204 protein-coding genes, 1 other RNA gene, 4 pseudogenes and 1 riboswitch (1 of these 210 running past the window's edge) are annotated in these 230686 nt (G+C 40.6%); of the genes and pseudogenes, 98 read left to right on the forward strand and 111 right to left on the reverse strand.

Annotated elements, in window-relative coordinates; all coding sequences use genetic code 11:
* Positions 1-343: 343 nt before the first annotated feature.
* Positions 344-862 carry a GspH/FimT family pseudopilin gene (locus F975_RS11900; RefSeq protein ID WP_004753614.1) on the forward strand — a complete coding sequence of 173 codons (519 nt, stop codon included), beginning with the start codon at positions 344-346 and terminating at the stop codon, positions 860-862.
* Between the two features lie 109 nt (positions 863-971).
* On the opposite strand, the gene F975_RS11905 is transcribed toward F975_RS11900, so the two are convergent.
* From F975_RS11905 to F975_RS11925, 5 genes are all read right to left on the reverse strand, one after another.
* A complete protein-coding gene (locus tag F975_RS11905; RefSeq protein WP_004753616.1) occupies positions 972-1457 on the reverse strand; it encodes a DUF934 domain-containing protein in 486 nt (161 codons plus the stop codon).
* Positions 1450-3093 carry a nitrite/sulfite reductase gene (locus F975_RS11910; protein WP_004753618.1) on the reverse strand — a complete coding sequence of 548 codons (1644 nt, stop codon included), beginning with the start codon at positions 3091-3093 and terminating at the stop codon, positions 1450-1452. Before F975_RS11910 ends, F975_RS11905 begins: the two co-directional genes overlap by 8 nt.
* A gap of 174 nt (positions 3094-3267) precedes the next feature.
* Positions 3268-4656, reverse strand: a complete 1389-nt coding sequence (locus F975_RS11915) for an NAD-dependent succinate-semialdehyde dehydrogenase (protein WP_004753619.1) — start codon at positions 4654-4656, stop codon at positions 3268-3270.
* A 257-nt stretch (positions 4657-4913) separates the two neighbouring features.
* Entirely contained in the window at positions 4914-7322 is a 2409-nt protein-coding gene (locus F975_RS11920; RefSeq protein ID WP_004753622.1) for a glucose/quinate/shikimate family membrane-bound PQQ-dependent dehydrogenase, read from the reverse strand.
* Positions 7323-7508: 186 nt separating this feature from the next.
* Positions 7509-8756 carry a carbohydrate porin gene (locus F975_RS11925; protein ID WP_004753624.1) on the reverse strand — a complete coding sequence of 416 codons (1248 nt, stop codon included), beginning with the start codon at positions 8754-8756 and terminating at the stop codon, positions 7509-7511.
* A gap of 483 nt (positions 8757-9239) precedes the next feature.
* Between F975_RS11925 and F975_RS11930 the strand changes: the two genes are divergently transcribed.
* On the forward strand, positions 9240-10256 hold the full coding sequence (locus F975_RS11930) for an AraC family transcriptional regulator (protein ID WP_416201885.1): 1017 nt from the start codon (positions 9240-9242) through the stop codon (positions 10254-10256).
* A 141-nt stretch (positions 10257-10397) separates the two neighbouring features.
* Positions 10398-11258, forward strand: coding sequence for a patatin-like phospholipase family protein (locus F975_RS11935; protein ID WP_004753629.1), 861 nt, complete (start codon positions 10398-10400; stop codon positions 11256-11258).
* Here the strand turns inward: F975_RS11935 and F975_RS11940 are convergent.
* Positions 11255-12469 carry a class I SAM-dependent methyltransferase gene (locus F975_RS11940; RefSeq protein ID WP_004753630.1) on the reverse strand — a complete coding sequence of 405 codons (1215 nt, stop codon included), beginning with the start codon at positions 12467-12469 and terminating at the stop codon, positions 11255-11257. The two genes, F975_RS11935 and F975_RS11940, sit on opposite strands and share 4 nt — an antisense overlap.
* Before the next feature lie 106 nt (positions 12470-12575).
* Here F975_RS11940 and trhA point away from each other — a divergent pair, with 106 nt between their 5' ends.
* Both trhA and F975_RS11950 read left to right on the forward strand, forming a co-directional pair.
* On the forward strand, positions 12576-13214 hold the full coding sequence (gene trhA / locus F975_RS11945; protein WP_004753632.1) for a PAQR family membrane homeostasis protein TrhA: 639 nt from the start codon (positions 12576-12578) through the stop codon (positions 13212-13214).
* Positions 13215-13343: 129 nt separating this feature from the next.
* A complete protein-coding gene (locus tag F975_RS11950; RefSeq protein WP_004753635.1) occupies positions 13344-14660 on the forward strand; it encodes an MFS transporter in 1317 nt (438 codons plus the stop codon).
* Between the two features lie 59 nt (positions 14661-14719).
* Here F975_RS11950 and F975_RS11955 read toward each other — a convergent pair whose 3' ends face one another.
* The 5 genes from F975_RS11955 to ppx are packed head-to-tail and all read right to left on the reverse strand — an operon-like array spanning position 14720 to position 19834.
* The gene (locus F975_RS11955; protein WP_004753637.1) at positions 14720-15286 is read right to left on the reverse strand and encodes a YggT family protein; all 567 of its coding nucleotides are present in this window, start codon (positions 15284-15286) and stop codon (positions 14720-14722) included.
* 24 nt (positions 15287-15310) lie between these two features.
* Complete coding sequence (proC, locus tag F975_RS11960; RefSeq protein ID WP_171063151.1) at positions 15311-16147, reverse strand: pyrroline-5-carboxylate reductase; 837 nt, start codon at positions 16145-16147, stop codon at positions 15311-15313.
* 17 nt (positions 16148-16164) lie between these two features.
* Entirely contained in the window at positions 16165-17517 is a 1353-nt protein-coding gene (tilS, locus tag F975_RS11965; protein ID WP_081399814.1) for a tRNA lysidine(34) synthetase TilS, read from the reverse strand.
* A complete protein-coding gene (locus F975_RS11970; protein ID WP_004753643.1) occupies positions 17454-18278 on the reverse strand; it encodes an acetyl-CoA carboxylase carboxyltransferase subunit alpha in 825 nt (274 codons plus the stop codon). Before F975_RS11970 ends, tilS begins: the two co-directional genes overlap by 64 nt.
* A 35-nt stretch (positions 18279-18313) precedes the next feature.
* Positions 18314-19834 (reverse strand): exopolyphosphatase, encoded by a 1521-nt coding sequence (gene ppx, locus F975_RS11975; protein WP_004753645.1) that lies wholly within the window; start codon positions 19832-19834, stop codon positions 18314-18316.
* Positions 19835-20110: 276 nt separating this feature from the next.
* Between ppx and trxA the strand changes: the two genes are divergently transcribed.
* The 3 genes from trxA (at position 20111) to F975_RS11990 (ending at position 22646) form a co-directional block, all read left to right on the forward strand.
* Positions 20111-20434, forward strand: a complete 324-nt coding sequence (trxA, locus tag F975_RS11980) for a thioredoxin (RefSeq protein WP_004753647.1) — start codon at positions 20111-20113, stop codon at positions 20432-20434.
* Between the two features lie 300 nt (positions 20435-20734).
* Positions 20735-21997: a transcription termination factor Rho gene (rho, locus tag F975_RS11985; RefSeq protein ID WP_004753649.1), complete on the forward strand. Its 1263-nt coding sequence runs from the start codon at positions 20735-20737 to the stop codon at positions 21995-21997.
* A 406-nt stretch (positions 21998-22403) separates the two neighbouring features.
* Positions 22404-22646 (forward strand): hypothetical protein, encoded by a 243-nt coding sequence (locus F975_RS11990; protein ID WP_034426348.1) that lies wholly within the window; start codon positions 22404-22406, stop codon positions 22644-22646.
* 31 nt (positions 22647-22677) lie between these two features.
* On the opposite strand, the gene F975_RS11995 is transcribed toward F975_RS11990, so the two are convergent.
* Positions 22678-23073 carry a MerR family transcriptional regulator gene (locus F975_RS11995; RefSeq protein WP_004753652.1) on the reverse strand — a complete coding sequence of 132 codons (396 nt, stop codon included), beginning with the start codon at positions 23071-23073 and terminating at the stop codon, positions 22678-22680.
* A 73-nt stretch (positions 23074-23146) separates the two neighbouring features.
* On the opposite strand from F975_RS11995, the gene F975_RS12000 reads away from it, so the two are divergent.
* Entirely contained in the window at positions 23147-24202 is a 1056-nt protein-coding gene (locus F975_RS12000; protein WP_004753654.1) for an SDR family oxidoreductase, read from the forward strand.
* Positions 24203-24247: 45 nt separating this feature from the next.
* Here F975_RS12000 and F975_RS12005 read toward each other — a convergent pair whose 3' ends face one another.
* From F975_RS12005 to pheS, 3 genes are all read right to left on the reverse strand, one after another.
* Entirely contained in the window at positions 24248-24547 is a 300-nt protein-coding gene (locus tag F975_RS12005) for an integration host factor subunit alpha (RefSeq protein ID WP_004753656.1), read from the reverse strand.
* Positions 24544-26925: a phenylalanine--tRNA ligase subunit beta gene (gene pheT, locus F975_RS12010; protein WP_004753657.1), complete on the reverse strand. Its 2382-nt coding sequence runs from the start codon at positions 26923-26925 to the stop codon at positions 24544-24546. The genes F975_RS12005 and pheT overlap by 4 nt, the downstream gene beginning before the upstream one ends.
* Before the next feature lie 139 nt (positions 26926-27064).
* On the reverse strand, positions 27065-28045 hold the full coding sequence (gene pheS, locus F975_RS12015) for a phenylalanine--tRNA ligase subunit alpha (protein WP_004753659.1): 981 nt from the start codon (positions 28043-28045) through the stop codon (positions 27065-27067).
* A 156-nt stretch (positions 28046-28201) separates the two neighbouring features.
* Here pheS and F975_RS12020 point away from each other — a divergent pair, with 156 nt between their 5' ends.
* Both F975_RS12020 and F975_RS12025 read left to right on the forward strand, forming a co-directional pair.
* Positions 28202-29254, forward strand: coding sequence for a hypothetical protein (locus F975_RS12020; RefSeq protein WP_004753661.1), 1053 nt, complete (start codon positions 28202-28204; stop codon positions 29252-29254).
* Positions 29255-29386: 132 nt separating this feature from the next.
* Positions 29387-29863 (forward strand): hypothetical protein, encoded by a 477-nt coding sequence (locus F975_RS12025; protein WP_004753663.1) that lies wholly within the window; start codon positions 29387-29389, stop codon positions 29861-29863.
* 41 nt (positions 29864-29904) lie between these two features.
* Here F975_RS12025 and ybiA read toward each other — a convergent pair whose 3' ends face one another.
* The 3 genes from ybiA to rpmI all read right to left on the reverse strand — a co-directional run bounded on the left by ybiA (position 29905) and on the right by rpmI (position 31134).
* Positions 29905-30456: a riboflavin biosynthesis intermediates N-glycosidase gene (gene ybiA, locus F975_RS12030; RefSeq protein WP_004753665.1), complete on the reverse strand. Its 552-nt coding sequence runs from the start codon at positions 30454-30456 to the stop codon at positions 29905-29907.
* A gap of 111 nt (positions 30457-30567) precedes the next feature.
* Positions 30568-30927 (reverse strand): 50S ribosomal protein L20, encoded by a 360-nt coding sequence (gene rplT / locus F975_RS12035; RefSeq protein WP_004753667.1) that lies wholly within the window; start codon positions 30925-30927, stop codon positions 30568-30570.
* Between the two features lie 12 nt (positions 30928-30939).
* Positions 30940-31134 (reverse strand): 50S ribosomal protein L35, encoded by a 195-nt coding sequence (rpmI, locus tag F975_RS12040; RefSeq protein WP_001096359.1) that lies wholly within the window; start codon positions 31132-31134, stop codon positions 30940-30942.
* Positions 31135-31614: 480 nt separating this feature from the next.
* Here rpmI and F975_RS12045 point away from each other — a divergent pair, with 480 nt between their 5' ends.
* The gene (locus F975_RS12045) at positions 31615-32868 is read left to right on the forward strand and encodes an MFS transporter (protein ID WP_004753668.1); all 1254 of its coding nucleotides are present in this window, start codon (positions 31615-31617) and stop codon (positions 32866-32868) included.
* Positions 32869-32902: 34 nt separating this feature from the next.
* Here F975_RS12045 and F975_RS12050 read toward each other — a convergent pair.
* The 4 genes and pseudogenes from F975_RS12050 to thrS form a co-directional block, all read right to left on the reverse strand.
* Positions 32903-33331 (reverse strand): annotated as a pseudogene (locus F975_RS12050) (YqaA family protein).
* A gap of 26 nt (positions 33332-33357) precedes the next feature.
* On the reverse strand, positions 33358-33975 hold the full coding sequence (locus tag F975_RS12055) for a glutathione S-transferase family protein (RefSeq protein ID WP_004753675.1): 618 nt from the start codon (positions 33973-33975) through the stop codon (positions 33358-33360).
* Positions 33976-34283: 308 nt separating this feature from the next.
* Positions 34284-34835: a translation initiation factor IF-3 gene (gene infC / locus F975_RS12060; protein WP_081399815.1), complete on the reverse strand. Its 552-nt coding sequence runs from the start codon at positions 34833-34835 to the stop codon at positions 34284-34286.
* Positions 34836-34840: 5 nt separating this feature from the next.
* On the reverse strand, positions 34841-36763 hold the full coding sequence (thrS, locus tag F975_RS12065) for a threonine--tRNA ligase (protein WP_004753681.1): 1923 nt from the start codon (positions 36761-36763) through the stop codon (positions 34841-34843).
* Positions 36764-37075: 312 nt separating this feature from the next.
* Here thrS and F975_RS12070 point away from each other — a divergent pair, with 312 nt between their 5' ends.
* Complete coding sequence (locus F975_RS12070) at positions 37076-38719, forward strand: acyl-CoA synthetase (protein ID WP_004753682.1); 1644 nt, start codon at positions 37076-37078, stop codon at positions 38717-38719.
* Between the two features lie 41 nt (positions 38720-38760).
* Here the strand turns inward: F975_RS12070 and yjgA are convergent, their stop codons facing one another.
* From yjgA to cysM, 13 genes are all read right to left on the reverse strand, one after another.
* Entirely contained in the window at positions 38761-39315 is a 555-nt protein-coding gene (gene yjgA, locus F975_RS12075) for a ribosome biogenesis factor YjgA (protein ID WP_004753683.1), read from the reverse strand.
* A gap of 2 nt (positions 39316-39317) precedes the next feature.
* Entirely contained in the window at positions 39318-39587 is a 270-nt protein-coding gene (locus F975_RS12080; RefSeq protein WP_004753685.1) for an HPr family phosphocarrier protein, read from the reverse strand.
* Positions 39584-40435, reverse strand: a complete 852-nt coding sequence (rapZ, locus tag F975_RS12085) for an RNase adapter RapZ (protein WP_004753687.1) — start codon at positions 40433-40435, stop codon at positions 39584-39586. Before rapZ ends, F975_RS12080 begins: the two co-directional genes overlap by 4 nt.
* A gap of 32 nt (positions 40436-40467) precedes the next feature.
* Positions 40468-41313, reverse strand: a complete 846-nt coding sequence (panC, locus tag F975_RS12090) for a pantoate--beta-alanine ligase (protein WP_004753688.1) — start codon at positions 41311-41313, stop codon at positions 40468-40470.
* A 2-nt stretch (positions 41314-41315) separates the two neighbouring features.
* Positions 41316-42125 carry a 3-methyl-2-oxobutanoate hydroxymethyltransferase gene (gene panB, locus F975_RS12095; protein WP_004753690.1) on the reverse strand — a complete coding sequence of 270 codons (810 nt, stop codon included), beginning with the start codon at positions 42123-42125 and terminating at the stop codon, positions 41316-41318.
* On the reverse strand, positions 42122-42652 hold the full coding sequence (gene folK / locus F975_RS12100; protein ID WP_004753692.1) for a 2-amino-4-hydroxy-6-hydroxymethyldihydropteridine diphosphokinase: 531 nt from the start codon (positions 42650-42652) through the stop codon (positions 42122-42124). Before folK ends, panB begins: the two co-directional genes overlap by 4 nt.
* Positions 42649-44100 carry a polynucleotide adenylyltransferase PcnB gene (gene pcnB, locus F975_RS12105; RefSeq protein ID WP_004753695.1) on the reverse strand — a complete coding sequence of 484 codons (1452 nt, stop codon included), beginning with the start codon at positions 44098-44100 and terminating at the stop codon, positions 42649-42651. Before pcnB ends, folK begins: the two co-directional genes overlap by 4 nt.
* A gap of 136 nt (positions 44101-44236) precedes the next feature.
* Complete coding sequence (locus tag F975_RS12110; RefSeq protein WP_004753697.1) at positions 44237-44590, reverse strand: ComEA family DNA-binding protein; 354 nt, start codon at positions 44588-44590, stop codon at positions 44237-44239.
* 8 nt (positions 44591-44598) lie between these two features.
* Positions 44599-45363: a nucleoside triphosphate pyrophosphohydrolase gene (gene mazG / locus F975_RS12115; RefSeq protein WP_034426350.1), complete on the reverse strand. Its 765-nt coding sequence runs from the start codon at positions 45361-45363 to the stop codon at positions 44599-44601.
* An 81-nt stretch (positions 45364-45444) separates the two neighbouring features.
* Positions 45445-47745 (reverse strand): RelA/SpoT family protein, encoded by a 2301-nt coding sequence (locus tag F975_RS12120; RefSeq protein ID WP_004753701.1) that lies wholly within the window; start codon positions 47743-47745, stop codon positions 45445-45447.
* A 20-nt stretch (positions 47746-47765) separates the two neighbouring features.
* Positions 47766-49163, reverse strand: coding sequence for a 23S rRNA (uracil(1939)-C(5))-methyltransferase RlmD (gene rlmD / locus F975_RS12125; RefSeq protein WP_004753702.1), 1398 nt, complete (start codon positions 49161-49163; stop codon positions 47766-47768).
* Between the two features lie 10 nt (positions 49164-49173).
* Positions 49174-49992 (reverse strand): 3'-5' exonuclease, encoded by an 819-nt coding sequence (locus F975_RS12130; RefSeq protein WP_004753704.1) that lies wholly within the window; start codon positions 49990-49992, stop codon positions 49174-49176.
* 9 nt (positions 49993-50001) lie between these two features.
* Positions 50002-50931: a cysteine synthase CysM gene (cysM, locus tag F975_RS12135; protein ID WP_004753705.1), complete on the reverse strand. Its 930-nt coding sequence runs from the start codon at positions 50929-50931 to the stop codon at positions 50002-50004.
* 150 nt (positions 50932-51081) lie between these two features.
* On the opposite strand from cysM, the gene F975_RS12140 reads away from it, so the two are divergent.
* The 5 genes from F975_RS12140 to rsfS all read left to right on the forward strand — a co-directional run bounded on the left by F975_RS12140 (position 51082) and on the right by rsfS (position 56924).
* On the forward strand, positions 51082-53880 hold the full coding sequence (locus F975_RS12140; protein WP_004753707.1) for a GacS-like sensor histidine kinase: 2799 nt from the start codon (positions 51082-51084) through the stop codon (positions 53878-53880).
* A gap of 72 nt (positions 53881-53952) precedes the next feature.
* Positions 53953-54747 carry a crotonase/enoyl-CoA hydratase family protein gene (locus tag F975_RS12145; protein ID WP_004753709.1) on the forward strand — a complete coding sequence of 265 codons (795 nt, stop codon included), beginning with the start codon at positions 53953-53955 and terminating at the stop codon, positions 54745-54747.
* Between the two features lie 16 nt (positions 54748-54763).
* A complete protein-coding gene (locus tag F975_RS12150) occupies positions 54764-55645 on the forward strand; it encodes an NAD(P)-dependent oxidoreductase (protein WP_004753711.1) in 882 nt (293 codons plus the stop codon).
* A 3-nt stretch (positions 55646-55648) separates the two neighbouring features.
* A complete protein-coding gene (locus F975_RS12155) occupies positions 55649-56437 on the forward strand; it encodes a hydroxypyruvate isomerase family protein (protein ID WP_004753712.1) in 789 nt (262 codons plus the stop codon).
* A gap of 82 nt (positions 56438-56519) precedes the next feature.
* Positions 56520-56924 carry a ribosome silencing factor gene (rsfS, locus tag F975_RS12160; protein ID WP_004753714.1) on the forward strand — a complete coding sequence of 135 codons (405 nt, stop codon included), beginning with the start codon at positions 56520-56522 and terminating at the stop codon, positions 56922-56924.
* A gap of 44 nt (positions 56925-56968) precedes the next feature.
* On the opposite strand, the gene F975_RS12165 is transcribed toward rsfS, so the two are convergent.
* The 8 genes from F975_RS12165 to F975_RS12200 form a co-directional block, all read right to left on the reverse strand.
* The gene (locus F975_RS12165; RefSeq protein WP_004753716.1) at positions 56969-59065 is read right to left on the reverse strand and encodes a TonB-dependent siderophore receptor; all 2097 of its coding nucleotides are present in this window, start codon (positions 59063-59065) and stop codon (positions 56969-56971) included.
* A 215-nt stretch (positions 59066-59280) separates the two neighbouring features.
* Positions 59281-60582 carry an MFS transporter gene (locus F975_RS12170; RefSeq protein ID WP_004753719.1) on the reverse strand — a complete coding sequence of 434 codons (1302 nt, stop codon included), beginning with the start codon at positions 60580-60582 and terminating at the stop codon, positions 59281-59283.
* An 89-nt stretch (positions 60583-60671) separates the two neighbouring features.
* Positions 60672-61808, reverse strand: coding sequence for a tricarballylate utilization 4Fe-4S protein TcuB (gene tcuB, locus F975_RS12175; RefSeq protein ID WP_004753722.1), 1137 nt, complete (start codon positions 61806-61808; stop codon positions 60672-60674).
* A complete protein-coding gene (gene tcuA, locus F975_RS12180) occupies positions 61808-63220 on the reverse strand; it encodes an FAD-dependent tricarballylate dehydrogenase TcuA (protein WP_004753724.1) in 1413 nt (470 codons plus the stop codon). Before tcuA ends, tcuB begins: the two co-directional genes overlap by 1 nt.
* 328 nt (positions 63221-63548) lie before the next feature.
* Entirely contained in the window at positions 63549-64475 is a 927-nt protein-coding gene (locus tag F975_RS12185) for a LysR family transcriptional regulator (RefSeq protein WP_004753727.1), read from the reverse strand.
* 323 nt (positions 64476-64798) lie between these two features.
* A complete protein-coding gene (locus F975_RS12190) occupies positions 64799-66256 on the reverse strand; it encodes an NAD(P)(+) transhydrogenase (Re/Si-specific) subunit beta (protein WP_004753729.1) in 1458 nt (485 codons plus the stop codon).
* Positions 66257-66583 (reverse strand): proton-translocating transhydrogenase family protein, encoded by a 327-nt coding sequence (locus F975_RS12195; protein ID WP_004753732.1) that lies wholly within the window; start codon positions 66581-66583, stop codon positions 66257-66259.
* Between the two features lie 11 nt (positions 66584-66594).
* A complete protein-coding gene (locus tag F975_RS12200; protein ID WP_004753734.1) occupies positions 66595-67722 on the reverse strand; it encodes a Re/Si-specific NAD(P)(+) transhydrogenase subunit alpha in 1128 nt (375 codons plus the stop codon).
* Between the two features lie 231 nt (positions 67723-67953).
* On the opposite strand from F975_RS12200, the gene F975_RS12205 reads away from it, so the two are divergent.
* A complete protein-coding gene (locus tag F975_RS12205; RefSeq protein ID WP_004753735.1) occupies positions 67954-68880 on the forward strand; it encodes a DMT family transporter in 927 nt (308 codons plus the stop codon).
* Here the strand turns inward: F975_RS12205 and soxR are convergent.
* Positions 68849-69343 (reverse strand): redox-sensitive transcriptional activator SoxR, encoded by a 495-nt coding sequence (gene soxR, locus F975_RS12210; RefSeq protein ID WP_004753737.1) that lies wholly within the window; start codon positions 69341-69343, stop codon positions 68849-68851. The genes F975_RS12205 and soxR overlap by 32 nt on opposite strands.
* 69 nt (positions 69344-69412) lie before the next feature.
* On the opposite strand from soxR, the gene F975_RS12215 reads away from it, so the two are divergent.
* Positions 69413-69841: a RidA family protein gene (locus tag F975_RS12215; RefSeq protein ID WP_004753739.1), complete on the forward strand. Its 429-nt coding sequence runs from the start codon at positions 69413-69415 to the stop codon at positions 69839-69841.
* A gap of 16 nt (positions 69842-69857) precedes the next feature.
* The gene (locus tag F975_RS12220; protein WP_004753741.1) at positions 69858-71060 is read left to right on the forward strand and encodes an MFS transporter; all 1203 of its coding nucleotides are present in this window, start codon (positions 69858-69860) and stop codon (positions 71058-71060) included.
* Here F975_RS12220 and F975_RS12225 read toward each other — a convergent pair.
* The 4 genes from F975_RS12225 to gcvH form a co-directional block, all read right to left on the reverse strand.
* Positions 71048-71698, reverse strand: coding sequence for a HEPN domain-containing protein (locus F975_RS12225; protein WP_004753743.1), 651 nt, complete (start codon positions 71696-71698; stop codon positions 71048-71050). The two genes, F975_RS12220 and F975_RS12225, sit on opposite strands and share 13 nt — an antisense overlap.
* A gap of 197 nt (positions 71699-71895) precedes the next feature.
* Positions 71896-73014: a glycine cleavage system aminomethyltransferase GcvT gene (gcvT, locus tag F975_RS12230; RefSeq protein WP_004753745.1), complete on the reverse strand. Its 1119-nt coding sequence runs from the start codon at positions 73012-73014 to the stop codon at positions 71896-71898.
* Positions 73002-75869 (reverse strand): aminomethyl-transferring glycine dehydrogenase, encoded by a 2868-nt coding sequence (gcvP, locus tag F975_RS12235; protein ID WP_004753747.1) that lies wholly within the window; start codon positions 75867-75869, stop codon positions 73002-73004. Before gcvP ends, gcvT begins: the two co-directional genes overlap by 13 nt.
* A gap of 9 nt (positions 75870-75878) precedes the next feature.
* Positions 75879-76253, reverse strand: a complete 375-nt coding sequence (gene gcvH, locus F975_RS12240; RefSeq protein ID WP_004753749.1) for a glycine cleavage system protein GcvH — start codon at positions 76251-76253, stop codon at positions 75879-75881.
* 374 nt (positions 76254-76627) lie between these two features.
* A riboswitch (glycine riboswitch) is annotated at positions 76628-76716 on the reverse strand.
* A gap of 441 nt (positions 76717-77157) precedes the next feature.
* Here gcvH and F975_RS12245 point away from each other — a divergent pair.
* The gene (locus F975_RS12245; protein WP_004753751.1) at positions 77158-78714 is read left to right on the forward strand and encodes a mechanosensitive ion channel; all 1557 of its coding nucleotides are present in this window, start codon (positions 77158-77160) and stop codon (positions 78712-78714) included.
* Between the two features lie 859 nt (positions 78715-79573).
* Here F975_RS12245 and F975_RS16195 read toward each other — a convergent pair.
* The 8 genes and pseudogenes from F975_RS16195 to F975_RS12275 all read right to left on the reverse strand — a co-directional run.
* Positions 79574-80087, reverse strand: a pseudogene (locus F975_RS16195) (transposase family protein); the annotation flags it as partial.
* Positions 80088-80273: 186 nt separating this feature from the next.
* Positions 80274-81131 carry a hypothetical protein gene (locus tag F975_RS12250; protein ID WP_004753753.1) on the reverse strand — a complete coding sequence of 286 codons (858 nt, stop codon included), beginning with the start codon at positions 81129-81131 and terminating at the stop codon, positions 80274-80276.
* 369 nt (positions 81132-81500) lie between these two features.
* Positions 81501-81722, reverse strand: a pseudogene (locus F975_RS16040) (hypothetical protein); the annotation flags it as partial.
* Positions 81723-82051: 329 nt separating this feature from the next.
* The gene (locus tag F975_RS12255; RefSeq protein ID WP_004753755.1) at positions 82052-83461 is read right to left on the reverse strand and encodes an ATP-binding protein; all 1410 of its coding nucleotides are present in this window, start codon (positions 83459-83461) and stop codon (positions 82052-82054) included.
* A gap of 256 nt (positions 83462-83717) precedes the next feature.
* Positions 83718-84617: a recombination directionality factor gene (locus F975_RS12260; RefSeq protein ID WP_004753757.1), complete on the reverse strand. Its 900-nt coding sequence runs from the start codon at positions 84615-84617 to the stop codon at positions 83718-83720.
* A 215-nt stretch (positions 84618-84832) separates the two neighbouring features.
* On the reverse strand, positions 84833-85885 hold the full coding sequence (locus tag F975_RS12265) for a YqaJ viral recombinase family nuclease (protein WP_004753759.1): 1053 nt from the start codon (positions 85883-85885) through the stop codon (positions 84833-84835).
* Positions 85886-86004: 119 nt separating this feature from the next.
* On the reverse strand, positions 86005-87057 hold the full coding sequence (locus F975_RS12270) for a DUF932 domain-containing protein (RefSeq protein ID WP_004753761.1): 1053 nt from the start codon (positions 87055-87057) through the stop codon (positions 86005-86007).
* Between the two features lie 20 nt (positions 87058-87077).
* Positions 87078-87365, reverse strand: a complete 288-nt coding sequence (locus F975_RS12275) for a hypothetical protein (protein ID WP_004753763.1) — start codon at positions 87363-87365, stop codon at positions 87078-87080.
* Positions 87366-88089: 724 nt separating this feature from the next.
* On the opposite strand from F975_RS12275, the gene F975_RS12280 reads away from it, so the two are divergent.
* The 3 genes from F975_RS12280 to F975_RS12290 are packed head-to-tail and all read left to right on the forward strand — an operon-like array spanning position 88090 to position 90277.
* On the forward strand, positions 88090-88725 hold the full coding sequence (locus F975_RS12280; protein WP_004753764.1) for a DUF805 domain-containing protein: 636 nt from the start codon (positions 88090-88092) through the stop codon (positions 88723-88725).
* Positions 88726-88751: 26 nt separating this feature from the next.
* Positions 88752-89489 carry a hypothetical protein gene (locus tag F975_RS12285; protein WP_004753766.1) on the forward strand — a complete coding sequence of 246 codons (738 nt, stop codon included), beginning with the start codon at positions 88752-88754 and terminating at the stop codon, positions 89487-89489.
* Positions 89490-89515: 26 nt separating this feature from the next.
* The gene (locus F975_RS12290) at positions 89516-90277 is read left to right on the forward strand and encodes a hypothetical protein (protein WP_004753768.1); all 762 of its coding nucleotides are present in this window, start codon (positions 89516-89518) and stop codon (positions 90275-90277) included.
* A 73-nt stretch (positions 90278-90350) separates the two neighbouring features.
* Here the strand turns inward: F975_RS12290 and F975_RS12295 are convergent, their stop codons facing one another.
* On the reverse strand, positions 90351-91253 hold the full coding sequence (locus tag F975_RS12295) for a YagK/YfjJ domain-containing protein (protein WP_004753770.1): 903 nt from the start codon (positions 91251-91253) through the stop codon (positions 90351-90353).
* Between the two features lie 525 nt (positions 91254-91778).
* Between F975_RS12295 and F975_RS12300 the strand changes: the two genes are divergently transcribed.
* On the forward strand, positions 91779-92657 hold the full coding sequence (locus F975_RS12300) for a hypothetical protein (RefSeq protein WP_004753775.1): 879 nt from the start codon (positions 91779-91781) through the stop codon (positions 92655-92657).
* Positions 92658-92711: 54 nt separating this feature from the next.
* Here the strand turns inward: F975_RS12300 and F975_RS12305 are convergent, their stop codons facing one another.
* The gene (locus F975_RS12305; protein WP_155757297.1) at positions 92712-93908 is read right to left on the reverse strand and encodes a hypothetical protein; all 1197 of its coding nucleotides are present in this window, start codon (positions 93906-93908) and stop codon (positions 92712-92714) included.
* 156 nt (positions 93909-94064) lie between these two features.
* On the opposite strand from F975_RS12305, the gene F975_RS12310 reads away from it, so the two are divergent.
* On the forward strand, positions 94065-94346 hold the full coding sequence (locus tag F975_RS12310) for a pyocin activator PrtN family protein (protein WP_004753778.1): 282 nt from the start codon (positions 94065-94067) through the stop codon (positions 94344-94346).
* Here F975_RS12310 and F975_RS12315 read toward each other — a convergent pair.
* Entirely contained in the window at positions 94319-95464 is a 1146-nt protein-coding gene (locus tag F975_RS12315; RefSeq protein WP_004753780.1) for a site-specific integrase, read from the reverse strand. The genes F975_RS12310 and F975_RS12315 overlap by 28 nt on opposite strands.
* Before the next feature lie 132 nt (positions 95465-95596).
* On the opposite strand from F975_RS12315, the gene dusA reads away from it, so the two are divergent.
* Positions 95597-96613, forward strand: a complete 1017-nt coding sequence (gene dusA, locus F975_RS12320; protein ID WP_004753782.1) for a tRNA dihydrouridine(20/20a) synthase DusA — start codon at positions 95597-95599, stop codon at positions 96611-96613.
* Between the two features lie 151 nt (positions 96614-96764).
* On the opposite strand, the gene F975_RS12325 is transcribed toward dusA, so the two are convergent.
* The 11 genes from F975_RS12325 to F975_RS12375 all read right to left on the reverse strand — a co-directional run bounded on the left by F975_RS12325 (position 96765) and on the right by F975_RS12375 (position 111961).
* Positions 96765-97535, reverse strand: a complete 771-nt coding sequence (locus tag F975_RS12325; protein ID WP_004753784.1) for a tRNA threonylcarbamoyladenosine dehydratase — start codon at positions 97533-97535, stop codon at positions 96765-96767.
* 199 nt (positions 97536-97734) lie between these two features.
* Complete coding sequence (acnA, locus tag F975_RS12330; RefSeq protein ID WP_004753786.1) at positions 97735-100500, reverse strand: aconitate hydratase AcnA; 2766 nt, start codon at positions 100498-100500, stop codon at positions 97735-97737.
* Positions 100501-100589: 89 nt separating this feature from the next.
* The gene (locus tag F975_RS12335) at positions 100590-101417 is read right to left on the reverse strand and encodes a TatD family hydrolase (RefSeq protein ID WP_171063186.1); all 828 of its coding nucleotides are present in this window, start codon (positions 101415-101417) and stop codon (positions 100590-100592) included.
* Between the two features lie 2 nt (positions 101418-101419).
* On the reverse strand, positions 101420-102349 hold the full coding sequence (locus F975_RS12340) for an RsiV family protein (protein ID WP_004753791.1): 930 nt from the start codon (positions 102347-102349) through the stop codon (positions 101420-101422).
* 69 nt (positions 102350-102418) lie between these two features.
* Positions 102419-103231: a hypothetical protein gene (locus tag F975_RS12345; RefSeq protein WP_004753793.1), complete on the reverse strand. Its 813-nt coding sequence runs from the start codon at positions 103229-103231 to the stop codon at positions 102419-102421.
* 69 nt (positions 103232-103300) lie between these two features.
* Positions 103301-104890 (reverse strand): peptide chain release factor 3, encoded by a 1590-nt coding sequence (locus F975_RS12350; RefSeq protein ID WP_004753795.1) that lies wholly within the window; start codon positions 104888-104890, stop codon positions 103301-103303.
* Positions 104891-105413: 523 nt separating this feature from the next.
* On the reverse strand, positions 105414-107264 hold the full coding sequence (locus tag F975_RS12355) for a potassium transporter Kup (protein ID WP_004753796.1): 1851 nt from the start codon (positions 107262-107264) through the stop codon (positions 105414-105416).
* Positions 107265-107456: 192 nt separating this feature from the next.
* The gene (locus F975_RS12360; RefSeq protein ID WP_004753798.1) at positions 107457-108356 is read right to left on the reverse strand and encodes a hypothetical protein; all 900 of its coding nucleotides are present in this window, start codon (positions 108354-108356) and stop codon (positions 107457-107459) included.
* Entirely contained in the window at positions 108353-109429 is a 1077-nt protein-coding gene (locus tag F975_RS12365) for a GNAT family N-acetyltransferase (RefSeq protein WP_004753801.1), read from the reverse strand. The genes F975_RS12360 and F975_RS12365 overlap by 4 nt, the downstream gene beginning before the upstream one ends.
* 251 nt (positions 109430-109680) lie before the next feature.
* Positions 109681-111060, reverse strand: coding sequence for an aspartate aminotransferase family protein (locus F975_RS12370; protein WP_004753803.1), 1380 nt, complete (start codon positions 111058-111060; stop codon positions 109681-109683).
* A 142-nt stretch (positions 111061-111202) separates the two neighbouring features.
* Complete coding sequence (locus F975_RS12375) at positions 111203-111961, reverse strand: MipA/OmpV family protein (protein WP_004753805.1); 759 nt, start codon at positions 111959-111961, stop codon at positions 111203-111205.
* Positions 111962-112279: 318 nt separating this feature from the next.
* Here F975_RS12375 and F975_RS12380 point away from each other — a divergent pair, with 318 nt between their 5' ends.
* From F975_RS12380 to F975_RS12400, 5 genes are read left to right on the forward strand one after another with little or no spacing between them, the layout of a single operon-like run.
* On the forward strand, positions 112280-112993 hold the full coding sequence (locus F975_RS12380) for an MtnX-like HAD-IB family phosphatase (protein ID WP_004753806.1): 714 nt from the start codon (positions 112280-112282) through the stop codon (positions 112991-112993).
* Positions 112990-113871 carry an alpha/beta hydrolase gene (locus tag F975_RS12385; RefSeq protein WP_004753809.1) on the forward strand — a complete coding sequence of 294 codons (882 nt, stop codon included), beginning with the start codon at positions 112990-112992 and terminating at the stop codon, positions 113869-113871. The genes F975_RS12380 and F975_RS12385 overlap by 4 nt, the downstream gene beginning before the upstream one ends.
* On the forward strand, positions 113868-114227 hold the full coding sequence (locus tag F975_RS12390) for an EamA family transporter (RefSeq protein ID WP_004753810.1): 360 nt from the start codon (positions 113868-113870) through the stop codon (positions 114225-114227). The genes F975_RS12385 and F975_RS12390 overlap by 4 nt, the downstream gene beginning before the upstream one ends.
* Positions 114224-114628: a DMT family transporter gene (locus F975_RS12395; protein WP_004753811.1), complete on the forward strand. Its 405-nt coding sequence runs from the start codon at positions 114224-114226 to the stop codon at positions 114626-114628. The genes F975_RS12390 and F975_RS12395 overlap by 4 nt, the downstream gene beginning before the upstream one ends.
* Positions 114629-114631: 3 nt before the next feature.
* Positions 114632-115840 carry a DegT/DnrJ/EryC1/StrS family aminotransferase gene (locus F975_RS12400; RefSeq protein WP_004753813.1) on the forward strand — a complete coding sequence of 403 codons (1209 nt, stop codon included), beginning with the start codon at positions 114632-114634 and terminating at the stop codon, positions 115838-115840.
* Between the two features lie 216 nt (positions 115841-116056).
* On the opposite strand, the gene F975_RS12405 is transcribed toward F975_RS12400, so the two are convergent.
* Positions 116057-118120 (reverse strand): bifunctional diguanylate cyclase/phosphodiesterase, encoded by a 2064-nt coding sequence (locus F975_RS12405; RefSeq protein ID WP_004753815.1) that lies wholly within the window; start codon positions 118118-118120, stop codon positions 116057-116059.
* A 632-nt stretch (positions 118121-118752) separates the two neighbouring features.
* A complete protein-coding gene (locus F975_RS12410; protein ID WP_004753817.1) occupies positions 118753-120945 on the reverse strand; it encodes a carboxy terminal-processing peptidase in 2193 nt (730 codons plus the stop codon).
* A 194-nt stretch (positions 120946-121139) separates the two neighbouring features.
* Between F975_RS12410 and nagZ the strand changes: the two genes are divergently transcribed.
* The 7 genes from nagZ to F975_RS12445 all read left to right on the forward strand — a co-directional run bounded on the left by nagZ (position 121140) and on the right by F975_RS12445 (position 130461).
* Entirely contained in the window at positions 121140-122168 is a 1029-nt protein-coding gene (gene nagZ, locus F975_RS12415) for a beta-N-acetylhexosaminidase (RefSeq protein WP_004753819.1), read from the forward strand.
* Positions 122169-122258: 90 nt separating this feature from the next.
* Entirely contained in the window at positions 122259-123524 is a 1266-nt protein-coding gene (locus F975_RS12420) for a glutamate-5-semialdehyde dehydrogenase (RefSeq protein WP_004753821.1), read from the forward strand.
* A 310-nt stretch (positions 123525-123834) separates the two neighbouring features.
* The gene (locus F975_RS12425; protein ID WP_034426352.1) at positions 123835-125037 is read left to right on the forward strand and encodes an acetate/propionate family kinase; all 1203 of its coding nucleotides are present in this window, start codon (positions 123835-123837) and stop codon (positions 125035-125037) included.
* A 27-nt stretch (positions 125038-125064) separates the two neighbouring features.
* Entirely contained in the window at positions 125065-127227 is a 2163-nt protein-coding gene (gene pta, locus F975_RS12430; protein ID WP_004753825.1) for a phosphate acetyltransferase, read from the forward strand.
* Positions 127228-127686: 459 nt separating this feature from the next.
* The gene (locus F975_RS12435; RefSeq protein ID WP_004753828.1) at positions 127687-129213 is read left to right on the forward strand and encodes a fumarate hydratase; all 1527 of its coding nucleotides are present in this window, start codon (positions 127687-127689) and stop codon (positions 129211-129213) included.
* A gap of 127 nt (positions 129214-129340) precedes the next feature.
* Positions 129341-129757, forward strand: coding sequence for a DUF2059 domain-containing protein (locus F975_RS12440; RefSeq protein ID WP_004753830.1), 417 nt, complete (start codon positions 129341-129343; stop codon positions 129755-129757).
* Positions 129758-129906: 149 nt separating this feature from the next.
* Complete coding sequence (locus F975_RS12445) at positions 129907-130461, forward strand: DUF2059 domain-containing protein (RefSeq protein ID WP_004753832.1); 555 nt, start codon at positions 129907-129909, stop codon at positions 130459-130461.
* 48 nt (positions 130462-130509) lie between these two features.
* On the opposite strand, the gene clpX is transcribed toward F975_RS12445, so the two are convergent.
* From clpX to tig, 3 genes are all read right to left on the reverse strand, one after another.
* Positions 130510-131817: an ATP-dependent protease ATP-binding subunit ClpX gene (gene clpX / locus F975_RS12450; protein WP_004753835.1), complete on the reverse strand. Its 1308-nt coding sequence runs from the start codon at positions 131815-131817 to the stop codon at positions 130510-130512.
* Between the two features lie 27 nt (positions 131818-131844).
* On the reverse strand, positions 131845-132450 hold the full coding sequence (gene clpP, locus F975_RS12455; protein WP_004753838.1) for an ATP-dependent Clp endopeptidase proteolytic subunit ClpP: 606 nt from the start codon (positions 132448-132450) through the stop codon (positions 131845-131847).
* A gap of 194 nt (positions 132451-132644) precedes the next feature.
* Entirely contained in the window at positions 132645-133979 is a 1335-nt protein-coding gene (gene tig, locus F975_RS12460; protein WP_004753840.1) for a trigger factor, read from the reverse strand.
* A 319-nt stretch (positions 133980-134298) separates the two neighbouring features.
* Between tig and F975_RS12465 the strand changes: the two genes are divergently transcribed.
* The 9 genes from F975_RS12465 (at position 134299) to rdgB (ending at position 143722) form a co-directional block, all read left to right on the forward strand.
* Positions 134299-134493, forward strand: coding sequence for a hypothetical protein (locus tag F975_RS12465; protein WP_004753842.1), 195 nt, complete (start codon positions 134299-134301; stop codon positions 134491-134493).
* A 448-nt stretch (positions 134494-134941) separates the two neighbouring features.
* The gene (locus tag F975_RS12470) at positions 134942-137164 is read left to right on the forward strand and encodes a TonB-dependent receptor (RefSeq protein ID WP_004753844.1); all 2223 of its coding nucleotides are present in this window, start codon (positions 134942-134944) and stop codon (positions 137162-137164) included.
* Positions 137165-137244: 80 nt separating this feature from the next.
* Positions 137245-137928, forward strand: a complete 684-nt coding sequence (locus tag F975_RS12475; RefSeq protein WP_004753845.1) for a Fe2+-dependent dioxygenase — start codon at positions 137245-137247, stop codon at positions 137926-137928.
* A 373-nt stretch (positions 137929-138301) separates the two neighbouring features.
* Positions 138302-139999 (forward strand): 2-isopropylmalate synthase, encoded by a 1698-nt coding sequence (gene leuA, locus F975_RS12480; RefSeq protein WP_004753847.1) that lies wholly within the window; start codon positions 138302-138304, stop codon positions 139997-139999.
* 85 nt (positions 140000-140084) lie between these two features.
* Positions 140085-141248, forward strand: coding sequence for a homoserine O-succinyltransferase MetX (gene metX, locus F975_RS12485; protein WP_004753848.1), 1164 nt, complete (start codon positions 140085-140087; stop codon positions 141246-141248).
* Entirely contained in the window at positions 141248-141841 is a 594-nt protein-coding gene (metW, locus tag F975_RS12490; protein ID WP_004753850.1) for a methionine biosynthesis protein MetW, read from the forward strand. The genes metX and metW overlap by 1 nt, the downstream gene beginning before the upstream one ends.
* Entirely contained in the window at positions 141838-142425 is a 588-nt protein-coding gene (locus F975_RS12495; protein ID WP_004753852.1) for a tetratricopeptide repeat protein, read from the forward strand. Before metW ends, F975_RS12495 begins: the two co-directional genes overlap by 4 nt.
* A 97-nt stretch (positions 142426-142522) precedes the next feature.
* The gene (locus tag F975_RS12500; protein WP_004753854.1) at positions 142523-142987 is read left to right on the forward strand and encodes a hypothetical protein; all 465 of its coding nucleotides are present in this window, start codon (positions 142523-142525) and stop codon (positions 142985-142987) included.
* Between the two features lie 105 nt (positions 142988-143092).
* Positions 143093-143722, forward strand: coding sequence for an RdgB/HAM1 family non-canonical purine NTP pyrophosphatase (gene rdgB / locus F975_RS12505; protein WP_004753856.1), 630 nt, complete (start codon positions 143093-143095; stop codon positions 143720-143722).
* Positions 143723-143755: 33 nt separating this feature from the next.
* Here rdgB and F975_RS12510 read toward each other — a convergent pair whose 3' ends face one another.
* The 3 genes from F975_RS12510 to F975_RS12520 form a co-directional block, all read right to left on the reverse strand.
* The gene (locus tag F975_RS12510; RefSeq protein ID WP_004753858.1) at positions 143756-144637 is read right to left on the reverse strand and encodes an AEC family transporter; all 882 of its coding nucleotides are present in this window, start codon (positions 144635-144637) and stop codon (positions 143756-143758) included.
* A 158-nt stretch (positions 144638-144795) separates the two neighbouring features.
* On the reverse strand, positions 144796-145638 hold the full coding sequence (locus tag F975_RS12515) for a DMT family transporter (RefSeq protein WP_004753860.1): 843 nt from the start codon (positions 145636-145638) through the stop codon (positions 144796-144798).
* 275 nt (positions 145639-145913) lie between these two features.
* On the reverse strand, positions 145914-146696 hold the full coding sequence (locus F975_RS12520) for an NRDE family protein (protein ID WP_004753864.1): 783 nt from the start codon (positions 146694-146696) through the stop codon (positions 145914-145916).
* Positions 146697-146792: 96 nt separating this feature from the next.
* Here F975_RS12520 and lgt point away from each other — a divergent pair, with 96 nt between their 5' ends.
* The 5 genes from lgt (at position 146793) to F975_RS12545 (ending at position 149947) form a co-directional block, all read left to right on the forward strand.
* Positions 146793-147605: a prolipoprotein diacylglyceryl transferase gene (lgt, locus tag F975_RS12525; protein WP_004753865.1), complete on the forward strand. Its 813-nt coding sequence runs from the start codon at positions 146793-146795 to the stop codon at positions 147603-147605.
* Between the two features lie 88 nt (positions 147606-147693).
* On the forward strand, positions 147694-148071 hold the full coding sequence (locus tag F975_RS12530; RefSeq protein WP_004753867.1) for a hypothetical protein: 378 nt from the start codon (positions 147694-147696) through the stop codon (positions 148069-148071).
* A 2-nt stretch (positions 148072-148073) separates the two neighbouring features.
* Entirely contained in the window at positions 148074-148421 is a 348-nt protein-coding gene (locus F975_RS12535; RefSeq protein WP_004753869.1) for a hypothetical protein, read from the forward strand.
* A 174-nt stretch (positions 148422-148595) separates the two neighbouring features.
* Positions 148596-149438 carry a thymidylate synthase gene (thyA, locus tag F975_RS12540; RefSeq protein WP_004753871.1) on the forward strand — a complete coding sequence of 281 codons (843 nt, stop codon included), beginning with the start codon at positions 148596-148598 and terminating at the stop codon, positions 149436-149438.
* Complete coding sequence (locus F975_RS12545; RefSeq protein WP_004753875.1) at positions 149435-149947, forward strand: dihydrofolate reductase; 513 nt, start codon at positions 149435-149437, stop codon at positions 149945-149947. Before thyA ends, F975_RS12545 begins: the two co-directional genes overlap by 4 nt.
* Before the next feature lie 62 nt (positions 149948-150009).
* Here F975_RS12545 and F975_RS15750 read toward each other — a convergent pair whose 3' ends face one another.
* The 3 genes from F975_RS15750 to F975_RS12555 are packed head-to-tail and all read right to left on the reverse strand — an operon-like array spanning position 150010 to position 150617.
* The gene (locus F975_RS15750; RefSeq protein ID WP_004753877.1) at positions 150010-150162 is read right to left on the reverse strand and encodes a hypothetical protein; all 153 of its coding nucleotides are present in this window, start codon (positions 150160-150162) and stop codon (positions 150010-150012) included.
* Positions 150159-150359, reverse strand: a complete 201-nt coding sequence (locus tag F975_RS12550) for a hypothetical protein (RefSeq protein WP_004753879.1) — start codon at positions 150357-150359, stop codon at positions 150159-150161. The genes F975_RS15750 and F975_RS12550 overlap by 4 nt, the downstream gene beginning before the upstream one ends.
* Before the next feature lie 12 nt (positions 150360-150371).
* Positions 150372-150617, reverse strand: a complete 246-nt coding sequence (locus F975_RS12555; protein ID WP_004753881.1) for a hypothetical protein — start codon at positions 150615-150617, stop codon at positions 150372-150374.
* A 336-nt stretch (positions 150618-150953) separates the two neighbouring features.
* Here F975_RS12555 and F975_RS12560 point away from each other — a divergent pair, with 336 nt between their 5' ends.
* Both F975_RS12560 and msrA read left to right on the forward strand, forming a co-directional pair.
* Positions 150954-151409, forward strand: coding sequence for an META domain-containing protein (locus F975_RS12560; RefSeq protein WP_004753883.1), 456 nt, complete (start codon positions 150954-150956; stop codon positions 151407-151409).
* A 28-nt stretch (positions 151410-151437) separates the two neighbouring features.
* Entirely contained in the window at positions 151438-151959 is a 522-nt protein-coding gene (gene msrA, locus F975_RS12565; protein ID WP_004753885.1) for a peptide-methionine (S)-S-oxide reductase MsrA, read from the forward strand.
* Between the two features lie 39 nt (positions 151960-151998).
* Here msrA and F975_RS12570 read toward each other — a convergent pair whose 3' ends face one another.
* The 3 genes from F975_RS12570 to F975_RS12580 are packed head-to-tail and all read right to left on the reverse strand — an operon-like array spanning position 151999 to position 153862.
* Complete coding sequence (locus F975_RS12570) at positions 151999-152403, reverse strand: ExbD/TolR family protein (RefSeq protein ID WP_004753887.1); 405 nt, start codon at positions 152401-152403, stop codon at positions 151999-152001.
* The gene (locus F975_RS12575) at positions 152403-153026 is read right to left on the reverse strand and encodes a MotA/TolQ/ExbB proton channel family protein (RefSeq protein WP_004753889.1); all 624 of its coding nucleotides are present in this window, start codon (positions 153024-153026) and stop codon (positions 152403-152405) included. The genes F975_RS12570 and F975_RS12575 overlap by 1 nt, the downstream gene beginning before the upstream one ends.
* Positions 153027-153061: 35 nt before the next feature.
* The gene (locus F975_RS12580) at positions 153062-153862 is read right to left on the reverse strand and encodes a TonB family protein (protein WP_004753890.1); all 801 of its coding nucleotides are present in this window, start codon (positions 153860-153862) and stop codon (positions 153062-153064) included.
* A gap of 314 nt (positions 153863-154176) precedes the next feature.
* On the opposite strand from F975_RS12580, the gene ssrA reads away from it, so the two are divergent.
* The 15 genes and pseudogenes from ssrA (at position 154177) to F975_RS15915 (ending at position 164154) form a co-directional block, all read left to right on the forward strand.
* Positions 154177-154535: a transfer-messenger RNA gene (gene ssrA, locus F975_RS15565) on the forward strand.
* A gap of 179 nt (positions 154536-154714) precedes the next feature.
* On the forward strand, positions 154715-155941 hold the full coding sequence (locus tag F975_RS12585; RefSeq protein ID WP_004753891.1) for a tyrosine-type recombinase/integrase: 1227 nt from the start codon (positions 154715-154717) through the stop codon (positions 155939-155941).
* 160 nt (positions 155942-156101) lie between these two features.
* Positions 156102-156836, forward strand: coding sequence for a hypothetical protein (locus F975_RS12590; RefSeq protein WP_004753893.1), 735 nt, complete (start codon positions 156102-156104; stop codon positions 156834-156836).
* A 163-nt stretch (positions 156837-156999) separates the two neighbouring features.
* Complete coding sequence (locus tag F975_RS12595; RefSeq protein ID WP_004753895.1) at positions 157000-157209, forward strand: helix-turn-helix transcriptional regulator; 210 nt, start codon at positions 157000-157002, stop codon at positions 157207-157209.
* Positions 157210-157212: 3 nt separating this feature from the next.
* Positions 157213-157431, forward strand: a complete 219-nt coding sequence (locus tag F975_RS12600) for a helix-turn-helix domain-containing protein (RefSeq protein ID WP_004753897.1) — start codon at positions 157213-157215, stop codon at positions 157429-157431.
* Positions 157428-157937, forward strand: coding sequence for a BRO-N domain-containing protein (locus F975_RS12605; protein WP_004753898.1), 510 nt, complete (start codon positions 157428-157430; stop codon positions 157935-157937). The genes F975_RS12600 and F975_RS12605 overlap by 4 nt, the downstream gene beginning before the upstream one ends.
* On the forward strand, positions 157930-158298 hold the full coding sequence (locus tag F975_RS12610; RefSeq protein ID WP_004753901.1) for a BrnT family toxin: 369 nt from the start codon (positions 157930-157932) through the stop codon (positions 158296-158298). The genes F975_RS12605 and F975_RS12610 overlap by 8 nt, the downstream gene beginning before the upstream one ends.
* A 12-nt stretch (positions 158299-158310) precedes the next feature.
* The gene (locus F975_RS12615) at positions 158311-158688 is read left to right on the forward strand and encodes a hypothetical protein (protein ID WP_004753903.1); all 378 of its coding nucleotides are present in this window, start codon (positions 158311-158313) and stop codon (positions 158686-158688) included.
* Positions 158681-158989 (forward strand): hypothetical protein, encoded by a 309-nt coding sequence (locus tag F975_RS12620; RefSeq protein WP_004753905.1) that lies wholly within the window; start codon positions 158681-158683, stop codon positions 158987-158989. Before F975_RS12615 ends, F975_RS12620 begins: the two co-directional genes overlap by 8 nt.
* Entirely contained in the window at positions 158986-161055 is a 2070-nt protein-coding gene (locus F975_RS12625; RefSeq protein ID WP_004753907.1) for a DUF3987 domain-containing protein, read from the forward strand. Before F975_RS12620 ends, F975_RS12625 begins: the two co-directional genes overlap by 4 nt.
* Before the next feature lie 244 nt (positions 161056-161299).
* Positions 161300-161399, forward strand: a pseudogene (locus tag F975_RS15755) (single-stranded DNA-binding protein); the annotation flags it as partial.
* Positions 161400-161438: 39 nt separating this feature from the next.
* Positions 161439-161864, forward strand: a complete 426-nt coding sequence (locus F975_RS12630; RefSeq protein WP_004753909.1) for a hypothetical protein — start codon at positions 161439-161441, stop codon at positions 161862-161864.
* Between the two features lie 54 nt (positions 161865-161918).
* Complete coding sequence (locus F975_RS12635) at positions 161919-162356, forward strand: hypothetical protein (RefSeq protein ID WP_004753911.1); 438 nt, start codon at positions 161919-161921, stop codon at positions 162354-162356.
* A 198-nt stretch (positions 162357-162554) separates the two neighbouring features.
* Positions 162555-162971: a hypothetical protein gene (locus tag F975_RS12640; RefSeq protein ID WP_004753913.1), complete on the forward strand. Its 417-nt coding sequence runs from the start codon at positions 162555-162557 to the stop codon at positions 162969-162971.
* A gap of 1033 nt (positions 162972-164004) precedes the next feature.
* Entirely contained in the window at positions 164005-164154 is a 150-nt protein-coding gene (locus tag F975_RS15915; RefSeq protein WP_155757298.1) for a hypothetical protein, read from the forward strand.
* 516 nt (positions 164155-164670) lie between these two features.
* Here F975_RS15915 and F975_RS12650 read toward each other — a convergent pair.
* Entirely contained in the window at positions 164671-165282 is a 612-nt protein-coding gene (locus F975_RS12650) for a DUF805 domain-containing protein (RefSeq protein ID WP_004753915.1), read from the reverse strand.
* Between the two features lie 477 nt (positions 165283-165759).
* Between F975_RS12650 and F975_RS12655 the strand changes: the two genes are divergently transcribed.
* A complete protein-coding gene (locus F975_RS12655) occupies positions 165760-165978 on the forward strand; it encodes a hypothetical protein (protein ID WP_004753917.1) in 219 nt (72 codons plus the stop codon).
* A gap of 667 nt (positions 165979-166645) precedes the next feature.
* Here the strand turns inward: F975_RS12655 and F975_RS12660 are convergent.
* Positions 166646-167515 carry a D-hexose-6-phosphate mutarotase gene (locus F975_RS12660; RefSeq protein WP_004753920.1) on the reverse strand — a complete coding sequence of 290 codons (870 nt, stop codon included), beginning with the start codon at positions 167513-167515 and terminating at the stop codon, positions 166646-166648.
* Between the two features lie 137 nt (positions 167516-167652).
* Here F975_RS12660 and glpK point away from each other — a divergent pair, with 137 nt between their 5' ends.
* Complete coding sequence (gene glpK, locus F975_RS12665) at positions 167653-169140, forward strand: glycerol kinase GlpK (RefSeq protein WP_034426036.1); 1488 nt, start codon at positions 167653-167655, stop codon at positions 169138-169140.
* A 33-nt stretch (positions 169141-169173) separates the two neighbouring features.
* On the opposite strand, the gene F975_RS12670 is transcribed toward glpK, so the two are convergent.
* The 3 genes from F975_RS12670 to F975_RS12680 form a co-directional block, all read right to left on the reverse strand.
* The gene (locus F975_RS12670) at positions 169174-170700 is read right to left on the reverse strand and encodes a DHA2 family efflux MFS transporter permease subunit (protein WP_004753924.1); all 1527 of its coding nucleotides are present in this window, start codon (positions 170698-170700) and stop codon (positions 169174-169176) included.
* Between the two features lie 6 nt (positions 170701-170706).
* Positions 170707-171858 (reverse strand): HlyD family efflux transporter periplasmic adaptor subunit, encoded by a 1152-nt coding sequence (locus F975_RS12675; RefSeq protein ID WP_004753925.1) that lies wholly within the window; start codon positions 171856-171858, stop codon positions 170707-170709.
* 300 nt (positions 171859-172158) lie between these two features.
* Positions 172159-172656 carry a thioesterase family protein gene (locus F975_RS12680; protein ID WP_004753927.1) on the reverse strand — a complete coding sequence of 166 codons (498 nt, stop codon included), beginning with the start codon at positions 172654-172656 and terminating at the stop codon, positions 172159-172161.
* 97 nt (positions 172657-172753) lie between these two features.
* Here F975_RS12680 and hemB point away from each other — a divergent pair, with 97 nt between their 5' ends.
* Together hemB and thiO are read left to right on the forward strand one after the other, a co-directional pair.
* The gene (hemB, locus tag F975_RS12685; RefSeq protein WP_004753930.1) at positions 172754-173767 is read left to right on the forward strand and encodes a porphobilinogen synthase; all 1014 of its coding nucleotides are present in this window, start codon (positions 172754-172756) and stop codon (positions 173765-173767) included.
* A 29-nt stretch (positions 173768-173796) separates the two neighbouring features.
* Positions 173797-174912, forward strand: coding sequence for a glycine oxidase ThiO (thiO, locus tag F975_RS12690; protein WP_004753932.1), 1116 nt, complete (start codon positions 173797-173799; stop codon positions 174910-174912).
* On the opposite strand, the gene F975_RS12695 is transcribed toward thiO, so the two are convergent.
* On the reverse strand, positions 174913-175815 hold the full coding sequence (locus F975_RS12695; protein ID WP_004753934.1) for a TIGR01777 family oxidoreductase: 903 nt from the start codon (positions 175813-175815) through the stop codon (positions 174913-174915).
* A 554-nt stretch (positions 175816-176369) separates the two neighbouring features.
* On the opposite strand from F975_RS12695, the gene F975_RS12700 reads away from it, so the two are divergent.
* Complete coding sequence (locus tag F975_RS12700; protein ID WP_004753936.1) at positions 176370-177620, forward strand: exonuclease SbcCD subunit D; 1251 nt, start codon at positions 176370-176372, stop codon at positions 177618-177620.
* Between the two features lie 9 nt (positions 177621-177629).
* The gene (locus F975_RS12705) at positions 177630-181226 is read left to right on the forward strand and encodes an AAA family ATPase (protein ID WP_004753938.1); all 3597 of its coding nucleotides are present in this window, start codon (positions 177630-177632) and stop codon (positions 181224-181226) included.
* A gap of 298 nt (positions 181227-181524) precedes the next feature.
* Here the strand turns inward: F975_RS12705 and F975_RS12710 are convergent, their stop codons facing one another.
* Positions 181525-182211, reverse strand: a complete 687-nt coding sequence (locus F975_RS12710) for a YggS family pyridoxal phosphate-dependent enzyme (RefSeq protein WP_004753943.1) — start codon at positions 182209-182211, stop codon at positions 181525-181527.
* A gap of 109 nt (positions 182212-182320) precedes the next feature.
* Here F975_RS12710 and F975_RS12715 point away from each other — a divergent pair, with 109 nt between their 5' ends.
* Positions 182321-183358, forward strand: coding sequence for a type IV pilus twitching motility protein PilT (locus tag F975_RS12715; RefSeq protein WP_004753946.1), 1038 nt, complete (start codon positions 182321-182323; stop codon positions 183356-183358).
* Between the two features lie 24 nt (positions 183359-183382).
* Complete coding sequence (locus F975_RS12720; RefSeq protein WP_034426356.1) at positions 183383-184504, forward strand: PilT/PilU family type 4a pilus ATPase; 1122 nt, start codon at positions 183383-183385, stop codon at positions 184502-184504.
* A gap of 64 nt (positions 184505-184568) precedes the next feature.
* Here the strand turns inward: F975_RS12720 and fur are convergent, their stop codons facing one another.
* Positions 184569-185006 (reverse strand): ferric iron uptake transcriptional regulator, encoded by a 438-nt coding sequence (gene fur / locus F975_RS12725; RefSeq protein ID WP_004753949.1) that lies wholly within the window; start codon positions 185004-185006, stop codon positions 184569-184571.
* A gap of 111 nt (positions 185007-185117) precedes the next feature.
* Here fur and F975_RS12730 point away from each other — a divergent pair, with 111 nt between their 5' ends.
* Positions 185118-185504: an outer membrane protein assembly factor BamE gene (locus F975_RS12730; protein WP_004753951.1), complete on the forward strand. Its 387-nt coding sequence runs from the start codon at positions 185118-185120 to the stop codon at positions 185502-185504.
* A 67-nt stretch (positions 185505-185571) separates the two neighbouring features.
* Here the strand turns inward: F975_RS12730 and F975_RS12735 are convergent, their stop codons facing one another.
* The 11 genes from F975_RS12735 to bfmR all read right to left on the reverse strand — a co-directional run bounded on the left by F975_RS12735 (position 185572) and on the right by bfmR (position 196973).
* On the reverse strand, positions 185572-185883 hold the full coding sequence (locus F975_RS12735; protein ID WP_004753954.1) for an RnfH family protein: 312 nt from the start codon (positions 185881-185883) through the stop codon (positions 185572-185574).
* Positions 185883-186965, reverse strand: a complete 1083-nt coding sequence (locus F975_RS12740) for a membrane protein (RefSeq protein ID WP_034426040.1) — start codon at positions 186963-186965, stop codon at positions 185883-185885. The genes F975_RS12735 and F975_RS12740 overlap by 1 nt, the downstream gene beginning before the upstream one ends.
* A gap of 150 nt (positions 186966-187115) precedes the next feature.
* Positions 187116-187571: a bacteriohemerythrin gene (locus F975_RS12745; RefSeq protein ID WP_034426043.1), complete on the reverse strand. Its 456-nt coding sequence runs from the start codon at positions 187569-187571 to the stop codon at positions 187116-187118.
* A 225-nt stretch (positions 187572-187796) separates the two neighbouring features.
* Complete coding sequence (locus tag F975_RS12750) at positions 187797-188645, reverse strand: class II glutamine amidotransferase (RefSeq protein ID WP_004753960.1); 849 nt, start codon at positions 188643-188645, stop codon at positions 187797-187799.
* Between the two features lie 171 nt (positions 188646-188816).
* Entirely contained in the window at positions 188817-189206 is a 390-nt protein-coding gene (locus F975_RS12755) for a hypothetical protein (RefSeq protein ID WP_004753963.1), read from the reverse strand.
* 92 nt (positions 189207-189298) lie between these two features.
* Positions 189299-190213: an acetylglutamate kinase gene (gene argB, locus F975_RS12760; RefSeq protein ID WP_004753965.1), complete on the reverse strand. Its 915-nt coding sequence runs from the start codon at positions 190211-190213 to the stop codon at positions 189299-189301.
* Positions 190214-190223: 10 nt separating this feature from the next.
* The gene (locus F975_RS12765; RefSeq protein ID WP_004753968.1) at positions 190224-191651 is read right to left on the reverse strand and encodes a phosphomannomutase/phosphoglucomutase; all 1428 of its coding nucleotides are present in this window, start codon (positions 191649-191651) and stop codon (positions 190224-190226) included.
* A gap of 165 nt (positions 191652-191816) precedes the next feature.
* Positions 191817-192269, reverse strand: a complete 453-nt coding sequence (dut, locus tag F975_RS12770) for a dUTP diphosphatase (protein WP_004753970.1) — start codon at positions 192267-192269, stop codon at positions 191817-191819.
* A gap of 24 nt (positions 192270-192293) precedes the next feature.
* Positions 192294-194342 (reverse strand): UvrD-helicase domain-containing protein, encoded by a 2049-nt coding sequence (locus tag F975_RS12775; RefSeq protein WP_004753972.1) that lies wholly within the window; start codon positions 194340-194342, stop codon positions 192294-192296.
* A gap of 190 nt (positions 194343-194532) precedes the next feature.
* Positions 194533-196158, reverse strand: coding sequence for a sensor histidine kinase BfmS (gene bfmS / locus F975_RS12785; RefSeq protein ID WP_004753974.1), 1626 nt, complete (start codon positions 196156-196158; stop codon positions 194533-194535).
* Between the two features lie 98 nt (positions 196159-196256).
* Entirely contained in the window at positions 196257-196973 is a 717-nt protein-coding gene (gene bfmR / locus F975_RS12790; protein ID WP_034426050.1) for a response regulator transcription factor BfmR, read from the reverse strand.
* A 567-nt stretch (positions 196974-197540) separates the two neighbouring features.
* Here bfmR and F975_RS12795 point away from each other — a divergent pair.
* Both F975_RS12795 and F975_RS12800 read left to right on the forward strand, forming a co-directional pair.
* Positions 197541-200369: a ribonucleoside-diphosphate reductase subunit alpha gene (locus F975_RS12795; RefSeq protein ID WP_004753978.1), complete on the forward strand. Its 2829-nt coding sequence runs from the start codon at positions 197541-197543 to the stop codon at positions 200367-200369.
* Positions 200370-200697: 328 nt separating this feature from the next.
* The gene (locus F975_RS12800) at positions 200698-201981 is read left to right on the forward strand and encodes a ribonucleotide-diphosphate reductase subunit beta (RefSeq protein WP_004753982.1); all 1284 of its coding nucleotides are present in this window, start codon (positions 200698-200700) and stop codon (positions 201979-201981) included.
* A 256-nt stretch (positions 201982-202237) separates the two neighbouring features.
* On the opposite strand, the gene F975_RS12805 is transcribed toward F975_RS12800, so the two are convergent.
* Both F975_RS12805 and F975_RS12810 read right to left on the reverse strand, forming a co-directional pair.
* Positions 202238-206014 (reverse strand): hypothetical protein, encoded by a 3777-nt coding sequence (locus tag F975_RS12805; RefSeq protein ID WP_228127422.1) that lies wholly within the window; start codon positions 206012-206014, stop codon positions 202238-202240.
* Between the two features lie 123 nt (positions 206015-206137).
* Positions 206138-206365: a helix-turn-helix domain-containing protein gene (locus F975_RS12810; protein WP_004753985.1), complete on the reverse strand. Its 228-nt coding sequence runs from the start codon at positions 206363-206365 to the stop codon at positions 206138-206140.
* Positions 206366-206481: 116 nt separating this feature from the next.
* Between F975_RS12810 and F975_RS12815 the strand changes: the two genes are divergently transcribed.
* Positions 206482-206724, forward strand: coding sequence for a transposase (locus tag F975_RS12815; RefSeq protein WP_004753988.1), 243 nt, complete (start codon positions 206482-206484; stop codon positions 206722-206724).
* 90 nt (positions 206725-206814) lie between these two features.
* Here the strand turns inward: F975_RS12815 and F975_RS12820 are convergent, their stop codons facing one another.
* A complete protein-coding gene (locus F975_RS12820) occupies positions 206815-207657 on the reverse strand; it encodes a hypothetical protein (protein ID WP_004753990.1) in 843 nt (280 codons plus the stop codon).
* Positions 207658-207821: 164 nt separating this feature from the next.
* Here F975_RS12820 and F975_RS12825 point away from each other — a divergent pair, with 164 nt between their 5' ends.
* From F975_RS12825 to F975_RS12860, 8 genes are all read left to right on the forward strand, one after another.
* Positions 207822-208088, forward strand: coding sequence for a hypothetical protein (locus F975_RS12825; protein WP_004753992.1), 267 nt, complete (start codon positions 207822-207824; stop codon positions 208086-208088).
* Between the two features lie 240 nt (positions 208089-208328).
* Positions 208329-209033 (forward strand): hypothetical protein, encoded by a 705-nt coding sequence (locus F975_RS12830; RefSeq protein WP_004753994.1) that lies wholly within the window; start codon positions 208329-208331, stop codon positions 209031-209033.
* A 1-nt stretch (position 209034) separates the two neighbouring features.
* Complete coding sequence (locus F975_RS12835) at positions 209035-210915, forward strand: Mu transposase C-terminal domain-containing protein (RefSeq protein ID WP_004753996.1); 1881 nt, start codon at positions 209035-209037, stop codon at positions 210913-210915.
* Positions 210902-211843 carry a TniB family NTP-binding protein gene (locus F975_RS12840; RefSeq protein WP_004753998.1) on the forward strand — a complete coding sequence of 314 codons (942 nt, stop codon included), beginning with the start codon at positions 210902-210904 and terminating at the stop codon, positions 211841-211843. The genes F975_RS12835 and F975_RS12840 overlap by 14 nt, the downstream gene beginning before the upstream one ends.
* A gap of 11 nt (positions 211844-211854) precedes the next feature.
* Complete coding sequence (locus tag F975_RS12845) at positions 211855-213807, forward strand: TniQ family protein (RefSeq protein ID WP_034426051.1); 1953 nt, start codon at positions 211855-211857, stop codon at positions 213805-213807.
* A gap of 51 nt (positions 213808-213858) precedes the next feature.
* The gene (locus F975_RS12850; RefSeq protein WP_004754003.1) at positions 213859-214605 is read left to right on the forward strand and encodes a restriction endonuclease; all 747 of its coding nucleotides are present in this window, start codon (positions 213859-213861) and stop codon (positions 214603-214605) included.
* Between the two features lie 24 nt (positions 214606-214629).
* Positions 214630-216576 (forward strand): tetratricopeptide repeat protein, encoded by a 1947-nt coding sequence (locus F975_RS12855; protein WP_004754004.1) that lies wholly within the window; start codon positions 214630-214632, stop codon positions 216574-216576.
* 424 nt (positions 216577-217000) lie between these two features.
* Entirely contained in the window at positions 217001-217435 is a 435-nt protein-coding gene (locus tag F975_RS12860; RefSeq protein ID WP_004754007.1) for a winged helix-turn-helix transcriptional regulator, read from the forward strand.
* Positions 217436-217504: 69 nt separating this feature from the next.
* On the opposite strand, the gene F975_RS12865 is transcribed toward F975_RS12860, so the two are convergent.
* Genes F975_RS12865 through F975_RS12880 form a run of 4 tightly spaced genes read right to left on the reverse strand, consistent with a single transcriptional unit; the run spans position 217505 to position 220969 of the window.
* The gene (locus tag F975_RS12865) at positions 217505-218755 is read right to left on the reverse strand and encodes an NADH:flavin oxidoreductase/NADH oxidase family protein (protein ID WP_004754009.1); all 1251 of its coding nucleotides are present in this window, start codon (positions 218753-218755) and stop codon (positions 217505-217507) included.
* Positions 218756-218764: 9 nt separating this feature from the next.
* Positions 218765-219151, reverse strand: coding sequence for a hypothetical protein (locus F975_RS12870; protein WP_004754011.1), 387 nt, complete (start codon positions 219149-219151; stop codon positions 218765-218767).
* 54 nt (positions 219152-219205) lie between these two features.
* Positions 219206-220069: an alpha/beta fold hydrolase gene (locus F975_RS12875; protein WP_004754014.1), complete on the reverse strand. Its 864-nt coding sequence runs from the start codon at positions 220067-220069 to the stop codon at positions 219206-219208.
* Between the two features lie 24 nt (positions 220070-220093).
* Positions 220094-220969 carry an alpha/beta fold hydrolase gene (locus F975_RS12880; RefSeq protein ID WP_228127441.1) on the reverse strand — a complete coding sequence of 292 codons (876 nt, stop codon included), beginning with the start codon at positions 220967-220969 and terminating at the stop codon, positions 220094-220096.
* Positions 220970-221321: 352 nt separating this feature from the next.
* Between F975_RS12880 and F975_RS12885 the strand changes: the two genes are divergently transcribed.
* The 7 genes from F975_RS12885 to F975_RS12915 all read left to right on the forward strand — a co-directional run bounded on the left by F975_RS12885 (position 221322) and on the right by F975_RS12915 (position 229553).
* The gene (locus F975_RS12885; protein WP_004754018.1) at positions 221322-222020 is read left to right on the forward strand and encodes an SDR family NAD(P)-dependent oxidoreductase; all 699 of its coding nucleotides are present in this window, start codon (positions 221322-221324) and stop codon (positions 222018-222020) included.
* 49 nt (positions 222021-222069) lie between these two features.
* Positions 222070-223068, forward strand: coding sequence for an NADP-dependent oxidoreductase (locus F975_RS12890; RefSeq protein WP_004754021.1), 999 nt, complete (start codon positions 222070-222072; stop codon positions 223066-223068).
* A gap of 14 nt (positions 223069-223082) precedes the next feature.
* Positions 223083-224090 carry an aldo/keto reductase gene (locus tag F975_RS12895; RefSeq protein ID WP_004754022.1) on the forward strand — a complete coding sequence of 336 codons (1008 nt, stop codon included), beginning with the start codon at positions 223083-223085 and terminating at the stop codon, positions 224088-224090.
* A gap of 246 nt (positions 224091-224336) precedes the next feature.
* Positions 224337-225419, forward strand: coding sequence for an alkene reductase (locus F975_RS12900; protein WP_004754024.1), 1083 nt, complete (start codon positions 224337-224339; stop codon positions 225417-225419).
* Positions 225420-226172: 753 nt separating this feature from the next.
* Entirely contained in the window at positions 226173-227102 is a 930-nt protein-coding gene (locus F975_RS12905) for a LysR family transcriptional regulator (RefSeq protein WP_004754027.1), read from the forward strand.
* 261 nt (positions 227103-227363) lie between these two features.
* Positions 227364-228674, forward strand: coding sequence for an MFS transporter (locus tag F975_RS12910; protein WP_004754029.1), 1311 nt, complete (start codon positions 227364-227366; stop codon positions 228672-228674).
* 84 nt (positions 228675-228758) lie between these two features.
* Positions 228759-229553, forward strand: coding sequence for a substrate-binding domain-containing protein (locus F975_RS12915; protein WP_004754031.1), 795 nt, complete (start codon positions 228759-228761; stop codon positions 229551-229553).
* Positions 229554-229801: 248 nt separating this feature from the next.
* Here F975_RS12915 and F975_RS12920 read toward each other — a convergent pair whose 3' ends face one another.
* Positions 229802-230686: the 3' portion of a LysR family transcriptional regulator gene (locus F975_RS12920; protein ID WP_004754033.1), read on the reverse strand. It continues 27 nt past the right edge of the window; the window shows 885 of its 912 coding nt (coding positions 28-912); the start codon falls outside the window, past its right edge — the gene reads right to left on this strand; it ends in the stop codon at positions 229802-229804.

Genomic DNA, 230686 nt, shown 5'->3' on the forward strand with positions numbered 1-230686 from the left:
GCTGCAAGCAAGGTAGCAACTGCAATACGACTTAATTTCATGGATATCCTCCAGATAAAACAATTGTTTTAAGCTTAGCTCAAAATTTTTATTTTCTTATCAAGATGTTATATCTTGATTATTATTTAAGCTAATCTTACACTTTCATCAACTGACTGTCAGCTAACAACTCTATTCGCAAATTATTGACAAATTTCCTTACAATTTCCGTTGTAATTCAGTAAACTTGAATGCAAGATTAATACATATATTTTTACATATTATACTAAATAAAGTCGAATGTATAAAAAACATCTCATTTTTCATATTTTTACTACTAAAAAATAAACATGGAAATAAGTCAATGAATCTTACAAAGGGTGGATTTAGCCTATTTGAGCTTACGATTGCAATTGTTATTTTAGCGATTCTATCTATGATGGTCATACCTTTTTACCATAATACCAAAGCAAAACAAGAAGCCCAACTCATTCCTGTTAAATTACGCATGCACTTACAACAAGCCAAACAACATGCGGTTTTATATCATAATAATGTTGTGGTATGCGCCAGCGAAGATTTTGAAAGTTGTAGTCAGAATGCTTGGACAACAGGATTCATTTCTTTTCTCGATTTAAATCAAAATCGCAGCAGAGAAACGCATGAAAAATTGCTAAATACTTACCCGATGCAGCTTCGCTATGGCAATCTACGTTGGCAAGGCAGTTTAGGTTCACCTAGTCTGGTCTTTCAAGGTGATACTGGCTTGCCTCGAGGCTCAATTGGTAGCTTTCTTTATTGCAGTCAATATAATTCACCACACAGCAAAGTTATTTTAAGTATGACAGGAATTGTACGTGATGAAACACCTTTGAGTTGCTAGATTGGATTCCAAGCGAGTTGTTTTCTTATGATTAACACTCCACTTTGTCTCATCTGAAAATTTAGACATAAAAAAAGCTGGAACGAATCCAGCTTTTTTACTTCAGCAGTTAAGCACCAGTTTGATAACCTGCTTGTGGAACTGCTGTTGAGATTTGGTACGGGTTGGTAAAGTCTTGCAAACCTGCCGCAGCTTCTTGAATATCTTTGCCTTCTTTGACCACAAAGCTGTCAAAGCCAGAGCGTTTTAAATAGTTTAAAACGTCTTTGAAGATATCGCCTACAGCACGTAATTCACCCTGATAACCTTGACGGCGTAACAATGCAGCAAATGAATAACCGCGACCATCATTAAAACCAGCAAACTCAATAAAAATGCTATCAAGCTGCTCTAATGGGTAGTGATGTGTTTCAGGCGAGTCATTGACTGTAATATACAAAGCTTTTTTACCTTGTACTTGACTCAATTGTTCAAGCTGAGCTGTAGTCAAAACCACATCACCTTGTGGCACTGTGCCATCTTCAGCAACCGCCTGATAAGTATTGTCTTGAATCGTGCCATCTTTAAATAGCACAGGTAAGGCTAAATTAAGCATATGCACGCTCCTTAAACGGTTGAATCCCCACACGGCGGTAAGTTTCGATAAACTCTTCGCCATCTTGACGTAAGTCGAGGTAAGTATTCAGAATTTCCTCAACAACATCTGGCACAACATCTGCGGCAAAAGAAGGCCCCAAGATATCGCCAATTGATGCGTCATGGTCTGAGTTACCACCCAAAGTAATTTGGTAGAACTCTGCGCCTTTTTTATCAACACCTAAAATACCAATATTACCGACATGGTGATGACCACAGGCATTCATACAACCTGAGATATTTAAGTCTAAACGACCCAAGTTATATACAGTATCTAAGTCTTCGAAACGACGAGTAATCGCTTCAGAAATTGGAATTGATTTCGCATTTGCCAATGAACAGAAATCACCGCCTGGGCAGCAGATAATATCGGTAATAAAACCAATATGTGCGCGTGCCATGTTGGCATTTTCCAGTGCTTGCCATAATGCAAATACATCTTTTTGCGGTACATCAGCTAGAGAAATATTTTGCTCATGTGTGGTACGCAACTCACCAAAGGTGTATTTGTCTGCAAGATCTGCAATAAAATGCATTTCTTCCGTAGTCATATCCCCAGGTGCAATACCTGCACGTTTTAAGCTAATCGTCACAATGCGATAGCCTTTAACTTTATGTGCGTTGGTGTTGACATTAAACCATTGCTTGAATTTTGGATATTGCGCAAACAATTCAGAGAAATCTTCGTCAGGCAAATCCTGATAGGCAAATGGAGTAAATACCGCATCCATTTTCGCCAAGAATTCTGGTTGAATTTTCAGTGGCTCACGCGTATGTGCAAATTCAGCTTCAACTTTTTCAGCAAACACTTCAGGCGTCATGGCTTTCACCAAGATTTTGATACGCGCTTTGTATTTGTTGTCACGGCGACCATGCAGATTATAAACACGTAACACGGCATCCAAATAAGCAATCAAATCTTCACGTGGCAAAAATTCACGAATCACACTACCAATCACTGGTGTACGACCTAAACCACCGCCGACTTTGATTTTATAGCCGATTTCACCTGCTTCGTTTTTCACGATATATACACCAATATCGTGGAATGACGTTGCAGCACGGTCTTTTTCTTCAAGTGCAGATACTGCAATTTTGAACTTACGTGGCAAGAATGCAAATTCAGGGTGGAATGTACTCCACTGACGAATCAATTCACAGGTTGGACGCGGGTCAGCGATTTCCCCTGCCACAACACCCGCATATTGGTCAGTTGTTGTGTTACGAATACAGTTTCCTGAAGTTTGAATGGCATGCATTTGCACCGTTGCCAATTCAGTTAAAATATCTGGCACATCTTCAAGCGCTGGCCAGTTCAACTGAATATTTTGGCGTGTCGATACGTGAGCATAACCACGGTCATATTCTTTAGAAATATCTGCAATTTTACGCAATTGCTTTGAATTCATTAAGCCATATGGCACGGCAATACGTAACATTGGCGCATAACGCTGTACATATAAACCATTTTGTAGACGTAATGGGCGGTATTCGTCTTCGGTCAATTTTCCCGCGAGATAACGTTCTGTTTGATCACGGAATTGTGCAACTCGTTCATTCACCAGTTGCTGATCGAAATCAGTATATAAATACATGGCGTTCAGCTAGTAAGTTCAATTTAACTGCCATAGCATAAAGGGCTTTAATTCATCAACAAAATGCTTTTTTTACATATTTAATAACGGTTTTACTGATAAAGAGCTTTCTGCAATAAAAAAGCTGACCTCAATCGAGATCAGCTTTTTTTAAAACCTGTATTTCAGTGCTATTTAGAATGGTGCATCAATATCTGCTACACCAACAAGTTTATGATTCACAAACTCTTTAATGCCTAAACCGATCAGTTCACGACCATAACCTGAGTGTGCAACCCCACCAAATGGCAAATCCGCTTTCACCATGGTCGGATGGTTAATGAACACCATGCCTGTATAGATTTGTTTTGCAACTTCAACACCACGTGCATGGTCTTGGGTAAATACCGAACCACCCAAACCAAATGGCGTATCGTTGGCAATGAGAATCGCATCAGCTTCATCTTTGGCACGGTAGAGCTGTGTTACTGGGCCAAAGAACTCCCAATGGCGTGCTTCGTTATTTTCATGCAAGTTGGTCATGAGAAGTGGCTGGAAGAAAGCACCCTGCTCTGGTACTGGTGCACCAATTACTTCAACCTCAGCACCCGCTTCAATGGCTTTTTCGACTTGTTTTTTCAAATCATCTGCTGCTTTTTGTGAAGACAATGGCGCAAGCGTGGTTTCAGGATCCATTGGATCGCCTGCTTTGAGTTTTGCCACACCTTCTTTATACAATGCCAAGAATTGGTCATAAATTGCATCAACCACAATCAGACGTTTAGACGAAACACAGACCTGACCTGCATTCCAGTGACGCCCCATCACTGCCCAGTCCACAGTTTTTTGTAAATCAGCATCTTCAAGTACAACAAAAGCATCTGCACCACCCAACTCTAAAGTTGATTTTTTCAGTGCCTTACCTGCTTCCGCAGCCACAATTGCGCCTGCTGCTTCAGAACCTGTCAATGCGACACCACAGACACGGCGATCATTCAGAATCACAGCAGTATGTTCATGTGCAAGATATAAGTTTTTAAATGCACCTTGTGGCAGACCCGCTTCAAGCATCAATTCTTCAAACACATTGGCACTTTGCGGAACATTTGACGCATGTTTTAACAGGATGGTGTTACCTGCCGATAGTTGTGGCGCAATGATACGTGCGATTTGATAGAACGGAAAATTCCAAGGCTCCACCGCAAGCAATACACCTTGTGGTTCATGGTACAGTGTCGCTTCAACACCTTGCGCATCAGTTGGGAGTTTTTCTGGCGCCAATAGTTTTTCAGCATGCTTGGCATAATATTCTAAGATTTCAGCCGACAAGATGGTTTCAAGCTTTGCTTCAGTAAATAGCTTACCCATTTCCAAAGTTAAGTATTGTGCATATTTATCGGTTTCATTGCGCAAAATACTGGCTGCTTTATTTAAGATTGCAGCGCGTTGTTCAAAACTGGTTTCTTTCCAACTTAAAAAAGTGTTGTAGGCTTGATCAATCGCTTCAAGCACTTCTTCCTTGCTTGCAGTTGGAAAAGTTTTTAAAGTTTCACCCGTATATGGATTGACTGTAGCATAAGCCATTTATTACATCCTTCTGTTATGACCCAGCACTAATACGACTAAGGAGTAAAATTAGTGCTCTTGATCTGATCACCAAGATCAAATTTAAATAAGACTCTGATAAATATAAAAATATACTTATTTAAAGTTCATCTATTTTTTAACAAATTTAACTCACACACTTCGCCTACTTTTCCCCTACTTTTATTAAGAAATACATTCATGCATAAAAAATGCCCACCGAAGTGAGCATTTTTTACAGTTATTTATAGCTAAGATTATTTGGCATCTGGCAATGCATAGGCCACCAGATAGTCGCCCATCTTGGTACCAAATGAACCATGACCACCTGCCATAATCACAAGGTACTGTTTACCGTTGATTTCATAAGTCATTGGCGTTGCCTGTCCACCTGCTGGCAAACGCGCTTCCCAAAGTTTATCTCCGTTACTGACATTGTAAGCACGGATATAGTTGTCTTGAGTTGCTGCCACGAACATGACATTACCTGCAGTTGAAATCGAACCACCCAAACCAGGCACACCAATTTTGAGTGCTGGCAATTGGAATAATTTCGGCAAGCTGTCACGAATCGTACCGATACGTTTTTTCCAAACAACTTGATGGGTATTTAAATCCACGCCTGCAACATAACCCCATGAAGGCTGTTTACATGGCAAGCCCACTGGTGACAAGAATGGTTTAATTTCCACACCATACGGTACACCGTACATTGGCTGAATACCCTGCTCAGTCCCTGCACCTTTGGCAGTTTCTTTACGGTTTGGGTTTTCAGGAATCAGACGGCTAATAAATGGCAATCCGATCGGATTCATGACTGCAACCTGACGGTCTTGGTTAACCGACATGCCGCCCCATTCAAACACACCCAAGTTACCTGGGAATACCAACGTGCCGTTGACTGACGGTGGCGTATAAATACCATTGTAATTCAATTTCTTGAACTCAATACGACACATCAACTGGTCAAACATGGTTGCGCCCCACATGTCTTTATCAGTCAATTTGCCTTGTGGTGCCAAATCCAGATCAGAGAATGGTTGGGTTGCAGAATAACGTTCACCTGCAGTTTGCGGGCCACGCTCAACCGTTTGCGGTACGGCACGTTCATGAATTGGCACAATGGCTTGACCTGTACGGCGATCCAAGACAAATACATTACCTGTTTTGGTCAATACATAAATCGCAGGAACAGTTTGACCATCTTTGGTTTTGACATCGGCAAGTGATGGCTGAGACGGTACATCCATATCCCACAAATCATGATGTGTGGTTTGGAAATGCCAGATCAGTTTACCTGTGGTTGCATTCACCGCCAGCATCGAGTTGGCATAACGCTCTTTCAACTCATTACGGTCACCACCCCAAATATCAGGCGTACCTACACCTGTTGGAATATAGACAATATCCAGTTTGGCATCATATGCCAGTGGTGCCCACGCATTTGGTGAGTTGTTGACAAAGTTTGTGTTCTGACCCGGTAAAGTATTTGGATCTTGCGCACCAGTATCAAACGCCCACAACAGTTTACCTGTGTTGACATCGTAACCACGAATTACACCCGAAGGTTCTTTGTTAGAGTAGTTGTCCGTTACAGAACCCGCAATAATTACGGTTGTACCTGTCACGACTGGTGGCGAAGTTGGGTTGTAACCGCCTGCATAAGCATACGGCATATTGGCTTGCAGATTGACTTCACCATTTTGACCAAAGTCAGTACAGCGTTGACCGTTATCCGCATTGATCGCAATCAAACGACCATCGTTGACTGGCAAGAAAACTTTACGTGGGCATTGCGCTGAACTTGAAGTTTTATGTTGCAAGCTTGCTGCAAAACCTTGGGTATTGTTGGCATCAAAATATGATACGCCACGACAAGTTAAATGCTGGAAGCTTGGATTCGTTTGCAATTTCGGATCGAAGCGCCATTTTTGCTTGCCTGTTGCAGGATCAAGTGCGATCAGGAACTGGTGCGTGGTACACATGTACATATTGTCGCCAATCTTGATTGGCGTCACCTGATTGGTGGTTTCACCCGAGTCATTGCCCGTTTTCAAGTCACCAGTACGGTATGTCCATGCCACTTTTAAATCTTTGACGGTTTTATCATTGATTTGAGTCAGTGGAGAATAACGCACGCCACCTTGAGTACGACCATATGCTGGCCAGTCACTTTCAGCAACACCTGAGACTGCCTGTGCTTTTGCAGGCTGTTGGTTGGTAATCGTGCCGTTGATTTCTTGTGGATCATTAAAGATCGAATACACCATTACTAAAATGGCAATAACGAGAGTTGAACCCAAGGCAATACGGCTTGGTTTAACAGGTTGTTGAATACCACGCGTTGCCGCAGGCAACAACAGTAAAATCCCGATTACACCCAAGATGTCATAACGAGGAACTAATGCCCAGAAGTCCGAACCGACTTCCCAAAGCCCCCAAATAATGGTGGCAAGCATAAGCGCTGCATAAACCAATAAGGAAACCGCAGAATTACGTAAGAGTAAAATTGCTGAAATGAGTAATAAAATTCCCGCAATCACATAATAAAAAGAAGCGCCTAAGAATGCGGCATAAGCACCGCCAGCCAGTAGAATCAAACCAATCAGCGCAATCGCAATTGCCATCAAAGTTTGAAACCCTGAGCGTTGTGAGGGTTGAGTCATAAACACACCTCGATATTTTGGTTAAATCAGTACCAAAGCAAAAGCCCTAGGCTTTTACTTGATATGAAATAATGATTTTCATTTAACAAGAACACACTGCATTGTGAGAGAAAAGCCCAGTTTTGTTTATATTTTGCACAAAACTAGGCACATGCAGTGCAATAAGGATTTGAACGTTCTGTCAGATTAGAAGGCTGTGACGAATTTGATACCACCGACCCAAGCGTTGTTACCGTCTTTCAAAGCACCCACATGACGAACATACTGGATGTTTGGTCGCACAGTTAGCCAGTTGGTTGCATGAATACCATAGTACAATTCGGCATCATATTCACTGCTGTAACCTTGTGCACTTTTATGAATACGTCCAACGCCCACTGCAATTTCATCTTGCGGACGAGCATCGAATAAGCCGTTATAACTGATCGCCAAGTTTTGCATGTTGGTCACAGCATTGGTTGCATCATCAAAGAAAGTGAAATTTGCCCAAGCAGTCAAACCACGGTTCACATCGCCCTGATGTGTGGTTAATTGCTGCTTCACAGACACCCAACCACCTTGTTTATGTGCTGAAGTGTTGGCAATGTCTTGTGCTTGTGAATTCAATTTGCTGGCATCTGCTGTGCTATAGAAATAGCCCAAACGGTATTCACCTGGTAACTGTGCAGCAGTCAATTTTGGCTGCCAAACCAATTCCACAGGAATTAATGCGCCTTTTGAACCATCTGTACTGAGGTTAAAGCCCTTACCCCGTTCAAGGTTTTCAGGGTTTACTTCAAATGCGCCCACTTGTGCAAACAGGTTGGGTTGTAACTGGTATTTCACACGGATAGCCCATTGGCTAACTGGCCAGTTATACCACTGGTCACCTGCCCAGTTGCCCATTTGCGAGCCACAGAGTGCAAGGTTCTGAAAATCACAGTTAAAACTGTTAAATTCTTCAGCTTCACCAAAACGTCCGACTTTGACATCTAGCTTTTGATCAAGGAATTTTCGTTTGATCCAGAAATCGGTTAAACGCCAAGTTTGTCCACGTCCCCAAACTTCCTGAACCGAGCTTAGCTGCCCATTCAAAGCATCCGAGGTATTACTCAAATTACGCCCATGACGTTCAGTCACAGTCACTTGAGCTTCTGTATCTTGCCAACCCAAGACTTTGTTCAAATCCAAATGAGCGCCTAAGCTCACCTGACCTGAATATTCAGTGCCATGGCTTGATGTATTTTTTGAATCAAGCACATTAGCCAACTCTCCTGTATAACCAAAAGAGAAGTCGTATCCTTGTTCCTTTAAGGCTGCCCGTTGCCCATTCCAATCACCCAACATATATGGGCTTTCGGTACTGAATGCATCAGCAGCATGTGACTGAGCAGCAAGGGAAACCATGACAGAACACATGGATACTTGAGAGATAAAAGCAAATCTACGCAACATTGAAAACTCTATGTTGTTGATCGAAACGCGTAGGATACTATTATTTTTGTAATAAATGTTGAGTGTTTTGCTATCTCAGTCAGGCAACCAGAATAGCAAAACTATATTTTATTTTTAAATACTTAAAAAAATTAATTATTTTTAAAGAGTAATAAAAATCAACTGCTTATTTTTTGATTATGATTTTTTAAATTTTTTAAAAAAATGGTTGCGTTAAAATTAAGCACAAATTTAGTGCAAATCCATTTGTTTAAAAAATACCAATTCTTATACTCAAGTTTTTAATATTTTATACAAGACATTTATTTCAAACTGAATCACCAAGTGTGCAACTTTTGATAAAAACAATGTCATATTCCGCCATGTCAGCACCAGTTTGCAGCAATTAAAATAAATTTCCCTTTACAGACAATGCAAATTGCCTTAATAATTTTTTATCTTCATTTAGGTCAATTATTTGTGAATATCAAAGCGATTGAAGGAATCAATGTCAGCCGCGACACGATTAGTATCCATTTCGTGAATGCAGCTTTGACTGGTGTGAAAAGACTGGGCATGGATGTCGAAACCCTCCTTTCACATGTCGGCATCGAAGCTGAATTACTCAAACAACCTAAAGCTCGTGTTTCACCCGAACAGTACACACGTTTTATTCAAATGTTATGGATGGTGACCCAAGACGAACATGCTGGTTTTTCCACAGAACCGCGCCGTTTAGGCACTTTTGCCATGATGTGTCAGTTGATCATTCATGCAAAAACTTTAGGTCAAGCTTTAGAACTATCAGAACAGTTTTACCGTTTATTTCGTGATGACTGGTTTATTGCGATTGAACGAGATAAACACGAAGCGCGCCTAGTCCCGCTAATTCCAAGAGAGCTCGACCCAGACCACTTTATGACGGAAAGCATGCTGATGATTTGGCATGGCTTGGCATCATGGTTAATTGATCGTCGCATTTCCTTGGAACGGGTCAATTTCGAATATCCGCGTCCAGAGCAAGCTGATGAATACGATGCGTTATTCTTTGCACCACTTATGCAGTTTGATACACCGCGTACCGAAATCACTTTTGCCGCCGATTATCTCGATTTACCGATTCGCCAAAATGAAGAAACGCTGGAAGAATTCTTAAAAGTTGCCCCTGCACAGCTTTTAGTAAAGTTTAAAAATATTAACTCGTTGACTTCGCGTATTCGTGATGTGCTGAAAAGTCATATTGGCGAAGAAATGCCAACATTAAATGACGTGGCTTCAATGCTTTACCTTTCACCACAAACCTTACGTCGTCGCCTAGCCTCTGAAGGTAAAAGCTATCAGGGTGTTAAAGATGCTTTACGACGCGATGCCGCGATTCATTTACTGTTGCAACCCAATCTCACTCTGGAAGATGTTGCACAGCAGGTCGGTTTTAGTGAAACCAGTACCTTCCACCGTGCTTTCAAAAAGTGGACTGGCGTTACCCCAGGTCTATATCGCCAATTACACGGTTCATTATAAATATAAGCAATTGAATAATCTCAGGTTAAATGCCTGAGATTATTTTTACCTTCAAGAATGACTCTGCATATCACACGACATAAAACCATAAAAATCCAATCTATTGCATAATACGATTTTGACCAAACAGATCAAAACGATATGAATCATGCTATTCAATCTAGCGCCTTGGTAGTGGAAGGTGGCGGGATGCGAGCAGCTTTCAGTACAGGTGTAGTTGATGCCTTTCTGACAGAACAATTCAATCCTTTTCGCTTATATGTCGGCGTTTCATCAGGCTCGACAACTCTAGCAAGTTATCTCGCTCAGCAAAAAGGACGTAACTTAGAGATCTTTTTGGATCAGACTTTACGCCCAGAATTCATTCAGCTCAAACGCTTTTTCAAAGGTGGTGACCTGATGGATGTTAAATGGATGTGGGATGTACTGGAACAAGAAAATCCTTTAGATCTTGCGACATTATTCAAAAATCATCCCGAATTTTACATTGTATTGACACATGCCCATACAGGTCAGGCGCATTATCAGCGCGCCCAACCCGAGACATTACTCGATAGTTTAAGGGCTTCGAGTTCTATTCCATTTATTACACGACAACCTGTTTGGGTACAGCAACAGCCATTTTTTGATGGTGGTGTTGCCGATGCTCTACCTGTGCAGTGGGCAGCACAACACCCTCAAATGGATGCCTTGATGGTAATTCGCACCCGACCTCGACACTATGCCAAACAAGGTCGAAAAACAGATGCTTTACTTTCTCGTTTCGTGCAGCATCATGGTTTTGCCCAAAGCCTGAAACAACGGGGCGAACACTACAATCAGTCCGTCGAATTTTTACGCAAACCGCAAGCGCTCAAAATTCTGGAGATTAACCCGCCCGAACACAAATACATGGCAAATCGCCTATGCCAAGACCCGAAGCGTTTACGTTATAGCTATCAGGTCGGTGTTGAAGCGGGTTATCGCGCCATACAGGACTGGCAACAGCTGCTGCGAGCTTAGCAGCGACAGCCTGCCCGACCCTGATCGACCAATTCATTTTCCAGTAATCGCTGCAAGCTATGCTGCCCAATGCCATACATCTGCTTCAAAGCCTCGATCTGCGCCATGATTTTAGGATCAGGTACGCTCACCGATTTACGGCGTACCGCCAAAATCATTTTATTTTTACTGGTATGTTCTAAAGACACAAACTCAAAGACTTTGGTTTCATAACCATAGGCTTCAAGCAGCAACGCCCGAATGGTATCGGTCAGCATTTCTGCCTGCTGTGCCTGATGAATACCATAGTGCAACATCGGTTTCAGCACTTCAGGGCTTTTCAGTTGTGGGCGCAACTCTTTATGACAACATGGCGCGCACATAATCACCGAAGCATTCAGACGAATGCCACAGTGAATGGCAAAATCAGTGGCAATATCACAGGCATGCAATGCAATCATCACATCGAGATGCTCAGGCTGGTAACTGCGCACATCGCCCTGAAAAAATTCGAGTTGGCTAAATTGGTTTTTATCTGCAACTTTTTGACAAAATTCGACCAAATTATCGCGCAGTTCCACGCCTGTAATTTTGGGTTGTAAACCTTGCTGCTGCAAATAGTCATACATAGCAAAAGTCAGATAACCTTTCCCCGAACCAAAATCCACCACATGCAATGCCCGATCTTCTGGGGTAATCTGCTCAATCGCATTGGAAAAAATTTCAATAAATTTATTAATTTGCTTCCACTTTCTTGCCATACTTGGCACAAGTTGGGCTTTATGATCAGTAATTCCCAAATCCTGCAAATATGCCTGTTCCTGTAAAATATAACGCTGTTTTTCACGATTATGCGCTTGCTGGGAGATCGAGGTGTTTTGCTTTTGGCTACGTGTCAAAATCACTTTTTTCTTGGTACGTTTGAGCTGTAACTCTTCACCATCAACAAACAGATTGGCTTGTTTACAGTTGCCAAGCAATTCTGAGATGCAATTATAAGCCTCAGTAAAATCATAATTTTTAGTGACATCTTGGGTTTTATATTGATAAACCGCACAGAGTTTAGGCTGCTGTTGAATTTCGATGACACGAAAATTGATCTTTTCAAGCTCTGCAATTTCACCTTGGTACTGACTCAATACTAAACGCTGAAAATGATGATCGGTTAAAGCCGCCTGCAACTCGGCAAGCCATTGTTGTTCCTGTTCAGAACGCTGAGTCAGTGTGGACATAATCACAACCTAAAGAAATTTACAAATCCATTCTAATTGTTCTTACCTTAAATGCAAAACTGAATTAATATACAAGTGTATTTTTAATCAGGTTATCATTAAAATAATGTCAAATGTCACCAATTACGACCCCTCAGAAGAGCGTCTCAATGTCTTAACTCATGGGGTTGGTGTAGTGATTGCTATCCTCGCCAGTACTTTATTGCTGTATAAAAGCGCTTTTCTCAGTATGGATAAATGGTTCAGTTTATGGGTTTATGCATTCAGCCTGATTTTAATGTTGGCATGTTCAACGCTTTACCACTGGGCAAAAACTGAAACCAAACGTCACTGGTACAAAAAACTGGATCACACCGCGATTTATTATCTAATTGCAGGGACATACACGCCTTTTTTATATTTAAGTATTCCCACTACCAAAGCACACTATTTACTGATTGCCTTATGGGCAATTGCTGCCATTGGCACGGTATTTAAGCTTTGTATGGCACATCGTTTTAATAAGGTTTCACTGATTGCATACTTGCTGATGGGCTGGTTTGCTGTATTGATGATGGATGATATGCAGCGTTATTTACCCCATGGCTGCTTAATGCTCCTGATTACTGGCGGGTTAGCATATACGGTGGGTGCATTGTTTTATGCCCTAAAAAAGGTAAGATATACCCACGCTATTTGGCATATTTTTGTACTGATTGGCGCAGGATCACATTTCCTGGCGGTCTATCTATACGCTTTTTCTTAACACCCATCTTTTAGTTGTAGTAACCCTGCTTAAAAGTGTGGTGTCTTTCGTATTTTTTTAAAAAATTAGATATTTTTTTAAAAAGATTACGCTGTTAACCATGTCTGTTTTTTAAGTAAAGGTTGAATTATGGCGTCATCGACATCTACAACAGCAGAAGCACAGGCTGTACCCGTAAACTCGAAAACTCGCGTATTGTTAGCCAGTTTAGTGGGTACAACCATTGAGTTCTTTGATTTTTATATTTATGCAACTGCCGCGGTGATTATTTTTCCGCATCTTTTCTTCCCGAGTGGCGATGAAAGCGTTGCTCGCATTCAGTCTTTAGCCACTTTTGCGATTGCATTTATTGCTCGCCCGATTGGTGCAGCATTATTTGGGCATTTGGGTGATCGTATTGGGCGTAAAGCCACACTGGTTGCTGCCTTACTGACGATGGGCATCTCCACCATCAGCATCGGGTTATTACCCACTTATGCACAAATTGGCTTAGTTGCCCCCCTATTACTGGCTATGTGTCGTTTAGGGCAAGGCTTAGGACTAGGCGGTGAATGGAGCGGCGCAGTTTTACTTGCCACTGAAAATGCCCCTGAAGGTAAACGCGCCTGGTATGGCATGTTTCCTCAACTGGGTGCACCTGTCGGATTTATTTTAGCAACTGGCGCATTTTTACTACTCAGTGCCTGCATGTCGAATGCGGAGTTCATGCAATGGGGTTGGCGGATTCCTTTTGTTTCTAGTGCTGTTCTTGTTTTTATGGGTTTATATATTCGACTCAAACTACAGGAAACCCCTGCCTTCCAGAAGGTTTTAGACAAGCAAAAAGAAGTCAATATTCCTGTAAAAGATGTGTTTACCAAACATTTCAAGTCGCTCTGCTTAGGTACGGTTGCTGCAATTTGTACCTTTGTCGTGTTTTACCTGACTACAGTTTTTGCATTGCAATGGGGAACTACCGAACTGGGTTATACTCGTAATCAGTTCCTTGAAATTCAGTTGGTTGCAACCTTGTGTTTTGCAGGAACAATTCCTCTATCTGCGGTACTTGCTGAAAAATTTGGACGTAGAACCACGTCTATTTTGGTTTGTGCAATTGCTGCGGTTTTTGGAATTTTCTTTGCGCCACTTCTTGCATCGGGCAGCCTGTTTGCTGTGTTTATATTTTTATGTATCGGCTTAAGCATTATGGGTCTGACCTACGGCCCAATTGGAACAGTATTATCTGAACAATTTCCAATTTCAGTGCGCTATACAGGCTCAGCCCTCACCTTTAATTTGGCGGGTATTTTGGGTGCTTCTTTTGCTCCGCTCATCGCCACCGAACTGGCAAAAAATTATGGCTTAGCCACTGTAGGTTATTACTTATCTGCGGCAGCAATCCTCTCTCTACTGGCATTTTTATTTATTCGTGAAACTAAAGATGTGAATGTTAACGATCAAGTCTGAGGTATCACACACAATAAAAAACCAGCAATCATGCTGGTTTTTTATTTTAGATGCTGTTGTTACAGTCCTATGAGCAATACTCGGGCCACTTCATTCATAAGTGCTTCAGCGATATATAATGCTAAAAATGCCAGAATCGGGGATAAATCAATCATCCCCATATTCGGTAAAATGCGGCGAAACGGCGCAAGCAAAGGTTCTGCAAGTTCTTGAACAACTTCAATATACGGAGAGTTTGACTGAGTAAATAATACCACCCACCCCAATATAATCGTAGCAAAAATCAGATAACGACAAAACGTAATTAAGTCCTGAATCATCGTCACAAAAGTTAAAATAACCAGATGAACTGCGCCATGCGGCATAACACCTGACAAATATGCCACGCCCACGATTTTTAACAAATAAATCATCACCAACAAAACCAAAGCAGCGAGATTGACCCGTCCTTTTGCCAATGTCGGAAAAATCGAGCTAAAAATATCTACAATTTTAGTGGCTTTAATGGTAGATAAAACTACAGGGTTATATGGATTTACCATCGCTAATTGCATTAAGAATCTTAAGAACACCAGCAAAATTGCGACATTCATCAAAATACCAAATAGCGTCGAAGTCATTCCCATCGGCTACTTTTCCTACCTTTCAATTTATTTGATACTGTCACTTAATTCTTGAGCCAATTCCTGACTACGTTTTTGAGCAGCAGCCAATGCTGTCTGTATACTTTGTGAAACCTGTGCACGATCAAACACTTCAAGAGCAGCTTGGGTTGTACCATTTGGTGATGTCACATTTTTACGCAGCTCAGCAGGCGTCTTATCACTGCTGATAGCCATTTGTGCAGCACCCAAAGCAGTTTGCAAAGTCAATGCAGCAGCGACTTTTTCATCTAGCCCCATATTCTTGCCAGCGCGAATCATACTTTCCATCAAATAGAAAAAGTATGCAGGCCCTGAGCCAGATACTGCTGTTACAGCATCGATTTGTGCTTCAGTATTTACCCAAAGCCCTAGTCCTGTTGCTGCTAAGATTTTACCCGTTAAATTACGATCTTCTTGACTCACCGAAGCATCCGCATACATACCATGCGCACCTGTTTGTACCAGTGCTGGAGTATTTGGCATGACCCGCACAATACGCTGCGTTCCAGTCAAAGCTGCAATGATCTCAATCGTCACGCCTGCAACAATAGAAATAATTAACTTACCTTCAAACAAGCCGTGTAATGGTTTTAAAACATCTGCTAAAACCTGTGGTTTCACTGCAAGCACGACCACATCTGCATTTTCAATTGCTTTAGCATTATCAGAAAATACCGCAATATTTTTTTCTTGCAGGATTAAACGAATTTGCTCAACGGGATCTGCAACTTGGATCTGATTTTCAGGAAGACCACGTGAAATTAACCCGCCAATTAAGGCTTGAGCCATATTTCCGCCACCGATAAAACTGATATTGCAATTTAAAGCGCTGTTCATGCTCATACTCGACAATGTTTTTATTACTCATGGATAAGTTTTGGCTGCCATCCACCATGCTGACAGTAACAAGACTGTGCAAGCCAAAATCCCTGAGGGGTAAAGACTCCTAGAATAACATCATCTTTTGCCAAAATTTGCACCCGATGACGTAACCAAGGAAAAATTTGTGCATCCTGCAAGGCTTTTTTCAGTGGCCATGCACCTACTCGACCATACAAATGAACCTTTTCTCCCCCCACACGTGGATACAGCATAAGCGGTGTATCTAACAATTCAGGAGATAGGCCATATTCCGACTCACGACAAGTATATTCACCTGAAATCAATGTAACAGGCTGTTGTTTTGTCCATCGAACTTGTTGTTGCACTGGAATCACATCTGTTTGCTTACATAAATACTGCTGCGTGGTTAAGCGGTATATCTGCTTTTGAAAACGCACATAATAATAAGGCTTAATAAACAGGCAAGCTTGCGCATCGGCTCTCGACTGAATTACTTCTTGCTGCAAACGCAGTACAGCATCCAAACTCGGGCGATAAGTCAGTTCTCCTTTCATCCATGCAGACAGTAATTGTCGTTGCCGTGCAGGTGTCAATTGTTGCAGGGTATTCAAGTTTAAACGTGTGTGATCACCACATTGCTGCCAGTCTTGTTGTACAACCTCTTGTAAAATATCCTCTGCATCCTGCATTAATTGTGCATTACGAGCCAAAGCCGACTGCATTTGCGGGAAGCGCTGTTGCAATATTTGCCATAGCTCAGTACGACACCATGCCCGATCATAATGTGGATCAGCGTTGGTAGGATCATCAATATAAGGAAGCTGTAACTGGCTGACCCACTGTGCAATCTGTTCACGGGAAATATCCAGTAAAGGTCGCCAGATGGTGAAATCATCACGCACATCTATAGCACGCATCGCTGCCAGACCGCCCACGCCTGCTCCTGACAATAACCGCAAAAGCACTGTTTCTGCCTGATCTTGCTGATGATGTGCCAGAACCAATACTTCATTCGTCTGCTTATGTTGTAAAAAGGCAGCATAACGCGCATGACGTGCTTGCTGCTCAAGGTTACCAGAAGCAACTTCGACAGCCTGAACAACACAAGGAATATTAAACTGGTGACAAAAATCTTCAACCATTACACCCCAAGTTTGACTCGGTGCTTGTAATTGATGATCAATATAAATGGCGCGAACACGCTGAGGAAAGAGTGAGTGCATCAAATATAGCAACAGCATGGAATCCATGCCGCCGCTACATCCAATTAGAAAGCTCTGCTGAGAGAAATACTGGTCAGCATCTCTTAAGATGCTAAACCTAAGTTGCTGCTTCCAAATTTCATTAAACGTTGATAACGTGCTTCGCATCGTGCTTCAGCATCCATCGGTTGTAATTCTGCCAAGGTCTGAGTGAGCACTTCACGTAAGTTTTCCATGACTTGGTCAGGATTTAAATGCGCGCCCTCGCCTTCATCAACAATGTGTTCCACAATGCCAATTTTTTGTAATTTGTCAGCAGTCAATGCCAACGCTTCACTGGCTTGTTCAGCTTTCTCAGCAGTTTTCCACAAAATAGATGCACAACCTTCAGGTGAAATCACTGAATAAATACTATGTGACAACATGATCACACGGTCAGCAACCCCAATTCCTAAAGCACCACCTGAACCGCCTTCACCAAGTACAGTCGCAATCACTGGCACTTTTAAGCGAGAAAGCTGGGCAAGGCTCGTTGCAATCGCTTCTGCTTGACCACGTTCTTCTGCCCCCACACCAGGATAAGCACCCATGGTGTCAATAAAGGTAAATACAGGCAAGTTAAAACGCTCAGCAAGATCAAGTAAACGCTGTGATTTACGATAACCTTCTGGGTTACACATACCAAAGTTGTGTTTTAAACGCTCGCGAGTGGTACGACCACGATGCTGACCAACCACCATGACTGGCTGGCCATTAAAACGCGCTAAACCACCAATCATTGCACCATCATCACCGAAAACTCGGTCACCATGCAATGTATCAAACTCATCAAATAGTTCACTTGCATAGTCTAAAAACTGTGGGCGGTCAGGATGACGTGCGATTTGTACAGTTTTCCATGCTTTAGATTGAGCAGATTTATTTTTCATAGGTCGAATATTATCCTTAAATTAACCGAATCGAGTTAATCAATAAATTTTTCCGACTGAATGATCAAATCAATGTCCCAATGCTTAAATTGCTCTTGCTCATCGTGCAAATCTGCAACCAGTAATGGCCATTGTTTCGCATCGCCAGAAACAGTTAATTGCCATTGTTGCGCATCCAAGACCTCTAATTCAATGGCAGGAAGCATCTGATCACTACGACTATGATTGAGTAAAACAGCCAGTCTAAGCAGCAAGCAAAGATAAACTAAAGACTGTCCCCCAACCTTTAAAACATCCATTTTGCTTTCACTACGCAATTTACGGCGGTGATGTCCAACCAAATGTGATAGATGATTTTGATCAATTTGCGAGAAACCAGGAATATCAGAATGCTGCAACAAATATGCACCATGACGATGATATCCACCATGACTAATCGCTAAACCGATTTCATGCAAATAAGCTGCACGACGAATTAAGTCACTGTCTTCATTAGTTAATTTTAGTTTACTCGCAACTGAGTCAAATAAAAATTGAGCAGTTTTTACGACACGTTCCGCTTGTTTTGGATCAGCACTATAACGACCAATCAGTGCCTGTACACTACGATCTCGGATATCTTCATGCTTAAAACGACCCAGAAGGTCATACATCACACCTTCACGTAATGCACCATCTGAATACATCAAATGGTCAATATCCAAAACTTCAAACGCTGCATATAAAATAGCAACCCCAGCTGGCAAAACTGCTCGGCGATCTTCTTTTAAGCCAGAAAATTCCATTTCTGAAACATGCTTATATTTAAGCAATTTATCTTTGAGTTTTTCTAAGCCTTCACGAGTCACACTTTCTTGTTCATCACTCCAGCCCATGTTGACCATAATCTGGCGGCACGCTTTAATTGTTCCACTTGAACCAACAACCGTATCCCAACCCTCTGCTTTAAAATAGTTGGCAATCGCAGAAAGTTCCTTACAGGCGGCAACAAACGCTTTATTAAAATTTTTATAATTAATTTCACCATCTTCAAAATATTTTTTGGTGAAAGCCACACAACCCATTTGCAAAGATTCAGTACATAAAGGTTCGAATCGTTCGCCAATAATAAACTCGGTTGATCCCCCACCAATATCAATCACCAATCGACGACCACCATTAGCCATGGTATGTGAGACACCCAAATAAATCAGACGTGCTTCTTCACGCCCAGCAATAATTTCAATTGGTTTTGGCAAAATTTCAGCTGCTTGCTGAATAAATTCATGTCCATTTTTAGCTTGGCGTAACGCATTGGTCGCCACAATACGCAACCGATTCGGTTGTACTGAACTTAAACGTCCGACAAAACGTGCCAAACACGCTAAACCACGCTGTTGGGCCGCTTCGGTTAAATTTTTATTTTCATCTAATCCAGCAGCAAGCTGTACCTTTTCCGACATTGAAACAACTTTCTTAACTTCTCCGTGATCTACACGGGCAATTGCCAAGTGAAAGCTGTTTGACCCCATATCAATTGCAGCGAGCAATTCTTCATCAATCAGAAAATCAGACATTGTGCATAACAAATCAACTTAATTGCTGCTTAGAGTAATTCACTCACCGCAAATTGAAAAGCAGTTTACGGGCTGAACAGCCAGTTTTTCACTAGATTTTCATGATTATTGCTACTGTCGATTAAATCAATCGTGATGATCCATTAGACAAAAAACCAGTGGCATCCGAGAATGCAACTATTCATCAGACTATGATGTTGAAAATAGCTGTGTAATACTTATATATCTATATAAATAAAGACTGTTATTGACAACTGATCATATTGGAGCATTTGTATGTCTAACCTAGTTAATACCACAGACGCAGATTTCAAAGCTGACGTTCTGGATTCTGAAACACCTGTACTTGTAGATTTTTGGGCTGGCTGGTGTGGTCCTTGTAAAGCGATTGCTCCTGTTTTAGAAGACTTATCTCGCGAATACGAAGGTAAAGTGAAAGTTGTTAAAGTTGACGTCACCAACTGTGAAGCAACTGCTGTGAACTACAACATTCGCAATATTCCTGCATTATTGTTGTTCAAAAATGGTGAAGTTGTTGCTCAACAAGTCGGTGCTGTGCCTCGTTCACGTCTTGTTGCGTTTATCGACGAAAATATCTAAATCTAAAAAATCCGACAAAATACGCCATTTTTTGCGTATTTTGTTTGGTGTAAATTGACAATTCCCCAGATGTCACTTATATTCTTATTGCTCAAGGAAGGCAAAGCCTTAAGCAAGTCCTTTCTTGCAACACAACAAAAGATCGCCGCTCGGCACTGCAATTGTTTATTTTGATTTTCGAACAATGAACTAACCAGATTCTGCGTTTATTGTGCAACTTTCATTGCATGCGGCTGACTCTTGCATTTACTTCCAAATCGTTACTCTAGATGTTCTTACATCGACACACACTGACCACCTATGAATTTAACTGAACTCAAGAAAAAACCGATTGGCGAACTCATTAAAATTGCTGAGTTTATGGGCCTTGAGGGGATGGCGCGTAACCGTAAACAGGATATTATTTTCGCGATTTTAAAACGTCATGCCATGAACGGTGAAGAAATCTTTGGCGATGGTGTTTTAGAAATTTTGTCTGATGGTTTCGGTTTCCTACGTACAGCAGCGGGTTCTTACCTCGCTGGACCTGATGATATCTATGTTAGCCCGTCTCAAATTCGACGTTTTAACCTGCGCACAGGTGACACAATTGCAGGAACCATTCGCCCTCCAAAAGAAGGCGAGCGCTATTTTGCATTATTAAAAGTTAACCAAATTAACTACGATACACCTGAAAACTCACGTAACAAGATCTTATTTGAAAACTTAACCCCGCTTTTCCCGACAGAACAACTGATCATGGAACTCGGGAATGGTTCAACAGAAGATTTAACCGCTCGTGTTGTTGATTTAATCGCACCGATTGGTAAAGGGCAACGTTCAATTATTGTTGCACCGCCAAAAGCGGGTAAAACCATGTTGTTGCAAAACATTGCTCAATCAATTGTACGCAATAACCCAGAAGTTTTCTTGATTGTTCTACTCATTGACGAACGCCCAGAAGAAGTCACCGAAATGGAACGTACAGTTCGCGGTGAAGTTGTTGCATCAACCTTTGACGAATCACCAGCGCGCCATGTACAAGTTGCCGAAATGGTCATCGAAAAAGCCAAACGCTTAGTTGAACATAAAAAAGATGTCGTCATCCTACTCGATTCGATTACTCGTTTAGCACGTGCCTACAACACAGTTATTCCATCTTCAGGTAAAGTTTTAACTGGTGGTGTAGATGCCCATGCACTTGAACGTCCAAAACGTTTCTTTGGTGCAGCACGTAATATTGAAGAAGGTGGATCATTGACCATCATCTCAACTGCATTGATTGAAACAGGCAGTAAAATGGATGATGTGATTTATGAGGAATTCAAAGGTACGGGTAACCAAGAGATTACGCTTGACCGTCGTATTGCTGAAAAACGTGTCTTCCCTGCCATGAACCTGAAAAAATCAGGTACTCGTCGCGAAGAACGCCTCATGAGTGAAGACAACCTACGCAAAGTATGGATTCTACGCAAACTACTTCATCCAATGGATGAGTTGACAGCAATGGAATTTTTACTCGATCGTATGAAAGAAACCAAAACCAATGACGATTTCTTTGAACAAATGAAACGTAAACAATAATTCATCCGCTATTTTCAAGCCACTAACGCTTTTAGTGGCTTGAAGTTGACAACAATTACATATCTTCACAATCTCTTTACTTATTTGTTAAAATTTATTTTTACTCATTTTTTCATTTATTTCACCTCAAAGAAAAGTCTGTGCTTTTTTCAATAGTTACTCCATCATTTATCCAAATGTAATTTTCTTTTTTATTGTTATTTTCTGTTAAAACACCCCCTAAAAAACCCGTTTTTTTTGCGTTTTTTTTCATTCAGCAGTAGTAATTCAATATGTGCAGTGATAGCATATTGTCATGCCAGCAAACTTGCTCCATGCGTTGTTACCTATCGAACGTATAGGGATAATTAAAGCACAAACAAGTTTGCTTAGGTTTTTTTTGTCTCTAATTTATGAGAGTGATGCCATGTTATTCAAGAAAATTGCTATCGCAGCTGCTGTTGTTACAACTTTAGCTTTCGTTGGTTGTGCTAAGAAAACTCAAGAAGCTGCTCCAGCTTCTGCTCCAGCTTCTGCTGCTGCTGCATCTGAAGCTACTACTGCTGCTGCATCTGAAGCTACTACTGCTGCTGCATCTGAAGCTACTGCTGCTGCTGCATCTGATGCTGCTCCAGCTTCTGCTCCAGCTTCTGCTCCAGCTTCTCACTAATTCATCCGAATCTAGTGAAAAAAGAGAGAGTCTAATGACTCTCTTTTTTTATGCCTAAATTTTGGATACAGTTAAGCTGAATAGGACAAAGCTGCTGTTGTAACATCCCTTCTAGTAATTCTTTTAACGTATGCAATTGCTGTAATTTTTCTTCAACTTCTACAAGTTTTCCTTTTAAGGACTCTTGTAACTGTTCAGCAGAAAGTTGTTCTTGTATTGCCAGTATTTTGATTAAGTCTGCAATTTCACTCAATTGAAACCCCAACGACTTTGCTAACTGAATCAGTTCTAAACGAAAAACCATCTGTTCAGAATAATGGCGATAGCCATTCTCAGCTCTCTGAGCCTCAATTAATCCCAGTTTCTCATAAAAACGTAGCGCATCTCGACTTAAGCCTACTCGTTTTCCTAATGCATGAATAAGCATGATTATTCTTCTTGACTATAGAGTGGACTCCACAGTTTAGACTAAATCGCAATATAACCCTACAGGAAAAATTATGGCGATTTTAATCACAGGTGCGACAGGCTTTTTAGGACGATTTGTACTATTAGAATTATTACAGCAAAAACAAGACGTGATTGCCCTACTCCGCAATCCTGAACAGCAGATGCCTAGCTTATGCAAATGGCTACAAGAGAAAGGCTGTGATACTGCTTATTTACAATGTATTCAAGGAGATTTAGCACAAAGTGATTTGGCTATATCCACTTCAGATTGGCAGCATTTAACTCAAGTAGATACATTGATCCACACAGGTGTTTTATTTGCATGGAATTTAACTGCGGCGCAAGCTCAAATGACCAATGTTAATGGCAGTTTAACCCTCATCCAACTCTTAAAAGAACGGACACAACTACAGAGAGTCATACTGATTTCAGGCTATATGCTGACGTTACAAACATACTTGCAGCAATATGGCATTGATCCAGCACAACCACTGCAAAGTAACTGGCAGTTGCTTTACAACCAACTGGGTAGCTATGAAGCTTCAAAAATTGAAGCGCATTTTCGTAGCCTAGCACTTGCTCAAGCGCTTAAACTGGACTGGACAGTGATTCATCCAGCGACACTAATAGGTGCTCAAGGCACTGGCGAAGTGGCAGAGCATCAGGTATTTACCCAAATTATTAAACAGATTAATCAAGGTAAAATGCTTGCTCTTCCTGGCTCAGCTCAACACACCTTACCGTGGGTAAGTGTAGATCATGTAGTTCAGGGCATTACTCAGTGTTTAAAGGATACATCGAGTTATCAACAGGAAATTCTGCTGGTACATCCGCAAAGTTTATCTTTTCATCACGTTGTCAGATTGATTGCAAAGCAGCTCAAAATCCAGCCTCCTCGCTTTTGTGTTCCACTTCCAATACTAGCAACACTACTCAGATGGCAACCACTTGCCCAGCACCTCAATCTCTCTCGGGAAATGCTCGAGTTTCTACGTACTGAACCACTAACACCAAATCAATCATATACAGTGCATCATGCATCTCAATCGTCTTTAGAAGAACAGCTGATGCAAAGTGTTGCTTGGGTTAAGCAGCATTATTTATAAAAAATAAGGGGTGAATCAATCACCCCTTCTCTTTCCAAGACTCGATTAGTCTTGTTCGATTTCATTACCCACGCGCTGTCTAAACTTCTGACCAGCACGGAAGGTGACTACGCGGCGCGCAGAAATTGGAATTTCTTCGCCCGTTTTCGGGTTGCGACCAGGGCGCTGACGTTTGTCACGTAGCTCAAAGTTCCCAAACCCCGAAAGTTTAACCTGTTCGCCAGCGATTAATGCTTGGCTAATTTCATCAAAGAATAGCTCAACCATTTGTTTGGCTTCACGACGGTTTAAATTCGTAAGCTCACTTAAATGATCTGCCATTTCTGCTTTTGTTAATGCTGTCATGACGCCCTCAATGTTGCTTGATAAGTGTTTTGCAACACTTCAATGATGTGATCCATACCTGACTTAATTTCAGCATCTTCTAGTGTTCTCGAAGCATGTTGCCACAACAAAGCAAATGCCAACGATCGCTTACCAGCCTCAACCCCTTGTCCAGTATATACATCGAACAACCACGTTGAATCGAGAAGCTCTCCACCAGTTTGTTGAATTAACTGCTGAATCTCTTTTACCTCAATCTTATCATCAATTAAAAGCGCAATATCACGTCTAACCGACGGAAAACGTGATAATTCTGTAAAATTAGATACATAAGATTGCAAAACAGCCGTTTGATCGAGTTCAGCCACCCAAGTTGTACCCAAATCCAATTCATTTTCCAATGATGGATGCAAACGACCCAAGTAACCAATTGACTGACCATCAACCACAATTTCAGCCGACTGTCCAGGATGTAGCCATTCACGAGTCGAACGTTGGTACTCAACATTCACACGTCCAGCCGCAAGAATTTGCTCAACTTCACCTTTCAGGTCAAAGAAATCCATTGGCTGAGTTTTCACATGCCACTGCTCTGGTGCAGACGAACCTACCGCAATTAACGCCAGCGTCGGGATTTGTTTAAGCTCATCAATATTGGTTGCATTTTGATAATCAAAGCGCAGACCTAACTCGAAGAAACGTACACGGTTTTGCTGACGGTTCAGGTTGTACTGCACACAAGGAATCAAACTCGATAGCAAAGTGCTACGCATGACTGCCAAATCACTCGAAATTGGATTTGCCAATGCCAATGGCTGTACATTTGGATTGAGTTGTTTTTCCAATTTCAAATCAGCAAAACTAAAACTGATCGCTTCTTGGTAACCCAAAGTTGCGATGGTTTGACGTAATTGAGCCAATTCAAAACGGTCTTGATATGTCGCCAATTGCACATCAATTTTTGGCAAGCTGATTTGAATGTTGTCATAGCCGTGAATACGTGCCACTTCTTCAATCAAGTCTTGGTAGATTGCCATATCATAACGGTGTGATGGCGGTACAACTGACCACTCACCTTGTGCTTTGACCGTTACTGCGCAGCCTAAACGGGTTAAAGCATCGGTAATAAAGTCGCTTGCCACGGTATAACCCAGCAATTGATCCACTTGTGCTTGATTCAGTTCAATCGCTTCACGTTTTGGCAATAGGTCTGTCTGTTCAGCTACAGTTACAGGACCAAATTCACCACCTGCAAGCTGTTGAATCAACTGTGAGGCACGGTTCATTGCCAAAATTGGCAATTCAAAGTCTACGCCACGTTCAAAACGCTGAGATGAATCAGTGTGCAAACCGAAACGGCGCGCACGTCCTGCAATTGCAAGCGGGTTAAAGAATGCACTTTCAAGGAAAATATCTTGAGTGTCATCGGTCACGCTCGATGCCAGACCACCCATGATGCCTGCGATTGCCAAGGTTTTTGCATCATCTGCAATTACCATGACATCTTCATTCAGCTCCACTTCTTGCTCATTGAGCAATTGCAGTTTTTCTTGTGCTGTTGCTTGACGAACCTGTATCGTACCTTCAAGTTTTGCCAAGTCAAATGCATGCATTGGCTGACCAAGTTCAAGCAAGACGTAGTTGGTAATATCCACCAAAATGCTATGCGTGCGCACACCTGAACGGGTCAAGGCTTGCTCCATCCATTCTGGTGTCGCTGCTTTCACGTTGACATTTTTAATGACACGCCCCAAATAACGTGGTGCACCTTGTGTAGTCACAACAACTGCTTTTTCATCTGCAATGGTAACTGCAACAGGTTGAATCTCAGGCTGAGTCACTGGCAATTGGTTAATTACCCCAATTTCACGGGCAATCCCACGGATACTAAAGCAGTCACCACGATTTGGTGTAATTGAAATATCAATGACGTTGTCATCAAGTTTCAAGTATTCACGAATGTTAACACCAATTGGCGCATCTTCAGGCAGTTCAAGCAAACCATCGATTTTATCTTCAAGGTCAATCTCTGAAGCGCCACACAACATACCGTGTGATTCAATACCACGAAGCTTGCCTTTTTTGATTTTGAAATCGCCTGGCAAAACTGCACCAACGGTTGCAACAGGTGCTTTCATGCCTACACACACGTTTGGCGCACCGCACACGATTTGTAATGGCTCACCTGAACCGATATTCACTGTAGTTACACGTAAGCGGTCTGCATCTGGATGTTGTTCTACTGTCAGTACCTCACCCACCACAACGCCTGTAAATGCTTTGGCTACAGGCGAAAGCTCATCGACTTCCAAGCCGAGCATGGTCAGTTGTTCAGATAATGTATTGCTATCGATTGCTGGGTTGACCCATGTGCGCAGCCAGTTTTCGCTAATTTTCATTTCGTAAAAAACCTATATATCTAAAATCTTTAATCCCCTCTCTAGTCCAACTTCCACATTGCCGGAAAATTTCATTCTTTAATGCGGAGTGCTTCCTCTTTTCAAAGAAGAGCTTAGGAGAGGATTTTAAAAAATCTGTTTAAGCAAATTGGCGCAAGAAACGCACATCATTTTGGTAGAACATACGCAAGTCATTGATACCATAACGCAACATTGCAAAACGCTCTACACCTAGACCAAAGGCAAAACCTTTATATTTTTCAGGGTCAATGCCTGCTGAGCGTAAAACATTTGGATGCACCATGCCACAACCCAAAACTTCTAACCAGCGACCACGCTCATCCATAATGTCCACTTCTGCACTTGGTTCAGTAAATGGGAAATAAGATGGGCGGAAACGTACTTTCAAATCTTTCTCAAAGAATTCATTCAACAAGTTCACCAACAAGCCTTTCAATTCAGCAAAGCTGGTGTTTTCTGCCACATACAGCCCTTCAATTTGATGGAACATCGGTGAATGTGTTTGGTCAGAGTCACAACGGTAAACACGACCTGGGCAGACAATACGAATCGGTGGTTGTGTGGTTTCCATGGTACGAATTTGCACGCCAGACGTATGGGTACGTAGCAAATGCGATGCATCGAAATAGAAGGTGTCGTGCATGGCACGCGCAGGGTGATGTCCCGGAATGTTGAGCGCTTCAAAGTTATGATAATCGTCTTCAACTTCAGGGCCTGTTGCAACGGTAAAACCTGCCTTGGTAAAGAACTGGCAAATACGCTCTTGTACTTGCGTCACAGGGTGAATACTACCCATGCTCTGACCACGACCCGGTAAGGTAATGTCGATGGTTTCGCTCGCCAATTTGGCAGCTAAAGCTTGTTGTTGTAATGCAGTTTGGCGCTCAGTCAAAGCATTATTGATTGCTTCACGAACAGCATGAATTTTTGCACCTTCAACTTTACGTTGTTCAGGATCCATTTTTCCTAAGGCTTTTGACTGCTCTGCAAGCTGACTCTTCTTACCTGTAAACTGCACCCGTACTTGGTCAAGTGTAGCAAGATCTTGAGCTGCAGCAATTGCATCCAGCGCTTCAGTGGTCAGGGCTTCCAGTGACATAATTTCTCTCAAAGCATCAATGTTAAAAAATAAATTAAACTTGTCATTCTAACAGCTTTTCAGCATATTGATGAGCTTTGTACACGATGAAAATTCTAATACCATCCTGATTTGTAAAAAGTATAAAATATTGCAACGGTAATACTGAGAAACACTATGGCACTCGACCCGATTTGGAAACAACAACTGACTTTAGTGACTTATGGCAATGAATATTTGTCTCATGGTCTCAGTGTGCAACAGTGGCGAGAGCTTCCTATTTTTGATGAACATGCTTTTGCGTTTCGTGACCTCATGTCACAGCATTTGCTTGCCCAGCATTTTCAAATTTGGTTAGAAAACCTAAAAAAACAGGGAGCAACTCGTCTCAGCCTACATGCTTCAAGCATGCTTAATGATGAAAAAAACCCAAACCCAAATATTGAGTTACTCCCCTATTCACATTTTATTGTCAGTCATCATGAAAAGAAAAAAATGGCATGGGTATTTGGTAATGAACTGGCAGAATGGTTCAATGCCGAACAGGAATTTCTCATTCCATCTTCCCAGCAAAGCCCGATTCGCCAAGAAACATTCTGGAATTTTGAATTAAATAGCAAACTCTACAAAAAAATTCAGGCAGACCTTCAAGCCCCTGATTGGGAAAGGATTCAGCAATATCTTACCCAAGAACTCTTCAATACCACTTATGCCCAGACTGTTCAGCAACAACGCTTTATTGAACAGCACTACACAGGCTTTAATCTGACCCAACCACAAAAGATTGCGATAGACCTAGAAGAAAAATCAGCACTCCTTCCTGCACAATATCAGGCGAGTTTAAGTAATGAATTACTGATCAAACTTGAAGCTTTAGAACTTGATCTAGCTGAGCAAGCGACAGTTCATAAGGAAGAAAATCAGGCCTTTACATCGGTCGATGAACAGCGCGCCTTTAAGCATTTTTCAGTAAAACTTGATGATTTATTCAGCAAATTTATTGTTAAAACTGCCAATCACTACCAAACAGCACAGCGTAAAGTCATAGAACCTGAAACACCATTTGACGCGCCAGCACCACAAGCTCAAACAGCATCCCATTCTGGTTTACATCTGCATAAAGCAACAACCAGCGAACAGCATAAGCATCAGATTTCAAATAAAAATGTGATTGCTTTAGTGATTATCACAGTGTTGATTTGTGCTTTGGCATATTATTTTGGTTTTTAATGAGATGACAGATTGGTATATCTTAAAGATGTGCCAATCTTTTGATTGACTTAACCTTCTTTTAATCTACAACAATTATAAAAAACCCATATCGATGATATTCATCTTATTGGGTACTAAAAGGATAAAACTATGCAGATAAACTTTTCTCGTTTAAGCCGTTTTGGTCTAGTTGCTGTATTAAGTTTACCTCTTACCAGTTGGGCACAACCCACTTCCTCAGCTACAGATAACGCCCATGAAGTCAATCAACGCCTCGATTTTTTATATGGTCAGCATCAGCCTTATCTGAAGTTTTTAAAAGATTTTCAAACTGCAACCTATGAACATCATAAAAACCAAGTGGTTGCAATGATCAACTATCCCATCAAAATCAATTTAAATGGCAAGAAAACCACGTTTAAATCACGTCAAGACTTACTCAAACGTTACGATGAAATCTTTGATCCAATGCTGGTCAAAATTATTCAGGAACAAAAATATGAAAACTTGTTTGCAAACACACATGGCGTGATGATTGGGGAAAGTGGAGAGATCTGGTTCTCGGGTTTTTGTATCGATAAAGACTGCAAAAAAGTTGAAGTTAAAGTCATTACCATCAACAAATAAAGCACGATGGCACAGCTGATTTCACTACGCCATCCTCATTTTTACTTGAATACAGCTCTGACTTGCATCAAGGCAAAACCCAATAAATTTAGACCTTGCCATTGTTCAGGATATTGTGCTTTTTCATGCTCTTGGGCCAAACCAATCCCCCAAATTTTGTCGACTGGAGAAGCTTCAACTAAAATCTGATCCCCTGTTGCCAACAGAAAATCTTTTAAAGCCGCATGCTGTGAAAACTTGGTAATATTTCCTTGTACTACAATCTGAAAACGATGCTTCAACCAGATTTTTTCATCGTAATTTTTAACTAAACGCCCAAGTTCTTTGGCTTGATTGGGATGTTCTGCCTGTAAAATTTTTTCAAAAATCGCATCATCATGAAATAATCTGGCTTTTTGCGCCATCATATAATGCTCAGCCGTAGCATAGTAGGTTCCATCTGACTCAAAAGCACTTGGATACCACTGACTAAAACAGCTTTTATCAACAATATTTTGGTCTTTTGGTGTATGTCCCCAAAAGTAGATATATTTGAATTTATTTCCTTGCTGCTGAGCAAGCACTAGGTTATCTAGATAACAATGGTCATTCATATTGATTATTCTCGTTTTTAGATCAACCCGAAGGAATCGAGTAGATTTGTTCTGATTATTTTACCCAATAAAAAAGACCGCAAAATGCGGTCTTTTTTTGAATCTCTAAGCTTATGCAGCTAAAGCAGATTTAGCTTTTTCAGCTAAAGCAGCGAAAGCAACTGCATCATGCATAGCGATGTCAGCTAACACGCGACGGTCGATGATCACTTGAGCTTTTTTCAAGCCATCGATCATACGGCTGTAAGACAAACCGTTTTGACGAGCACCAGCGTTAATACGCGCAATCCATAGAGCACGGAATTGACGTTTTTTCTGACGACGGTCACGGTAAGCGTATTGACCAGCTTTGATTACCGCTTGGAACGCTACGCGATAAACGCGTGAACGAGCACCATAGTAACCTTTAGCACGAGCGAGAATTTTTTTGTGACGACGATGAGCCACTACACCACGTTTTACACGAGCCATTTATAAATCTCCTTAGATGTATGGGCACATACGACGAACTGAAGCAACGTCACTCACGTGAACCATTACACAGCCGCGCAACTGACGAATACGCTTAGCAGATTTTTTGGTCAAAATGTGGCGTTTGAACGCTTGTTTACGCTTGAAACCGTTAGCAGTCGCTTTGAAACGTTTAGCTGCACCACGGCGAGTTTTTAACTTAGCCATAACAACCTCTTTAAGCACCTGTTCGGCTCGTTTGCACCATTGCAATAACGACCTGCAGGTAAGGAAGGCAGTATTTTATAGTAAGTTTGCTCAAAACAAAAGCATTTCTCCTGTTAATTTTTGACATGACCTAGCCATTCTTCAGACAAAATTTGTCATAGATTTGAGAGACTATTTTTTAAATCTGTCATATTGCCAAGGTATGCTCAACCAATGCTAGAGATGCATCTCTGTTACAGAGAAAAATCAGGCTGTGATAAACACGGTGTTATTCAGCTGTTACGCTCATCGACTCCTGCAAAGTCAGCATAAAGCTAACCACCCTGCCACATTATTTTTCGTGAATATGATGGATGAATTTATCTTAAAAATTTATATCAATTTTCACCATATTCAATAGTTAAAATCTCAAATCATGAGAGTAATCTTAGTTCAATGTCGCTATAATCGACTTCTTTATATCGCTTATATTCTAATATCATGCACACAAAACAGGATGCTTTTGCTGCACTTCGCTATCGCGATTTTTCTATTATTACGATTAACCAACTCTGTTTAACGCTCGGTATCCTCATTCAGGAAGTGATTGTCGGATACAGCCTTTATCAGATTACCAAAGACCCGCTAACCCTCGGTATGATTGGTCTGGCAGAAGCCATCCCCTTTATTAGCCTGTCTTTATGGGGAGGATATTTTGCGGATAAGTTCAATAAACAGACCATCATGAAAATCTGTCTATTTTTCTCTTTCCCATTGCCTCTCATTCTGTGGACACTATTTCATCGTTATGATGCCCAGCTCATTTCAGTTGAAATGCTCAAATGGGGAATTTATAGCGTTATTTTTGGTTTTGGGATTATTCGTGGGTTTTATTCACCCGCTGCAACTTCACTGAAACCTTTTCTGATTCCACGTGAACTCTATACCAATGGGGCAACATGGACCACGATTGGCTGGCAAAGTGGCGTGATTTTAGGACCAATGCTTGGCGGCTTCATGCTGGCAGGGTTAGGGCGTGAAACCAGCTTACTGACCGTTGCAGTGTTGATGTTTACCTGCTTTTGTTTGGTGAATTTACTCCAAAAACGCCAATTTCCTGCGATGGAGAAAGCCGCGCTTTGGTCAAGTATGCAAGAAGGCTTCCGTTTTATCTGGAATACCAAAATTGTACTCTGGGCAATCTCGCTAGATTTGGTTTCAGTATTGTTTGGTGGCGTCATCGCATTACTGCCCATTTTCGCTTCAGATATTCTAAAGACAGGGCCTGAAGGCTTGGGATTATTACGTGCTGCACCTTCGATTGGAGCACTCATCACCATGTTCTTGCTGACTCGTTTTCCTCCAACTCAACATGCATGGCGCAATATGCTTTTGGCTGTGGCAGGGTTTGGTATATTTACACTCATGTTTGCTTTTTCAAACCATATGTGGCTCTCACTGTTTGCACTACTCATGACGGGTGCTTGTGACAGCGTTTCGGTTGTTATTCGCCAGACAATTTTACAACTCTACCCACCAGAAAATATGCGAGGCCGCGTTGCTGCAGTCAACGGTATGTTTGTCTCTAGTAGTAATGAACTCGGTGCGTTTGAATCGGGTTTGGCGGCCAAATACATGGGCACCATCACCGCAACCATTTTCGGGGGATGCATGACTCTCGCTGTCGTCATTGTAAGCTGGATTAAAACCTCTGAACTATTTGATGTGGATGTCAATAAAAGCTCTCAACATTAATTTCATGAGGGAAAGGAATATCTTTTCCCTCAAATCATCCAAACATGCCTAAATATAAAACATACAGACATATATACCGCCCAGTTTTGGCAATTGTCACTATTCCCAAAAACCGCCAAAAATTTTCCCGCATCAAGCCTGCAATCAGGGTAATCGGATCACCAATAATTGGTGTCCAGCTCAATAATAATGAATAAAAACCATATTGATGGTATATCTGCTGTGCTTGTTTCAGACGAGGTTCAGACACTGGAAACCATTTTTTATGCTTAAAATGCTCAATTTAAAGCCCTAACCACCAATTCACACATGAACCTAAAACATCGCCAACACTGGCAGCGAACAACAACAATACAGGATCGTGATGACCTTGCACCAGTAAAGTCATCAACACAGCTTCTGACTGTAAAGGAAGTAACGTTGCAGCCCCAAAAGCAGAGATAAACAACAACCAATAACTCATGAGACCCAAGGCGGATAAGTAAAAAACTATACGTGTATCGACAATGCTTTTTGAACCGCTGGACGGGCGTTCATACGTTGCATATAAGCTTTTACATTTGGAAACTCATCCAACTCAATACCTTGCCATTCATAACGGCATAGCCACGGGAAAATTGCCATATCTGCAATTGAGTATTCTCCTGCCACATAGTTCTGACCAATTAACTGCTTTTCAAGTACACCATATAAACGTTTGGTTTCATTGATATAACGGTCAATCGCATAGGGAATTTTTTCTTTGGCAAAACGGTTAAAATGATGATTCTGCCCGAGCATTGGTCCCAAGCCACCCATTTGCCACATCAACCATTGTTCTACTTCAACGCGCTGCTGCTCATCCGTTGGATAAAACAATCCCGTTTTTCGCCCAAGATATTGCAAAATAGCACCTGATTCAAACACAGAAATAGGCTCATCACGCGGACCATTCTGATCAACAATCGCAGGAATTTTATTATTGGGAGAGATTTTTAGAAAGTCTGGTTGAAACTGATCATTTTCTGAGATATTAATCGGGAAAATTTGATATTCAATTCCCATTTCTTCAAGCGCGATTGTTACTTTATGACCATTGGGTGTACCCCAATAATATACATCAATCATTCGAATTCCTTTGCTTATTTGAGTGCATCTGTTTTGGTTTGCCTGTTATATCATGTTTTTATGAAAGGTCTAAAACTATAAAACTGATAAAAATAATCAATATATCAAGATAAAAACAAATATTAAAATCATATTATGAGAATTAAATTAATAATTACAGTCAATTAAAAGCTGATACTGTCATAAATATTACATTTATTATACTCAATTGCATCTTAACAGAATCATGACATCAACTCAGCGAAAATCGCATGAATAAAAAAAGCACCGCCAAAACTGGCGATGCTTTTTTACGTCAAACCAAGCGATTACTTTTTCTTTTTAGGTCCAAGTAACATGCCCATTTGGCGACCTTCCATTTTTGGTGCTTGTTCAACAACACCCCATTCAGCCACGTCTGTTTCAATTTTTTGTAATTGAGCTAGACCCAGTTGTTGGTGTGCCATTTCACGACCACGGAAACGCAAGGTAATTTTAACCTTGTTACCTTCTTCCAAGAAACGGAGGATCGCACGTAGCTTAACGTTATAATCCCCAATATCAGTTCCAGGGCGCAACTTGATTTCTTTCACTTGCACTTGATGTTGTTTTTTCTTTGCATCTTTTTGCTTTTGCTTAAGATCAAACAAGTGCTTGTTGAAATCCATGATTTTACAAACAGGTGGCTCTGCATTTGCAACGATCTCAACAAGGTCAAGATCAGCATCTTCTGCAGCTCGCAATGCTTCATTTAATGAAACAATCCCTTTTTGTTCACCTTCAGCATCAATAAGCCGTACCTCTTTGGCACGAATCTCAGTGTTCAATGCTGGACGATTGCTTTTACCACCTTGTTGTTGGTTACGATCAGGCTGTTTAATCTTTCTTACTCCACAATGTACCGGCCACGTTCGGCTACGGCAGATTTCACCAAGTCAATGAAAGCATCAATTGACATAGTACCTAAATTTTTTCCTGAGCGCGTACGAACATTGACTGTACCCTCTTCAACTTCTCGGTCACCAAGAACTAAAAGGTACGGAATACGCTCCAGTGTACGTTCACGAATCTTAAAGCCGATTTTCTCATTTCTCAAGTCTGAAATGGCACGTAAACCATTTTCTTTGAGTTTTGCCACGACTTGTTGACATGCTTCGGCTTGAGAATCAGTAATATTCATGACACAAGCCTGCACAGGTGCTAACCAAGGTGGCATGAAACCGGCATAGTGTTCAATAAGTATACCAATAAAACGCTCAAAACTACCAAGAATTGCACGATGTAACATCACAGGTTGATCACGTTCATTGTCTTCAGTTACAAAAGACGCATCTAAACGCTCTGGTAAGTTAAAGTCACATTGGATTGTACCGCACTGCCACACACGACCTAAGCAGTCCTTCAATGAGAATTCAATTTTCGGACCATAGAATGCACCTTCACCTGGTTGCAAGTCCCAATCAAGACCTGCTGCATCCAACGCATCTGCCAAAGATTTCTCTGCCATATCCCAAAGTGCATCATCACCCACACGCTTTTCTGGGCGAGTAGACAGTTTCATTTGCACTTCTTCAAAGCCAAAGTCTTTATATACATCTAAAGTCAGTTTAATGAAGTCAGCAACTTCTTGACCAATTTGTTCTTTGGTACAGAAAATATGCGCATCGTCTTGAGTAAAGCCACGCACACGCATAATACCGTGCAATGAACCCGATGGTTCGTTACGGTGACATGAGCCAAACTCGGCCAAGCGAATTGGTAAATCACGGTAAGATTTCAAACCCTGATTAAACACTTGAACATGACATGGGCAGTTCATTGGCTTCACAGCATAGTTACGACTTTCTGAATGAGTCGTAAACATGTTGTCGGCATAGTTTGCCGCATGACCTGATTTTTCCCACAAAGTGAAATCTACGATTTGCGGTGTTTTAATCTCAAGGTAGCCATTGTCCTGCTGAACTTTACGCATGTATTGTTCAAGCACTTGATAAATAGTCCAGCCATTTGGATGCCAGAACACCATACCAGGCGCTTCTTCTTGCATGTGGAACAAGTCCAGTGCCTTACCGATTTTACGGTGGTCACGCTTTTCCGCTTCTTCAATACGTTTAATATAAGCAGCAAGCTGTTTCTTGTCCGCCCAAGCTGTACCGTAGATACGTTGCAACTGTTCATTCTTCGCATCACCGCGCCAGTAAGCACCAGAGATTTTAGTGAGCTTGAATGATTTTAAGAATTTTGTATTTGGTACGTGTGGACCACGGCACATGTCCAAATAGTCTTGATGGTAGTACAAGCCCATTTGCGTTTCGTTTGGCATGTCCGCAATCAAGCGTAATTTGTATTCTTCACCACGTGCAGTAAATTCTGCGATCACTTCATCACGCGGGGTCATTTTTTTGATGACATCATAGTCTTGGTCGATGAGCTTTTTCATACGCTCTTCGATGGCAGCCATATCATCTAATGTAAATGGACGTGGCATCCAGATGTCATAGTAGAAACCTTCTTCAATGACAGGACCAATCACCATTTTTGCTTCTGGGAAAAGCTGCTTAACTGCGTGACCAACCAAGTGCGCACACGAGTGACGAATGATTTCGACGCCTTCTTCATCTTTAGGCGTGATAATTTGCAGCGTTGCATCTTCGGTAATTAAATCTGATGCATCAACCAAGCGGTCATTCACACGGCCTGCAACAGTGTTTTTCGCCAGTCCAGGTCCGATACTTAGAGCGACATCCATAACGGATACAGCTTGATCAAAAGCTTTTTGATCGCCATTTGGCAATGTGATAATTGGCATAAATAAATCCTTAAGGAGTGATGCCCCGCACAATAGAGCATGTCACCGCGAGATTAAAATCGAGGAAAACCTCAAAATAAAAACGGTGGCTAAAAAAGTCCCCTATGATTCTACACGTCTTGTGCTATTTAAGAAACCTTTGTATTTCAATCTATAATTTTTTTAAACCATATCAATCCTCAGGCCTAAAATAAAACCCTCCAGCCAGCACACTTAAGACTAAAGCAGGGCTAATTTTTACCGCAGAATTCATCTAATGTGTATGCAAAATAGTCAAAACGATATAACAACAACACGACAGGAGCAATTGACATGGCAGTCAGTGCATACGATGAGTTACCGAAAAATGCAGCAAATTTTGTTGCATTATCGCCACTACGCTATCTGGAACGAGCGGCTCATATTTACCCGCATCAAGCCGCCATAATTCATGGGACACGGCAGATTACTTGGCGTGAAAAATATATGCGCTGTCGCCAGTTTGCTCACCAGCTCAATCAGCTCGGTATCGGGAAAAATGATACAGTTTCGGTGTTATTGCCCAATATTCCTGCAATGATTGAAGCGCACTTTGCTGTTCCCATGGCTGGCGCTGTACTCAATACACTCAATACTCGCCTCGATGCCAAAACACTGGCATTTATGCTAGACCATGCCGAAAGCAAACTATTGCTGGTTGATAGTGAATTTTCGACACTGGCGCAAGAAGCATTGGCTTTGGTTAAACATCAGGTCCTCGTGATTGATGTGCATGATGCCGAATATGATGGTGCTGCAAAGGATATTGGTTTTATTGAGTATGAAACTTGGCTCGCACAGGGAGATGCCGATTTTGAATGGCATTTACCTAACGATGAATGGGATGCAATTAGTCTTAACTACACGTCAGGCACAACAGGCAATCCCAAAGGTGTAGTTTATCATCATCGGGGCGCATACATTAATGCCGCCAGTAACATCATTGCCAGTGGCATGATTCCACGCGCCAAATATCTATGGACCCTGCCATTGTTTCACTGCAATGGCTGGTGTTTTGCATGGACAATGGCTGCCAACGGGGGCACCAATATTTGCCTGCGTAAAGTCGACACGGAACAGGTTTTTCAGCTGATTGCCCAACATAAGGTTGATTATTTCTGTGGCGCACCGATTGTGTTGTCTATGCTGATTAACACCCCTAAAGACAAACAGATCACGTTTAACCATCGAGTAGAAGTCATGGTCGCAGGTGCAGCACCACCCGCAGCGATCATTGAAGGAATGCGCAATATTGGTATTAATGTCACTCATGTCTACGGTCTGACTGAAACTTATGGCCCTTCTGCGCTTTGTGCTTCACAAGCAGGCTGGAGTGAGTTATCTATTCAGGAACAAGCGCAATTGCATTCGCGTCAAGGTGTACCATACCCATTACAAGATGCCATGAAAGTGATTGATCCTGAAACTATGGAACCCGTACCACATGATGGGCATACCATGGGCGAAATCATGTTCCGTGGCAATATTGTGATGAAAGGTTATCTAAAAAACCCACACGCCACCGAAGAAGCTTTTGCTGGCGGATGGTTTCACACGGGTGATCTTGCGGTTTGTCAGCCTGATGGCTATGCCAAAATTATGGACCGTTCTAAAGACCTGATTATCTCAGGTGGAGAAAATATTTCATCTCTTGAAATTGAGGAAGTACTCTATCAGCATCCTGCTGTTTTAACTGCGGCGGTGGTTGCCAAACCCGATCCTTATTGGCAGGAAGTGCCCTGTGCTTTTATTGAAGTCAAAACAGGTCATGAACTCAGTGCAGAGCAACTGATTGAACACTGCAAACAATATCTGGCACGTTATAAGTTACCAAAAGATATTGTGATGACCGAAATCCCAAAAACCTCGACAGGTAAGTTACAGAAATTTATTTTGCGAGAATGGGCAAAACAACGTGCAGAACAGCAAACAGGCTAAATTCAACACAAAAAAATAAGCGACCTTAAAGGTCGCTTTATTTATCTTGATTTACCCTGATCAGAGAGCAGTCCAACTTGCTGTACATAGTTCAACAACTTCTGACGTGAAACTTCAAGCTCTTCGTCCGTTGCTTCAAGTTGCTTGTCGCGGTAAATACGCAAGACATGCTGACGCAAAGTGTGTTTATCAGTTGCATTGAACTGCTTGCTAAATTCATGAATCGCACTATCGCCTTGCTCAATCATACGATCAACCCAGCGTTGCAACTGTACCTGTTTTTTTACCCCTTGCTGCGGAGTTAGATACGATAAAATCAGGCTTTCATCTTCATTGCGAAGCAGTTTACCAATCCGCTGAAATTGGCGGCGGCGTGCTTCAAATGAGCTAATGGTTTGTACATCAAGCAGCGCTTCAATTAAACGCTCTTCAACAGGGAGTTGTTGAATTTGCTTAATGGATAGCGCGGCCAATCGTTCACCCAAAGCTGCCATGCGCTGTACAGCTTTCTTTTGTTCAGTTTTGCTTGCACGACCATCTAAAGATTCAAAATCTTCTTCGGTATAGCGTTGTTGCGGTTGCGGTCGTCGTGCCACGTTTAATCTGCCTCATAAAATTTTGCTGCGAAAAGTGCCAGAACTTCGTCTAAGGCTTTCTCTTCATCTGGTCCGTCTACAACAATGCGTAATGTTGTTCCCTTTCCAGCACCAAGCATTAACAATGCCATAATGTTTTTTGCATCGATCAATTTATCGCCCTTACCTACCTGAATCGAAGAGCGGAATTTGGTGGTCACTTCAATTAATTTGCCAGAGGCACGTGCATGTAAACCAAGTTTATTAATTACATCTACTGTCGTGTCAATCATGACCAATGCTTCATTTCTCTATGTAAAACTTGAATAGACCAGTTCGCCTTCAGTGCTTTTCTAAGTCTATCCACCATATAAACTGAGCGGTGCTGCCCACCCGTACATCCAATGGAGACGGTAATATAATGTCTATGCCCTTCTGCAAAGGCAGGAAGCCATTTTGCTAAAAACTGATAAATATCACTAAACATGGCATTGGTTTGATCATTTGCCCCCAAAAATTCCTGAATCGGGGTATCCAGACCAGAGAATTTTCGTAATTCTAAATCCCAATGCGGGTTTGGCAAGTGTCTGACATCAAAAACATAGTCAGCATCAAGTGGAATGCCATGTTTATAACCAAATGATTGTAAAATCACAACCATATCTTCTGACTGTCCAAGTTTGGACAACAGAGTATGCTTTAAATCATGCACACTTTTGTCTGTAGTATCAATATTGACTGTTGCACGAAACTGCATTGGCAGCAACAGGCTTTTTTCTATTGCAATACATTCCAGCAAAGTTTTATAACGTGTTGCAAGTGGATGAGGACGGCGTGACGCACTAAAACGCGAAATCAATCCTTGATCCTGCGTGGTCAAATAAATCACATCGACCATACCATGTTTTTGTAATTGTTCAAAAACGTGATCAAATTCCTGAAAATCCGCTTGTGTACTACGAACATCTACACCAAGCGCCAATTGTTCAAGATTATTTTCATGATCCAGTTTGGCGACAATTTCGGGAAGCAGTGCCAACGGCAAATTATCAATACAGTAATAGCCCAAATCTTCGAGCACCTGTAGCGCAGAGGATTTTCCTGAACCTGATTGACCTGTGACAATTAAAATACGTTTCATGACACTGCTTTCCTCATTGCGTTTAGACAATGTTATCCAACAAATTTGACAATCAAATTATCGATTAAACGCGTTGTGCCTAATTTTGCTGCCACAAAGATCACAGTATCTTGCTTAAAGTCTGTGACCATTTGCAACGTTGGGCTACGCGCCTCAACATAATCAACGACAAAACCTGCCTGCGTAAGTTGTGTTTTTATCTCAGCCAAAACGGCATCCAGACTCACACCCTCTAGCAAAGCCTTTTCAGCATGTTTCAAACTTTGATAAATTGTTGGTGCAATTGCACGTTGCTCAGGGGTCAAATAACCATTACGTGAGCTAAGCGCCAAACCATCAGCAGCACGTGTGATAGGTACACCGATCACTTCGATCGGGAAACTTAAATCTTGCACCAACTGACGAATAACCGCCAACTGCTGAAAGTCTTTTTGCCCAAAAAATGCCAAGCTGGGTTGAACAATATTAAATAACTTGCTAACCACAACTGCAACACCATCAAAGTGTCCTGGGCGCGATGCACCACACAAATCAGCAGTAATACCTGAGACACTAATGTTCGTTAAAAATGGCTGCTTGCCATACATTTGCTCCACACTCGGTGCAAAAACAATATCGCAACCTACATCAGCAACTAACTGGCTGTCTTTGTCTAAAGTTCGTGGGTAATTATCAAAATCTTCGTTCGGTCCAAACTGAATTGGATTCACAAAAACACTGACCACAACAACATCACACAATTTTTTCGCTTCGCGAACTAAATTGAGATGCCCTTCATGCAAATTCCCCATGGTTGGGACAAATCCAATGCGTTTTTTTGCAGTACGTGCTGGACTAAGCGCTGCATTTAACCCCTGAATGGTCGTTTCAGTTTTCATGATTACAACTCAACTTGGAAAGTATGTTCAATATTTGGGAAACTTTGCTCAAGCACCGCTTGATGATAGGCTTTCAGAGCATTGACAATAGCATGTTCACCTGACTGCTCTGCCATAAAGTTACGCACAAATTTGGCAACTTTCCCAAAAGTTAATCCTAACATGTCTTGTACAACCAGCACTTGCCCATCTGTGTCTTTTCCAGCACCAATCCCAATCACAGGAATATGAGGGAACAGTTCAGTGACTTCTTTGCCTAACTGTGCAGGCACACATTCTAAGAGCAACATGGCAGCGCCTGCTTCAACCAAAGACCGACAATCTTCAATCAATTGATCGGCTGCATCACGAGTTTTCGCTTGTAGTTTATAACCACCAAAGACATGCACTGACTGCGGCGTGAGTCCCAGATGCATACAGACTGGAATACCGTTACGGGTTAAGTTTTTGACCGTATCTGCAAGCCATGCACCACCTTCAATTTTGACCATCTGTGCGCCAGCCTGCATCACCATTCTGGAGTTTTGCAGTGCGTCATTCAGTGTGGCATAACTCATAAAAGGCAAATCTGTCATGAGAAAAGCGTGCTGGTTAGCACGACGCACTGCTGCTGTATGATATGCCATATCTGCAACTGTCACAGGTAAAGTCGAATCGTGCCCCTGAATGGTCATTCCTAAGGAATCCCCAATCAAAATGCTATCAATTCCTGCAACTTGCATTGCTTTTGCCATACTGGCGTCATAGCAAGTCAAGCAAGAAAACTTTTTACCTTGTGCTTTCAATTGTCTTAAATCATGGAGACTAATCATTCAGCGTCCTCTTGTTCATCCTGAGGTTGATTCTGCTGTGACACATCAGCCCAATTGCGGTTCAGCATCGGGGTTAAGATGGATGTCTGAACAATATCGAGCTGTTTCAGTGACTGCGAATCAACAGTTAACTCTACATCTAAGTCTAATAGTGGGATCACCACAAAATCGCGCAATAACAGCCCCACATGCGGTACAGTGAGGCGTTCATGTTGAATTTTCTCTTGACCATATAACAGTAGATCTAAATCTAAAGTACGCTCACCCCAGCGACGTAAACGCACTCGACCAGCATTCTGTTCAAATTGCTGTAATTGATCCAATAATGCAAGTGGTGCCAAATCGGTTTTCAACTCAGCAACTGCATTCAAATAATCGGGTTGGTCTTGTGGCCCCATTGGCGGGGTACTGTACAACTGCGAGACTCGAACATCGCCTAAAGTTCGCAGTTTTGCGATGGCTTCTTGCAGAATATGCAGAGAATCACCCAAGTTGCTGCCCAAACCGATATAACTGGTTACTGTCATTGTGTTGGCCCAAAAATCACTTGGCTTAAATCACGCTGTACCCGTTTGCGTTTTAAAATCGGATGGTTCACATCAACACCATTCGCATTACCTGCGGCTGTATTTGCAGATGAATGAGCTGGCGCTTGTGCGGACTTGTTACGTGAACGGCGACTGCGAGTTGGTGCTGCTTCTGCAACCAAAGGTGTAATTGCAGTATCAACCTCTACATCTTCTGTACGCGGTTTACGGCGGGTCTTGGCACGTTGGCGATTGTACTGGGAAATAGCCACTTCTTTTTGGTCTGTGGTCATATCCTGATAGGCTTCCCACCACTGCCCCATACCTTGCGTAGTATCATCACCTGATTTTTCACGCAACAATAAAAAGTCAAAGCCTGCACGGAAACGCGCATGCCCTGCTAAACTTTCAATTTGTTGTGGTTTTGGACTCAACAAACGCGTTTGCATTTCCCAGACTTCACGAATAAAAGTTTCAGCAAAACGTGGAATAATGGTACGCGTTGACTGGCGTTTAAGTACATCTAAACCTGCTTGCGCGCGGGCCTCAGCTGCAACTACACCTTTTGCCAGATAAAACTCAGTACGTTCCTGAAAGTTGCGCCAAAGCAACACGGCATAGAAAAATGCCGGGTTAATGGTTTTGCCAATCTGTATACGCTGATCGGTATTTTTTGCGGCTAAGGCAATAAACTCTGTCACATCTGTGCTGACTTCAGCAAACAACTGTTTCCATAAACCAAATTCGATCAGTAATGGTAAAACACGTTGCAAATGCCCCATGGTAAAGAGCTTTTGCGATTCATCATATAAACGGTGCGGAGAAATGTCGCGTAATAACTGCGTCATTTCAGGGGTAAACACGTCCAAGATTTCAGGTGCAATACTAAAATTGAGTTTGGCTGCAAAGCGTAATGTACGCAACATTCGCACAGGATCTTCTTCAAAGCGTAGCTTTGGTTCACCCAATAAGCGCAAAGTTTTACTTTTTACATCTTCAATGGCATGGCAAAAATCTAAAATCACACCCTGACGTGGCTGATAGTACATCGCATTAATGGAGAAATCACGACGAACAAAATCTTGTTCGATGGTTCCCCAATTGTTATCACGTAGGATCATGCCAAGTGCACTGGTAACTGCTTTTTTCGGTGGTGCACGAAAGGTTGCAACTTCTATGAGGTCTCGCCCAACATAGACATGTGCCAACTCAAAACGTCGCCCAATAATTCGGCAACGACGCCCAAACACTTCTTTGACTTGCGCTGGTGTAGCGTTCGTTACCGCATCAAAATCTTTCGGATGTAGCCCGAGCATCAAGTCCCGAACGCCACCACCGACGATATATGCCTGATAACCTGCTTTGGTGAGAGCATCAATAACTTCTAATATAGAAGGAGGTAATTGTTTGATGGATAAACCATATTTTGACGCGCGTAAGGTATGCAAAAGACGCTTTCTCCTACGTCTGGAGTTAAAATTTTCAATCGTTGCTAATCATAGAGCATAGACCAATAAAGGGCAATTTGATTCTTCATTCAGGCAAATATGAATTTGCCGTTGAATCTGTGGCTTTTTTCAGCAGTTATAACAGCAAAAATGCACGGTTTTTCTCAAATAGCTTATCCCCGATTCCCTTAACATTTTTAAGTTCATCAATGCTTTTGAATTTGCCATTTTTCTGGCGGTATTCAACAATTGCCTGCGCTTTCTTTGCACCCACACCTGTGAGTTTATTCTGCAACTCCACTGCCGAGGCTTGGTTGAGACTCACCTGATGCGCTCCATGCACGGTCTGCGGAGTATGACTCTGATATTGTACCTGTTGCTGCTGTTTCCATTGCATATAACGCTGGTCATAACTTTGTGTATTGTTATTTGCCCATGCCGAGCACGCCAAGCCAAAACTCAAAATTAATGAACTTAAAGTTTTTATCATATTTTAACTCATGATGATGTTTGTTGTTTTGCTTGCTCCCACAGCTGATCCATCTCACTAAGACTCATGTCGTGTACCGAACGATCTTGTTGCCGAGCCTGATCTTCTATAAAAGCAAATCGTGTTCTAAATTTATGAATCGTTGAGAGTAAAGCGATTTCTCCCGAGAGTTCTAGTTTACGGCCAACATTAATCAAAGAAAATAAACAATCACCAAATTCTGCCTGTATTTCATCAGGATTATTTTGCTGAATGGCTTGTTCCAGTTCGCCAATTTCTTCATGGACTTTACTTAACGCATCTTGCGTCGTTGCAAAATCAAAACCAATTTTTGCTGCCTTTTTTTGAATCTGCTCTGCCTGAGAAATGGCAGGCCCATGCTTAATATCACTCAAATATGACTGGGTTTGTCCCTGTTTTTCTTGTTGTTTAATTTTCTGCCAAAGCTCTGAGACTTGTTCAGGGCTTAAATTGGCATATTGTTCTTTCTGAAATACATGCGGATGGCGACGAATCAGCTTATCAATGATCGCCTGTACGACATCATCAAAGTTAAATGCCTGCTGCTCAGCATACATTTGCGACTGAAACACGACTTGCAACAACAGATCGCCCAGTTCATTACGAATCTCATCAATTGAACCCTGACGAATTGCATCTTCCACTTCATAAGCTTCTTCAATCACATAACGTGTCAGGCTTTGCGGCGTCTGTGCACGATCCCAAGGACATTGCTCACGTAGTTGCTGCATGATCTTCAATAACTGTTCAATTGGCATGTTACCCTCTCAAAATAAAAATTTTGCCAAGAAAAAAGCCAACAATTATGTTGGCTTTTTTGTATAAACTGGATCTTAGTTACCCTGTACCAAACGACGTGCGCTAATAATACCTGGCTGTTGCTCTAAACGTGCCAACAAGCGAGATAACTGCGACAGGCCTTTTACTTCAATCAACAACTTCATATTGGCAATACCATCCGCTTCGGAAATAGTATTCACCTGACGAATGTTAATCTGATCAGCAAAAATCACCTGAGTCAAATCACGCAATAGACCACGACGATCATAGGCTTCGATCACAATCTGAACGCTCTGACCACGGGTTGGTTGCAATTCCCAATCTGCATCGACTGCACGTTCTGGTTCCTGAGCAATCATACGAACGTAGTCTAAGCATTGTAGTTTGTGAATGCTAACACCGCGATTCAGCGTAATGTAACCGCCAATTGGCTCACCATGTACAGGCTGACAACATTGGGCAATATGCAACTCGACATTATCCAGACCGTCAATCAATATACCATGTGCTGACAAGGTGTGGCTGGCGCGTGGATTCAGAGCAGGCTTTAACACCAGTTCAGGCTCATCCTGATCCAGTTTCATGTGGCGATTGACCTGATTCATCAACGCATGCAGGCTAATGTCACCACTGACCAAACCGATCAGAAGATCATCACCCGTTTTGACATTAAAATGACCACAATATTCATTTAAATCAATACTTTTCGGATGAATCGCCAAACGCTGCAATTCTTTGGTGAGCAGCTCACGCCCCACTTCCAAGTTTTTGCTGCGGTCTTGCTGTCTAAACCAGTGGCGTAACTTGTCACGCGCACGTGCAGTCTTAATATACCCTAAAGAGCTAACCAACCAGTCGCGATTTGGGTCACGGTCTTTTTTGGTCAGAATTTCAACCTGTTCCCCTGTTTTAAGGGTATAAGTCAACGGCACATAACGCTGATTGACTCGTGCTGCATAGCAGTGGTTACCTACCTGTGTATGCACATGGTAAGCAAAGTCGAGTACAGTCGAACCACGCGGCAACTCTTTAATGTCACCATCACGGCTAAAGACATAGATTTTCTCAAAGTCTTCAAAATCCTGTAACTTATCAAAATCATCTTCATCTTTAGGATGCGCACTGGTTTCGTTGCGTTCCTGATAATGCTCAAGTACCGCACGCAATGAATGCAAACGATGATTAAACGAGAAATCAGTATTTTTCGCACCTTCTTTATAGTTGAAGTGAGAACAAACCCCAAGCTCGGCTTCATTATGCATTTCCAAAGTACGGATTTGTACTTCCAGTGATTTATTTTCTGCAATCACGGCGGTGTGTAAAGAGCGGTAGCCATTGGCTTTAGGATTGGTAATATAGTCATCAAACTGATGTGGAATATGCCGCCAAATTTGATGAACAATTCCCAGAACGTGATAACATTCAGGCACATCCTTGACCAGCACTCGCAATGCACGAATGTCATACAACTGGTCAAAACTCAGGTTTTTACTCTTCATTTTGCGGTAAATCGAGTAAATATGTTTTACCCGACCCGTAATTTCGGCTTCAATTCCATCATTGGCCAGTTCAGTCTTGAGCTGATTGATGACAAACTGAATATACTGTTCACGCTCTAAACGTTTTTCATTGAGCAATGTGGCGATTTCTTTATAGCGATCTGGCGCTAAAAAGCGAAAGGCTAAATCTTCGAGTTCCCATTTTAACTGGGCAATCCCGAGGCGGTGTGCCAGTGGTGCGTAAATGGTTAAAATCTCACGCGCTACCCGTTCCTGACGTTCTTTGGGTGATTTACTTAGCTCACGCAGCTCGTAGGTTCGTTCGGCAAGTTTAATCAGCACCACACGAACATCTTCGGTAACCGAAATCAGCATTTTATAAATGCCTGTCAAATGTTCGCGCTGGTTATTATTAAAGTGGTCTTCTAAGCGTTTGTTTTTTTCGATCAGCTCAGAAAGTTTCCCCATGGACAATGCACCCTTGACCAAACTGAGTACACCTTCACCATAGCGCTGTAGTACTTCATCAAGTGTAGTCACACCTTCACGCACACTTCGATAGAGCACAGCAGCAATCAGCGTATTTTCATCGACATGCAAATGCGCCAAAATATTTGCCATTCCGATCCCTGTGGCAAAGGTATTACTACGGTGACTTACCGTAGTTTCTAGTTCTTTTTGTAAAGTTAGCCTTGCAACCTGCTCCAATTGGGTCAATTTCGCCCCATCCAAATGGTGACGTACGCGCTCTAGCCAGTCCGCTAAATCATTTCGCGCTTGTTGGGCATGTTCGACAGTCGTTTCTTCTGACAACTGAGTGAGTCGTTCAGGTAACTGCTCACGTACTGTGACCATACCTATCTCCTTTTATTGTGTCATTCATTATCGTCGTTCATCAAATCTACTTTCTCAAACAAGGTAATCGACTCGACATGACCTGTATGAGTAAACATATCCATGACGCCTGCTTTTTTCAGTTGATATCCCTGTTGTATAAGGATACCAGCATCACGGGCAAGCGTGGCAGGATTACAAGAGACATAAACAATTCGTTTTGCATTAAAATTGGAAATATAATGCATCACTTGCTCTGCCCCTGAACGAGGAGGATCAATTAATAATGCATCAAATCCTTGTTTCGCCCAAGCTTGCTGTGAAAAGTCTTTTGTTAAATCATGTGAATAAAAACGTAACTGCATCAACCCATTATGCAATGCGTTTTCTGTACCACGCTGAACCATGTCCTCACTGCCTTCCACAGCGACCACCTGACCAGTTTGACCTACACAACGTGCCAGTGGTAGAGAGAAATTCCCCAAGCCACAGAATAAATCCAGCACACGCTCACCTTGCTGCAACTTAAGCAATTCACATGCCAATTCTACCATTTGTGCGTTCACTGTCGCATTTACTTGCGTAAAATCTGACGGCGCAAACGAAAAATCGACATCAAAAGCCTCTAAACGATAATGCAAACGCATTGGCTGTGCCGCATCGACCCGATGGATACTGTCAATACCTTCGGGTTGCAAATACAGTTGCCAATTTTTCTGTTGGACAAAATCTAGAAGTTTTTGAACATCTGGTTGAATTAAAGCTTTGGTATGACGTAATAATAATGCAATTTCATCATCTCCCATTGCCAATTCTATATGACCAATATCGGCTTTGCCTTTTAGACTTTCGAGTAATTTTTTCAGTTCAGGCAAAGACTGGTCGAGTTTTTGATCAAGTACAGGACAATGTTGTATATCAATTAAACGATTGCTTTGGCGCTCACGAAAACCCATCACCAATTGCTGCTTTTTCGGAATATAGCGCACGCCGATCCGTGCACGACGGCGGTAGTCACTGCGCTGTGAGCGAATGGGTTCAAGCCAAAATTCAGGTTCAATGCCTGCAAAATGCTGTAAATGCGATGCCAACACCTGTTGTTTAAAACGAATCTGCTCATCAGGATGCATGTGCTGTAAGTTACAGCCGCCACAATGCTGAAAATGCGGGCAAATAGGTGTGATACGCTGTTCAGAAGGTTCAGATACCAATTCAAGCGTATCGGCTTCTTCTAAGCGCTTGGCTTGATGGGTAATTTTTGCCTTGACCTGTTCATGAGGTAAAGCAAACTGAATAAATACTTTCTTGCCATGCTTGTGTGCTGGATGTCCTAACTGCACATCATAATGTGCAATCCCTCGTCCCTCGTGCGATAAAGATTCCACTTGAAAAGTGTAGACTTCCGAAGAAGCGCTGCGAGTTTGGGTGTGCTGTTTCAAAAACAAAAACCTAATCTTGAACTGGGAAAAAATCAGAAGTAAATGGCGTACGCTGGGCAGTTTTCTGCCATTGTGCCAAGAATTCCTGCTGTTGGGGCTGGGTTGCTAAATACTGAATCGTCGCGTTCACTAACTGGCGATGATCTTCTGCCAATAACTGCCCTTTGAGTAGCATCCAGCGCAAATAAATCAGCCATGTGTTTAATACATCGCCTTCACAATACTGGGTCAACTCTGCCCATGCCTGCTGGCGAACTTGTTCAGGCACCAAATAACCCGCACCTTGACGTTTACCAGGGAAACCCAGCAACTGCGCAATATCATCGAGTTTCTGGAAGTTACGTCCGTTAAACATCGCCATCACATCCATCAAATCGACATGTTGATGGTGATAACGGTTTTGGTAATTGTTAAAGCGTTTTTGACTGTCGATTTCACCTTGATCAAACAACGCAGGCGCCGACAAGCCATGATACATGGTACGAAACAGAATCACAGGTAAATCAAACTGCGAACCATTCCAGCTCACCAGAACAGGATGGCGTTTTTCAAAAATCGACAGGAATTTCTGCAACATACTGGCTTCAGAATCATGCTCTCGATTAAACGAAAACAACTTTAAACCTTTTTCATCGAACCATAACCCTGAAATACACACGATTTCATGCAATGGAATCCGCTGAAAATCACTGCCATGCTCTTGGCGGCGCAATTTATTTAAAGCCTGTTGCAGATCATCTTGCGACAAATCATGCAACTGATACAAATGCGCTCCCGCATTTAAATCGGTAATGGTTTCAATATCGAATACTAAAACGGGTAAGCGCATGCAAACTCTCTATTCTTGATCTTCTACAGAAAACAACCCTGTAGACAGGTAACGGTCACCACGATCACAGATAATGCACACAATGACCGCATCAGGTTGTTCTGCTGCTATTTTTAATGATGCCCACACCGCGCCACCTGATGATGTTCCTGCACTAATGCCTTCAACCCGCGCCAGTTGACGCATGGTTTTTTCAGCTTCAATTTGTGGAATATCAATAATACGGTCAATGCGTGAAGGATCAAAAATTGTAGGTAGATATTCTTTAGGCCAACGGCGAATCCCTGCGATGCTTGAACCTTCTTCAGGTTGTAAACCGACAATCTGAATATCAGGGTTTTGCTCTTTTAAATATTTTGACACACCCATGATCGTGCCTGTCGTACCCATTGCACTGACAAAATGCGTGATTTTTCCAGCAGTTTGTTGCCAGATTTCAGGGCCAGTCGTGAGGTAATGGGCTTCTGGATTATCAAGGTTACCAAACTGGTTCAACACCAGACCTTCACCATGTTCCTGCATCTGCATTGCCAGGTCACGCGCGCCTTCCATACCTTGTTGCGGGGTCACTTCAATCAGCTCAGCGCCATAAGCCAGCATCGCATCTTTACGCTCTTGGCTCATACTATTTGGCATGATGAGCTTCATTTTATAGCCACGCATGGCAGCAACCATAGCAAGCGCAATGCCTGTGTTGCCACTGGTCGCTTCAATCAAAGTATCACCTGCTTTGATTTGCCCACGTTTTTCTGCCTGCATAATCATATTGTAAGCAGGGCGATCCTTCACTGAACCAGCGGGATTATTACCTTCCAGTTTCGCAAGTACCGTGGCGTTGGTATGACAGGCTAAACGCTGTAAACGAACCAATGGGGTTTTGCCAACGTAATGATCTAACAAGAATTCATCTGCGAAAAAGTCTGGATTGTAATTACTCATAATATGTACCTAGATCGAGGTGGGCATATTGTATGAAAAAATACTCCTTACTGCACTCATTTCACCATTTTTTCTGAAAATCATGAAAGCCATAACAGCTTAGGCAAAGCATGTTAATATGCCGAGGTTGGGGAATAAATTGCATTGGTTATGGCAAAACTGAAAAAATCTTTATTACAACGGCTGCAACTTAATCATGCTTATGGGCAATTGGTTGCGCTTATTTTTATTCCAATTGCCATTATTGCTGCAGTTGGCAGTATTTTAGTCATTCAAGAAACATCGGCATCGGCACGCAGTCAACAGCGTCATGTTGCGATTGCCATCTTGTCACGCTACCAAAAAACTGCCGAACTACTCACCTATGCAGTTGAAAAAAAACCAGAAATACAACCAAAAGCTCGCAATATCTTAATGCGCATGCTCAATGAGCCTTACTTGCAACGTGCAGCCCTGTTACAGGCAGATGGTAAAACGCTACTCAGCATAGGCTATCAACCCCAGTTGACCTGGCCGAAAATCACCGCCAATAGCGGTTTCATTGGCCCTGTGCATTTCCATCACAACACCATCTATGCTGCCAAAGTTTCTCCAGCAGGCGCACAGCCTGCATGGCTGGTGATTGAACTGGACAATAAACCCTTAGAAATCGCACACTATCGCGTGATTACGGTTCTGTTAATTACGGTATTTATCACATTATTATTGTTAATGATGTGTCTAAATTTCTATTCGCGCCGCTGGATTGCGCCACTGTATGAAATACGGATGCAACTACAACGTTTAAATGCGGACAATCTCGATCAACCTGTTGCCATTAACAGTAGTGGTGAATTGCGTTCACTGCAAAAAGACCTTGCCAACATGCTTAAGCGTCTGCACTACAGCTTTTTAGAGTTGCGTGAACACACCGAGCAAACTGAAGATGACTTACGTCGCACGCTCGACACGCTCGAAGTACAAAACATTACTTATCGCCAAGCACGCGATCAAGCCGTTTCCGCCAACCAGTCCAAATCGGTGTTTTTAGCCAATATCAGTCATGAATTGCGTACTCCGCTAAACAGTATTGATGGCTTTATTCATTTGATGTTACGTCAAAATAACCTCAGCAATGAACAAAACCTGTATCTGCAAACCATCCGAAAATCTTCTGCGCACCTACTGGCGCTGATTAACGATGTTCTGGATTTTTCTAAAATTGATGCGGGAAAACTTGAGTTAGAAACAGCACCTTTTGAACTTGAAAGTGCCATGTTTGATGTCATGGACATGCTCTCGCCTTTGGCATCGCAAAAAAATATCAACATTGCCTTTTATTTCGGTAACGACTTGCCAAATGAAGTGATTGGCGATGTGCTGCGCTTTAAGCAAATTCTGACCAACCTGATTTCCAATGCGATCAAGTTCACCCCTGAAGGTGAAATTATTGTGCGTGCGCGGATGGAACATGACGACTTCGGCGAATGCATCATTCATTTTAGTGTGCAAGACAGCGGTATTGGGGTCAGTGGCAATGACCGTAAAAAACTGTTTGAATCATTCTCGCAAGGCGATGCTTCTGTGACCCGCCAATTTGGTGGTACAGGCTTAGGCTTAGCCATTTCCAAACAGCTGGTGCATTTGATGCATGGTCAGATTGGCTTTGAAGATAACCAAGAGCGCGCGCCTACTGAAAAAGGTTCGACCTTCTGGTTTACGGCCAAATTTAAAGTGGATGATGAACAGGAAGCACCTCATTTTGACTTTAGCCATGTGCATGTGGTGTCGTTTTTGTCGCACCCAGCCACTGCCAATATTTTCCGTCATTACTTAGAAAATTATCACGCCAATCATACCGAAGCTTTTTCACTGCTAGATTTGTTTAGCCGCCTGCATCATTTGCCTGCCGATGAATACACTTGGGTGGTGGTCGATCATGGTGGCGATACTCATGCATTACTCAAAGAAATCCGTACCCGTTATCAGGGACATTTAGCGGTTTATGGCTATCAAATGTCGCTAGAGCCGAACATTCTGAGTGAATTCCGCGCTACGCCACTGTATCAGCCACTCAGTCGCAGTGCGCTACTTCAGCTTTTAAACAACCAGATTAATTTTGAAGAAGAAGATAAAGAATCTTTTGATGGTCAGGGCTTGCATGTCTTGGCAGTAGATGACCATTTGCCCAACCTGATTGTGCTTGAAGCGTTACTGGGTGAACTTAATGTAACCACCACCAAGGCACTTAGCGGACAAGATGCACTTAATCTAATTCAGCAGCGTCTGGATAAAAAACAGAAACCATTTGACTTGATCTTCATGGACATTCAAATGCCTGTCATGTCTGGGATTGATACCACGCGGGCAATTCGTTCACTGGAATCCACGCTTGAAAATGTACGCTTCCCGATCATTGCCCTGACTGCACATGCTCTTGCCGATGAAAAACAAAAACTGCTCGCTGTCGGTATGGACGACTATGTGTCAAAACCGATTCAGATCGAACAACTGATTCAGATTTTAACTCAACACACCAGTCAGCATTTTACAGAAGGCAACAATAAACCTGTGCACAATACCGCGCTTGATCATCTTGATCCTGAGATTCTGGACTGGCAGCAAAGTGTACAACTGGCAGCCAACAAAGAAGATCTGGCGCTGGATTTACTACAAATGCTGGTGGACAGTTTTAAAACCGAGCTAAATGAAATGCAACAACTGATTGAAATGGAAGACTTTCCACAATTAGAGCATGTATTACATCGTTTGTATGGTGCGACTCGCTATGTAGGCGTCCCAAAACTTCAGCTGGTTTCAGGCGAATTTGAACAGTTTGTTTCAATTTTACGTAAAGAGCGCCGTGTTGCTGATGAGGCATTTATTCAGGAAACCATTAAACACTTTGATGAGCTTACCCTTATCATTAGTCAGACCGAACATGCAGCACTAAGCATTCTGCATAAATGACTCATCTGTCAATTTACCGACTGTGCAGCTCTGCTACACTCAAAGTAAATTGACCTCAGGATGAAGCCAAACATGTCTCTACTACGTATAGAAAACAACAATAATATTGTCACGGTGTATTTGAATCGCCCTGAAAAACGCAATGCGATGAGTTTTGCCTTACTCAAAGAGCTTTATAAGACAGGACAGCGTTTGCGTCGAGATCGCAACATACGGGCAGTGATTTTGACAGGTGAAGCACAGGTGTTTAGTGCAGGCATTGACCTGAGCGATTTAAATTCCCCCCAGCAACGTGCCTTTGCCTTATGGGAGCTGATTAAACCCCAGCAAAGCCTGTTTCAAAAAGCTTTTTTGGTGTGGCAACAGTTGCCCGTGCCTGTGATTGCTGCGCTTGAGGGTTACTGTTTTGGCGCTGGCATGCAGTTAGCACTGGCTGCGGATATTCGGATTAGCCATCCTGATACTCAATTTTCAATTATGGAAAGCCGTTGGGGGCTAGTGCCTGATATGGGGCTGAGCCAATCTCTAAAAGGCTTGGTTGGCATTGACCTCGCCAAAGAGCTGACCTTTACCGCACGCACTTTTGATGCCAGTTATGCCAAACAAATTGGGTTGGTCAGCCATCTGGATGCTTCTCCTTTACAACATGCAGAAGCCTTGGCACAAGAAATTGCCCTGCGCTCTCCAGATGCAGTCATGGCAGCCAAAGCCGTACTCAACAGCATGCTGCATCAACCTGTAAAAACAGCATTACGCCTCGAAAAAATTTGGCAACTCAAGCTCATTCTTGGTAAAAATAGTCGACTGGCTAGACTGAAAGATAAAACACCTGATATCAAGTATCTCAAACGCCAATATCAAGACTAAATATAGAGAACAAACAATGACTGGATGTCCACAAAAAATTGCATTTCTAGGTATGGGACTGATGGGTAGCCGCATGGCAAGCCGATTGCTCTCTGCCAATTTTCAGGTCGCAGTTTGGAATCGTAGTCCTGCTGCCTGTACAGAACTACTTGAACAAGGTGCAAGTTTGCTCAGCCTCAAGCAAATTGCCGAATACCCTGTCATTTTACTTTGCCTTGCCGATGATACTGCAGTCGAGCATGTATTTGAGCAAATGCAGCCCTATTTGCAGGCAGGTCAGATTATTGTGGATTTCTCCAGCCTGTCGGTCAACAAAACCATTGAACTGGCACAACTTGCCGCACAGCAACAAATCAACTGGATTGATTCCCCAGTTTCTGGTGGTACATTAGGTGCAGAACAAGGCAGCTTGGTCATTTTTGCGGGCGGTGATGCAGAATTGATTCAACAATTACAGCCAATTTATGCGCCACTTTCGCAGCGAGTGACACGCATGGGCGACACAGGAACTGGACAAGCCACCAAAATCTGTAACCAGCTTATTGTTGCTGCCAATAGTACCTTGATTGCTGAAGCTGTCGCACTAGCAGCCCAAGCTGGGGTCGATACCCGCTTACTCGCCCCTGCACTTGCCAATGGGTTTGCCGACTCCAAACCCTTTCAAATTTTAGCGCCACGTATGGCAACAGCGCAGTATCAACCTGTACAATGGAAAGTACAGACTTTAAGCAAAGATCTGCAAAATGCCGTATCTTTAGCAAACCAATACCAATTAGATATTCCTGTTGCACAACGTGCCTTAGAGCAACTCAAAGACCATCAACAACATGGTTATGCCGAGCAGGATTTATCAACCATCATTGAGCAGGTACGACATCCTGCCACCACGGAGGGCTAAAACATGAGTAAACTGGCTGTTAATTTGTCCATGATTTTTACTGAAGTCCCTCTGATTGAGCGTTTCGCACTGGCTCGAAAACACGGCTTTGATCATGTGGAAATTCAATTCCCTTATGAGCTTAGTGTCGAGCAAATTCGCACACAACTCGAACAACACCAACTGTCTTTATGCCTGATCAATGCTCCTGCTGGCGACCTCATGCAGGGCGGACTTGGACTGGCGGGAATTCCAGGTCGTGAACGTGAGTTTTTTCATGGGATACAGCAAGCTGCACGCTATGCCACGTTACTCAATGTGCCAAGCGTTAATATTCTCTCAGGCAAACAACCTTACGATGCCGACCTGTTGCCCTGTCTTGAAGTTTTATCGAAAAATCTCAAACTGGCTTGTCACGTTTTGACGGACTACCATGTGCAACCTGTGTTTGAAATGGTCAATGGCACAGATATGCCACGCTTTCTGATTCAAAATATTGCTCAGGCTCAGGATATGCTGGATGCAGTCAATAACCCTGCACTGAAAATGCAGTATGACTGTTATCACATGGCAATGATGGGCGAAGATGTGCTTGAAGGCTTACAGGAAAATATTGCCCAAATCGGACATATTCAGTTTGCAGACTGCCCAAACCGTCATGAACCCAATACAGGTTCAATTGCCTATGACAAAATCTTTTACTGGCTAAAACACAGCTCGTATCAGGGTTATATTGCTGCTGAATATAAACCGAGCAATCATTCTGAGCAAAGCTTTGGGTGGAAAACACAATTTTTTGCAAATATATCCTGAGCATTTCGCGACAAAATTTGAATTTTTCTCGTAAAAAGGCTATAGTTCACAGTGAGTAATTGTCAGGACAAATATACCTCTTATGAATTTAGAACCATCGCCCGGCGCTTCTAATTCTCACAACCACTCTGTGGTAGATACACAAACTCAAACTGTGAGCGCTTGCCTGAAGGTCATCCGAAATGCCCTTCAAGATGTTAAAGCCAAAGATATTATTGAACTTGATGTCAGCAGCATCAGCAATGTCGCAGATGCGATTGTGATTGCTAGCGGTACATCAACTCGCCATGTAAAAGCCCTTGCAGACAATGTCGCAGAAGAAGCCCGCAAAGCAGGCTTCCGCCCAATCGGAATCGAAGGCGAACGCGATGCTGAATGGATCTTAATTGATCTCGGCTATGTTGTGGTACATGTCATGCTTCCAACAGCACGTAAATTCTATGATTTAGAAAGCTTATGGCGCGTGCCCAATGCGTCAGTAGCATAAAAATAAATAAAAAGCGACTCACTTGAGTCGCTTTTTTATGCACTCTAAAATTTAAAGCGCAGATTTAAATTGACCTGACGCTCATCCCCTACAGCCACCACATAGTTACTGATACCACCTGCATAATATTCAGTGTTAAAGATATTTTTTGCATTGACACTGGCTTGCCAATTGCGCGCCTTATACCCCAGCTCAGCATCGAACAATGCATAACCAGGAATGGTATAATTATACTTATAGCTGGTTTTCTTCGACTCGCTACGCAAACCACCACCAATAAACCAACCCTGCAACGCCCCTTGGTTAAATTCATAACGGGTAGACAAGTTAAACATTTGCTTTGACACATTGTTTAAGCGCCCACCAATATAACTGGTCGTCTCACTCTCCACGATACGGGCTGTTGGCAAATAAGTATAGTTCGCACTGATCACCCAGTTCGGTAACACTCGTGCAGTCAGCTCAGTTTCAATCCCTTGGGTATTTTCCTCACCTGTCTGGTAATTATCGCCATTGGCATCGCTTGAGACCACATTAAAGCGAGTCAAATCAAACCATGCCAAACTGGCCTGCAAGCGCCGATCAAGTGCCTGAAATTTAAAGCCGACTTCATACTGTTTGGCTTTTTCAGGATCAAAGACATTGCCATTTACATCTACATCGGTCACAGGCAAGAAAGAAGTCGAATAACTCACATATGGAGAAACCCAGTCATTCAAGGTATAAAGCCCTGCGATGCTGCCAGAAAATGCCTGACTGTTTTTACCGCTCGTTGAGCCAGATACATGACTTTTTGCATCGACCGATGCCCAGTCATGACGCAAGCCCAGATTCACATTGAATTGATCCGTCACATCAATCTGGTCTCTAAAATACAGCCCCATAGTTTTTAGCGTGGTCTCAACACTGTCACTGCGTAATGTCTTGGTCGCACACCAATCTTTACTGGTATAACTTGGTGTATAAATATTTAAAGACGTAATGCTACAGTTATAGTTCCAGAGATCACGTGTGTCATGCATAGCATCTAGCCCAAGCATAATATGATGCTGCATGTTGACGATATCGAAAGTCTTGGCAATATTGTTATCAATACTCACATTCAGATCATCATATTGCTGATCGCGCCCTTGACGGGTAATGCTACTACTGGTCGGACTCGATTTACTGATAAAGACCACCTGACCATCTAAACGGGATTTTTGGACGGCAAAGTTCTGTTTAAATGTCCAGTCATTATCAAAAACATGCTTAAAGTTATAACCGACACGATACGTATCCGAAATATAGGGATCCATACTCGGTTCACCAATAAACAAATGGCGACTGACCTCACCATTACTGTTTGGCAAAATGCTGCCATAGACAGGCAAACCTTGCTGGCGCACATATTCTTTATGGCTATAGCTGGTAATCACTGACAAATTGGTTTGTGAGCCTAAATCAAAATTGTAAGAAGGCGAAATATAGAAATTTTTAAAATAAACGTGATCGGTTGGATCATCCTGATCGGAATACGTGGCATTTAAACGCCATGCTGCCTTGTCCGAACCCTCTACGGTATGATTGGTATCAAAACCAACTTGACGCAGATTATTGCTGCCATAGCGCAGATCTACCTGATTAAAATTATCTTTGACAGGTCGTTTGGTCACCAGATTTACAATTCCTCCTGGTGCAGTTTGCCCGAAGTCCATCGAATCTGGCCCTTTCACCACTTCAACACGCTCTAAGCCTGTAATATTACTGGCCACATCAGAAGCCTGTGCCTGACGCAGGCCATCAACATAAATCGCATCGGAGGACAATTGTCCACGGATAATAAAGTCATCCGAACCACGGCGACCCAATGGTGCTGAGATTACCCCTGCCACACTCTGAATCACATCAGTCAGGTTCATGGCTTGCTTTTCTTCAATCTGTTCACGCGTCACCACAGACACCGATTTTGCTGTTTTAAACAGTGGCTGCTCAGACTTCAAACTTTGCGTGGTGGTTGCAACGTAACTGTCTTTTTTTAGGGCTTTCATTACATTCAATGTGATGGTTGGGAGAACATTTTCATCTGCAAAAACAGGCTGCATCACAGCCATAAGTGCCAAAGCCAAACTAGTTGGCATAAACAAAGGGATTTTTTTCATAAAATCTACAAAGTATTAGCGTAAAAAATATTTGCAAATATTAAACTTATTAATAATTATTCTCAATAAAAATTAAAAAGTCTTGTTACATCTATTCAACTGCATCAAGCTGAAACTAAAAGAACCAAGCTCGTAAAATACTGAACTCAGTCCTTTAAAGTAGCTTAATCAGACCCTTCAATTTTTGTAAAAACAACTCTCAAAGATGTTTTACTTTAAACAGCTTCAGTATAAACCCTTTTTTCTTTTCGATTTGGCAACCGTCTACATAAGTAAAAACTCGCCAATAGACTACATAATGCAGCAAACATCAACCATAACGCAGGCATACTCGCATCACCTGTCTTTTCAATTAAATACGTACTCATCATTGGAGTTATTCCACCAAATAATGCCGTTGCCAAACTAAATGCAAGTGAAAAACCTACTGTACGCACGCGCGCAGGCATCACTTCGGCCAATGTTGCGACCATACTGCCATTGTACATTCCAAAGAAAAATGAAAAATACAGCAAAGTGATGATGAAATGACTAAAAGTAGTATGGTGTATCAACCAATTTAACGCCGGATACGCAGTACAGATGGCCAGTACAGTGATACAAACCAGCACTGGTTTACGCCCAACTTTATCTGAAACATAACCTCCTATTGGCAACCAAACAAAGTTAGACAAACCTACAATCACCGCAGCAAGCAAACTGTCTGTTGTTGACATATTTAACGCACGCTTTGCATAAATTGGCGTATATACCGTAATAAAATAAAAAGTCGTAGTTGTCATTGCACTCAGCATCATTCCCGCAACAACGATTTTCCAGTTACTAAGCATCGTATCCCAAATTTCTTTTTTTGTAGGATGTGTTTTTTGTGCTTTAAATGCTTCCGTTTCTTCTAAATTACGGCGCAAAAAGAAAATCAGAGGAATAATCAAACAACCGATGAAAAATGGAATACGCCATCCCCAATCACTGACCTGCTCTACACTGAGCATTTTATTGATTGAAAAACCTAAAATTGCAGCAAAAACAACCGCAATTTGTTGGCTGCCAGACTGCCAACTGGTAATAAAACCACGGTTTTTGTCAGTTGCAATTTCCGCCAAATAGACAGAAACCCCACCCATTTCCACACCTGCAGAAAAACCCTGCAGCAGACGACCAATTACGACCAAAAGCGGTGCAATGATTCCAATTTGATCATAACCGGGGACAAACGTGATTAAAATCGTCCCTAAAGCCATCAACCCTAGCGTTAAAATTAGCCCTTTACGACGACCAATTCGGTCAACATAAGAACCTAAAAATATCGCACCTAGAGGTCGCATTAAGAACCCAGCAGCAAAAACGGTAAATGTCATCATTAAAGAGACATATTCATTATGAGAATGGAAAAATTTAGCTGCGATATACGTAGAGTAAAATCCAAATAAGAAAAAGTCATATTGCTCTAAAAAGTTACCACTGGTGACATTTAAGATTTTCTTTAATGTCTTTTGTTTTGTAGCCCACACGGACATAGCAAACCTCCCTGATTTTTATTTACCTGTAAAATCATTTGATGGTTCACTGAGTTTTTGTGAATGAATTTCAGTGAACCGGCGTGTGGTTATTTGACTTTCTTGCTTTTACGTTCTTCAACAGCAAATTTAAGCAAGGCTGCACTACGATAAAAACCATGTGCGAACTTGCCAAAAGGAATGGTTAAAAACAGGGTCATGACGGTTGCCAAATGCACAACCAATAAAAGTGCCATCCACGAACTATCGCGTAATCCAAGTAGCGCCAAACCCGTGATACTGATCAGCAGTAAAAGAAAAATAAATCCACGATCCATTGGTTTTTGTTTTGGGTCACCATGCTTCGGATCACGTTTCAAATTCAGAAATAACAATCCCGCAGGGCCAATAATTAAACCTAACCCACCCAAAGTCCCTAAAATGACTGGCACACTCAAAAATGGATAAGGCGCGTGAATATTCAATAAAAAGTGATAGGCTGTTGCGACCAGTGTGGCTGCAAAACACAGCAGGAAACCATACATGGTGAAATGGTGAAATCGACGACGAGCAAGTGTGTAACGATCATCTTCTTCGTTACAGCCTTTACCATGCCCACCATCCAGGTATTTTAGCGTTAAGATATTTTTAGTGGCTTGTAAAATATCAGGTTGTTCAACACCCCCTGCAATCACTTCAGAGGTTTGATTCCAAAATTTTCGTATGCCAAAGTACAGTAAAATAAATGCCACCACAAATACTGAACCAAAAATTACCGCCAAGAAATTATGTGGAAATATCGCGTAAAAATTACCTTGATAATGACCAAATAAATCATTGCCCTGCAATGTAGAAGCAAGCAACATAAAGGCGATAAAAGCAACAACCAAAAGGCTGACAATCGTGATTCCTGCTTTTTGGTACAATTTACCAAAGGCATGAGGTGTCGCAAATTTTTGATATGTTTCTAAACGAACTTGTGCCATCGCCTGAGGAATATTTACCCCAAACTCATGCGGCGGAGCGTATTGGCAAGCATGTAGACACGCCCCACAATTATGACAAAGATTTGCCATATAATGAATATCAGCCTGATTAAACTCTAAACGTTTTGTCATTGCTGGAAATACAGCACAAAATGATTCGCAATAACGGCAAGCGTTACAAATTTGCAAAGCCTGTTTAACCTGTTCTTCATTGGTTGTGAGCTGTACAACAGGAATTAAAGATTTTGATTGGGCATTCATTAAACAACCTCCTTATTGAAAGCAGGTTTTTTCAAAGCAGAAAGTGCTGCGTTTTTTCCTGCAATACGCCCGAATGTCGTACCGATCGACATGCCTACACCTGCGGTATAACCTTGTCCAAGTACATTTCCAGCCATCATTTCCCCTGCCACATATAAATTCGGACTCGGGACTTGATTAAAACGCACAGCCGAATCTTTTTCGACTTTCATTCCCAAGTAGGTAAATGTAATCCCTGGTTTCAAGGCATAGGCGTAATAAGGTGGAGAATCTAAAGGCACTGCCCAATGCGTTTTGGCTGGACTTAAATTTTCAGTATGGCAGTCATCTAAAATGGTGTGATTAAACTCACCCACGACACAAGCTTGATTAAAATCGTTGACGGTTTTTTCCAGCATGTCTGGATCAAGATTGATCAGCGTCGCAAGTTCACGGATGGTATTGGCTTTACGGCCTTCAAATACAGGCGGCATAAAACGCCCAACTGATTTTGAATCGATAATGGAGAAGCCAATTTGATGCGGTTGTTTCGCCACTAAGCGCCCCCAAATGGCATAACGTTTAGGCCAGAAATCTTCACCTTCATCGTAGAAGCGCACTGCATTTTGATTAACCACAATACCGAGAGATACACAGTCAATACGCGTACAAATCCCGCCATCATAAAGTGGCGCACGGGCATCCACAGCAACACAGTGTGATTGAGATGGATCACCAATTACATCTGCACCTTGCTCAATCATAAATTTGAGTAAAGTGCCCTGATTAAAACGTGTTCCACGAATAATAAAATTATCGGCAGGCCATTCACCCGCTTCATTTTGTCCCCAAGCCTCACGTAGCCATTCTAAATTTGATTCAAAACCACCAGCGGCAAGTACACAAGATTTTGCTTGATATCGTGTTCCATCCTCAGCGATTGCTGCAATAAACCGACTACCGTCCAACTCTAATTCTTTAATTTTGGTGTTGTACCGAACTTCAACACCGAGATTTTCCGCACTTCGAAAATACGCATTGACCAAAGCCTTACCGCCTCCCATAAAAAAGGCATTGGTACGTGCTACATGCAGTGCACCAGAGAGTGGCGGCTGGAAATTAACCCCGTGTTTTTTCATCCATTCGCGGCAAGTTTCGGTACTGCGGATGACGAGGCGCGCCAATTCTTCATTGGTTTTACCTCCTGTGACTTTGAGCAAATCTTGCCAATATTCTTCTTCTGGGTAAGCGTCGATCAACACATCTTGTGGCGCATTATGCATACAGCGTAAATTACGGGTATGTTGTGAATTACCGCCGCGCCATTCCTTAGGCGCTGCTTCAAGCAATAATACTGACGCACCTTCTTCACGCGCAGTTATTGCTGCACATAAAGCGGCATTGCCACCACCAATTACAAGCACATCATACATGCGATTCATCCCTCTATATTTGGGACAAATTTAAGCGAAAATGTACCATGCCGTAAGGAGGCAAAAGCGATGGGGTGTTTAATTTATTTAAACACCAAATTATTTATATTTAAAAATAAAATATGTTTTTTATTGCATCAAATTGATGCTCGAAGATATTTAGAGTCTGTGACATTTTATCTATACATGAGCAGCATTATTGGTCAAACGACTCATTTAAGCATCTCTCAATTTTCTTATTCTTACTTCAAAATACTTAAATACCTCGCACCTAAGAATCATCACAAGCATCCATGGAACCTCAATAGTCCACATATATGCCAAGCAATTAAACTTCCTTCGCACTTGGCCAAACACCTTGCTCAATCAAATCATGAATACATGAACGAATCACAGATTTAGCTGCCAAACTTGCAGGTGATAATTCATCTTCAGGAAAGCTAATTAAATAATTGGTTCGGTCTATCGACGGGTCGACCACTTTTAAAAAATTTAAATACTGATGGCGATGATTGATAAAAGCACTGCCTGGTTGAATGGTTCCCACGCATAAATTGGAAACTGTATTCATCAGCAGACTTAAACCATCAATCTCATAGGTTACATTCAACTCGATCTGTTGCTGTTCAACCAATTTTCTTAAACCATGATTGGTGCTTGGTAAAGCCAACGGTAGTTTCGCTAAAGCTTTTAAGGGAATGCTACCTAATTTTAAATAATCTTCTAAATGATAAATTTTAAAAAAATCATCATTGGCAATTAAAAACATCGATTCTGAAACCAAAGGCTGTAAAAACCAGTTTTTATCAATATCCTGACTAAAAATAATGGCGATATCAAGCTGTCGGGAGTTAATTAATTGCACCAGATTCCCCGATAAACTTTCAACCAGATGTACTTTGATATCGGGATAGCGTTCAGCCATTATTTTAAGAAAAGGAACAGCAAAAATGGATGCTGTACTTGGTGGAAAACCGACACTGACATAACCAACCAGACGAGAAGACTGTGCAGCTTCGACAGCTTGATTAGCATGGCGTAAAACCAACTGTGCCTGTTTTAAAAATGCCAGTCCTGCAGGCGTCGGGGTGACACCCAATGCCGAACGCTGTAACAAACGTGTCGATAATTCAGACTCTAATTTTGAAATTTGCTGACTTAAAGCTGAAGTACCAACATCGAGTTTTTGCGCAGCTTTGCCGATACTACCCTGTTCAACAATCGTAACGAATGATTGCAGTTGTCTAAGTTCCATTGACTCTTCATTCCGTTATGAATTTGCGAGGAAATGCTATATAGATGTTGATGTTAAAACAAATGCAAATCAATGTGTGGAATCAAACCTAGAATTTACATATCAAAACCAGATTTTAAATAATATCAATAGCCACAAAATTTTATGATTTGAATCGTGACTCATCACATCAATAAACGCTTTTCGCCATGCTTATATCCTCTTTATATTTCTCTGACAGGAAGAACCCATAGACTAATAAAAAAAGTCTAATCAGTTCATATGTTTCAGACTCTACTGCATAAAAAACCACCCGAAGGTGGTTTTTATAACATCAGATTCAATTAGTGACCTGTACCATTAATGGCTTTAGCCATATCTTCCACCACTTTTTTGGCATCACCAAACACCATCATGGTTTTTTCGTTATAGAACAAGTCATTGTCCAGACCTGCATAACCTGTTGCCATAGAGCGCTTGATTACCATAATGGTACGTGCTTTATGCGCTTCCAGAATTGGCATGCCGTAGATTGGTGAACCTGGATCATCTTTTGCTGCCGGGTTCACAACGTCATTCGCACCAATAACCAACACTACATCTGTTGCAGGAAAGTCAGAGTTAATCTCGTCCATTTCCAAGATGTCTTCATACGCAACATCTGCTTCTGCCAACAATACGTTCATGTGACCTGGCATACGACCTGCCACAGGGTGAATCGCGAAGCGGACTTTAACCCCTTCTTCTTTCAACAAGTTCGCCAGTTCTTTTACTGCATTTTGTGCACGCCCTTGCGCCATACCATAACCCGGTACAATCACCACGCTGTCGGCATTTGACATCAGGAAGCCTGCATCATCTGCTGAACCTGAACGGTAGTTACGCTGTGCCTGTTCACCTGTTGCTTTTGCACTTGCAACTGCCGCACCACCCATTGCCCCTCCAAACAAGACATTGAGGATGTTACGGTTCATAGCTTTACACATGATGTAAGACAGAATCGCACCTGAAGAACCGACCAGTGAACCTGCCACGATCAGCATGTTGTTTTCAAGGGTAAAACCAATCCCTGCCGCCGCCCAACCTGAGAATGAGTTAAGAAGTGAGACCACCACTGGCATGTCACCACCACCGACAGGTGCAATCCAGACCCAACCGAATGCCAGCGCAAGTGCGGTCATTGCCCAGAATGCAGGCATGTTTCCTGTACTAAAGAAGTAGAAACCACACACCAACATGGCAGCAAATAAGGTCGCCTGTACAGGTTTCACCCATGCACCTGCAATGGTCTTTGCCCATTTTTTCGCAGCCAGCTTACCGTAAGCAAATACGGATGCCGTAAAGGTAATCGCACCAACAAAACAGCCCACAAACAATTCAAACAAGTGAACCTTGCTCATGTGTGCATGCTTTACGCCTGCTGCGGTTAATGCCGCTTCATTTTGTGCAAACAATGCAGAGACTTGGTTGTTGTGCAAGATTGCCGCAACTGCGATCAGCACCGCAGATAAACCCACCAAAGAGTGCATTAACGCCACGGTTTCTGGCATTTGTGTCATGGGAACGGTACGTGCACGGGCAATCCCGACTACCGCACCAAGCACCATTGCACCGCCAATTATCCAGACCACAGGATGGTCGGCAATAAAGAAGGTACTCAAGACTGCAATCGCCATGGCGATCATGCCGTAACGGTTACCCGTAATTGCAGTTTTCGGACTAGACAAACCACGTAGCGTTAAAATAAACAGGACAGCACCAATCAGGTAGAACCAATCCGCATTCGCTCGAATAAATTCCATTTAGCCACCCTCTTTATTTTTTTGCTTTGGTTTAAACATTTCCAGCATGCGCGCAGTAACTGCAAAGCCACCAAAAATATTAATACTGGCAAGAAACACCGCAATCGCACCCAACACACTGACCACATTGATGCTTTGGAATTGCACATTGGCATCAATGCCAAGCGCAGGCATGCCCACTGTTTGTAGCATCGCACCAACCACAATGATCGATGACAAGGCATTGGTCACCGCCATCAACGGCGTATGCAATGCAGGCGTTACACCCCAAACCACGTAGTAACCGACAAAAATCGCCAACACAAAAATCGTAATGGTTTCAACCATGAGAATTCCCCTTAACCGCGCTTGAACAGCAGTGTGCCGCCATGAGTAACCAATAAGGCTTTTTGAATTTCATCTTCCTGATTGATCAAGAAGTTCTTGTCTTTATCAAAAAGTGTTTCAAGGAAATTAAAAACGTTGCGGGCATATAGAGCCGAAGCCTCTGTTGCCACCGTAGCTGGGATATTTGGAACACCCAGAATTTTCACGTCATTTTCAGTGGTCACGGTTTCACCGACTTTCGAGCCTTCAACGTTACCGCCAGTTTCTACTGCCATGTCCAAAATCACAGACCCTGCTTTCATTTTGGCAATGGTTTCTGCCTTGATCAGACGTGGTGCATTACGTCCTGGCAACAATGCTGTGGTGATCACGATATCTGCGTTCGCCACTGCTTTATCGACAATTGCAGCCTGATCCTTGATGTACTGTTCACCTGGCATCCAACCATAACCATTCTTCGCCGCATCGGCAGCGCGCTGTTGTTCTTCTTCGGACATTGGCACATCGAGCCACTTACCACCCAAAGACTCAACCTGATCTTTAGCCGTTGGACGCAAATCAGTAGCTTCAACCACAGCACCCAAACGCTTGGCAGTTGCAATGGCTTGCAAACCTGCAACACCGACTCCCATCACCACCACGCGTGCAGGCTTCACTGTACCTGCAGCCGTCATCAGCATCGGGAACATACGCTGATATTCATTTGCAGCAAGCAGTACCGATTTATAGCCTGACAAGTTCGCCTGAGAAGAGAGAACATCCATGTTTTGTGCACGAGATAACGTTCGAGGCAATAACTCCAATGCAAATGCTGAAATCTGTTGGGTTGCAAACTGTTCAAGTTCAGTATTGCGATACGGATCGAACATCGCAATGACCGTTGTGTTTGCTGAAATTTTCTGAATTTCATCCCCTTGGGGTGCACGAACTTTCAAAATAATCTGACTGCCTTGATAGGCATCTTCAGCGATTGTCGCGCCGACCTGCGTATAAGCATCATCAAGATAGGCCGCTTTGCGCCCTGCCCCTTTTTGAATGACAACGCTATGACCAGCGCCAACCAACTTCTTTACAGTTTCTGGAGTCGCTGCGACTCGACTTTCTCCAGCAACTGTCTCCATAGGAATTCCGATTTGCATTGAGCATGTTCCTCAGGCTAGTTTGTGTGTTAAAAACATCGCAAACTGCAATGTTTCTCCCATTTTTTCTGCATGTTGTTTGGATTCTAATCAAACTTTTCGAAAATACCACCCATTATTTATTTAATAAATGATGATATTTCCATTTAATGCTTATTAATCGTGACCCAAGAGTATAAAATAGGAAAGTTTTGCTTCATTTCAATGAAGGTTAGTTTTTCATCTTATTCCATGCCTATTTCATTCTCACGCAACCAAATCGGTTCAGTTTTTGCGCTATGTGCTGCATTTTTATTTAGCTCAAAAGCCATTTTTATTAAACAAGCCTATGCCTTGTCATCTCAGGTTGATGCTACCGTCTTGATGGCGCTTCGCATGAGTAGTGCTTTGCCTTTTTTTCTACTTATGGCATGGTATTTTCGCAAGCAAAGACAGGCTCTTCAGCCCAAAGACTGGGGACTTTTAGTCATTGCAGGCTTGCTAGGGTATTACTTTGCAAGTTGGCTGGACTTTATCGGTCTCATGTACATTAGCGCCTCTTTAGAGCGGATTATCTTGTTTTTGTATCCAACACTCACAGTGCTGGCATCGAGCCTAATTTACAAACAACCTTTACGACTAAAAGCGTATATTGCCATTTTGCTAAGTTATGGAGGCACGGTCATTGTGATGCTCCAAGAGCAAAATCATGCACCAATGCAGAGCAATTTTTGGTTAGGGGCAAGTTTAGTATTTGCCAGTGCCGTTGCATTCGCCTGCTATCTACTACTCACCCCTCGTTTAATTGAAAAATTTGGCGCTTCAAATTTCACAGGACTGGCTCTGAGTATTGCCTGTATTGGCACATTGGTTCATTTTGTACTGGCAATACCACAACCTTTGCATCTCTTGGCACAGCTTCCTGTAGGGGTTTGGGCTTATGGAATTGGGTTAGGTTTATTCGTTACGGTACTTCCTACGATGCTATTAATGCAAAGTATTGCCCGTATTGGTGCATCACAGTCCGCCATGATTGCCGCGATTGGCCCAATTTTGACTATCTTGCTCGCAGTATTATTCTTAAATGAGCATCTCAATGCATGGCAATGGCTTGGTTGTGCGCTGAATATTATTGGAATTATGCTGATTAGTCTGAGCAAGCATCGCTTGAAACACTAGCGTCCAGTAGTGCAAAAATCTGCTGAAAATGTGCACCAGCAGACTGTTCTGCCAAACAGTCATTGGGGTTACGTAGCGGACATTGATCTAAAGACAAACAACCACAGCCGATACACCAGTCCAATTGCTGCCTTAACTGTAACAAGGTTTGAATTTTTTCATCGAGTTGAGTCTTCCACAGGCTCGACATGCGCTGCCAATCCTGCTTGGAGGCAACCTGATGATCTGGCAGGACTGCAAAAGCCTGTTTGATTTCATCTAAAGAAATACCGACTGACTGTGCAACCTTGATAATCGCGACCCGACGTAGCATGCCGCGTAAATAACGGCGCTGATTACCATTGGTTCGGGTGCTCCAGATCAGTTGTTTTTCTTCATAAAAACGTAGGCTTGCGACACTAACCCCGCTACGCTTTGCCAGTTCACCAATACCAATAAATACCTGCATCGAATTTTCTGACATTTGTTCTTGACCTCAAGTTAACTTGAGCTTTGATACTAGCATGACTCAATCTTACACAGGATCATGCATATGCAAATAACATCAGCACCTCAAACACCCTGTTTAAACATTTTAAATCCAGAAATCCTCTACAACCCACAACCCTTTGCTTACAGTCATGTGGTTGAAGTTCAGAATTTCCAACGAATTTTACATATTGCTGGGCAAGGTGGAGAGACCATCCACGGAGAGTTATCTCCCGTTTTTTCTGAGCAGGTCTGGCAGGCTTTTCACAATCTTGAATCTGCCTTACATGCTGTTGATGCCACCCTGCAAGATATTGCGGTGCTGCGCGTCTTGATTGTGGAACACTCGGCTGAAAAACATACTGTTTTGATTGAGATTATGCAGCAACTATGGCGTAATCAGGCTTTTCCTGCGTGTACTTTAATTCCTGTTTCAGGACTCGCTTTAACCGCCATGTTGTTTGAAGTTGAAGCAACTGCGTATACTGTTTAATTCCCCGAGGTCGTTTATGCATGACACTCTCGATATTAGTCAAAACAAGAAATTGCTCTGGCTGATGGCACTGGCTTGCGGCTTAACTGCGGGTGCCAACTACTTTAGCCAACCTTTAATTCATTCCATTCAGCAATCATTTCAAGTTAGTGCTGCACAAGCCCAGTTGACTGTGACACTGGCACAACTCTCTTATGCTTTAGGTTTGCTCTTGATCGTTCCACTGGGGGATATTGCCAATAAATGCAAATTCATTCCTGGGCTGATGTGTCTGGCAGGTATCGGCTTATGTTTGTGTGCCTGTGCGGTCAACCTTCCCATGCTTTGGCTTGGCACAATGATGACAGGACTGTTTTCAGTTGCCGCACAGGTGCTCATTCCCTTTGCAACGATGGCTGTCAAACCTGAAAAAATCGGTGAAGTGGTTGGTTTCTTAATGAGTGGGTTACTGGTAGGAATTTTACTGTCCACCAGTTTGTCTGGGCTACTCTCGAATTTGGTGCACTGGAAACTGATTTATATTTTAAGTGCGATTTTAATTTTTATTTTAGCGTATCAGTTACAACGCGAATTGCCTTATGTCATGCGCCAGCAAATGTCTTATCTGGAAATTTTTAAGTCTATGGCTGTGCTGATGATCGAAGAACGCCGCCTGAACTTTCGTGCCTACATTGGCGCAGGTGCGTTCGCCTCCATGAGTGTGATTTATTCCACCATTGCTATGTATTTATCTGCCGCTCCATTTCATCTGGCAGATTCACTGATTGGCATGGTCAGTTTGGTCGGTGTGTTTGGGGCACTTTCAGCGCGTTATGTCGGGAAGTATGCTGATCGGGGTTATGGCAATCTGTTTACGGGTTTGGGCTGTATCTTACTGCTCTGTAGCTGGCTCATGTTTTATTATTCAAGCCACAGTATTTGGCTCTATATTCTGGGATTTGCAACGACGAACTTAGGACTTGCTTTTGTACATTCATGCAACCAAAACATTATTTTCCGCATCCGCCCTACGGCCAAATCTCGCCTGAACTCGATTTATATGACGCTGTATTTTTCAGGTGCAGCCACAGGTTCAGCACTGGGTACTTATGCATGGAATCACGGCGGTTGGGTCTATACCTGTTGGGTGGGTTTAGGGCTCGCTGTATTTTGTAGCAGCTTTGCCCTGATTGATTTTGTCTGTTATGGCAAACGTACTCAAGCTTCTCAACAGACCTGAATCACGGGGTAAAATGGTTTTTTCCAATCTAGCGCCTGCCCATGTTCCAGTAAGACCAACATAAACCGACTGAGCAAGGTCATTAAAATTTGGCTGGCGGTATCTAGATGTTTACGCATAAGCACACTATTGCAGGTTGAGCCGCCATGCATGATTTGGTTATGCAAAGTAAATAACCGATCAAAGATAATCAGCAGCAATTCCACTGTATCTCTATGTGCAACGGCATGCTGGACTCGCTGCTGATCTGCATGAAAATGCACTTTCCAGCTTTGCTCATCAATATTCTGGTTTTGAAAATCCCAGAGTTTTTGATAAACATACGGATTATTTGACCAATCCGCAATCGCCTGACTACAACGCTCCCAAACACAATGCTCAATACGCTGTTCTTGATCTAACTGGTGCAATCTGAGCAGAAACTGTCTGAGGTGCTGTTGATCTTCATCAAAAACATCTTGCAGGTTTTCTACATAAATCGCATTAAAAGCAATCCACAAACTGACAAAACGCAAATCTGCATCATCATCAAGCTCTTTGGCTTTTCTTAACCAACTTAATCCCCGTTGCATTCTCAAATTAAAATTCGCTGAATAGAGATGCTTATGTTTTTTAAAAATTTCTTCTAATAAATACATCGCTTTAACCTTGGCTAAGTATTTTATTTAAGCATACGCCAATCCGTTTTTCACATCAATTCTTCACTATGACTGGTCGCAGCATTTATCAATCAGGCTTACTTTTCAGCAATTTTGCGGCAAAAGATTCATTTTTTTCAAATAACTGCCCAAAAAAAAGCCCGATACAAGTATCAGGCTTTTTTCTTAACACTTAATTAACCACGGTAATAGCGCTGTGCAACAAATGGCATTTTCACCACTTTCATTGCTACAAGTTTATTACGCACTTTAGCAAACAGCTCTGTACCTTCTTTGGCATGAGCAATGTCAACATAACCCATCGCAATCGGGCTTGCCAAACTTGGAGCAAAACCACCACTGGTCACTTGTCCAAGCACTTGTCCGTCCTGATCGACAATTTCCGCACCTTCACGTACGGGCATACGATCTAAAATTTGGAAACCAACACGTTTTTGAGCAACACCTTGCTGCATTTGCGCTTGAATAGTTGCAGCACCTGCATAACCACCCTCACGCTCACCACCCGCGCGGCGAACTTTAGAGATCGCCCACAGTAGGTTTGCTTCAACAGGAGTTTTAGTTTGATCCATATCATGACCATACAAGCACAAACCTGCTTCCAAACGTAGTGAGTCGCGTGCACCCAAACCGATCAATGCGACTTCAGGCTCTGCAATCAAGGCTTTTGCCAAGGCTTCTACATCACCGCTCGCGACTGAAATTTCGTAGCCATCTTCGCCTGTATAACCTGTACGGCTTACGATGCACTCAACACCGTTAAGCTGTACACGCTTGATTTGCATAAAGCGCATTTCTGCAACTTCAGGGTTTAAACGAGCTAAAACAGTTGCAGCTTCTGGACCTTGCAATGCAAGTAAAGCACGCTCGGCAAATTGCTCGACAATTTCACATTGACCCGACAAGTGCGCGCGCATATGTGCCAAGTCTTGCTCTTTACACGCAGCATTGACCACCAAATACAACTCGTCTTGAGACAGGCGTGCCACCATCAAGTCATCTAAAATGCCACCTTGTGGATTGGTAAACAACGCATAACGCTGCATACCTTCAGGCAAGTCCACAATATCCACAGGCACAAGGCTTTCTAGCGCACGCGCTGCATTTTCACCACGTAGAAACACTTGTCCCATGTGAGATACATCAAACAGACCTGCATGTTCACGGGTATGTAAATGTTCTTTAAGCACACCGGCTGTATATTGTACAGGCATGTTGTAACCTGCAAACGGCACCATTTTTGCACCATGCTCAATATGCAGCGCCGCCAATGGCGTATTTTTTAATTCAGACATGCTAAGTCCTCATAATTGCTGATGCTTGGGCAAGCACAGATTAAGTTACGGTCGCCATACACGTTATCGACACGTCCAACAGGTGACCAGTATTTGCTTTCCACCAATTCAGGTAGTGGATAAACTGCCTGTTCACGTGAATATGGATGTGCCCATTCGCCAGTCAATTCTTGTGCCGTATGTGGCGCATTTTTTAACGGGTTATCTTCTGCGTCCAACTCACCTGTAGTCACTTGCTGAATTTCTTCGGCAATTTTGTTCATGGCATTGATGAAGCGCTCAAGCTCGTACAAGCTTTCACTTTCAGTCGGCTCAACCATGAGCGTACCCGCAACTGGGAATGACATAGTTGGTGCATGGAAACCAAAGTCGATCAGACGTTTTGCAACGTCATCTACTGTGATACCACTGGTTTCTTTCAGACCACGTAAGTCCAAGATACATTCGTGCGCAACCAGATCATGACTACCTGTGTACAATACAGGGTAAGCTGCGTTTAGGCGTTTTGCCACGTAGTTAGCATTTAAAATTGCCATTGCCGATGCTTGACGCAACCCTTGACCACCCATCATACGGATATACATCCATGTGATTGGTAAAATGCTGGCACTACCAAACGGTGCAGCACTCACTGCATTGGTTTTACGGCTTAAATGATAGCTATGACCTGGCATAAACGGCTTCAAGTGCTCTTTGACACCGATCGGGCCAACACCTGGTCCACCACCGCCATGTGGGATACAGAAAGTTTTGTGCAAGTTCAAGTGTGATACATCACCACCGAACTGACCTGGTGCACATAAGCCCACCATTGCGTTCATGTTTGCGCCATCGATATATACCTGACCACCATTGGCATGTACGATGTCACAGATTTCACGTACCGCATGTTCAAACACACCGTGTGTTGATGGGTATGTGATCATTAAGGCTGCAAGGTCTTGGCTGTGTTGTTCAGCTTTGCTACGCAAGTCTTCAACATCAACGTTACCGTTGTCATCACATGCAACAACTACAACTTTCATGCCCGCCATGCTCGCAGTTGCAGGGTTAGTACCGTGCGCAGACTGTGGAATCAAGCAGATGTTACGCTGACCTTCACCACGACTCGCATGATAACCACGGATTGCAAGCAAGCCTGAATATTCACCTTGTGAACCCGCATTCGGCTGAAGCGAAATCGCATCATAACCTGTTGCCGCACATAGCATTTGCTCAAGCTGATTGACCATTTCTACATAGCCTTGCGCCTGTTCAAGTGGTGCAAATGGATGCAGATTGCCAAATTCTGGCCATGTAATTGGCAGCATTTCGCTGGCCGCATTCAACTTCATGGTACAAGAACCGAGTGGAATCATGCTGCGGTCAAGTGCCAAGTCTTTATCTGCCAAACGACGCAAATAACGCATTAACTCAGTTTCGCTATGATGCGTATTGAAAATTGCGTGTTGTAAAATCGCGCTTTCACGAAGTAATGCAGTTGGCAATGCAGAGGTGTAAGCTGCCGCAACAGCTTCAAATTCAGGTGCAGTTTGACCTTGTGCAAACAATGCCCAAAGTGCAGCAATGTGTTCAGGTGTTGTAGTTTCATCAAGTGAAATACCCACTTGAGTTGCATCAATTTCACGCAAGTTGATTTCTTGTGCACGTGCAGCTGCAAGCACGGCTGCTGCATCAACCTGAGTCAAGGTCAAGGTATCAAAGAATGCGCTATTGCTAACATTGACACCCAACTGTTTCAAACCTTGTGCCAAGATTGCAGTTAAAGCGTGTGTACGTTCAGCAATCTCTTTTAAGCCTTGTGGCCCATGATAAACTGCGTACATGCTGGCAATGTTAGCAAGCAACACTTGAGCAGTACAGATGTTACTGGTCGCTTTTTCACGGCGGATATGCTGTTCACGCGTTTGTAATGCCAAACGTAGTGCAGGCTTGCCCAAACGGTCAATTGACATCCCTACAACACGACCTGGCATATCACGTTTGTAGGCATCTTTAGTTGCAAAGTAAGCTGCGTGTGGACCACCAAAACCCATTGGTACACCAAAACGCTGCGCTGTACCAATTGCAACATCAGCACCCCACTCACCTGGCGCTTTCAATACAGTCAGTGCCAACAAGTCAGCAGACACAGCAACCAAAGCATTTACACTGTGTACTTGCTCAACCAAAGCTGCGTAGTCATACACTTCGCCTGTGCTTGCAGGGTATTGTAATAACACACCGAAGAACTCTGCAAAGTCAGCAACTTGTTGCTCATCACCCACCACAACTTCGATACCGAGTGGCTCAGCACGGGTACGTAAAACATCTAGAGTTTGTGGATGGCAGTGCAATGATACAAAGAATTTGTTGGCTTTTTTGTTTTTAGACACACGCTTACAGAAAGTCATGGCTTCTGCGCAAGCGGTTGCTTCATCTAACAAAGATGCATTTGAAATCGACAAACCTGTCAAATCCGCGATCATGGTCTGGAAGTTTAACAACGCTTCAAGACGACCTTGAGAAATTTCAGGCTGGTACGGTGTATATGCCGTATACCATGCTGGATTTTCCAGCAAGTTACGCAAAATTGGCGCAGGCGTATGAGTCGGGTAATAACCCTGACCAATATGGCTACGGAAAATCTGGTTTTTCTGAGCGATGGCTTTAAGTTCTGCCAAAGCCTGTTCTTCACTCACACCATCAGTGCTTTCAAGCACGCTCGTGTTTTTAATTGAATCTGGAATTACTGCTGCAATCAATGCTTCAAGGTCGCTATAACCCAGTGCATTCAGCATGTGCTGCTGTTCAGTTGCCGTTGGCCCAATATGGCGGCTAACGAAACTGTTGGTATTGTTAAAATTAATGCTCATGCCAACCCCTTAAGAATGAATAAACGCGTCATAAGCATCTGCATCTAACAACTCAGCAAATGCTGCGCTGTCGTCGGCTTTCATACGGAAAAACCAGCCTGCGCCCATGGCATCTTCATTGACAGTTTCTGGTGCATTAACCAATGCTTCATTGATTTCTAACACTTCGCCAGATAATGGCATATCAATGTTACTCGCAGCTTTCACTGACTCAATCACAGCAACTTCTTCACCTTTGCTGTACGCTTGAAGTTCAGGCAGTTCAATATAAACCACATCACCCAAAGCATCTTGTGCATGCTCAGTAATACCTACGGTAATGCTACCGTCTTCTTCTAAACGTAACCATTCATGCTCAGTGGTAAAACGAATTGTTGACGCCATGACAAATTCCTCAGTCCTTCACCCTAAAAGGCAATTAATTGCAGAAAATTTACTCATTTTTCAAATACACAAAAGCACAATGCTTTACAGTCTGGGCATAGCTAAAAATAAAAGACAGCATGCAACCAGGCCACCTTGATATTCAAGGCAGTAATTGAAAACCTAATGGGAAAGTACGGAAGTTGTAACAACTAAGAACGCTGAACATGTCAGTTGCGAGATGCGACATATGACCACCCAATTCCATAAGTGAGTAAATATGCCCCATCTGTATATGTACCTGAGAGCTTCAACTTGTAGCAAAAAAGACAGTGCTACAAATTTTCCTCCTTCGGTGAATCACACTATGCGAGTGATTTCTCTCCAGATTTTTGAGATAGATTACAGTCCTTTTGCCTGAGAGTTTCCGGGGTCGTTGCTCCTTCGGCGAGCCTATGGGTGACTTCTCTCCTGTAATGCGCGTATTTAAGCATAAACAATGCCAAAATTTCTATATAGACCTAAGTTATATTTTCGATTATTTACACGCAACACACCGCAACTTAAACGATGGATCAATATTCCAAAGCCATCTTATTTTTAGCTAGGAAAATTCCAAACCAGATTGATTAGATGTGTTTATTCATCATAAACAGCCCATCTTGAATTCTTGGGCTATTTCCACCGATGCTTTTTGAAATCGCTGAGGCTTGGATTCCTGCAACATAGCGATGAGCATCTGCATGCTTCGCCTTTGTATCCGTTTACAGCGCTTTTGTTGCATTTTCAACCAATAACATTGCTTAAAAAAACAACAAATTCTAAGGTAAAAGTGAGTTAGTGCTCAATTCTGACAAAAAGCAAAATCAATATCTCTACAAATAGGAAATAAGCAATAAATGACGACATAAGAGGATTAAATAACATGAATAATCTTTTCACTGGAGGCCCTCAGGGATCGCATCCTGACGCCATATATTACTGGAATCAGTTCCAACCCATCTTGGCGGTTGTGGTCATTTTACTTCTCGGTTGGGTGATCGCTTTACTGATCGCTGCTGGGGTAAAAAAACTTCTGCATCAGCTCAATACCAATCATCGACTTTCTTCCGCAACGACGCAAAATACAGCCAGTTTTCCTGATATTGAACAGATTATTTCCAAGATCGTGTTCTGGTTCATTATGATCATTGCAGTTATTGCTGCATTGAATGTGCTCAATCTGAACAGTGTCAGTGGGCCATTTAGTCATATGTTGAGCCAAGTATTGGATTTTATTCCAAGCCTACTTGCAGCAATTGCAGTCGGTTTTATTGCATGGATTTTAGCTCAACTGATTCGGATGGGCTTACAGCGTATTTTGAGCCATACCCAACTTGATGAAAAGCTCAGTGAGGAAGTCGGTGTTCGCCCAATCAGCCAAAATATTGCAGATATTGTTTACTGGCTGGTGTTGTTACTGTTTCTTCCAATCGTCTTGTCGATTCTTGGTCTAACTGGTTTACTCATGCCAGTACAAAATATGGTGAATGAAGTCGTCTTGTTCCTGCCAAATATCTTTATTGCAGGTGTGATTGTCTTTGTTGGCTACATTCTGGGAAATGTTGTACGTGGCATGGTTGAAGGCTTGCTACGCAGTTTGGATATTCAAACACAGGCGCAAAAAATTGGTCTATTCAAAACAGGCAATCTGCCCCATTTACTCGGTTCTTTTGTCTTCACCCTGATTATTATTACCGCACTGATTATTGCTTTTGAGGCTTTAGGTATTCAAGCCATTTCACGACCAGCAACAGCGATGCTGTCTGAAATCATGAACGCCATTCCACAAATCATTGCTGCAGGCTTGATTCTGGTGATTGCCTATGTGGTGTCACGTTTTGTTGCACAGTTAGTGAGTGAACTGGTCGCTGGAACGGGTGTAGATGAGATTCCTGCCAAACTGGATATGCAACGTTTTTTAGGCACGACTAAAATTTCAGGCGCGGTGGGTACACTGATTATATTCTTCACCATGTTGTTTGCAATCTCTGAAGCAGCGCACCGTTTAGGCTTGGAGCAAGTCAGCGGTTTGATCTCAATGTTTATTCATTTTGGTAGCAATATTCTATTGGGTGCGGTGATTCTGGTGATTGGTTTCTGGCTAGCGAATATCGTTGCCAATGCACTGCAACGTGGAGAACATAACTGTTCCCGCTGGCTAGGCAGCTTAGTCCGCATCCTCATTTTAGGCTTAGTCATCGCCATGGGTTTACGCGCGATGGGTATTGCCGATTCGATTGTAAATCTGGCCTTTGGTTTAACCTTGGGTTCGGTGGCTGTTGCCTTTGCTTTAGCTTTCGGTCTGGGTGGTCGCCAACCTGCAGAACGGCTATTAACCGATTTGTTAGATAAAGCCAAACAGCAAGCAAATAAACCTTGTGATTCAACCAACCCGACAGCAAAAGAGGATCCTCCCTCTCAGTCACTAGACAAAAAATGATTTTTAATCAGGCTAAAATTCACTAAAAACAATGATCATCACTTGTGGTCATTGTTTTAGTCTAAGTAGACTCCGACTCAGCTTCTAGTAACTTTGAAACGCTGAATTCGAGCTACTTTGTATCGCCTTGATACAGGCGTGCAATTCACTCGAAAAATAAGAAGATGCGTAAATTCCATTTTACTCAATGCAGTATGCTCCAAAATATGAGTCATTTAATTTTTGTGATACTATGCCGCGCAATTGAAAAGCCCTGAATACGCTTAAATCAGCAGAGTGTTGTTTTATACATAAAGCCATTTTCTAAAGATTGAGTAACGGTATTTTCCTATTCCTTTTTCAGGTTTTCACGATTTTAGCTTGTGGTTTGCAACTTCATCTTTCATCTTCTTGCATTTCAAATTCGGTTTTTATCAACCATTGTAATTGATCATTTTTAGAAGGTAAGCGTGGGTTCATTTGGAAAACAGCTTGGTGTGATAGGTCACTCTCATTTTTCAAACATAAAATAGGCTAAAATAGTGGTTCTTCATATTCTTAATGTCGTATTGATTCAACAGGTTGATTTTAAATGAATATCTCGCAAAGCACTGAAATTAAGCACCCCCCCGCATCAGTGTCGCCCCGATGATGGATTGGACAACAATGCTCTAAATATTTATTAAAATCAATTTATTAAAAAATAAAATATAATTTATGGCGTAAAAAAGGTGTAAATATTTATCAAAAATTTAATAACTTTATATTTTATTCAGACTACTAAGCTGGAAAGTTGAGAGTCTGCTCTCAAATATATGCACCACTTACGATAACCACACTGTGATTTAAGTCTATCTGCTTTCATCAGCCAATGTACTCAATTAATCCCGCAACTTTCACCAGCATCTTTCAAATCACAATGAATCTTGCGATAGCCATAAATTCCACCAGATTCCGGCCAGAACTGTTTAGTGTAATCAATCCTGAAAACTGTTGCCATTTTCTCACAGTTTTACTGGTGGGTTGCTTTAACCATGCGTAATAGCAGCTGTGATGAATATTTAGAGTTGAACAACACAAACGGTGGATCAACCATACGTGCTGGTTGTCCTGAATAAAGGCATACCTCACTTGGACTGGCTTGCGAAGTACACTGCGGCTTTTTAATATGTCTCTTTCTTCAGTGACCACCTATGAAGTTCTTTTTTAGTTTTGCTAATTTTGCAAGTGGATCACCAGATTCTGTATTTTTAGGCTGCTGTGGACATAACGTTTAATCTAGGCATACAGACTATGAGTGGTGGTTCTTAAACATCAGCAACACTATGACCTTTATCAGTAACTTGTCTTACTGCTTCATCTTTAAATTCTGGGGTATATCGTCGTCCACTCATAAGGTTCTCTCCTATGCAAAAAGAATAGACTAAATTTGTCTAGGAGAGTGGTGGCAGTTCAATATCTAACTAAAAGATGTCTACAAAATCGGTGGCTATTCAGACATTAGTAAAATTACTTATTCTCCAGAAATCCTGATCCTATCTTCTAAAACAGAAGAAAATTTTTATGGTAGCCATACCATATTAGCGATTAATTATTTTCTCTAACTCTATCCATAAACTATATTCATGAATAGTTTCAAGAGCTTTATCATTTGTCTTAAGTGCTTCTAAAAATGAACCTGCCAATAAATTAACCAACTTCAAGCTACACAATGAGGGTCCTAAAGCAAACAAAGTAGTATCATAAATAGTTGCTCTATATTCATCTAAAATTTTATTATTAAGTTCTTCATCCAAACATAGATTATGTAAACATAATTCTTCATCTGATGTGCTTATCAAAAAAGGTGCGAAAGACATTAATGAGGGGTGAGAAACTTGACATAGCTCTGAGTATAAGTTATTCAATGATTCACTTTGAAGTGAATTCAAGTATTCTCTTACTTGCTTAGCCTTATGACTATCTTGAAATTCACCTCTTTCATTCTCAGAAAGCTTTCTTCCATAAATATAGTGAATTAGCTCATTTTCAAGTTCATGCGAAATTAATACCTTTTCTACATTCCCTTCTAAAGCAAGTTTGATATGGGAGAAGTTCTCAGATATAGGAATGAGTACTTTTCCAATAGAATAAAAAGAGTCAGCACAAGCCTCAAGCAATCCCCTCAATGAAGCACAAAAACCATAATAATTTTTACTTTTGTATGCACAATCAATTGCTTCATACCATTTTTTTAATCTTAAAATAGTCGTTACTCCACTTAAATGAAGCCTTTGTATGATTTCACTCCAGTAAATAAGTTGCATTTTATCGATTACATCTATTTTTTCAAATTCATCAATAGGGGTAAATTTATAACAAACCCTAGCAAGGTTACTCTCGATTTCGATAATGATAGAATATAAATCACTTAGCATTATTGATTTTTCATTATCCAATTTACACCCCCTAAAAAAACATAAGACTCTAAAATTTAATGGATTTTAACCTAATAAAACCCTAACTAAATGAAATATTAATACAATTTACAATTAAGGTATAAACTTATATCAAAAAACTTTATCCGGAAACATAAAATCTAAGGATAAAGTATAGTACATTTAAAAAAATAACTCATAATTTCATTTAGTTGAAGGCTATTACACATAGCCATTGAATGATAAGTTTTTGAGAGTTAGCTAACTGTTATGTTGATTGACATAAAATTGACTGATTCACAACAAGTACACTCGTACTGTACTCCTTTTTGTATATTAGACTGCCATAATAGCTTGATCACAGCCCACAAAAAAGCATGATGAAACATTATAATAAACAAAGACTTCTTCTAATAATATATGATAAAAAGCACGGTTATTGGTCACTAAGTCTAGGCTTTCTGAGTTGGAAATAGTTACTCAAAACAACTTGTAGGCAAATGTGAATTTAAGCATTCAATTGATGCCTATAAATCTGCTTCAAGTAAAATCTGTATAGTCTTTGCATAAAGAATTTTTGCTATCAAAGGCAACATCAATACCATGAATAATTTTCCTGCCATTATGAGAAAATTAGAAATCAGTTTTCTAGCTGTATTTCATTCATGATCAAATTCACCTATCTAGCATTTTTTATCAGCTTGCAATGAAATAAAAAAACTAATATTAATCAACATTTTAAGATTAAAATTAAAAGTCACTTTGATTTGCAATGAAATAAGATTATGTATCCTAATAATGACTTAGAATCTGTATCATTCATAGTTGAGTTACCGCATTCAAAACAACCACACTGATTTGAAATGAAATAAAAAATAAATTGAAAATCATAATCTTGAAGACAATTTAAGAATAATTTCGATTTGCGATGAAATAAGATTTTATGCCCAAAATGGTATATATCTAGCATAGCGCCTAGAGTCAGGGGCATTCGGATCATTCTTAATTAGATTTTGTTCGACAGCAGAAGAAATTATTTGAGAAATAATATTAGCGCTTCCTTCTGATACACCAAAACGCTGTCTTAGTGACTGATTCGTCATTTGTTTTCTTAAGACATATTGTAGAACACAGTGCTGATAACATGCTCGAACACGATCACTACCACTCATATCACGGAAAGCTCTTTCCCCATGAATAACAACTATTGTTCTTTTATGACTTATAAGAAATTCAGGAGCTGGTAATTGTAAAATCTCGGCTGATTCAATTACTCTATCAATACCACTACTTTTCTCTTCACAAATACCAAACCGACGCATTATATCTGCTAATCGTTCGTTTCTAGACTGATAACCATCAATGAACCGTTCAACAGGTACAATTGGTTCGCCAGGATTAGAAATTTCTACACGATTAGAAAAAACTTCTACCACAGGTGATACACCTGTCATTTCAAAGTCCTGATGAATTAAGGCATTCGCTAGTAGTTCCCTAATAACCACTTCTGGTACCAACTTCACTTCTTTACGGATCGCATCTTTAATGATTTCATTTTGAGGCAATTTGCCCATGACATATTGAACTAGCCCAATAAAACCAACTGCATAACCTTTTTCTCCAGTTAAGTCAGAAAGTGTTTCTAATTTTGATTCCCCTTTATAGACAATTACTCGAGTTGCTTTTCTCTGAATACGGCTAAATTTTTTAAGATTTTTAGCCAATAATACTGCACCAATATTCAATATGTTAAAATCAACATCTGTTTTCTCAATCAGCTTTTCGCTAATAAGTTTTTCAATAACACCTGATTGATCCGTTGGATATGGTAGGTTCAATAATTCAAAAAAAGTCTGTGTATCTAAAAGTTGTACTATATCTTGAGCGGATATATTTTTAAGTGCAATCTCTTCCAACCAATTAGGCTGTCCTTCAGCAAAAATTTTACGCAACTGGTCTTCAGACATAGGAACGAGTTCCTCACCTGAACGCATGAGATAAGCACCTTCGTAGTGATAAGCTGTTCCTCTAGGACGTGGTGGAATAATAAATACTAATATTCTGCCATCTGGATGATTAATTTCTTCTATATCAACGCGAAAGCCAACCCAAGTAAATAATTTCCCAGCTATATCAACAAGATCATGGAAAGCCTGCGTTCCTACTACGTCTCGAGGTAATTTATCCTTGACTCCGAGAATTAGATGACCACCCCCCTCATTTGCAATCGCAACGCAGTATCGAGATAATTTTTTAGTATCATATTGTGTTTTTGCTTCTTTAAATTCTAAATTTTGCGTTTCCGAGGGAAGTTGACGCCAAAGATTAATTTGTTCAACTGTAATACTCATGCACTAACAACCTCATCTTGTAAACTAGATAACTACTTTAGTTTGGTACTTAATGTTAAACAATCCTGTTAAGTTAACATATCTCAGACTTATTAAAAGTTATGCACTTAACAAAAAAAAATAGTAAAAAAATTTAAGTGCTGCTATTTTAACGAGATATACAATGACAAGATAATCCTTTTAGAATTTCTGTGATTGATATGATCGTGAAAAAAGCACAACCTACTAAAAGTTCCACTTTTTCCAATCCTTTAATTTAATTAAGCTTACTTACTGATTGCTGCAAACCTTGTTGAATCTCCGTAATCACCTGATTCAGACTAACTACTGCTCGTAATGAGCCATCTTGCTGCTCAGGATAAAACTCTTCCACAACTTCTACCCCACCTTCACCCTCATCCCGATCAAATACTGCATTGGCATAACCCTGTCTTGCTACCTGATCGAGTGACTCTTGCTGAAAGCCGCAGGCTTGGGCTTCCTGTTGCAGTTGTTTGGCTTCAATGATGGCATGTTGCAAACTGACTCCCTCCCTTAAAGTTAAATCAACATAGTAGATCGGTGTGCCATAACTTTGACTGGTGCTCTTACCTCTTAAAGTCAGTTGTAATGGCAAACAGGAGAGCAAACCATTCACGGCTGCATGGTAGTAACGCAGCCGTGCGGTTAAGGTACGAATCGTATTAAAGCCCGTGGTTCTCAGCACAAAGCTACCCAACTCATCCTGTTCATCCAAGTTGACGTATAAACGGGCATAAGGCTTGCACTGTCCGCCGTGGGCTAACGGACATAGATCAGGCGATAGGCAAGGATGTTGTTCAACCCCGTTGCCTGTTCGACGCTGACAGCTTTCCCCATCCCCAATACACACGGGTCGCCCCGTCTGACGGTCAAACAAGGTATATTCGGCACGTAAATTCAGTTCAGGATCATCAAACAGCATCCGCACTGGAATACTTCTGAGTTTTTGATTAGGAGCTTTGGCACGAAGCTGTTCATCTAAAGGATGTTTGACCCAACCCTCTTTGTTGTGAATCTGACTGGTAATGGTAAATTGATCGTCTTTTTCAGGCAGACGTTTGCCATTCTTTTCTACTACTTTGCCGATACTGATACGACCCAGTACAGGCGGAGTAATAATCAAACCTTTAATCATGTTGTTTTCTCACTATTTAATTACAGAACTGTGGTTTTATCTAGAAGCAACACGGCAACTGCATGAGACACATTGATTGATGTCTATCTCGTGGATAAACAGAGTTGCCAAGCTTCCATGGATGAATTCATCCCGCAGAGCTGTCCAAATGCCCTTTCCTCATATTGAGGAAAGGGCGAGCAGGGCGACTTTGCGGATTTTTTACATTGGGGGATTTAACAGGCTGAGGGATACAAGCTAAAGCGTCGACTGCCTTGCTTGCTTTGTGGAAACTGCTGTAGATATTCAGGATGCTGTTGCAACAAGGCTTTTGTATCGAGGCTAATGCTGTCCTTGGATTTCTTCCAAGTCACAGATCCACCCTGAAACACGGCACGTTCTGCCTCTTGCATCTTGGCTTGTAGTTGATGCTTAAGCAGATCGAATTGCTCTTGATGCTGTTCAATCAAATTGCGCTGTTGAATTAACTGTTCAAACTGTTGATTGGCATCGGCATCTTCAGACAGATCAGTCGTACTCAGTGGCACATGTTTGGGATAAAGCAATTGCAAGGCTTTGGCGGCTGAGGCACTGGCATCGACTGATGGTGGAATATCCTGTTCCACACACTCCCAGAACTGACGCTCAGCCTGAATGATGTGCATGATCACTGATTCATTACGGCTGACTTTAAAGATCTTGGTTTCATGCCCACATAGCAACACACAAACATGAGCCGCCTGTTTACCTGTCACCGCCAGTTGATGTTGCACCTGACATAACACATATAGCGGTACGCCATCTCGCCAGAGTTTTGCGCCATGTTCGCCTGCGGTTTTACATTCCAGAATCTGTACGTCAGGATTGCCCACTACGGCATAATCCAGATTCGCCAGCATAAAATGCTTGTCAGGATCAGGGTGCTGTAACACGGCATTGACCCGACGGACTTTATACTGGGTATGCAGGCTGTAGTAATCCGCGACTAAGGGTTCTAGCTGTTTACCCCAGTACAAGGGTGCATGCCCCTGATGATCATCTTCAAGGTTTTGTTGGATGCGTCCAGTTTTAATCATCCACAGTTCTAACATCGACATATACGGATTCAGCCCACAGGCTGCGGCACAATCGCTACTGCCAATGCCTTGTCGACGCACTTCTAGCCATTCGGCTTGACTGAGCTTTCGGGTATCCACAAAGCGTTTTGCGGTCAACAATTTTGGTGCCACAAATGACTTGTTATGCTTGGATGTTATTGTAGAGAGCGAAGGGTTAATCTGTTGATTCATGATGAATTCCTTAATTTTGAGCATAAAAAAGCCTTAGCCGACGCAAGTCGGCTAAGGCGATATTTGATATAGATGTATGGGTCTTGATTAAGTTCAATATGGCTTAGGCTAGAATAAGCTTAGGCAACCAAGCGTAAGGCTTGTTCCAATCCGCGTTGTTTCAGGGCTGCACCTGCACCAAACCAAGCCGAATCTAGACGGTGATCCTGACTCATGGCTCGACGTTCGTGATCTGCAAACTCGGTGATGCTACACAGCAAACCATAAACTGTGTCTTTGGCTGAACTCAGTTCAGCACCACGTCCCTGCCCGTTAAACATGCTCATGACTTTAGACATAGCACGCCCATTCGGTTCAGTTTTATTCTCCGTTTTGCTTGTCGTAGGGCTGTGTGCTTGGCTGGCAACATTGCGATAAAATTGAATAATGCTGTCGTCCTGATCAGCAATACTCAGACTGTTATTGTTAAACACGGCATCGAAATAGGCTGCTGCTTCAGTTTGGGTGACTTTACGTTGGCTGAGCTGTTTCATTTCATACATGTGTTCATCCCATGCCCGAACGGAAATGCCCAGTTGCTGTTTCACTTTCTCAGCATCGAACTTGGTGCTATGTGGAACTTTGACTACACCCGCACTACTGCTTTGTCCTTTTAGGGCAATTGCCAAAGTATTGTTACAGACCACACGGATTGAGGTGAATTGTGCCGTGGTCGCTAGTGTCCCATCACAAGCCGTGGCAAGAAGAATATAGCCATTGCTAACATCCTTGCCTTTGAGCATAGAGGTTTGTCCAGTCTTGGCTAATGCCCAGAATTTCTTACCACCTTTCAGTACGCCTGCGGTTTCCAGTTCAAAACCTGCCTGTTCAGTCAGATCACGGTAGAATTCCAAAATCTCCAAGGGCTGGACTTCCTGATAACGCTGACTGACCACGGATAAAGGGGCATGCGTATCGGAACGGTACAACACCCGTTGTTCTTCATACGGCAGAATAATATTCTGTCCACGTTCGTTCTGAGCCATGTAACTAACATCGGAGGATTCAATCCGCCAGTCCATACCTGCCTGTTGTGCCCAGACTTCAATCGGCTGATTGGGTGTCAATGAATTACCCAGACCATGCCATGGAGTTTCACCAACATACGCCATATTTTCAACTAAATGTGCCATCTGTTTTTCTCCTGATTCAATTACTGAAAACTACGCCCACAATCTTCACAGTAAAAATACTGATAGCTGGGTGCCTGCTTAGGTGCATCATCAAACAGACTGCCCAACAGACCTCCCACTACTGCACCTGCGATTCCACCAAGCAAAGGGGACATCGGGATAGGCAATGATTTCGACAAGGATGCACCAATCGTGGCAAAGGAGGCAGATGATGAGAACATGCTGCCGTTCGATGAACCAGAAGCTGTCTGGTTTTGAATGACACGAGTTACATGATTGGAATAACAATAAGGACAAGAAATACTCATAGCGATAAACCTCTAGAAATAAAAAAGGGCTGACCTGTTAGGCCAACCCAAATAAAGAAGGATGATTCTCATCTAGATGATATATATCTGAATTGTTTTTAAATTGACGTTACCCAGAACTCCGATTATGATTTGCTGGCTGACCTACATCGTCAGTCGGTTTTGACAGACCGTTTCCTAAGAACACTAAAGGTTCCTTACTTTTAGTGCGCGATCTCGTGCTCCCTCTGCGGTAGAACGGGAGGGGGACACTTTCGAGTGTGCTGATTCTTAGGTTCAGTCTGTCAACCCCCTTTCGTTCTGCCACCATAATCAATTGACAGTGATTCGGTAGAACTTCTTATTACCTAAGGAGTCGCCATGACTATTCTTCTTCAATATCCAATTCGTATTCCCATTTCTTGCAACAAGACTGCACTTCCCTTTACAGATTAACGGGTCACGCAGCTCAGACATCCATTCAGCTTGGTAAAAAGCATCTTGAGAATAACAACGCTGCATTGGGTCTTTACATGACCAACTGCTGGGAATCCTGCACTGCTGCCTGACTCATCGGTTTTGGTCAATGGCACTTGGATGGACTCAAGCCTTTTTAGCTTCGCCTGTACGGGATGGAACAGCCCATTCAGCCCAATGTCATCGATTCAATTTATAACTAAGCAAAAGCATGACTGGCTGTGGGTTTATTTCTAAGCAAATACAAAGAATAAGGATACCCCATATAATGAAAGGCAAAATTCTGGATTTCTCCATTCAGGACAATACAGGCGTGATCTTGGGTGATAATGGCTTACGCTATCCATTCACAGGGCAACAATGGAAAGAACAGATCAATCCTGTCCGTGGCACTCCTGTAGACTTTGAGGTCAGCGCTGATCAGCAAGCGATTGCCATCTATATTGATGCGCCTGTCCCAGCACAACCGTCCTCACTGAATAAAACAGCTCACGAATCAATTTCGACTTCATCAGTTTTAAGTCAACAGATCCTTAAAGGATTAGAACAAGCCACAGATAACCACTATCACACTGCAATCCTGAACTGCTTTAAAAAATTTGCGGACTTTAAAGGGCGTTCCGTACGTAGTGAGTTTTGGTACTTTCAACTCTTCTGCGTGCTCCTTAGTATCTTCTTGCATTTCATTAGTCAAAATCTTGCTTCGCTTGCCATGCTAATTGTCATGCTCCCTAACCTCGCAGTGAGTGTGCGTCGTATGCATGATATTGGACGCTCAGGCTGGTGGGTCTGTATCGTTGCCGTTCCAATAGTCGGGGTTTTTTTATTCTTGTTTTGGGCAATCCAAGACAGTGATGCTGAAACAAATGCGTATGGTCTACCAACACAATTCACCACTGAATAATAACAACCTGATCAGGATAAAAACTCATGAATAAAACCCAACTCGCACTTTTGCTGATGTGCGGTTTATCACTACAAGCCTGTTCAAAAACAGAGCATGCCACAACGACAGCTGCCAGCCAAGTCCAGACCGAAGCCACTCCACCTTCAGGGATTCCTTTATCTGAGGTCGGAAAAATGGCCATTGAAAGCAATGGTAAAGCGGCGTTGCAGCAAGTACTGGATCAGGACTCCCCCAATGCTTATACCGTAATTTCAGTGGATCACATCAAGTTCATCAATCAGGATAAAAACAACAAAGGCTTATATAACTATACATGGAACATTCGCTTTAAAGAGAATGCCTCTCAGAATACCCTCGGCTGTGATGACACAGATGTGATTTGGGATTCTGATAAGAATGAAGTTGGAGCTGGTATTAAAAACGAGTGTATGAATGTGCTGGAAGAAGCTCAGAATACCCCAGCAAACAATGCACAACAGAGCGCAGCACAAGGCTCACCTGTACGAATCTCATTGGAGCCTGATGTCGGTCAACCCAACTATTTCACCAATGTCAATGTTCAATCCACGGTTGATCGACTTGCAGTTTATGGAATTTCAGTCAACCGTGGTAATTGCCAAATGCTTTCTGACATGAAACCGAATACCCATGCAGTCTTAAGCTTTGGAGGTGTCCTGAAGATGGGTACGCGTTGTCGTCAGAGTAAGATTATTGAAGTCACTGTTGCAACAGACCAAGGCAATTGGACTTTTAATCCATAACGACCATCCATAGGAAAAATCAAGCCATGAATAAAGCACTTATTCTAGCCAGCATGATCAGCCTATTGGTTGGCTGTAGTGAACTCAATTACACTAAACTCAGTATGCAAGCCAAGGAATGTATTGCGGATAATTCAGTCAGCTGTAACGACATCCGAATCAGACATGCCATCGCAGGCTTACAACTGTTCCGTGATCGAATAACTGCTGAACCAGACAAGGCAAAACAGGAAGTGGGCGAAGCAGGTTATCAAGAACTGCTTCAACTGGTGGATCACAAAATTGAATACCTAGAACAGCAGCGTCCAAGCTTTTATTTAAGATGGTTCCAAAGTGATGCACGCTACGATAAGGAGGTAGACTTTGGGGAAAGCATTGATGTTGCCATTGAACGGATCATCAACAGTCAAACACCAGCCAAAGCCACTCCAGCAACTACACCGTCCCCGATTATCCAAGATGGAGAAACGGTACAAACCGCATCGGCATCATCTGAACCAGCTTATCGACCTGCCAGTGCTGACTACAAACATGAGTATTCATTTTTAATTACGGGACGCACCGCTGAGATTGATTACAAAGAAGTGATCACGACCAATCAAGGTACGGTCAGCTTTGATATGCATAGCACATCGGTTGCTCAGAATTGGCTGCTGGATAATCTCAGTGTTGGGGAATGTATTCGCTTTAGAGCGCAATATCCTGCAAAAGCACAAGGTCAACATCATCTTGCCTTTGAAACCTACATCAGTGATCCAGAACCAATCTCATGTAACAGTATGCATTGATCATGCTGATGCATTCAGTCTTTTAAATAATGAGGTAAACCATCTACCTCATTATTTTACTCAATCAAGATGATTAAGCTCGACACCTGTTTCTTCGAGTAATCTTCGGTTTTGCTTGTGTCATGCCAAAGCTACGCATCTTGGCTGAGGTTTTGACTCTTAAATACTGTGCCTTTTCTGGTCGGGCTAAATATGCCATAACTTGATACATATTCTGGACTTGATGGGAAAGCTGACTAAACACCATACCAACCCCTGTACTGCCTCTTCGATCATATTGCTCTATATATTCTTTTCGATGGCAATTAAAATAACCACCTTGATGATCAGTAACCTTTTCCCATAATGTGCCAATCGCTTTAGAAATATGCCATGCAGCGCTACGCTTTCGACCATTTAAAATCAAAGCAACATGACAGTGATAACCACCTCTTACCTCACCCTGTTCTAATGCCCAAACTAACAGCAAGGTATCTTCTGAATATTCAGTTTGATCATACTCACGTCGAAAAGTATTTAAATCATCTGAAACCTGCTGAATAGTAACTTGAGTACGATAATTTAAATCGACTCGCACCACTAACAGTGCAGAATAATCTTCTACCAGCTCATCCAAACGTGATTCAAGCTTCTGAACATTTAATCGTTCAGAATAACGATGCTGGCGCATTTCATAATCATATTTCTTTTTTGCAGATTTAAAATATTGTTGCCACTGTTTAAATGGCTTTTCTTTTAAATAGCCTTCTAATTGATAAGCACTATATAATTCTATTTCATACTCATATAGAAAATAACAAAAGCACTCAATCAAACCAGAATAGCAATAATCTAAATCATAGATCTGTTCAAAGTTTTTTAATAACTGACTAAATTCCAAATAGAAAGATCTAGGTTGTCGAGACACAACTAAACAGTTCTGAATAAAATTCTCAATCTCTATTAGCAAACTAGATTCATTAATTTCCAATAACATGTGATTTCCTTTACAGTGAAGTACCATAAAAGAAGTCAATCATGTAATAAATTAATTTAAACAATCACGATAAATGGATAATTGAATGATTAGATAAAAGGATAGAGATAAATCAATATAAATAACTAGCTAAATAAATCATATCATTACACCCATTTCAAAAAATTAATCCCATCACTTTTTATCGGAAAAACCTTCATCTACTGGATAAAAAAAGCATATATCAAGTGATTCATGATCAAGAGCACATAGGTTAGAAAGATAAAGTTATCCGACGTGATTATTTTTTAGAATTCCATATCCTTTAATACCTGTTAGGAACTAAATGAAACTCAATATTTCATTCACTGTATCTATCAGACTTATCTCCATCAAAATTATCATCTATTTCTTTATTCGTTTCTCTTATAAAAAGCATTTAAAAAAATAGTCAAAAATAGCGTTAAATAACACGGAAAAATTACTAGAATATACTGATAACATTAAATAAAGTATTACGTAAGCCAATTCAAAGTAGGATACTCTATGAACAATCTAGCAGCATACAATGATTTAAAGTCAAAATTAAACCCACTCCGTGATGAAGACTTTATCTGGTTACTTCATCTCTACAATAAAGGGCTATCACGTAATGTAGCTGATGCAATAAAAGACGACATTGAAACTCTAAACAACTTAAAAGAACTCAATGACATTAAAAAAAATATACTTAATCATTTTCAGTATCAAGATGAGAGAACTATTGATAATTTTATTTATGATTTAAAAGAATATAAATTAGCTATTAAGAGTTCTAAAATCGATTACAATCTCATTAAAAACAATAAAAGATTTTTAAATTTTGCATGCCATATTATGTGCCAAGAAGTGCGAGAACGAGAGATTAAATATATAAAAAACTTATATTTTAAATTCCTTTATTTAGTTTACACATTTCCTGATTTTTATGAGAACCCAAGAAAAATAGATGATATTTATCATCTATTTGATAATGTTTATTCTAAATTCAATAAACACTTTAATTTTGCTGAATCCAATTTTTTCATATGGGCAAAGGATTATATTAATGATCATCTAGAGTTTCGAAAATATAGACAAGATTCAGTAGATGAATCTGAGTATGAAACACTTATCAATTCAATATTTGATTTAATCTATATTGAAGATAATAATATTCATTATGCTCTTCGTCGAAAATTATCAAATGCTTGGTATCAACGAAAGCATAGAGAAGATAAAAAAATTAAAAAAACAAACCATTACGCTCTTACAAAAAAGGCGAGAGAAGCATTACACCAACTTTCTTTTAAAAATAATTTGAGTGAGGAAAATATGATTGAAAAATTAATAAATGAGTCATATATAAAAACCTGTTTAAATGAACAAGGAAAGCCTATTTACTAAAGCAGAATGAATTGCTGACCTGCAAGGTCAGCAATTCAAATATTCATACTAGTTTTATTTTCTTTTTAAATGATTAATCACGACACCAAGATTTAATTCAAAATTTGAATCAATTATTGATTTATAAAGAAGTTCATCAACAATATCATTAAATAAAATTACATTTTTTCTATTATTAATTAATTCATCAACTAAAAATCTAATAAAGTTATAAAAAGGATAAAATTTATCATAGTACGAGTTTAATGTTCTTTCTGTTAGAGTCAGCCCATATTTTAAAATTATATTTTTAGCATCTTTGGCACATGTAGTTTTACCATTATCTCCAAAAATAAAATCAGAAAATATTTCTTGATAAATAGGTTTTTTCAAATCTGTTTCTTTAAAGTAAATTAAAAACCAACACCCCATTAAACCAATACAAGAAGGAATGTTATAAAAAAATAATTTATTATATGCAAGTCTATCATTTAGATTTTTCAAATACTCTTGTATTTCTTTATGATCATTTAAATTAATATTCACTATACTTTTTAACTTAATTCCAATTAAAGATTCAGATTTTTTTATTGATTTTACATATAAAAATGCCTTTTCAATATCCTCAATTTTTCTTCTTAAGCTTACAGAAAATCCTCTCTTATAATAAATTTTTTGAATGTAAATTTGTTTTTTTGTTGATTCAAACTCAAGAAATAACATTGCCCTCAAAAAGACTTTATCAAAAAAATCATTCCCCTTCTCAGCCTTAATATATTGATATTTATCTGAATTTAAAATTTTTAAGTCTAAAAATTTTTTAAATGTACTGATAGTAACGTTATCGTATTCAAAATAAAGCATTTGACTAGCAAATTTATATGATAATTTATCATCTAATGTTAGCGGATGATAATATTTTACTAAGTCATTCATATCTGATAAAAAATTTTCTTTTGAGAATTTATGATCAACTATTTTTTCTAAAAATGCAGTATAAATAGTTTTTACAATTTCCATTTCATCCAAGTTATTTATTTTAGCTTTCCCAGAAGCTAAGATCTCAATACAACAAATTAAAAAATGTTTATATATTTCAGAATCTTGATTTTCATGTTTCCTCTTTTCATTTACCTCATCAATAGCACCTAAAAGACTTGTATAGGCTTTAATTTTCTTTTCAGAAAATGAAACTAGCGAAACTACATCATGCAAATATAAGTAGTCCATTATTGTAACTGCAATATTTTGTACTTCAGTAAGTTTAGGCATATGAACGTCGAAAAAAGTTACTCTTTTTTCGACATTGTTCACTTTTCTCATTTTTTTACAATAGCTGATATCGAAAATCTTGCTTTCATCCTGCTAGCGTATAGCACTAAGATTTGAAATAAATATATATTTATCTTACACTTAATGGATATGGTTATGAATAAAACACCTATTAAAACTTCAGATTATTTATTTCTTCAATTCAGAACAATAACCCCAACCCTAGAACAAGTAGGGGCTATCTATTATTCACATTTAAGTAAAGCAAAATTATTTGAGAAAGCAAAAAAAATGGAGTTTCCTTTTGTTTGCTATAAAATTGATGAAAGCCAGAAATCCCCATATTTTGTAGACATCTTTGATCTAGCTTTTGTTTTAGAAGAAACATATAAATCACAACTGGATGATTTTTATAAAATTACAGGAAGAACATCTTGAACATGTTCTAGACCTATAGTTTCTTTCCTTTTCTTTACTGAGACGTAACGTTCAAGACTCCCCCATGAATCATGCAAACTTACCTGCTGAATCTGGGGGATAGTTAAGCCCTGCTCAGCTAAGCGTGTGCATCCTTCATGTCTCAGATCATGAAATTTTAAATCTTCAATTCCTAAAAGCTTACATGCCCTTCTAAATTCTCCTCCGATGGTTCGCGGACTCAGAGGAATGAAATACTCTTGTGAATACCCTCTTTTTAACATTCTAGTTCGTACAACTGGGTTAACTAAAAGATCAACAATTGTTTTACATGGCTCTAGTACATGAAATTCTTTATGATTACCTTTTGATCCTGTCGGATTTTTTAAATCACGTATCTTCCACACTTGATTATGAGCATCATAATCTTTCAGCTCCATACGTGTAATTTCAGCTTCACGTCTACACGAAAAAATAGCAAACCAAATAATTAAATGCATGGGATAACTATATTGTGCTCTAGACCATTTATCAGCAAAGTACTTAGTTAGTTGGAGTAATTCATCATTGGTAGGAAGTCTATCTCTTTTTCTACTAGAAGAAATCTGGCGTGTTTTCCGAAGCTGTGACGTTGCTTTGTCAAAAGCATTTAAATCAAGATCTATGTTCCACATAACAGAAGCATGAGATAAAACACCACGAATATGTAAAAGCTCATGTTGAAGAGTACTCGCAGCAACAGGAACTAAGCCCATATGCTGAATCCCCTCTTTCCTTAATGCAACATGCTCTGCAATATGAGTAGATTTAATTTTTGTGATAATATGCCGCGCGATTGGAAACTTCTGAATAAGTTTTAGTGAATAGGTCTTTGTTCTACCATACTCATTACCCACCTCTGCTAAATATTTAGTAATGGCATCAGTTAGAGTTAAGTCAATGATCTCTTCTTGACCAAACAGGATTTCAGGATTTTCTTCTATTTCAGCTTCTCGCTTTGCTATCCAGCCTGCTGCAACTTTCTTTGACCCAAAAGTCTGGCTTTCCTTATAAATAGGTAAGTCTTTACGATTAATACGAATTTCAGCACGATAGCGGATAGTTCCATTAACTAATTTACGTTGTGTAATTGTTCCCATTAATTTACGCCATAAATTTATCAAACACATTATGGCGTAATTATGGCGTAAATCAAATTTTAAAAAGTGAGAAATAGGTTAAAATAGAAGTGAATAATTTCAAGCAACACTGATTTAATAGGTTGATTTTAAATGAATATAACAGAAACCCTTGAAACCACAAAGACTCCCCGCATCAGTGTTGCGCCGATGATGGATTGGACAACCAAAGACTATCGATATTTTGCTCGCCTGTTTAACCCAAATGTCGTGCTTTATACCGAAATGGTGACCACGGGCGCGATTATTCATGGTGATGCACCACGTCATTTAAACTTCAATCAGCAAGAACACCCGATTGTGCTGCAACTGGGCGGCTCAGATCCCAAAGAACTTGCGACCTGTAGCAAAATGGCACAAGACTGGGGTTATGATGAAATTAACCTGAATGTTGGCTGCCCAAGCGACCGCGTACAAAACAATAAAATTGGTGCATGTCTCATGGCAGAACCTGAACTGGTCGCAGAATGTATTGCAGCCATGCAACATGCAGTGCAAATCCCTGTACATGTCAAACACCGCATCGGGATTGATGACATGCAGTCTTATGAGGAAATGCTACATTTTGTTGATGCCGTGGCTCAAACAGGCTGTACGCATTTTGTGGTACATGCCCGTATTGCATTACTCAAAGGCTTATCACCCAAAGAAAACCGTGAAGTTCCCCCATTACGCTATGAAGATGTCTACCGCTTAAAACAAGATCGTCCTCACCTGTTTATTGAAATTAATGGCGGGATAAAAACCGTTGCTGAAACCAAAGCCCATCTAGAACATGTTGATGGGGTGATGATCGGGCGCGAAGCCTATCACAATCCATATTTGCTGGCAGAACTGGGCGAGTTGTGGAATCTGGACATGCCTGACCGTTTTGAGATCATGCAGCAAATGTTGCCTTACATTCAGCAACGTCTTGCCGAAGGTGCGCCTTTGTCGATTATCACCCGTCATATTTTAGGCTTGTTCCAAAACTTACCTGGCGCACGCAAATGGCGTCAGGCACTGAGTGGCGGCAATGCAAAAACCTTTGCTGATGTTGAACAGGCGATTGAGAACATTCAGGCAGCGATGAAACGCACTGAAGATTATTTACGAGAAGCGCAGCTTTAAATATTTTTGTCAGCAGTATCGAGCATGTTGATACTGCTGACCATTTGTTTCCATTTTTGTAAATATGTTGCTCTATACATTTAAAAAGACGCGTTTAGTAATCAAAAAATATGCATACAGCTCTACGGCGAATGTATGTACAAATCGGACATCAAACTGATTTTTTACGTAGTGCTTCGAGTTTTTTCAGCACTTCAGCCACCGCAATCATGGCAAAACTTGACGTTACTACTACTGCAGATCCATAGCCGCCACAGCGCAAGCCTGCACTTGGGCAAACATCGGCGCTGGAAAACGGATTATCGATCGAGTAAACACAGGTAATGCCAAACTTCTCTTTAGGCTTTTTACAAATGCCTTTACTGCGTAACTGGGTACGCAGTTTTGCCAGCATCGGGTCTTGCTCTGTTTTGGACAAATCCGCCACACGGATTTTCAGTGGATCGAGTTTGCCCCCTGCACCACCTGACACAATCAACGGAATCTTGTTAAAACGACAATGCAGCATCAAGGCAAGTTTAGCTTTGACATCATCAATACAGTCCAGAATCACATCAGGCACATCAATCAAAAGTTCTTTAACATTTTCAGGACTCAGATAATCGTCAATGACGTTAACCTGCATACGCGGATTAATCTGGCGGCAACGCTCTGCCATCACCGCAACTTTGTCCTGCCCCAGTGTCGAGCTGATAGCAGGTAACTGGCGGTTAATATTGGATGATGCAATCACGTCCATATCGACCAGTGTTAAACGCCCAATGCCTGTACGTGCCAAGGCTTCTACTGCCCAACTGCCCACACCGCCAATCCCGATCACCATGACATGACTTTGTTCAAACTGATTGAAATTCGGCTCACCATAAATTTTGGCAACACCTGCAAAACGGCGGTCATATTCATCATGAGCAAGATCGGTCATAGCGCTAACATTTCAAGAATTAAAAGACAGGGCGGCTATTTTACTGCTTTTTGCAATCTAGAGGGAATGAAAAAAGCGCCGAGAATGTCTTGGCGCTTTTTCTCTAGAACATCAATAAGCTTCTTTCATCAATCCCTTGTGTTTATCCTTATAGGAGAAAAATAAAGAGGTTGTAAATTTTGCTGAAAGAAGTCCAACATTAGGACGCGATCAGATGACGCAACACATAATGCAAGATCCCACCTGCTTTAAAATATTCCACTTCATTCAGCGTATCGATTCGGCACAATACTTCGAACTGATCACGCGAACCATCAACACGTTTAACATGGACCTGTAAGCTTTGATGTGGCTGTAAATGATCAGAAAGCCCTGAAATCGAAATAATCTCTCGCCCTGTCAAATTCAGGCTTTGACGGGTCTGCCCATCAACAAACTGTAGTGGCAACACGCCCATGCCTACCAGATTGGAGCGGTGAATCCGTTCAAAACTTTCAGCAATCACGGCTTTTACGCCAAGTAAATTAGTTCCTTTGGCAGCCCAGTCACGCGATGAACCTGTCCCATATTCTTTACCTGCAATAATCAGCAGTGGTGTATGTTCTTGCTGATAGCGCATTGCCGCATCATAAATTGCCAGTTTCTCAGCGCTCGGGATATGAATGGTGTTGCCACCTTCTTCCCCCCCTAGCATTTCGTTTTTAATGCGGATATTGGCAAATGTGCCACGCATCATCACTTCATGGTTACCACGGCGTGAACCATAGGAGTTAAAGTCTTTCGGCTCAACACCATGAGCTTGCAAGTAACGTCCTGCAGGACTGTCTTTTTTGATATTGCCCGCAGGTGAAATGTGGTCTGTGGTGACCGAGTCGCCCAGCACCGCCAAAATTCGGGCATCGACAATATTGTCAATTGGTGCAGGAGGCTGATCAATGTCTGCAAAAAATGGTGGATGCTGAATATACGTCGAACTATCATCCCACGCATAGGTTTGGCTTTCAGGAATCTGAATTGCTTTCCAACTGGCATCTCCCTCAAACACCTGTGCGTATTCACGGTGGAACATTGCCGTATTGACTTGCCGCAATGCCGTTGTAATTTCCTCTGTAGTCGGCCAAATATCTTTGAGGTAAATTGCTTCCCCCTGATCGTTGGTCGCCAGTGGTTCTTTGGTTAAATCTATACGAATCGTCCCTGCCAACCCAAATGCAATCACCAACGGTGGTGATGCCAACCAGTTGGTTTTGACCAGTGGATGCACCCGCCCTTCGAAGTTACGATTACCTGAAAGTACCGATGCTACATTCAGATCATGACATTGAATCGCTTCTTCAATCACTTCAGGTAAAGGTCCAGAATTACCAATACAGGTGGTACAACCATAACCGACCAACTGATAACCTAGCTGATTGAGATACGGGGTCAATCCTGCAGCATCAAGGTAGTCTGTCACCACTTTAGAGCCGGGTGCTAAAGAACTTTTCACCCACGGTTTACGCTGCAAGCCTTTTTCGATCGCTTTTTTTGCAAGTAACCCAGCTGCCAGCATAACGCTTGGATTGGAGGTGTTGGTACATGAAGTAATTGCCGAAATGACCACATCACCATGTTTGAGCTCAAAGTGTTCACCATTGAGCGTACAGCTTGGCGCATTATTTTGCACACTGGCGGTTTGTGCAGCAACGGCTGTACCGCCACCTTCATTTTCAAGTTTTTCTTTATCCTGTTTGGCGGGCTTCATACTAAGTTCTAAGACTTCATCAAAAGTTTTAGCGACATTCGACAGCAGCACCCGATCTTGCGGGCGTTTCGGCCCTGCCAAACAGGCTTCAACACTGGACATATCCAGACTTAAACTGTCAGTAAATTCAGGTTCATCACCTGCGTAACGCCATAACCCCTGTGCCTGACTATAGGCTTCAACCAGTGCAATCCGTTCAGGCTGGCGACCAGTTAAACGTAGATATTCCAAGGTCACTTCGTCAATCGGGAAAAAACCGCAGGTTGCGCCATATTCAGGTGCCATATTGGCAATCGTCGCACGGTCAGCCAGTGGCAAATCTGCTAAGCCATCACCATAAAATTCTACAAACTTACCCACCACACCTTTTTTACGCAGCATCTGGGTAATGGTCAGCACCAAATCCGTCGCGGTAATCCCTTCAGGTAATTTTCCTGTGAGTTTAAAACCAATCACTTCGGGAATCAGCATCGAAATCGGTTGTCCGAGCATCGCTGCTTCGGCTTCAATTCCACCGACACCCCAACCCAATACACCCAAGCCGTTGATCATGGTGGTATGTGAGTCTGTCCCTACCAAGGTATCAGGGAAGGCAAAAGTTTGCCCATCATCTTCGGCTGTCCAAACCGCTTGCGCCAAATATTCCAGATTGACCTGATGGCAAATCCCTGTGCCTGGCGGCACCACACTAAAATTATTAAATGCCGACTGCCCCCAACGTAAGAACTGGTAACGTTCGGCGTTGCGCTGCATTTCGATTTCAACATTATCATGAAAAGCATGACTACTGGCAAAGTGATCAACCATTACCGAGTGATCGATCACCAGATCCACGGGTGACAGCGGATTAATCTTGTCAGGGTTCTGACCTGCTTTGGCAACTGCTGCACGCATTGCAGCCAAATCGACCACCGCAGGCACACCCGTAAAATCCTGCATCAGCACACGTGCAGGGCGATACTGAATTTCCTGTTCACTGGTTTTTTGTTTTAACCAATCCACAATCGCATGAATATGGGCACTGGTAACCGTATGGTTATCTTCAAATCTCAGGAGGTTTTCCAGTAACACCTTCAATGATTTTGGCAGTTTGCTTAAATCGCCAAGCCGTTCAGCGGCTTTGGGCAAACTAAAGTACTGATAGCTGTGCGTACCCACCTGCAAGGTTTGTAATGCATGAAAACTGTTAATGTGACTATATTTAGATTTAGCATGAGCCATACGGGAATCCTCCGATTCGGCATTTTATTTTTAGGCGTCCTTTCTTCTTTACTTTATGCCGATTTAACTGGAGAAGTGTTCTGTTTTGGTTAGAGCATGTTGGTCTTTGCAAGCGGCAAAACATCTAAGGTATTTTGCCAAAGCTTTTCAGCTAAAAGCTCAACAGGCAGATTCAGGCTCTGTGCCAGACCTTCGAGTACAAAAGGTAAATTCACAGGCGTATTGCGTGTGCGCTGCTCGCTTAAAACCTGACAACAAAGTGGCGTCATATCAGGACAGTCGGTTTCCAAAACCAGATGTTCAGCACCCACAGCCTGCACCACCTGATGCAGTTTTTTCGCATTCGGGTTGGTAATCTGCCCTGTAACACCCAGCTTAAAACCCATCTGAATAAAAGCTTTGGCTTCTTCGATACCACCACTAAAAGCATGGGCAATCCCGCCTTGCCGAAAGCGCTGTTTTTTTAACAGTGCCAGAACATCGGCATGACTTTTACGAATATGCAATAACACAGGTAAGTCAAACTGCTGTGCCAGTTCCAGTTGCGCCGTAAAATACTGTTTTTGTTTTTCTAATAATTCAGGCTGTTTATGCTGTTTTAAAAAGGTATCTAAACCAATTTCTCCCACCGCCACACAGGTTTGCTGTCTCAGCATATGCTCTAAATGCTGTAAATGTTCTGGCTGATGTTCCTCGATATAAAATGGATGTAACCCAGGCGCCAGATAACTTTGCGGCACATGACTCCACTGCTGAAGTTGTTGATATGTCGCCAATAAATCATCAAACCGTGATGCGATAAACCCAATCAACACCAAAGCCTTCACCCCAACCTTTTTCGCAGCCAGTGCCAAGATTTCCCGATCTGGATCAAACTCGGGAACATCGAAATGGGTATGAGTATCAAATAAAGCCAAACTCATGTTGAATGCTGAACTTTGCTGGCAGTTTTGGTCTGCGTTATCTCTGGTTTTGGTAAATATTCAGGTTTAAGAATCCCTTTTAACTGTGCGTATGGAATAGTAAAACTTGGCATCCCGACCACATAAGGTCCAATTTCATATTCGGCATATTGCAGCACCAAACCTTGCGAGCTGAGATAGAAATTATTCGTGAGTTTAAATGGCCAAGCATCTTCATATTCTTGAACATTGTCTGCCAGTTTTTGCGCCTCGACCCACTGTGCAAACTGCTGATGCAACTGTTTTAACAAAGCATTTCTACGATCTGGCAATAAAATGTCATTCAAATGAAGCTGCTGCTGATGTTTCAAATCAAACATTAAATATTGCTGTGCGGCAGCACCATGCGCTCCACCCAAGAAACTATCCGAATTGAGCTGTACCGTAACCAAATAATCCTGTTTGCGCAAAATTTTGGGCTGAACATGAAAACTGATTTGCGGATTGGCATTGATCTTTTTCAGTTCCTGATCCAGTGCTAAAAAAGCTTTGGCATATTGCTGCACTTGCTGATGCACATCGGTCGTTTCAGGTTCTGATGCCACAAGTTCCGAAGCTGCTGGATTAACCATGCTTAAATCCAGAGTATCGCGTAAGGTCGCAATAATTGCCGCATCCACCTGCTGATCAATAAAGGCATAATTGGTTTTTAAACGCTGCACTTGAAACTCAGGGCAATTGTTGCCTTCACAGGCAGGAAGCTGTACAGGGATATTGTCTAAATTGGCAGTAAACTCAAATGGTGCAGGTTTGGGTTTTACCTGAACCGCTTTCGGAGCCGAGACAGACTGCTCGGCATCATCATTTTGTTTCTGACAGGCACTCAAGCATAAACTCGCACTAAGCACCGATACAGAGAATAGGATCGAGAGATTTTTATGCAACATCAATGCCGCCTTTATTGTCATGCTTTAAATTAAAATAACGCTATTTCGCTCACAGTGTTGTATTGTTTTTTAAAACATTTTGTGAAAAACATCAGCTTTGAGCATTTGCTGGGTTTGCGGCTTGTTCAGGAAAATTTCCAATTGCTTGGCATCTTTCACAATTTCATTGGCACGGTAATGTAACCCTACGCCTTCACCATCGAAAAACCAGTCAGCTTGTCCCCAGTGCAATTTTTTTGGCGCAGCGAGCTGTACATTCTTGGTCTGTTTTTTCAGCCATTGCTGATAGGCACTTTGAACGATCACATCAAATGCCACCTGTTGTTTAGGCTCAATCACATCCAAAATACTCAGGTCTTTTTGCAGTTTACGGTCAGCAACAAAGAAGTATTGGCGTTCTTTAATTTCGACATCTGCCTGCCGACTGCTCACCTGCATCTGGAGCAAAACATACTGATTACGCTGGGAAGCCACACGGGTCTGTATATGTAACCGATATGGCTGATTGGCTGAAAATTCATGTTGCCAGGCATCTGACTTTTTCACATAAGCGTTAATCGCCTGTTGCAGGCTTAAGTTTTGTTTTAAATCAATCTGGGCTTGTACCACTTTGCTCTGATTTGTCGTAATCCAATGATTAAGCCACGTATCTTTAGTAACTAAACTTTGGATATCAATATCAATACAGTTTTTCTTTTCGCAAAATGGCAATGCATATTCAGCGCGTTTAGTCTGAATATCGAGATAAGGCAACACATCGGGATTACTATTTTGTGTGCTGCTGGCTGCTTGTTCTTGTTGTTTGGCAGGTTCTTTATGACATGCACTCAGTAACAATACGCTCGACAAGATTGCCATGATGACTGTTTGCTGTTGTTTCATGTATTTAGTCCATTGATCCATTTTGGAAAAACAGCCTCTCAAAAGAAGCTGTTTTTAATATTACTCAACTTAGTGTTCGCGAGTATTACGGAACTGAATATCAGGATAGCGCTCTTGCATGATCTGTAAATTCACACGGCTCGGTGCAAGATAAGTCAAATGCCCACCGCCATCGACAGACAATTGGTCATGCGCTTTTTTCTTAAATTCATTGAATTTCTTTTCATCATCACAAGCGACCCAACGCACCGTGTTGATGTTAACTGGCTCATAAATACAGTCCACTTTGTATTCTTCTTTCAGGCGGTAAGCAACCACGTCAAACTGAAGTACACCGACCGCGCCCACAATCAGGTCATTGCTGTTTTGTGGCATAAACACTTGTGTTGCGCCCTCTTCAGACAACTCTTTGAGACCTTTTTGCAGCTGTTTCGACTTCAATGGATCTCTCAAACGTACACGGCGGAACATTTCTGGGGCAAAGTGTGGAATCCCCGTGAAATGTAGGTTTTCACCACTGGTAAAAGTATCGCCAATCTGAATCGTACCATGGTTATGTAAACCAATAATGTCACCTGGCCACGCTTCTTCTAAATGCTCACGTTCACCTGCCAAGAAGGTTAAGGCATCTGAAATACGTACCTCTTTACCAAGGCGAACATGGTTCATTTTTAAGCCTTTTTCGTATTTTCCTGAGCAAATACGCATAAAAGCAATACGGTCACGGTGTTTCGGATCCATATTGGCTTGAATTTTAAAGACAAACCCAGAGAAACCCTCTTCGCTTGCTTCAACAGGACGTTCTTGCGTTGGATGCGCTTTTGGTTCTGGCGCCCATTGAATAAATGCATCTAGGACATGATCTACTGCAAAGTTACCCAACGCCGTACCAAACAGGACGGGGGTTTGTTTGCCTTGCAAGAACAGTTCACGATCTAGCGGTTCATTTGCCATTTGCACCAATTCGAGTGATTCCTCAAATGCAGCAAATGCCAATTCACCTACTTTTTCACGAATATCAGGATAATCATAACCATCACGGACTTCAATATCGGTAATGGTTGAGCCAAAACCAGCTTTATATACGTAAAGTTTATTTTCTAATAAGTTGTATACACCTGCGAAATCACGCCCCATCCCCAATGGCCAGGTAATCGGCACACATTGAATTTTCAGCACGTTTTCAATTTCATCAAGTAACTCTAGAGGTTCGCGAATTTCGCGGTCCATTTTGTTGACGAAAGAAATAATCGGCGTATCACGCATACGACAGACTTCCATCAATTTGATAGTTCGATCCTCGACCCCTTTTGCACCATCGATCACCATCAACGCCGAGTCAACCGCCGTCAAAGTACGGTAAGTATCTTCTGAGAAGTCTTCATGCCCTGGGGTATCAAGTAAGTTAATCACATGGTTTTTATAAGGAAACTGCATCACGGAGGTGGTAATGGAAATCCCGCGTTCTTTTTCCATTTCCATCCAGTCAGAAGTTGCTGCACGGTCGGACTTACGGCTTTTCACCATTCCTGCAACCTGAATGGCTTTCCCCCATAACAGCAATTTTTCTGTCATCGTGGTTTTACCCGCATCGGGGTGGGAAATGATAGCAAATGTACGGCGTTGGGCGACCTGAGCCACCAATTCATCTTTAAACATGAGAGCAATCTTCAATATGTACGCAGTTTTGTACCTATTTAAACATGAGTACAAAACAGAAAATATAAGGATTCAAAATTGGCGCCATTGTAGCAGATTTAAGAATTTCTGTTGATTGATTGTTGATTTGCCTAAACGGTTCATATTGAATTAAATTTTGAAAGCATATTGCCTGTTTTGCAGTATTCACTCGTCTAAGCATTTCAAAATAATCTAAAAATTAAATAGATGTAAATTTTGTCACAGATAGAATTAAAATCAGTAGATCCGCTGAAATACGAGAACCGCCATCAATTATCGATCAATTCAACTCAAGCCGAATTGGCATCGAAAGACTTTAAACCAAGCAAATAGCTGTGTTGATTAAACGCCTTTCCTTATGATTGATACTATTTTATTGTTCTATAAACATAAAAAACAGATGAATAAAACAAGCCTTACTCAATAAAAAAGGCACTCCAATATTTGAAGCACCTTTTTTATTCATTTCTTAAATACTGATCGTGAATAAAATTATTTAATCCTACAAAGCGACCTGTGTGCCTAACTGAACTGTCCTATTCGGTGGCAATCCAAAATATTGATGAATTTCACCAGCCTGTCTAAACAATATATTAAATACATTAAATTCGACATGATTTAAAAAGTTCCCATTATTAATAATAATGGTATCTGAAACAAAAAAGGTTGTTGACATTAAATCAAACTTCCAATCATGTAACTTTAACCCTTCAATCAATGGAACTAAATAAGGATATTCTCTAAAGCCAAAATAAACTGTGACTTGATAGAAATTATCAAAAATTTCATTCACTTTCACTTTATCTTCTTGAGGAACATAAGGAGAATTCAAGGTTTCAACAGTTAAAGAAATATTATATTCATGGATAACTTGATAATGCTTTAAATTATGCAGTAAAGCATTTGGAATCAGATCCTTATCCGAAGTTAAATAAATAGCAGTCCCACTAACTTTATGAATTCCCTGATTTAATATATTAGGCAATATATCCAAATTCAAACTTTGGTTCCGACGCTCTTCTTTTAAATAATGCATTCCTTTTTGCCAAATAAAGAGAATCGAAAATACTACGCATCCAATTAAAATTGGCAACCAAGCGCCTGTTGCAATTTTGGTCAAATTTGAAATAACAAAACCAATTTCAATAATCAGGAACAACCCGAGTAAACATAATTTAAAATAAGACGCTTTATATAGCAGTTGCATATAAATCAATAGAATCGTTGTAATTAACATCGTTCCTGATACAGCAAGACCGTAGGCTGATGCCAATGCCCCTGATGATTTAAATGTAATAACAAGAAACAGAACCCCTAGCAACATTAACCAGTTAATAAAGGGAATATAGACCTGACCTTTTTCTTGATCAGATGTGTGTAAAAAATTAATTCGGGGCAAAAGACTTAACCGAGATGCCTCTAATGTCAGTGAAAATGTTCCCGAGATAGTTGCTTGTGATGCAATAACCGTTGCGAAAGTTGCAAGAATAACTAAAAAGATTAAACCTGATGAAGGCATAAGCAGGAAAAATGGATTATTAATTGCACTAGGCTCATGCATTAATAAAGCACCTTGCCCCAAATAGTTCAAAGTTAAACTTGGCCAAACTAAACCATACCATGCGACACGAATCGCACGTGCACCAAAATGCCCCATATCGGCATATAGAGCTTCACCACCAGTTAATGCTAAAAATACTGCTGATAATAAAAATATGCCTTCCTTGGGTTGATTAAAAAAGAACTGCACTGCATAAAATGGATTAAAAGCATATAGTACAGCAGGGTTTATAAATATTTCTTTTAAACCTAATATACCAAGCGTTAAAAACCAGATAATCATGATTGGCCCAAATAATAATCCTCCAATCTTTTGGGTTCCATAACGCTGAAACAAAAAAAGCATAATCAATACGCTAATGGTGATTGGAATAATCCATGATTTGAACTGTATGGTAATCAGCTCTGTCCCTTCGATTGCTGAAAGCACAGAGATTGCAGGCGTAATAAAAGCATCAGCATAAAACAAACCCGCTGCAAATAACCCAAGTAATAAAACTACACGAGCTTGTTTAGAGCCTGGTTTTATTTTTTTCAAAACTAATGCTAATAGTGATAAAACGCCCCCCTCACCATTATTATTATATTGCATCACCACGCTAATATATTTAACAGTAACAATCAGAAGAACCGACCAAATGAATGCTGATAAAACCGATAATATATTTAGTTCATTTAAAGCAAGGCCATGTAAAAAGGCTTCTTTAAATGAGTAGAGCGGGCTGGTACCAATGTCTCCATACACGACCCCTAGAGCAGCCAGTGCAAGGCTACTTATTTTTTTATTTGACATACTCTTACTATCCAAATTGGATTATTCGAGATTATATTCTTATTTTTCTAATAGCTAAAGACTTGACAGATTCGATAAATATCAATGTTTTTATATATTTTAAAATTCAATAAGTAAATCAAATAAGTAAAATTAAATATGCTCTATATTTTTGATATCGAGTTATTTACTTCAATTTATATTTTAACAAAATCAATCATTCACCCAACTTTGATTAATCATTTCAATTAAAGCTTTATTTAATTTTTTTTGATTAATTTGAAACAATTTAATATTTTCTTCTAATAACTCTTCACTCTGACCATCAGATGCACTTAAAAAGCGCTTAAAAAAACTTTGATAACGATATTCTGAAATATCACCTGTAATATCTGCCCCAATAAGTTTCCCTTTAAGCTGTGTAATTAAATCTTTTAAATGATGCTCTAAGAAAAACCCTTGATCCCAATTGGTCATTACCACATCTTTTGATAAAACATCTTTATCAATAGAGAGATAGGTTTTTAAATTTAACGATGATATTTGTGATAAAAATTCTTGCATTAAATCATCTGGGTTTTGGAAATTAAACCAGGCGCCTGAGGCTCCAATCCATCGGGTCCAACTGGCGTTTTGCTGAATACTCCAATAATGCAGCTTCCCATGGCGAAGTGGTGACCAATGATTTTCCCAAGCATGTTTCCAACCAATATCGCTTGAACCGATACCAATCACATCGATACGTGCAATCTGCGGTAATAAACTCGCCCAATACACCCAAGATCCACAATGAATCCCAAATGGGTAACGCATATTATCTGGATGGTTATCACAAACAATTAAGTGAAATGGTTCAGCATCTTTGAGTCTATTGAGCAAATATTGAGTGATGTGATGATAGTCCCCACTCCCAATTAATGTGCAACCCAACGTTGTATTTTGAGGTAACTGATCCGTTAAATAACTAGAGAGCTGATGAAACTGATTCCACTTACAACCAAAGCGAATCATCTCTTGCCAAGAATTCAGATTGAGATTAAATGCATTTTCAGGAATCCCTGTCGAATCATCAAAATTGAGAACAATGGACTGCCGCATATGCTGATTGTTCATGATTTTGACTCCTGAGATTGCTCATACCAATGCGTATCCGACTCAAATAAATGGCGCATCTTTCTTAAAATAAAACGGAGTACAGGTTGACGAATCCAGACCAAGTGCCGCGTAAAGGTAAAACTTGCCCCAAGTTTTGATTTCACTTCTGGATCAGTCCAACCCGCGATATAGAATTTTAAATTATGTTTCTTCGCATAGTCCAAATTGACAAACCAGCTAATAAAATACAAATTATAATCGGTCGCTAATGCATAATTTAGACCAATATATTTATCGATGAGATTATTTTTATATTCATAACAAATATTATAACCCACTAAAATATCATCTTTCCAATAGAGAAAAACTTTTCCGCCACTATTCGGGTCTTGTAAAATTTCATCGAAAAACTCTGAACGCAACAAATCAAAATGAATTTCACTCTGATGATAAACAGCCAAATAAAGTTGATATAAATGCACACGAAAATCGTGATTTTTAAAAATATCAGACCCTGTATCTACAACTTCTAATCTTAGCTCATCCAGACTTTTTAGTTTTCTTTTTAAATTTTTTCGCCGACTTTTAGAAAATCGAGATAAATAATCTTCACGATCTTGAAAATCAATTACAACATAAGCCAAAGCCTGGCCTTCTAAAGATAGAAAACCTAATTTCTCAGCAGCATGAATTAGGTTTTGGCTATATTGATTCTCAGGTTGTGTTAATAATGGCGAATTTAATGGCAAATCTTTAATAATAGTTAATGTGTTGTTTTTTGATTTTTTTTTCAGATTTTCTACAATTTCATCAATCTGATAATTTTGCGGTAAAACCGTGTACTCTGTGACTGTTGTCCCGATGAAACACGTGGAGAGATAAAGTAACTCCCCCCAAAATTTATATCCCAATATAGATTCAATTTTTTGTCGAATAGGTATATCTAATGTAGTTAATAAATTAAACTGCGTCGTAAAATATGGCAAATCCTCTTTTGAGCTTCGCATCTCAAAAGTTTCTGGTGGATATTTTAAAAAGGCGTCAATTAAAGATTTTGGCTCTAATTGATTAAGATTAATTTCTACACTCATATTTATTCAATACGTTTTAACCAAAAGTTAATATGATTTTTAACTTATTCATTTCAACCCAATAAGTGTAAAAAAATATCAGTTTCCAAATATACTTAAATTCACCATAACCATAAGATTGATGAAGTATATTTATAATATTAAAAAGAATAGCCAAATGATCATTCAACTATTCTTTTTTAATCTCAAGAATATGTTCGGCAGCATACATAAAATAGATTATGCATACTGCCTAGCTAAACTTTTTTAGATTAAAGCTCTTTTTTTGCACGAACTAATAATTGCTCTAGCAATACCATTGCCTGATCAATTTCAGCTCTAGAAATTTCAAGGTTTGGTGCAAATGTAATAACGTTTTTATAGTATCCGCCAACATCCAGCACTAGACCACATTGCTTGCCTTCATACTCAAGCGTACCAGATAAGCCGATATCAACCATTTTATCAAGCAACTCTTTATTTGGAGTAAAGCCATCAGTCTGACAAATTTCAGCACGAAGCGCCAAACCTAAACCATCAACATCACCAATTTCACAGTGGCGTGTTTGAAGATCTTTCAAACCTTCGAGGAAGTAAGCACCACTTTCCATGATCTGTTTTTCATAGTCTTTTTCAGCAAGCATTTTCATAACTTCAAGACCAACCGCTGTACCTAGCGGGTTTGAAGCAAATGTTGAGTGTGTAGAGCCTACTGGGAAAGTGACAGGGTTGATCATTTCTTCTTTTGCCCAAACACCTGCCAATGGATTTAAACCATTTGTCAGTGCTTTACCAAAGACAACGACGTCAGGTGTGATATCAAAATGTTCAAATGACCATAGTTTACCAGTACGGTAGAAGCCCATTTGAATTTCATCAACCACAAGTAAAATACCATGATCGTCCAGCACTTTTTTCAGTTCTGGATAGAAATTCATTGGTGGAATGACATAACCACCAGTGCCCTGAATTGTTTCAATATAGAACGCTGCAAATTCACTTTCACGAACTTTTGGATCCCAAACACCATGATATTCGTTTTCAAATAATCGGCGGAATTCTGCAACCAGTTTGACTGCATATTCTTCTGGTGTCATACCTTTTGGACGACGGAATGGGTATGGGAAAGGAATAAATTGAGCACGTTCACCGAAATGGCCATAACGACGGCGATAACGATAGCTAGAAGTAATCGATGACGCACCTAATGTACGTCCATGATAACCACCTTCAAAGGCAAACATTCTGCTTTTGCCTTTGCAGAAATTACGGACTAACTTAAGAGAATCCTCAATTGACTGAGAACCACCAACGTTATAATGGATACGGCCCTGCACCCCTGTTTTCTTCAAGATATCTTCAGCAAGCACTTTACTGAGTTCAATTTTTGTCGGGTGCAAATATTGGCTTGCAATTTGTGGCAATGTATTAATTTGATTAATTAATGCTTGATCTAGGCGTGGGTTTTTATAACCAAAATTAACTGCTGAATACCACATTTGTAGATCAAGGTATGGCGTCCCATGATCATCAAACACATAACTACCCTGACAATCTGTAAAAATCTTTGGGGGATTTACATAATGAACAGTATCTCCATGAGAGCAATATTTTGCCTCATCTGCTAATAGTTGAGCTTCATTAATTGTCATGAGACCTATCCTTTTGGGTAGTTATACCGTATGTTTACTGTTCAATTATTCGATGTATTCCATTGGTCTTTTCAACCGAAATAGAAGCACATTTGTTCATTTCTACTGCGCAAAATTTAAAAGCAGTTTTCTGAAATTCAGCTTAAAATTTAAAAACTATCCCTAAAGAAGGTGAAAAATCTATACGATTTCTAACGATAGGACTTCTATATTGTTGATTTGATAAATAATTTATATTCACCCCGCCAAAAACATTCCATTTTTTATTTAAATTATAATTAAAGTTCAAATCCATATAGGGCTGAAGGCTATCCTTAGGATGATATTCGGTTACCCCACTATTACGTGCTTCCGATGCAGTCACACCATAGTAATAATCATTATATTGACTATTACTCCACTGATAACCAATCTCTGGATAAAAAGACCATTTCCCAGTATTCAATTCAGCTAAATAAGAAAGTGTCGCTACGGTTCCTTTGCTTCGAGATAAAATATCTGTACCTATTTGTGCTTTAAATCCGCCAAATGGCGTAATTCGCATATAACTTGCACCAGACATGACAGACCATTTTCTTGTTCTTAAAGCATTTAATTTTCCAGAAGGGCTAAAATAACTATCATCATAATAGGCATTTAATCTGAATTGATTCTGCTCATTATTTAAGAGATAGACCCCGAGCTCGTCACCTTCAATATAAATTTTTTTATTGTCATAGAAAGCAGTCGGTAAAACACTCATCCAAGCCGTTTTTCCCTTATAGGCTTGAAAATCCAGAGAAGTATTCAGCCCTACACTCAGAGCAACAGGCTCCCCTGCATAGCTATAATTACACCAAGAATTTAGTCCTATTAAGATAAAAAAATATATCTTATTGCTTCTAACAAATAAATTAATCATAAAATTAGACCAAATTTTGATTGATGCTCAAAATATATCTATTATTCTTTTTATCAATCATTTGACACAAATTGGATACAAAAATAAAAATTTCATTCAAATATTCTATATATTTCATTATTTGGCATAATTCCAAAATATATACTAATTTTTCAAATATTTAGCTTCTAGCACATTAGTTATCAAACATAAATACCACCTAGACTTTTTAGATTTTGACCTGAGATATAAGGAATATTTAAGGTTTAAGCGATATGTTGCAAATCAAATTTTCTTCAACCTGCTGAAGAAAAAATAGTTAAACGCTGTGAGGCATATATGTCCCTTATCCGTCACAATCTCCCTTCTTCGGCTCAATGGCATATTTTATGTGATTTTGACGGGACGATTAGTTTAAATGATACAACGGACCAATTATTAGAAACTTTTGCAAAACCAGGCTGGGTAGAAATAGAACAAGAATGGGAACAAGGGAAGATTGGCTCTAAGATCTGTATGCAGCGTCAGATTGAATTACTCGACATGTCTAAAAATGAACTCTATCAATGCCTAGATAATATTGAAATTGATACAGGTTTTATTGATTTTGTAAACATGACAACCGCACACAAGATTCCATTAACCATTGTGAGTGATGGCATGGATGTCGTGATTAAATATATTTTAAAAAAGTATGATCTTGCACATTTACCTATTATTGCAAATCACTTGGTTCAAGTAAGCGAGCGCAACTGGAAACTTGAATTTCCAAATACAAATCCACGCTGTATCAGTCAAAGTGGAACATGTAAATGTAAAGTAGCCGAACAACATTTCCAGGAACAGATCATTTTGATTGGTGATGGTCGTTCAGACTTTTGCCTTGCGGAAACAGCAGATTATGTTTTTGCAAAAAAATCCCTGATTAATCATTGTATTGGGAAAAGCATTGAACATACTGCATTTAAATCGTTTATTGAAATTCAGGAGCAATTGGTGCAACTGATTCATAACGATGAAAAGCATGGTCGTTTAGCCGTGGTGACAGTATGATTTCAGATAATTCATTTTTTCTTTCTGGTAATCGTACTGGTATTTTACTGATTCATGGTTTAACAGGCACACCCAATGAAATGCGTGGGATTGCCCGTTCATTTCATCAGGCAGGTTACAGCGTTTACGGTGTTCAACTGGCAGGCCACTGTGGTGATATCGAAGATCTGGTTCAAACCCGTTGGGAAGACTGGTATGCTAGCGTATGTGAGGGTGCCGAGAAACTTAAACAGCACGTTGACCAAATTTATGTCAGCGGCTTATCTATGGGTGCACTACTGGCTTTAAAATATGCCTCTGAACATCCTTTGAATGGTGTGATTTGTTATAGCCCCACATTTCAGTATGATGGCTGGAGTATTCCGCTTTGGTCAAAAATTGCTGCACCAATTGCACTGCCAATTGTTTATCATTTAAACATCGGTCGTCATAATACATTTGATGAAGCTGAACCTTACGGTATTTGTAACGAGTCTCTACGCGCTCGCATCGTAAATGCAATGAATAGTGGTGATAGTAGTGAAGCTGGATTACCTGGTAATCCTTGGCATTCTTTATATCAGTTGCAGCGCTTATCACGCAATGTCAGAAAAAACTTGCGTAAAATTACAGCGCCCTCTCTTTGCCTACACGCCTATAATGATGATATTTCACATCGTCGCAATAGCCAGATCATCTATGATCGTGTATCAGGATTAAAACAAGTCGTCTGGCTTAAAAATAGTTACCACATGATTACGATTGATAATGATCGTAAGCAGGTGATTGAAGAATCGTTAAAATTTATACGAAATATTGATAGTCAATTCATCAAAAGCCCCCCTAAAACATCCGTCCAGTCATCACAACTGGATCATGAATTAGAGAATATTGCATGAGTCCACTGGTTACTGGCGCATGGATTATCACTATTTTAATTGATACCGTTGGGCAGCTTGCTTTTAAAGCAGCTGCTTCAGAAAGTGCAGAACACGCGGGTATGCAACACTGGAAAGCCATGCTCCAGCGACCATGGCTTTGGATTGGAATTTTTTGTTACGTTTTTGAGTTTATTGCTTGGCTTGCCTTTTTATCTCTTGTGCCATTATCTGATGGCATCATGCTAGGCAGCATCAATATTGTGGTGATTATGCTGGCCGGACGACTATTTTTTAAAGAAAAATTATCCAGAAATAGATTAATAGGTGTCGTTCTAATTTCGATTGGCGTCACTATTGTAGGGTTAGGCGCATGAAATCTTTTTATATTATTGGCTTTTTAGTGCTCATGATGTTTGATACTCTGGCACAGATCAGTTTCAAATTTGCATCTGTGCATGCCATGCCACTTTCATTTGACCTTCCTTGGCTGATTCGAGTATTTTCCCATCCCTGGATTTATGGGGCATTTGTCGGCTATATCGGCGCATTTTTTACCTGGATGACACTATTAAAATATGCACCAGTCGGCCCTGCCTTTGCAGCTTCACACCTCGAATTGATTAGTGTCACGATACTTTCAATCTGGCTCTTTAATGAACCTCTCACTTTAATTAAAATCATCGGCGCTTTATTTATCATTTCTGGTGTCTTCTTTTTAGCTAGAGATGAATCTAAAGCAGATGTAGAAAACGTCCCGTATAACATCCATTCTTAAATTATGAGCACAGAGATCCCTCCTACAAATGGTCTACCTATTTTATTTAGGGATCTTGTTTCTTTTGGGCATAAATATGATTTGGCGAGTTCAGTCGCCAACCTTTTACAAATACCGACGCCAGCGCTGACTTGCTCAGGAACTGTTGCCTTGATGGTTGCGTTAAAGACGCTACAATCGATGCATCCTCAAAAAAACCAAGTCATTATTCCTGCCTGGACATGCCCATTAGTACCATTAGCCATAGAAAAGCTTGGTTTAACGCCTATTTTATGCGATCTGAAAAAAGATCATTTTGATTATGATCTGAACGAACTCGCATTAAAAACAAACGCGAACACATTGGCAATTATTGCCACCCATATAGCAGGTTTAGTCTGTGATTTGGAAGGTATTCAACACATCGCAGATCAACATCAAACTTATATGATTGAAGATGCAGCCCAAGCCATGGGTGCTCAGTATCATCATCAAAGTGTTGGGTTATTTGGAGACATCGGCTTTTTTAGCCTTGCTTTCGGTAAGGGGCTCACCAGCGCAGAAGGTGGGATCTTATTTAGTAAACATCCAGAATTGCAGCAAAAATTACATGCCGCATGTCAAGATTTGCCTGTGCTCAAAGACTGGGAATTGAAAAGGATGATCGAGTTGGTCGGTTATACTTTTTTGTATCGACCTTCAACACTTAGCCTGATTTATGGAAATCATTTACGTCGTGCTTTAAAAAATAATGATGAAATTACGGCTGTTGGAGATAATTTCGATCAAAATAACATTTCGGTTCATCGCTTAGGTCAATGGAGAAGTCAGGTTGCTGCTTCTGCGATATCCCGATTAGCTGAGCATTGGCACAAAGCACAGCATCAGGCAAGATCTAGAATTCAAAGACTCAAACAATTACCTCACATTCAGGTTTTTGAAGAACAAGCTGAAAGTAGCTCTAATTTTCCATTTATTTTATTACTTGCAGATCGACCTGAGTTAGCACATGCCATTTTAGCCAAGCTATGGACGCAAGGCTTGGGTGTAACCAAATTATTTGTACGAGCGATACATCAATATCCTAATCTCGCTCATTTAAATACATCTTTGCCGCAAGCAGAAAGTTTTACGCAAAGGTGTTTTAGTATTTCTAATTCGGCTTGGTTAAGTGATAGTGAGTTTGAGACGATTTATAGCATCATTGAAAACACTATTCACTCTTATAAATGAATAGACTTCATCCATCATTTTTTAATTCAGACTATTGATAATGCTAAATACTCGCTGAACTACCCTTAAATGGGTTCATGAATATTCTAGGGCGCACATCATCAATCTCATGTATTCCCTACGATACCCAATCTTGGTTCGACTCACTTTTAACGATATAAAGCCAGCTGTAGAAATGAAGTCAGTCTATAAACCATCTAACTGCCTTGGCATTTCTTAACTGGTATATATGCCAAATTTGTGTTCTAACACTTCTTTAGGAAATGGTTTTCCTAATAAAAAGCCCTGAAATTGCTGACAGCCTAAACGGTTGAGAATTTCCAGTTGTTCTTCAGTTTCAATGCCTTCAGCCGTAATGGTTAAACCCAAATTTCGGGTGAGCTGAATCAAGCTGGCTAAAATCAGTTCATCTTTTGAACCACGATGTAAATCTTTAATAAAAGCCCGATCAATTTTCAGTTCATTGACTGGCAAATCTTTCAAATATAAGAAACTTGAGTGGCCTGTACCAAAGTCATCAATCGAGAGTTTCACACCTAACTTACGGATTTTCTGGAAAATCTCGATACTTGAGTCAATATGATGCATGGCAGTGCTTTCAGTAATTTCGATAATCAAATGGTTTGTATCAATCTGATATTCTTCAATATACTGCTTTAAAGTTTGTATCAGTGATTTATGCTCAACCTGAACTGCGGACAAGTTAATCGAAATTGGATAAAAGTTTTGTTCTTGTTGTTCCCACAATTGAATCTGTTTACATGCCTGCTCCATGACCCAATATCCCAAAGGAATGATTAATCCTGTTTTTTCTGCCAAGGGGATAAACATATTTGGACCAAGCAGTCCCATTTTAGGATGCTGCCAGCGAATTAATGCTTCAACACCACAAATTTTACGGTATTTATTAAATTTCGGCTGATAAAATAAAACAAACTGATCTTCTTCAATTGCCTTAAAGAGATCATTAATCAGTTTGGATTGATGACGTTCTTCATATTCCTCAATATTGTAATTAAAAACACTATAGGTATTACGCCCTTGCTCTTTAGATGCCTGCATCGCAATATCTGCATGCATTAATAATTCTTGCAGATGCTCACCATGCTCAGGGTACATGGCAATACCGATACTTGCCGTAATATTAATATTACGTCCTGCAATACTAAAACCATGCTGAATATCGGTCAGAATTTTTTGTGCTAATTGTTCTGCCTGTGCAACAGAAGAATGCTCAGCAATCAGCAAAAATTCATCTCCGCTAATGCGTAACAAGGTCTGGCGCTCTGCGATTTGCTCAGTGATGCGATTGGCAAATTGCACCAACAACTGATCCCCCACATGATGACCAAATGCATCATTAATGGATTTAAAACGATCCAAGTCAATGTAGATCACCGCAATTTGCTGACGATGCAAACGATGCTCAGCCAAAATCATTTTGACATAATCATTTAAATACAAACGGTTCGGTAACTGAGTCAAAGTGTCATGCGTTGTTAAGTGCGTTAACTCTTTATGAACTTCTGTCAGTTGACGATTTCGTTCTTCCAACCTTAATTCTAGTAATGCCACAAAAAATGCAGCAATCAGAATTAGGCAGGCAACAATTACTATACCTAGTATCACAATATGACCAGATGTTGTTGTTTGAAGTACATGGCTACTTTTTATATTAAAATGCGCCGCCCATATGCCCGCGTAGTGCATTGCTACAATACTAAAAGCCACCATAAAAGCGACAGCTATTTTTAAGATAAAGGCATTATTTTGCACATTTTTTAACCTAAAAGCTAACCATAAGCTCACTCCAGATCCAAAAACCGCAATCATGATTAAAATTCCAATCCACAAGGCATCATATTGAAATGCCTGTTTTGAAGGAATGAAGGTCATCATGGTAAAATAATGCATCAAAAAAACACCACTTCCAATGCCAATAGCCCCCAAACCTAAAGCATAACGCTCAAGTTTAGGCCGCATCAGTAACCAAGTAGCGCCTAGCGCAGCGACTAACATACTTAAATATGATGGGAGTAACAGCCATTTATGCATAAGAACGCCATCTGACTGTTGTATCATCCACATACCAAAAAACTGTAAAGACCACACAACGAATGCAGAAAAAATAACATTCATTAAAATGATGGTTTTCCTATGCTGTTGATACAAAAAAAATTTAAACAATACCCCTTGTAATGTAATCATGGCATAGCAGATCAATATGGCTACAATCATAGCACCCACAACAAAATTGACGTGATCATTGAGTTCTGTCATTTCATATACCCAAATTTGTTTTTGTAATTGACCTGCTTCTTTTTCAAAAGCCTATTCATAAAAACCTGAAAAAAATATGATCAGATGTTAACAGAATCATTTTTAATGCAAATTCAAAGTAAATATCATGGTTATTTCAAAATCGAATTTATATTTTATAGTAATCTGTTTTAGTTTAAAAAAATATGCCTAAGTCGGTTTATTCAAGAATATCTTAAAAATTTACTTTGCTTCATATTGGTGGCAGTATCAAAAAACCATTTTTTATAAGATGTCAAACTAACATTTAAAACTTACAATTACACAATCCTTCATTCGTAATGGTTTGATTTACACTCTTTTTCTTTTAATTACTGGGTTAAATTGAAACATATCTCAATGATGTATAATAAAAATTAAATCAACTCGTGAAAGAAACCTATAGATTCACCTATAATTTTTATTATTAATCGGCATGCAGGTTATTTTTATTTAGGTATTAAATGACTTATTTTTAATTTTTTAGAAAAATTAAAGATTACCCTTTATTTTGAAATTTATTTAAATTAATTCATGATATTTTTACAAACTTACCTGATTATATTTATAAAAAAGCTCGGTTAATTCCCGAGCTTTTTTATATTATGGCTTAATTAATTGCCCGATTTTTGTTGCTGCAATCTTGCGTAATCAAGCAATACATTGGCTGCTTCAGTCACAAAAGCTTCTTCCTCGGGTAACGCTGGACGTAGATTGGCTTTCAATTTAGCACGTGTTTCACTGAGCGCATCAAGCGATGCCTGATAACTGCTCCAGTCTTTATACGGTGTGAGCCCTGTTTGCTGACGGCGTAAGTTCTCAGCATCCAAAGTCTGCTTTTCTAAAGTATCAAGTTCAACTTTACGCTGATCTAGATTCAAAGGCAGGCGTTTCTCATCATCAGTTTTCTTGGCAAGCGCACGACGAGCTTCCAAATAGCTAAACTGAGGATCTTGAGTGACACGCTGCGTTGAAAGTTTTTCTAGTTCAGGTAAATACGGCTTGATTACACCTTCACGCTTAAATGGTGCTGTTGGAATTGTGTCCCATTTCAAGGCATTTTTGGCTTTACGCTCACCAAACTCATCATTCCAGATATCAACCAGTTTAATGTCTGGAATCACACCTTTATTTTGCGTACTACCACCCGTAATTCGATAAAATTTACGCTGAGTCAACGTTGCCTGACCATAAGCCAAAGAGTCTAGCTGAACTTGCGCGGTACCTTTACCTGTCGTTGTACTACCAATAATAATACCACGGCCATAATCCTGAATTGCAGCAGAATAAATTTCACTTGCCGAAGCCGATGCCAAGTTCACCAACACGGCCAAAGGTCCCGCATAGGTCTGTTGACCCGCATCATTATCTTCAAAGACGTTGACGTTACCATTACCATCACGAATTTGTACAACTGGACCTGACTTAATCACTTGACCAATCATACGTGACACTTCTTCAAGTGAACCACCAGGGTTATTACGCAAATCAATAATAATCCCTTCAACATTCTGTGCTGAAAGTGCTTTCAGAGCATCATTGGTATCTTTGGATACTGAACGATAGTCCGCGCCATCACGGCGTGCACGATAGTTGAGATAAAACGATGGGATTTCAATGACACCAAAAGTATGTTGTTTACCATCACGGTTAACTTTCACAACACGTGATTGCACGCCCTGATCATCTTCTTTAATCACATCACGTGACAAAGTCACTGTACGTGCCTGACTCATTGGCGCACCTGCACCCAATAGTTTTAAGGTGACATTGGTGCCACGCTTACCACGAATCAATCCGACAATTTCCTGACTCGACCAGCCAACTACATCAACCATCTTGTCACCGCCTTGGGCAACACCAATGATACGGTCGCCCGCCTTGACCTGACCAGACTTGCTCGCTGGCCCGCCATCTACAATGGTTTCAATTTTAGTATAGTCTTCATTACCGCGTTCAGGTCGAATCGAGACCCCAATCCCTTCTAACTGCAAGGTGGTTTGACGATTCAATTCCATTGCATCAGTAGGTGGGAAATAATTACTGTGTGGATCGTAAGTCAGTGTCATGGAGTTCAGGATTTTATCCAGAACATCGTCACTCTTGCTACGACCTATACGCTCTAACTGGCGAGTATAACGCTTGGTTAGCGTTTGCTCAGGCGTTAAATCTTCAGAACTTAAATCCAGCCCCTGCGCCAAAGAAGGGTCTGCTTTAAGAGTTTTTTGTTTCGCCAGATCTTCCTGCTTGCTAATCGTCAGGTTGATTAGCTGTGATAGCAGCATTTTATGCCAGTAATCACGCTGCTCAATTTCTGTTTTAAAATACGGCGCTTTTTCACGATCAGTGTCGATATAGTTATTTTTCTGTTCTAGGTTTTGTGGTTTTTTCAGCTCAGCCAGCATATAGCTATAAAAATCTTTTAAGCGCTGACGATACTGGGCATGAATCGCATAAGGCGCGGTTAAATCACCAGCTTTAAGCGCTGCTCCTAGGGTTGCACCATATTTTTGTTTATACGAGGCAACATCAGATGCCAAGAAAATCGTATGGTCTGGGTCTAGGCTATCAAGATACATGCCTAAAATACGATTGGACGTATTGGCATCGAGACGCATATTCAGATAGTGTTGGCGATCAATCAAGGTTGCAAGCTGACGTGTCACCAATTTCTGTGCTTGAGTTGGTTGTACTGACGATACAACAGAATCCGCACTGGTCGCAGCAGCCGCTTCATTAATCACATGAGTAAAAAATAGACCACCTGTTGCCAGTGCAACTGCGCAAGCGATTGTTTGAAGTTTCATATATTAATCGTGCTTCCTTGGATTTCACCAAAAATTACATAGCAATAATATTTAATTAGACTTGAATATTCATGATCTTAATCAAAGTCTTTGTACCATGTCGTGTAGTTTTATCATATTCTGTGCTGACAAAATGTAGCAAATCATTGCAAAATTAAATCTCTATTTGCATTCACCCAGTAACGGAAGCTCTTATGATTGGCGCGTTGATGCTCGATATCGCAGGAACCACCCTGACTCTAGAAGATATTGAATTACTGAAAAACCCTCAAGTGGGCGGTTTAATCCTGTTTGCACGTAATATTGAGTCACCACAACAAGTTCGTGCCTTGACCGATCATATTCGTAGTGTTCGCCCTGAAATCTTGATTGCCGTTGACCAAGAAGGTGGGCGCGTTCAACGCCTGAAACAGGGTTTTACATTATTGCCTGCAATGGGACGTTTTGGCGAACTTTTTCTTGAGCAACCTGAACATGCCCTAACCTTAGCACAGCAATGTGGCTGGCTCATGGCAACAGAAGTTTTAGCAGTAGGTATCGATTTTAGCTTTGCACCCGTGCTGGACTTAAATGACATTAGCGATGTGATTGGCGACCGCGCCTTCGCTAAAAATATCGCAGACATTGCTCCACTAGCACGCGCTTTTATGCAGGGTATGCAAGCTGCAGGGATGGCAACCACAGGCAAACATTTTCCAGGTCACGGTTCAGTCAAAGCCGATTCACATGTTGCTGCAGCAATTGACTCGCGCAGTTATGAAGAAATCTATGCACATGACATGCAGAGTTTTATTCAGCTCATGCCTGACCTCAATGCCCTCATGCCTGCACATGTGATTTACCCGCAAGTCGACGCCAATCCTGCAGGCTTTTCTCAACACTGGATTCAAACCGTGTTACGCCAAGAGCTTCACTTTGATGGCGTCTTGTTCTCTGATGACTTAAGTATGCAAGCTGCCTGTGTCGCAGGTGGTGCAGATGCCCGAATTCAGGCAGCATTAAATGCAGGCTGCGATATGGGACTGGTTTGTAATGACCGTGCAGCAGCAATTGTTGCTCTCGACAGCATTCAAGATTTTGCTATACCTAACCAACAACGTCTGGAACGTATGCGTGGCAAGATTCCAGTATTGAATATCAGCGAAAATTTAGCACTGGGTGAAGAGTGGTTACAGGTCAAACACCGCATTGAAGAATTCAAAAACAGTACAATTCGTACTTAAATTTCCTCAAAACGCCTGCATCATCAGGCGTTTTATTTTTTAAATAACACTGTTACTATCAGTGATGATTTTTTAAGTGATCTTAATATTATGCAACAGTCTATTGCGGAGTACATGCAGACCGTCGGTCAACAGGCTCGCCAAGCCTCGCAAACATTAGCGAGCGCTTCGACGAAAACCAAAAACCAAGCGCTTATGGCAATCCATGATGCCTTGGTACAACAACAAGCTGAAGTTTTGGCAGCTAACCAAATTGATATGCAAAATGGTCGTACCAATCAACTCGACAGCGCCTTACTTGACCGTCTAGAGCTTAACCCCGCACGCTTTGCAGCAATGTTACAAGGTCTAAAAGATGTGGCTCAGCTCACCGACCCGATTGGCGAGATTACTGATTTAGCTTATCGTCCTTCTGGGATTCAGATTGGTAAAATGCGCGTACCTTTAGGTGTCGTGGGCATGATTTATGAATCACGCCCGAACGTGACCTTGGAAGCTGCATCTTTGGCGCTCAAATCAGGCAATGCCATTATTTTGCGTGGTGGTTCTGAAGCACTTCAGTCTAACAAAGCCATCGCACACGCCATTCAGCTTGGTTTACAACAATCAGGTTTACCTGAAACGTCGGTACAAGTCGTCGAAACTGCAGACCGTGCAGCAGTAGGTCATCTCATTACCATGACTGAATTTGTCGATGTGATCGTACCACGTGGTGGCAAAGGGCTGATTGAACGCATTAGCCGTGAAGCACGTATTCCTGTGATTAAGCATTTAGATGGTAACTGCCACGTTTATGTCGATTCACAAGCGGATCTCGACAAAGCGCTTGCGATTGCCTTCAATGCCAAAACTCACCGTTATGGCGTATGTAATGCCATGGAAAGCCTGTTAGTACACCAAGCCGTTGCCGAGCAGTTCTTACCTGCGATTGCCGCAAAATATGCTGAAAAACAAGTTGAGCTTCGCGGCTGTGAACAGACGCAGAAGATTTTGGGTCAGCAAGTGATTGCTGCAACCGAAGAAGACTGGTACACCGAATACCTTGCACCAATTCTTGCGGTGAAAGTGATTGCCAATATGGATGATGCGATTGCCCACATCAACAAATATGGTTCACACCATACCGATGCGATTGTCACTGAAAACTATACGTTGGCCCGTCAGTTCCTTGCTCGGGTTGACTCAAGCTCAGTGATGATTAATGCTTCAACCCGCTTTGCCGATGGTTTTGAATATGGTTTAGGTGCAGAAATTGGCATTTCTACCGACAAAATCCATACTCGAGGCCCTGTCGGTCTAGAAGGTCTGACCTCACAAAAATGGATTGTGCTTGGGGATGGTCAAATTCGCCAATAAGCAGCCGAAATAGATAGAGATAGATTCTCAAAGTGAGTAAACTTGCTTTGAGAATTAAATATTTTTAAAAAAAATATTGGTAATTTTTAAAAAGAATATGGGTAATTTTAAAGAATATTTAGATAAATTATTGATAATGCTAGGCTTAATCAATAAAAATACCATCATAATTCTAAAGTCGTATCGGCTAAAGTCTAGCTTGGACTAAAAAATAACCCATGTTAAAAATAATGTATTCGATCAGTCAGGTTCTTTCCTAGCACGGATCATGAACAGGAATATGATTTCAATTAAAATTGGGAATAATGACGTGTCTACATCTGTTTTAGTGATTAATTGCGGTTCTTCTTCCATTAAATATGCATTGGTATCAGAACGCCGTGAAGATCGTATCTACGGGCTAGCAGAGAATCTTGGCTCAGAAAACGCGCGCATCAAAGGAATTACTGCGGGTGGTCAACCCCTTGAGCTGGCTATTCCGAATGCCAACCATGAACAAGCGCTAGAGACCTTGCTAGAACGTCTTTCTCATTATAATCCACAAGCGATTGGTCACCGTGTCGTACACGGCGGGACTTTAACCAAAGCGCATTTATTAACACCAGATATTATTCAGCGTATTCGTGAAGCAACTCCGCTTGCGCCATTACATAACCCTGCCCACTTGGTTGGGATTGAAGCAACTATGCGTTTGTTCCCTGAACTACCACAAGTTGCAGTATTTGATACCGCATTCCACCAAACTATGCCAGCACATGCCTACCGCTATGCTGTACCAAAATTCTTATTTACCGACCATAACGTGCGTCGCTATGGTTTCCACGGTACTAGCCATGCCTACGTTTCAGAACGTGGTTCTGAGCTTGCTGGCAGCCTGAAACAAGGTGGTTGGTTAACTGCACACCTAGGCAATGGTAGCTCAACCTGCGCGATCTGGAATGGCCAAAGCGTCGATACTTCTATGGGACTTACTCCACTTGAAGGTGTGGTTATGGGTACGCGTAGTGGTGATGTTGACCCAAGTATTCATAGCTTCCTGGCAAGCAACCTCGGTTGGGACATTTTCAAAATTGATAAAATGCTCAACAAGGAAAGCGGCTTACTTGGTCTATCGAACAATCTTTCAAATGACATGCGCACCTTGATCGAAGCTTCTGAACAAGGCAATGAAGATGCTACTTTAGCCATTGAAGTGTTCTGCTACCGTTTGGCAAAATCTTTAGCAGCACTGAGCTGTGGCCTACCACGTATTGATGGTTTATTCTTCACAGGTGGTATTGGTGAAAACTCAGCGTATATTCGTGAAAAAACCATGGCATATTTGCCGCACTTTGGTTTCAATCTCGACAAAGAGAAAAACAATACTCTAAAACGTGGTACTGAAGGCCGTATCGATGCAGGCGCAGGTCCTCAAATCTGGGTTATCCCAACTGATGAGGAAGGCCGTATCGCAAAAGAAACCGAGCACGTCGTAGAACAGCTTAGCCGTGAGGCAAACGCAGCGATTGCTTAATCAATAAAATTACAATCAGGTGTTTTTATGAATACCCTTCTTCTTATTCCAACCGAGGAAAGCGTGGGTTTAACCTCCGCTTGCCTCGGCATGATTTATGCACTGGACTGTAGCGGCATTAAAGCAGGTTTTTTCAAACCTTTTTGTCAGGAACAAGACCAGCACCATAACCGTACAGCCGCTTTATATGCACAGCTTTTTCAAACACAAGCCACACCATCAATTACGCATCGGCAGATCTTAAATTCGATCAACTCAGGTGAAATTGATGAATTACTGGAAGATGCAGTTCGGCTGCATCGTGAAGTAGCGAAACAGCATAAAGTCATTATTGTCGAAGGCTTACTGGCAACTACCGAAGATTATTTTGCCAATGAGCTTAATGCACAGCTCGCAAAAGCGCTCGATGCCAAAGTCGTTTTGGTGAGCAAAGCCGATTTAAATCAGCCAAGACAAACTGCAGAAAAAATTGAAGCGAGCTTACGTCACTTTGGCGGTGTAGAAAGCAAACGTGCTGCAGGCGTGCTATTTATGCGTACCAAAGGCTTGGCTGAAAGTGCAGCACAAATTCCAGTGGCACTCGATACATCACTACGCCTTGAAAAAGAAATTACCGAGTTCACTACTCAGCTACAAAAATTCAATCGTTATATTGGTACAACAGCACTCCCTATAGTGGGTCTAGTTCCATTTAGCAATACCCTCAGCGTGCCACGTACCCTTGATATTGCAAGCAGCATCAAGGCAACATGGATTAATCTAGGAAATGCCGCTAAACGTCGCGTGCTGCACACGAGTCTAATTGCATCTAGCATTGAACATGAACTGAATAAATTTGTCGCAGGTGAGCTAATTATCAGCGCATCTGAACGCATTGATGTAATTTTGGCAGCCAGCCTTGCAACGCAAAATGGCGTGCCAGTTGCAGGTTTAATTCTGACTGAACGTGAAGCGCCAAATGCACAGGTTTTAGAGTTTTGTAAATCGGCAACCCAGCAGGGCTTACCGATTTTACATACCTCACTCAATACACTAGAAACCGCGCAGCGCCTCGCAAGCCTGAGCAATGAAGTTCCAACCAATGATTTAGAACGAGCAGAGCAAGTGACTCGTTTTGTTTCAAGCCATCTTGATCCAAAATGGTTAACTCAACACAGTGAAGCTGCAACCCAATCACGCTTATCTCCTTCGGCTTTCCGTTACGAGTTGGTACAAAAATCAATTGCAGCGAAAAAACGTATTGTGCTTCCTGAAGGTGATGAACCACGTACCGTTGAAGCTGCGGCAATCTGTCAGTCACGTGGTTTGGCACACTGTATTTTGCTCGCAAAACCAGAACAGGTTCTTGAAGTGGCCAAAGCACGCAATATTGAACTGCCAAGCGATCTGGAAATCGTTGATCCTGACAGCATTCGTGCGCAATATGTCGAGCCGATGGTACAATTGCGTAAAGGCAAACTTGATGCTGCTCAAGCGGAAGAACAACTACAAGATACCGTTGTTCTCGGCACAATGATGCTAGCACTCGATCAGGTTGATGGTCTGGTTTCTGGTGCAGTACATACCACTGCAAATACCGTTCGCCCAGCCTTCCAGCTGATCAAAACAGCCCCTGAGTACTCTTTAGTTTCTTCTGTATTCTTCATGTTGTTGCCAGATGAAGTCTATGTCTATGGCGACTGTGCGATTAACCCAGATCCAACTGCCGAGCAATTGGCCGAAATCGCCATTCAATCTGCCGATTCTGCCAAAGCTTTTGGCATTGAACCACGTATTGCCATGATCAGCTACTCAACAGGTACATCAGGTGCAGGCGCTGACGTGGAAAAAGTGGCTCAGGCGACTACGATTGCACAACAACGTCGTCCAGACTTATTGATTGATGGTCCATTGCAGTACGATGCCGCTTCGGTTGAAAGTGTCGGACGCTCTAAAGCACCGAATTCACAGGTAGCAGGTCGTGCCAATGTGTTTATTTTCCCTGACCTTAACACAGGTAACACCACCTACAAAGCGGTACAACGTTCTGCCAATGTGGTGAGTGTCGGTCCAATGCTGCAAGGTTTAAATAAACCAGTCAATGACTTGTCACGTGGTGCATTGGTTGACGACATTGTTTTTACGATTGCATTAACTGCGATTCAGTCAGAACAGCAAGCTGAAGCAAAAACAGCAGCAAAAGCCTCTTAATCGCCAGTTAAAATTAGAAAAGCCATTCAAGCATCTTGAGTGGCTTTTTTATTGCTTCTGCTTTTATGCTATCCAAATGGATGCCCTGTACATTTAGCATCTTCAACAACCATTTCTACGACCTCAAAACAATACTGCTGCAACAATATTCAGTATTCATCACTTGCAAACTGGCATGATAAAGTGCCTTCCCCAAACATTTCACCATATCTTTTTATAAATCAGTTCCGCACAGCTTGGTTCATTGCTGCACATATTGACGATAAATTTCGATAATATTTTCAGCAAGATGTTCTTGGGTCACGGGACGATATTCCTGTTGTTAAAGTTTCAACTCATTTTTATATTTTTACTTGTATTCGACCTTGGATCAAAATCTCGGCAAAACTGCCCACAGACTGCTCATTTTGTCATATAATTTAGCCCGCTAGCTAACAGCCCGCTCAAGAGACTTTTGATATGACGACCATTATCAAACAAGATGACTTGATCACTTCGGTCAAGGATGCCTTACAGTTTATTTCATACTATCATCCGCAAGATTTTATTCAGGCGATGAGCCGTGCGTATGATCGTGAAGAAAACCAAGCCGCTAAGGATGCAATCGCACAAATTTTAATTAACTCGCGTATGTGTGCAGAAGGTCATCGCCCAATCTGTCAAGATACCGGGATTGTCAACGTGTTTGTTGATGTAGGGCTTGATGTTAAATTTGATTTAACCATGAGTCTTGATGATGCAATCAACGAAGGTGTACGCCAAGGTTACCTAGAAAACACCAACGTACTTCGTGCATCAGTTTTAGCAGATCCAGCATTTGGTCGTAAAAATACCAAAGACAATACGCCAGCAGTGATTCACTACAAACTCGTACCTGGCAACAAAGTTGATATTACTGTTGCTGCCAAAGGTGGCGGTTCAGAAAACAAATCAAAACTTGCGATGCTGAATCCATCTGACTCAATTGTGGATTGGGTACTTAAAACTGTTCCAACCATGGGTGCAGGCTGGTGTCCACCTGGCATGCTCGGTATTGGGATCGGTGGTACTGCTGAAAAAGCCATGATGCTTGCAAAAGAAGCACTCATGGAAGAAATCAACATGGACGAATTGCTTCGTCGTGGTCCTCAAAGCAAGATGGAAGAGCTTCGTATCGAAATCTTCGAAAAAGTAAATGCTTTGGGTATTGGTGCACAAGGTCTTGGTGGTTTAACCACAGTACTTGATATCAAAATCAAGGACTACCCTTGTCACGCTGCAGGTAAACCAGTTGGTATGATTCCAAACTGTGCTGCAACTCGCCATGCACATTTCCAACTTGATGGTTCAGGTCCTGCACATATTCAGGCACCTAAACTTGAAGACTACCCACAAGTTACTTGGGATGCTTCTAAATCTAAACGTGTCAACCTAGACACCATTACTCAAGAAGAAATGAACTCTTGGAAACCAGGTGATACGCTTCTTCTTAACGGTACAATCTATACAGGTCGTGACGCTGCGCACAAACGCATGGTTGACATGTTAAACAACGGTGAAGAGCTTCCTGTAGACCTTAAAGGTAAATTTATTTACTACGTAGGTCCTGTCGATCCTGTACGCGATGAAGTGGTTGGTCCTGCTGGTCCTACAACTGCAACACGTATGGACAAGTTCACTCGTCAAGTCCTAGAATCAACTGGCTTGTTCGGCATGATTGGTAAGGCAGACCGCGGTCCTGCTGCTGTCGAAGCCATTAAAGATAACAAAGCGACTTACCTCATGGCAGTGGGTGGTGCTGCATATCTGGTTTCTAAAGCTGTTCGTCAAGCTGAAGTGGTTGCATTTGCTGACTTGGGTATGGAAGCAATCTACAAGTTTGTGGTTGAAGATATGCCTGTATCTGTTGCTGTCGATGTTAACGGTACATCAATCCATGCGATTGCACCAAAAATCTGGCAAGAGAAAATCGGTAAGATTCCTGTTGTAGATGCAACAGCGGGTTAACCGAAATACATCAAAAAACACGCCGCATGGCGTGTTTTTTTATTTAAATTATTAGGGCCTGTTCAACACTCAAAAATGTAACATTACACAAGTCCTATTTATACCGAATACCATAAGGTCGTTTCACATGCAACTCAAAAGTATTAGTCAGATTTTAACTTTACTTGGAGGAATGTTTTTCTTTGACTCGAGCCATGCACAGCCTGCATCTCCCAAATCGATTGATCAACTCTTTGATATCTTGCAAATAAAACAAAATACTCAATCCATGGTCAAGCCACAACAACTGCAAACGCTCGGTCTAAATAAAGAGCAGTTCTGGCAAGATGTTGAACCACAACTGAAACAGCTTTATCAAAAAAACCTGTCCGAAGAAGAAGTCCAAGCACTGAACCGTTTTTATCGCACCCCTGAAGGGCAATCCCTAGCAGCCAAAATGCCAACGCTAAGCCAAGAAACCTACAATGTCGTGGTTCACAACATGATGAACAATAGCGCTGTAAATCATGGTCTATTTAAAGTCCTAGGTATCGACAGTGAATAATTCTAATTAAACTCAGTTCTCAGGCGTAATCTCTATGCTTGCGCCTCCCCCACATCCCAACCCCAATAAAAATAGTTTAGACTTAAATATTCTTTAATTACGATAATCTATTCATTCTAAAAATCATTCAAAGCTTTAAGGTAAACATCATGTCAAAAAAACCTATTATTCGCTTTATACTGGCTTGCGTTTGCTGCTACGGCATCAGTCAAACTGCGCTTGCAACGCCTGCACAACCTGCTTCTGTACAAGAATTGATACGTCTCTCCAATGCCGAACAATTGGTAAAAGAAACGGTGAAAAACTACGCACCGTATTTCCAAAAACATTCAGAGCAAGTCATTAAAAACTACACAGGACATCAAACTCTCACCGAACAAGATCAAGTTGCAGCACAAAAACTTTCCAAGATTTTTGTAAACACGGTAGAAGTGTTTTTGCAGCAAGCAAAACCTATTGAAATAATTAAAAATATCTATACAGAGCAGTTATCTGAAGAAGAGGTTCAAGCCTATATCCGCTTCTTAAAATCTCCTGAAGGGCAGTCTATTAACAAAAAAATGCCGATTATTTTGCAACAGACCGCCCAGCAAATTAATCAAGCTACTGAAAAACTCACCCAAGATAAAAAATTTCAACAGCAGATGACCCAACAGATTACTGATGTCCTTAAACCGTTACCGAAAAAAGCCTCGAGCAAATAATCAAGCATAAAAAAACGCGCATCATGCGCGTTTTTTTATGGAACTGAATCAGGCTGATTTTGAGTCAATAATCTTCAAATCAGTTTTTTCAGTCAAAGACTGTTGTGCCGTATGTACACGCTCAGCTTTAACTTCTGGTTCAGCCTTATCATTAATCACAGCTTCATTGATAATGATTGTGCCTACGTCTGTACGGCTTGGTAAGTCATACATGGTATCGAGCAAAACATTTTCCAGAATTGAACGCAAACCACGTGCACCCGTATTACGTTCCAGCGCTTTTTTCGCAACAGCATGCAACGCAGATTCTTCAAACACCAAGTCCACATTTTCCATATCAAACAAATGTTGATACTGACGGGTTAATGCATTTTTTGGTTCAGTCAAAATCTGAATCAAAGCTTTTTCATCAAGTTCATCCAATGTTGCAATAACAGGCAAACGACCAATAAACTCAGGAATTAAGCCAAATTTAACCAAGTCAGTCGCTTCAACCTGACGGAACAATTCAGAGACTTTTTTATTGTCATCTTTATTCTTCACTTCAGCATTGAAACCAATCCCGCCTTTTTCCTGACGTTGCTGAACAATTTTTTCCAGCCCAGAGAATGCGCCACCACAAATAAACAAAATATTTGAGGTATCAATCTGAATGAATTCTTGCTGCGGATGTTTACGCCCACCTTGTGGTGGAATCGATGCCACAGTACCTTCAATCATTTTCAATAAGGCTTGCTGCACACCCTCACCCGATACATCACGAGTGATGGAAGGATTTTCTGATTTGCGTGTGATCTTGTCGATCTCATCAATATAGATAATCCCTTTTTGTGCTTTCTCAACATCGTAATCCGCTTTTTGCAATAGCTTTTGTACAATGTTTTCAACATCTTCGCCCACATAACCAGCTTCGGTCAGTGTCGTTGCATCTGCCATAGCAAATGGTACATCAAGCAAGCGCGCCAAAGTTTGAGCCAGTAAGGTTTTACCTGATCCTGTTGGACCAACGAGTAAGATATTGCTTTTTGCAATCTCAATATCGTCGTGCTTATGCCCTGTTTGTGACACTTTTAAGCGTTTATAGTGGTTATAAACTGCCACAGATAAGGTTTTCTTCGCCATATCCTGACCAATGACATACTGGTCAAGCGCTGCGCGAATTTCATGTGGCTTTGGCAAAGGACGGCTTGCCCAGTCACCTGAGTCGACTTGTTGACTGGTTTGTACCAAGTCAAGACATACGTCCACACACTCGTTACAAATGTATGCGTCCTCGCCTGCAATCAGTTTCCCGACTTCAGACTGCGTTTTACCGCAAAATGAACAATGTTTTTGTCCTTGAGGATGGTTGGACATATTTTCTCCAATAAATAATCTTTTACATTATGGACGTTTAGTTAATACAGCATCAACTAAGCCATACTCTTTAGCAGCCTGTGCGGTCATGAAGTTATCACGATCTGTATCTCGTGCAACGGTTTCATAATCTTGACCACTATGCTCTGCCATCAAGCGATTTAAACGCTCTTTAATAAACAGGATTTCACGTGCATGGATCTCAATGTCTGATGCCTGTCCACGGAAACCACCAAGTGGCTGGTGAATCATGACACGTGCATTTTCCAAACAGTAACGTTTACCTTTAGCGCCTGCATTTAACAAGAATGCACCCATAGATGCAGCCTGCCCCATACAGATCGTTGAAACATCAGGCTTGATAAACTGCATGGTATCGTAAATTGCCATACCTGCCGTTACAGAACCACCTGGTGAATTAATATAAAGGTGTATATCTTTATCTGGGTTCTCTGCTTCTAAAAACAACATCTGCGCAACAATTAAATTTGCCATGTTGTCTTCAACTTCACCCGTAAGAAAAATAACACGTTCGCGTAACAAACGTGAAAAAATATCAAATGAGCGTTCACCGCGTGAGGATTGTTCAACAACAACTGGAACTAAAGCATTTTCTATGTTTGGAACATACATACGTTTATTTATTCCTAAATTTTTATGACTTAAACCATGACAACAATATGCGCGATAAAAGCCAAAATTGCAAAACTATTCCCTATCTAAATAACAGATAAATAATCGGATTACACGTATTATTCACTGTATTAACAATTTTTCTACAGCATAAAAAAAGGCGCAACAAGCGCGCCTTTTTTTATGTCAAAGGATTAGCCTTGTTGACGAGCTTGCTGTTCTTTCAACAACTCTTCATAGCTTACCGCTTTGTCAGTTACTTTAGCAGAAGCCAAGATGAAATCTACAACTTGGTCTTCTAACACAACAGCTTCGATTTGCTGGCGTTGTTTTGCATCGTTTTTGAAGTATTCAATCACTTCAGTTGGATCTTCATAAGAAGAAGCCATGTCTTCGATGTAAGACTCAACACGTGCTTGATCAACTTCAAGTTTAGCATCAGCCAATACTTTGCTTACTAATACGCCAAGTTTAACTGACTTTTCAGCTTGCTCTTTGAACAAGTCATCTGGAAGCAAGCTAGAATCAAATGCTTTCGCACCTTCTGCACCAAACTGTTGAGTGAATTGCTGGATCATTTGTTGACGTTGACGGTCAATTTCCTGAGCAACCATAGTATTTGGAACTTCGATTTCGTTTGCAGCAACCAATGCATCAAATGCAGCTGCTTTAATTTGGTTACGAAGACCATTTTTCACTTCACGTTCCATATTTTTGCGAACGTCAGCTTTTAATTTTTCAACGCCTTCTTCTTCAGTCAGACCGAAGATTTTCAAGAATTCAGCATCAATTTCTGGAAGTTTTGGCTTTTCAACTTGCTTAACAGTGATTTTGAACTGAGCTTGTTTACCTGCAAGGTTTTCAGCTTGGTAATCTTCAGGGAAAGTAACATCGATTACTTTCTCTTCACCAGCTTTCATGCCCACGATGCCATCTTCAAAGCCAGGGATCATGCGACCAGAACCTAAAACAAGTTTAAAGTCTTGTGCAGAACCGCCTTCGAAAGTTTCACCGTCAATAGAACCTTCAAAATCGAAAGTTACTTGCATGTCCTTTTTCGCCATACCTTTGGTCACAGCCCAAGTTTGACGTTGTTTTTGCAAGTTTTCGATCATGACATCAACGTCTTTGTCGTTGATTTCAGTTTGCTTACGTTCAACTTCTAAAGTATCAAACGCGTTAACTTGAATTTCTGGATAAACTTCAACAGTCGCTTCAAAAACTAAAGCATCATCTTTGTTTTCAACTTTCTCAATGTTAGGCATACCTACAGCATTGATTTTTTCTTGTTGAATTGCTTCAAATACTGTATCGCGAATGATGTCATTTACAACTTCTTGATAAATGCCTGCGCCATATTCACGGCGTACAACATTTACAGGTACTTTACCTGGACGGAAGCCGTTGATTTTCGCAGTTTTGGCAGTGCGTTTTAAGCGAGCTTCAAATTGCTCGTTAACACGGCTCGTCGGTACAGATACATTTAAACGACGGGCAACGCCCGAAACCGCTTCAGTCGTTACTTGCATGGCTTCCTCAATATCTAGTTAGTAGTAGCAAATTTTCAAAGTCGCCTATTATAAGCCATCACGACACGATATACAAAATTTGGTTCGAGAATATTTTAGCGTCATCTTCTATTTTTCACTTTTTTATGCCTATTTGATGGCGAGTATCAGCAAATCTCATGATGAGAAAAATTAACCTAAACTTAAAACTCATCAAAAAGTAGCAATTTTCTTCTTATGCACCATATAAATCTTTTAAAGTGCAACGCTTTTACACCACAACTTACAATTCATCTGATTAGACTGCAATCTTGAGAAATCCTTCTGGAGAAGAAAGGCTATGAGTATTTTAGATGAAGTGGGGAAAATTGCGGGTGCAATCATCGCCGAACAAGGTGTTGATAAGCTTGACCCAGATGCTAACCTTCTTGAAAAGGCTGCTAGCGCAATTGCTGGTTATGAAGCTGCAAAAATTGCCGAGAACAAATTAGAAAATCCTGAGGATGAACAGCAAGCTTCAGATGATCAATCTTGATTTTTTATTAGCAACTATTTTTAATCAGATTTCTTAGAACGTTTGCCATCAGTTTAGTTTTTAACTTTAGAGTTGATTGGTTTTTAATATAAGGCCATCAACTCCCCTATCATGAAAGCTAAAATCACGATTTGACAAGGCTAATATATGGCTTATTCACACATAGTTCTATGTAATGAGCAGGTCTTGATTCATTTTCAATACAGCATTTAGATTAAAATAAATGACAATCATTATTATTTACACTTAATTTCAAGATTCTAATTCATATTTTCAATTTACAATTAAATTCAAATACTTAACTTCAATACGTAAACTCTTACTTCAAAAATGCACAATTAATTCACATTTTTAATCGTTTTTTTCTATTGTAAAGTAGTGTTATTACAAACAAGAATTATTAACATTTAGCGAATTATTAGCATCTAAAATTATAGAGCCTTTCATTATGTCGTTTATCCGAACCCGTAAGAAGATTGTTTCTTCTGCAATTGTCTCATCACTTTCACTTATGGCAACTACGGCGACCATTGCAGCCGATGAAACAGCAGAATTACCCACCATTTATAGTCATGCGGTGGCTACAAAAGATGGTTTTAAAGTTAAGCAATCTGCAAATAAAAAATATGTTGCGCCTTTACTCGATACCCCAAAATCTGTTGCAGTTATTTCACAAAAATTATTAAAAGACACCAACTCCAATACCCTTCTACAAGCACTTGCTAATGAGCCAGGAATTACCTTAGGTGCAGGTGAAGGTGGTACGCCATTTACCGATATGCCTTATATCCGTGGTTACAGCAGCCAAAGTTCAATTTATGTAGACGGTATTCGTAACGCGACTTCACAAAACCGTGACATGTTTGCCATCGAACAAGTTGAAGTCACCAAAGGTTCAAGCTCTGCAATTTCTGGTGGTGGCGGTGTTGGTGGCAGTATTAACTTGATTAGCAAAGTGGCTCATCAGGGTGACAAATATCAGGGTTCAATTCAAGGTGGTACAGACAACTATCGTCATATTATGCTGGATGCCAACAAAGATTTTGGCAACGGCGTTGCAGGTCGTGTTGTGGTTATGGGTCATCAAAATGATAAACCAGGTGCAATCGATGGCGCAGAATATAACCGTGTCGGGATTGCCCCAAGTCTTGCATGGGGACTGGGTACAGCCACACGTGGAACTCTAAGTTATTATTACCTACAAAGCTACGATGAACCCGATTCAGGTATTCCATTTTTAACTACGGGTGGCAAGCCAATTTATGTGAAACAAGGTACATATTATGGCTGGAAAAATCGTGATTTTGACAAGCGTGAAAACCACATTGGAACATTCAAACTTGAACATGATTTCAATGACAATTTGACGTTATCAAATACCGCATCATACACCAAATCAAAATCTGACTACGTCTATACCAACCCTGATGATTCCAAAGGTAACGTTGCGGCATACGGTACGATTTCCCGTCGAGCACTCAGCCGCATTGTCGACACTGATGCTGTAAGCGATCAATTAGCCTTAACAGGTAAATTCAATACAGGTAGCTTACAACACTCGTTTAACATCGGTACAGAATGGAGTTATCAGTCATCTGAACAAGGTGTACACACCTTTACCAACAGCTTAGGTACAACATCAACCGTACACAGCACTGACTGTTCACCAACAACCACGAATATCGGTGGCTGGTGTACCTCTGTGAACAATCCAACCAATGGGTTATATACCGATACTCTCGGAAGCATCAAAAACCAGTACACCACACGTAGTACAAATGCGGCAGTCTATGCGCTGGACAGCATTGAATTTAATCCGCAATGGCTACTAAATCTGGGTGTGCGTTGGGATCAATTCGATACAGAGCGTAAATATTATAAAAATACGACCAGTGGAAGCACCACAATTCCTGCTGGCACGGTTCTACAAAGCGATTCAAATTACTTTTCTTACCAAGTGGGCCTAGTCTTTAAACCAGCAGAAAATGGCAGTATCTATGCAAGTTTTGCAACCTCTGCAAACCCTGTAGGTATTGACCAAGGTGATGGTGCAGATTCAGTTTCAGCAAGTTATGACGATCTCAAACCAGAAGAAGCACGTACTGTTGAACTTGGCACCAAATGGGATTTATTTAACAATCGTGCCAACCTGACGGCTGCCGTGTTCCGTACCGAAAAGCAAAATACCCGTGTCTTGACCGATGCAAACACCTATTCCAATGTGGGTAGCAGCCGTGTCAATGGTTTTGAAATCGACCTCAAAGGTCAGATTACCGATAAATGGGATATGTCTGCCGGATATAGCTATTTGGACAGTGAACTCACAAAAGCTGCCTACAATGCAGCCGCAACGGTAGGCAAGCCATTGCCATTTGTTGCAAAAAACAGCGCGACACTTTGGACAACCTATAAAGTGTTACCAAAGCTGACCATTGGTGCTGGCGCTCAATATAAAGATCAGGTTTATGCAAATACTTCAAGTAACAAGTACTTACCTGCTTATACCATCTATAACGCCATGGCAAAATACGATGTAAACAAGAATGTAAATATTCAGTTGAATGTCAACAATATCAGCAATAAACGCTACTTCACTTCAGCTCAGGCAGCTCACTATGCGATTGAAGGTGATGGACGTAATGCTGTACTTGCAATCAACTTCAAATACTAATTTGACACTGTAATCTCTGACCATTTCTTGTATACACTGGAAATGGTCTTTTTTATTTTTGAACAACGTATCGAGTTATTATGATTCATCATATTCCAAACGTATTATCAAAAGAAGAAGTCGCAGAATTTCGTCGTCTGATGGAAACTGCCAACTGGGTCGGTGGCAAAGTGACCGCAGGCACATTATCTGCCTCAGTCAAACGTAATCAGCAGCTCTCAGAACAAGATCCACTGACGCATGCTTTAAGTGAGCGAGTGATCCAAGCCATTTGGAAAAACCCGATTTTTCAGGCAGCCGCACTCCCCCATCATATTATTCCGCCTTTATTTAACCGTTACGATGAAAGTGAAACTTTTGGCTTTCATGTCGATAACTCCATTCGCCTGATTCGCGGCACTAGTCACCAGATCCGCACAGATTTGTCCTGTACGCTGTTTTTAAGTGAACCCGATGAATATGATGGTGGCGATCTGGTGATTGAAGACACTTACGGTTATCATGAAGTTAAACTACCTGCGGGTGATGTGGTGTTATACCCATCGACCAGTCTGCATGAAGTTAGCACCATTCACAGTGGCACACGTTTTGCCTCATTCTTTTGGGTACAAAGCCTGATTCGTGAAGACAGCAAACGTCATTTATTGTTCAACTTGGACGAAAGTATCCGCAATCTGCGTGCTGCACATGGCGATACGCATGCTGAAGTGATGAAACTCACCAATATTTATCACAACTTGATTCGCATGTGGGCAGAACTATAAAGTAATCTCGCTAATTTCCCGAAAATATCTTCGGATCACTTTGGGAAATTAGATTTTATTTGCATTTTTAACTCAATAACGAGAAAAAATTTTCAGGCATTGTGTAAAAATTGCAAAAAACGAAAAATATTTTTTATACAGCAGACTTATAATGATTATATTGAGTAATGTACCCGAGGTATTATGCCAATGTTATTTGCGATAGCATCTGCCCTGTGGTTTGAACTGCGCTTTGCGCGCATATAAATTTTATTTGCTCATTCAGTGCAAAAAAACTGAAATATAGTTGAATTCACTTCGTTTAAACACAAAATAATATAGTAGATTGCCCAATTACCCCTCGGCATATGCTGCTATGCAAGGAGCTACCCCCATGATGTTGGCTGACCCAAGCAAAAAATACCGTCGTATGTACCAGCGCGTCGATTTACCTGATCGTCAATGGCCGAATAATGAAATCACAAAAGCGCCTATCTGGATGAGTACCGATCTTCGTGATGGTAACCAAGCCATTTTTGAACCGATGGATATGGATCAGAAATTCAAAATGTTCCAGATGTTGGTGAAAATTGGCTTCAAACATATTGAAATTGGCTTCCCGTCTGCATCACAAATTGACTTTGACTTCACACGTAAGTTGATTGAAGAAAATCATATTCCAGATGATGTTTACATCGAAGTTTTGGTTCAGGCTCGTGATCATTTAATTCAACGCACTTTTGAAGCATTGGTAGGTGCCAAACGTGCCATTGTGCATATTTACAACTCCAACTCACCGACTTTCCGTAAAAAAGTCTTGAATGTCGATGTTGAAGGCGCACGTGCTTTAGCCATCAATGCAGCCACCAAAGTGAAAGAATATGCAGCACAGTATCCTGAAACTGAATGGGTATTCCAATATAGCCCTGAATGTTTCTCTGCAACAGAATTAGAAGTCGCTAAAGCGGCGTGTGATGCTGTAACTGAAATTTGGGATGCACGTCCAGATAACAAAGTGATTTTGAACTTGCCTGCGACCGTTGAAGTGTCGACACCAAATGTCTATGCCGACCAGATCGAGTGGATGCACCGCAATATTGAACGTCGTGACGGCGTGTTGATTTCAGTTCACTGCCACAATGACCGTGGCTGCGGTATCGCAGCATCTGAACTTGCCATTATGGCAGGCGCTGACCGTGTAGAAGGCTGTGTATTTGGCAATGGCGAACGTACAGGTAACGTCGATGTCGCTGCAATCGCCTTAAACATGTACACTCAGGGTGTTGCGCCAAACTTGGATTTCTCCAACATTAATGAAGTGATTGCGACTGTAGAAGAATGTACTGGTTTGCCAGTTCATCCACGCCATCCTTATGCAGGTGACTTGGTATTTACCGCATTCTCAGGTTCTCACCAAGATGCGATCAAAAAAGGTTTTGACTTCCAGAAAAACGAAGAAATCTGGGATATGCCATACTTGCCAATCGATCCAAAAGACTTGGGACGTGACTATGATGCCGTGATTCGTGTCAATAGCCAGTCAGGTAAAGGTGGTATTGCTTACTTGCTTGAATCAAACTACAACGTCGTGTTACCGCGTCGCTTGCAAATTGAATTTAGCCAAGTGGTTCAACAACATACAGATGCAACTGCTAAAGAAATTTCGGCAGATGAAATCTGGAACTTGTTCAAAACAACTTATGTGAGCATTAAAGACAAAAATTACGTCGCTAAAAACTACAAATTGTCTGATGAAAATGGCAATCAGATTATTGATGTTGAAATTGATATAGACGGCGAAACTCAGCATTTACGTGGCGAAGGTAATGGCCCAATTTCTGCAATTGTCAATGCACTTCAATTGCCGATTGATGTCTTGAATTATGAAGAACGCAGTATCGGTTCAGGTTCACATGCTAAAGCACTTACCTTAGTTGAATTACAGGTCAAAGGCACAGGTAAAAGTGCATTTGGCGCAGGTATTCATGACAACACCGTTACATCATCCATTGAAGCCATCTTCGCTTGTACCAATAGCTTGATTGAACAAGGCTTGCTTAGCACCAGCGATATTATTTCTGAAGCTGTTTAATCTTAAAAAAAACATTTTAAAAGGATACCCAAGTTGGTATCCTTTTATTTTTTCATAATTCCAAAATATAAGGCGATTTGCACTCGTGTCTTTTTCAGCTGACTCTGTAGGTTTGGTCGTCCCGCAAAAGTACCAATTCGAACAACCACTCCAACTGGAATGTGGTCGAATCTTACCTCGTTTTGATCTTATGATTGAAACTTATGGTACGTTAAATGCGGAAAAATCCAATGCAATTTTGATTTGCCATGCACTCTCTGGTCATCATCATGCTGCTGGTTATCATCATGAGGATGATAAAAAACCAGGTTGGTGGGATGCCTGTATTGGACCAGGCAAAGCCATTGATACCAACAAGTTTTGTGTCATTGCACTGAACAATATTGGAGGTTGTAATGGTTCAACAGGTCCTGTCTCTCCCAACCCCGAAAATGACAATCTACCGTATGGTCCAGATTTTCCATTAGTCACGGTTCGGGACTGGGTCAAAACTCAAGCCATGCTGTCTGACCGTTTAGGTATTTCAGTTTGGTATGCGATTATTGGTGGCTCTTTAGGCGGCATGCAAGCCTTACAATGGTCGGTCGATTATCCAGATCGCTTAAAAAATTGTGTCATTATTGCCAGTGCCCCAAAACTTTCAGCGCAAAATATTGCCTTTAACGAAGTTGCCCGTCAGTCTATTTTATCTGACCCAGATTTTCATCATGGGCGCTATCTAGAGCACGACAGCTATCCGAAACGTGGTCTGATTTTGGCGCGGATGGTCGGACATATTACCTATTTGTCTGAAGAAGCCATGAAACAGAAATTTGGTCGTGACCTGAAGTCAGGCAAATTTATGTATGGTTTCGATGTCGAATTTCAGGTCGAAAGTTATTTGCGTTATCAGGGTGAGCAGTTTAGTCGTAACTTCGATGCCAATACCTACCTGATTATGACCAAAGCCTTAGATTACTTTGATCCTTCGCGTGAATATGAATCTTCATTGACCAAAGCCATGGCAAATACAAAATGCCGTTTCTTGGTGGTGTCCTTTACCACCGACTGGCGTTTTAGTCCTGAGCGTTCTCAGGAAATTGTCAATGCTCTCATCACCAATCACAAGCCTGTCAGCTACCTCGATATTGAGGCTGAACAAGGTCATGACTCGTTCTTATTCCCGATTCCACTGTATGTTAAAACCCTTCGAGCTTTCTTGGGTGGTGAAGAACATCTGGCAAGCACCCCACCACAGGAGACCGTGTAATGCGTTTAGATCAGCAACTCGCAGAAAAATGGATCAAACCAGGCTCAAGTGTGCTTGATCTGGGCTGTGGTGATGGTGAGCTTTTGGCTCATATGAGTAAAAAGCATCAAATTCGTGCCTACGGACTAGAAATCGACCAAGAAAAGATTGCAATTGCGATCAGTCGAGGGTTAAATATTATACAACAAGACCTCAACTTGGGTTTACACCGCTTTGCCGACCAGTCTTTTGACTATGTTGTTATGGCACAAGCGTTGCAAGCGGTTGATGCACCTGATGTTCTTTTAAGAGATATGGTGCGTGTGGGCAAACAGGCAATTATTACTTTTCCAAACTTCGCGCATTGGAAGACTCGTTCTTTTCTTGCACTTAAAGGAATGATGCCTGTTTCGGAAACATTACCTTACATGTGGTACAACACGCCGAATATTCATTTATGTACTTTCCGTGATTTTGAAGCACTGTGTGCTGAAAATCAGATTAGGATTATTAATCGACTCGCCGTAAATGGGAATCAAAAAGATAGTTTACTCAGTAAACATATTCCAAATTTGTTTGGTGAAGTCGCAATTTATCGAGTAAGCGCCCTATGAAAAAAGTATTCTTTAGCACCATTTTGTTTGGTATTTTAAGTACTCAGGTTCATGCTGATTACCTACCATCACAGCAATCAACATCGGCTTTGGCCGCACGTTATTCGACCATGAGCTTTAACGAATTGCTGAATGAAGCGAAAGCAGGTCAGGCCGCAGCACAATTTTATGTTGCAACCCGTTATCAATATGGTCGTGAAGTTTCTAAAGACCCAAAACAGGCATTTACTTGGTATAAAAAAGCAGCCGATCAGGGTGTTTCTGCGGCTCAGCTCAATGTCGGTCGTATGTTGGTTGAAGGCATTGGTACGAGTCAAAATGAAAAATTGGGGCGTCAGTACCTTGAAAAAGCAGCCAGCCACGGCGACAACCGTGCCAGCTTCAACTTGGCGCTTATTGAAGAACACAATAAAAACTATATGAATGCATATCAATGGTACGAACTTTCAACCCGTGATGGTATGTTAGACAACAAAGTGATTGATATGTCACAAACCAAGAAAACTGCTTTGGCAGCCAACTTAACACCTGAACAAATTCGTCAGGCAGTTGACCGCGCTGACAAATGGATTCAAGCACAGTAATCTTGCTCTAAAATTATTGAGTGAGATAAAAAACCGACTTGTGATAGTCGGTTTTTTCATTATAGTGATAACATTCATTTTCTTAGATTGACTTCAAATGAGCGATATAGAAAAGGCAATATTCAAAGCAAAATTAGAATTGGAAATAATAACAGCAGAAGAAATCCAAAGATGGGCAGTTGAGACTTTGGAAGACAATCCATCTCATGATTTAGCGCTAGATATATGTTTCCTATCTACATCCGAACAAGTTTCAAACTATTTCAAACAGTTATCTAAAAACTTATTGAATACGAAATTAACAAAGGAATACGTAAATCTTCTTTTAAATGAATATATTGTAAAGAATGTAGATTTAGTCAAAACTCAAGATACATTTTCTTTCCTTCAAAAAATTTTGTACTTATCCCAGTCTTTAAAAAATCAAGATCTATATGATTTATTAGATTATTATGATGATCAATTTAATTTAAGTTTTGAAGGACATATACCTTCTGAACCAAATATTGTGCTTAAAGAATTCCTGAAAGACCTCAAAAATTTTGTAGTAACTTCAGAATAAAATAGAGCCACCTCTTTCGACTTTCAGAATACAGCGATTTACACTACCCTATTCGATATAAACGCCTTAAAATTCAATTTAATTTATGCTGATCTAAAAACTGATATGTCTACTCATTCATGGCTCAATGCGGGTCAATTGGTACTTGCAAGCAACAATAAAGGCAAAGTTGCCGAATTTGAAACGCTATTCCAACAGCTTAATTTACCTGTTGAAATTATTCCTCAAGGTCGTCTAAATATTGAAGATGCAGTCGAAGATGGCTTAAGTTTTGTAGAAAATGCCATTATTAAAGCGCGTCATGCTGCAAAAATTTCAGGTAAACCAGCCTTGGCGGATGATTCAGGCATTTGTGTGCCTATACTCGGTGGTGCGCCTGGTATTTATTCGGCACGCTATGCAGGTGAACATGGCAATGATGCTGCCAATAACCAAAAATTACTGAGCGACTTAAACGCTTTTCGTCAAGAAGGACAAGCCATAGAAGGCATGTTTGTCTGTGTGCTGGCTTTGGTTGAACATGCCGAAGACCCTTTACCGAAAATTTTCCAAGGCATCTGGACAGGTGAAATTTTAGATGCTGTACGTGGTGAAAATGGCTTTGGGTACGACCCATTGTTCTGGCTCCCAGAACTTGGAAAAAGTAGTGCTGAACTAAGTAAAGCCGAGAAAAACCAGATCAGTCACCGTGGTCAAGCCATGCAACTGTTCCGCAAAAGCCTGACTCAAGTTTAAATCACCAATCAATTCAAGGGTTAAACTCAGTTTTTAACCCTTGAGTAGCCGCCACACAAGTCCATACAGTAAAATTATACCAATACTAACAATCGTTCCTGCCGCAATATAACGTGCCGAATAGCCAGTGCCCTGATAATGGGTTTCAAGTGCCACAATATTTGCCGCAGGCGGTAAACAGAATAAAAAGAACATCAACCCGATATATTCTTTAAAAGTTTCAACGGGAATGAAGTAATAACTCACACTACAAATGATCCCCCCAAATACCAACTTCGGTAGCATCACACGAACGCTGTGCCACAGATCAGCTTTTGCCACTTGAGTATGTCTAAGCCACATCCCCAGTACACACATGCCAGTGAACACCATGCCCACTTTGGCAAACTGATACAAATGCAGCACCCAACTTGGTTCTGAAAAGTTTTGTACTTGTAATAAACGCAAAATCGCAGAAATGATTAGGGCAATCACAGGCGGCGACAACGACACTTTTTTCATTAAACTGGCTGTATTTTGCGGTGCTGAACTGACCGCAGAGACCGCCCAAATATTGCCAAACAATGAGCCGCCAACATAAAGCGCAATCATGGCAGAACTGATCTGATGCCCAAAAATCGCCAAGGCAAATGGAAAACCTAGCCATGCTAAATTGACATAACTGGCACAGAGTGCAATGAGCCGATCTTTAAAGAAATAAACAAAACCCAGATATACCAAGAAAGCTGAGCTAAAGCTAAACAGCATCAGGCTTAAACTACCTGTCTGGTAGTAAACCATGTTGTAAATAATCACAAAAGGGATAAAAAATCGTGCCAAGATACGAGAGCAAAAGACTTTCAGCGCTTCAGCAGATTTCCATGATGCAGTGAGCCAACCCAATATAAATGCCAATGTTGGTAAAAGTAGACTCACCCTGATCTCCTTATTCTGTGTGTTTTATGCCTCAATGTAGATAAAAGCACTTTCTGAAATTACTGGAAAGTTCCAATAAAAGCAAATCTAGCACCCTGATTAGAATCAACACCTACTCCACCATAAACGCTGGAGAAACTTAGTCATTTTTTAACGATTTACTGTACAACAGCAATTTTACGCCCCGCAAAAATCAGTAGACCTATACCACTCAAGACCATGATAGTGGCAAACAGCATGCGCAAACTCAAAGTTTCATTGAGAAAAATCACGCCTGCCAGCAATGCCAAACACGGGACACTCAACTGCAAGGTGCTTGCCGTCATCCGATCAAGATGTTTCAGTAAATCATACCAGAGTACATACGCCAGACTTGAGGTGAATGCGCCCGAAATGATGGCTAAAGCCAGACCATTCCAGTGAATATACAGATTGGGCATTTGGACTAAACTCAATAGCAAACAGATCGGCACTGCCCAAATAAAGTTGTTATAAGTCATTACCATAGGTTGAGCTGTTGACATTCCAATCAGGCTATATCCAGCCCAGCTTAACCCCGCCAGTATCATCATAAAAGCATAAAATAAAGACGGTGCATGTGTCGCAGGTAAAAAGAGCAGTAAAATACCTAAAAAAGCAACCGATAAGCCTATGCCTCTGAACCACGTAACTTTTTCACCTTTATACACTGCATACAGCGCCATAGAAATTTGCACTGTACCAAACAGTAGCAGTGCGCCTAAACCTGCCTCAAGTTGCATATAAGCAACTGAAAATGCCAAGATGTAGCCTGTTAAGCACAACCCGCCTTTCCAATTTTCCCGCTGGGGTTTAAGTTTTTCTACCGAACCCAGCAATACTGCCAGTACCAGTACTCCACTGACAATTCGAATGATGCTAAAACTGTATGGATCAATCATTCGGTCTGCTAATGCCAAACGACAAAAAATTGAATTGGCTGCAAATGCACTCATCGCAAGTGCGATTTTTCCCCACATCATCGTCAATATCCTTATTGATGACAGCTATTTCAGTATATAAAAATAATTTCCCACCCAGAAATAACAGGGTTGATTTCTTATAAAATTATTGATGATCTTTAAAACAGATCTATTTCACTGCTCTATCTATGCTATGAATTTTCATTTTCAGCTTTTGTTTTATTAACTTTTAGAGCACAAAAAATCAGATAGAAAGCATTCTGAAAATATATATATTTACAGGCATAAATCACTGGCACATTTGAGTCAATTTTCTGCATTTCATCAATGCCTAATCAACCAGAGTAGCTAAACTCGAGACATTGAATCTTTCCTTGCTGTGGCCCTTGCTGAGTTTTTTCCAACCAAATAACATGCTGCTGAAAACAGCGTAAAAAATTGGAGCAGCGTGTGCCATAGTTGGGACTGGCAATAAAAGTCGATGACAGCAGTTGTTCCAGCTCCTGAGCAATGCCTGTCTGTGGTAACTGTTCAGGCAAGCGCTGCCGCTGATCTTCCAATATATCCCAAGCCACCTGTTGCAAGTCTGATTCGGATACCTCAGGCAATGCCAAGAGCGGCAAAAATTCTTGTACAAAGCGCTGACGCAAATGCTGGGTTTTCGCCCAGTGCTCCGACATGAGGCCATTGGACATCACATATACACCATGCGCCAATACCTGTGGCGCTTCCCCGCGATTGCTCATATATACGGCTTGTTGCCGATCACCCACAATCAGGTTAAACCCTGCGTAATCTTGCTGTCGTTGCTCCAATTGCTGAGCAAAACGAATCGGTGGTAAATCCGATGCCAGATAATCTGCCACAATCTCACCGCGTGAAGTCGGATAGATTCGCTGATCTGAAGCATCCCGATAATTGGTGATTACTGCCCAGCGCCCCATTTCGGTGATGCCCATCCATGTTCCACCCGACTGCAAGTCCTGCCCTGCAATAATCGGACTATCTTGCCAGTGTCGTAAGGACTGGGTTGGACGGATATAGAACTCATCCCGATTAGACAATAAACATATAGGTAAACCTTCTACCACTTGCCACGCCAGCGCTACAATACACATAACAGATCCTTTGTATCTTTACACATTGAATGTACAACATTTTTAAGGTTTATCGGCTAGAATCTTGCCAAACATACAGAAATGAAAGGAATAGTCATGCTGACCTATCCCAACATCAATCCAATTGCGATTGAGCTTGGCCCGCTCAAAGTACACTGGTATGGGTTAATGTACCTCTTGGCATTTTTATGTGCATGGGGACTTGCCAACTATCGGGCAAAACAACGTACTGATTGGACAGCCGAGATGGTATCTGATCTGGTTTTTTATGGGGCGTTAGGTGTCGTGCTCGGTGGTCGGGTTGGCTATGTGTTGTTCTATGAATTTGATAAATTCATCGCCCATCCACTTTGGCTGTTTCAAGTGTGGACAGGTGGCATGAGTTTCCACGGTGGCTTTATCGGGGTGATGGTCGCCATGCTACTGTGGTGTAAAAAATACCAAAAAACCTGGTTTCAAACCATGGACTTTATTGCGCCGTGTGTGCCAACAGGCTTAATGTTTGGACGGATTGGTAATTTTATTGGTGGTGAATTATATGGTCGCCCTGTGACTGATCCCAATTATCCATTTGGCATGATTTTCCCAACCGACCCATTGCATTTGGTGCGCCATCCTTCACAAATTTACCAAGCGCTGTGTGAAGGGTTATTGTTATTTATTATTTTATGGTGGTTTAGCAGCAAGCCACGCCCACGTATGGCAGTATCTGCCCTGTTTCTTATGGGTTATGGTTTTTCGCGCTTCTTTATGGAATTTTTCCGCGAACCCGATGCGGATCAGGGCTTTATTTTGTTCGGTTGGGTGACCAAAGGGCAAATGCTCTCTTTCCCAATGATTATTGCAGGCTTACTGCTCTTGGCATTTGCCTATCAACGTAAAATTTATGATTGGACAGTCAATAAATAAAGGCACCGCCACATCATACAATCAGGGGCGAAAGTCCCTTTTTTTATGCTAAAGTGCAACATCTCCTTCGTCATTTTTTCCACACAATATGCTCGAATTCTGGTTTGAACCCACCACCACACTTGCGCGTAAAATTCTGATTTTATTGATGATGATTACTATCACTGTGGGCCTATATCTGTATAAACCACTCCCATCTGTGGTGATTCTGATGTTTACAGGTACAGGGTTGGTGTTTTTGATTTGCCGTTATGCACGTTTGCAAATTGCAAAAAATGACCCAAGTCGTTTTTTATTTCGTGTGTTCACATGGATTCCACTTGCACTGATTTTGGCAGTGTTGTTTATGAAAACCATGGATGATTTACTGATTTTAGGCATTCAAGGGCTGGCTTTTATGGCACTGAGTGTTTTTATTTTTTCACCACTGGCACGTTTGTCAAAATCTACTTCAACTGAATCTTAATTATGCTGCAATTTTGGTATTCTGAACGCTGTACCCGCAACGTTAAACTCATGATAACCATCGCCATTTGTGTGATGACAACGCTCCTTTCCAAAGTGTCGGCCTTACCTTCTATTTGGGTCGGAATCTGTGTCGTTGTTGGGGTTTTTATGCATTTGATTTACCAATTTGGTGCGCGCCGCCCGTATACCAAATTACTGGTCTGGATTTTACCTGTAGGCTGTTTGACTGCACTTGGTTTACAACCGAGCAATGCGCTTTGGGCATGGCTCAGTCAAGGGCTGGGCTTTATGATCTTAGGTCTATTTATTATGTCGATTTATCAAAACCGAGCGAAACGCTCTGACTGATTAAACCAAGAATGCCCCAATGTCATTGGCATCGGTTTTTGATATCATTAGTATGATAGAGGCATCGGCATTTTTGCTAAAAAACATTATTCAAAGTTCTATATTAGGGTAAAATCCTCAACCTGCCATAGTACGACACATCAGGTCGTAACATTTCAGCTCTATAGGAATTTTATGAAAACGTATCTTGATCTACTACAGCACATTCTGGACAACGGCGGCGACAAAGGCGACCGTACAGGGACAGGGACGCGTTCTGTATTTGGTCATCAAATGCGTTTTGACCTCAATCAAGGGTTTCCCTTACTGACCACCAAAAAAGTTCATTTCCGCTCAATTGCGATTGAATTGTTATGGTTTTTAAAAGGTGATACCAACGTCCAGTACTTACAAGACAACAAAGTCACCATTTGGGATGAATGGGCAACCGCAGACCAAACTGCACGTTTTGGTCGCCCTGAAGGTGAACTTGGCCCTGTGTACGGACACCAATGGCGTAACTTTGGCGCCAGCAAAAATGCTGATGGCAGCTACCAAAAAGATGGCTTTGACCAAATTCAGTGGTTAATTAACGAAATCAAAACCAATCCAAATTCACGTCGTCTGATTGTTTCGGGCTGGAATCCGCAAGAAGCTGGGCAAGTCGCTTTACCGCCATGTCACACATTGTTCCAGTTCTTTGTACAAAATGGCAAACTGTCTTGCCAATTGTATCAGCGTAGTGCCGATGTATTCTTGGGCGTGCCATTTAATATTGCCAGCTATGCCCTACTGACCCATATGGTGGCTCAAGTCTGTGGTCTAGGTGTCGGTGATTTTATCTGGACAGGTGGTGATACCCATTTATATGCCAACCATTTTGAACAAGCTCGCCTACAGTTAACACGTGAACCATTACCACTGTGCCAGCTTAAGCTCAACCCTGAAGTTCAAGATATTTTTGAGTTCAAATTTGAAGATATCGAAATTGTTAATTATCAATCACATTCTGCAATTAAAGCACCGGTGGCTGTATGAGTTTTCAAGGAATCGAAATCGTCCACGTGGTGGCGATGGATCAACAACGCTGTATTGGTAAAGGCAATGCCCTACCTTGGCATATTTCTGCAGATTTAAAGCACTTTAAAGCCATTACTCAAGGTGGTGTGGTCGTGATGGGGCGTAAAACCCTTGAATCTATGGGACGCGCATTACCCAAACGTGTGAACTGGGTGATTACCCGCGATACATCATGGTCTTTTGACAAGGTCAAAGTAGCGCATAACATCGAAGATGCACTTGCTCAAGCACTATCTGACGTAGCTACAAGTGAAAAACCTGAAAGCATTTTTGTGATTGGTGGCGGGGAAATTTTTGCGCAAACCATGCAAATTGCAGATCGTTTAGAGCTAACTCATGTTGAACTTGATGTACAAGGTGATGCCTACTACCCTGAAATTCCAAGCGAGTTTCACAAGATAAGTAGCGAAAAACATCTCGATGAAGCATCGGGTGTTGCTTTTGAGTTTGCAACTTATACCAAATAAGCCAAAAAAAGAGGAACAAATCAATTTGTTCCTCTTTTAGTTCTAGATGCTACAAACTCAAATTAGAATGAGTAACGTAGACCCAATGCAAGGTTGTGCGCATGTAAGTTATAACTTGATTCGGCATCAGTTCCAAAGTCATTGTAATACTGTTTTAACTTACCTGAATCGATATATTTATAAGAAAAATTAGCTGCTAGGTTTGAAGTAATCATATTGAAGTACCGACACTTACAGACCAAATAAAGTTAATATCAGTTTTTGAAATTGTGGCGAAATCATAAGAAAATTGATCTGATACAGAATTATCAGAAAGTATTCCTTTTGTATGAATACGGGTTGCACCAACACCAACTGCAAAATATGGCGTAAACTTACTTGAGTTTTTCCAATCAAAGTAAGTATTCCACATGACTGCTTGCTGTTATAATTTCACAGCATCATTAATATAGTAGGAATCTGCTGATTTACTATTAAACTGGTGGTCTTGTTGAGCTGAATATTCAAGCTCTGTACGTACTGGCACATGTAAACTTGGTTCCAAGTTCCAACCAAAGGCAATCGCTCCAACAGCTAAATTTTGTTTATCGTCTGAAGATAAATCATAAGATATTGGTGAAGTTGTAGAGCTAATTTTATCGGCATTTAAGTCTGTAATATTTAGGCCCACTTTTGCAGATACATAGCATCTTTTAACACGCTATCCGCAGCTAGAGCTGGAATAGAAACTGCTGCTAATGCCCCAATAAAAATTGTATTATTGTTTAGTTAAACAACTCCTGTTTTAATTTTTTGGCTGTAATACAGCCTAATATGAATAGCATTTAATCAACACATAAATCACACTTTTTAAGAGCTTTAGAAATAATTCAGATGAAATGTAAATCATAATACCTGTGTCACATTTTACTTTTTATAAACATAATTCACCTCATATAATACTTTTTAGTCGCATTTTTAAAAAATATACTTAAAAAAATTGCTTAAATAGGATTAAACTACTGTAATGAAAAAACTTATTTTATTGACTCTTTTTACCAGCTTGGGTGTCATTTCAGCATGTTCAAGCGTACCTTACCAAACTTCAGCAAGTATTTTACAACAACAGCAAGAACTTCAAGCAAAGCAGGTGATTTGGCAAGTCACACATATTCAAGGACATGCTCTCTCTGCTGATGAACTCGCTCATCAACCTTCTTTAAGTTTTGATGCAAATAGCCAACAGGTCAAAGGTAGCGATGGTTGTAACCGAATTTTTGGGAGTTATCAGTTGCAAGGCAATAATTTACACTTAGGCCCTCTAGCATCAACTAGAATGATGTGTGCAGGCAATATGCAAATCAGTGATCAATTTCATTTGGCATTAGCAAAAGTGACAAGCTTTAGTGTAGAAAAACAAATCTTAAAATTAAAAGATCAATCTAATCATGTGATTATGGAATTAAATTCTCAAAATCACTAATTTTTTAAGTTCATTTAAGGATCTAGATATGCAACAAGCGTTATTTGGTGGTGGCTGCTTCTGGTGTGTAGAAGCCGTTTTTTTACAGTTACGTGGTGTTATACAGGTAACCAGTGGTTATGCAGGTGGTCATCTCGTTGAACCGAGCTATGAAGCTGTATGCAGTGGCAATACTGGACATGCGGAAGTTGTAAAAATTGACTTTGATGAAGAACAAGTTCGCTACACTGATTTATTGACTGTGTTTTTTGCAACACATGATCCAACTACATTAAACCGTCAGGGCAATGATATTGGCACACAATATCGTTCAGTGATTTACTACTATAATAATGAGCAAAAACAGCAGGCTAAACAGTTTATTGATGAACTCAAAGCAGAAGGCGTTCAAGTGGTAACCGAATTAACGGCCGCACCAACTTTCTATGCTGCGGAAGATTATCATCAAAATTACTATGCTAAAAACCCAAGCCAAGGCTACTGTAATTTTGCCATTCCCCCAAAGTTAAATAAATTACGCAGTAAGTTTCAAAGTTTGCTTAAAGCATAAAAAAGCGACTTAAATGTCGCTTTTTTATCTCAGCATGATTTAGTTTTCACTGACGAAAGCAATATCACTCAGCCCAGCTTCGCTTGCACGTGACATGACCTGCGCTACTGTATCGTAGCGTGATTCTTTATCAGCACGTAATTGTACAGTTGGTTTTTGTGCTTGTTGACCTGCAGCATGAAAACGCTGAGACAAATCATCTAAACTGATCATCTGATCATTCCACGCCACTTCACCTTTAGCATTAATACTGATGGTAATTGCCTGTGGTGGAGGTGTGGTAATTTGCGCTGTGGTCTTGGGTAAAGTCAAAGGAATCGATGGATTCGCAACGGTTGCCGTCACCAAGAAAATAATCATCAACACCAGCATAATATCGATTAGCGGAATGAGGTTCATCTCATTCATGCCAGTATCGTGATCTTCACCCAATTGAAAAGCCATTATGCTTGACCTCCAGCATAATTCTGTTGAGTTGCTTTAGCAGCATTGCCTTGTGCAGCAGAATCTTGTTGCAACATGGTGTCAATCAGCAAAGTATGTGCTTTATCTTGTAGCGCATGTGCTAAAGAGCGGTTAGCACGAACACAGATGTTATAGGCAAGTACTGCAGGAATCGCAACGCCTAAGCCTAAACCTGTCATGATCAGTGCTTCCCCCACTGGAGTTGCAACCTGCGCCAAACCAGCTTGCCCACTACGGCCAACAGCCGCTAATGCGTGAAAAATTCCCCAAACCGTACCAAATAGTCCTACAAATGGTGCGATTGAAGCAATCGTCCCCAGAACAGCAACGCCTTTTTCTGCTGAAGTTTTTTCTTCAGAAATTTGACGCAGTAAAGCTTGTTCGGCAACTGCCTTACGCTGATCAAATGCCAAAGGTGCAAGTTTAGCTTTAAGCTTGGTCAACGCTTGTTCGAGTTGAGCATAGGCTTGTTGTTTAAGGTGACGTGTACCCATTAAACGTAAGGCAAAAACCGTCCACGTTGTAATCGACATTACAATGAGTACGAAATACAGCGTTTTACTTACTGCATCGGCATTTTGCCAGTAGATTGAAAAGTTCATGCTCGAACTCCTGATTTCATAAATTAGCCGTAAATTTAATTCAGATTTAATGCAAAAGGTTGAGGTGCAATAAAATCATGCGCATAAGGCTTAAAGCTCTGTCTTGAAATATAACGTTTCACCATTTGATCCAACTTACTATTTCCTGATGACTTAATAATTTCAACATCAGTGATCGTACCTTTTGCCGTTGCATGTATTCTTAGCTTTATGACAAAAGTACCTTTTAGGCTATCGTCAGTATTACTATTTAAAAAATCTTCTACAACTTCATTTAAGCCACGTGTAATCCTATCTGTCCCATATTTCCATTCAACACCAGACCCTCCCCCAATACTCACAGTTTTTGGTGATGGATCAGCAGCAGGAGCGCTGGGCTGCGGTGCAACAGGTTGTGGTGCAGACTGTTGTGCTGGTTTAGTAATGGCGGATTTTGTCGTGGTGACTACAGGTGCAGGCGGAGCTTTCACAATAGGTTGCTCTACAGCCTGCTTTGGTGCTTGAGTCTTGACCTGTTGAATTTTTTCAACTTTTTTAGGTGGTGGAGGCAACTGTTTTTCAACAATTTTGACTTCCTTGACCTCTTTTGGTTTTTCCTGGGGCTTTGGTTTTTCTTTTGGTTTTGGCGGTAACGGCTTGGAAGGTTGTTGAATTTTAACAAAACGTACTTGTAGTGGTTGTTTATGAACTGGCTTTAACTCCTGAATTTTCATTTGACCCAACGCCCAAAATACGCCGACATGCCCAACCACAACGGCAATAAATGTCGCAAGTATTTTCTTTTTCATACGATCACTAGGGTGAGGATCTAAATTCAATGCAGGAGAATGACTCATAACACAACTATAACCTGTGGCGTATGACTTATCTTGATAGACAAATCACAACTATCGAGTTGAACGATTAAGTCTCAATATGATAAATGAGAAGTGTTTTCATTTTCAACCTCTTTTCATAATTTATTCGTCTCTAATAAACCATAAAAATTTAACAATGAAAACGACTCAATATTTGTTATATTATAACGTAATTATCATTTTTCCAATCGATTTCTGTAATAAATCGAGTATTGATCATTATGCAAGGATGGCTGAATATAATAAAAATTATCAGTTCTTCGATTGTTATGTTATAATTCCTAGATCATTATGGGGATGTTCTTGGCTTCGACGCTGGTGATGAAACTCATAGATGCATGCCGAGAGCGCATTTTCTCTCGTAAATCAAATTTGCATTTTTTAGTCGCAAACGACGAATCATACGCTCTAGCTGCCTAAGGGCAGCTTGTCCGCCTCTCCGAATACTTGTGGTTAGAGAGTCCGACTGAAGCGCACGCACACAAGTCCGTATAAAGTCAAGCCTCGGGGCTTTATACCAAACTAAGAGGATCGCGTTTTGTACCCTGTTCGTCGGGTCACTTAATGCTAAAACAATAGACGATATCTAAGCATGTAGTATTCTCGAGCGTAATACTGGCGGACGCGGGTTCAACTCCCGCCATCTCCACCATATACTTAAATTTATATGCCGTAATATGACGATGTATAAGTTGGAAAGGCTTAAATCTAAAGGGTTTAAGCCTTTTTTCTTGCCTGTACATAACGAATTATAACTGTATATAGTATTGCTCGCCGTGTATCCCAGCGTGTATCCTTGATAAAAAATTGAAACCATAGGGATACAAGACAATGAAGCGTACAGAAATAAAACGCCGTCCATTATCCGACACTGTTCTAGCCAACCTAGAAGCAGAACAAACAGAATATCGAGAACTAGATGGCAACGGTCTATATTTTCGTGTAAAGCCCGATGGCAATAAGTCATGGCAACTCAGATACAAGAAACCTAACGGTAAGTGGTCATGGCTAGGTATTGGGGGCTATCCTGAAATCGGCGGACAACTGGCACGTAAGAAAGCCCAAGAATTAATTGCCGATATTGGTAAGGGTGAAAATCCCATCATCACCAAGCAAGAGCGTAAAGCCAAAGAACTCGAAGAAAATAATTCCACCTTTGAAGCACTGGCTAGAGAATGGATAGACACCAAACAAAATACATGGGTTGCCGATACCATGACCCGAAACAGAGGCGCATTAGAAAAGCATATCTACCCTACTTTCGGTAAACGGCTCTTTGTATCCATTCGCCCGATTGAATGGATGGAACATTTAAAAGGTATCCAACAAGAGCAAAAAATCTATGAACAGGTGAAACGTATTCGCACCATGTGCCGTGATATTTACGATTATGCCAAAGTCACTGGGCGTATTGACTATAACCCACTTGAGGGGCTGCATAAATTCCTAGATTCAGGCAAAAAAGAGAATATGGCTCATGTTGATGAAAAAGAACTACCGTCATTATTGAGAGCCATAGATAACTACCCTACCCCTGATATTCGTATCGGCTTAAAACTGCTTACGATGCTGTTTTGTCGCCCCAGTGAATTAAGGGAAGCTCAATGGCATGAGTTTGATCTTGATGAGGGACTTTGGAATATCCCCGAAGAACGGATGAAGAAACGCCGTGAACATGTCATTCCATTACCGACTCAAGCAGTAAATTTGCTCAATGAATTAAAGTCCATTCGTGGTGAATCTGAATATCTCTTTCCTAGCCGATCTAATCAGAATAAACCCAAATCAGATACAGTTTTCATCATGGCGTTACGGCGTTTAGGTTATGAGGGCAGACAAACACCTCATGGCTTTAGACACATTGCCAGTACATTACTCAATAACAAAGGTTTTGATGAACGACACATCGAGGCAGCTTTAGCACACGTTAAAGATGGCGTGGCAGGCGTATATAACAAAGCCCAATATCTCAATAACCGTAAGCATTTAATGCAATGGTACGCCGACCATTTAGAACAATTGGCAGATGATACGGTCATTCAATTTAAGAAAGCATAGCGACAATATTAGTCGTACTAATTAGCTGTATATGCAGCAATATGAATAAATATAAATTATGATGTTTTAGTTAAGCCTAGGTTAGCTCCCGAAAGTCGAACACCCAATTCGATTGGCTTAACAGTTTTATTGGGGGATGCTTTGGGAGGCTGATAATAAAATGGCGACAATAAGAGAATTACATCAATTAAGAGGCAATCAAGATCTTTCCCATTGGAATACAGTGAAATTGTTCTCTATTGCAGAATCTGCATTATTAACGGCAGGTATAGAACCTTGTGAATATAATCATCTTACTGATTATGAAATTCGCCAAAAACTACTTAATGAAAAAACTATAAATTGGCAACATGCTCTAATGTTAATAAGGTCATTAATAGAGGCTATTTGTACACAAGAAATTAAATCACCATTAATAAGAATTGAGCGCATTGACTACAATAGCTGTTGGAGCGAAACAGTGGAGCAAGCTAAAATCAGTCTTGATGACACTAGCTCAATACTCGCAAGTGAAACAAAAATTCATAGGGATGAGCTAAAGAAATGGCTTAAAAATAATGGCTACTTTGAACCACCACAGCAAAATACCATTACTATCGAAGCTCAACAAGTTACATATCAACAGCCTGAACCAATAGACCACAACAATATTATTTTATTGCCTGAGCCAACTTATACAACTCCAGCATTAGAAGCTATTCAGGGCGTTGTTAATGAGTTTTGGATAAGCTACGACCCCGATAACAATAAGTTTGCCCCTAAGCAAGTTACGGTAAAATCATGGATAGCAAAACATTACCCCGAAATGGATAGTGACTATATCCAAACAGCCATAGATAAAATATGCCGTCACCCCAAAGCCAAAGGTGGCGGTAACACCAAACGGAATCAATAAAATAGAATGAAAGGTATCACCCCAATAAAACCATAAAAATCATTATTTTATTTTGGTGTGACAGCAATTTTTCAAGGTTGCTATCACACCTTTGATGCTTCACTACCCCAATATTTTTATTGTCTTCTTACTCCAACAAGAGCCGTTATGTGGAGTTAAGTAAATGCAACCTATCCGAATTACATACAATCAAGCATGTGAACTTTTAAGCATTAAACGTGATGCTTTGCGCCAACTTGTCCAAAAAGACCCTGCTTTCCCGAAGCCATACAAGCAAGGCTCAAATCGTCAAAGTCCTGTCTATTTCGACTATGCCGATCTAGTCGCATGGCATAACAACCAAAAAGCCAACCATTCAGAAATGGAGGCTTGATCTATGCCAAACACCTCCCATCAAACCCAAGTTTTAAGCCACTTAAAACAGGGCAAGACCCTCTCGCAGGCAGAAGCTATCTATCACTTTGATTGCTACCGCCTGAGCGCCGTTATTCAGCGATTACGCTTATCAGGGCATGACATTGTGACCCACAACGAAGCCAACCTAAACGGCAAAGGCACACATGCACGTTATGAGCTAAAGGAGTTACAGGCATGAACCAAGTAACCCATTTCGATTTTAAATCCAGTTCGGTTCGTATTGCCTTTGATGCCAACAATGAGCCGTTATTTTGTTTGACGGACGTATGTCATGTTTTATCTGTGAGCCGTACATCACGGTTACTACGTGCATTAGATGAAAAGGGTATGGCAGATTGCCACATCCCTACCAATGGCGGTACTCAGAAACTCAAATTTATAAATGAGCCGAACTTATACCGAATCATATTCCGTTCAAACAAGCCCGAAGCAATGAATTTCCAAAACTGGGTATTTGCCGAGGTACTGCCAACTATCCGCAAGACTGGTAGCTATTCAACCCGACAAACCGCTTTTGATGAATTGAATCGGTTATGTATGCAGGCAAAGACCCAAAAGGTAAAAGGCTCATTTCACGGCACAGGATTAGCCAATCATCGTTATGTAATGCGAGATTTAAACCTAAGAATCGCCACATGTAAAAACAATCTACAACTTGCATTTAAGGGGTTATGCAATGAATAAACCTGTAAACCCTGAGTTTTTCAAAGCCTTTGACCATTATAAAAACATGGTGAAGCAATACGGCGATGACCACCCAATCACTGAACGAGCATTTCTTTTAACGCTGCATTACACCCCTGAACATATCAAGGCGGAAATGGATGCCAAAGCTAAAGAATTAAACCTACTGCCACCAGTAAGCGGTTACACCGATGACGGCAAACCGATGTATCGCCTAGAGGACATTGCCAAGCATTTAGGCATGAGTTTTGAGGAAGCCGAACAGCACCTATTGCGAATGATGGACAACCGTAACGCCATTGGGCTATCCAATGAGGGCGTTTTGGTGAACTCAAATATTCATATCAACCGTGTGCAATAGAGAGGTCATGTTATGAAAACCATCATTAAAGACTTAGGTTTATTGGTTGCGGTATGGGCTATAGCCGTGTTTCTCATTGCAAGCTGTAGTAAATCCGCTTATGCTGTAGACCTCTCAAAACTTAGTAGCGTCACCCCACAGCGTCATTGTGGTTTTATTGTGCCTAAATTCTGCATAGGCTCTCAATCTATGCACGAAACAAAGGGCGCAAGCATTACAGCCATGCACACAAGGCTGCAATCCCTCTATGAGGGGATGACACGACAAAATAAGGTTTTGCCGAATATGTCGGGCGGTTCTACTAAGCCGAGAGTGAATCCCCTCACCCTAATCTCTCAAATTAGCGTGAATCTCAACTCAAAATTAGTAGGAGGCATAACTCATGCCTAATCAAATCAATCAAAAACCAAATTCACAGAACAAACCATATTTTTCAAAACTTGGGCTTCAAAGCGAGTTTTTCACACCCCACAAAGATGCAAACCATATCAATGCCCAAGATGTCATTGTGGATCTTGTTGGGCGGGCTAAGGATATTTCAGTCGCAACATGGAACTGTTTTGAGGATGGCAAGGACTTAACCATCAAGGGTGAAATTGTCGCCAACCTGATCTATGAGGTTCAAACCAAACTTGAACTGATTGAAAATCTCTTACCAATGGCTTTCGGGTATCAGGAGGGTGAAGAATGAATACACAACCCACTTGGGACACCACCATTCCGTTTGATTTTAATGAGCATGGGACAAATGAAAAAGCGCCACAATCTGACCTTGTGACGCTTTTAGAAGAAAGCACAGTCACCTTACTTTCCAGTGACCCAGTAAAACAGGCAATGGTTAAAATCTTTGGGGGGTGTCCCCCTGAAATCAAAAAATCGGTGATTGATGATTTTGAGGGAGATAACTTTTTCCATCATGCCGTTTGGGACACATACGATTATAGCCTAAATTTGGTTGGCGCTCGTTTCTATGACGTTGAACACAATCAAGAAAACAGTAGCTATGCCTGCAATGGTGGCAATTTCTTTAACTGTGAAAAACTCAAGGATTCCCCTTTATTGGTCACAGAAGATAGCGCCCTTGCCTTTATCACCAGTTATGCCGTCTATCATCACCATAAAATCACCGACAAGGGATTAAAGCAGTTAAGCCTAGAGGCAAAACAGATCTATTTTGTTTGTTCTACTCATGAGCTACTGAACTATAAACGGCGTTTTCGAGATACAGGCGTGAATATTATTGCCCTACAGATACCGTGCGACATCACCACCAATCAAAGCGAACTGGATGCAGAAATTACAGGGTTAATTATGGGAAGCCAATCAAGTGAGTGGGACACACTTATTCCCATCATACAAGGCAATACAGCCATAAATGCACCCTATCCTATAGATTCCCTCCCACCATTGGCAAAGTTAGCAGCAATGGCAATTTCTGAGCATGTGCAAGCCCCTATCGCCATGACCGCCCAGTGTGTCATCGGGGCAATGTCACATATCGCCCAGAGCTATGTCAATGCACCTGACAAGCATAACCCTCATGGTGAGCCGTGCAGCCTGTTTTTGCTGACTGAGGGACAAAGTGGCAGCCGTAAGACCACAAGCCGAAAACTAGCAGACAAAGCCATTATCGAGCATGAACGTAAACAATATGACCTATATCGCCGTGACCTTGAGCAATGGAGAAGCGGACAAGCAGGGTTAAACAAAAAAGACCGTGAAGCCTACGGCGTGGAGAATCCCCCACCAAATGACCCTAGCACCCTGTACAGTGACATCACCCTAGAATCCATTGCAGGGTTATACGTGGATGGCATCATTAAAAATGCCTCCATTTCCAGTGATGAGGCAGCGCAATTCTTTGGTGGCCACACTATGAAGTCAGACACGCGCAATCATGCCCTGGGGGGCTATACCAAGCTGTTTGATGACGGCACAGTTGAACGTACCCGATCTAAATCAAACCTTAACGGCAGTGGTCGGGCTTATGATGTCCGATTAACCTTTAATTTACAGGGACAGCATGAGGTTTTATCCGATGCACTCAAAGACCCTGTATTAAAGGGACAGGGCTTTTTACCTCGCTTTATCCTGACCATTCCCGAAAACTTGGCAGGCACACGGCTACAAGATACAAGCCACCAATCTAATAATGCTCATCTTGATCATCGGCTTGTTGTCTACTGGACACGCTGCGCTTATCTACTGGATGACTGCCCACAACCTCAAACAGGGCATGAACTGCATGATGGGCGTTTTGTGATGAGCATGAATGAGCAGGCAAAGCAGATTGATTTATCCTTTTACAATGAGGTGGAGCGACTACAGGCTAAAGGACAGCGTTATGAGTACCTCCAAGCCTTTGCCAGTCGCGCCAGTCAACTTGCACGGCGTTTAGCGACTGTATTTGCCTATTTCGAGGGGCAGCAGGAGATTGATGCCACCATCCTATCAGGTGCATGTGACATTGTTCGGCACTCACTGGGGGAATGGTCACGTTATGCAGAGATTGAAGTGAGCGAAGAAAGTAACGCACAAAAGTTGCTTAAATGGCTTATCAAGAAATGCACTGAGCAGCAAGTGGACAATATCATTTATCAAGTTGCCCAAAGCCGATGCAACCCAAAGGACTTGAGAAGAAAAGATACTTTCGAGTTGGCTATCAATGAACTGGTTGCAACCAATCATATTCAGGTCACAGATAACGGTAAACGAGTGATAAGGATTAACCCTATATTACTAAATGGGGGAAAGTAGGGAAAGCGGGAAAGTAAGCACATAAGTATATGTTTTTATTTATGATAACACTTTCCCTTTTTACTTTCCCAGTGGGAAATTGAGGGAAAGTTATAAGGAAAGTAGCCCATCACTTTCCCCTGTTTTCCCCTTTGATTTTATTTAAGGGAAAGTGTTTAAATATTATTTATCAATATCTTAGAAAGCAACTTTCCTACTTTCCCGACTTTCCCTAGATTAGATATAAAAATAGAGAATAGACACCATGCCAAACGTGAACAAAGTAATCCTTATGAGGTGTATTAGGTCGTGACCCTGAGAGCAAGAATTTCCCCAATGGTGGCAGCCTGACCACGTTCAACATAGAATTATGACTTAATAAATATAGCGAAAGGAGCAATACAATGGGGTTTATTAATGCAGAAGTTTCTGAACAAGATCGTTTGGATTATGGGCAAGATGATTATGCTATTCCATATTTTAAAAGTGCAATAAATTGGACAATTGACCAAGAGCAAAAAATGTTCTTATTTCGTTTTTGGAAGGGGCATGAGTTAGGTGTGGATACTCATATTTCGATATGGGTCTTTGGTATCAATGGGGGGCTGTTGAAGTTCACCAAAGAAATTTTACAATATAAGAAAATAGAAGACGGACATTATTATTCCAAACAAAAACTTAGTGACCTTCAAATCATTGAAGACGTGAATATGGATAGACAGCAACTCTTACAGCATATTGTTGAGGCAATGGAAGTGTGTCAGGAGAGAGGAATATTTTCTTCCATGAAAAGTTATGACCTTTGGGTTGACGTGAACGAGGTACTTTAACATGCTCGATCAAACACAAGTCCTAATTTTAAATAGTTTGAATGACATCAAAAAATGAACAATACAATCGGTTTTATTAACGCAAAAATTACTGAACAAGACCGTTTGGATTACGGGTTAGATAATTATGCTATTCCATATTTTGAAGATGCAAGATATTGGACAATTGACCGAGAGCAAAAAATGTTCTTAGTTCGTTCTTGGAAAGGACATGAGTTAGGAGTAGATACCCATATCTCAGTTTGGATATTTGGTGTGAATGGAGGATTGTTAAAATTCACCAAAGAAATTTTAAAATATAAAGAAATAGAAGACGGACATTATTATTCCAAACAAAAACTTACTGACCTTAGAATCATTGAAGACGTGAATATGGATAGGCAGCAACTCTTACAGCATATTGTTGAGGCAATCGAAGTATGTCAGGAAATTGGAATATTCTCTGATATGAAAAGTTATGACCTTTGGGTTGATGTGAACGATGTGCTTTAACATGCTTGATCAAGCACAAACCTTAACTGAAATTGAACATTGTACTTCGGGACTACAAGGTGATGTACTCAGGCAAGAGCTGACTCGTATCGTCAATGAAACATTTAGAGAATAAGAATTATCTGAACTATGTTGTGAAAAGTGACTTTTAGTAAAATAGACTTATGACTTAATAAATATAGCGAAAGGAACTAAATAATGGGTTTTGTTCATGGAATTTTAACTGAAGATGAAAAGATTAAATTTTCTAAGCAGTTACAAGGGTGGCGTGCTGATTGGTATATTGACAAGGAGCGTGATGTAAGTTTGTGGGTAAGTAATGCTGGAAACTGGCAAGAGTTGGCAGAAGGTAATAATAAAAAACTAGCTCGACTCAGAATTGGCTTAAAAGTTATTTATTTCTTATTATCTCCAGGAGGTGGTTCGAGTAGTGTTTTGGATAAGCCATATATCATTGTTTGGGATTCTATTATTTCATATACACCTTCTGATTTGCATAGTTTTGACTATGATTATGTGGTTAGTTTATTGAGAGAGGGATTGGCTGCATGGGGGGGAGGCTATGCTAATAATACGAAGTGGCATCCAAATTTTGTTGTTAAATTTAATTTTTAAAAAGTAGAAAATATAATGTGGGACTTACAGCAAACTTAACCAGTCTTACAAGGTACTGGCTTTTTTGTTTGACAACACCACCTCAAAAACCAAGCAAAAAACATGCTCAAAGCCTTATAAATAAATGGCTACAGCTATTTTGTAAAAACAGGGTTTTGTCATGCTACGTCAAACAAAATAAGTCCATTTCGTAAGAGTACGTAAGGGTAAATTTACGTTGACGACATGGTGACATAAACAGGTTAAAACACCTATCAATGCCATACATGTAAACGCTTTGGCTCATTTATATAAAATGTCAATCTGTCAACGTACGTCAACGTAAAAAACCTGTTTTGTCGTTCTACGTCGTACAAAATTAGACTTACAGCACGTTATTAATTTTCCTTGATGAGCATTCTATCAAAAGACCATCAAAACCTCCTGTAAGCTATACACAGCAATGTTTACCACGATTTTAAGGAAAACCCATTTCATCAAGGTACATCAAGGAAAAGTTTAAAAAATCTCACCATCCAACAAGGTACAACAAGGTAAAAATCAAAAGGTGTATTTCCCTTAACTTTCATCACTGGTGAAAGTTGAAATGTCCACCATTCCATCTAAGTACATCTAAGTAAAATGTGAAACTGGCAGCTTTTCATCTAAGTACATCCAAGTAAATGCCCGATCTAAATGCACCACTTCAAATGTGGAATATGAGCAAATTTGCTCACATTTCAAATTCGACCAAGTGGAATTTGATTTTTAATGTCAGGTTTTATCAGGTTCTAATACTAACTTTCACTAACAACCTAAAGTTTTCTATAGTTCCGATATTAGGTTTTATAAGGTTTTGGATGTCAACAATTGTCAACATCCCCACCCTTTCAATGAAAGCAGACACGGCGTACCTGAACCACAAATTTATGGAGCAGCAGAGGTTTTCGTCAAAACTGGCAGAAACCTGATTGCCCAACCATTCACGGCATTTAATTGGCTACCGTATTGTTTTCAAAGCAAAGCGCAAAATTGCGCTTTGCGAAACAACCCTATGAAAGACCAATTTCCCGCCCTAAAAAAGAGTTTTCGGAGCAGTATCGAACAAGGACTTACGCAACAACTACGCGCGATGGTTTTGGCATCTAAAAACGTTATTTTTCGTAATGAGTTTAGTGACAACTACGCGCGTATAGCGATTTGAGAAAACAACCCCATGAAAGAGGGTTTTCTATGCGTACCAAGCTGCGTACTTGAGAGTGCGTACCATGAGTGATTTTTAATATCCTCAATTTGAGGATGCGAAAACACACAACCCACCAGTATTGAAAAGATGCAGAATCAAGAAACGCGCGCGGGCGCGAGGGATAGTGTTTATTCCACTAATAAGGCATAACAATTGCTAACAGCCGAATTTCGGATTTTAAATCCAATAAAGTTTTTAAATGGTCAAAAAATAATATTGTTGCTTAAATCAGGAGGCAGATAGAAAAGCTAAAAAAAGCCTAACAGCAGTTAATTTGTATCCCAGTTTGTATCCCAAGCAATCACCAACCTAAACATATTTATTATATTCAACAACTTATAAGTCGAGTTCAATTGACGCCATCTCTTGCCTACGTATAACTGAACATAACTGTATATAGTATTGCTCACCGTGTATCCCAGCATGTATCTGTAAGTTTTCAGCTTATAAAAGATTTCTATTGCTAAAGAACCTTTATTTCGCGGGGCTTCCCCATTGATTACGCTCAGGTTTGGTTTCACTTACCATCCAAATAAACAGTGGAATCAAACCAATAATGGTAAAAGCAATCAACATCCACCAGCCTGAACGGTCAACATCGTGTAAACGACGCACTCCAACGGCAAGCGCAGGCAAAAAGAAAAATAAGTTTAAAAGCCCTGTAAAAATATTCATCTGGCTTTCACTGAGCCCAATAATCGCCAAAATCAGGCCTAAAATAAAACCCAATAAAATCTGGAATAGATAAAAATACCAGTATTCCTTACGTCGAGCACGACCTGAGAAATTGGTATAATTTTTTAAACATTTCATTGCCCAATCAAAAAAACCATAATTTTGTTCTTCTTGTAACTGTGCATTGCCTTCCTGAAATACAGGTGACTGTTGAAATGGCGTTCCAAGTGTTGCCAAATAAACTCCCACAGCTTGGCCAAGTTCATTGACCAAAAAATCAACCTGCTGTCCTCGAACAGGGGCGATCTGTTCTTTCCATTCTGCACCAATAAAACTGTAGCGTTTATTATCCTCGCCGTTAATTATGCCTTCATTATATTGAATACTAAAATCGAGCAACGTACCTTTCATATTTATACTCTCTGTCTATTGAGATCGTTATGGCTAGTTAAATGAAGTATGTACACAAAAAATATATAGTTTTTCTATCCAATCCATTTAAAACAATATGTTGCAGGATGGCTAGTCTTTTTCTTTTTGGTTGAGTTTGAATGCTCTTTTATCACAAATAAACCTCATCTATTTAATGTATCAATGTATGACTTTTCAATCAATAACACAGCAAATCAAGAAATATTCTATTTTATATAAAATCGTTTAGGCGAGGCTGATTGGTTTTTTATAAAAATAAAAAATTAATAAAATCTATATATAAAACAGTTAAATACTTTCAACCTATGATTTATCTATTATAAAAATAAGCCCTTAAAATGATTATTTACTTTTCAGGTTTTTCTGGTTTATTTGCATTAGGTTACATTTTCTTGATTAAAAATTCCTAGAAATTTGCTTTAATTATCGCCGACATTTTCTAGAGGGTCATCTGCTATGAAAAAAATTTTCCCAAAAACCCAAGATACTTTTTTGAAAGTAGGTCTGGTCAGTATGATTATCTTGAGCATCAGTACAGCTTTATTTTTAAAAGACTATTATGACCACAGCTTTTTAGCTTTTTTGGTTCTGATGATTTTTCCTTTTCTCTATATGAAATGTGTGACGACAATTGCCAACAAAATTTATGAAAGCGATCCACTTGGATCATTTTAACTCCCATTAGGATGTTGATCTATGAGAGAGGATAATCTGCTTATAGATCAAAGCTTTAAAACTCTGCTTTTGAGCATATGACTAGACAGTTAAAAATCCCCTCTCTATCCTACCAAGCACAATCAAATATTCCACCACTTCAACCAAAGCAAAATTTCCACCATAAATGGCACAAATACGACAAGTATTACTACTCGACTGGTCGGTTTTAACTCATATCCAAACCGCAAATAATCCACAAATCTTAAACTTAAAATCAGGGTCATATCCACTGTATGAATATGACAGGCCTTGTACCACCGCCAGATAGAATGCCCGATAGTATCATTCATAAATTTATTTAAGCGCTATGCCGTTATTTTCAGGGAAAGAAGAATTGCTTTGCTATTTCTTTATCTCATCGCATGAAGCAAACACCATTATTATTTTATTTTTCAATAAAGTATAAATTATTGATATTTTAAAAACTCGAACCCCAAGTTTTCTGCCTAAAGAATACCCAAAATAGATCAAAAAATAGGATAGTGTGTCATACAAATAGAGTTTTCTTGGGTTCTAGAGGCTTTTATAATCGCGCAACTTGAGTGTTTTTTAACACCTTGCTCACATGAATTCAGCGCAAAAAATTCATGCCAAAGCTCACTCTTACCAGTGAGCTTTTCTCTATTTATATATCTGTAATTTTTAGCTGGTAATCTACTTTTGAACCTGCCGCCAATTGTACAGTTTCACTGGCAATCTGTCCGCATTCTACACAGACAAAATGCTGCCAGTCGCCCTCGGCAATATCACCCAAACGCTTCGCTTTATCTTGCCACGGATTCCAGACCACCACACTGGCACAGCTGGGTGCAGCAATCTGAATTGGTTGAACATGTACTTGTACAATTTGATAATGACCCGATGCTTTCGGGTAAATTCGATCAGTTTCTTGTTGAAAGGTCACAGCATCTATTTCACAAAAGCGCTGATTACTTTGCAATTGATCCATAAATTCAGCGTTTTGCAAACCATAAATTTCAGTCTGCTGAATCTGATCAACCTGAAAATAACTATGCCATGCAAAACTAAATTCAAAAGCTTGCGACCCGATATTTTCGACCTGTAAATCCAGATTTAAAGATATCCCGCAAGAAATTCGCAATTTCAAACGAAAAGCATATGACCAGATTTTTCGAGTTTCAGGCGAGTCTTGTAAAATAAAATCTGCGTGGTGAATGACTTGAGCTTCGTCATAACTCACGTTTTGCAATTCCCAAATCAGGTTACGTGCAAAACCGTGTGCGGGCTGTAACCCTTGCGGATGCGCGCCAAACCACGGGAAACATAGCGGAATGCCGCCACGCAATGCTTTACCGACCTGTCCTGTATTGGCTTTAGATAACCAAAGCAGTGAGTTCTCACGATGTTTGGGCTGATACTGTAAAATTTGCGCCCCCTGCAAGGCAATGCAAGCTCGACAAGATGGACTATCAATTTCAAGGACATCTAAATCTGTGAGTTTTTGATTCAACTTAAGTTTTTTTATCGCATGCATCTTATGGTAACAATTTATTTTAAATCACGTTAAAGCTTAATTGATCTATCTCTATTTGCAAACATCAGGCAGATATCTTTCTTTATAGGGTTACGCTAGTATTTTTGTTATCCCCCTACGATACGATGGTTTTGTTAATGAGCTACTTACTTGCACTCGATCAGGGAACAACCTCAAGCCGTGCGATTATTTTTGATGAACTTGGGCAAGTTCATGCCATCGCACAACGCGAAATTTCCATTCAGACACCCCACTCGGGCTGGGTCGAACAAGATGCTAATGAAATCTGGTCCACCCAAATTGCCGTGGTACAGCAGGCTTTAGCTTCAGCTCAGATTCTTGCGAAAGATATTCGGGCACTCGGTGTTACCAACCAACGCGAAACCACTGTGGTGTGGGACAAACGTACAGGCAGGCCGCTCGCACCCGCCTTAGTCTGGCAAGACCGTCGTGCTACTGCATGGTGTAACCAGTTAATTCAACAACAGTTATCTGACAAAATTCACAAAAAAACTGGCCTTCAAATTGACCCGTATTTTAGTGCAGGCAAGCTGGTATGGTTGTTAGAAAATGTTGATGGTTTACGCCAGCTAGCACAGCAAGGGCATGTAGCATTTGGCACAATTGACAGCTGGCTGGTATGGAATCTGACTCAAGGTGCAGAACATGTAATTGAAGTCAGCAATGCGTCACGCACCATGCTCATGAACCTCGGTCGCCAAATCTGGGATGAAGAGCTACTTGAACTGTTTGATATTCCTGCCAGTGTTTTACCCAAAATCATCCATTCTGATGCCTATATTGCAGATACTGCACAAGGTCTACTCGGTAGCAATATCCCAATTGCAGGGATTTTAGGTGATCAGCAAGCTGCGTTGTTTGGGCAATCCTGTTTTGAAGCAGGGATGGCAAAAAATACCTATGGCACAGGCTGTTTTATGCTGTTCAATACAGGCAACCAACTGCAATACAGTCACAATCAGCTACTCACTACACTGGGATGGACCTGCAACAATAAAACTCATTATGCTCTCGAAGGCAGTGTATTTATGGCAGGCGCTATTGTGCAATGGCTACGTGATGGCTTGGGCATCATTAAAAGCAGCCAAGAAGTGGAAAAACTGGCGTCTCAGGTCAAAGACACCGATGGTGTTGTGCTAGTACCTGCCTTTACAGGGTTGGGCGCGCCCTATTGGGACAGTGATGCACGTGCATTACTGTGTGGTATGTCGCGTGGCACCACCAAAGCCCACATCGCTCGCGCTGCCCTAGAAGCAATCGCCTTTCAAGTGGCTGATGTTTTCACAGCAATGCAATTGGATCTATCTCAACCCTTAAAAGAATTACGGGTTGATGGGGGTGCAAGTCAAAATGACATGTTAATGCAATTTCAGGCAGATATTCTCAATGTCCCTGTAATGCGCCCGAAAATGCGTGAAGCCACTGCATGGGGAGCAGCGGCTATGGCAGGCATGAAAATTGGCGTGTTTGCCCATGTCGGGGAAATTGCCCAGTCTTGGCAACTTGATCGTTGCTTTGAGCCAAAAATCTCAGTAGATCAGCGCCAGAGCCAGCTACAACAGTGGCATCGGGCCTTGCAACGTGCGCGTTCAGATTTAAATTAAAATAAAAGAAGCCAGTCGAATGACTGGCTTCTTTTAATGAGCATGCCCCCCCTCGACATTGCCTTTAGCACGCGGACTAAACCAAATCAAAATTGCCCCGACCAAAAAGACCAAGGTAAAAATTAAAAATACATGATTGACCGAAATGGTTGAGGCTTCTTTATCGACTAAATTCGCAATGGTGCCCACAATGGTTGAATGACTCATACCACTGGCTTCAAGTGCTCGTACCGTTCCTTCGGGATGCAAGCTAGATACCATTTCACTACGGGCAATCTTGCTATGATCATCCCAAATGGTCACTGCTAATGAGGTTCCCAGTGCACCTGCCATGGTTCTTACAAAGTTCATCAATCCTGCTGCCGATGCAATTTCTTGCGGTAACACTGAACCTAATGCCAGATTGGACAATGGAATAAAGAAAAATGGGACAGCAAAACCCTGAATAATCTGTGGTAATGCCAGTGCCATAAAGTCCGCTTCATTATTCCAGAAAGCCCGCAGCAAGGTCACGCCACTCATCAGCACAAAACCGAAAGACGCCAGTAGTCGCGCATCAAACTTGCTGGCAAGTTTTGCCACAATCGGCGACATGGTCAAACTACCAAAGCCCATCATTGCGGTCAGATAACCTGCCCACGTGGCGTTATAACCCATGTTGCTTTGTAGCCACTGTGGAATAATCACAATACTGCCAAAGAAAGCGGCAAAACCAAACGCCAGTGTCAACGTTGCAATTGAAAAACCCCGATGCCTGAAAATCCGAATATCCACCACAGGGTGCTTATCCGTATATTCCCAGATCAGGAACACCACAAAACCAATCGCTGCGATCAATCCCAACACCACAATCATGCCGTTATTGAACCAGTCACGATCATGCCCCAGATCGAGCATCAACTGTAAGGCAGCAATCCAAAGAATCAGTAACCCCAAGCCCATCCCATCTATTTTTAACTGTGTAGTTGGGGTTTCCGCAGGTTTGAGTATTCGAATCGCGGCGAGTGCACAAATAATCCCGACAGGTAAATTAATAAAGAAAATCCAGTGCCATGTCAGGTTGTCACTGATCCAGCCTCCTAGAATCGGCCCCAAAATCGGCCCCACCACGGTGGTCATTGCCCATAAACCCATAGCTTGGGCATGTTTTTCAGGTGGGAAAATACGCATCAGCAAGGCTTGGCTAATTGGCATAAGTGGACCACCAAACAGCCCCTGCCCAATTCGGCAAAACACCAGCATTTCAAGACTGTTGGACAAACCACACAGTAAGGAAAATACGGTAAACCCGATCAGGCAAGCAACAAAAATCCGTACCGAGCCAAAACGCCCAGCCAGCCAGCCTGTTAACGGCACGCAGATTGCTTCAGCAACTGCATAGGACGTAATCACCCATGTGCCTTGCGAGGTTGAAATTGCCAAGTCACCACTAATATGGGTGACTGAGACATTGGCAATGGTGGTATCAAGCACCACCATAAAGTTTGACAGCGCGATTACAAATGCTGCCAGCAGTAATCGCCCTCCTGTCAACTCAGCAAAAGGAGTGGCATTTTTCATAAGCAATTACTTCGCACTGAGGTCAACATCAGCATTCATCGACAAACCGACACGTAGTGGATGCGCGGCTAGTTCTTTTGGATCAAGTGCAATACGTACAGGTAAACGCTGTACCACCTTAATCCAGTTACCTGTCGCATTCTGCGCAGGAATCAAGGCAAATGCTGAACCCGTTCCACCCGAAAAGCCCATGACTTTGCCATGATAGACCACACTTTTCCCATACAAGTCAGAGGTAAGCGTTGCAGTTTGCCCGATACGGACTTTGGCCAGCTGGCTTTCTTTAAAGTTGGCATCAACATACAGCTGTGAAATAGGCACGACACTCATCAGCACAGTGCCTGGTGCAACCCGCTGCCCGACCTGAATATTACGGCTGGTCACCACACCATCGACTGGTGCACGGATCAACGTGCGTTCCAAATCAAGCAATGCCTGTTGGACTTGGGCTTGTGCAGTCAAAATATCAGGTGCGGTGTTTTCACTTGCCCCCGTAATCAAGGCTTCATTGGCAGCCAAGTTACTTTGTGCCGCTTTACGACTCGATTCGGCTTGTGACACCGCTGCTTTAGCAACATTTAATGCAGCCAGTGCAGTTTTTGCTGCACTTTGTGATGAGGTCAGCTCTTCTTTAGAAATCGCACCTGTTTGCTCAAGTGCCTGACGACGAGCTAACTCTTGACGTGCATTGTCATAATCTGCCTGTGCTTTGACAACCTGTGCCTGCGCACTGCTAATGCTGTCACTACTCACAAAAATTTGTGAATTTAAAGAACTGCTGTTGGCTTGAGTCTGGTGATATTGACGTTTGGCTTTTGCCAATGCCGCTTCTGCCTGTGCGAGTGCAATTTTGGCATCACGTTGATCGACCTGTACTAAAATATCGCCTTTATGCACTTGTTGAGTATCTTGTACCAAAACTTGTGAGACTTGCCCTGTCACCATTGACGTGATTTCAGCAGTATCAGCGCCTACATAGGCATTGTCGGTATTAACCGTATTATTGAAAAAGATTGCCCAAATTGCATAAAGTACCGCTGCAATAACCAATATGAGTGCCAAAAAGCCAAGCATTTTTTTGCGTTTGGCTTGCATGGCTGGTTCAGAATTTGACTCTGGCGGTTGGGTCTCGGGTGTATTATTGGAGACATCTGTCATCACATATTCCTAAATTAACTCAAACTGTGATCAGAACACCTCAAATACATCTCAGCTGTGCACAGGCTTCACCAATCGGCTCAGGAAATGTATTTGAACTATACCCAGTCTTGATTTTTTGAATCGTTTGCTTCGTTATATCGGGTAAAAATCACATTTTGATTATAAAAATACAAGATTGTTTTTTTCGTAAAAACGTGTACAAAGTGCAACAGAACCCCTTATTTTAATAGGTTTCTAGCACATAAAAACACAATCTAAAGTTTTAATATTAATCAATATTTATTAATATTCATCTATTTAATAAGCATAAGAAGCAATGGCCACCGCGATAGTGACTGAGCAGTCATTTTGCATAGACATTCTCATTGTACAACTTTTTTTGCCCATTCTTAAGACTTCTGCATGAGCAATAAATGCTTGCCCACGACCAGGTGCCAGATAATCTACCCTCAAATCCAGTGTTGCCAAACGTTCGATCTGTTTAAGTACCTGTTCTCGATGCTGAATATCGGCACGCTTATATAATTCTGCCATTGCCACCACACCGCCAAGGCTATCGAGCAAGGTGGCCGCCACACCACCATGTAAAATTTCATAAGCCACATTGCCAATCAGGTTTGGCTGCATATTCAGATGCCCTTGAATCTGATCATCCACCACCCGCATGCAAATCCCGTTATGTTGTAAAAAAGGCGAATGGTTAAAGGCATCACACAATTGCTGCAAGATTGCAGAGAGCTGATTTTCAGATGAAATATCCAGTTGCCCTGTCCATGTTTTTTTTGCTTGACCCATGCTGAGTTATTCCTTGAATGATGATATGTTCTTGTACAAACGCCTCATTATAGGGCTACAATAGCCCCCAAGTTTAATACTGAACATCGAGATTGTTATGACTTATACGTTCAATCGCCCTGCATTTCCTGCCACCCGTATGCGCCGTATCCGTAAGAATGATCAACTTCGAGCGATGGTCAGTGAGACTCAAATTACTTCACACCACCTAATTTACCCTGTATTTGTACTGCCAGGACAAAACCAGCGTGAAGACATTCCAAGTATGCCAAACATTCAGCGTTTATCGCCTGATTTGCTGTTGAAAAAAGCGGAAAGCCTTTTAGAGCTTGGAGTGTCTAAACTGGCGCTGTTCCCTGTTACACCACAAGAAGACAAAAGCCTGACTGCTGAAGCCGCGTGGCGTGAAGATGGTGTGGTTCAAAACACCTGCCGTTTACTCAAAAAAGAATTACCAGAAATGGTGCTGATTACTGACGGCGCACTTGACCCTTATACTACGCATGGTCAGGATGGTATTATTGACGAAAATGGTTATGTCTTAAATGATGAAACAGTAGATTGCTTGATTAAACAGGCACTCAGTCATGCCGAAGCAGGTGCTGATGTAATCGCACCAAGTGACATGATGGACGGACGTATTGGCGCGATTCGTCAGGCACTCGAACAAAATAACTTCATTTATACCAATATCATGGCGTACTCTGCCAAATACGCCTCAAGTTTTTATGGCCCATTCCGTGATGCTGTAGGTTCATCGAGTAACTTAAAAGGTGGCAACAAATACACTTACCAAATGGATATCGGCAACCGCGCTGAAGCCTTGCATGAAATTGCTCTAGACTTACAGGAAGGTGCAGACATGGTGATTGTCAAACCAGGTTTGCCATATCTCGATGTCGTGCGTGAAGTCAAAGATACCTTCGGTGTTCCGACCTTCGTGTATCAGGTGAGTGGTGAATATGCCATGCTTGCAGGTGCGATTCAAAATGGCTGGCTCAGTGACAATGTGATTCTAGAATCATTATTGTGCTGCCGCCGTGCAGGTGCAGATGGGATCTGGACATACTTTGCCGATGTCGCTGCGCAAAAACTCAAAGAAATGCAATAATTCATTTTCCTAGATAGATCGAGCGCACGATGCAGATTGCCATCATTGGGGCGGGTGTAAGTGGTTTACTCTCAGCCTTTGAACTGATTCAACACGGCTGTTCCGTCACGATTTTTGATCAGCAACATGCAGGCAAAGCGGCCTCATGGGCAGGTGGTGGCATTTTGTCGCCGATGTACCCGTGGCGCTACCCTGCTGCGGTCAACCAGCTAGCTCAATATGGCAAGGCGCTTTATCAGGAATACAATGAACAGTTGTATCCCATCACCCAGATTGATTTTCAGATTCAGCATACTGGTATGCTGATTTTTGACCCTGAAGATTTTGCCATTGGGCAAAGCTATGCGCAGCGCTATCAGGAACCGATGCAATATGCAGAGTTACTACAGGGGCAACACTTACATCAGGTCAATCCACGTGTATCGGAACAGTTTCAGCAGGCATTGTATTTCCCACATTTATCCAATGTGCGAAACCCACGGCTGTTGCAGTCTTTAATTGCTTATTTAAAACAGCAACCTCAAATCAAATTTGTGGAAAACTGTGCAATTCAAAAATTACAGATTCAAAATCAGAAAGTCACAGCAATTCACACTGAAAATGGCGAAAAATTTGTAGCTGATCAGGTGGTACTTGCCACAGGTGCGTGGAGTCAAACTTGGGCTGAGCCACTCAATTTAAGCATTCCAGTCAAACCTGTACATGGACAAATGGCACTATTTAAAACACCAGAAAACTGGTTGCCAACCATGTGTATGAATAAGGTCATGTATCTGATTCCACGGCGTGACGGACATATTGTCTGTGGTTCAAGCATGAATGATTTTGGTTTTGACAACACACCGAAAGCCCATATTCAGCAAAATATTGTCGATGCGGTATTTGAAATGGTGCCAGAACTGGCACAGTTTCCACTGGTCGATCAATGGGCAGGCTTACGTCCAAGCTCCCCAGACGGCGTGCCTTACATCGGGCAAATGCCAGAGGTCGACAACTTATGGGCCAACTTCGGACATTTCCGTAATGGTTTGTGCATGGGACCTGCTTCTGCGCGCCTACTGCGTCAACTCATGTTGCAACAAAGCACTTTGGTTGATCCAGCAGCGTATTCGCCGCAGCGCCTCATACAAAATGCTCTCGCCTAATTACGCCAATAATTGCTGCAACGCCAAATCCAGAGTTGGATAATGAAAATGATAGCCTGCTTCAAGCAAAGCTTTGGGTTGGACAAACTGTCCATTTAAAATCAGTTGAGATTGCTCACCCAGTAAAAGCTTAAAAGCAAAGCTTGGGGCTGTCAGTAATGGACGAACCTGTAAATATTTGGCAGCACACTCGGCAAACTGCTGTTGGGTCGAATGTTCAGGTGCAACCACATTAAAAACGTGTGCCTGTGGCTGATGAGTGATTAGAAACTCAATCACACTGAGTACATCGGCAATATGCACCCATGTCACAGGCTGACGACCATGTCCGATTTTTCCAACCAGTTTCATTTTTATCGGTTGAAGCATCTGCGGCAAAATTCCACCATCTGCGGCAAAGACCACGCCTAAACGGATAATTTTAACCGTGTACTGCGCTTGATATGCTAAAGCTGCCTGTTCCCACTGCTGACAAAGTTCTGACATAAAAATGTCTTGGGGCTCAGTATTTTCATCGCAAATCTTTTGCCACTGTTGCTGTTCATCAATCCCGTAATAACCTACTGCTGAACCTGAAATCACCAGTTTTGGCTGATGCTTCTGGTGATTAAGCCACTGAAACAATTGTGTTGTAGTCTCAACCCGACTATAAATCAGTTGCTCTTTGCGCTCTGTACTCCAGCGCTGCTGACCAATATTTTCTCCCGCCAGATTAATTACATAGTCAATCATTTCATTATTGACCTGACTGAGTTTCTGAACCCAGCGCAGGTTATGGTGGTCTGACGTTCGATTTTTACGGCTCAGGGCAATCACCCGATAATCACGTTCTAACAAATACGGTAACAAATGCCCACCAATAAAGCCCGAAGCACCTGTAATCAAAATAGTTGCAGCAGACATAGTTTTTCCTTTATTCATTTTTATTAGATGAGATGCTCTAAAATATAGCATGCCTGCCAATATTTGATCACAAATTAGACCACTTGAGTTTTTTTAAAGTTTTTTAAACTTTCTTGTCAACCATTACTCAAACACTGACGTTATATAGGGTACAAGGTCTGTTGTTGACGTTTTTGCACGGCATCAGCGAAAACGTCTCTTCAGTCACCTGCCATCAACAATCTTTGCCTCGGGTAACTTCATAAAAATAACCCGTTGTACGAAGTATCTTAGACCAACGATTTATATCACTCGAATCGTTGGTCTTTTCTTTTTCAGAATATTTTTCCACTCGTTTTAAGCAATCTACGAAATATCTTACCTATAAATTAATATGGAGATAGCAACATCGAAACACAATATATCCAGAAAAAAATCAATAAAAATAAAATGGATTCAATCAATCCAATTCAACTACCGTAAAAAAAGTCACTTTCAATCTTGGTGCGTATTCTGCACCTTGCATACAGCTTTATGCTACCTTATGGGCATTCATTCGCAGGACTTCCAACTTTATGAGCGTGCATTTTCTTCATACTTCAGACTGGCATTTGGGGCAATTCTTTTATAACCATTCACGCCACTATGAACATGAACAATTTCTGGCATGGCTCATTCAACAAATCAAAGAAAAACAACCACATGCTCTGCTGATTGCAGGTGATATTTTCGATGTGATCAATCCAAGCTCACAGGCACAAAAACAACTCTATCAATTCCTTGCCGATGCACACGAGGCTGCACCACAGATGCAAACCCTGATGATTGCGGGTAATCATGACTCAGGTTATCGAATCGAACAGGTCGAACCCTTACTGGAAAAATACCATGCAAAAGCTGTCGGTGTAATTCGCTGGAACGATGACAAAAGCTTAAATACCGAGCGCCTGATTTTGCCGATTTATGATGCCCAAAAAAATATTGTGGCATGGTGTGTGGCACTGCCTTTTCTACGTTCTGCGGAAATTACAGGCCTGAACGACCAGACCAGCACCAGCCAATCTGCAATTGAATATCTACATCGTACCCTGATTGGCGAAGCACAAAAAAGAAAAACACCTGAACAGGCATTAATTGTCATGTCACATGCGCACATGCAAGGTGCAGAAACGTCAGACTCGGAACGCCCAATTATCATTGGCAATGAAGAAGCACTTTCTACTGCATTATTTGATGGTGCAATTGATTATGTGGCACTGGGACATTTGCATAAACCGCAAAAAGTCGGACAAGCACATATTCGTTATAGCGGCTCGCCGATCCCCTTATCTTTTAGCGAAATTCATTATAATCATCAGGTAGTTGATGTCAGAATTGATCCAAAAAATCCTGAACAGCCGTGTACTTTTGACGCAATAGCCATTCCACGCAGCATCAACCTGATTGCCATTCGCGGCAGTCTCGATGAAGTCTTTACCCAGCTACAAGCTTTGCCGCACGGCGAAATTGAGGAGATTGAGCAACGTGAATATGTGGATATTGAATACAGTACCACCCAACCGCCTGCTTTAAATTTGCGCCAACAGTTTGAAGATGCCCTGCCAAAAAACCGTTATCGACTGGTCAAGATTTCCCGCCAGTATTTGCCAAATGAACAGCAACAAGATCAGGCTTTAAACATAAGTCTAGAACCGCCGACTCCCGAAAAACTATTTAGCAGCCTGTGGCAAAAACAAGGTTACGATGCCGATGACAGCGTACTCAAAGACTTTATGAGTTTGGTTGAACAAGCCCAACATGTACTTGATGATGAAACCTCTGCTTAAGGATTTGCCATGAAAATTTTATCTATTCGCATAAAAAATCTGGCATCGCTGGCAGGTGAACAGTGGATTGATTTTGAAAGTCAGCCATTGGCAAATGCAGGGCTGATCGCAATTACAGGCAAAACAGGTGCAGGAAAATCAACCATTTTGGATGCGATGTGCCTTGCTCTATTTAATAAAATTCCACGCCTCAAAGAAAGCGATGGCAAACTTCGTGATGTCGACGGTTCAGAATTATTATCTAATTCACCTTTAACCGTGCTACGGCGCGGCACGGGGCATGGTTTTGCCGAAGTGAGCTTTATTGCACCCGATCAGAAACGTTATTTGGCACGTTGGGAACTCAAGCGCGCCCGTGAAAACCCTACGGGCAAATTGCAAAGCGTACAGCGTTCGCTGACTTGCCTGAGCGATGGTGTGGTGATTGCCGATAAAACCAAAGCCGTCGATGACAGTATCAAAAATATTACCCAGTTGTCGTTTGAACAATTTACCCGTGCGGTGTTGTTAGCCCAATCTGAAGTCACGGCTTTCTTAAAAGCTCGCGACAGTGAACGCGGTGAATTACTTGAGTATCTAACCAACTCGGCGATTTTTGCCAAAATCGGGCAATTGGCATTTGAAAAAACCCGTGACATTGCCAAGCAGCGCAAAGAACTGGAAAATGTTTTAGGACATATTGAAATCTTGTCAGATGAAGCTGTGACTGAACTGACCGAGCAACTGCAACACAGCAATATACAGTATGAAAAACTCAATGCTGAGAAGATAAAACTTGAGCAATATCAGCGCTGGTTTACCCAGCAGCAGCAGCTCGAACAGGATGTACAACACCGCCAGCAGCATCTAACTGAGCAACAACAAAAATTTGATGCGTTGGGTTCAAAACGCACGCAGCTTAAACAATTGGAAACCTTTGCTAGTATTCGCCCGAGTGTGATTCAACAGCAAAGAACTCAGGCGGAACTGTATCAGTTACAACCGCAAATTCAAAGCTGCCAGCTAAAATTCAACGTCATTAAACACGGTTTTGAACAAGAAAAAACTGTGTTTGATAATGTGGATAAACAATTTAAAGCTCAGCATACGTTTGAACAAATACATCTGTCCAACCTTGAGAAAGTCCGAACCTATATTCAAGAGCGCGAATTTATTGGCAAGCAATTTGTTAAAGCCAAATCCACGCTAGAAAGTTTGCAACAAACTTTACAACCGTTATTACAACAACAGACTCAATTGCAAACGAATTGTGATCAATTCAAGATACAGCTTGAGCAAGGGTCACAACAGCTACAACAAACCGCACAATTTTCAAGTTTGGATCAAGGACTGTCTGCACATATCGCACCACTACAACGCTTTATTCAGCATTTGCAAAGCTTCGAACAGCAATATGGCGAACTTACAACTGCACAAACAGATTTAAGTCAAAAACAACAACAGCTTGCTTCACTGCAACAGCAATTTGGTCATGAGCAAACCATTGATGAACAACTTGAACAACTACGAACAACGTCCGAGAAAACCTCTGTTCAAAGCCATCAATTGGCTCTCATCAATACCCAATTTCAGCAATATGTTCAGCTTCGTTTAGAACAAGATACTGTTCAAAAGCAATCTACTGAACTCTTGCAAAAGATTCAGCAAAGTACACAACAGGTTCAGCACACTGAACAGCAATATCAAATCCATAAACTGAAACGAGAACAGTTACAACGCATCTTGCAGCAGCAACGCCTGTTGCATACTGAAAACATTGAAAAGCTACGTGAGCAATTGATTGAAGGCGAAGCCTGCTTGGTCTGTGGCAGTACCCACCATCCGTTTAAAACAGATATATCTGCACTTTCCAGTGAGCTGTTGAATTTACAGGAACAGCAAGAACAACAAGCTATTCAACTGGAACAGCAGCAGTTGCAGGCTTGGCAACAGGCGCAGCAGATTCATGCACAGCACAATATGGCGCTCACGCAAAATCAAAGCCGCCTAAATGCGTTAACTGCTGAGCTTGAAAAAACTCAGCAATCCATGAGTCAGATCTGCATTCAAGCTCAAATTGACATTGATTTCAGCCAAGCACCAGAACTCACCCAGCAGAAACTTTTACAAATCATTCAAACACTTCAACACGATAAGCAGCAGATCGAACAGTCGATCCGACAACTTGATGATACTCAAAAACAGCAACGTGCGTTGACCCAACAGATTCAGCAGATTTCACAGCAGCTTTCGATTGTGCAGCAGTCCGAGCAGACGATCCAATATCTGCTCGATCTACTCACGACAGAGCAACGTGATGCATGGCAAAAACACCCTCTAAAGATTGCCAATCAAATGGTGCAGCAGCTCAACCAACGCAGCCAGCTTTTACAGCATATTGAAATGCTGAATCAGCAGTTGAATGACAAAACTCGACTTCTACAGCAAAAAATACATGAAATTCAGACCAAGCATGAGCAAATTCAACAGGCAGAAAAAGAGAAAGCTGAATGTGAGCGTAAAGGGCAAGAAAATAAAGAACTTGCGACCCAATTGATTTTTGAAATGACGCAAATACAGATTGAAAAACCACATGAATGGTTGATTCAACATGATGAACAACGCCAAAATCTACAGCTTCAATTTAACCAGATTCGCCAAAGTTTCGAGCAAGCCCGCGAAAAATTTGATCAACAGCAACGGCAACTTGATCAGCTCAACATTCAGTTGCTTCAGGTGACGGCGCAACATCAGGCTGCGACCCTTGAAATCGAACAATGGCTAACACAACATGCAGAGTTTGATCAGCCATTACTTTCCCAGCTACAGCACATTTCGCCTGAAGAAGCCCAGCAGATCCGCCGAGACGTTCAAGATGCCGAGCGAGCATTGGCAGATGCTCAGGCAGCACTAAAAGCCATTCAAGAGCAATTACAACAACATTTGGGCCATCAGCCTGAAATTGGACTAACTCAACTGCAAACCGAATTCACAGCGTTGCTTGAATCCCTGCAACAAACACAAGACATACGCGATAACTTCAAACTCAAACTGGAACTACATCAGCGCAATCTAGAGAAACAACAAGAATTTTTCGAACAGATTCAGCAAATTCAGCAGCAGGAACATCGCTGGGGTAAAATTTCAGGTTTAATGGGAGATGCCAACGGCAAAAAATTCCGTGATTTGGCTCAGCAATATAATCTGGATATTTTACTTGAATATGCCAATCAACAACTGGCGATGCTGTCACAGCGTTACACGCTCAAGCGCCTAGAACACTCGCTTAGCCTCGCCATTATTGACCATGATATGGATGGCGAAGTACGTTCGGTTGCCTCACTGTCTGGTGGTGAATCCTTCCTCACCGCGCTTGCCTTGTCACTGGCGATTGCCAATATGGCATCAGGTTCCATGAAAATCGAATCGCTGTTTATTGATGAAGGCTTTGGCACCTTAGACGCCTCATCGCTACACATGGTGATGAATGCACTCGACCAATTGCAAAATCAGGGGCGCAAAGTCGTACTGATCTCGCATATTCAGGACATGCATGAACGCATCCCTGTACAGATTCAAGTGCAGCCACTCGGTTCAGGGGCAAGTAAGATTGAAATTGTGGGCTAGACAATAGATTCGATGTTCATGGGAAACGTACGATGCAACAACATCCCTCCTCCGCAAAGGCTGTCGTCAAAATCGTGCGCCTCCCAAACAACGTGTTTTCAACGGCTGGAAATCCCAATTGTGTAAACACGTCCATCAGTGTGCATTCACCCTAGCCCATTGAAACGAGCTAAAAGCCTTGAGTCAATCTGGTCAATACCACACAGCATTTTGACTTCAGTTTTCCCAAACAATACGACTACATTCATAAGACCGCGCATTTAATTTTTGCCTGACTCATCGCACCTGATCTGTATGGTTATTTTTGATAATCTCGCGCACCAAACAATGCTGTTCCGACACGAACCATGGTTGAGCCTGCGGCAACTGCTGCTTCAAGATCGCCCGACATGCCCATGCTTAACGTATCCCAGTCGTTAGGGTGAACGTGGTGCTCTTTGACTTGTTCAAATAGCGTCTGTGCATCGGTAAATGCTTTCAGATTATTGGGTGCAGGAATCACCATCAAACCACGTAAACGCAAATGAGGAAGCTGGCTAATCTGCTCAACCAATGTTGCAACCTCTTCAGGGGCACAACCATCTTTGCTGTCTTGACCATCAATATTCACCTGTAAACAAATATTTAATGGTTCATCAGAATCTAAACGCTGACTTGACAAGCGTTCAGCAATAATTAAGCGATCAACGCCATGTACCCATGCAAATTTTTCAGCCAGATGTTTGGTTTTATTACGCTGCACATGCCCAATAAAATGCCATTCAATCGCCAAATCCTGCAACGCCTCAATTTTATCCAGTGCTTCTTGCAAATAATTTTCGCCAAAAGCTCGCTGACCTGTTGCATACATGGCACGTAAAGCATCGCTCGGATGGGTTTTCGACACTGCAAGCAATTGAACGCTATCAGCTGAACGGTGGGATTGTGCACATGCATGTTGTATTTGTTGCAATACAACATCACGAGATTCTTGGTAATGATTCATAAACAGGCATCTCTCAAGGTTTTTTTCATGTTTTGCGGTGGAAAGTATTGGTTAGATGTTTTGAAAGCCGTTATTATTTTACAAAAATAACGAAACCTTTGGGGCAAGAATGGATATTACAGAATTACTGGCTTTTTCTACAAAAAATGGGGCATCGGATTTACACCTTTCTGCAGGTTTACCGCCGATGATTCGTATTGATGGTGAAGTACGTCGTATCAATCTTCCCGCATTAGAGCATAAAGATGTCCATCGCTTGATTTATGAAATCATGAATGATAAACAACGTCATGATTATGAAGAATACCTTGAAACGGACTTTTCTTTTGAAGTTCCTGGAGTGGCTCGTTTCCGTGTCAATGCATTTAACCAGAATCGCGGCGCAGGTGCCGTTTTTCGTACCATTCCATCAAAAGTTTTAACCATGGAAGATCTGGGTCTAGGCAATACCTTTAAGGAAATCTGTGAATTTCCTCGTGGTATTGTGCTAGTCACAGGGCCGACAGGTTCTGGTAAATCAACCACACTTGCAGCAATGATCGACTATATTAACGAAAACCGTTATGATCATGTTTTAACCATCGAAGACCCAATCGAATTTGTACATCAGTCTAAAAAGTGCCTGATCAACCAGCGTGAAGTACATCGCGATACGCATGGCTTTAACGAGGCATTACGCTCAGCATTACGTGAAGACCCTGACATTATTTTGGTCGGTGAGATGCGAGACTTAGAAACGATTCGTTTGGCACTAACTGCCGCTGAAACTGGTCACTTGGTATTTGGAACACTACATACCACCTCTGCGGCAAAAACCATTGACCGTGTGATTGATGTATTCCCTGCTGAAGAAAAAGATATGATTCGTGCCATGCTGTCAGAATCTTTACAGGCAGTGGTTTCACAAACCCTGCTGAAAAAAACGGGAGGTGGTCGTGTTGCAGCACATGAAATCATGCTGGGTGTACCGTCTATTCGTAACCTGATTCGTGAAAACAAAGTGGCACAAATGTATTCAGCAATTCAGACAGGTGCTAATCAAGGCATGATCACGCTTGATCAAAGCCTCAAAAACCTTGTCACAAAGGGTGTGATTACCAAGGATGTCGCACGTACTGCCGCCAAACAACCAGACAGCTTTATGTAATTCAGCGAAGGAACTGCCATGGCCATGGATTTTAATGACTTACTCAACCTGATGAGTGAGAAAAAAGCATCGGATTTGTTCATTACCGCAGATGTTGAACCATCAATGAAAATCAATGGGCAACTTACTCCCATTTCATCGACTAAACTGACAGGTGAAATAGCTGACCAGCTCATTCATTCCATCATGAGTGAAAAGCAACGTAAAGAATTTAGTGAAACTCGGGAATGTAACTTCGCCATTACTAACCGTGAACAAACTCGACGTTACCGTGTCAGTGCCTTTTACCAACGGGATTTACCTGGTATGGTTCTGCGCCGCATTGAACACAAAATTCCAAGTGTTGAAGAATTAAAGTTACCACCTGTTCTTAAAGAACTGGTCATGGCCAAGCGCGGCATTATTATTTTTGTAGGGGCTACAGGTACAGGTAAATCGACTTCTTTGGCTGCATTGTTAGGTCACCGTAACCATAACTCCAAAGGGCATATTATTACCATTGAAGATCCTATCGAGTTTATACACCAGCATGCTGGCTGTATTATCACTCAACGCGAAGTTGGTATTGATACTAACTCTTTTGAAGTTGCACTCAAAAATACCTTACGACAGGCCCCTGATGTGATCTTAATTGGTGAGATTCGTACCAAGGAAGTCATGGACTATGCCGTTGCATTTGCTGAAACTGGTCACTTAGTACTTGCGACACTGCATGCCAACAATGCCAACCAGGCCCTTGAGCGGATCATTCACTTCTTTGAAACAGAACGCCACGAGCAGATTTATCTGGATTTATCGCTCAACTTACGCGCAGTTGTAGCGCAGCAACTCGTACCAACGGTTGATGGTAAATCGCGCCGTGCGGCGATTGAGGTTATGATTAATAGCCCATTGATGGCAGATTATATTCGTAAAGGCGAAATACATGAGCTTAAAGCTCTCATGACTCGCTCTCGCGAACTGGGAATGCAGACTTTTGACCAAGCCTTGTTTGACTTATATAAAGCAGGTGAAATTAGTTATAAAGACGCACTTCGTCATGCCGATTCACCAAATGATCTACGCTTACAAATCAAGCTTTCAGAGGATGGTGGTGCAAACCAACTCTTCAATGCAAGCAGCAAAATCACCTTTGATGGTCAGTAAGTCATCAATAAAAAAGGCATTTCTTCAAGAAATGCCTTTTTTATTTGTTATATTTATGTAGGGATTATTTCTTGCGTGACGCATCCTGACATTCAGTTGCATCGCAATAACCGTACAAATTCAACGAGTGCCCTGTAAGCGTAAAACCATACTCTTTTGCAACTTCATGCTGTTCATGCTCAATAACATCGTTTGTAAATTCAAGGACTTTATTACAATTTTGGCATACAAGATGATCGTGATGATCTTCTTGCATAATTTCAAAAACCGAGTGATTATTTTCAAAATGGTGACGTTGAATAATGCCGGCAGCTTCAAATTGTGTTAACACGCGATACACGGTTGCTAAACCAACATCTTCACCTTGATCTAGTAATGTTTTATAAATATCTTCAGCGCTCAAATGGTGTTGTTTTGAGCTTTCAAGTAATTCCAATATCTTAATTCTTGGAAGGGTTACTTTAAGTCCTGCTTTACGCAAATCTTGATTCGAAATGGGCATGAAAAAGTCTCTCAACAATTTGTTAAGTTGGAATATGCAACAGAGTTTATATGCAGTATGATCTATCACTAGATTAAATGCATCACAATTGATTTGGATAGTGTAGCAAAAATGCAAAAAATTATGTTGACGACCTTACTCGTCAGTTCATTGCTTGCCGGCTGTGTCTATAAAATAGATATTCCTCAAGGGACACCTTTAACAAAAGCCCAAGCTTCTCAGATACATGTTGGCATGAGTTACCAACAAGTTCGTTTCTTACTTGGTAGCCCAACCATTACTGACCCACTTAATCCAGAACGTTGGGATTATGTTTACAATTATATCCCAGGAACTTATGCGAAAAAAGCCAAGATTCCAGCAGCTCATGGTCAGCATCTGCATATTTTCTTTGATAAATCAGGTATTGTCACCAAAATTGAAGGCTTAGACACCCTTCCAGATGCACAACCAGGATTACCACCTTCAAAAGATGCAATCCTGTCTGCACAACCCTAATCGATCCATTGATGCATCGATACGGTAAAAGAAAACCCCAATCAAATCTGATTGGGGTTTTCTTTTATTAAGAAGATCGTTTAAACCGATTTCCTTTCTGATAGCGTCCGACGGGATGATTCGCAGCACGATTACGGCGAATATCTTGAGGATTAATTAGCAATGGGCGGTATATTTCCACCCGATCACCTGTCTGCAAGGTATGCTCAAGACTAACTTTGACCCCAAAAATTCCCACCTGTAAAAGCTGCGGCAGGTCAGTTTGCATGGTAAGACCACTCTGCTCAATCGCATCCTGTACAGTCATCCCCTGCTGAAATTCAACCGTCATATAGTATTGCTGCTGTGTGGTTGCATAGGCAACCCAAACCTGCTGCATTACACTGCCCCCAGCACAATCGCTACCATTGCCAATACGATTGCTAAAGGCGCAACAATACGCACGGAAATACGCCACAGGTTATAAGTCACTTCCTGACTGAAATTCAGTGATTTACGCAAATGGCTGATTTTCATGATCCAACCGGCAAAAAACGCGTAAATCAGACAAATCAATAATCCCCAAAGCATAAGTACAGTATTGAGTACTGGAACAATTGCAAGACATGCCCATGTCAATATTGCAACTAAAACAATGGCCCATTGCACAACCATCGCAATTTGACGTTGCTGTAATTGTTCACGCGCCAATTGTACAAACCCAGCAGCGACAGCCACTGCGCTCACTAAAATGGTAATCGCTGGAAGTTCTGCTTGTACCGCAAAAAAGCCAAAAAGTACCACTGCAAGCACTTGTGCGACCCAAACAGGTAAAGCATTGGGAGTGGCTTGCTCAGCATCTTTGATTTGTACCAAGCTGGTCTGCGCATACACCCCTAACCCCAGCCCTGTAGCAACCAGTGCGAGAACCACCGCATAGCCCCATTCAGAGAAGTGAATTGCGGTTATATGCCATGCAGTTAAGTTCAACGGGAAGATATGACTCAAAACCAGTGAAACCAGCAGCATAACTGCACTCATACCAACCAATATCAGGCGTGGCAAAAATGATGCAGCAACAGCAACTACCGCCAAAATCGCAAATACAATATTTTCTGCAATAGGTAGCTGAACATAATGCGTTAAGGAGTGACTCGCATTGGCAATCAGTGCTCCTGCTAAAAATGGCATAAACACCACAGCCAACCAACCTGCAATACGCCAATATGCTGAAGCATCCGCTTCACGCGTCAAGGCCATCAACGCTTGCAAGGCCGTTGTCTTCGCGCGTTTAACCAGTGCGACTTCCATGTAGGCAAAAGGCAATGCCAGTACGACCATCATGACCAGCCACAGCAACCAGAAATCCAGTTGCCGATCCAATTGAATCCCCACCACTGGCGCAAGCGTGGTAATCAACATAAATGATAAACAAAACGCCATCAGTGGCGATAACCATCGTGACATAGGTCTGTCCTGCATCCGAAGTTAAAAATAATGAGCTATTTTGCCTTTGTCATGGCTGAAAATCAAAGTTTGTAGAAAAAAGAAATCATTGCCGAGGCAATGATTTTTGGCGCATAAAGCAAGCTGTAGTTTTTTATGATTATTCTAGTGTATTGTTTTTATTATTTATGAGAAGAACCGTGCGAACCAGTTCTTGCCTTTTTTCTTTTCATGCTCGCGAATAATGCCTTTCATGTTTTCTTTAACTGCACCAACATAATCGGCATCATCGTGTTGAATATGATTAATCAACCATTTTGTCAAAATTTGATGCAACTCATCTTCAATGGCTTGCCCCATCATAAAACGATCGCGATAGGTTTCAATTTTTTTAATAAATAAGTCATGTACGCGCTTATGTGGCACACGATACTTATAGGCTGCCTCTTCTTGCAGACTTTCTTCAAAGGTAAAATGAGACTGGGTATAGTCAATAATATTATCCAATACTACTTTGATTTGATTGCGATCGTGAGTAAAACGCACATCTTCGATTTGATTAATATAATCGAGAATACGTTTATGCTGATCATCAATCACTTCAATACCAGTATTGTATTCAGAGCGCCAATTCATCTTCATAGTGAGGTCACCTAACGCATTCATATTTCATTTTCGAGGCATAATATATAAAAAATGATCAACTAAAAACCAAGTAATACTCTCAGAATTACAACACTTTTCACTAATTATTTGATTAAGTTCACAAAACCTCATATACCCAACTAAAAGAATCAAGTATTTTTTAATCAATTCAATTGCTTATATATTTAGTTTTTACCAAATATAAAAAATAATTCGCAAAATCTAATATAAATCAGCTTTACTGATACGTCGCAAAGAAGGGTCTTGCGCTTCACGAATCAAGCGCTGTACGGTGGTCATGGCATGTAAAATCGGGCGCCCCTGCTGAAATAAAATCATTTCTCCTGCCCGAAAAGCTGTCCACTGTTCATTTTGTGTCAGTGGTTCTGTAGTAATAACGGCAACACGATCCTCTGGTGTGGTTACTTCACTAAAATCAACTTCGACATCCAGATCAATCAGCTGTACATGTTGAAATGGATATTCACGTACAATCCAGTGCAATTTGGTGGTGGCATAACTCCACAACGCTTGACCATTGGATAAACAGAAATTGAATGTGCCATGCTCTGCAATTTGTGGAGCAACCTCCTGTAAAACCTGAAAAATTTCTTGAATCGAAGGTTCCTGATAACCAAAACGTTCCACCAGCTGATCGAGCAAAAAGCAAAATGCATATTCACTGTCAGTATTGCCAACAGGCGTAAAATGTCCACTCAGCGCAGGCTGAAACCCATGCAGATCGCCATTATGTGCGAAAATCCAGTGACGTCCCCACAATTCGCGCATAAATGGATGAGAATTTTCAAGGGTAATTTTACCTTGCGTCGCTTTACGGATATGTGCAATCACATTGCGGGATTTAATCGGATAATTGCGAATCAAGTCAGCAATCGGTGACTCGACCGCAGACTGGTTATCGACAAACAAGCGGCAGGCTTTATCTTCAAAAAAAGCAATGCCAAAACCATCACAGTGGTCAGAGGTCACCCCTGCACGTTGTGAAAACCCACGGAACGAGAAAGTAATATCGGTGGGTGTCGCACAATTCATTCCGAGTAGCTGGCACATGCTTAAATCTTCTTACAATCAAATACATCTATAGGCAATGTAACGGATGCAGTCTCGATCTGCAAATGCGTTTTTTCACTGTCTTTATGAAAAATAATGTAAATACTAGACTTATTTCATAAATATACTGGATAAGCATGTCCGAGAAATTCTTTTGATTTTTCCTAAATATCAAAGATCTCTTGTTAATAACCAACGAACGATTATACAAGTCATCGCTGGAAAAAAAGCGATTAAAAATACATAGATCAGCTTATAAAAGCTGAGTCTTTTCCAAATAAAATGAATGATTGTTGTGGTTATAAATGCTTCAAGAAGTCCTGCGATCATCATTGAAGCTTTCGGAAACTCATCAGAAACAGGATATTTTGCATTAAAAAACCTCACTGATAAAAAATCGACAACCAAATCTGATAAAAACAAACAATAAAAATAAAAAAATAGGTTTAAAAATACGATTAAATTAAATATTAAAATTTTCTCTTTAATTATCTTTTTACTCACCCAATAATTGAATGGTAAAAGTAATAATAATAAAATTACAACCCCACCACCATACATGTCTAGTTCCTATTGATTTTTTGATGGATGAAAAAGATCAAATAATAATTTTTTGAGTCAAAAAAAAACCGCATTTCTGCGGTTCTTTGGATTTAAACTTGCGGATGCCCAGATTTGGCACGGTTGGTAATTAGTGTTCCAACCCCGTGATCGGTAAAGATTTCCAGCAAGGTTGCATGTGGCACACGCCCATCAACGATATGTGCGCTCACCACACCACCTTTGACTGCATCTAGCGCACAACTGACTTTTGGAATCATGCCACCATAAATCACACCTGTTTCAATCAACTGATCGACTTCATGCGTGGTTAAACCAGTCAGCAGATTTTTATTTTCATCAAGCACACCACTGATGTTGGTTAACAAAATCAGTTTTTCTGCGCCCAAGGCTTCAGCCACTTTACCAGCGACCAAATCCGCGTTGATGTTGTAAGTATTACCTTGTTCATCAACACCGAGCGGTGCAATGACAGGAATAAAGTCACTTTGGGTAAACATCTGTAAAACATCGGTTTTCACACCTACGACTTCACCGACCATGCCCAAATCAATCTCTTTTACAGAACCATCTTCATTCTGTTTTTTCATCAACAGCTTGCGGGCACGGAGTAAATTACCGTCTTTACCTGTCAAACCGATGGCACGTCCACCATGCTGGTTAATCAGATTTACAATGGATTTGTTGACGCTACCGCCAAGCACCATTTCCACCACTTCCATGGTCGCAGCATCGGTCACACGCATACCATCGATACGGTCTGACTCTTGCCCCAGACGCTTGAGCAATGAATCCACTTGCGGCCCGCCACCGTGTACAACAATTGGGTTTAAGCCAACAGTTTTAAGCAACACAATGTCTCGCGCAAAAGAGCTTTCAAGCTCAGGATCCGTCATGGCATTGCCGCCATATTTGACCACAAGGGTTTTTCCTGAGAAACGTTGAATGTACGGCAAAGCTTCTGTTAAAACCTGTGCTTTGTCGAGGCCAGTGTGTTGGTGTGGCATGTGCCTCTCCTTATTGCGCGTTACAAATATCGTGCGCGATTTCTGGATATTTTTCGCTGAGCAGATATGCAAAGTTTTGGCGAATTTCATTTAAACGCGATGCACTACTGGCATCGAAGCGTACTGTTAAATATTCGCCAGTATTGGATGCTCGAATAATGCCAAAACCATCATCAAAATCAAGCCTAACCCCATCGATTTTCGTCAAATGTGCTGTAATTTTATGACTTTGTTGCTCAATATCTTGTAATACATCGACAGGATGATGCTGATAAGTACGGATATAGGTATCTTCAGTTGCATAACGCTCAGGAATTTGTGCAAATAACCCTGAAAATTTCTGAGTGGAGCTTTGGGTTAAATATTCCATCGCACGCAGTGCTGCATACAAGCCATCATCATAGCCTTTGCCACGTCCATCATTAAACACATAATGCCCAGCATATTCCCCACCAAAAATTGCCTGCCCTTTGGAATGCCGAATATATTTACGCAAGAAGGTACTACCTGTACGTAACATGTGAGGAATACCGTTATAGTGCTTAATTTGTTGAATCACTAAACTTGAGCATTTCACATCAAACACCACTTCACGTTGCGGTTGATGCTCAAGGCACATTCTGGCGAATAGGCACAATAAACGGTCAGCACGTAAAATTGCTCCCGTTTCATCGACCATCACCACACGGTCGCCATCTCCATCGAGAGCAAAGCCCAAATCAGCCCCCTGCTCACGTACTGTATGACAGAGTCTTTCCAAATGCTTGGCCGTGGATGGATCAGGTGCATGCTCAGGAAACTCGCCATTGGCTTCGCAGCGTAGAGCAATCACCTGACAACCCAAGCGTTGCAAAATTGCTACAGCATACTGCCCAGCAGAACCATACAAACCATCAACTACAACTTTCAGTGGCCGAGCCAAATGAATATCGCGTTGTAAATACTGCAAATATTCAGCTTTATACGACTCAATAAATTGATGTGGCTGATCTGCAAATGAAATCGCACATTGCTGCTGTTGATAATGTTGCTGTGCTAACAATGCAACCTGTTGAATTTGTTCAGGAGATGAAGGGTCTCCCTGACACATCCATTTAACGCCATTGTCACTTTTTGGGTTATGACTTGCCGTCACAATCACGCCATTACCGCCGTGCTGCATAGCGAAAAAATATAAACATGGAGTGGAACAACAGCCTAATTCGATCACATTCAAGCCATTCTTTTTAAAAGTTTGTTCTAAAATGGCTGCATAACTTGGACTGGTCAAACGGGCATCATAGCCCAATACCACAGTTATTACCCGATGTTGTAAATATTGTTGGGATAATGCTTCAGCGATTGCTTGTACTACAACTGGCGTCAGAACATTCAACTTGCCCCGAATATCATAGGCACGAAAAATATGCGCAGGAAAATCATTTTTGTTTAACTGCATAAAATACTTTTTTTTAGATCAATCATGAATAAATTGTGTGGGAGAATGCGGTACTTTGTAAATATGATGTTTGCTCTATTTTACGAGAAAATGCTATTTTTTGACTAAAGAGTTAAAAAAACTTCACCTCAGCGAAGTCTTTTTATTCCAATAGATCGATTAATTTTAATGTTGACCTGTATGACCGAAGCCACCTGCTCCACGCTCAGTTGCAGCAAACTCATCGACCTGTTCAAATTCAGCCTGAATCACAGGTACGAGTACATACTGAGCCAAACGCTCGCCTGGTTCAAGCGTGAAAGTTTGCTGTCCACGGTTCCACACTGAAATCATCAATTCGCCCTGATAATCAGAGTCAATTAAACCAACCAAATTACCCAAAACAATGCCATGTTTATGACCTAAACCCGAACGTGGCAAAATCAGACCTGCAAAATTTGTATCTTCAATATAAATCGCTAAACCTGTTTTCACCAATACGGTTTGACCTGGCTCAATCTGGATGGCTTCATCTAGACATGCACGTAAATCAAGACCTGCCGAACCTGCAGTCGCATAGCTTGGCATTGCCCACTGTTGACCTAAACGCTTGTCTAAAACTTTAACCTGAACTTTCATATACTTTCCTAAACAATTAAAACATTAGTGCTTATGCTTGAGCATGGCACGTAAATTTTCCAAATAAACTTTTGCCTGTTCTTTCGGATCAACATGGACCTGTTGTGTCTTTTTCTTGCGCCCGAGCCAGTCGAGTTCATCTTGTGGCAATTCATCCAAGAAACGGCTTGGGGTCATCTGTTTCATCTGCCCGCCCGCCTTACGCTGCTCTGCCAAAGTTAAGGTCAGACCCTGACGCGCACGGGTAATGCCCACATACATTAAGCGGCGTTCTTCTTCTACCGTTTCCGCTGCAATCGAGTTTTTGTGTGGAAGTAGCTCTTCTTCGAGCCCCATCATATAAACAAATGGGAATTCCAGACCTTTTGCTGCATGCAGGGTCAACAAGTTGACTTTGTCAGTGTCTTCCTCTTCCTGTTGTTGCTCCAGCATATCCAGCAACACCATTTTACGAATTACGCTTTCAATATTTTTTTCATCGACATCTTCAGCACGATTAATCAAACTTTGAATACTGGTGTATAAGGTTTCGATGTTATCCAGCTTGGTTTTTTCCTGTGCAGGCGTTGCCGATTGCTCGCGAATATAGTCGATATAACCTGTTTCAGTAATCATCTGACGGACAATCGGTACTGGCTGATCGTCATCGAGCAATTCACGGGTGTAATCCGCCATAAACTGGGCAAACTCATGCAATTGCGAACAGACTTTTTTGCTCAGCACCATCCCCAAACGCTGATCGGCTGCCGCCATTAACAACGATAAATGATTTTCTTGAGCAAATAGACCCAGTTTTTCCAAAGTCACTGGGCCAATCGCACGTTTCGGAGTATTAATGATGCGTAAGAACGCACTGTCATCTTCAGGGTTAATGATCAGGCGCAAATAACTCATGATGTCTTTGATTTCACTACGCGCAAAGAATGAGGTTCCGCCTGAGAGTTTATACGGAATCTGCATTTGGCGAAGTTGGGTTTCTAGTACCCGCGCCTGAAAATTACCGCGATACAACACTGCGTAATCTTTCCAGTTTTTACCGTTCATGAGCTTATGCGTCATGATGTCCTTGACCACGCGCTCGGCCTCATCATCATCATTACGGCAGGTAATAATACGGATGACTTCGCCATGCCCTTTGTCACTCCACAATTTTTTATCAAAAATATGCGGATTATTTTCAATCACGGCATTGGCAGCTTTTAAGATGCGACTGGTGGAACGGTAATTTTGTTCCAGTTTAATCACTTTTAAATTCGGGAAATCTTCTTTGAGCAATGCCATGTTTTCAGGCTTTGCTCCACGCCATGCATAGATTGACTGGTCATCATCACCCACAGCGGTGAACTGCCCCATCACACCAACCAGTAATTTCACTAAGATATACTGTGCGGTGTTAGTGTCCTGATATTCGTCGACCAGCAAATAACGCACACGGTTTTGCCACTTGTCGCGCACTTCGGCATTTTCTTGTAATAGGCGGGTTGGCAAAACAATCAGATCATCAAAATCCACTGCATTGTAGGCACGCAAGTTACGCTCATACAGTTGATATAAATAGGCAAAGCGCACATCGTCTTCGGTTTCACAGGTACTCGGTGCTTGTTCAGGCAAAATCAGATCATTTTTCCAGTCGGAAATTTTCTTCATTGCCTTTGCGACCAGTTCCTTGCTTTCTGCACCAGATAAATTGTCCTGATGCATCAGGTCAATCAGAATGCGTTTGCAGTCATCTGCATCCAAAATCGAGAAATTGGCTTTGAGTGGTAAATGTTTTAGTTCAAGTCGCAGCAGATTCAAACCGAAGGTATGGAAAGTCGACACCGACAAGCCTTTGGATTCTTCACGGTTCAGCAATTTACCGACACGCTCTTTCATTTCACGTGCAGCTTTATTGGTAAAGGTCATGGCAGTAATGCGATGCGCGGGAATGCGGCATTGCTGTACCAAGTAGGCAATTTTTCGGGTAATCACCGAGGTCTTGCCTGAGCCTGCACCTGCAAGTACTAACAAGGGTCCTTGAGTGTATTTCATGGCTTCAAGTTGCTTGTCATTGAGTTGACTTGCTGATGACATATGTGAACCTCCTATGCTTGGAGCATGATTATAGTCATCTCGGTTTTAGATTCCCAATAGAACTTGCGCTGAACGCTAGAATTTTGTGTGATTGGGCGACGGTTTGTGTCGCAAAACAAGCCAAAGAAATGGCTGATAAACTCATCGCAGAAGGGCAAAGCCGAAATGCTCCGCTCTCTGCTGCGGCACTTTAATTTTTGGTTTGTAATTTCTGTTTGGCAGGCCATGTCATGATAAAACGCGCGCCGCCAAGTTCAGGGCTACGGTCAACTTCAACCTTACCCCGAAACCAAAAGGCGATACGACTGACAATAGATAATCCTAGACCGTAGCCACCCGAAGCACGCGTTCGGCTATCATCCAGACGAGCAAAGGCTTCAAACACCCGCTCGCGATCCTGTTCAGGAATACCCTGCCCATCATCTTCAACGCAGACATAAGCCTGACCATCGGGGCGAATTCCCCCGCTAATGCGTACTCGTTCATTGCAATAACGCACCGCATTCCCCACCAGATTTTGCACGACACGGTGCAAATAACGCCGTTCAGCATCCGCAACGACACTGAGGTCTGGTGCTTGCAGCTCAATTATCTTTTGGGTTTTTAAGGCTTCCGTTTCTTTTGCTACCTGTGCCAGTACATCCGCAATCGGAATACTTTGAATATCCAAAGATGGCGTGCCCTGCTCAAGTTTGGCATAGGTCATAATTTCATCAATTAAGGTATTGAGTGCTTCAATATCTTTATCAATCATATCGACCTGACTCAAACGTGAATCATAATCATCGTCTTCAGCCAGCATTTCCATACCAAAACGGATCCGCGCTACAGGAGTACGCAGTTCATGCGATACCGCACGCATCAGTTCACGCTGTGCCTCAATCAAACGCTGAATATGGCTTGCCATATCGTTATAGCTTGATGCCAAACTTGCCATTTCATCTGTGCCTTCAACATTGAGTCGGGTCGACAAATCCCCCGATTTCATTTGGTTCAGGGCCTTAATAGTTTGCTTGGTCTTACGCTGTAGCGGCAAAATCAATCCATACACGCCCAAACTCAACAGAAATAAACTCAACAGTGTAATGCCTGCTGCGAGTTGAAATGGCATCCAGTTAAACATGGGTACAGGACCGATCACCAACACTTCAGCAGGGTTATTCGGCATTGGCGAAACAATCGAAATAGTTGTTCCGCGAATCGTGGCACTGTCACGATATAACAAAATGCTCTGATCCTGACGTAACCGTCCAATCTGTTCAGAGTCGAGCCCCAAATCCAGAATCGAACTAATTTCAATTGGATATGAAAAATGGGAATGGATTTTTTCGAGGTATTCTTTTTCCTGACCTGGATAATAAATTAAGTAATCCAAAATAAAAATCGGGAGCGCTTTCATTTGTCGCTCGCCAATTTTATTGACCTTAATGTACAAATAATGTTTTTGGTCATGTGGCAATGCTAAAAATAAAGTCGCAACCATACTTTGCGCATCGTAACGCACCACAGCCTGTTCATTTTCAATCCGTTTGGTTTCCGAACGAGACAACTCGACTTTAGAACGATCGACCAAAGAAATCGGAAGTTCAAGTAAATCGGCTGCATCAGAAATCCAGTCTTTCTTTTGCTGTAAAGTCAGCTGACGCTCCACCCCCTGACTAATCACATAGGAAATGCCATCGGTTAAAGATTCACGATATTCTTGCGCACGTTGATAATTAATAATTTGTACTAGCAAATAGCAAAATACAGCCACCAACGCCACGAGGATGATGACACCTGCGTAAATTCGCAAAAATATACTGTGCTTAAACACGAATGAAGCGTCCTTTGTTCAGGATGTCTAAATCAAACCAATAACCTCTCTCATCTCAGATGAAAGAGGTTGTCATGCGTCAACGACAATAATCTCCATTAGAGACCATTGGTCTCTTTCACAAAGAGATACCCTTTACTGCGTACTGTTTTAATACGTTTCGGATTTTCTGGATCATCACCAATTTTTGGGCGAATCCGTGAAATACGCACATCGATTGAACGATCCTGACCATCGTATTCAATGCCGCGTAAACGCTCAAAGATGTCTTCACGTGACAAGATACGACCAGCATTTGAAGCCAGTAACCACAACAAGTCATATTCGGCGCTGGTAAAGTCAACCAATTCGCCATTTAAAGTGACTGAACGACCACCGTTATCAATCACCAAGTCATCAAATTCGATGCGCTGAGCCACTTCATCTTCAACAGTTTTATCGGTACGGCGCAGCAAGGCACGAATACGTGCCAACAAGACACGTGGCTGTACAGGTTTTGCGACATAGTCATCTGCACCCATTTCCAGACCTAAAACCTGATCCATATCTTCGGTACGTGCTGTTAACATAAGAATCGGCTGGTGATAGTGTGGACGCACTTCGCGACATACCGTTAAACCGTCTGCGCCTGGCAACATTACATCCAAAACCACAAGGTCAGGCTGTTCACTAATAATACGGCGAATTGCACGATTACCGTCAGGCTCAACACCCACTTCGAGTCCGTTACGGATGAGATATTCTTGAGTAAGGCGTGCTAGGCGTTCATCATCTTCTACAATCAAGATTTTCGGTAACTTTTCTTCTTGGCTCATCATTTTGCCCCTTAAATTCTGTCAATATTAGCTATTAGTTATTCAAACAGATACGCTAATTCATATTCTGCAATATACACATGTTTACATTGTAAACAAGATGCCGTTCACCAAACTGATACATCTACAGGGTAAATTGTAATAAATTGGTTAATTATTGAAAAATTTAATATTTTTATTTCCATGATTGCCCATATCGTGTAGCTAAAGTAACGCGTGTTACAGATTTACCTGAGCTTGGTCGCGCTATTTTATGATCAATTAATTACTTTGCTGCGTTCTGTATAAGCAATTTGGAATGGACTTTGTTATGCTATGCAACCTGAGCAAAATACGCTATGTCTTTGTATCTAAAACAGCTCAAATTCCATCGCAAAAATTAAAAAAAAATTTAAAAAGAATTAAAAAAATGTCAATATTGATCTTCAAAAAAATTTCCCGTATCTTGTGCCTTAATTCTTTTTAAACCACTAAATCTTGTGTTTATCCCTCAAATATCGAGGTTCATGTACCCGATTCAAATGGTCTATAGACATAATAACGAATGAGAAATGGAGCTAAACTGACATGAGCGTAATCTCATCAACACCAGGTCAACTGCAAGTGATTAAACGCACTGGCGATGTTGTCCATTTTGATGCAGAAAAAATTTCTGTTGCCATTGGAAAAGCCTTTTTAGCCGTAGAAGGTCAGCAAAGCGCAGATTCAAGCCGTATTCATGACCGTATTGCACAGTTAACAGAAATGGTGATGAACACTTTCCACCGTCGTTTACCGTCAGGTGGCACCATTCATATTGAAGAAATTCAGGATCAGGTTGAACTCGCGTTAATGCGTACTGGCGAACAAAAAGTTGCTCGTGCCTATGTCATTTATCGTGAGCAACGTGCGACTGCACGTCAGCAAACCAATGCCAATCATCACCCAACCTTACAAATCCTAGATGCTCAAGGTCAGTTACAGCCTCTAGATTTGACCGAATTGACTGCAACAATTACAAAAGCAGCAGAAGGTCTTGAAGGGATTGATGTTCAGGCAATTGTCGATGAAACCGTAAAAAACCTTTATAACGGTGTAAAAGCAAGCGATATCGCCACCACCATGATGATGGCAACCCGTACCCGTATTGAACAAGAGCCAAACTATACTTATGTGACTGCACGCTTGTTGTGTAACGAGCTGGTCGCTACAGGCTTAGAATTCTTAGGTTTGCCAACCGATACACTAGAAAATGACGCGCTTGAAACCTTCCTGAAAAAAGGTATTGAGCTTGAGTTGCTTGACCCTGAACTGTTGAACTTTGACTTGGCGAAACTTGCTGCGGCAATTCAGCCTGAGCGTTCAAACCAGTTCACGTATTTAGGTCTACAAACATTATTTGACCGTTACTTCATCCACTCAGATGGCGTACGTTACGAACTGCCACAATTGTTCTTTATGCGTGTAGCAATGGGTCTTGCACTCAATGAAGACAACCGTGAAGATCGTGCGATTGAGTTCTATAACCTATTGTCTAGCTTTGACTACATGGCGTCAACACCAACTCTGTTTAACGCAGGGACTTTACGCCCACAGTTGTCGAGCTGCTACTTGACCACCATTTCCGATGACCTTTACAGCATTTACGGTGCAATCCGTGACAATGCCATGTTGTCTAAATGGGCTGGCGGTCTAGGTAATGACTGGACACCTGTACGTGCCTTGAACTCATACATCAAAGGCACAAACGGTAAATCACAAGGTGTTGTACCGTTCCTGAAAGTGGCGAACGATACAGCTGTTGCCGTGAACCAAGGTGGTAAACGTAAAGGTGCGGTATGTGCTTACCTTGAAACTTGGCACTTGGACATCGAAGAATTCCTAGAGCTTCGTAAAAACACAGGTGATGACCGTCGCCGTACCCACGACATGAACACTGCAAACTGGGTTCCTGACCTATTTATGCAACGTGTGATTGAAGATGCAGAATGGACACTGTTCACCCCTTCTGACGTGCCAGATCTACATGATTTGACAGGTAATGCATTTGTTGAGCGTTATACGCACTACGAAAACACTGCCAAAGAACTCAACTTATTACACAAGAAAGTTCGTGCCAAAGATTTGTGGCGTAAAATGTTATCGATGTTGTTTGAAACAGGTCATCCGTGGATTACTTTCAAAGACGTTTGTAACTTACGTTCACCACAACAACACGTTGGCGTAGTGCATTCATCAAACTTGTGTACTGAAATTACCTTGAACACCAGCGAAGATGAAATCGCGGTATGTAACCTGGGTTCAGTCAACCTTGTGCAACACGTACAAGGCGGCGTGCTTAATCGTGAAAAACTGGCGCGTACCATTAAAACTGCCGTGCGTATGCTCGACAACGTCATCGACATCAACTACTACGCTGTACCACAAGCCAAGAACTCAAACATGAAACACCGCCCAGTGGGTATGGGAATCATGGGCTTCCAAGATGCCTTGTATGAAATGGGCATGGCTTACGGTTCACAAGAAGCGGTTGATTTTGCTGATGAATCGATGGAAGTGATCAGTTACTACGCCATTCAAACATCAAGTGATCTTGCGGTTGAACGTGGCGTGTATTCAACTTTCAAAGGTTCACTCTGGGATCAAGGTATCTTGCCAATCGACTCTTTAGAGATCGTGGCGAAATCACGTCCTGAACGCATGTTTGAAGTCGATCGCACTCAGCGTTTAGACTGGAGCAGCTTACGTGCCAAAGTTCAAAAAGACGGTATGCGTAACTCAAATGTGATGGCGATTGCTCCAACAGCAACTATCTCGAACATTTGTGGCGTATCACAGTCGATTGAACCGACTTTCCAGAACTTGTATGTGAAATCAAACTTGTCTGGCGAATTCACCGTGATCAACCCTTACCTTGTTCGTGCATTAAAAGCACGTGGTTTGTGGGATAGCGTGATGGTGAACGACCTGAAACATTTCGAAGGTTCAGTACAAAAAATTTCACGTATTCCTGAAGACTTGAAAGCAATGTTCTCTACAGCATTTGAAGTTGAGCCACGCTGGATTGTGGATGCTGCATCACGTCGTCAGAAGTGGATTGACCAAGCTCAATCATTGAACCTGTATATTGCGGGTGCAAATGGTAAGAAACTTGACATCACTTACAAAATGGCTTGGTTACGTGGCTTAAAAACTACTTATTACCTCCGTGCTTTAGGTGCAACTTCGGCTGAGAAATCAACCATCAATACAGGTGCGTTGAACGCAGTAAAACCGGCAACGGTTGCAGCTGCCGTAGCAGCGCCTGTTGTGGCTGAGAAAAAAGCGGAAGTAGTTGCTGAAGAAGGTTTCTCTCAGGCAGCGCCAGTACCACAAGCTTGCTCAATCGACAATCCAGATTGCGAAGCTTGCCAATAATCTCTTATTGCAAGTCGCTCACTTGAGTGGCTTGCTCAATTTTCAATTAAGGTAAAGGCTATGTTTGAACATTTATCTAGAAACTATGAATTAGGTTTGCTGGCATATGTCTTTACCTACATTGTGTTTTGTATACCGATTACTTATGTGATTTACAAAGTACGTAAAGAACAGCGTAATCAAAACAAGTAGTGCAGACTGCTTTTTTGAACAAAATCAAAGCAGCAATCGACAAAACTTAGTTTTGCTTACGCAGAATAAGCGTATAGTAGGGACATCTTCGCTGTAAGGTGTCATAAAAGATATAAACAACGAAGAGAGAATGATTATGTCTATCCTTAGTTGGGACGATTTTGAAGATGATTCGCAAAAACCGGTTACACCAGAACCCAAGTCTGCGCCCGTCCAACCGCAAGAAACGCCTAATTCGCAAGTGGTATCTGATTCGCAGCCATCGTCGCCGAATGTGGCAAATGCTCAACCCGTTGGAACCAATACCAGTGCCACAACAGATTCAGCCGATTCGTTGGCTCGAGCATCTGAATCCCTAAAACATCTTGATATTAACGCAGGTGCAGAAGATTTAGGAACAGGTGCAGGTCGTGTTCAGGTTGACGATAAAGCCATGATCAACTGTCGCGCTGACTTGAACCAGCTCGTTCCGTTCAAATACGAATGGGCTTGGCAAAAATATCTGGATGGTTGTGCAAACCACTGGATGCCACAAGAAGTCAACATGAACCATGACATCGCACTTTGGAAGTCTGAAGATGGCTTAACCGAAGATGAGCGCGTTATTGTTAAGCGTAATCTTGGTTTCTTCTCTACAGCAGATTCTTTGGTTGCCAATAACTTGGTCTTGGCGATTTACCGTCTGATTACTAACCCTGAATGTCGTCAGTACATTTTGCGTCAGGCATTTGAAGAAGCGATTCATACCCACGCCTATCAATACTGTATTGAATCTTTAGGTATGGATGAAGGTGAAATCTTCAATATGTATCATGAGATTCCAAGTGTAGCGCGTAAAGCAGCTTGGGGCTTGAAATATACTCAGTCTTTAAGTGATCCAACATTCCAAACAGGCACACTTGAAACTGATCGACAATTATTGCGTAACCTGATTGCATTCTACTGTGTACTTGAAGGCATTTTCTTCTACTGTGGCTTTACTCAAATCTTGAGTATGGGTCGCCGTAACAAAATGAACGGTGTTGCTGAACAGTTCCAGTACATTTTGCGTGATGAATCAATGCACGTAAACTTCGGTATCGACATGATCAACCAGATCAAGATCGAAAACCCGCAATTGTGGACAGCCGAGTTCCAGCAAGAAGTTACTCAAATGTTGCTTGAAGGCACTATGCTCGAAATCGAATATGCGCGTGACACCATGCCGCGTGGCGTATTGGGCATGAACGCAGCGATGATGGAAGAATATTTGAAATTCATCTGTAACCGCCGTCTGAATCAGCTTGGTTTGCCTGAACAGTTCCCTGGTGTGAATAACCCATTCCAGTGGATGTCTGAGATGATGGACTTGCGTAAAGAAAAGAACTTCTTTGAAACGCGTGTGACCGACTACCAAACAGGTGGCGCATTAAACTGGTAAGTATTTAAAACCGTCACGCGACACATAAGTTGTCATTTGCGACGCATAAAATGTCATTGAGCGACACATAAGTTGTCATTTGCGAAAATAGAGCCATTAGGCTCTATTTTTTCAGCAAAGTATATTAAAAAATTTAAGAAGGAACTTTCATTTGAAAATTACCTTTTCTATTTAATTAAGAATATTAGCTCAAACTTAAAATGACAAATATATTTGATATCGAATAATTTTCAAATCAAGTTTGAATTACTAGAGCTTAATCATCAAAATTGTCTTTTAACCACTGCTCTAGGAAGTCTATCTGTACAAAATTAAGATCTACGTCATAAGGAGGGTACCTGAACCACCAATATGTATTCTTAGATATATAAAGATTAGTAATTTCAATTTTTTTGTTTTTAAGTGGCTGAGGCCAATTAAGAGATTTTCTTATACGATCATAGTCAGTCAGTAGAAAATTATATCTACCTCTTACTTTTGATATATGCGACTTAGTATCTAACTCATCTTTACCGAAAATCTTCACCCTTAGACGATTCATATCTTTTAAACAATAAGCTGGCTGATTATATTTACACTCAACCATTACCCATTTATTTGAATCTGGGAAGTAAGCCAATACATCATAATCTCCGATATCTGGGTACTGCTCATCTTTAAAGAAAGTTTTCTTCAGATCAATACCATGTTTAATATAATTCGTTCTTCTCGACAAAACATCAAATGCCTTAGTTTCTAATTGCTTTTCCAAGTATGTTTTAGACTTTAAAACAAGATCCTTAACTTTAGGGAAATTAAAATCAGCTGGAAGATATCCATCAGTAGTATGGTTTGTCCAAATTCCTAAAGATCTATAGGTGCAGGTTGGAGACCAAATAATTGTATTATTTAATTTGATTAATGGCTTAATATTAACTCTATTAGTTCTTTTATTATGATCACCTACTGGAACATCGTAGTGCCTATCAGCAACCCCTTCTAATTGATTGATTTTATCATTATCAATTATTAAGAATTGAATAATTTTTTCTACTTCATTTAAAGTTACATCTTCTACTGTGAAGTTCTTAAATATAGACTCTACTAACTCTTCAAATTCAACCTTGTAATAGGTTTGAGGATTTATCTCTTTTATATTTGACCAATTAGATAGACTGTATAAAACTGTAAATAAATTCTTAAAGCCAAAATCCAAATCCTGATAAAAAGCTTCATTGATTAATTTATACTCATCTTTTTGAATAATAGATTCCAATTCATCTTCAGAATTTAAACCTATCCCAAGCTTATAAGAACTTAATTCTTCATGAAATTTATTTTCAAGTTCAGTGGTGGATTCTGGTATATAAATTTCTGGTATATAAGTATTATCGACATATATGCCTTCTACTCCAATTCCAAAATGCAAGCCGTCACTAGAATGGTATAAGTTTAACAACCAATGAATATGTGCTATTAAATCTAGAAACTCACCTTCTATTATCGGCTGTGTATTATCATTGCCCAACATTAATGTACATTCAATCAAGTATCTATGATTTTGTGAATTTCTTTTAAAATCAAAATCCAACTCGGCTAACCTTTCAGCCCTATTGTAGCTTACTTGATGTTTTAAACTTTGTTCCTGTCTTAAAAAGCTGATGCAGTTATCAGTTACTAATGCAGAATAATCATCCAAAGCAATCTCTAAAATTGATAATGTATTTCTATTTTTTATAATATTGTGTATATAAGCTCTTAGCTCATCAGCAGCACTATTAATTATAGACTTTGCTAAGTCCTTATCTGTATATTTATTTGGTTCAATATCATTATTTTTAAGTATGAAAGCAATTTTTTGCCTAGCCAACTTAAATCGATACTCACTTACATTTCTAGGCTTTTTTTCTACAATATCAAAACGAGTTTTTAGATGGCCCATTGTCATTCTTAAAGGCCAATTAGTCGTTTCATACAATTTTGAAATAATAAAACTTAAATCTTCTACTTTTAAATATTCATTAATGATTTCAAGAGTTTTTATACAAATTTCCGTTTGAAACGCAGCATCAACGCTTGACTGAAATTTATAAAAACAATAACTTAGATCTAAATATATATTAATTACTAAACAATCAATACTATTTTTAAATAACTCATGTTTTACATAAAAATTACTATTCAAAATATCTGAGTTTTCTTGAATTATATTTCCTACTTTAATTTGAAATACTATATTTTTTGTCAAAATTAGAGATGATAAAGCTGATTTCCGTTGAGAAAATGCATCAGCAGCTGCCTCACAAAACAACTCCAAAACTTTTGGATTTAACTCTATGATGTTTTTATCTACGATTCTGAAATCAAATAAGAAATGAATAACATAGTTATCAAATAATGATAACCATACTAAAGAATCGTAATTCTTTGCAAGGAAACAATAATTATCATCATAAACACTTTTTGAAATCCATTTGCTATCTGAATTAGGTAAATAATTACTTAGATCAGAATACATTTCTTTTAAAGACTCATATTTGAAGTAATGTGCAGAATGTGTGTCAGTATGTATTAAATTGAAATTTACCGCCCCATCTTCCAACAGTCCATAACTTGCCTGATAACTAGCATATCCATCTAAATTAAAGCCTAAAAATAAAGTTTTGGGTGTGTATAAATTATGAAAATCTATAAAGCCATCTAAATCCTCTTTAGACTGTAAAGAGTCAATTATTGAGACAAAGTCATATATAGTAATGAACTTGATGTTTTCTTCAAACTTTACATCCAAAAATTTACTTAATGTAGTTAAGTCACTTAAAACAAAAATAAATTTAATATTATTAAATTTTAGATCACTCCCATCTACGTCCTTTGGTTTTAAACCAAGAGGAGAATAAATTTTCTGAATACCCCAATCACTTGTATCCATCATTTTTTTTAAGTTATTTTTAATTGATTTAAAGTTGCTAAATTCATCAACTGATAAGCAGTTAATAAAATAGGTATTATTTTCACTTTGAAAAGCACCGCAAAAATTATAAGGTAAAACTTTTGAATTATTACGGACTTTAAATGAACCACATAAAAGATTAGGTATATTATCATTTAAAAAATTTGAAATATTTAAGGAAGTTATTTCTGAAGATACATTTTCTTTAATGTAATAATTTTCAACTATTACAGCAATATGATTTCTTAATGAAAATGGATATATCATTTCTTCATATTCAAAATAACAATATGGGTTTACATCCGCTTCCATATATCTTTCATAAAAATTTTTATTCTTTCTAATATTTCCATTTTTAACAATTAGTTCACTATTTACTTTTTTTATTTTAAAGTTATCAATCCAATCCATCATTTTTAGCCAAAAAATATTATTTGGAATTTCTAACTTATCATCTTCATTATTTTTTTCGACTAGTATGTTTATAGTAGAAATTAAACTATTTTGTATTTCAATGATTTGTTTAAAATCCTCCATAGCTTGGGGGTTATTTAAGTAACTAATTTCAAAACCTTTAAGAAAACCATAATTATCAGATAGAGGTGAACCATAAAAAATCTTATATGATTTTTCTCCTAATTGAAGCTTTACTTCTCCCCAATCACCTACAGGGTAAAAATCTTCCATCATTGGATTATGAGGTAAAACTTTGAAAACCTTAGTCAAAAAAAATGAAAAATCTTCGTAGTTTTCGATTCTTTTTCCTATAAAATCATCTTTACTTATAGTAAAAAAAATTTCAAATAAAAGTGAAAATTTAATAAAATGATTAATATTCGGTACCCAACTTTCAGCTATTAAAATAGTCTTAAAAACATCTATTGGATGATATTCTCTCATTATTCTTATGAGATCTATTTCATAGTTTGGAATTGGTATTATTTTTTCAGCCTCTAAATTTTTTTTATTATTCCTGATATCATTTTTTTGTTTACCAAACTCCATCATTTTATTAGTAAAGAGTTCAAAAGTTTTTCCTTTATCGGCAGAGCTATTTTTCTTTTTCATAATTAAATTAAAAGTCAGATTAAACTTATTCAAGTATCACAAAACACCAAAGAGAAATCAATATTTCATTATATTTAATAGCAACTTAGATAGGATTTTTAGCTAAAATTTGGTAACTACTCAGGTTATCTATTTATAAAATTAATAACGCTTTATTTAAGTTTGGTTACTTAAAAAACTTGTTAGCTCTACTTTCAGAATTTGCAACCAATCCATTAATTCAATCACATCCAGTCTTCTTTCCAAAATTTCAACTTTAGAGACATAAGATTGAGGCTTATTCAAAAGACGTGCAAGTTCAACCTGAGTCACATGTTTAGACTCTCGGAGTTCTATAAGTTTCTTAATTAGGTCTTGATACCTAGGATCGTGTATTGAGCGCATGGCTCAATATCAGTTACAATTTAAAATATCCCAAAATAGGATATTATCATTTAACTCCATATGTTTATTGATTTTTTATTTTGGATAATGATTGAACGATAGTTTAGGAACTCAATGTGAAGCAAAAATTTTCTGTAACTCAAATCAATAGCATTGTTAAAAAACATTTAGCTGGTGCCACTATCGAACAGGTTTGTCAGGAATATCAAATTAGTGTGGCAACTCTCTATCGCTGGAAAGCAAACTATTTAGACGTAAGTGAGCAAATTCTCACTCGTTTAGATAAGTTAGAACAGGAAAATTTAGCTCTAAAGCAGATGTATGCGGAAGAAAAACTATCTAAGCGTCTAGAAATTTAGAGCTTTTAACCCACCTATTCTTTACGATCCAATAGCTCCCATTAAAAATTTCGAATGTAAATTTCAAAGATAATTTGCATTCGAAGCTGTTCAGATTGCATCTGTTGTCAAAATATTAACCCCTTCAAACAAAGTTAAAACTTGTTTTTCATGCAACAGATCTGATAATGCTTTTATACTTTCCTTCCTTGTAATACCTACTATCCCCTTATCTTCCATTGCTAACAATAGACTTATCAAAATTCTCACATTTTTCGAGAAATTATATACAGCACTTTTACCTAATACTTCCTTTGTTGAGCTAACTAAAGAAAAGACATTCCAATTAACTAAGGAAATAAAGTGCTCACGATAATTAAAAAATGGAAGTTCAGTACAAATAATAAGTAAAGTCCTATAAATAGACTGACTTAATGCAGAAGTATCCTCTTCCCTTTGAACAGCCAATTTAAAAAAAATTATCTGTGCTGCCAATGCATCCAATCCAGCTAAACACTCTAGCTGGCGTAATTTTCTTTTTGATAGGTGCGTGACTAATGCACTCCCATAATCGTATTTGTTAGCTTTATAAAGAATACGTTGGACTTCCCACGATAGATTTCTAAGCTCATCACTTAACAGCGATTCAATACTAATGGAGTTATTCATGACTTGCCAAAGAGTATGCTTAAGAAGCATAGAGCTGCCTTGTACATGAGATTCTGCTTGGCCTATAAGTATAGGACTTGGAGTATGTTTACCTAAGCGATAACCTCGCCATTTATTATTATGATAAGCATCACCATGCTTATTTTTATTAAAAGCATCTGGCTCAATTACTTTTTCAATTTGATAATCTGAATTTTTAGATAAATTGACCCTGAGATACCAATACCATAATGAAACTCGAACGATATCTAACTCACTTCTTTTTTCCATTTTTGTATTTTTCATTTTTTAGTCAATCTCAAAAAAAATCCTAGTTATAGTTATTTATAATTTAAAAACAATAAATTAGAAATTCGTATAGAGTAAAAGATTGAGCTGTTTTTACTTTCTACACAACTTTTTTTAAAAGATATATGCTTCTGTTGTGACAGGACAATACAAGACACCCTATGCAAAACCATTTCATCGTTGATGCAACAACAATAGAAAAAGAACTATTTGACCGTTACGGCCCACTAATAGCTGATGATGCTCTAAGAATTGCTTTAGGTTACAAAACCACAGATGCTTTTCGTCAAGCATTAACACGTAAAACTGTTCCTATTCCTATTTTCACTTTCCCAAATCGTCGTGGAAAATATGCGTTAGTAAAAGATGTTGCTACATGGCTAGCAAACCAAAGAAACTCATCTTTAGATCCGAACCATAACCACTAAGTTTTCATTTTTCAAAAAATTATTATGGAGTCATCATGAAAAACTAAACCAAAAATCAATAAAAAACGGACCCCAAAAGGATCCGTTTGTGACTTTATATAGAAGCATATAAAGACCTGAGAATCATAGTATCTTCTCTATATCGTCACCAGTCAAGTAAGTGCTATTCAATCGTAATAGTACAGATTAACTCATTCTCAAATATCTATTGAGAATAGGTTTACTTCTGGATAAACAGATATGTCTTATAAAAAAGTTTTTTCAAAAACTGATATTCAAATAAATATCCTTGAACAAATCAGGATTGCCTTTGAATCAACAGCAAATGTAGCAGCTACACTTCACGGGCAACGTAAAATCTATCAAGGTGCTTTTGGTCGTCGAACTTCCCTTTTCCCTAGTCAAAAGTGTTGCGGTGCAATACCACTAGAAAGCCGTCTTGAACTGGCACATGCGATACATTTAGAACAAAATCCCAACATCATAAATTATCGCTCACAAGCATTAAAAATTTTACTTATCAATGAACAATATTGTTTTCCAGATTTTTTAGTTAAAACAATAAAAGGTAGTTATGAGGTTCATGAAGTCAAACCATCCATAGCATCATTATCAACAGATGATTTAAATCGCTTTGCAATACTATCTGATCTACTCCACTCGATTGATATTACTTTTAAGCTAATAGATCACATAGACTTACCAAGTGAATCAGAAATTTCGCAGCTACTTTACTGGTATCAAAGAGGACATAGATTCAATTGGAACACCCTCGAAATCAATTACGCCTTACGTCACTTAAATTTCGAAGAATTTGATACCTCACAGCAAGTCTACAAAACACTTGAATCAATAGGTCTTAAACAAGAACTAGCTGATTATTTATTTTTTCATAAAAAAATTAAGCTCCGCTCAGAAAATATGAATAGTCGAAAGGTCTATTAATATGGAAAACTCTCTTTTTATACCTCAATCTGGTTTTCGTTTTTATTTTAAAGCACATCCCGACTATATTTTTGAAATCGGATCTATAACCTATAATGCTATTCGATATGCTGCTATAGCTGGTGGAAAATCATTTTCAATAACACCCACCGAATTCGAAAGCCGCTATAAATTAGGTGAAATTTTATGTGTATTTGCACCTGAGAAACTCATAATCAACCCCAAATATAGCTCAGAACTTCATCGCAAAGAGCGCTATGTTGTCAATGCATTACAACTATTGGAGCACCCTACAAGTATTAAGCTGCTTTCCGAATTAATCCCCCAGATAGCTTCCAACATTAATGACCTTAACCCACCTTCGTGCCGTACTGTGGCAAGATGGATCAATAAATATAGAAATTCTTCTCAGAATAAACTGTGCTTACAAAATAAATATTCAGGTAATCGTAGTTTAAGATTCCCTCCTGAAATTTATCAAATTCTAAATCAAGCAATTAATGAAGTTTATTTAAAGCCTGAATACAGAAGTGGTAAAGACGTACTTGCCTATATGCTTAGTCGATTCATGGAACAAGGCATCCCATTAGAACAGTTACCAACACTTCGTAGTATCCAGCGACATATCAAAAAATTAGATCCTTATATTGAATTTAAAATGAAAAAAGGGTCCCGAATAGCGAAGAAAAAATTTCAAGCTGCTGGCAAAAGTATTGTTAGTCCTTTTGCTCTTTATATGGTCGAAATTGATACACACTATTTAGATCTAATCGTTATTGATCCGAAGACGAAACTTGCTTTAGGCCGACCATTTCTCGCATGTGCAATTGATATCTACTCTAGAGCCATTGTCGGCACTTATATAAATATGTATCCCCCTAGTGCTGCAACTACATTAGAAGTCATCAAAGATATGATTACTCGGCCAAACCAAAAGTTACCAGGAGGAATCCCAAGTATCGTCATTCCAGATAATGGTGTGGAGTTTAAAAACAATGCTCTCGAACGAGTATGTGAACAGCTGAAAATTACTTTGACTCCTTCCCAAGTAGGCACACCTAATAACAAACCTCATATTGAACGTTTTTTTAGTACGCTCACACATGGGATTATACAAAAACTACCGGGAACAACTTTTTCCAATCCAACGAATAGAGGTGAATACAATTCAAGTAAAATTGCACAATTAACTTTAGAACAATTAAAACAATATATAGATACGTGGATTCATGAGGTTTATCACCGATCTATCCATCACACGACAGGACGTTCACCTATCATTATGTGGCAAGATGCCATTGAAGATATACAACCTAGTTTTCTTACAGATATAGATGCAAAAATTTTATGCCGTAGGCCTATTGAAAGAAGCATTAATCACGGTCAAGTACGTGTAGATGGTATTAGTTATTTTTCACATGCTCTAACTACACTACAAGCTAAAGGCATAAAAAAAGTTACCGTGCTTATAGATGATTTAAATTTAAATGAAGTTTTTATCATTGATCCCAACAAGAAAGATGTAGTCATTCAAGCAGATTCAACCAATCAAGACTATACATTTGGATTAACACGAATAACCCATCTTGAAGTTCAAAAACTAAAAAAAATCCAATCTCGATCTGACAAACAAAAAATTGGTCCGATGTCCGATTTATATTATCTGTATAAACTTATGCATGAGATTCAAACTAATCTTGTGAGACGAAAGCCAAGATTGAAACCACTTACTCTTGAACTTCCGAAGCAGCTACAGAGGATCGAAGAACAACTATTCTCAAAAGACAAGGATATTGCTGAACAACCTGCTTCCACAATAAATGTACCTACACCAATTAATCAATTTGGTTCATTGGAGGTATTTAAACATGGAAAAATTTGAGAATCGTTTTGAACAAATTCGATCGATTAACAATATTGTTATCACTTCCAATGAATTCATGGTCGCTTTCACAGGCATACAAGATTGCGTAAAAAGAAGTATTTCATTTAGCGAACCAGTTGGATGTATGCTTCTTGCTGAAGGAGGACTTGGAAAAACAACCCTCTGTAAAACAATCTTGAGTCTTATGCCTCGTACAGAAAAAATTGAGAAGGATCATAAGAAAAATATCATCCCTGTATGTTATGTAGAAGTGCCATCGCCTGCCACAGTTAAAGCCTTAGCAATAACGATACTCAAAGAGCTCGGTGATCCAACTTATGAGAATGGATATGGTACTACTGAATACCTAACTAGCAGACTGATTTATTTACTCGCACAATGCGAAACCAAGCTTATATTCTTAGATGAATTCCACCATTTATTTGAGCGTAAACCGACATCTACAAGAATGAATCGAACTACTGGAAATTGGCTTAAAACTCTAGTAAACCGAACTGGAATTAGTTTTTGTTTAGTTGGCTTACCTGAGTTTGTCCCACTACTTCAAGTTGATAGCCAAATTGCTCGTAGATTCCCATTCATTTACCACCTTAATCCATTAACTGTTGATCCTTCAAATGGCGGGAGCATGTTTGCATTTCTTGCTGAAGTTGCAAGAACACTCAATAAGCAAAATATCACTTTCTCACCACCTCTAAATAGCCAGCTCGTAGGCATGCAAATTCAACTAGCAACAAAAGGCTATCACTCATACGTAATGAGCCTGATTAGAGAAAGTATCGCACATGCTCTACATGATAATAGGCAAGTAATAACTCCCCTTGATTTCAGTTATGCATGGAAATTAGGCATCACGCTCTACATTAGCAAACAAAATAAAAATCCATTTGAAATGAACATTTCACAAATCATCTCATTAATTTAATAGTCAGAATTATGCGAAATCCTCTTTTAATACAAGCAATACCTCATGAAGATGAGTCACCAATGAGTTTCTTGTTAAGAACAGCAGAACTCAATGCACATAGTTCAATTTTTAATTTAATAGGCAAAGAAAAGTATAAATCTATCATTCGTCAGTCTTTGAATTATCATATTTCTGATATGAAACGCTTCACTCAAGTCTTAGAAGCATTAAATCTTGATAGTTCTTATAAATTTCTAGCTTTTAAAAGATCAAGGCCAACCAATAGATCTCCTATAATGATTGGAACAATTGAAGTCCCCCATGAATTATTAGAATTAGAAGGTTTACGCTACTGTCCCACTTGTCTTTCTGAAAAAGCATATCTTAGAAAAATATGGACATTAAAGCCTATACATGCATGTCCAATACATTCTTGTTTGTTAATTTATTCTTGTCCTCAATGTAAGAATTTTCTTCTCCCCAAAACAGGAGTTCTAAACTGTTCTCGCTGCGGTTTTAAATTAGATAAAGGACCTGTACAGAAAGTAAAATCAATGGAAAGTGTCTATTGGTTTCTTGACATATTAACTCATAGTTCAAATAAAGTTTTTTCAGATTTTGCATCATGCTGGAAAGCATTCAATTCTTTCTTAAAAGATGATAATTCCAATACAAATGAAAATATTTTTTTTAAAGTATATGAATATTTTTCTGACCCAGAGACTTCTGCCATAAAATTAAGTGAAAATATTAACAATAGAAGTGAGAATTCTCATCCACGTATTCTATTGCTACCATTTCTAAAACATAAAAAACTTTTCAACAAGCATATTAAAATCACCGAAAAGAATTTTTCAGAATATAGAATTAGTGAAAATAGTATTTCCAGAAATCTTAGAAATTATGAAATACAACTGATCTTAAATATTTCTCGATTTGAGCTTGAGAAATTGATAGAAAATGACTTTTTGAACCTTGGACAGAAAGAACTGTACAAAGGAGATATTGCTAGCAGAGACATAGAACACTTCTTAATTGATACATATTCTCAACCTAAATCTGCACTTCTCACTAGCATCGAAGCACCCGTAGACAATGATAGTGTGCAATTAAAGGATGTTGCTAAGTTGTTAGATATCAATTATGACATTGCTAGAAAACTAGCAAAAGCTGGATGGTTCAAATTAGAGAATACAAATGAAATACCACAGGCTTTCAAAAAATATTCAAAAGAAAAGGTGAATAAATTCAAAGAAAATTACATACTCGTTAGTCCACTAGCAACACAGCTAAAGGCATCTCCAACTAATCTAGTGGAAAAATTAGGGGCTTTAGGTATTACTCCTACTAATGGTCCACATATAGATTCAACTGCAATAAATATTTTTTTAAAGACTGATGTCCAAGATATAAAGCCAGATGACTTAATTATGATTAAAGGTTATCCGACTCGTTCTGGAAGGCAAAAAAATACCTTAAATGAAATATCGCATAGTAAGGATTATTACTCTTTAAAAAATGCTACCGCACTCTTAGAAATCAGCCCCAATAAGGTTGCTGTACTTGTTCAAAAAGGAATTCTTAGGAAAAATGAGAACAACCCTTTATCTGTTCAAATTGAAGCTAGCTCTCTATTAAGTCTGAAGAACAAACTCAATAGCGAAAATTATATTTCCAATGTAGATGCAGCAAAGCAATTAAATTGTCCCATGAACTGGATGAAAAAATATTGGTGCAATACAGGCTTCTTCAACATTGAAGATCTAACTTACTGGAAACTTATCAATAAGAATGAGTTAGCTGAAGTTTTAAAGCTAAAAGAAGAATACATTACTGGTGCTGAGGCAAGCTCTCTCTTAGGAATGCGTCATTCTCATATCACTAACCTACAGAATCAAGAACTTATAAAGCCTTACTATTTTGGTAAAACAGATAAAAAAGTAAGGCTTTTTAAAAGATCTGATATATTAAAATTGATATGAAAAACATGTGTATCTTAAAAATTTTTATCTAAATTAAACATCGAGATTATTTTGAAATCTGGCGCTACATTTGAAAGTTATATCCATTACGTTTACAACACATTATTAAATTTAAAAGGAGAAAAAGTTCAAGTTTCACAAAATACAACTTTTCGTCTTTCTTCTGGAGAATCATATGAAATTGATATCTATTATGAGTTTATTAAAGTTGGAGTAAGACATAGAGTTGCTATTGAGTGCAAAGATTGGAAAAAACCAATCAGTCAAGGTCAAATTTTAGAATTTCACCAAAAAATTAAAAATATTGGGGAAAATATTGTAGGGGTAATTATCTCTAATTCTGGGCTCCAATCTGGGGCAAAACTAGTTGCAGAAAGACATGGCATTCTCATATTAAATGGAGAAGATATTCCAACAATTCCTCAACTATTAGCTAGTAACATACAAACTAAGTTAATTCCTGAACCAAATTGTACAGGTGAACCTTTCTGGTTTATTGGCGAACTTTCCAATAATTCTACTATGGGCACTGGCACGTATAATGCTTTTCCCCAAAACTCTCCAGCAGATATTCCTTTATTTTTTTCTAAAAAACATGCTGAACTCTATCATAACCAATTACCAGACAAAGAGAGATATGCCGTATTTGGTATGCCTCAATATAAGCTAAAGGGATTACTCGCTTTTGCTGTCCCACAAGAAGTTAAATTTGGATTAATACGTAAAGTTTATGATAGCGGAGAAGTTTCTATAAATATTATTTCCGCTAATGAACTCAAAAATGAATATCTACTTTAAACCAATAATCCAATAGGTCGTGAAATGAAATATTTAGATGACTTACCTAAAAGGCATTCAAATCATATTATAGAGAGCAAAGCTGTAGCTGCTTTTGAAAAATGTATAGATGAATCTGAATGTTTCATGATCCAACAAAAGGATACGCAGGATTATGGTACAGACTGTCAATTAGAAGTAGTTAATGATGGAAATGCTACAAACGTTAGAATCCATGTTCAGCTAAAGGGCACTAAAAAAGCTTTGAATAAAGATGGCTCTATCAGCATAGATATAAGCAGAACTAATCTGAACTATCTAATCTCTCAACGATATTCATTTTTTGTTTGCTATCACATTCCAACAAATACCCTGAAATTTTGTTATGCAGATACTGTACTACGCCAATATGAACATTCTCAACAACAATGGACGACCCAACAAACTATTACTGTAAATTTCACTGACTCACTTACTGTTCAAAGGTTAGAATCCCTAGCAAAACTTGCAAAAGCTAATTCTAATGCACTAAGAAATAATAGAATTAAACAAATTACTACGTCTCCTATTGAGATGGTTAGTACAATAAAAACAATACCTTTTGATCTGCACATTCCTGAAGATCAAGAACTTGCAATATCTTTACTTTCAACCCTTTATGACAGTGGTGAAGATAAAATAATAAGTGATGCTTTTGATAGATTTCTAGCACTTTTTCCATCAGAGCATAATGCACTTGTATTTTGCTATATGGCTGAAATTAATATTGGTATGGCACAGAAAAAAACTAATATTGATAGAATTCAAAAAGGAATTACCTATCTAGAATCCAAGTTAGAAACTAGACAATTCAGTACTGGAAGTCTTTTATACTCAATTGGAAATGGATACTCTGTACTAGATATTAATGAAAATGCAATCATTGCATATAAGAAAGCTATAGATGACTTGAGTCATAATGATAACCAGCTACTAGCTATGTGTTATAAAAATCTAGGTTCAAGTTATAACAATATTGGAAATCAAGCTGAAGCTATTATTTGTTATAAAAAATCCATTACTTTCAATAACCACCTTCCAGAAGCTAATTTTGCTTTAGGCAATTTCTATTTGAAGAATGGTCAATACAAGGAAGCTTTAAAACACTTTGATGAAATAGTTTTTGATGAACCAACAACTGAGAAACAATTCTCAGTTTTAGGCTGGAGAGTTAATGCTCTTTTTAATCTAAAAGAAGGTCGTTCAGCATTTCGAGAGATCAATACATTACTTAGTAACACAGCCAGTAGCGGGGAATGGATATGGTCATGGTGCGCTCAACAAGTTGCATTATTTGGGCGTAATGATATTGACAATGCCAAACGAAGTATCTCATTTTGGGATAGATATCTAAAAAAATATCCTAATTGCCCATATGGAGTTAGAGAATGGTTATTGAATCAATTTTATTTACGCTCAGAATCCGTAAATATCGGATTCACTTATTCTGCGTTTAAGTCTCATTTTGAATCTATAATTCAATATATTCAAACCGAAGATGCTGCATTTCTTTGGGATAGACTTGGTCATTGGGCACAGGACAATAGCAATTGGAATGAAGCAGAGTACTGTTTTAGAAAGGCTTATGATCTAGAAAAAGGTGAATTCGGGTATTGCTTAGGTACAGCATTACTATTTCTCAATCGTCCGGAAGAAAGTCTTCCATTCTTACTAGAACAAGCTTTAAATATCCAACCTGATGACTTGAGTTGGTTTCAATTAGCGTCAACTTATGAAAAGTTAGGCAAAACAAAAGAATCAATTAATGCTTATAAAAAAGTAATCTCCTTAAATCCAGAGTATGCATTAGCTTGGTTTAATATGGGAGGCATACATTGGAATAATGGCGATTATAAAAATGCAAGACGAGTATGGAGAAAAGCTGTTAAGAAATTTCCTAGCCATGAGTTATCATCCCACCTCTATAAAAATATACCATACGCATTAGATTAAAAATTGCCAAAATGACATCAGTTGTGTCGCTTTAGCTTCAAAATGTCATTGGTTGTGTCGCTGATCAATGTCATTGTGCGTCGCAACCACACTCAAGTCTTTGAAGTTAATAAACTCGAAATGACAAACAATGTGTCGCATGACGAAAACGCGTAAGACGACATCTAAGTTTTCTTTAGCGACAAATAAAATTTCCTTGTAAAAAGTCCATCTACATAGATGGACTTTTTTTTAATGATGATAATTTTTCAAAAGATCTTTAAATAAGAGACAGAATTTCATAATCTGCATATGCTTATTGGGACTGTACTAGATTGACACAGTGCCAATCTAGTACCGCCTCTAATCATTTTAATAACGTATGCCTGATGAAGAAAACATGTTACTATTCATTTAGTAGTTACAATTAAACTTATTAATTCTTATGAGTAAAAATACCAGTCTTGAGGTCTGTCCAATCGCTAGAAGTCTTTCAGTTCTTGGCGATTCATGGAGCATGCTGATATTAAGAGATGCACATGCAGGTTTTACTCGATTTGACCAGTTTCGTAAAAGCTTAGGCATTGCTCCCACAATGCTCACTAAACGGTTATCTGTGTTAGTCGATGAAGGCTTGCTCGAAAAACGGCAATATTCAGAACACCCACCACGTGAAGAATATGTACTCACTCAAGCTGGTAAAGACTTTTTACCTGTTTTATTTGTGATAGGCGCATGGGGCAAAAAATATAAACCCTATGAGCAACCTGAGAAAATGGTGACTTTCATTGATGCAGAACAAGGCACTGAAATTAAACCAATTGTTATTGATCAAATCACTGGTGCCGAAATTGGTACCCGTCCAATTAGTCAAAAATAACGAATAATTTAAATAGATAAAAGCACTCAATTGGCGTGCTTTTTATTGGGCTAATGTAAAGTAAATAGGTTATTTTGCTCTGCTACGTTGGGTTGCATAAGTTCCCCAACCACTGAGTAAAACCGATGTAATAAATGCCCATAAACCACTTTCGCTAGGTTTTGGTTCTTTACCTTTACCCATGCGTTTTAATTGTTGGGTGTACCAAAGTACTTCCATAATACCTAGATTATCGACCTTCTTAATGCCTGTTTTGATGGGATGCACCGACTGAAGACCATTTTTGCCTGCCAGTAAATATTTAGGTACATCAGGTTCAATCGCCATAATTCTCGCAATCCCAATAACATCACATGCTCGAGACTGCAAAGCTTGATTCATGCCTTCTACGGTTCGAAAACCACCTGTAACCATGAGTGGTGTTTTTACAAGTTTTATTACTTTTTCTGCGAAATCAATAAAGAAAGCTTCACGTGCAATTGTTGATGCTTTTTGGGGCGCTTTAGCTACACCAGATTCATAGGTGCCGCCTGATATTTCAATGAGGTCAATGCCTGCATTGGCTAAAGCCCGAATTGTTTCTAACGAGTCTTGTTCGGTAAATCCGCCTTTTTGAAAGTCTGCCGAGTTAAGCTTAATCGCAATCGGAAACTCTTTACCGACTTGTTTACGGATTTCTGCATAAACTTCCATTAAAAAACGACGGCGTTTTTCTGGCGTACCGCCCCATTCATCATTTCTTAAATTATGCAAAGGCGATAAAAACTGATTTATGAGATAACCATGTGCAGCATGAATCTCAACGCCACTAAACCCAGCTTTTTTACATATCGCTGCGCTACAACCAAAGCGCTGAATAATATCTATAATCTCTGCATGTGTAGCTTCATCAGGCGTCGCAAATAAAGATTGCATTTCTGGCCCAAACGGCACTGCCGATGCAGAAATAGTACGGACATTTAACCCTTTCGTTGATTGTTTTCCCGGATGATTTAACTGTGCCCACAATTGAGAACCTTGCTCGGTCACGGATTTTGCCCATTTTTGTAAAATCGCAAAATCACGTTCATCCTCAACGACAACATTACCAGCCTCACCTAAGGCACGTCGGTCAATCATAATATTGCCACTGATGATCATGCCAATTCCTGATGCAGCCCAACGCTGATATAACCGAACATGTTTTTCGGTTGGATTATTTGAATAGGTGGCTAAGGTTTCACTGGTTGAAGCCTTAGCTAAGCGGTTTGGAATGCTAAAGCCATTTGGCAATGTTAAAGGCTGATTCAAGAGATTGGTTTTTAATTGCGGATCAGTCATAAGCTTCTCTCACACAGTCAAAGAGGATTGCGGATGAGGCTGAATAAAGTCCACTAAACTTTGAAACCACATCACATCCACAAAATTTCCTGTAATCACAAGATCCTGTGTTCTCAGGGCTGTTAAAAATGTATTTACACTGTCTTTAGCTGATAGCACGGCAAAACCTTTACTGCCTGTTTTAAAGGTAAAGGTAAAACTGGGTGATTCGGTTTGTCCTGCATGAGAACAGATCTTGCCATTCTTGACTTCAAAATAGCGCCCTTCACCACTTGCAGTCTGAATTTGAAAGGTGACATTTTTGTCATTCACATACGCTGCACATTTCGGATTGGTTTTCACAGCCCGTTGTAGCAACTTAGTCAGCATCCACAGTAATAGTTTGAATCTCATCATTTAATTTCTCAGCTTATCAATTTTAAAATTAAGTGTTTCAGGGGGGCTAATGAATTACTCATCTAGAAACTGTATTGCATGCTTAACAAAGCGTTCTGGATATTGAAACTGTGCGCCATGTCCTGCATCGGGATAAATCAATAGCTGTGCATTTGGAATATTCAGTGCCATGTGATAGGCATTTATGGTTGGAATCATCACGTCATCCACACCATTAAGAATAAAAGTGGGTTGTTTAATTTCTCGCAAATGAGCAAATGGATCCTGCTCATCAAGCTTCGGTAAAAAGTGCATATTGGCTTCAATCTGAGCTTGCATGACTTCAACTGAACTGGCTGGATCCTGATCTTTACGCAGATGGCGGCGTTGCCAAAAATCACGACCTGCTTGAATTGCTTTTGGTGATCGACCAAAGAATAAAAATAGAAAGTCCTGTTCAGAAGGCTCTGCGCTGGTTGCATGCTTCAATACTAAAGCCGGCACATCTGGATCATCGCCACGTGGCTTACCCCCTCTTGGCCCTGTTCCCAAAAGCATTAATTTTCTGACCAACTCGGGATGACGACGAACCAAATCCTGTGCCTGAAATCCTCCCAGTGAAAAACCCAGTAGATCTACCTGTTTTAAATTTAATGCACGAATCACTGCGGCGGCATCATCAGCCATATCCTCAATACGAGTGCGTGGCTGACCTGTAGATGAAGCTACTCCTCGACCATTAAATAAAATGACTTCTCGCCCTGCTGCCAACCCATCGGTAATGATTGGGTCCCAATTGTCTAAACCACCTCGAAAGTGCTGAAGAAAAAATAGCGGCGGTTGCTGTGTATGTGCGTTACCCCATCGACGATAGGCAAATTTTGCTCCATCTATTTCAATGAATTGAGTCTCGGCTGTTTGGTGTGTAATTGTTGTCATCGTCATTGTCCTAAATTTAAGTTCTTATTTAGCTAAGAATGTAAGTGATTGTTTTACAAAATCTTGATGAAACTGAAAGATTCCACCATGGCCAGCATCTGGATAAATGATGAGTGAGCTATTTGGGAGACGTTTTGCCAAATCATAGGTATTTACCGTTGGAACCATACGATCATGATCCCCATTCGCCACCAATACTGGCTGTTGAATAACGGAGAGATCGACTGGTTTCTTATTACCCCATTTTTTTAATGCTTTAAGCTGAGCACGATACGCAGAAATCGTAATTTCTTTATCACGGTTTTCAGTACGTTCATTGATGCGTTGCACAAATTCTTTTGCAGCAGCTTTGCCATTGTCTGTACGAGTAAAAAATAAATAGACTTTAGGGTCTTGGCGAGTCGCCATTCCACGTACCAAATCCCAATTTGAAACTCGTCCAACTGTACTGATTCCAGTTCCACCAGCGGGGCCTGTTCCCGATAAAATCATTTTACGAATCAATTTGGGTTGTTTAAGAACAATTTCTTGTGAAATCATGCCGCCCATCGAGAAGCCAAATAAATCAACTTGTTTAAATCCTTTCGCTTGAATAAAAGTAATCGCATCATCTGCCATTTGTTCAATTGACTGTGCTGGTTCACCAGTAGAAGCCCCAACACCACGATTGTCGAAAACAATCACATGATGTTTTGCTGCAATACCGTCAATGATTCGTGGATCCCAATTGTCTAGCACAGCAGCTAAATGATTTAAGAAGATCACCGGTGTGCCGCCATTTTGCTGTCCATACTCTCGGTATGCGAAGTTAATACCATTTGCTGAGATAAATTGAGTTGGAACATTAATCCATTGATCTTGTTTTTCTACCATTACGGTTACTTCTGAATTCGGGGTCATCGCTGTATTTACATCTGCATAAACTGAACTTGTTAACGCAAGGGTCATTGAAAACAGGCTCTTTTTGAGCAAATTACTCATGATTCATTTCCTAAAATAAGCTTTGTATCTAAACAACCAGCATAAGAATAAAAATCCTAATTTCACTGATTCATTCGTATCTCGGGTTGGTCTACGCGCTACCTTTGATGACAGCACATAGTAACTATCAATTTAATACCAACAATACAGGAGTAATTTCAAATAGTCACTATCTTTTTAGTAGTAACTATTTTATTTTTAGATTATGATGATGAAAACGAGGAAAACTGCTCAAGCAATAACCTCTCACTATTCGATTAAGGAACATGATATGGCTGCTAAAGTAATTCTGATTACAGGTGCATCTTCAGGTATAGGTTTAGCAACGGCAGAGCTTTTACATGCTGAAGGATTTACTGTTTATGGTACAAGCCGACGTGCGAATAATGCATCGAAATATAAGTTTCAAATGATTGAACTCGATGTAAATCAAGAAGATTCTGTTGCTCAAGCAATAGAAAAAGTGATTTCAACTGAAGGACATATTGATGTACTGATCAATAATGCAGGGTTTGCTATTGCGCCTGCCGGTGCTGAAGAAAGCTCAATGCAGCAAGCTCAAGCTATTTTTGAAACTAACTTTTTTGGCGCACTTTATTCGGCATCAAAACATGCGCTTGAGGGTTATTCAGAATCATTAGACCATGAGTTAAGATCGCACGGGATTCGCGTGTCACTCATTGAACCTGCTTATACCAATACTTCTTTGGGAATGAACTTACTTAAAGCAGATGCCCAAGTCACAGCTTATGAGCAAATTCGTGAGAAATTGCATCAACAAATGATAGAAACAATTCGCAATTCCGATGATCCTAGTATCGTTGCCAACACCATCTTAGCCGTAATCAACAGTCAGAATATACTGCCCCGCTATACCTCAGGCACAACAGCAAGATATTTAAAGAATTTACGAAAATTTGCCCCAGTAAAGGTCTTTGATAAATTAATTCAACGCAGCTTGAAAGTTTAATGATGCCGATAAAACGTTAAAACAAAATTCAAAAAATAGAGATCCTAAGATGAAAGCAGCCTACATTACCCATTACGGTAATATCAATGATGTACAACTGGGCGAACAATCCAAACCTGCCCTAACAGAAAATGACGTACTCATTAAAGTATATGCAGCAAGTATTAACCCACTCGACTTAAGAGTTTTAGAAGGTGAATTTAAGGCAATTCTGCCCGTTCAATTTCCTTTTATTTTAGGCAATGATTTCTCAGGTACAGTGGTTCAAGTTGGCGCAAATGTTGACCAGTTTAAAGCTGGAGATGAAGTCTATGCAAAGACAGATCTGAATGGTGCATTTGCCGAATACACGGTCGTACAGCAATCATCACTTGCACTCAAACCTCAAAATATTTCTATGGAACTGGCAGCGTCCCTTCCACTTGTTTCGTTGACTGCATGGCAAGCTTTAGTCGAAATTGCGAATGTTAAAGCAGGCCAAAAAGTATTGATTCATGCTGGTTCAGGAGGTGTCGGATCAATTGCGATTCAGCTTGCCAAACATTTAGGTGCAACTGTCGCGACTACGACAAGTGGAAAAAATATGGACTGGGTCAAGGCATTAGGTGCAGATACGGTCATTGATTACAAAGCTACTGATTTTGAGCAAGTACTTAACGACTATGACCTTGTTTTAGATACGCAAGGGGGAAAAACTTTAGAGAAGTCTCTGAATATTCTTAAACGTGGTGGTCGTATTATCAGTATTTCTGGTCCACCTGATCGTGCTTTTGCTGAAGCAATCAAAGCAAACTGGTTCCTCAAATGTGTTATTCCGCTTTTAAGTTGGTCCATTCGTCATAAAGCAAAAAAACGCGATATCACCTATTCATTTCTGTTTATGCAGCCGAATGGCCAACAGTTATCTGAAATTTCAAAGTTAGTTGAGTCTGGGAAAATAAATCCAGTAGTCGATAAAACTTATGAATTTAGCGAGATTAAAAATGCTTTCCAATATGTAAATACTGGACGGGCAAAAGGCAAAGTCGTTTTAAAAATTTCTGAATAAGAAAGGAAATAAATATGAATTATCAATTATTTGGGCAAACAGGTTTAAATGTTTCACAAATTGCTTTAGGCACTGGCAACTTCGGTACTGGCTGGGGGTATGGTTCCTCACCAGAAGAAGCTAAATTAATACTGGATGCATATTTGAATGCAGGTGGTAATTTCATAGACACAGCCGATGTTTATCAATTTGGGCAATCAGAGCAAATTCTGGGTGACTTATTACAAGGTATTCGTCACGAGGTTGTCTTAGCCACTAAATTTTCCGATGGTGCTTCGCATGACACCAATCAACTGCATAAAGGAAATAGCCGCAAAGCAATGCTTTATTCGGTTGAGCAAAGTTTACGCAGATTAAAAACGGATTATATTGATCTTTACTGGGTACACCACCCTGATAATGTTACACCTAGCGAAGAAATTCTAAGAGGGCTAGAAGATTTGGCACGTGCAGGAAAGATTCTCTATGCTGGACTATCAAATTTTCCAGCATGGCGTCTTTCTCGTGCAGCAACTATTGCTGAACTTAAAAATACAGTGCCGATTGCAGCGGCCCAATTCCAGCATAGTTTAGTTTATCGTGAGCCTGAAGCAGACCTAATTCCCGCTTCTCAAGCACTAGGACTAGGGATGGTGACATGGTCTCCTTTAGGTGGTGGAATGCTTACAGGTAAATATCGTAAAGGAGAAAAAGGTCGCGAAGACGGCTTTGGCGGTAAAGTTTTTCAGCAAGAAAACTCGATGCAACATACAGCAATTTTAGATGCAGTGCTTTCGATTGCTGGTGAATTAAATGCCTCTGCTGATCAGGTGGCGATTGCTTGGGCAGGTACACATGGAACCATTCCGATTATTGGACCAAAATCTTTACAGCAAGCAGACAGTAATTTAGGTGCAATTGATGTTGTATTATCACTTGATCAAATCCAACTGTTAGATTCTGTTAGTCAAATTATAACTTCAGATCAAACCCGTATCCCTATTTTAAGCAATGGTGTAAAGCATCAAAGCATTATTGCTTAGATCACAAATAGTGAATATCAATCAGACAAACTCAAAGTGAATCGGTACGTATACGAGCAGAGGGAAAATCGTCCATGTCTGACGTCAAACAGCGACTGCTGAAGGGCGAATAGTAGGGCCTGATGGAACGTTATATGCACATGCTACAACCACGTGCCTTACTTTCGATGCCCTATACAGACCTGATAACAAATTTTACAAACGCTTATTTTTGGTTCATCAACATTATTATATTAGAGGTATGACATGACAGACAAAACTCTTTTTAGTCCTTATCAATTAGGAAATATTGAACTCGCCAATCGCATTGTAATGGCTCCGTTGACTCGTAACCGTGCAGGAAAAGGGCTAGTGCCAAGCGAATTTGCTGCTGATTATTATGCTCAGCGTGCTAGCGCAGGACTTATTATTTCTGAGGCAACTCAAATTTCTCCACAAGCCCAAGGATACCAAGATACCCCTGGGTTATATACTCCTGAACAAATTGATGCTTGGCGAAAAGTAACAGATGCTGTACATGCCAAAGGTGGAAAAATTTTTGTTCAATTATGGCATGTTGGGCGAATTTCCCATATTGATTTGCAGCCTAATGGAGCTAGCCCTGTAGCACCCTCAGCCATTCGGGCAAACACAAAGACTTTTGTAAATAATACGTTTACTGACGTATCCGAACCCCGAGCATTGGAATTACACGAAATTCCAGTCATTGTCTCGGATTTTCGCCAAGCGGCAGCAAATGCGATTACTGCTGGATTTGACGGTGTTGAAATCCATGCTGCCAATGGGTATTTACTTGAACAGTTTATAAAAGATGGTGCCAACCAACGTACTGATATATATGGTGGATCTATCGAAAATCGAGCTCGGTTATTACTTGAAGTGGTTCAAGCCGTAGTCAGAGAAATTGGTGCTGAACGCACAGGTGTACGCATATCTCCTGTCTCCCCTGTCAATGGGATCAGCTGCAGTGAGCCTCAACTTCAGTACAATTACATTACTGAACAGCTTAACCAACTAGGAATCGTCTATTTACATGTCGTTGAAGGTGCTACAGGTGGACCACGTGATATTTTACCCTTCGATTACACTGCTATTCGTAGCCGTTTTGAACAGACCTATTTAGCCAATAATGGCTATAATTTACAACTTGCGAATGCCCATTTGCAGTCGAATGAAGCTGACCTCTTTTCTTTTGGAAAATTATTCATTAGCAATCCTGATTTAGTGACGCGTTTAAAAAATGGATTGCCTTTGACTGAGTTAAACCCTGCAACTTTATATGGTGGCGGGGCTGAAGGTTATACAGATTATCCAAATTACGATAATTAAAACTTGCCAATCAATTGAAAACTCAATTGTCTGGTTGATCATTCCTCTTTAAAATAAAACCGTGGGAGCTTACTCACGGTTTTAACGATTTTTTCTCTTCAAAGCAGTAAAATTTGGATGGTTATTCACAACAGATGATCAAATAAATATTAAAAACTAAAAAAGCGTCTTATTACCATTTTAGCAAAAAATTAAATTTTATTAGGCATTTCAAGCATTTTTCAATTATCACAAAAATAAGTTATTGATTTATCTTCCAGACTAAACCGTATGACGCATTTGGCTTTGGAACTGGAAATTGAGGCCTAAATTTGCCAACTAATGCATAAATCAACAATCATCGTGACATCAACTTTATGGTGATAAAAGGATTTATAACCGAATTGAGCGAATGAGAAACCCATAGCGAAACTATGGGTAAAAATTTTAAATAGAGTCACATTTGTTTGAAGAATGTGTCTGACACTGAAACCATGCTTAAAACCTTGCAAGTATCGGTGAAGAATTACAATCATCTACATCATGGATGAAAAATAAAATCTGCTCGGAAGCTTCAGTCACTAAAATGCGTGCGTTAATTAGCTGCTTTTACGAGGGCGAATACGATTGAAATTTACGCTACGGAAATGCTTCAAGCTCATATTGAATAATTTTAAGACAACTTTCGCTTCCGCGCTGTTAATATAAATATTCGTTACAGGACTAGCCGCATCATAAGCATATAATTTATGAATAAATAGTGAAATATTCATTATGGAAATCAAGCAAATAAAATATTTTTCAACTGTCGTTGAAGCAGGAAGCATCGGAAAAGCAGCTCAAAAACTAGATGTGGGTGCATCCGCGATTAGCCAACAAATCAGCAAACTGGAGCAAGAATTAAGTATCCGTTTATTGCAGCGCAATGCTTTTGGAGTAACACCAACACCCGCTGGTATTGCATTTTTAAAACATTCCCAGTTAATTCTCAGACAGATCAACTTTGCCATTGATGCTGCACATTCTGCAAGGCTCTCAGGTCATGTCAGCATTGGTTTTCCACCGACCATTACTGCTTTATTAGGCATACCTTTAATGAAATTAATGTCTGAACGCTACCCGGATATCCACCTTGAAATTGTTGAAACACTCTCAGGTAACTTGATTCAAGCCATTAATTCGCGTCAGCTTGATCTGGCAATTATCTTTACCAATGAAATCGACAAACAGTGGGCAATACAACCCTTAGTCAAAGAACAGATGTATTTGATGGGAAGACGGGAATTTCTAGAAAAATATGGGCTGCATGAATGTCTCGCCAGTGGCACAATCCAAGCACAACAGATCGGTGATATCCCCTTAGTTCTTCCCCGCCAACGACATAGTTTAAGGAAATTATTAGATCATTCGATTGGGCAATTAAATATCGTATATGAAATTGATGGCTTGCATTTACTTATGGACAGCCTTATTCATCTAGAACTTGCCAGCATCCGCCCTGGTAGTGCCTGTTTACAAGAATACAAACATAAATTGCAGTTACTCAAAGTCATCGACCCTGAAATTGAACGAATCAACTATTTGGTCAGCCTCGCTGAAAATGAGTTATCTCCTGCCGCTTTAGCTGCAAAATCAGCAATAAAAGCCTGTATTAAAGAACTGATACAAAATCAAAACTGGCCCTGCTCTGAAATCATTTTCTAACGACCCATTAGTTTTATTAAATACCCAATTAACTTTGCGCTCTCACTCCCCTTGACCATTTGCGATTACATTTTCCTTTGAATGGTGAATGTATTTCTGTTTAACAGAATGTAAATGTGTAGTTTGAACTGGAAACAAGGCATCACAATGGCTCCGCGAAGACTTTTCTTGAACCTCATTTTATCTATATGAGGGGGAATAAACGGTCTCAGATTCAGATGTTGTGAGTGTTTCCATTTTGTCAGACCAAGGAGGTCTCCTATGGATAGCAATAGTAAACACTGGGCTACTTTTAAAAAAATATTGAATGTTACGAGTGGTAATTTTTTAGAACAGTACGATTTTTTTCTTTTTGGTTTTTATGCAACGTATATTGCAGCAAAATTTTTCCACTCTGAAAATGAATATGTTTCTTTAATGATGACCTTTACAGTATTCGCTGCTGGTTTTCTGATGCGTCCTTTAGGCGCTATTTTTCTTGGTGCTTATGTCGATAAAGTAGGTCGACGCAAAGGACTAATCGTTACATTGAGTCTCATGGCGATTGGAACAATATTCATTACCTTTGTACCTGGTTATGAAACCATCGGAATTCTCGCTCCAATTTTAGTGGTGATTGGGCGTTTATTACAAGGTTTCTCGGCGGGTGTTGAATCTGGTGGTGTGTCTATTTATCTGGCTGAAATTGCAACAGATAAAAATCGTGGGTTCATTACCAGCTGGCAGTCTGGCAGCCAACAAATTGCCGTTGTGTTTGCATCCTTACTCGGCTATTGGCTGAATACGGTTTTAACCCATGCACAAGTGGGTGAATGGGGCTGGCGCATTCCCTTCTTTATCGGTTGCTTGATTATTCCATTAATCTTTATATTCCGCCGTACTTTAGAAGAAACAGAGGACTTTAAGGCTCAAAAAAATCACCCGACTTCAAAGGAAATTTTCAGAACTATTTTGGGTAACTGGCGCATTGTCCTTGCAGGCATGCTAATGAGTGCCATGACCACAACAACTTTTTATTTTATAACGGTCTACACTACCGTTTATGCAAAACGCACTTTAGAAATGTCAGTGACAGACAGTCTTTTAGCAACCGTATGTGTGGGTTTGTCGAATTTTTTCTGGTTGCCTATGGGTGGCTTGCTTTCAGACAAAATTGGTCGTCGTCCAGTTCTTGTCGGAATTACCATACTTTGCATCTTTACAAGTTATCCTGTTTTAAGCTGGTTGGTCAATGATGTCAGTTTCTCTCACTTACTCATTACGCTTGCTTACTTTTCATTTTTCTTTGGTATGTACAACGGGACGATGGTTGCAACACTGGCAGAAGTCATGCCAAAACGTGTACGGACAGTCGGTTTTTCTCTCGCTTTTAGTCTAGCAGCCGCTATTTTTGGGGGCATGACACCTATCGCATGTACCTTCCTTGTCGAACATACAGGTAATGCCAGCACACCAGCTTTCTGGCTCATGTTCGCAGCGGTATGTAGCCTTCTTTCAAGCTTATATTTATGTCATAGCTCTAAACAGAAGCATCCTGATGCTATAGCTGAACCTGTAAAAGTCAGAACTTAAGACAGTCTATTTTTTAATTCGATTCACAGTCAGGTAGATCTCGGTTCTACCTGTTGGACTCCCTTTCAATTCACGTGAGGTCTTATGAAAAAGTCTCATCTCTTCACGATAGTTTGCTTCGCTGGTTTAGGCTTAGGATCAACAATAGCAAATGCAGATACACTTGAAGTGATTAGCTCAGGTGGATTTTATTCCTCCATGCAAAAACTCATTCCAATCTTTGAAAAACAAACGGGTCATACGGTTCATCTATCTTCTGGTTCGTCTATGGGCGCATCGCCAACGGCAATCCCAAATCGACTTGATCGTGGTGAACATTTTGATATGGTGGTACTGGCTGCTCCTGAACTGAACAAGCTCGCAGAAAAAGGTTATGTAGATCCAAATTCTCAAAGCGCTTTGGTCAATTCCAGCATTGGTATGGCTATCCCGAAGGGTGCTAAAAAACCCGATATCAGCTCTGCAGAAAATTTCGAAAAAGTTTTGTTAACTGCAAAACATATTGGTTACTCTGCCAGTGCAAGCGGTACGCATCTTGAAAAAGATGTTTTCCCAAGCTTCCCCCCTGTCGAATATAAAGTCATTCGCAGTAAGGCTGAAAAAGTGGTCGGTGATCGGGTTGCCAAGCGTATTGCAGAAGGACAATTTGATATTGGGTTCCAGCAGATCAGCGAAATTAAGCCGTTTACTGGTAAATATGGACAGGTTGAATTAGTTGGGCCTATTCCTGCACCTTATCAAAAAGTGACTGTCTTCTCAGCAGGTATAGACAAAAATTCTAAACATGAAAAGCTAGCGAAAGAACTGATTCTATTCGTGAAATCGCCACAAGCAACTCAGATTATTGAAGATCAGGGTTTAGAACAAATCAAGCCATAATTTTTTTAAGGTAACATCAAAAAAATGGTGTTACCGCTTCTATCAGATCCCGATGATTTTACCCAAATGGGAAGTAGCCAAGTGGCTTGGGACAGAAACACATTATCATTCGGCATCACAAAACTTTTCAGTTTCTAAATCGCAATGCTTGGAAATGACCTTGAATGTGCGACAACGACTTTATAAATTTTTATGTGATCTCAACTATCCTTTCTCAAAATTTAAAATTTTCACATAAAATAAAAAACTTAAGCTTGAACTTTCAGTTCTTGCAAAAATAGATCCAAAATAAAATTGGCGCGTCGCCCCTTACGCGTTGCGATACAAATATTAGAAAAATAATGCATTTCTTCAGGCAAAACCGCACGCATCATGCCACGTTCAACCCAGTGCTTGGCATAGTGTTCAGGCAAAAATCCGATAAATTTCCCTGTTAAAATCAGAAAAGCAATGCCTTCACGGTCACTGGCACTGGCTTTGGCATTTAAGGCTTGCTGCATTTCAATCGCATTTTGAGATAGCCGATAATTCGGTACCACGGCATCCCAGTTTTTCAGTTGCTCGGCACTACTCACCTGCCCAACATGATGAAACAAGGCATGACCATGACTACAATACAGATAGCTGGCTTCTTCATATAAATCACTATATTCCAAACCCGAAAGCGGGCTGATCATTGGCAATGCCCCGACGTGCAATTGCCCGTCCATTAAGCCTTTTTCAATTTCAATCGGAGTGCTCATACTCAGATGAATCTGAATATTCGGCCCTTTTTGATAGAGGCGTGATAAAGCATGGGTAATCTGCATTTGCGGTAAGGTCACCAGATTATTAATGATACCGATTTTCAGCTCACCCTTGATTTCGTGATGCAAGCGATTGACATGCTGACGAAAATCCTCAATCGAGGTCAGCAATGCCTCGCTATAACTCAAGATATGTTTGCCTTCATCGGTCAGGGCAAAACCCGAACGCCCACGCTGACACAAACGCATGCCCAAACGGTTTTCCAGTGTACTCATATGCAAGCTAATCGCCGAACGGGTAATGCCCAAAGCACTCTCGGCTGCTGAAAAACTGCCACTTTCTGCAACAGCCCGAAAAACCTTCAATAGCTTGATATCAGAGTCGGT

Source organism: Acinetobacter brisouisimilis, from assembly GCF_000368265.1.
Taxonomy (GTDB): domain Bacteria; phylum Pseudomonadota; class Gammaproteobacteria; order Pseudomonadales; family Moraxellaceae; genus Acinetobacter.

Bases quoted from the DNA above. Each gene is read 5' to 3' on its own strand.
- rsfS (WP_004753714.1), top strand. From the start codon at position 56,520: ATGAATTTAGAACCATCGCCCGGCGCTTCTAATTCTCACAACCACTCT.
- F975_RS11990 (WP_034426348.1), top strand. From the start codon at position 22,404: ATGTTATTCAAGAAAATTGCTATCGCAGCTGCTGTTGTTACAACTTTA.
- F975_RS12515 (WP_004753860.1), bottom strand. From the start codon at position 145,638: ATGATGTGGGGAAAAATCGCACTTGCGATGAGTGCATTTGCAGCCAAT.
- clpX (WP_004753835.1), bottom strand. From the start codon at position 131,817: ATGTCCAACCATCCTCAAGGACAAAAACATTGTTCATTTTGCGGTAAA.
- F975_RS12435 (WP_004753828.1), top strand. From the start codon at position 127,687: ATGACGACCATTATCAAACAAGATGACTTGATCACTTCGGTCAAGGAT.
- F975_RS12005 (WP_004753656.1), bottom strand. From the start codon at position 24,547: ATGACAGCATTAACAAAAGCAGAAATGGCAGATCATTTAAGTGAGCTT.
- F975_RS12295 (WP_004753770.1), bottom strand. From the start codon at position 91,253: ATGTTATTGGAAATTAATGAATCTAGTTTGCTAATAGAGATTGAGAAT.
- F975_RS11905 (WP_004753616.1), bottom strand. From the start codon at position 1,457: ATGCTTAATTTAGCCTTACCTGTGCTATTTAAAGATGGCACGATTCAA.
- gcvP (WP_004753747.1), bottom strand. From the start codon at position 75,869: ATGAGCATTAATTTTAACAATACCAACAGTTTCGTTAGCCGCCATATT.
- F975_RS12155 (WP_004753712.1), top strand. From the start codon at position 55,649: ATGAGTAAACTGGCTGTTAATTTGTCCATGATTTTTACTGAAGTCCCT.
- F975_RS12575 (WP_004753889.1), bottom strand. From the start codon at position 153,026: ATGAACTTTTCAATCTACTGGCAAAATGCCGATGCAGTAAGTAAAACG.
- folK (WP_004753692.1), bottom strand. From the start codon at position 42,652: ATGACAGTAACCAGTTATATCGGTTTGGGCAGCAACTTGGGTGATTCT.
- F975_RS12315 (WP_004753780.1), bottom strand. From the start codon at position 95,464: ATGGGAACAATTACACAACGTAAATTAGTTAATGGAACTATCCGCTAT.
- F975_RS12855 (WP_004754004.1), top strand. From the start codon at position 214,630: ATGAAATATTTAGATGACTTACCTAAAAGGCATTCAAATCATATTATA.
- lgt (WP_004753865.1), top strand. From the start codon at position 146,793: ATGCTGACCTATCCCAACATCAATCCAATTGCGATTGAGCTTGGCCCG.
- F975_RS12045 (WP_004753668.1), top strand. From the start codon at position 31,615: ATGCACACAAAACAGGATGCTTTTGCTGCACTTCGCTATCGCGATTTT.
- fur (WP_004753949.1), bottom strand. From the start codon at position 185,006: ATGCCCATTTCGAATCAAGATTTGCGTAAAGCAGGACTTAAAGTAACC.
- F975_RS12185 (WP_004753727.1), bottom strand. From the start codon at position 64,475: ATGGAACTTAGACAACTGCAATCATTCGTTACGATTGTTGAACAGGGT.
- F975_RS12650 (WP_004753915.1), bottom strand. From the start codon at position 165,282: ATGAAAGGTACGTTGCTCGATTTTAGTATTCAATATAATGAAGGCATA.
- metW (WP_004753850.1), top strand. From the start codon at position 141,248: ATGCGTTTAGATCAGCAACTCGCAGAAAAATGGATCAAACCAGGCTCA.
- nagZ (WP_004753819.1), top strand. From the start codon at position 121,140: ATGATTGGCGCGTTGATGCTCGATATCGCAGGAACCACCCTGACTCTA.
- F975_RS12720 (WP_034426356.1), top strand. From the start codon at position 183,383: ATGGATTTTAATGACTTACTCAACCTGATGAGTGAGAAAAAAGCATCG.
- F975_RS12580 (WP_004753890.1), bottom strand. From the start codon at position 153,862: ATGAGTCATTCTCCTGCATTGAATTTAGATCCTCACCCTAGTGATCGT.
- F975_RS12170 (WP_004753719.1), bottom strand. From the start codon at position 60,582: ATGTCCGTGTGGGCTACAAAACAAAAGACATTAAAGAAAATCTTAAAT.
- F975_RS12550 (WP_004753879.1), bottom strand. From the start codon at position 150,359: ATGTGGAATACTTACTTTGATTGGAAAAACTCAAGTAAGTTTACGCCA.
- F975_RS12390 (WP_004753810.1), top strand. From the start codon at position 113,868: ATGAGTCCACTGGTTACTGGCGCATGGATTATCACTATTTTAATTGAT.
- F975_RS12600 (WP_004753897.1), top strand. From the start codon at position 157,213: ATGCCAAACACCTCCCATCAAACCCAAGTTTTAAGCCACTTAAAACAG.
- F975_RS12825 (WP_004753992.1), top strand. From the start codon at position 207,822: ATGCAAAACCATTTCATCGTTGATGCAACAACAATAGAAAAAGAACTA.
- gcvH (WP_004753749.1), bottom strand. From the start codon at position 76,253: ATGGCGTCAACAATTCGTTTTACCACTGAGCATGAATGGTTACGTTTA.
- F975_RS12640 (WP_004753913.1), top strand. From the start codon at position 162,555: ATGGGTTTTGTTCATGGAATTTTAACTGAAGATGAAAAGATTAAATTT.
- F975_RS12670 (WP_004753924.1), bottom strand. From the start codon at position 170,700: ATGAAAAATGCCACTCCTTTTGCTGAGTTGACAGGAGGGCGATTACTG.
- F975_RS12730 (WP_004753951.1), top strand. From the start codon at position 185,118: ATGCAAAAAATTATGTTGACGACCTTACTCGTCAGTTCATTGCTTGCC.
- F975_RS12355 (WP_004753796.1), bottom strand. From the start codon at position 107,264: ATGTCAAATAAAAAAATAAGTAGCCTTGCACTGGCTGCTCTAGGGGTC.
- F975_RS12270 (WP_004753761.1), bottom strand. From the start codon at position 87,057: ATGGCACATTTAGTTGAAAATATGGCGTATGTTGGTGAAACTCCATGG.
- ybiA (WP_004753665.1), bottom strand. From the start codon at position 30,456: ATGAATGACCATTGTTATCTAGATAACCTAGTGCTTGCTCAGCAGCAA.
- F975_RS15915 (WP_155757298.1), top strand. From the start codon at position 164,005: ATGAAAGACCAATTTCCCGCCCTAAAAAAGAGTTTTCGGAGCAGTATC.
- F975_RS12675 (WP_004753925.1), bottom strand. From the start codon at position 171,858: ATGACAGATGTCTCCAATAATACACCCGAGACCCAACCGCCAGAGTCA.
- F975_RS12880 (WP_228127441.1), bottom strand. From the start codon at position 220,969: ATGACCCCGAATTCAGAAGTAACCGTAATGGTAGAAAAACAAGATCAA.
- gcvT (WP_004753745.1), bottom strand. From the start codon at position 73,014: ATGTCTGAATTAAAAAATACGCCATTGGCGGCGCTGCATATTGAGCAT.
- F975_RS12915 (WP_004754031.1), top strand. From the start codon at position 228,759: ATGAAAAAGTCTCATCTCTTCACGATAGTTTGCTTCGCTGGTTTAGGC.
- F975_RS12590 (WP_004753893.1), top strand. From the start codon at position 156,102: ATGGCGACAATAAGAGAATTACATCAATTAAGAGGCAATCAAGATCTT.
- F975_RS12835 (WP_004753996.1), top strand. From the start codon at position 209,035: ATGGAAAACTCTCTTTTTATACCTCAATCTGGTTTTCGTTTTTATTTT.
- msrA (WP_004753885.1), top strand. From the start codon at position 151,438: ATGCAACAAGCGTTATTTGGTGGTGGCTGCTTCTGGTGTGTAGAAGCC.
- F975_RS12865 (WP_004754009.1), bottom strand. From the start codon at position 218,755: ATGACTGATCCGCAATTAAAAACCAATCTCTTGAATCAGCCTTTAACA.
- F975_RS12140 (WP_004753707.1), top strand. From the start codon at position 51,082: ATGGCAAAACTGAAAAAATCTTTATTACAACGGCTGCAACTTAATCAT.
- F975_RS12615 (WP_004753903.1), top strand. From the start codon at position 158,311: ATGAAAACCATCATTAAAGACTTAGGTTTATTGGTTGCGGTATGGGCT.
- F975_RS12765 (WP_004753968.1), bottom strand. From the start codon at position 191,651: ATGCAGTTAAACAAAAATGATTTTCCTGCGCATATTTTTCGTGCCTAT.
- F975_RS12560 (WP_004753883.1), top strand. From the start codon at position 150,954: ATGAAAAAACTTATTTTATTGACTCTTTTTACCAGCTTGGGTGTCATT.
- F975_RS12735 (WP_004753954.1), bottom strand. From the start codon at position 185,883: ATGCAGCAGGTTTGGGTTGCCTATGCAACCACACAGCAGCAATACTAT.
- F975_RS11970 (WP_004753643.1), bottom strand. From the start codon at position 18,278: ATGAAAAATAAATCTGCTCAATCTAAAGCATGGAAAACTGTACAAATC.
- F975_RS11915 (WP_004753619.1), bottom strand. From the start codon at position 4,656: ATGGCTTATGCTACAGTCAATCCATATACGGGTGAAACTTTAAAAACT.
- F975_RS12385 (WP_004753809.1), top strand. From the start codon at position 112,990: ATGATTTCAGATAATTCATTTTTTCTTTCTGGTAATCGTACTGGTATT.
- F975_RS11940 (WP_004753630.1), bottom strand. From the start codon at position 12,469: ATGTCCACACTGACTCAGCGTTCTGAACAGGAACAACAATGGCTTGCC.
- F975_RS11910 (WP_004753618.1), bottom strand. From the start codon at position 3,093: ATGTATTTATATACTGATTTCGATCAGCAACTGGTGAATGAACGAGTT.
- cysM (WP_004753705.1), bottom strand. From the start codon at position 50,931: ATGAGTAATTACAATCCAGACTTTTTCGCAGATGAATTCTTGTTAGAT.
- F975_RS12290 (WP_004753768.1), top strand. From the start codon at position 89,516: ATGAATAAAGCACTTATTCTAGCCAGCATGATCAGCCTATTGGTTGGC.
- F975_RS12545 (WP_004753875.1), top strand. From the start codon at position 149,435: ATGAGTTTTCAAGGAATCGAAATCGTCCACGTGGTGGCGATGGATCAA.
- F975_RS12595 (WP_004753895.1), top strand. From the start codon at position 157,000: ATGCAACCTATCCGAATTACATACAATCAAGCATGTGAACTTTTAAGC.
- F975_RS12445 (WP_004753832.1), top strand. From the start codon at position 129,907: ATGTCAAAAAAACCTATTATTCGCTTTATACTGGCTTGCGTTTGCTGC.
- F975_RS12080 (WP_004753685.1), bottom strand. From the start codon at position 39,587: ATGATTGACACGACAGTAGATGTAATTAATAAACTTGGTTTACATGCA.
- F975_RS12375 (WP_004753805.1), bottom strand. From the start codon at position 111,961: ATGATTAATTTATTTGTTAGAAGCAATAAGATATATTTTTTTATCTTA.
- F975_RS12465 (WP_004753842.1), top strand. From the start codon at position 134,299: ATGAGTATTTTAGATGAAGTGGGGAAAATTGCGGGTGCAATCATCGCC.
- F975_RS12120 (WP_004753701.1), bottom strand. From the start codon at position 47,745: ATGGTCACAGTACGTGAGCAGTTACCTGAACGACTCACTCAGTTGTCA.
- F975_RS12205 (WP_004753735.1), top strand. From the start codon at position 67,954: ATGCCTATTTCATTCTCACGCAACCAAATCGGTTCAGTTTTTGCGCTA.
- F975_RS12130 (WP_004753704.1), bottom strand. From the start codon at position 49,992: ATGCGCTTACCCGTTTTAGTATTCGATATTGAAACCATTACCGATTTA.
- F975_RS12745 (WP_034426043.1), bottom strand. From the start codon at position 187,571: ATGAAGATGAATTGGCGCTCTGAATACAATACTGGTATTGAAGTGATT.
- F975_RS12875 (WP_004754014.1), bottom strand. From the start codon at position 220,069: ATGACAACAATTACACACCAAACAGCCGAGACTCAATTCATTGAAATA.
- F975_RS12285 (WP_004753766.1), top strand. From the start codon at position 88,752: ATGAATAAAACCCAACTCGCACTTTTGCTGATGTGCGGTTTATCACTA.
- F975_RS12795 (WP_004753978.1), top strand. From the start codon at position 197,541: ATGAGCGTAATCTCATCAACACCAGGTCAACTGCAAGTGATTAAACGC.
- trxA (WP_004753647.1), top strand. From the start codon at position 20,111: ATGTCTAACCTAGTTAATACCACAGACGCAGATTTCAAAGCTGACGTT.
- hemB (WP_004753930.1), top strand. From the start codon at position 172,754: ATGACTTATACGTTCAATCGCCCTGCATTTCCTGCCACCCGTATGCGC.
- proC (WP_171063151.1), bottom strand. From the start codon at position 16,147: ATGAGCATGAACAGCGCTTTAAATTGCAATATCAGTTTTATCGGTGGC.
- F975_RS12405 (WP_004753815.1), bottom strand. From the start codon at position 118,120: ATGACAGAACTCAATGATCACGTCAATTTTGTTGTGGGTGCTATGATT.
- F975_RS12215 (WP_004753739.1), top strand. From the start codon at position 69,413: ATGCAAATAACATCAGCACCTCAAACACCCTGTTTAAACATTTTAAAT.
- F975_RS12750 (WP_004753960.1), bottom strand. From the start codon at position 188,645: ATGTGCCAGCTACTCGGAATGAATTGTGCGACACCCACCGATATTACT.
- argB (WP_004753965.1), bottom strand. From the start codon at position 190,213: ATGCCACACCAACACACTGGCCTCGACAAAGCACAGGTTTTAACAGAA.
- F975_RS12195 (WP_004753732.1), bottom strand. From the start codon at position 66,583: ATGGTTGAAACCATTACGATTTTTGTGTTGGCGATTTTTGTCGGTTAC.
- clpP (WP_004753838.1), bottom strand. From the start codon at position 132,450: ATGTATGTTCCAAACATAGAAAATGCTTTAGTTCCAGTTGTTGTTGAA.
- F975_RS12905 (WP_004754027.1), top strand. From the start codon at position 226,173: ATGGAAATCAAGCAAATAAAATATTTTTCAACTGTCGTTGAAGCAGGA.
- F975_RS12840 (WP_004753998.1), top strand. From the start codon at position 210,902: ATGGAAAAATTTGAGAATCGTTTTGAACAAATTCGATCGATTAACAAT.
- F975_RS12400 (WP_004753813.1), top strand. From the start codon at position 114,632: ATGAGCACAGAGATCCCTCCTACAAATGGTCTACCTATTTTATTTAGG.
- F975_RS11900 (WP_004753614.1), top strand. From the start codon at position 344: ATGAATCTTACAAAGGGTGGATTTAGCCTATTTGAGCTTACGATTGCA.
- F975_RS12530 (WP_004753867.1), top strand. From the start codon at position 147,694: ATGCTCGAATTCTGGTTTGAACCCACCACCACACTTGCGCGTAAAATT.
- panC (WP_004753688.1), bottom strand. From the start codon at position 41,313: ATGAAAACTGAAACGACCATTCAGGGGTTAAATGCAGCGCTTAGTCCA.
- F975_RS11925 (WP_004753624.1), bottom strand. From the start codon at position 8,756: ATGTTGCGTAGATTTGCTTTTATCTCTCAAGTATCCATGTGTTCTGTC.
- F975_RS12585 (WP_004753891.1), top strand. From the start codon at position 154,715: ATGAAGCGTACAGAAATAAAACGCCGTCCATTATCCGACACTGTTCTA.
- F975_RS11995 (WP_004753652.1), bottom strand. From the start codon at position 23,073: ATGCTTATTCATGCATTAGGAAAACGAGTAGGCTTAAGTCGAGATGCG.
- rho (WP_004753649.1), top strand. From the start codon at position 20,735: ATGAATTTAACTGAACTCAAGAAAAAACCGATTGGCGAACTCATTAAA.
- F975_RS12870 (WP_004754011.1), bottom strand. From the start codon at position 219,151: ATGATGAGATTCAAACTATTACTGTGGATGCTGACTAAGTTGCTACAA.
- F975_RS12165 (WP_004753716.1), bottom strand. From the start codon at position 59,065: ATGAAAAAAATCCCTTTGTTTATGCCAACTAGTTTGGCTTTGGCACTT.
- rapZ (WP_004753687.1), bottom strand. From the start codon at position 40,435: ATGAAACGTATTTTAATTGTCACAGGTCAATCAGGTTCAGGAAAATCC.
- F975_RS12620 (WP_004753905.1), top strand. From the start codon at position 158,681: ATGCCTAATCAAATCAATCAAAAACCAAATTCACAGAACAAACCATAT.
- F975_RS12275 (WP_004753763.1), bottom strand. From the start codon at position 87,365: ATGAGTATTTCTTGTCCTTATTGTTATTCCAATCATGTAACTCGTGTC.
- F975_RS12365 (WP_004753801.1), bottom strand. From the start codon at position 109,429: ATGAGTGTAGAAATTAATCTTAATCAATTAGAGCCAAAATCTTTAATT.
- leuA (WP_004753847.1), top strand. From the start codon at position 138,302: ATGATGTTGGCTGACCCAAGCAAAAAATACCGTCGTATGTACCAGCGC.
- F975_RS12305 (WP_155757297.1), bottom strand. From the start codon at position 93,908: ATGCCTAAACTTACTGAAGTACAAAATATTGCAGTTACAATAATGGAC.
- F975_RS12610 (WP_004753901.1), top strand. From the start codon at position 157,930: ATGAATAAACCTGTAAACCCTGAGTTTTTCAAAGCCTTTGACCATTAT.
- F975_RS12340 (WP_004753791.1), bottom strand. From the start codon at position 102,349: ATGTTGCATAAAAATCTCTCGATCCTATTCTCTGTATCGGTGCTTAGT.
- F975_RS12325 (WP_004753784.1), bottom strand. From the start codon at position 97,535: ATGACCGATCTTGCTCATGATGAATATGACCGCCGTTTTGCAGGTGTT.
- F975_RS12635 (WP_004753911.1), top strand. From the start codon at position 161,919: ATGAACAATACAATCGGTTTTATTAACGCAAAAATTACTGAACAAGAC.
- F975_RS12570 (WP_004753887.1), bottom strand. From the start codon at position 152,403: ATGGCTTTTCAATTGGGTGAAGATCACGATACTGGCATGAATGAGATG.
- F975_RS12255 (WP_004753755.1), bottom strand. From the start codon at position 83,461: ATGAGTATTACAGTTGAACAAATTAATCTTTGGCGTCAACTTCCCTCG.
- F975_RS12535 (WP_004753869.1), top strand. From the start codon at position 148,074: ATGCTGCAATTTTGGTATTCTGAACGCTGTACCCGCAACGTTAAACTC.
- tcuA (WP_004753724.1), bottom strand. From the start codon at position 63,220: ATGTATGATGTGCTTGTAATTGGTGGTGGCAATGCCGCTTTATGTGCA.
- trhA (WP_004753632.1), top strand. From the start codon at position 12,576: ATGTCAAATGTCACCAATTACGACCCCTCAGAAGAGCGTCTCAATGTC.
- glpK (WP_034426036.1), top strand. From the start codon at position 167,653: ATGAGCTACTTACTTGCACTCGATCAGGGAACAACCTCAAGCCGTGCG.
- tilS (WP_081399814.1), bottom strand. From the start codon at position 17,517: ATGCGAAGCACGTTATCAACGTTTAATGAAATTTGGAAGCAGCAACTT.
- F975_RS12705 (WP_004753938.1), top strand. From the start codon at position 177,630: ATGAAAATTTTATCTATTCGCATAAAAAATCTGGCATCGCTGGCAGGT.
- F975_RS11955 (WP_004753637.1), bottom strand. From the start codon at position 15,286: ATGGGAATGACTTCGACGCTATTTGGTATTTTGATGAATGTCGCAATT.
- pheT (WP_004753657.1), bottom strand. From the start codon at position 26,925: ATGAAAATTAGCGAAAACTGGCTGCGCACATGGGTCAACCCAGCAATC.
- dusA (WP_004753782.1), top strand. From the start codon at position 95,597: ATGAATATAACAGAAACCCTTGAAACCACAAAGACTCCCCGCATCAGT.
- F975_RS12910 (WP_004754029.1), top strand. From the start codon at position 227,364: ATGGATAGCAATAGTAAACACTGGGCTACTTTTAAAAAAATATTGAAT.
- F975_RS12360 (WP_004753798.1), bottom strand. From the start codon at position 108,356: ATGAACAATCAGCATATGCGGCAGTCCATTGTTCTCAATTTTGATGAT.
- rplT (WP_004753667.1), bottom strand. From the start codon at position 30,927: ATGGCTCGTGTAAAACGTGGTGTAGTGGCTCATCGTCGTCACAAAAAA.
- F975_RS12755 (WP_004753963.1), bottom strand. From the start codon at position 189,206: ATGTATGGTGGTGGGGTTGTAATTTTATTATTATTACTTTTACCATTC.
- F975_RS12380 (WP_004753806.1), top strand. From the start codon at position 112,280: ATGTCCCTTATCCGTCACAATCTCCCTTCTTCGGCTCAATGGCATATT.
- ppx (WP_004753645.1), bottom strand. From the start codon at position 19,834: ATGTCTGATTTTCTGATTGATGAAGAATTGCTCGCTGCAATTGATATG.
- F975_RS12710 (WP_004753943.1), bottom strand. From the start codon at position 182,211: ATGAATCATTACCAAGAATCTCGTGATGTTGTATTGCAACAAATACAA.
- F975_RS11935 (WP_004753629.1), top strand. From the start codon at position 10,398: ATGAATCATGCTATTCAATCTAGCGCCTTGGTAGTGGAAGGTGGCGGG.
- F975_RS12150 (WP_004753711.1), top strand. From the start codon at position 54,764: ATGACTGGATGTCCACAAAAAATTGCATTTCTAGGTATGGGACTGATG.
- F975_RS12860 (WP_004754007.1), top strand. From the start codon at position 217,001: ATGAGTAAAAATACCAGTCTTGAGGTCTGTCCAATCGCTAGAAGTCTT.
- F975_RS12190 (WP_004753729.1), bottom strand. From the start codon at position 66,256: ATGGAATTTATTCGAGCGAATGCGGATTGGTTCTACCTGATTGGTGCT.
- F975_RS12740 (WP_034426040.1), bottom strand. From the start codon at position 186,965: ATGCAGGACAGACCTATGTCACGATGGTTATCGCCACTGATGGCGTTT.
- F975_RS12070 (WP_004753682.1), top strand. From the start codon at position 37,076: ATGGCAGTCAGTGCATACGATGAGTTACCGAAAAATGCAGCAAATTTT.
- thrS (WP_004753681.1), bottom strand. From the start codon at position 36,763: ATGCCAATTATCACATTGCCAAATGGCGATCAAAAAGCTTTTGATCAA.
- F975_RS12625 (WP_004753907.1), top strand. From the start codon at position 158,986: ATGAATACACAACCCACTTGGGACACCACCATTCCGTTTGATTTTAAT.
- bfmR (WP_034426050.1), bottom strand. From the start codon at position 196,973: ATGAGCCAAGAAGAAAAGTTACCGAAAATCTTGATTGTAGAAGATGAT.
- F975_RS12020 (WP_004753661.1), top strand. From the start codon at position 28,202: ATGGCACTCGACCCGATTTGGAAACAACAACTGACTTTAGTGACTTAT.
- pheS (WP_004753659.1), bottom strand. From the start codon at position 28,045: ATGTCACTGGAAGCCCTGACCACTGAAGCGCTGGATGCAATTGCTGCA.
- rpmI (WP_001096359.1), bottom strand. From the start codon at position 31,134: ATGGCTAAGTTAAAAACTCGCCGTGGTGCAGCTAAACGTTTCAAAGCG.
- F975_RS12345 (WP_004753793.1), bottom strand. From the start codon at position 103,231: ATGAAACAACAGCAAACAGTCATCATGGCAATCTTGTCGAGCGTATTG.
- F975_RS12900 (WP_004754024.1), top strand. From the start codon at position 224,337: ATGACAGACAAAACTCTTTTTAGTCCTTATCAATTAGGAAATATTGAA.
- F975_RS12475 (WP_004753845.1), top strand. From the start codon at position 137,245: ATGATTCATCATATTCCAAACGTATTATCAAAAGAAGAAGTCGCAGAA.
- F975_RS12350 (WP_004753795.1), bottom strand. From the start codon at position 104,890: ATGTTTAAAGATGAATTGGTGGCTCAGGTCGCCCAACGCCGTACATTT.
- F975_RS12310 (WP_004753778.1), top strand. From the start codon at position 94,065: ATGAATAAAACACCTATTAAAACTTCAGATTATTTATTTCTTCAATTC.
- F975_RS12280 (WP_004753764.1), top strand. From the start codon at position 88,090: ATGAAAGGCAAAATTCTGGATTTCTCCATTCAGGACAATACAGGCGTG.
- F975_RS12700 (WP_004753936.1), top strand. From the start codon at position 176,370: ATGAGCGTGCATTTTCTTCATACTTCAGACTGGCATTTGGGGCAATTC.
- F975_RS12000 (WP_004753654.1), top strand. From the start codon at position 23,147: ATGGCGATTTTAATCACAGGTGCGACAGGCTTTTTAGGACGATTTGTA.
- F975_RS12890 (WP_004754021.1), top strand. From the start codon at position 222,070: ATGAAAGCAGCCTACATTACCCATTACGGTAATATCAATGATGTACAA.
- rdgB (WP_004753856.1), top strand. From the start codon at position 143,093: ATGTCTACTCATTCATGGCTCAATGCGGGTCAATTGGTACTTGCAAGC.
- F975_RS12370 (WP_004753803.1), bottom strand. From the start codon at position 111,060: ATGACAATTAATGAAGCTCAACTATTAGCAGATGAGGCAAAATATTGC.
- F975_RS12715 (WP_004753946.1), top strand. From the start codon at position 182,321: ATGGATATTACAGAATTACTGGCTTTTTCTACAAAAAATGGGGCATCG.
- F975_RS12810 (WP_004753985.1), bottom strand. From the start codon at position 206,365: ATGCGCTCAATACACGATCCTAGGTATCAAGACCTAATTAAGAAACTT.
- F975_RS12300 (WP_004753775.1), top strand. From the start codon at position 91,779: ATGAACAATCTAGCAGCATACAATGATTTAAAGTCAAAATTAAACCCA.
- F975_RS12800 (WP_004753982.1), top strand. From the start codon at position 200,698: ATGTCTATCCTTAGTTGGGACGATTTTGAAGATGATTCGCAAAAACCG.
- F975_RS11950 (WP_004753635.1), top strand. From the start codon at position 13,344: ATGGCGTCATCGACATCTACAACAGCAGAAGCACAGGCTGTACCCGTA.
- F975_RS12245 (WP_004753751.1), top strand. From the start codon at position 77,158: ATGAATAATCTTTTCACTGGAGGCCCTCAGGGATCGCATCCTGACGCC.
- F975_RS12470 (WP_004753844.1), top strand. From the start codon at position 134,942: ATGTCGTTTATCCGAACCCGTAAGAAGATTGTTTCTTCTGCAATTGTC.
- F975_RS12775 (WP_004753972.1), bottom strand. From the start codon at position 194,342: ATGTCATCAGCAAGTCAACTCAATGACAAGCAACTTGAAGCCATGAAA.
- F975_RS12680 (WP_004753927.1), bottom strand. From the start codon at position 172,656: ATGGGTCAAGCAAAAAAAACATGGACAGGGCAACTGGATATTTCATCT.
- F975_RS12895 (WP_004754022.1), top strand. From the start codon at position 223,083: ATGAATTATCAATTATTTGGGCAAACAGGTTTAAATGTTTCACAAATT.
- dut (WP_004753970.1), bottom strand. From the start codon at position 192,269: ATGAAAGTTCAGGTTAAAGTTTTAGACAAGCGTTTAGGTCAACAGTGG.
- F975_RS12440 (WP_004753830.1), top strand. From the start codon at position 129,341: ATGCAACTCAAAAGTATTAGTCAGATTTTAACTTTACTTGGAGGAATG.
- F975_RS12605 (WP_004753898.1), top strand. From the start codon at position 157,428: ATGAACCAAGTAACCCATTTCGATTTTAAATCCAGTTCGGTTCGTATT.
- F975_RS12885 (WP_004754018.1), top strand. From the start codon at position 221,322: ATGGCTGCTAAAGTAATTCTGATTACAGGTGCATCTTCAGGTATAGGT.
- F975_RS12410 (WP_004753817.1), bottom strand. From the start codon at position 120,945: ATGAAACTTCAAACAATCGCTTGCGCAGTTGCACTGGCAACAGGTGGT.
- thyA (WP_004753871.1), top strand. From the start codon at position 148,596: ATGAAAACGTATCTTGATCTACTACAGCACATTCTGGACAACGGCGGC.
- pta (WP_004753825.1), top strand. From the start codon at position 125,065: ATGAATACCCTTCTTCTTATTCCAACCGAGGAAAGCGTGGGTTTAACC.
- F975_RS12695 (WP_004753934.1), bottom strand. From the start codon at position 175,815: ATGTCTGCTGCAACTATTTTGATTACAGGTGCTTCGGGCTTTATTGGT.
- panB (WP_004753690.1), bottom strand. From the start codon at position 42,125: ATGATTAGTCTCCATGATTTAAGACAATTGAAAGCACAAGGTAAAAAG.
- F975_RS12145 (WP_004753709.1), top strand. From the start codon at position 53,953: ATGTCTCTACTACGTATAGAAAACAACAATAATATTGTCACGGTGTAT.
- F975_RS12225 (WP_004753743.1), bottom strand. From the start codon at position 71,698: ATGTATTTATTAGAAGAAATTTTTAAAAAACATAAGCATCTCTATTCA.
- F975_RS12260 (WP_004753757.1), bottom strand. From the start codon at position 84,617: ATGATTAAAGGTTTGATTATTACTCCGCCTGTACTGGGTCGTATCAGT.
- F975_RS12055 (WP_004753675.1), bottom strand. From the start codon at position 33,975: ATGATTGATGTATATTATTGGGGTACACCCAATGGTCATAAAGTAACA.
- F975_RS12220 (WP_004753741.1), top strand. From the start codon at position 69,858: ATGCATGACACTCTCGATATTAGTCAAAACAAGAAATTGCTCTGGCTG.
- F975_RS11920 (WP_004753622.1), bottom strand. From the start codon at position 7,322: ATGACTCAACCCTCACAACGCTCAGGGTTTCAAACTTTGATGGCAATT.
- F975_RS12660 (WP_004753920.1), bottom strand. From the start codon at position 167,515: ATGCATGCGATAAAAAAACTTAAGTTGAATCAAAAACTCACAGATTTA.
- F975_RS12025 (WP_004753663.1), top strand. From the start codon at position 29,387: ATGCAGATAAACTTTTCTCGTTTAAGCCGTTTTGGTCTAGTTGCTGTA.
- F975_RS12200 (WP_004753734.1), bottom strand. From the start codon at position 67,722: ATGCAAATCGGAATTCCTATGGAGACAGTTGCTGGAGAAAGTCGAGTC.
- F975_RS12500 (WP_004753854.1), top strand. From the start codon at position 142,523: ATGAGCGATATAGAAAAGGCAATATTCAAAGCAAAATTAGAATTGGAA.
- F975_RS12820 (WP_004753990.1), bottom strand. From the start codon at position 207,657: ATGAAAAATACAAAAATGGAAAAAAGAAGTGAGTTAGATATCGTTCGA.
- thiO (WP_004753932.1), top strand. From the start codon at position 173,797: ATGCAGATTGCCATCATTGGGGCGGGTGTAAGTGGTTTACTCTCAGCC.
- F975_RS12395 (WP_004753811.1), top strand. From the start codon at position 114,224: ATGAAATCTTTTTATATTATTGGCTTTTTAGTGCTCATGATGTTTGAT.
- F975_RS15750 (WP_004753877.1), bottom strand. From the start codon at position 150,162: ATGATTACTTCAAACCTAGCAGCTAATTTTTCTTATAAATATATCGAT.
- F975_RS12630 (WP_004753909.1), top strand. From the start codon at position 161,439: ATGGGGTTTATTAATGCAGAAGTTTCTGAACAAGATCGTTTGGATTAT.
- tig (WP_004753840.1), bottom strand. From the start codon at position 133,979: ATGCAAGTAACGACTGAAGCGGTTTCGGGCGTTGCCCGTCGTTTAAAT.
- soxR (WP_004753737.1), bottom strand. From the start codon at position 69,343: ATGTCAGAAAATTCGATGCAGGTATTTATTGGTATTGGTGAACTGGCA.
- F975_RS12845 (WP_034426051.1), top strand. From the start codon at position 211,855: ATGCGAAATCCTCTTTTAATACAAGCAATACCTCATGAAGATGAGTCA.
- F975_RS12420 (WP_004753821.1), top strand. From the start codon at position 122,259: ATGCAACAGTCTATTGCGGAGTACATGCAGACCGTCGGTCAACAGGCT.
- acnA (WP_004753786.1), bottom strand. From the start codon at position 100,500: ATGGCTCATGCTAAATCTAAATATAGTCACATTAACAGTTTTCATGCA.
- F975_RS12830 (WP_004753994.1), top strand. From the start codon at position 208,329: ATGTCTTATAAAAAAGTTTTTTCAAAAACTGATATTCAAATAAATATC.
- tcuB (WP_004753722.1), bottom strand. From the start codon at position 61,808: ATGAATGCCCAATCAAAATCTTTAATTCCTGTTGTACAGCTCACAACC.
- F975_RS12655 (WP_004753917.1), top strand. From the start codon at position 165,760: ATGAAAAAAATTTTCCCAAAAACCCAAGATACTTTTTTGAAAGTAGGT.
- F975_RS12110 (WP_004753697.1), bottom strand. From the start codon at position 44,590: ATGATAAAAACTTTAAGTTCATTAATTTTGAGTTTTGGCTTGGCGTGC.
- F975_RS12520 (WP_004753864.1), bottom strand. From the start codon at position 146,696: ATGTGTATTGTAGCGCTGGCGTGGCAAGTGGTAGAAGGTTTACCTATA.
- F975_RS12495 (WP_004753852.1), top strand. From the start codon at position 141,838: ATGAAAAAAGTATTCTTTAGCACCATTTTGTTTGGTATTTTAAGTACT.
- F975_RS12265 (WP_004753759.1), bottom strand. From the start codon at position 85,885: ATGAATCAACAGATTAACCCTTCGCTCTCTACAATAACATCCAAGCAT.